General features: G+C 44.5%; 206 protein-coding genes, 3 tRNA genes, 1 other RNA gene, 4 pseudogenes and 1 other annotated feature (2 of these 215 cut by a window edge). Of the genes and pseudogenes, 171 read left to right on the top strand and 43 right to left on the bottom strand.

Annotated elements, in window-relative coordinates:
* Positions 1-2151: the 3' portion of a transglutaminase domain-containing protein gene (locus EYS05_RS04680; RefSeq protein WP_138276709.1), read on the top strand. 333 nt of this gene lie to the left of the window's left edge; the window shows 2151 of its 2484 coding nt (coding positions 334-2484); its start codon lies beyond the left edge, outside the window; the stop codon is at positions 2149-2151.
* A 184-nt stretch (positions 2152-2335) separates the two neighbouring features.
* Here the strand turns inward: EYS05_RS04680 and EYS05_RS04675 are convergent, their stop codons facing one another.
* A complete protein-coding gene (locus tag EYS05_RS04675) occupies positions 2336-3352 on the bottom strand; it encodes a LacI family DNA-binding transcriptional regulator (RefSeq protein ID WP_138276708.1) in 1017 nt (338 codons plus the stop codon).
* 3 nt (positions 3353-3355) lie between these two features.
* The gene (locus EYS05_RS04670) at positions 3356-4420 is read right to left on the bottom strand and encodes a LacI family DNA-binding transcriptional regulator (protein WP_138276707.1); all 1065 of its coding nucleotides are present in this window, start codon (positions 4418-4420) and stop codon (positions 3356-3358) included.
* Positions 4421-4759: 339 nt separating this feature from the next.
* On the opposite strand from EYS05_RS04670, the gene EYS05_RS04665 reads away from it, so the two are divergent.
* From EYS05_RS04665 to nagB, 6 genes are all read left to right on the top strand, one after another.
* Complete coding sequence (locus tag EYS05_RS04665; protein ID WP_118625166.1) at positions 4760-6028, top strand: alpha-L-fucosidase; 1269 nt, start codon at positions 4760-4762, stop codon at positions 6026-6028.
* 59 nt (positions 6029-6087) lie between these two features.
* Positions 6088-7443 carry an ABC transporter substrate-binding protein gene (locus tag EYS05_RS04660; RefSeq protein ID WP_118625168.1) on the top strand — a complete coding sequence of 452 codons (1356 nt, stop codon included), beginning with the start codon at positions 6088-6090 and terminating at the stop codon, positions 7441-7443.
* Positions 7444-7533: 90 nt separating this feature from the next.
* On the top strand, positions 7534-8454 hold the full coding sequence (locus EYS05_RS04655; RefSeq protein ID WP_118170019.1) for a carbohydrate ABC transporter permease: 921 nt from the start codon (positions 7534-7536) through the stop codon (positions 8452-8454).
* Between the two features lie 20 nt (positions 8455-8474).
* Positions 8475-9320 carry a carbohydrate ABC transporter permease gene (locus EYS05_RS04650; RefSeq protein ID WP_227752335.1) on the top strand — a complete coding sequence of 282 codons (846 nt, stop codon included), beginning with the start codon at positions 8475-8477 and terminating at the stop codon, positions 9318-9320.
* A 30-nt stretch (positions 9321-9350) separates the two neighbouring features.
* Complete coding sequence (locus EYS05_RS04645) at positions 9351-10661, top strand: alpha-L-fucosidase (RefSeq protein ID WP_021653144.1); 1311 nt, start codon at positions 9351-9353, stop codon at positions 10659-10661.
* A 103-nt stretch (positions 10662-10764) separates the two neighbouring features.
* Complete coding sequence (gene nagB / locus EYS05_RS04640) at positions 10765-11508, top strand: glucosamine-6-phosphate deaminase (RefSeq protein WP_118515361.1); 744 nt, start codon at positions 10765-10767, stop codon at positions 11506-11508.
* 237 nt (positions 11509-11745) lie between these two features.
* On the opposite strand, the gene EYS05_RS04635 is transcribed toward nagB, so the two are convergent.
* The 10 genes and pseudogenes from EYS05_RS04635 to EYS05_RS04590 all read right to left on the bottom strand — a co-directional run bounded on the left by EYS05_RS04635 (position 11746) and on the right by EYS05_RS04590 (position 22455).
* A complete protein-coding gene (locus EYS05_RS04635) occupies positions 11746-13077 on the bottom strand; it encodes an MATE family efflux transporter (RefSeq protein WP_138276706.1) in 1332 nt (443 codons plus the stop codon).
* 829 nt (positions 13078-13906) lie between these two features.
* Positions 13907-14530, bottom strand: coding sequence for a V-type ATP synthase subunit D (locus EYS05_RS04630; protein WP_059086266.1), 624 nt, complete (start codon positions 14528-14530; stop codon positions 13907-13909).
* Positions 14531-14542: 12 nt separating this feature from the next.
* The gene (locus tag EYS05_RS04625; RefSeq protein WP_015525388.1) at positions 14543-15925 is read right to left on the bottom strand and encodes a V-type ATP synthase subunit B; all 1383 of its coding nucleotides are present in this window, start codon (positions 15923-15925) and stop codon (positions 14543-14545) included.
* 15 nt (positions 15926-15940) lie between these two features.
* Positions 15941-17710 carry a V-type ATP synthase subunit A gene (locus tag EYS05_RS04620; RefSeq protein WP_138276705.1) on the bottom strand — a complete coding sequence of 590 codons (1770 nt, stop codon included), beginning with the start codon at positions 17708-17710 and terminating at the stop codon, positions 15941-15943.
* On the bottom strand, positions 17703-18290 hold the full coding sequence (locus EYS05_RS04615) for a V-type ATP synthase subunit E (RefSeq protein ID WP_118515355.1): 588 nt from the start codon (positions 18288-18290) through the stop codon (positions 17703-17705). The genes EYS05_RS04620 and EYS05_RS04615 overlap by 8 nt, the downstream gene beginning before the upstream one ends.
* Before the next feature lie 12 nt (positions 18291-18302).
* Positions 18303-18611 (bottom strand): V-type ATP synthase subunit F, encoded by a 309-nt coding sequence (locus tag EYS05_RS04610; protein WP_021653137.1) that lies wholly within the window; start codon positions 18609-18611, stop codon positions 18303-18305.
* A gap of 1 nt (position 18612) precedes the next feature.
* Positions 18613-19045: pseudogene (locus EYS05_RS04605) on the bottom strand (ATP synthase subunit C).
* A 67-nt stretch (positions 19046-19112) separates the two neighbouring features.
* A complete protein-coding gene (locus tag EYS05_RS04600) occupies positions 19113-21053 on the bottom strand; it encodes a V-type ATP synthase subunit I (RefSeq protein WP_138276704.1) in 1941 nt (646 codons plus the stop codon).
* 18 nt (positions 21054-21071) lie between these two features.
* Positions 21072-22115 (bottom strand): V0D/AC39 family V-type ATPase subunit, encoded by a 1044-nt coding sequence (locus EYS05_RS04595; RefSeq protein ID WP_138276703.1) that lies wholly within the window; start codon positions 22113-22115, stop codon positions 21072-21074.
* 19 nt (positions 22116-22134) lie between these two features.
* Positions 22135-22455: a hypothetical protein gene (locus EYS05_RS04590; protein WP_021653134.1), complete on the bottom strand. Its 321-nt coding sequence runs from the start codon at positions 22453-22455 to the stop codon at positions 22135-22137.
* A gap of 548 nt (positions 22456-23003) precedes the next feature.
* Here EYS05_RS04590 and trmB point away from each other — a divergent pair.
* The 4 genes from trmB to EYS05_RS04575 all read left to right on the top strand — a co-directional run bounded on the left by trmB (position 23004) and on the right by EYS05_RS04575 (position 25454).
* Positions 23004-23660, top strand: a complete 657-nt coding sequence (gene trmB, locus EYS05_RS04585) for a tRNA (guanosine(46)-N7)-methyltransferase TrmB (RefSeq protein WP_138276702.1) — start codon at positions 23004-23006, stop codon at positions 23658-23660.
* 10 nt (positions 23661-23670) lie between these two features.
* Positions 23671-24999, top strand: a complete 1329-nt coding sequence (locus EYS05_RS04580) for an MATE family efflux transporter (protein ID WP_138276701.1) — start codon at positions 23671-23673, stop codon at positions 24997-24999.
* A gap of 114 nt (positions 25000-25113) precedes the next feature.
* Positions 25114-25287: a hypothetical protein gene (locus tag EYS05_RS17345; protein ID WP_158293305.1), complete on the top strand. Its 174-nt coding sequence runs from the start codon at positions 25114-25116 to the stop codon at positions 25285-25287.
* 94 nt (positions 25288-25381) lie between these two features.
* Positions 25382-25454: transfer RNA gene (locus EYS05_RS04575), tRNA-Lys, on the top strand.
* A 337-nt stretch (positions 25455-25791) separates the two neighbouring features.
* On the opposite strand, the gene EYS05_RS04570 is transcribed toward EYS05_RS04575, so the two are convergent.
* Complete coding sequence (locus EYS05_RS04570; protein WP_243119220.1) at positions 25792-27210, bottom strand: Ig-like domain-containing protein; 1419 nt, start codon at positions 27208-27210, stop codon at positions 25792-25794.
* A gap of 141 nt (positions 27211-27351) precedes the next feature.
* Here EYS05_RS04570 and EYS05_RS04565 point away from each other — a divergent pair, with 141 nt between their 5' ends.
* The 4 genes from EYS05_RS04565 (at position 27352) to guaA (ending at position 32564) form a co-directional block, all read left to right on the top strand.
* Entirely contained in the window at positions 27352-27531 is a 180-nt protein-coding gene (locus EYS05_RS04565) for a ribbon-helix-helix protein, CopG family (protein WP_138276699.1), read from the top strand.
* Between the two features lie 71 nt (positions 27532-27602).
* Positions 27603-28709: a WYL domain-containing protein gene (locus EYS05_RS04560; RefSeq protein WP_138276698.1), complete on the top strand. Its 1107-nt coding sequence runs from the start codon at positions 27603-27605 to the stop codon at positions 28707-28709.
* Between the two features lie 615 nt (positions 28710-29324).
* Positions 29325-30866, top strand: a complete 1542-nt coding sequence (locus EYS05_RS04555) for an alanine/glycine:cation symporter family protein (protein ID WP_138276697.1) — start codon at positions 29325-29327, stop codon at positions 30864-30866.
* Between the two features lie 120 nt (positions 30867-30986).
* Positions 30987-32564, top strand: a complete 1578-nt coding sequence (gene guaA / locus EYS05_RS04550; protein WP_138276696.1) for a glutamine-hydrolyzing GMP synthase — start codon at positions 30987-30989, stop codon at positions 32562-32564.
* A 292-nt stretch (positions 32565-32856) separates the two neighbouring features.
* Here the strand turns inward: guaA and EYS05_RS04545 are convergent, their stop codons facing one another.
* Positions 32857-33387 (bottom strand): helix-turn-helix domain-containing protein, encoded by a 531-nt coding sequence (locus EYS05_RS04545; protein ID WP_009247529.1) that lies wholly within the window; start codon positions 33385-33387, stop codon positions 32857-32859.
* A gap of 448 nt (positions 33388-33835) precedes the next feature.
* On the opposite strand from EYS05_RS04545, the gene EYS05_RS04540 reads away from it, so the two are divergent.
* The 42 genes and pseudogenes from EYS05_RS04540 to EYS05_RS04340 all read left to right on the top strand — a co-directional run bounded on the left by EYS05_RS04540 (position 33836) and on the right by EYS05_RS04340 (position 82608).
* Positions 33836-34024, top strand: coding sequence for a transcriptional regulator (locus EYS05_RS04540; protein ID WP_009247528.1), 189 nt, complete (start codon positions 33836-33838; stop codon positions 34022-34024).
* Positions 34025-35116, top strand: a complete 1092-nt coding sequence (locus EYS05_RS04535) for a site-specific integrase (RefSeq protein ID WP_009247527.1) — start codon at positions 34025-34027, stop codon at positions 35114-35116. It abuts the gene before it with no gap.
* Positions 35106-35441, top strand: a complete 336-nt coding sequence (locus EYS05_RS04530) for a plasmid mobilization protein (protein ID WP_009247526.1) — start codon at positions 35106-35108, stop codon at positions 35439-35441. Before EYS05_RS04535 ends, EYS05_RS04530 begins: the two co-directional genes overlap by 11 nt.
* Entirely contained in the window at positions 35431-36585 is a 1155-nt protein-coding gene (locus EYS05_RS04525; protein WP_009247525.1) for an AAA family ATPase, read from the top strand. Before EYS05_RS04530 ends, EYS05_RS04525 begins: the two co-directional genes overlap by 11 nt.
* Positions 36586-36940: 355 nt before the next feature.
* Positions 36941-38080, top strand: coding sequence for a plasmid recombination protein (locus EYS05_RS04520; protein ID WP_019190307.1), 1140 nt, complete (start codon positions 36941-36943; stop codon positions 38078-38080).
* A 26-nt stretch (positions 38081-38106) separates the two neighbouring features.
* Entirely contained in the window at positions 38107-38484 is a 378-nt protein-coding gene (locus EYS05_RS04515; protein ID WP_009247523.1) for a TnpV protein, read from the top strand.
* Positions 38485-38937: 453 nt separating this feature from the next.
* Positions 38938-40482 (top strand): ATP-binding cassette domain-containing protein, encoded by a 1545-nt coding sequence (locus EYS05_RS04510; protein WP_009247522.1) that lies wholly within the window; start codon positions 38938-38940, stop codon positions 40480-40482.
* 84 nt (positions 40483-40566) lie between these two features.
* Positions 40567-41064 (top strand): nucleotidyltransferase domain-containing protein, encoded by a 498-nt coding sequence (locus tag EYS05_RS04505; RefSeq protein WP_009247521.1) that lies wholly within the window; start codon positions 40567-40569, stop codon positions 41062-41064.
* Positions 41065-41469: 405 nt separating this feature from the next.
* A complete protein-coding gene (locus EYS05_RS17340; protein ID WP_158293304.1) occupies positions 41470-41625 on the top strand; it encodes a hypothetical protein in 156 nt (51 codons plus the stop codon).
* Between the two features lie 17 nt (positions 41626-41642).
* Positions 41643-41780, top strand: a complete 138-nt coding sequence (locus EYS05_RS17600) for a DUF6040 family protein (RefSeq protein ID WP_138277681.1) — start codon at positions 41643-41645, stop codon at positions 41778-41780.
* Positions 41781-41822: 42 nt separating this feature from the next.
* The gene (locus tag EYS05_RS04495) at positions 41823-42206 is read left to right on the top strand and encodes a TnpV protein (RefSeq protein ID WP_330575555.1); all 384 of its coding nucleotides are present in this window, start codon (positions 41823-41825) and stop codon (positions 42204-42206) included.
* A gap of 151 nt (positions 42207-42357) precedes the next feature.
* On the top strand, positions 42358-43635 hold the full coding sequence (locus EYS05_RS04490; RefSeq protein WP_138276695.1) for an AAA family ATPase: 1278 nt from the start codon (positions 42358-42360) through the stop codon (positions 43633-43635).
* A 651-nt stretch (positions 43636-44286) separates the two neighbouring features.
* Complete coding sequence (locus EYS05_RS04480; RefSeq protein WP_138276694.1) at positions 44287-45702, top strand: hypothetical protein; 1416 nt, start codon at positions 44287-44289, stop codon at positions 45700-45702.
* Positions 45703-45895: 193 nt separating this feature from the next.
* The gene (locus EYS05_RS04475; RefSeq protein ID WP_138276693.1) at positions 45896-46012 is read left to right on the top strand and encodes a DUF4062 domain-containing protein; all 117 of its coding nucleotides are present in this window, start codon (positions 45896-45898) and stop codon (positions 46010-46012) included.
* A gap of 925 nt (positions 46013-46937) precedes the next feature.
* On the top strand, positions 46938-47711 hold the full coding sequence (locus EYS05_RS04470; RefSeq protein ID WP_138276692.1) for a NifB/NifX family molybdenum-iron cluster-binding protein: 774 nt from the start codon (positions 46938-46940) through the stop codon (positions 47709-47711).
* A gap of 139 nt (positions 47712-47850) precedes the next feature.
* Positions 47851-47938: pseudogene (locus EYS05_RS18160) on the top strand (IS200/IS605 family transposase); the annotation flags it as partial.
* Positions 47908-48045 carry a transposase family protein gene (locus EYS05_RS18155; RefSeq protein WP_243119218.1) on the top strand — a complete coding sequence of 46 codons (138 nt, stop codon included), beginning with the start codon at positions 47908-47910 and terminating at the stop codon, positions 48043-48045. The pseudogene EYS05_RS18160 and the gene EYS05_RS18155, both read left to right, overlap by 31 nt.
* Positions 48046-48370: 325 nt before the next feature.
* The gene (locus EYS05_RS04460) at positions 48371-50992 is read left to right on the top strand and encodes a cation-translocating P-type ATPase (RefSeq protein ID WP_138276691.1); all 2622 of its coding nucleotides are present in this window, start codon (positions 48371-48373) and stop codon (positions 50990-50992) included.
* Positions 50992-52239: an AI-2E family transporter gene (locus tag EYS05_RS04455; RefSeq protein ID WP_243119216.1), complete on the top strand. Its 1248-nt coding sequence runs from the start codon at positions 50992-50994 to the stop codon at positions 52237-52239. The genes EYS05_RS04460 and EYS05_RS04455 overlap by 1 nt, the downstream gene beginning before the upstream one ends.
* Positions 52240-52410: 171 nt before the next feature.
* Positions 52411-53793 carry a melibiose:sodium transporter MelB gene (melB, locus tag EYS05_RS04450; protein WP_118514188.1) on the top strand — a complete coding sequence of 461 codons (1383 nt, stop codon included), beginning with the start codon at positions 52411-52413 and terminating at the stop codon, positions 53791-53793.
* A 112-nt stretch (positions 53794-53905) separates the two neighbouring features.
* Entirely contained in the window at positions 53906-55495 is a 1590-nt protein-coding gene (locus EYS05_RS04445) for a response regulator (RefSeq protein ID WP_118062294.1), read from the top strand.
* A gap of 28 nt (positions 55496-55523) precedes the next feature.
* Positions 55524-57254 (top strand): sensor histidine kinase, encoded by a 1731-nt coding sequence (locus EYS05_RS04440; RefSeq protein ID WP_118625268.1) that lies wholly within the window; start codon positions 55524-55526, stop codon positions 57252-57254.
* Entirely contained in the window at positions 57244-57882 is a 639-nt protein-coding gene (locus EYS05_RS04435) for a hypothetical protein (RefSeq protein WP_138276690.1), read from the top strand. Before EYS05_RS04440 ends, EYS05_RS04435 begins: the two co-directional genes overlap by 11 nt.
* A gap of 9 nt (positions 57883-57891) precedes the next feature.
* Positions 57892-58899 carry a substrate-binding domain-containing protein gene (locus EYS05_RS04430; protein WP_138276689.1) on the top strand — a complete coding sequence of 336 codons (1008 nt, stop codon included), beginning with the start codon at positions 57892-57894 and terminating at the stop codon, positions 58897-58899.
* 77 nt (positions 58900-58976) lie between these two features.
* On the top strand, positions 58977-59390 hold the full coding sequence (locus tag EYS05_RS04425) for an EamA family transporter (protein ID WP_138276688.1): 414 nt from the start codon (positions 58977-58979) through the stop codon (positions 59388-59390).
* A 37-nt stretch (positions 59391-59427) separates the two neighbouring features.
* Positions 59428-61401: a bifunctional metallophosphatase/5'-nucleotidase gene (locus EYS05_RS04420; protein ID WP_138276687.1), complete on the top strand. Its 1974-nt coding sequence runs from the start codon at positions 59428-59430 to the stop codon at positions 61399-61401.
* 146 nt (positions 61402-61547) lie between these two features.
* Positions 61548-62282: a class I SAM-dependent methyltransferase gene (locus EYS05_RS04415; protein WP_118625318.1), complete on the top strand. Its 735-nt coding sequence runs from the start codon at positions 61548-61550 to the stop codon at positions 62280-62282.
* Positions 62263-63354 carry a hypothetical protein gene (locus tag EYS05_RS17590; RefSeq protein WP_227752339.1) on the top strand — a complete coding sequence of 364 codons (1092 nt, stop codon included), beginning with the start codon at positions 62263-62265 and terminating at the stop codon, positions 63352-63354. Before EYS05_RS04415 ends, EYS05_RS17590 begins: the two co-directional genes overlap by 20 nt.
* A 4-nt stretch (positions 63355-63358) precedes the next feature.
* Positions 63359-64291 carry a DMT family transporter gene (locus tag EYS05_RS04405; RefSeq protein WP_118062300.1) on the top strand — a complete coding sequence of 311 codons (933 nt, stop codon included), beginning with the start codon at positions 63359-63361 and terminating at the stop codon, positions 64289-64291.
* 232 nt (positions 64292-64523) lie between these two features.
* Positions 64524-65060 carry a nitroreductase family protein gene (locus tag EYS05_RS04400; protein WP_092072068.1) on the top strand — a complete coding sequence of 179 codons (537 nt, stop codon included), beginning with the start codon at positions 64524-64526 and terminating at the stop codon, positions 65058-65060.
* A gap of 202 nt (positions 65061-65262) precedes the next feature.
* Positions 65263-66291, top strand: a complete 1029-nt coding sequence (locus tag EYS05_RS04395; RefSeq protein WP_015525502.1) for an alpha/beta fold hydrolase — start codon at positions 65263-65265, stop codon at positions 66289-66291.
* Between the two features lie 201 nt (positions 66292-66492).
* Positions 66493-67890, top strand: a complete 1398-nt coding sequence (locus EYS05_RS04390) for an alanine/glycine:cation symporter family protein (protein ID WP_110102704.1) — start codon at positions 66493-66495, stop codon at positions 67888-67890.
* Between the two features lie 86 nt (positions 67891-67976).
* Positions 67977-68223: a binding site (T-box leader), on the top strand.
* An 86-nt stretch (positions 68224-68309) separates the two neighbouring features.
* On the top strand, positions 68310-68813 hold the full coding sequence (locus EYS05_RS04385) for a TRAP transporter small permease (RefSeq protein WP_118514171.1): 504 nt from the start codon (positions 68310-68312) through the stop codon (positions 68811-68813).
* Positions 68814-72146, top strand: a complete 3333-nt coding sequence (locus EYS05_RS04380) for a TRAP transporter large permease subunit (protein ID WP_138276686.1) — start codon at positions 68814-68816, stop codon at positions 72144-72146.
* A 173-nt stretch (positions 72147-72319) separates the two neighbouring features.
* The gene (locus EYS05_RS04375) at positions 72320-73252 is read left to right on the top strand and encodes a GTP-binding protein (RefSeq protein ID WP_138276685.1); all 933 of its coding nucleotides are present in this window, start codon (positions 72320-72322) and stop codon (positions 73250-73252) included.
* Positions 73236-74348, top strand: coding sequence for a DUF3878 family protein (locus EYS05_RS04370; protein WP_138276684.1), 1113 nt, complete (start codon positions 73236-73238; stop codon positions 74346-74348). The genes EYS05_RS04375 and EYS05_RS04370 overlap by 17 nt, the downstream gene beginning before the upstream one ends.
* A 136-nt stretch (positions 74349-74484) precedes the next feature.
* The gene (locus EYS05_RS04365) at positions 74485-74718 is read left to right on the top strand and encodes a hypothetical protein (RefSeq protein WP_015525508.1); all 234 of its coding nucleotides are present in this window, start codon (positions 74485-74487) and stop codon (positions 74716-74718) included.
* Positions 74719-74930: 212 nt separating this feature from the next.
* A complete protein-coding gene (locus EYS05_RS04360) occupies positions 74931-76070 on the top strand; it encodes a CobW family GTP-binding protein (protein ID WP_138276683.1) in 1140 nt (379 codons plus the stop codon).
* Positions 76071-76192: 122 nt separating this feature from the next.
* Positions 76193-77143: a TIGR03943 family putative permease subunit gene (locus tag EYS05_RS04355; RefSeq protein WP_021651300.1), complete on the top strand. Its 951-nt coding sequence runs from the start codon at positions 76193-76195 to the stop codon at positions 77141-77143.
* Between the two features lie 79 nt (positions 77144-77222).
* Entirely contained in the window at positions 77223-77801 is a 579-nt protein-coding gene (gene pth / locus EYS05_RS04350) for an aminoacyl-tRNA hydrolase (RefSeq protein WP_015525511.1), read from the top strand.
* A gap of 7 nt (positions 77802-77808) precedes the next feature.
* Positions 77809-81135: a transcription-repair coupling factor gene (mfd, locus tag EYS05_RS04345; RefSeq protein ID WP_138276682.1), complete on the top strand. Its 3327-nt coding sequence runs from the start codon at positions 77809-77811 to the stop codon at positions 81133-81135.
* A gap of 213 nt (positions 81136-81348) precedes the next feature.
* Positions 81349-82608, top strand: coding sequence for an FKBP-type peptidylprolyl isomerase (locus EYS05_RS04340; protein ID WP_138276681.1), 1260 nt, complete (start codon positions 81349-81351; stop codon positions 82606-82608).
* A 106-nt stretch (positions 82609-82714) separates the two neighbouring features.
* On the opposite strand, the gene EYS05_RS04335 is transcribed toward EYS05_RS04340, so the two are convergent.
* Positions 82715-83512 (bottom strand): HAD family hydrolase, encoded by a 798-nt coding sequence (locus EYS05_RS04335; protein WP_158293303.1) that lies wholly within the window; start codon positions 83510-83512, stop codon positions 82715-82717.
* A gap of 10 nt (positions 83513-83522) precedes the next feature.
* Positions 83523-84737, bottom strand: a complete 1215-nt coding sequence (locus EYS05_RS04330; protein WP_118607881.1) for a DUF4317 domain-containing protein — start codon at positions 84735-84737, stop codon at positions 83523-83525.
* 749 nt (positions 84738-85486) lie between these two features.
* Between EYS05_RS04330 and EYS05_RS04325 the strand changes: the two genes are divergently transcribed.
* Positions 85487-86476, top strand: coding sequence for a hypothetical protein (locus EYS05_RS04325; protein ID WP_138276680.1), 990 nt, complete (start codon positions 85487-85489; stop codon positions 86474-86476).
* 69 nt (positions 86477-86545) lie between these two features.
* On the opposite strand, the gene EYS05_RS04320 is transcribed toward EYS05_RS04325, so the two are convergent.
* Both EYS05_RS04320 and EYS05_RS04315 read right to left on the bottom strand, forming a co-directional pair.
* Complete coding sequence (locus EYS05_RS04320; RefSeq protein ID WP_118514147.1) at positions 86546-87190, bottom strand: orotate phosphoribosyltransferase; 645 nt, start codon at positions 87188-87190, stop codon at positions 86546-86548.
* 368 nt (positions 87191-87558) lie between these two features.
* Positions 87559-88011 (bottom strand): Hsp20/alpha crystallin family protein, encoded by a 453-nt coding sequence (locus EYS05_RS04315; RefSeq protein ID WP_015525518.1) that lies wholly within the window; start codon positions 88009-88011, stop codon positions 87559-87561.
* Positions 88012-88412: 401 nt separating this feature from the next.
* On the opposite strand from EYS05_RS04315, the gene EYS05_RS04310 reads away from it, so the two are divergent.
* On the top strand, positions 88413-89735 hold the full coding sequence (locus EYS05_RS04310; RefSeq protein ID WP_138276438.1) for an IS30 family transposase: 1323 nt from the start codon (positions 88413-88415) through the stop codon (positions 89733-89735).
* A gap of 520 nt (positions 89736-90255) precedes the next feature.
* Complete coding sequence (locus EYS05_RS04305) at positions 90256-91887, top strand: glycoside hydrolase family 36 protein (protein WP_243119214.1); 1632 nt, start codon at positions 90256-90258, stop codon at positions 91885-91887.
* Positions 91888-91902: 15 nt separating this feature from the next.
* Here the strand turns inward: EYS05_RS04305 and EYS05_RS04300 are convergent, their stop codons facing one another.
* Positions 91903-92748 carry an AraC family transcriptional regulator gene (locus tag EYS05_RS04300; RefSeq protein WP_138276678.1) on the bottom strand — a complete coding sequence of 282 codons (846 nt, stop codon included), beginning with the start codon at positions 92746-92748 and terminating at the stop codon, positions 91903-91905.
* Between the two features lie 144 nt (positions 92749-92892).
* On the opposite strand from EYS05_RS04300, the gene EYS05_RS04295 reads away from it, so the two are divergent.
* From EYS05_RS04295 to EYS05_RS04285, 3 genes are all read left to right on the top strand, one after another.
* Positions 92893-93528: a YczE/YyaS/YitT family protein gene (locus tag EYS05_RS04295; protein WP_138276677.1), complete on the top strand. Its 636-nt coding sequence runs from the start codon at positions 92893-92895 to the stop codon at positions 93526-93528.
* 268 nt (positions 93529-93796) lie between these two features.
* Complete coding sequence (locus tag EYS05_RS04290; RefSeq protein WP_138276676.1) at positions 93797-94921, top strand: aldo/keto reductase; 1125 nt, start codon at positions 93797-93799, stop codon at positions 94919-94921.
* A gap of 49 nt (positions 94922-94970) precedes the next feature.
* Complete coding sequence (locus EYS05_RS04285; RefSeq protein ID WP_015525523.1) at positions 94971-96062, top strand: PTS transporter subunit IIC; 1092 nt, start codon at positions 94971-94973, stop codon at positions 96060-96062.
* A 91-nt stretch (positions 96063-96153) separates the two neighbouring features.
* On the opposite strand, the gene EYS05_RS04280 is transcribed toward EYS05_RS04285, so the two are convergent.
* The gene (locus EYS05_RS04280) at positions 96154-97233 is read right to left on the bottom strand and encodes a DnaJ C-terminal domain-containing protein (RefSeq protein ID WP_138276675.1); all 1080 of its coding nucleotides are present in this window, start codon (positions 97231-97233) and stop codon (positions 96154-96156) included.
* Positions 97234-97598: 365 nt separating this feature from the next.
* Between EYS05_RS04280 and EYS05_RS04275 the strand changes: the two genes are divergently transcribed.
* On the top strand, positions 97599-98552 hold the full coding sequence (locus EYS05_RS04275; RefSeq protein WP_243101143.1) for an SH3 domain-containing protein: 954 nt from the start codon (positions 97599-97601) through the stop codon (positions 98550-98552).
* A 77-nt stretch (positions 98553-98629) separates the two neighbouring features.
* Positions 98630-99541, top strand: a complete 912-nt coding sequence (locus EYS05_RS04270; RefSeq protein ID WP_118514135.1) for a LysR family transcriptional regulator — start codon at positions 98630-98632, stop codon at positions 99539-99541.
* A gap of 184 nt (positions 99542-99725) precedes the next feature.
* On the opposite strand, the gene EYS05_RS04265 is transcribed toward EYS05_RS04270, so the two are convergent.
* A complete protein-coding gene (locus tag EYS05_RS04265) occupies positions 99726-100244 on the bottom strand; it encodes a nitroreductase family protein (RefSeq protein WP_118514133.1) in 519 nt (172 codons plus the stop codon).
* 249 nt (positions 100245-100493) lie between these two features.
* Between EYS05_RS04265 and EYS05_RS04260 the strand changes: the two genes are divergently transcribed.
* Positions 100494-100766, top strand: coding sequence for an acylphosphatase (locus tag EYS05_RS04260; RefSeq protein WP_118607875.1), 273 nt, complete (start codon positions 100494-100496; stop codon positions 100764-100766).
* A gap of 13 nt (positions 100767-100779) precedes the next feature.
* Here the strand turns inward: EYS05_RS04260 and EYS05_RS04255 are convergent, their stop codons facing one another.
* Positions 100780-102015, bottom strand: coding sequence for a CdaR family transcriptional regulator (locus tag EYS05_RS04255; RefSeq protein WP_138276674.1), 1236 nt, complete (start codon positions 102013-102015; stop codon positions 100780-100782).
* Positions 102016-102326: 311 nt separating this feature from the next.
* Here EYS05_RS04255 and EYS05_RS04250 point away from each other — a divergent pair, with 311 nt between their 5' ends.
* Positions 102327-103457 (top strand): glycerate kinase family protein, encoded by a 1131-nt coding sequence (locus EYS05_RS04250; RefSeq protein ID WP_138276673.1) that lies wholly within the window; start codon positions 102327-102329, stop codon positions 103455-103457.
* A 133-nt stretch (positions 103458-103590) separates the two neighbouring features.
* Here EYS05_RS04250 and EYS05_RS04245 read toward each other — a convergent pair whose 3' ends face one another.
* The gene (locus tag EYS05_RS04245; protein WP_118607873.1) at positions 103591-105384 is read right to left on the bottom strand and encodes a flavin reductase; all 1794 of its coding nucleotides are present in this window, start codon (positions 105382-105384) and stop codon (positions 103591-103593) included.
* A gap of 290 nt (positions 105385-105674) precedes the next feature.
* Between EYS05_RS04245 and EYS05_RS04240 the strand changes: the two genes are divergently transcribed.
* From EYS05_RS04240 to EYS05_RS04175, 14 genes are all read left to right on the top strand, one after another.
* Positions 105675-106313, top strand: a complete 639-nt coding sequence (locus EYS05_RS04240) for a Crp/Fnr family transcriptional regulator (RefSeq protein ID WP_110102719.1) — start codon at positions 105675-105677, stop codon at positions 106311-106313.
* Positions 106294-106425: a hypothetical protein gene (locus EYS05_RS04235; protein WP_330575553.1), complete on the top strand. Its 132-nt coding sequence runs from the start codon at positions 106294-106296 to the stop codon at positions 106423-106425. The genes EYS05_RS04240 and EYS05_RS04235 overlap by 20 nt, the downstream gene beginning before the upstream one ends.
* A gap of 23 nt (positions 106426-106448) precedes the next feature.
* Positions 106449-107015 carry a class I SAM-dependent methyltransferase gene (locus EYS05_RS04230; protein WP_110102720.1) on the top strand — a complete coding sequence of 189 codons (567 nt, stop codon included), beginning with the start codon at positions 106449-106451 and terminating at the stop codon, positions 107013-107015.
* Positions 107016-107071: 56 nt separating this feature from the next.
* Positions 107072-107344, top strand: coding sequence for a DUF1294 domain-containing protein (locus tag EYS05_RS04225; protein ID WP_022427174.1), 273 nt, complete (start codon positions 107072-107074; stop codon positions 107342-107344).
* A 276-nt stretch (positions 107345-107620) separates the two neighbouring features.
* Complete coding sequence (locus EYS05_RS04220; protein ID WP_138276672.1) at positions 107621-108586, top strand: beta-ketoacyl-ACP synthase III; 966 nt, start codon at positions 107621-107623, stop codon at positions 108584-108586.
* Positions 108587-108673: 87 nt separating this feature from the next.
* Positions 108674-109618, top strand: coding sequence for an enoyl-[acyl-carrier-protein] reductase FabK (fabK, locus tag EYS05_RS04215; protein WP_138276671.1), 945 nt, complete (start codon positions 108674-108676; stop codon positions 109616-109618).
* Positions 109619-109621: 3 nt separating this feature from the next.
* Positions 109622-110542, top strand: a complete 921-nt coding sequence (gene fabD / locus EYS05_RS04210; protein WP_138276670.1) for an ACP S-malonyltransferase — start codon at positions 109622-109624, stop codon at positions 110540-110542.
* Positions 110543-110658: 116 nt separating this feature from the next.
* Entirely contained in the window at positions 110659-111399 is a 741-nt protein-coding gene (gene fabG, locus EYS05_RS04205; RefSeq protein WP_138276669.1) for a 3-oxoacyl-[acyl-carrier-protein] reductase, read from the top strand.
* Between the two features lie 32 nt (positions 111400-111431).
* Positions 111432-112673 carry a beta-ketoacyl-ACP synthase II gene (gene fabF, locus EYS05_RS04200; RefSeq protein WP_015525541.1) on the top strand — a complete coding sequence of 414 codons (1242 nt, stop codon included), beginning with the start codon at positions 111432-111434 and terminating at the stop codon, positions 112671-112673.
* 4 nt (positions 112674-112677) lie between these two features.
* Positions 112678-113253, top strand: coding sequence for an acetyl-CoA carboxylase biotin carboxyl carrier protein (gene accB / locus EYS05_RS04195; RefSeq protein WP_138276668.1), 576 nt, complete (start codon positions 112678-112680; stop codon positions 113251-113253).
* A gap of 57 nt (positions 113254-113310) precedes the next feature.
* On the top strand, positions 113311-113739 hold the full coding sequence (fabZ, locus tag EYS05_RS04190) for a 3-hydroxyacyl-ACP dehydratase FabZ (RefSeq protein ID WP_015525544.1): 429 nt from the start codon (positions 113311-113313) through the stop codon (positions 113737-113739).
* Between the two features lie 9 nt (positions 113740-113748).
* Complete coding sequence (locus EYS05_RS04185) at positions 113749-115113, top strand: acetyl-CoA carboxylase biotin carboxylase subunit (RefSeq protein ID WP_118607865.1); 1365 nt, start codon at positions 113749-113751, stop codon at positions 115111-115113.
* Positions 115103-116857 (top strand): acetyl-CoA carboxylase carboxyltransferase subunit alpha, encoded by a 1755-nt coding sequence (locus tag EYS05_RS04180; RefSeq protein WP_138276667.1) that lies wholly within the window; start codon positions 115103-115105, stop codon positions 116855-116857. Before EYS05_RS04185 ends, EYS05_RS04180 begins: the two co-directional genes overlap by 11 nt.
* A gap of 135 nt (positions 116858-116992) precedes the next feature.
* Positions 116993-117433, top strand: a complete 441-nt coding sequence (locus EYS05_RS04175; protein WP_022427168.1) for a MarR family winged helix-turn-helix transcriptional regulator — start codon at positions 116993-116995, stop codon at positions 117431-117433.
* Between the two features lie 141 nt (positions 117434-117574).
* Here EYS05_RS04175 and EYS05_RS04170 read toward each other — a convergent pair whose 3' ends face one another.
* The gene (locus EYS05_RS04170; protein ID WP_015525547.1) at positions 117575-117853 is read right to left on the bottom strand and encodes a type II toxin-antitoxin system HicB family antitoxin; all 279 of its coding nucleotides are present in this window, start codon (positions 117851-117853) and stop codon (positions 117575-117577) included.
* Positions 117854-118306: 453 nt separating this feature from the next.
* Here EYS05_RS04170 and EYS05_RS04165 point away from each other — a divergent pair, with 453 nt between their 5' ends.
* From EYS05_RS04165 to EYS05_RS04145, 5 genes and pseudogenes are all read left to right on the top strand, one after another.
* Positions 118307-118750 carry an HD domain-containing protein gene (locus EYS05_RS04165; RefSeq protein ID WP_118607863.1) on the top strand — a complete coding sequence of 148 codons (444 nt, stop codon included), beginning with the start codon at positions 118307-118309 and terminating at the stop codon, positions 118748-118750.
* A 444-nt stretch (positions 118751-119194) separates the two neighbouring features.
* Positions 119195-119497, top strand: a pseudogene (locus EYS05_RS17975) (helix-turn-helix transcriptional regulator); the annotation flags it as partial.
* The gene (locus EYS05_RS04155; RefSeq protein ID WP_138276666.1) at positions 119494-120300 is read left to right on the top strand and encodes a DNA-3-methyladenine glycosylase family protein; all 807 of its coding nucleotides are present in this window, start codon (positions 119494-119496) and stop codon (positions 120298-120300) included. The pseudogene EYS05_RS17975 and the gene EYS05_RS04155, both read left to right, overlap by 4 nt.
* A 19-nt stretch (positions 120301-120319) precedes the next feature.
* Positions 120320-121609 carry an alpha/beta hydrolase gene (locus EYS05_RS04150; protein ID WP_330575550.1) on the top strand — a complete coding sequence of 430 codons (1290 nt, stop codon included), beginning with the start codon at positions 120320-120322 and terminating at the stop codon, positions 121607-121609.
* Positions 121575-123386, top strand: coding sequence for a DUF6320 domain-containing protein (locus tag EYS05_RS04145; RefSeq protein ID WP_138276665.1), 1812 nt, complete (start codon positions 121575-121577; stop codon positions 123384-123386). The genes EYS05_RS04150 and EYS05_RS04145 overlap by 35 nt, the downstream gene beginning before the upstream one ends.
* 145 nt (positions 123387-123531) lie before the next feature.
* Here the strand turns inward: EYS05_RS04145 and EYS05_RS04140 are convergent, their stop codons facing one another.
* Together EYS05_RS04140 and EYS05_RS04135 are read right to left on the bottom strand one after the other, a co-directional pair.
* Positions 123532-124065, bottom strand: a complete 534-nt coding sequence (locus EYS05_RS04140; RefSeq protein WP_138276664.1) for a DUF3877 family protein — start codon at positions 124063-124065, stop codon at positions 123532-123534.
* A 47-nt stretch (positions 124066-124112) separates the two neighbouring features.
* Positions 124113-124748, bottom strand: coding sequence for an endonuclease III domain-containing protein (locus EYS05_RS04135; protein WP_138276663.1), 636 nt, complete (start codon positions 124746-124748; stop codon positions 124113-124115).
* Positions 124749-125005: 257 nt separating this feature from the next.
* Here EYS05_RS04135 and EYS05_RS04130 point away from each other — a divergent pair, with 257 nt between their 5' ends.
* The 28 genes and pseudogenes from EYS05_RS04130 to atpC all read left to right on the top strand — a co-directional run bounded on the left by EYS05_RS04130 (position 125006) and on the right by atpC (position 154176).
* Positions 125006-127447 carry a methyltransferase domain-containing protein gene (locus EYS05_RS04130; RefSeq protein ID WP_138276662.1) on the top strand — a complete coding sequence of 814 codons (2442 nt, stop codon included), beginning with the start codon at positions 125006-125008 and terminating at the stop codon, positions 127445-127447.
* A 4-nt stretch (positions 127448-127451) separates the two neighbouring features.
* Positions 127452-128369, top strand: coding sequence for a LysR family transcriptional regulator (locus EYS05_RS04125; RefSeq protein ID WP_118626048.1), 918 nt, complete (start codon positions 127452-127454; stop codon positions 128367-128369).
* A gap of 416 nt (positions 128370-128785) precedes the next feature.
* Positions 128786-129778 carry an ABC transporter permease gene (locus EYS05_RS04120; RefSeq protein WP_138276661.1) on the top strand — a complete coding sequence of 331 codons (993 nt, stop codon included), beginning with the start codon at positions 128786-128788 and terminating at the stop codon, positions 129776-129778.
* Positions 129772-130689 carry an ABC transporter permease gene (locus EYS05_RS04115; RefSeq protein ID WP_138276660.1) on the top strand — a complete coding sequence of 306 codons (918 nt, stop codon included), beginning with the start codon at positions 129772-129774 and terminating at the stop codon, positions 130687-130689. The genes EYS05_RS04120 and EYS05_RS04115 overlap by 7 nt, the downstream gene beginning before the upstream one ends.
* A gap of 94 nt (positions 130690-130783) precedes the next feature.
* Entirely contained in the window at positions 130784-132370 is a 1587-nt protein-coding gene (locus tag EYS05_RS04110; protein ID WP_110102738.1) for an ABC transporter substrate-binding protein, read from the top strand.
* 25 nt (positions 132371-132395) lie between these two features.
* Positions 132396-134345, top strand: a complete 1950-nt coding sequence (locus EYS05_RS17820; protein ID WP_305764571.1) for a dipeptide ABC transporter ATP-binding protein — start codon at positions 132396-132398, stop codon at positions 134343-134345.
* Between the two features lie 131 nt (positions 134346-134476).
* Positions 134477-135421 carry a nickel ABC transporter permease gene (nikB, locus tag EYS05_RS04100; protein WP_138276658.1) on the top strand — a complete coding sequence of 315 codons (945 nt, stop codon included), beginning with the start codon at positions 134477-134479 and terminating at the stop codon, positions 135419-135421.
* Positions 135418-136287, top strand: coding sequence for a nickel transporter permease (nikC, locus tag EYS05_RS04095; protein WP_138276657.1), 870 nt, complete (start codon positions 135418-135420; stop codon positions 136285-136287). Before nikB ends, nikC begins: the two co-directional genes overlap by 4 nt.
* Positions 136288-136333: 46 nt before the next feature.
* A complete protein-coding gene (locus tag EYS05_RS04090; RefSeq protein WP_138276656.1) occupies positions 136334-137890 on the top strand; it encodes an ABC transporter substrate-binding protein in 1557 nt (518 codons plus the stop codon).
* Between the two features lies 1 nt (position 137891).
* Positions 137892-138695 (top strand): ABC transporter ATP-binding protein, encoded by an 804-nt coding sequence (locus EYS05_RS04085; protein ID WP_138276655.1) that lies wholly within the window; start codon positions 137892-137894, stop codon positions 138693-138695.
* A complete protein-coding gene (locus tag EYS05_RS04080) occupies positions 138692-139459 on the top strand; it encodes an ABC transporter ATP-binding protein (RefSeq protein WP_330575549.1) in 768 nt (255 codons plus the stop codon). Before EYS05_RS04085 ends, EYS05_RS04080 begins: the two co-directional genes overlap by 4 nt.
* Positions 139460-139617: 158 nt before the next feature.
* On the top strand, positions 139618-140112 hold the full coding sequence (locus EYS05_RS04075) for a GNAT family N-acetyltransferase (RefSeq protein ID WP_059086215.1): 495 nt from the start codon (positions 139618-139620) through the stop codon (positions 140110-140112).
* Between the two features lie 84 nt (positions 140113-140196).
* On the top strand, positions 140197-141537 hold the full coding sequence (locus EYS05_RS04070; RefSeq protein ID WP_243119213.1) for an MBL fold metallo-hydrolase: 1341 nt from the start codon (positions 140197-140199) through the stop codon (positions 141535-141537).
* A 194-nt stretch (positions 141538-141731) separates the two neighbouring features.
* Positions 141732-142919: pseudogene (locus tag EYS05_RS04065) on the top strand (endonuclease Q family protein); the annotation flags it as partial.
* 189 nt (positions 142920-143108) lie between these two features.
* Positions 143109-143576: a metallophosphoesterase family protein gene (locus EYS05_RS04060; RefSeq protein WP_118626032.1), complete on the top strand. Its 468-nt coding sequence runs from the start codon at positions 143109-143111 to the stop codon at positions 143574-143576.
* A 231-nt stretch (positions 143577-143807) separates the two neighbouring features.
* A complete protein-coding gene (locus tag EYS05_RS04055) occupies positions 143808-144170 on the top strand; it encodes a CidA/LrgA family protein (protein WP_118514074.1) in 363 nt (120 codons plus the stop codon).
* A complete protein-coding gene (locus EYS05_RS04050; RefSeq protein ID WP_138276653.1) occupies positions 144167-144859 on the top strand; it encodes an LrgB family protein in 693 nt (230 codons plus the stop codon). The genes EYS05_RS04055 and EYS05_RS04050 overlap by 4 nt, the downstream gene beginning before the upstream one ends.
* Before the next feature lie 391 nt (positions 144860-145250).
* A complete protein-coding gene (locus tag EYS05_RS04045; RefSeq protein WP_118607850.1) occupies positions 145251-145505 on the top strand; it encodes a hypothetical protein in 255 nt (84 codons plus the stop codon).
* A gap of 19 nt (positions 145506-145524) precedes the next feature.
* Positions 145525-146511 carry a helix-turn-helix transcriptional regulator gene (locus EYS05_RS04040; protein WP_138276652.1) on the top strand — a complete coding sequence of 329 codons (987 nt, stop codon included), beginning with the start codon at positions 145525-145527 and terminating at the stop codon, positions 146509-146511.
* A gap of 276 nt (positions 146512-146787) precedes the next feature.
* Positions 146788-147762: a biotin--[acetyl-CoA-carboxylase] ligase gene (locus tag EYS05_RS04035; protein ID WP_118514064.1), complete on the top strand. Its 975-nt coding sequence runs from the start codon at positions 146788-146790 to the stop codon at positions 147760-147762.
* Positions 147763-147995: 233 nt separating this feature from the next.
* Positions 147996-148625 carry a F0F1 ATP synthase subunit A gene (locus tag EYS05_RS04030; protein WP_334295814.1) on the top strand — a complete coding sequence of 210 codons (630 nt, stop codon included), beginning with the start codon at positions 147996-147998 and terminating at the stop codon, positions 148623-148625.
* A 62-nt stretch (positions 148626-148687) separates the two neighbouring features.
* Positions 148688-148906 carry an ATP synthase F0 subunit C gene (gene atpE, locus EYS05_RS04025; RefSeq protein ID WP_021652814.1) on the top strand — a complete coding sequence of 73 codons (219 nt, stop codon included), beginning with the start codon at positions 148688-148690 and terminating at the stop codon, positions 148904-148906.
* A 50-nt stretch (positions 148907-148956) separates the two neighbouring features.
* Positions 148957-149457 carry a F0F1 ATP synthase subunit B gene (gene atpF / locus EYS05_RS04020; RefSeq protein WP_022427145.1) on the top strand — a complete coding sequence of 167 codons (501 nt, stop codon included), beginning with the start codon at positions 148957-148959 and terminating at the stop codon, positions 149455-149457.
* Positions 149438-149941, top strand: coding sequence for an ATP synthase F1 subunit delta (gene atpH, locus EYS05_RS04015; RefSeq protein WP_118514062.1), 504 nt, complete (start codon positions 149438-149440; stop codon positions 149939-149941). Before atpF ends, atpH begins: the two co-directional genes overlap by 20 nt.
* 7 nt (positions 149942-149948) lie before the next feature.
* Complete coding sequence (atpA, locus tag EYS05_RS04010) at positions 149949-151457, top strand: F0F1 ATP synthase subunit alpha (RefSeq protein WP_021652816.1); 1509 nt, start codon at positions 149949-149951, stop codon at positions 151455-151457.
* An 8-nt stretch (positions 151458-151465) separates the two neighbouring features.
* The gene (atpG, locus tag EYS05_RS04005; protein WP_118514060.1) at positions 151466-152356 is read left to right on the top strand and encodes an ATP synthase F1 subunit gamma; all 891 of its coding nucleotides are present in this window, start codon (positions 151466-151468) and stop codon (positions 152354-152356) included.
* Between the two features lie 5 nt (positions 152357-152361).
* Complete coding sequence (gene atpD, locus EYS05_RS04000) at positions 152362-153759, top strand: F0F1 ATP synthase subunit beta (protein ID WP_118062354.1); 1398 nt, start codon at positions 152362-152364, stop codon at positions 153757-153759.
* Between the two features lie 9 nt (positions 153760-153768).
* Complete coding sequence (gene atpC / locus EYS05_RS03995; protein ID WP_118368480.1) at positions 153769-154176, top strand: ATP synthase F1 subunit epsilon; 408 nt, start codon at positions 153769-153771, stop codon at positions 154174-154176.
* 62 nt (positions 154177-154238) lie between these two features.
* Here the strand turns inward: atpC and EYS05_RS03990 are convergent, their stop codons facing one another.
* The 3 genes from EYS05_RS03990 to EYS05_RS03980 are packed head-to-tail and all read right to left on the bottom strand — an operon-like array spanning position 154239 to position 155958.
* Positions 154239-154925: a hypothetical protein gene (locus tag EYS05_RS03990; RefSeq protein ID WP_138276651.1), complete on the bottom strand. Its 687-nt coding sequence runs from the start codon at positions 154923-154925 to the stop codon at positions 154239-154241.
* A gap of 4 nt (positions 154926-154929) precedes the next feature.
* Positions 154930-155424: a hypothetical protein gene (locus EYS05_RS03985; protein ID WP_138276650.1), complete on the bottom strand. Its 495-nt coding sequence runs from the start codon at positions 155422-155424 to the stop codon at positions 154930-154932.
* Positions 155425-155958, bottom strand: a complete 534-nt coding sequence (locus EYS05_RS03980) for an RNA polymerase sigma factor (RefSeq protein WP_118607847.1) — start codon at positions 155956-155958, stop codon at positions 155425-155427.
* A gap of 150 nt (positions 155959-156108) precedes the next feature.
* Here EYS05_RS03980 and EYS05_RS03975 point away from each other — a divergent pair, with 150 nt between their 5' ends.
* The gene (locus EYS05_RS03975) at positions 156109-157260 is read left to right on the top strand and encodes an alanyl-tRNA editing protein (protein ID WP_243119211.1); all 1152 of its coding nucleotides are present in this window, start codon (positions 156109-156111) and stop codon (positions 157258-157260) included.
* A gap of 5 nt (positions 157261-157265) precedes the next feature.
* Positions 157266-158156: an amidohydrolase family protein gene (locus EYS05_RS03970; RefSeq protein WP_138276648.1), complete on the top strand. Its 891-nt coding sequence runs from the start codon at positions 157266-157268 to the stop codon at positions 158154-158156.
* On the opposite strand, the gene EYS05_RS03965 is transcribed toward EYS05_RS03970, so the two are convergent.
* The 3 genes from EYS05_RS03965 to EYS05_RS03955 all read right to left on the bottom strand — a co-directional run bounded on the left by EYS05_RS03965 (position 158126) and on the right by EYS05_RS03955 (position 160408).
* Entirely contained in the window at positions 158126-159289 is a 1164-nt protein-coding gene (locus EYS05_RS03965) for a hypothetical protein (RefSeq protein ID WP_138276647.1), read from the bottom strand. The genes EYS05_RS03970 and EYS05_RS03965 overlap by 31 nt on opposite strands.
* A gap of 26 nt (positions 159290-159315) precedes the next feature.
* Complete coding sequence (locus tag EYS05_RS03960) at positions 159316-159516, bottom strand: hypothetical protein (RefSeq protein ID WP_118368474.1); 201 nt, start codon at positions 159514-159516, stop codon at positions 159316-159318.
* A gap of 127 nt (positions 159517-159643) precedes the next feature.
* Positions 159644-160408, bottom strand: coding sequence for a GNAT family N-acetyltransferase (locus EYS05_RS03955; RefSeq protein ID WP_118514048.1), 765 nt, complete (start codon positions 160406-160408; stop codon positions 159644-159646).
* Positions 160409-160677: 269 nt separating this feature from the next.
* Here EYS05_RS03955 and EYS05_RS03950 point away from each other — a divergent pair.
* From EYS05_RS03950 to EYS05_RS03885, 14 genes are all read left to right on the top strand, one after another.
* Positions 160678-160749: transfer RNA gene (locus EYS05_RS03950), tRNA-Glu, on the top strand.
* 79 nt (positions 160750-160828) lie between these two features.
* Positions 160829-161983, top strand: a complete 1155-nt coding sequence (gene nagA / locus EYS05_RS03945; RefSeq protein WP_118514046.1) for an N-acetylglucosamine-6-phosphate deacetylase — start codon at positions 160829-160831, stop codon at positions 161981-161983.
* Between the two features lie 234 nt (positions 161984-162217).
* Positions 162218-162730, top strand: a complete 513-nt coding sequence (locus EYS05_RS03940) for a prepilin peptidase (protein ID WP_118514044.1) — start codon at positions 162218-162220, stop codon at positions 162728-162730.
* Positions 162727-163740 carry a hypothetical protein gene (locus EYS05_RS03935; protein ID WP_138276646.1) on the top strand — a complete coding sequence of 338 codons (1014 nt, stop codon included), beginning with the start codon at positions 162727-162729 and terminating at the stop codon, positions 163738-163740. The genes EYS05_RS03940 and EYS05_RS03935 overlap by 4 nt, the downstream gene beginning before the upstream one ends.
* Positions 163737-164927 carry a CpaF family protein gene (locus tag EYS05_RS03930; protein ID WP_092071684.1) on the top strand — a complete coding sequence of 397 codons (1191 nt, stop codon included), beginning with the start codon at positions 163737-163739 and terminating at the stop codon, positions 164925-164927. Before EYS05_RS03935 ends, EYS05_RS03930 begins: the two co-directional genes overlap by 4 nt.
* Complete coding sequence (locus EYS05_RS03925; protein ID WP_174235830.1) at positions 164924-165706, top strand: type II secretion system F family protein; 783 nt, start codon at positions 164924-164926, stop codon at positions 165704-165706. The genes EYS05_RS03930 and EYS05_RS03925 overlap by 4 nt, the downstream gene beginning before the upstream one ends.
* 9 nt (positions 165707-165715) lie before the next feature.
* Positions 165716-166741, top strand: coding sequence for a type II secretion system F family protein (locus EYS05_RS03920; protein ID WP_174235829.1), 1026 nt, complete (start codon positions 165716-165718; stop codon positions 166739-166741).
* Positions 166742-166785: 44 nt separating this feature from the next.
* A complete protein-coding gene (locus tag EYS05_RS03915) occupies positions 166786-166956 on the top strand; it encodes a Flp1 family type IVb pilin (protein ID WP_044962312.1) in 171 nt (56 codons plus the stop codon).
* Positions 166957-167015: 59 nt separating this feature from the next.
* A complete protein-coding gene (locus EYS05_RS03910; protein WP_243119209.1) occupies positions 167016-168509 on the top strand; it encodes a DUF5702 domain-containing protein in 1494 nt (497 codons plus the stop codon).
* A gap of 195 nt (positions 168510-168704) precedes the next feature.
* Positions 168705-169304 (top strand): hypothetical protein, encoded by a 600-nt coding sequence (locus EYS05_RS03905; RefSeq protein WP_243119207.1) that lies wholly within the window; start codon positions 168705-168707, stop codon positions 169302-169304.
* Positions 169305-169315: 11 nt separating this feature from the next.
* The gene (locus tag EYS05_RS03900; RefSeq protein WP_118626024.1) at positions 169316-169732 is read left to right on the top strand and encodes a hypothetical protein; all 417 of its coding nucleotides are present in this window, start codon (positions 169316-169318) and stop codon (positions 169730-169732) included.
* Positions 169729-170160: a TadE family protein gene (locus tag EYS05_RS03895; RefSeq protein ID WP_243119205.1), complete on the top strand. Its 432-nt coding sequence runs from the start codon at positions 169729-169731 to the stop codon at positions 170158-170160. Before EYS05_RS03900 ends, EYS05_RS03895 begins: the two co-directional genes overlap by 4 nt.
* 1 nt (position 170161) lies before the next feature.
* Positions 170162-171592: a DUF6382 domain-containing protein gene (locus EYS05_RS03890; RefSeq protein WP_138276643.1), complete on the top strand. Its 1431-nt coding sequence runs from the start codon at positions 170162-170164 to the stop codon at positions 171590-171592.
* Positions 171593-171750: 158 nt separating this feature from the next.
* Positions 171751-172353 (top strand): rhomboid family intramembrane serine protease, encoded by a 603-nt coding sequence (locus EYS05_RS03885; protein WP_118514030.1) that lies wholly within the window; start codon positions 171751-171753, stop codon positions 172351-172353.
* Here EYS05_RS03885 and EYS05_RS03880 read toward each other — a convergent pair.
* A complete protein-coding gene (locus tag EYS05_RS03880) occupies positions 172320-172994 on the bottom strand; it encodes a two-component system sensor histidine kinase NtrB (protein ID WP_138276642.1) in 675 nt (224 codons plus the stop codon). The genes EYS05_RS03885 and EYS05_RS03880 overlap by 34 nt on opposite strands.
* Before the next feature lie 130 nt (positions 172995-173124).
* Here EYS05_RS03880 and EYS05_RS03875 point away from each other — a divergent pair, with 130 nt between their 5' ends.
* Together EYS05_RS03875 and EYS05_RS03870 are read left to right on the top strand one after the other, a co-directional pair.
* Positions 173125-173529 (top strand): HIT family protein, encoded by a 405-nt coding sequence (locus tag EYS05_RS03875; protein WP_015525628.1) that lies wholly within the window; start codon positions 173125-173127, stop codon positions 173527-173529.
* 23 nt (positions 173530-173552) lie between these two features.
* Positions 173553-174080: an RNA polymerase sigma factor gene (locus EYS05_RS03870; protein WP_138276641.1), complete on the top strand. Its 528-nt coding sequence runs from the start codon at positions 173553-173555 to the stop codon at positions 174078-174080.
* A 64-nt stretch (positions 174081-174144) separates the two neighbouring features.
* Here EYS05_RS03870 and EYS05_RS03865 read toward each other — a convergent pair whose 3' ends face one another.
* The gene (locus tag EYS05_RS03865; protein ID WP_138276640.1) at positions 174145-175212 is read right to left on the bottom strand and encodes an undecaprenyldiphospho-muramoylpentapeptide beta-N-acetylglucosaminyltransferase; all 1068 of its coding nucleotides are present in this window, start codon (positions 175210-175212) and stop codon (positions 174145-174147) included.
* Between the two features lie 92 nt (positions 175213-175304).
* Between EYS05_RS03865 and EYS05_RS03860 the strand changes: the two genes are divergently transcribed.
* The 3 genes from EYS05_RS03860 to EYS05_RS03850 all read left to right on the top strand — a co-directional run bounded on the left by EYS05_RS03860 (position 175305) and on the right by EYS05_RS03850 (position 178657).
* Entirely contained in the window at positions 175305-176147 is an 843-nt protein-coding gene (locus tag EYS05_RS03860) for a DUF4367 domain-containing protein (protein WP_138276639.1), read from the top strand.
* 66 nt (positions 176148-176213) lie between these two features.
* On the top strand, positions 176214-176693 hold the full coding sequence (locus tag EYS05_RS03855) for a DUF6147 family protein (protein WP_049947028.1): 480 nt from the start codon (positions 176214-176216) through the stop codon (positions 176691-176693).
* 347 nt (positions 176694-177040) lie between these two features.
* Complete coding sequence (locus EYS05_RS03850; protein WP_138276638.1) at positions 177041-178657, top strand: MBL fold metallo-hydrolase RNA specificity domain-containing protein; 1617 nt, start codon at positions 177041-177043, stop codon at positions 178655-178657.
* A gap of 114 nt (positions 178658-178771) precedes the next feature.
* Here EYS05_RS03850 and EYS05_RS03845 read toward each other — a convergent pair whose 3' ends face one another.
* Entirely contained in the window at positions 178772-179020 is a 249-nt protein-coding gene (locus EYS05_RS03845; RefSeq protein ID WP_015525634.1) for a TIGR03905 family TSCPD domain-containing protein, read from the bottom strand.
* Between the two features lie 173 nt (positions 179021-179193).
* Between EYS05_RS03845 and EYS05_RS03840 the strand changes: the two genes are divergently transcribed.
* From EYS05_RS03840 to EYS05_RS03800, 9 genes are all read left to right on the top strand, one after another.
* Positions 179194-179895 carry a 5'-methylthioadenosine/adenosylhomocysteine nucleosidase gene (locus EYS05_RS03840; RefSeq protein WP_015525635.1) on the top strand — a complete coding sequence of 234 codons (702 nt, stop codon included), beginning with the start codon at positions 179194-179196 and terminating at the stop codon, positions 179893-179895.
* 78 nt (positions 179896-179973) lie between these two features.
* Entirely contained in the window at positions 179974-180354 is a 381-nt protein-coding gene (locus EYS05_RS03835; protein ID WP_021652849.1) for a hypothetical protein, read from the top strand.
* A 113-nt stretch (positions 180355-180467) separates the two neighbouring features.
* Positions 180468-181637: a class I SAM-dependent methyltransferase gene (locus tag EYS05_RS03830; protein ID WP_138277673.1), complete on the top strand. Its 1170-nt coding sequence runs from the start codon at positions 180468-180470 to the stop codon at positions 181635-181637.
* A 1-nt stretch (position 181638) separates the two neighbouring features.
* A complete protein-coding gene (locus EYS05_RS03825) occupies positions 181639-184092 on the top strand; it encodes a hypothetical protein (RefSeq protein ID WP_138276637.1) in 2454 nt (817 codons plus the stop codon).
* Positions 184093-184238: 146 nt separating this feature from the next.
* Positions 184239-185729, top strand: a complete 1491-nt coding sequence (gene galT, locus EYS05_RS03820; protein ID WP_138276636.1) for a UDP-glucose--hexose-1-phosphate uridylyltransferase — start codon at positions 184239-184241, stop codon at positions 185727-185729.
* Between the two features lie 53 nt (positions 185730-185782).
* Positions 185783-187261 (top strand): InlB B-repeat-containing protein, encoded by a 1479-nt coding sequence (locus tag EYS05_RS03815; protein WP_158293302.1) that lies wholly within the window; start codon positions 185783-185785, stop codon positions 187259-187261.
* A 203-nt stretch (positions 187262-187464) separates the two neighbouring features.
* A complete protein-coding gene (gene asnS / locus EYS05_RS03810; RefSeq protein WP_022426258.1) occupies positions 187465-188856 on the top strand; it encodes an asparagine--tRNA ligase in 1392 nt (463 codons plus the stop codon).
* Between the two features lie 104 nt (positions 188857-188960).
* A complete protein-coding gene (locus EYS05_RS03805) occupies positions 188961-190022 on the top strand; it encodes a metallophosphoesterase family protein (protein ID WP_118607830.1) in 1062 nt (353 codons plus the stop codon).
* A 26-nt stretch (positions 190023-190048) separates the two neighbouring features.
* Positions 190049-191596 carry an ATP-binding protein gene (locus EYS05_RS03800; RefSeq protein ID WP_138276634.1) on the top strand — a complete coding sequence of 516 codons (1548 nt, stop codon included), beginning with the start codon at positions 190049-190051 and terminating at the stop codon, positions 191594-191596.
* Between the two features lie 163 nt (positions 191597-191759).
* Here EYS05_RS03800 and EYS05_RS03795 read toward each other — a convergent pair whose 3' ends face one another.
* The 4 genes from EYS05_RS03795 to murC all read right to left on the bottom strand — a co-directional run bounded on the left by EYS05_RS03795 (position 191760) and on the right by murC (position 196762).
* Entirely contained in the window at positions 191760-192944 is a 1185-nt protein-coding gene (locus EYS05_RS03795) for a ribose-phosphate pyrophosphokinase (protein ID WP_118607828.1), read from the bottom strand.
* Position 192945: 1 nt separating this feature from the next.
* Positions 192946-193932 carry an ATP-binding protein gene (locus EYS05_RS03790; protein WP_015525647.1) on the bottom strand — a complete coding sequence of 329 codons (987 nt, stop codon included), beginning with the start codon at positions 193930-193932 and terminating at the stop codon, positions 192946-192948.
* A gap of 22 nt (positions 193933-193954) precedes the next feature.
* Positions 193955-195052 carry a DnaD domain protein gene (locus EYS05_RS03785; protein WP_138276633.1) on the bottom strand — a complete coding sequence of 366 codons (1098 nt, stop codon included), beginning with the start codon at positions 195050-195052 and terminating at the stop codon, positions 193955-193957.
* A gap of 330 nt (positions 195053-195382) precedes the next feature.
* Positions 195383-196762 carry a UDP-N-acetylmuramate--L-alanine ligase gene (gene murC / locus EYS05_RS03780; protein ID WP_138276632.1) on the bottom strand — a complete coding sequence of 460 codons (1380 nt, stop codon included), beginning with the start codon at positions 196760-196762 and terminating at the stop codon, positions 195383-195385.
* Positions 196763-197073: 311 nt separating this feature from the next.
* Between murC and EYS05_RS03775 the strand changes: the two genes are divergently transcribed.
* The 4 genes from EYS05_RS03775 to EYS05_RS03760 all read left to right on the top strand — a co-directional run bounded on the left by EYS05_RS03775 (position 197074) and on the right by EYS05_RS03760 (position 201465).
* A complete protein-coding gene (locus EYS05_RS03775; RefSeq protein ID WP_118516028.1) occupies positions 197074-198351 on the top strand; it encodes a glucose-1-phosphate adenylyltransferase in 1278 nt (425 codons plus the stop codon).
* A complete protein-coding gene (gene glgD / locus EYS05_RS03770) occupies positions 198348-199469 on the top strand; it encodes a glucose-1-phosphate adenylyltransferase subunit GlgD (protein ID WP_118607824.1) in 1122 nt (373 codons plus the stop codon). Before EYS05_RS03775 ends, glgD begins: the two co-directional genes overlap by 4 nt.
* 57 nt (positions 199470-199526) lie before the next feature.
* On the top strand, positions 199527-199823 hold the full coding sequence (gene spoVG / locus EYS05_RS03765; protein ID WP_015525652.1) for a septation regulator SpoVG: 297 nt from the start codon (positions 199527-199529) through the stop codon (positions 199821-199823).
* 265 nt (positions 199824-200088) lie between these two features.
* Positions 200089-201465: a PcsB-like coiled-coil domain-containing protein gene (locus tag EYS05_RS03760; RefSeq protein ID WP_138276631.1), complete on the top strand. Its 1377-nt coding sequence runs from the start codon at positions 200089-200091 to the stop codon at positions 201463-201465.
* 164 nt (positions 201466-201629) lie between these two features.
* On the opposite strand, the gene pduB is transcribed toward EYS05_RS03760, so the two are convergent.
* The gene (gene pduB, locus EYS05_RS03755) at positions 201630-202352 is read right to left on the bottom strand and encodes a microcompartment protein PduB (protein ID WP_173740389.1); all 723 of its coding nucleotides are present in this window, start codon (positions 202350-202352) and stop codon (positions 201630-201632) included.
* A gap of 431 nt (positions 202353-202783) precedes the next feature.
* Here pduB and EYS05_RS03750 point away from each other — a divergent pair, with 431 nt between their 5' ends.
* The 5 genes from EYS05_RS03750 (at position 202784) to EYS05_RS03730 (ending at position 209928) form a co-directional block, all read left to right on the top strand.
* Positions 202784-203335 (top strand): biotin transporter BioY, encoded by a 552-nt coding sequence (locus EYS05_RS03750; RefSeq protein ID WP_138276630.1) that lies wholly within the window; start codon positions 202784-202786, stop codon positions 203333-203335.
* Complete coding sequence (locus EYS05_RS03745; protein WP_138276629.1) at positions 203325-203765, top strand: DUF1284 domain-containing protein; 441 nt, start codon at positions 203325-203327, stop codon at positions 203763-203765. Before EYS05_RS03750 ends, EYS05_RS03745 begins: the two co-directional genes overlap by 11 nt.
* A 406-nt stretch (positions 203766-204171) precedes the next feature.
* Positions 204172-207678, top strand: a complete 3507-nt coding sequence (locus EYS05_RS03740) for an Ig-like domain-containing protein (protein WP_138276628.1) — start codon at positions 204172-204174, stop codon at positions 207676-207678.
* 209 nt (positions 207679-207887) lie between these two features.
* A tRNA-Pro gene (locus tag EYS05_RS03735) sits at positions 207888-207961 on the top strand.
* An 854-nt stretch (positions 207962-208815) separates the two neighbouring features.
* Positions 208816-209928, top strand: coding sequence for a DUF6128 domain-containing protein (locus EYS05_RS03730; protein ID WP_138276627.1), 1113 nt, complete (start codon positions 208816-208818; stop codon positions 209926-209928).
* Between the two features lie 55 nt (positions 209929-209983).
* Here EYS05_RS03730 and EYS05_RS03725 read toward each other — a convergent pair whose 3' ends face one another.
* Positions 209984-210679, bottom strand: coding sequence for an anaerobic ribonucleoside-triphosphate reductase activating protein (locus tag EYS05_RS03725; RefSeq protein WP_138276626.1), 696 nt, complete (start codon positions 210677-210679; stop codon positions 209984-209986).
* Positions 210680-210885: 206 nt separating this feature from the next.
* Between EYS05_RS03725 and EYS05_RS03720 the strand changes: the two genes are divergently transcribed.
* The 7 genes from EYS05_RS03720 to EYS05_RS03690 all read left to right on the top strand — a co-directional run bounded on the left by EYS05_RS03720 (position 210886) and on the right by EYS05_RS03690 (position 218702).
* Entirely contained in the window at positions 210886-212082 is a 1197-nt protein-coding gene (locus EYS05_RS03720; protein WP_138276625.1) for a helix-turn-helix transcriptional regulator, read from the top strand.
* Positions 212083-212283: 201 nt separating this feature from the next.
* Positions 212284-213717: an MFS transporter gene (locus EYS05_RS03715; RefSeq protein WP_118516036.1), complete on the top strand. Its 1434-nt coding sequence runs from the start codon at positions 212284-212286 to the stop codon at positions 213715-213717.
* A 93-nt stretch (positions 213718-213810) separates the two neighbouring features.
* On the top strand, positions 213811-214737 hold the full coding sequence (locus EYS05_RS03710; RefSeq protein ID WP_118625981.1) for a nucleoside hydrolase: 927 nt from the start codon (positions 213811-213813) through the stop codon (positions 214735-214737).
* A 19-nt stretch (positions 214738-214756) separates the two neighbouring features.
* Positions 214757-215671 carry an ROK family protein gene (locus EYS05_RS03705; protein WP_138276624.1) on the top strand — a complete coding sequence of 305 codons (915 nt, stop codon included), beginning with the start codon at positions 214757-214759 and terminating at the stop codon, positions 215669-215671.
* A gap of 301 nt (positions 215672-215972) precedes the next feature.
* A complete protein-coding gene (locus tag EYS05_RS03700; RefSeq protein ID WP_138276623.1) occupies positions 215973-217376 on the top strand; it encodes a glycoside hydrolase family 1 protein in 1404 nt (467 codons plus the stop codon).
* A 276-nt stretch (positions 217377-217652) separates the two neighbouring features.
* A complete protein-coding gene (gene tadA, locus EYS05_RS03695; RefSeq protein ID WP_118516039.1) occupies positions 217653-218177 on the top strand; it encodes a tRNA adenosine(34) deaminase TadA in 525 nt (174 codons plus the stop codon).
* Between the two features lie 87 nt (positions 218178-218264).
* A complete protein-coding gene (locus EYS05_RS03690) occupies positions 218265-218702 on the top strand; it encodes a GatB/YqeY domain-containing protein (protein ID WP_118516040.1) in 438 nt (145 codons plus the stop codon).
* A 172-nt stretch (positions 218703-218874) separates the two neighbouring features.
* Here the strand turns inward: EYS05_RS03690 and ffs are convergent.
* Positions 218875-219136, bottom strand: an RNA gene (gene ffs / locus EYS05_RS03685) — signal recognition particle sRNA large type.
* A gap of 478 nt (positions 219137-219614) precedes the next feature.
* Here ffs and EYS05_RS03680 point away from each other — a divergent pair.
* The 8 genes from EYS05_RS03680 to EYS05_RS03645 all read left to right on the top strand — a co-directional run bounded on the left by EYS05_RS03680 (position 219615) and on the right by EYS05_RS03645 (position 227340).
* The gene (locus EYS05_RS03680; protein WP_118516051.1) at positions 219615-220697 is read left to right on the top strand and encodes a 6-phosphofructokinase; all 1083 of its coding nucleotides are present in this window, start codon (positions 219615-219617) and stop codon (positions 220695-220697) included.
* Positions 220698-220767: 70 nt separating this feature from the next.
* Positions 220768-222390 (top strand): DNA polymerase III subunit gamma/tau, encoded by a 1623-nt coding sequence (gene dnaX, locus EYS05_RS03675; RefSeq protein WP_118625977.1) that lies wholly within the window; start codon positions 220768-220770, stop codon positions 222388-222390.
* A gap of 31 nt (positions 222391-222421) precedes the next feature.
* Positions 222422-222778, top strand: a complete 357-nt coding sequence (locus EYS05_RS03670) for a YbaB/EbfC family nucleoid-associated protein (RefSeq protein WP_015525666.1) — start codon at positions 222422-222424, stop codon at positions 222776-222778.
* The gene (gene recR / locus EYS05_RS03665) at positions 222778-223374 is read left to right on the top strand and encodes a recombination mediator RecR (protein WP_015525667.1); all 597 of its coding nucleotides are present in this window, start codon (positions 222778-222780) and stop codon (positions 223372-223374) included. The genes EYS05_RS03670 and recR overlap by 1 nt, the downstream gene beginning before the upstream one ends.
* An 87-nt stretch (positions 223375-223461) precedes the next feature.
* On the top strand, positions 223462-224580 hold the full coding sequence (locus tag EYS05_RS03660) for a LacI family DNA-binding transcriptional regulator (protein WP_044961150.1): 1119 nt from the start codon (positions 223462-223464) through the stop codon (positions 224578-224580).
* A gap of 274 nt (positions 224581-224854) precedes the next feature.
* Positions 224855-225508 carry a fructose-6-phosphate aldolase gene (fsa, locus tag EYS05_RS03655; protein WP_015525668.1) on the top strand — a complete coding sequence of 218 codons (654 nt, stop codon included), beginning with the start codon at positions 224855-224857 and terminating at the stop codon, positions 225506-225508.
* Between the two features lie 66 nt (positions 225509-225574).
* Positions 225575-226414 carry a transketolase gene (locus EYS05_RS03650; protein WP_138276622.1) on the top strand — a complete coding sequence of 280 codons (840 nt, stop codon included), beginning with the start codon at positions 225575-225577 and terminating at the stop codon, positions 226412-226414.
* Positions 226402-227340, top strand: a complete 939-nt coding sequence (locus EYS05_RS03645; RefSeq protein WP_138276621.1) for a transketolase family protein — start codon at positions 226402-226404, stop codon at positions 227338-227340. Before EYS05_RS03650 ends, EYS05_RS03645 begins: the two co-directional genes overlap by 13 nt.
* Here the strand turns inward: EYS05_RS03645 and yyaC are convergent.
* Complete coding sequence (gene yyaC / locus EYS05_RS03640; protein WP_138276620.1) at positions 227313-227900, bottom strand: spore protease YyaC; 588 nt, start codon at positions 227898-227900, stop codon at positions 227313-227315. The genes EYS05_RS03645 and yyaC overlap by 28 nt on opposite strands.
* Before the next feature lie 157 nt (positions 227901-228057).
* Between yyaC and EYS05_RS03635 the strand changes: the two genes are divergently transcribed.
* The 3 genes from EYS05_RS03635 to EYS05_RS03625 all read left to right on the top strand — a co-directional run.
* Entirely contained in the window at positions 228058-229335 is a 1278-nt protein-coding gene (locus EYS05_RS03635; protein WP_138276619.1) for a LysM peptidoglycan-binding domain-containing protein, read from the top strand.
* A gap of 66 nt (positions 229336-229401) precedes the next feature.
* On the top strand, positions 229402-230634 hold the full coding sequence (locus EYS05_RS03630) for a DUF5711 family protein (RefSeq protein WP_243101224.1): 1233 nt from the start codon (positions 229402-229404) through the stop codon (positions 230632-230634).
* A 10-nt stretch (positions 230635-230644) separates the two neighbouring features.
* A protein-coding gene (locus EYS05_RS03625) for a CvpA family protein (RefSeq protein WP_138276618.1) crosses the window boundary here: on the top strand, positions 230645-230686 show its 5' portion. It continues 666 nt past the right edge of the window; 42 of the gene's 708 nt are visible here — the first part of the coding sequence; the start codon lies at positions 230645-230647; its stop codon lies beyond the right edge, outside the window.

The following is a 230686-nucleotide window of genomic DNA, read 5'->3' as shown; positions in this document are numbered from 1 at the left end:
ACATTTTTCCGCAGGGAGATCGGAGAGAGAACTGAGGGAATGAGCTTCAGAGAAGCTGCCCTGGAGGTGAACTACTGGTGTGCACAGGAGGCTACCTATCATTGTACAGATGATCGTACCCTGTCTGCACTTGCCGTATACCGCAGAGGAAACGGAAGATGCGGAGAGGAATCTGTATTTACCGTTAATGCACTGAGAAGTGTTGGTGTACCTGCCCGTCAGGTATATGCACCAAAGTGGTCTCATTGTGATGACAATCATGCCTGGGTGGAAATCTGGTGCGATGGAAACTGGTATTTTCTGGGAGCCTGTGAGCCGGAGGAGATCCTGAATAAGGGATGGTTTACCAATGCTTCCTCAAGGGCCATGATGGTCCATTCAAGAGTTTTTGATACCATGATCCCGGAGGGAGAAGTGATCGGCAAAGATGGTATGGTGACTATGCTCAACGAGCTGAAACGATATGCGCTGACAAAAGAGATCACTGTGTCCGTAAAGGATTCACATGGAAAACCGGCAGAAGGTGCAGAAGTTTCTTTTGAGGTGCTGAATTATTCAGAATATGCCCCGATCGCAGAACTGAAAACCGACAGTCTGGGAAAAGTCCGCCTGACAACAGGGCTTGGAAGTATCCATATTTCTGCAAGGATGTATGCAGATGGAGAATGGCTGCATGCAGAAAACAGCATGGATACAAAAACAGAGGACTGCTGCGAGATCTGTCTGATGCCCGTGGGAAAGGAAAATGGTATTTTTTATGAGGAGTGGGCAGAGAACGATATGATCGCACCTCATGATGCGCCTGTAAATAAAGATATGCCGACACCGGAGCAGAAGGAAAGAGGCAGCAGACGTCTGGCAGAGGCAAACGCTTACAGGGAACAGAAGGTAAGAAACCTGAGCAATCCGGAGTGCCGGAAATTCCTGGAAAAAGAAACCGGAGATTCTTCAATGAGAAAAAAACTCCTTGAAGTCCTCACAGAGAAAGACAGAACAGACTGCATCAGCCAGGTTCTGGAGGAGCATCTGAAATTTGCATTACCGTATGAAAAAAACATGGATGCAGATATTTTTGTACCATATGTACTGAACCCGAGAGTTGACGATGAAGTTTTGCAGAAATACAGAAAAGCGATCCTTGAGCAGCTGTCGGAAGAAGAGAAAAATATGCTGCAAAAGGAGCCGGCAAAGATCTGGAAATGGATTGAGGATAAGATCATTTCCAGCCCGGAGAAAGAACGCAGCAGTGTGATCACCACGCCGTCCGGATGTCTGAAAACGGGAACAGGAAGCCTTCTGTCAAAGAAGATCCTTTTTGTGGCAATGGCGAGAACACTGGGAATTCCGGCACGCCTGAACCCTCATGACCGTTCCATGGAGTATATGAAAAACGGAAAATTCATCCCGGTATCTGCGGAAACGGAGAAAAACGCATCGATCCTTCTGAAGGCAAGTGAGGATACACAGTGGAAATATTTCCAGAACTGGAGCATCGCAAAACTGGAAGCCGGAAAATACAGCACACTGAAGCTGGAAGCCGAAAATTTCAGAGATCAGATGATGAAGCTGCCACTGGAAGCGGGAAATTACAGGATCCTTACCTCAAACAGACTGCCAAATGGAAATATATTTGCCGCGGAGTATTATTTTGAGGTTCAGATCGGAGAAATGAAGAGGGTGGAGCTGGCATTTCGGAATGCAAACCTGGAAGACATGCTGGAGAATATTTCCATACCGGAATTTACTCTCAGAAAAGAGGATGGAAGCACTGTGAAGGCATCGGAGCTGACGGCGGATGGGAAGCATATCCTGGCGTTTCTGGAAGAGGAGAAAGAACCGACGGAGCATATCTTAAATGAGATGATGGAGCAGGAAGAAGCTTTTTCCAGATATGCGAAGAGGATCATTTTTGTAGTAAAAAGCAAAAAAGCGCTGGAGACACCTACCCTTTCAAGAGCACTGGGCAAGCTTGGAAATGTTCAGATCTTATATGATGATTTTTCAGAGATCATCAATACGCTGGGAAGAAGAATGTATGTAGATCCGGATAAGCTTCCGCTGATCATTGTGACAAACAAAAGCCTGAATGGGATTTATGCAACCAGTGGATACAATGTGGGAACCGGAGATATGCTGTTGAGACTGATGTGACAGATATATCGGATATATATAGAAGGAACACAGGCCGTATCATCGACTGTGTCGGTGACGGTCTGTGCCCCTGTGAAAGCTGTGAAATTATTGCAGTGGTTCAGATGCTCAGAATATGAAAGCAGATCGGAATGAGAATGCCTGTTGTGCTTCCCGAAATTGCCGTAATAAAAGTTGTTTTGCATTACTTACCATCAGAATAGAGATTACGCACAGAATCCCGGTAAATGCATTCCGGCTTCAGGCGGATCGTCCTTGGAAAATCGCAGTAGTCTCCGTTCATTCTGCGAAGCAGCAGATCACAGGCCTGCTCTGCCAGACCGGCCAGCGGCTGACGGACAGCGGTCAGCTGAGGAGAAAGCAGCATGGACAGTTCAAAATCATCAAAGGAGACAACAGACAGGTCTTCCGGGATACGGATGCCAAGGCTGTAGATCGCTTCATAAATACCGAGGCATAGTGTATAGTTCGCAGAAAATACGGCAGTCGGACGTTCCGGAAGATTCCATAATTTCTGCATTGCCTGATATCCAAAGTCGTTTGCGTAATTTTCAGCGATGATATAATCGGGGTTAACAGGAATATTGTAATCTTCCAGTGCCCGGAGATATCCTTTTTTTCGTTCGCATGCGGTATAGGATGCAGGAGGACCGGTGACAAGGGCGATCTTCTGATGCCCCATTTTTATCAGATGCTCCACGATCTCATAGGCCCCGGAGGTACAGCTGGTCTGTACACAGTCTGTACGGTGGAAATGACTATGCTCTTCCAGCTCCACAACAGGGATCCTGGTATGTTCCACGGCGGAACAGATGTCTTTGCTCAGACAGAAAGAAGAAATGATAAGACCGTCGATCCCTGAGCGGAGCATATGGGGGATAAATTTATTGACATGATCATTATATTTGTCACCGCTCATAAATGTGAGAGAATAACCGTGAGCGCGCATGGTGTTTTCTATTTTGCTCAGAAGAAAAGCATTATGCGGATTATTGGGAGGACCGGATATCAGACCGATACGGTAAGTCTTGGAGGAACGAAGTCCCCGGGCCGTGTTTCGTGGAACGTAATTCAGTTTCCGGATCGCTTCGTCGATCTGTTTTTTATTTTGCGGCCGTACAGTTCCGCCGTTGATATATTTTGAAATGGTGGCCAGTGCCAGGCCGGTTTCTTTGGCAATGTCCTTGATGGTTGCACTCATAAATCAATCCTTTCCGGATGTTGCACTGTTGTGCCCGGACAGGTCTTTTACAGAGAGTCGCGGGTGGAATACAACATCCAGCATGTCTATTTTTGGAAAATCCGTATAGTCTCCATGGATCCTTTTTAAAAGTAATTCCACAGCATGTTTCCCTATGTTTGTCAGATCCTGTGAGACACAGGTCATAGTCGCACTCATGGTCTTGAAAAGCGGATCATCATCAAAGCACACAAAGGAAATATCCTGAGGAACGGAAATCCGTGCCTGGCTGGCAGCGCTTAAACCACCCATTGCGGAGAGATAGCAGTCAAAAAAAACAGCAGTAGGGGGATCGGAAGAATCAATAAGCTTCTGGAAATGCAGGTTGCTCTGGGTGATGGTTTCTGCAGTGGAACCAAAAGAAACAGGGGGAAAAGAATCCTGCTGTTTCAGAAGGTCAATGCCATTTTTCTGGTATACATCCACAAAGCCCTGAATCCGCTGCTCGATCGTGTAGGCGTCCAGATACTGTTCCATGATCCAGACCTTTGTGTGGCCTTTTTCCAAAAGGTGCTCTGCCAGCAGTGCACCGCCTTTGTAATTATCAGAAATAACACAGTCTACAGGAAAATGTCTCATGGAAGCAGGAATCTGATCGAGCATCACAACCGGTATGCTGGCATTCTGTAAAAGCTGGTACAGATCATCATGCCAGCAGGATGGGAGCATGATAACTCCGTCAAAGTGCTGGGAGATAATATCCTGTATCGTATCGATCTCCTTCTGATGTTCAAAAAAGAAAGAACAGACAATAACTGTATAACCATGATCCGTGAAATGCTTGATAATGGAATTGACAAGCTCGCCCCAGAAATAATTACCAAGATCTGAGATCAGGATACCGATGGTATGTGTGTTTTTGGCACGGAGAAGCTGGGCATTCCGGTTTGGGGTATATCCAAGCTCCTGAATTGCCTTTTCTATAATGATACGATTTTCTTCCCGTATTTTTTTGTGGTTTATATATTTTGAGATCGTTGCGGTGGACAGGCCTGTCGCACGGGCGATATCATTGATCGTAACGTTCATGTAAAACCTCCGGTTCTGATACATTTACAGATAATAGAGTATTCTCATATTATATCATGAAAAAGAAAACGCCTCAACACATAAGGCATTTTTTACACATAAACTATCAGAAAAAACGAGTATATTGTACAGAAAATTGATAAAAATGAAACGTTTAACAAAACCTGATACGAAAAAATACACAAAAACAAGATGGAATAATTGTAAAAAATAGGAAAAATGATTTTTAACCCATGATTTTACTTGAAAAACTGCTTCGGATGCGGTAAGATAGTCTTAACAAAAAACGAAACGTTTTACACAACAAGAAAATCAGCTATACGAAACAAGGAGAAGGTTATGGCAGACACAAAGCAGCAGTGGTATAAAGATGCCAAATACGGATTATTCATCCATTGGGGACTTTATTCCATCCTTGCAGGAGAATGGAAAGATCCGAAGACCGGCGAGGTCACCAAGACAGACCGTATTGCAGAGTGGATCGAGAACAATCTCAACATTGACAAGGAAGATTACAGAAAGCTGAAAGATGAGTTCCATCCGGACAAATTTGACGCGGACATGTTTGTGAAAAGAGCGAAAGAGCAGTGGGGTGTTAAATATATCGTTCTTACTTCCAAGCATCACGAGGGATTCGCAATGTACGATTCCAAGGTCAGTGATTTTAATGTAGTGAAGGCTGCAGGAAGAGATATCTTAAGAGAGCTTTCCGATGCTTGTAAGAAATATGACATGACTATGGGTATCTATTATTCACAGGCTCAGGACTGGGATGATGACAATGCCTATAAGAAGGATTACGAAGACAAGAACGAGTGGAAGCCGGAATTCCGTACATACTTCGATGAGAAATGCAAGCCGCAGTTAAAAGAGCTTCTTGAGAATTACGATAATATTTCCCTGATCTGGTTTGATACTCCGATGGGAATGACCGCAGACGAGGCTCAGGAATTAAGAGACTGGGTTAAGGGTATTAAGCCTGACTGCATCATCAGCGGACGTATCGGACACCAGAAGGGCGATTACATGACCACCGGTGATAACTTTATCCCACGTCTTCCATACGACGGTGACTGGGAAGTACCGGCAACTGTAAATGACACATGGGGTTACAATAAATACGATACAAACTGGAAGAATCCGGATGATATCCTGAACCTTCTTCTCAAGATCGTCGGCAGAGGCGGAAATTACCTGCTGAACGTAGGACCAATGGCAGACGGAACTGTTCCGGAAGCTTGTGTCGAGGTTATGAATGAGGTTGGTAAATACGTGACTGAGAATGCGGAAGCAATTTACGGAACCAAGAATGTTGGTATCTATCCGTATGAGATTCCGAGCATTGAATTTACCAAGAGACCACATAAACTTTATGTACATGTACTTGCACCGAGATATCGTGTAGAGCTGCTGAACATCGGCAACCAGTTAAAAGGTGCATATGTGGTAAGCACAGGAGAGAAACTTCCATGCCGCGCATTAAAGTGCTGCGAAGGAAACTCCATGGTAGAGGTTGAACTTCCGGAGAAACTTCAGGGAGCAAAGAACTACTGTGTATGCCTGGAGCTTGAGGAAGAGGAGCCGATCTTTGAGGCGATCATCGATTAACTTAAGAGCATCAATGGGTAAACTATATAAATAAAATCATATTAAGGGAGGATTTATTCATGAAGAAACGAATGAAAAAAGTTGCAACACTGTGTCTCGCCGGTGTAACAGCAATGTCTACAGTAGGCGTAACAGGAAGCGCTGTATTTGCAAAGGGTGACACAAACTACGACGTAGAGAGTATGGATTTTGAAAACGTTGAGCTTCGTGTAGCATTCAGATTTAACAACGGATCTGACACAGACGGACAGGCTAAATGGTATTACAAAGCACTTGAAGAGTTCAATAAAGAGAACGAAGGAAAGATCCATGTAACAGATGAGAGTATTTCTACAGAGTCTGATTACGAAGAGAAGCTTACAACAGATTTTGCTTCCGGTAATGTACCGAACGCATTCCTTCAGTATGGCGGAAGCCGTACAAGAGAGTATGTAGATGCAGGATATATACTGGATCTGACACCATACTTCGAGCAGTATCCGGAATGGAAAGAGGGAGTTCAGGATTTTGCATGGGAGACAACACAGTTTGACGGCATTGAAGGAACCTATGGTATTCCGTGGTCCGCTTATCAGCTCTGCCTCTACTACAACAAAGATTACCTTGATCAGGTTGGCGTAGATGTTCCGGAGTCCTGGGATGATCTTGTTGATGCCTGCGCGAAATTAAAAGATGCAGGAATCCAGCCATTCAACTACTCTGACAAAGATAACTATCACTTCGAGCATCTGATGAGTGCTCTTGCTCTGAAAGCTTACGGAACAAGCATCGCAGATGATCTTGCAAGCGACAAAGAAGCTTACAACGGCGAGAAGATGGTTGCAATCTATCAGAAGATGAAAGATATGATCGATGCAGGATACTGGGGAGACGGAATCCTCAGCACAGACTTCAACACAGAGAGAAATATGTTCGAGGCAGGAAAAGCTGCATTCACAGTTGACGGAACATGGAACTGCGGTAACTTCCAGAATGACTCCGATACAACTCTCTTCGATGCTCAGAAGATCGGTGTTACAAGAATTCCTTATATCGACGAAGCAAACAAGACTGTAGAGATGGGTGGCGGTTCTGATACATACTACATCACTACATTAAACAAGAGTGATGAGGAAATCGCAGCAACTGTTAAATTCATCAAATACCTTACAAGTGTAGATTCCATCAACGAAATGTGCAAATCCAGCCCGACAACATATGCTGAGAAGGTTACAATCGATACAGGTAACTATCTGCTTGACGATGTAAATGCGATCATGGCTGAGAATACAGAGTCTAAACTTGAGATTCCTACATATGACAGCAACACAGCAGCTATGGACACAATCCGTAATTCTCTTCAGGCATTAGCGACAGGCGCAAGTGCACAGGAAGTTGGAGACGATATCGTTGACAAAATGTCTGCTTACGAATAAAGAGAATTTTGACTGAACGCATGATGTGTGGATAAGAGAAACAGGGGGAAGCATCATCTGCTTCCCCTTGTTTATTACGGAGGTATACATATGGCAGGTAAATCTGTACCAAAGGTAAAACAGAAGCTGGACAAAAAAGATCTTACGCTTTCTTTAGCGTTCCTTCTTCCGGCAATTTTAATAACTGTTATTTTTGTTATCTACCCTGTTTTTGACACCGTAGGCTTATCATTCCGCAAATGGAACGGTATGTTTGGTGCAGCAAAGCAGTGGGTAGGACTTGAGAACTATCAGAAGATCTTTTCAGATAAGCTGTTCTGGAATGCAATGCTCAACAGCGTGTACTTTATGATCGGTGGTTTCGTTATCCTGATGCCACTTTCATTTGGTCTCGCAATGCTGGTAACTGCAAAGATCAAGGGAACCGGATTCTTCAGAACCTGTTACTTCCTTCCGAATATGTTAGGAACAACAGCAGTAGCCCTGATGTGGACATTTATGTTAAATCCGAACTTTGGTATCTTTAATACCATTGAAAATATTTTCGGCCTTCATGGTACGATCCCTGATGTGCTGACGATAAAGACTGTAAACGTTTGGATCGTTATCCTGGTAAATGAGTGGATGTATGCCGGATATAACATGCTGATATTTGCAGCGGGTCTGGTGGCGATCCCGGATGAGTTAAATGAGGCAGCAGCACTGGATGGAGCTACCGGATGGCAGAGAGTTCGTTACATTACCCTGCCTCTGATGAAAAACTCCTTCAAGGTATTCTCTATTTTGTGTATCACAGGATGTCTGAAAGTATTCGATATTATCTGGGCGATGACAAGAGGAGGCCCGAACGATATCAGCTCCACACCTTCAATCATGCTTTATACACAGGGATTCTCCTATAAGCTGTTTGGACGAAGCAGTGCATACGGCGTTATTCTGTTAGTACTGGGTGTTGCACTGAGTCTTATAACTAATCATTTGTTCCGTGAAGATAAAGATCTTGCAATGTAGGCGGAAGGAGAAGAGACAATATGGAAAAAACAGCTAATAAACAGAAAATGCACGGAGGAAAGATAGCACTGTACGTTATCGCGATCCTGTGGACAGTTGTTACACTGTTTCCGGTAGTAGTGACCGTAATGGCTTCCTTCAAAACAAACTCAGAGATCTACCTGAACCTGCTGAGCTTACCTAAGAAGCTTATGTTCCAGAACTATATCAGCGCAAACAAAACAGCGGATGCATTGAATACCATCAAGAACTCCCTGGTTGTAGCAACTCTGACAACTGTATTTAATACTGTAGTCGGAATGATGGCAGCATACATCTTATCAAGAAAAGATTACAAATTCCTGAAATGGGTATATGTATTCTTTATGATCGGAGTAATGGTTCCGGTTCACTGTACACTGATCCCGATCAACAACATTGCAACAGCATTAAATGCAAAGAACAACCTGTTCTTCCTGATCCTGATCTATGTTGCGTTTGGCATGTCCCAGGCGATATTCCTTTATACAGGATTCATGGATGGAATCTCCAGGAACCTGGATGAGGCGGCGATCATTGATGGATGTAACAACTGGCAGCTGCTGTGGAAGATCCTTTTCCCTGTCTGCAAGCCGATCATCGCAACAGAGGCGATCTTCGTATTCATCTATGGATACAGTGAACTTGTATTCTCCATGATCCTGATGACAGATACCAAATATTTCACAGTTTCACGTGCGATGCTGAACTTCTCTTCCGCGCATACACAGGAGATCGGAAGCCAGTTTGCATATGTAGTAATGTCTGTAATTCCGATGATTATCATTTACATCGTGTTCCATAAACAGATTGAAAAAGGTATGCTTTCCGGAGCTATCAAAGGCTGATGCTTTTAATCTAAACAGGAGGAAAAAATCATGTATCAGTTTGACAGAAAAGAATATGAAAAACGTATGGAGTGGTACCAGGATGCCCGCTTTGGAATGTTTATCCACTGGGGATTATATTCTATCCCTGCAAGAGGCGAGTGGGTACGAAGTGTAGAGGAAATACCTGAGGAAGAATATCTTCCGTTTATGAAAGAGTTTGATGCAAGAGACTACAACCCGAAGCAGTGGGCAAAAGAGGCCAAGGCTGCAGGTATGAAATATGTAGTCCTGACAGCAAAACATCACGACGGATTCTGCCTCTTTGACAGCAAATACACAGACTACAAGGTAACAAACACACCGGCAGGAAGAGACCTGATCAAGGAGTATGTAGAGGCACTTCGTGAGGAAGGCCTTAAGGTTGGAATCTATTTCACACTGCTTGACTGGCATCATCCGGATTATCCGCATTACGGAGACCGTATCCATCCGATGAGAAACCACAAAGAGTGCGGAAATGAGAACCGTGATTTCTCACGTTATACAGAATATCTGTATAATCAGGTAGAAGAGATCTGTACAAACTACGGACAGATCGATATCATCTGGTTTGATTTCTCCTACGACGATATGAGAGGGGAAAAATGGGGCGCAACCAAGCTGATCAACATGGTGCGCAGCTTACAGCCGCAGGTTATCATCGATAACCGTCTGGAAGCCAGTGGAGAGGGAAGAGGATCCCTGTATGAGTGTGATCCGACACCGTACCATGGCGATTTCGTAAGCCCTGAGCAGATCATCCCGCCGGAAGGAATCTGTGATAAGGAAGGCAACCCGATGGTCTGGGAAGCATGCTTCACCATGAACAACAACTGGGGATACTGTGCAAACGACCATTATTACAAACCGGCTTCCATGCTGATCAAGAAGCTGGTAGAGTGTGTTTCCAAGGGCGGAAATATGATCCTGAACGTAGGACCGGATGCAAAAGGTAAATTCCCGAAGGAATCTTCTGCGATCCTGGCTGAGATCGGCCGCTGGATGGATAAGAATCATGACAGTATCTACGGCTGTGTACCGGCTGAAAACATTCCGAAGCCGGATTACGGACGTATCACCAGAAACGGAAACAAATACTATGTGCATATTTATGAGAATACACTGGGACCACTTCCGCTTCTGGGATTTGATAAGGATAAGATCGTGAAGGTGCGTGCACTGGATGACGGACATGAGGTGCCGATCTCCAATGCATGGATGCACAGCGATTACCCGGATATCGCATTCGTTGATCTGGGACCTGACCCGGTACTTCCTGACCCGGTAGACTATGTTCTCGAAGTAGAGATGGCTGAGTAAAAAACTAATCAATAATAAAAAAAGAACAACAGGAAAAGCAGGAGATATGCGAATCTCAGTTATCCGGTTGTTCTTTTTTACCATAAGGAGAAGGGAAAAGATTATGATCATTTATACAGGAAAAGATTACTATGACGTAAGCAGAAAAGCGGCAAACATCATGTCTGCACAGATCATCATGAAGCCAAATGCTGTTCTCGGACTTGCTACAGGCTCCACACCGGTGGGAATGTACAAGCAGCTGATCGAGTGGTATAAAAAAGGAGATCTGGACTTTTCACAGATCACATCCGTAAATCTTGATGAATACAAAGGACTTTCCGGAGATAACGATCAGAGCTATCGCTATTTTATGAACACAAATCTGTTTGATCATGTAAATATCGATAAGACAAGAACCTATGTGCCAAACGGACTGGAAGAGGACAGTGAGAAAGCCTGTGCGGATTACAATGAGATTATCCGCAGCGTAGGCGGTATCGACATGCAGCTGCTTGGAATCGGCGGAAACGGTCATATCGGATTCAATGAGCCAGGAGCAGCTTTTGAAAAGGAGACTCACTGCGTAGACCTTACAGAGAGCACCATCAAGGCAAATGCAAGATTCTTTGAAACTATGGATGATGTGCCGAAGCAGGCGTATACCATGGGTATCAAAAACATCATGGCTGCAAAGAAGATCCTTCTGGTCGCTACCGGAGAGGCAAAGGCAGATGCCCTTTACAAATCTCTCTACGGACCGATCACGCCCAACGTGCCGGCATCTATCCTGCAGCTCCACCCGGATGTGACGGTAGTGGCAGATGAAGGCGCTTTAAAGCTGATCCGTGAGAAGGGGCTGCTGTAAGAGATACAGAGGAAATTTCCGCGAATTAAATGAACGCAGATCATGGATATCCGTTTGAAGCAGGCGGATATCAGCGATCACTCATGGGATTTTCCGGATTTGGTTAAAAAAGAAAGCTTCGATTCAACTCTCATCGATGAGCGATGTGCTCAGAGAGTGGATCGAAGCTTTTTGTGCTTTTGGGACGTAAACCTGCAGGCGGCTGCAAGCAGGTCGGTGGGATGGGCATTTGCATTCTCAGGCTTTTTTCAACGTGTTGTGATAAACCATGACAGAAACGATGGCAGTAAACACTTCTGTGATCCAGAATGCGTTCCATACGCCATCAGGACCCATAAAACGGGACAGAAGATATGCGGTGGGCATGATAACGACCACGTAGCGGAAAAGAGAAATAACAAGGGACTGGGTACCTTTTCCAAGGCCTTCCATGGCACCGGAGGTGGTGACGGATACTGCGGAAATCAGGAAGCCGGCGCTGATGCTCTTCAGTGCTCTGGAACCTGCGGCAATGGTTTCCGGGGTAGTTGTGAAAAGTCCCATAAGCTGTCCGGATGCCAGGAGACAGATAACGGTTCCAAAGAGCATGATCACACAGCTGGACTCCAGGGTCAGCCGGAAGATTTTTTTCACACGCTTCATTTCACGGGCACCGAAGTTATAACCGATCAGCGGGCGCATTCCCTGGATGATTCCGTTGGCCGGGAGATACAGGAAGGTCTGCAATTTATAATAAATGCCAAGGATCACCACATAGCTGTCTGAGTAAGCGGCCAGCACGGAGTTCAGAAAAGAGATCAGGAACGATGGCAGTGCCAGGTTCAGGATCGCTGGAACACCGATGGCATACAGGCTCAGATCCGTTTCTTTGCTTGTTTTCAGGGCTTTGGGCGTTACATGTACAGGAATAGTTTTCAGGATATAAAAGACCATATAGACCGCAATGGTGAGCATCTGGCCGATGCCAGTAGCCAGAGCTGCGCCCCGGATACCCAACTTCGGAAAAAAACCGATTCCCCAGATCAGGAACGGGTCCAGGATGATGTTGCTGGTACATCCCACCAGCAGGGCGATCATAGATACTTTCATCCGTCCTACAGCCTGGAAAAGTTTTTCGAAGAAAAGGCTGATGGAAATTACTGTGGAAAACATGAAAACGATGGTAGAATACTCCAGCCCCATCCGGATCACGGTTTCATCCTGGGTATACATCTGAAGGAATACGGGCATAACAGCGATGCTGATCACAGTCATCAGGATTCCATGGATCACAGACAGAAAAAATCCGTGGGTTGCGGCGGTGTCTGCCATTTTTTTGTCCCCTGCGCCAAGGTGATAGGAAACTCTGGCGTTGATTCCGATCCCGAAGCCGATGGCAACGGCGTTGATCATGTTCTGGACCGGATAGACAAGGGACAGGGCGGTCATGGCCTGCTCGCTGATCTGTGCCACGAAGAAGCTGTCCACAATGTTGTATAGTGAGTTTACAAGCATGGAAAAGACCATAGGCAGCGCCATGGACGCCAGCAGCGGGCCGACAGGCTTCTCCTTCATAAATGTGTCGTTCATGAAAAATCCTCCTTTATATCAGAATTCACAATGTAGATCATGGGAAAAAAGGTGTGCTTTTTGTGCATAATAAAAGCCACACAATCTGTCTTACTGGTGAAGGCAGATTGTGTGGCGAAAAAAGTCGGAACTGAAAAATCCACACGTTGTTTTAGCGTTTTCACCTTAACAAAAAAACAGTGCTGATGTCAAGACTGCACGCAGGAGAAACACCATAAAAAGCTGCAAAAAGAAAGGCTTGATATAAACATCGGAGAGGATTGGCAACGTTAGGCAGGTGCGTGCGGATACGGGCAATATCAGCCTTGAAAAGGTCGTTCTGGCAATATGCACAAAACCTGTCGAACTATGGTGGATAAGTGAAAAACTTTCCAAAAAGTTTTCCACATGACAAAAATCCGCAAATCCGCTAATAATCAAGTTATGCACAAATTTATCCACATTATCCACAAGGATAACCATGTGGATGAGCTGATTTACATAAATAAATTTAAACATATGTTTTGTGTAAAATGATAAAATTGTAAAAAGTGGGAAAAAAGTTCTTAAAACTATTGACATTTTTAAATTCTAAATATCATAAAATTTATTGCAAAAAAGACATAATATAAAAGAATAAAAACAAATAATCAGATAATAGTGAGTAAATTCTTGAAAAACTAATCTATTTAAAAGGGGGATTATCGGATGTATGGAAATGAGGATAAAAAAGAACAGTGCCCAGTTAAAACGGTCACTGCAAGGTGTTGAAAAGTTATTTTCAGATGTGGATAAGTGTGGATAACCCAAAAATCCTCCGCAGAACCGGAAAGATCTGCGGAGGATTTTTTTAACTGTTTTGTTTCATACGCTTGATCACCTTCAGACGTGTAAACTCTTCGCGCTCTTTTTCCTCCAGAGCATTAGTGATATCTCTGGTGAGGGTTTCATATCTGGGGATGGTGATGTTTTTCAGCGCATTGGCACGCTTCTGGGTTTTCTTGATGTTGGTAGCAAGACGGATGGCGGCGTTTTCGATCATGGAGAGCTGGATGGACAGCTCCTTTACACGCTCGAAGGCTGCCTTGGCCTCGTCCAGGGACAGCTTGGTGCTGTAGTAGGCGTAGGTCGGCGTGTTGCCTGCTTTTTTGTCATATTCCACAAGAGGGATCTCGGTTCCCATAACGCTTCTGGTTTTGATCCGGATGGAATCTTCCACAGGAACGGTATGAGAAATCTGGTCTACGAAAGCGATTCCAATTTCCATATTTGCCTTCTGAAGAGCCGCGTAAGCGGTACGGAAGGTCTCATCAATCTGGGACTGGATGTCTTTTGCCTGATCAATCAGCTCCATCATTTCACGGATCAGGATATTACGCTTTTTGTCCATAAGCTCATAGCCCTGTTTGGAAAGAGCCAGAGAGTTTTTTGCAAGTATAAGATTTCCCTTGGTAGGAAAGGTATTCGGATCCATAAAATCACCTCACTAACGGACGGTTTCTCTGTAATACTGATCCAGAACTTTGGTATCGATACGGTCGAGCTCTTCTCTTGGAAGAAGACCAAGAAGCTCCCAGCCCTTATCCAGAGTTTCGATGATGCTTCGATTCTCTGTTTCTGACTGTCCTACAAACTCTGCCTCGAAGGCTTTTCCGAATACAAGGTATTGCTTATCCAGCGGAGAAAGCTCATCCTCACCGATAACGGATGCCAGAGCTCTTGCGTCGCCTACCTTTGCGTAGCAGGAGAAGAGCTGGTTGGCAACATCCTGATGATCGGCACGTGTGAAGCCTTCACCGATACCGTCCTTCATCAGACGGGACAGAGATGGCAGAACATTGATCGGCGGATAGATCGCCTGACCGTGAAGCTGGCGGTCCAGTACGATCTGGCCTTCTGTGATATATCCGGTAAGGTCTGGGATCGGGTGTGTGATGTCGTCGTTTGGCATGGTCAGGATTGGGATCTGGGTTACAGAACCGGTGCCGCCACGGACGATTCCCGCACGCTCGTAAAGAGTTGCAAGCTCACTGTACAAATATCCAGGATAACCCTTTCGGGAAGGAATTTCACCTTTGGAGGAGGAAACCTCTCGCATGGCCTCGCAGAAGGAGGTGATATCTGTAAGGATTACCAGGATGTGCATGCCTTTTTCAAAAGCAAGATACTCAGCGGCAGTGAGGGCGATCTTCGGTGTCAGAAGACGTTCTACAACCGGATCGTTTGCAAGGTTCAAAAACATCACAACGTGGTCGGAGGCACCGCTTTCCTCAAAGGTTCTGCGGAAGAATTCAGCTACGTCATATTTGACGCCCATTGCCGCAAAAACAATGGCGAATTTTTCATCGGAATCTGCTCCCAGGGAAGCCTGCTGAACGATCTGTGCAGCCAGCTTATCATGTGGAAGACCGTTACCGGAAAAGATCGGCAGCTTCTGGCCGCGGATCAGTGTTGTCAGTCCGTCGATAGCGGAGATACCGGTGTTGATATAGTTTCGTGGATATTCACGGGTTACCGGATTCAGCGGAAGCCCGTTAATGTTCAGGCTGACCTCCGGTGTGATCTCGCCAAGCCCGTCAATGGGCTGGCCGATACCGTTAAAGGTACGTCCCAGGATCTCAGGGGAAAGCCCGATCTCCATAGGATGTCCGGTAAGACGTGTGTGTGTATTGCCGAGGGACATATTGTCAGTTCCCTCAAAAACCTGGATAACGGCCTTGTCCTCATAGATTTCCACGATACGGCCGATCTTCTGAGTGCCGTCCTCCATGTGGAATTCCACGATCTCCTCGTAAGATGCATTTTTTACACCCTCAAGGACAACAAGAGGGCCGTTTATTTCACTCAGGCCAAGATATTCGATTGCCATAAACTGATCCCTCCTTTAACCGTTTCTTTCCAGTACATTGTCGTAGAAGCGGTCGATATCTTTATGATATTCATCAAAACGCTCCGGCTCTTTATTTGGAACCTCGTATTTGATGGCGATGATACGTTCAAAGATCTTATCCTCCTTCAGCACGGAAACCGGCATGCCACGGTTTACAAGGGCACGGCATTTTTCGTAGAGATAGAGGATGGTTTCCATCATCAGGAACTGCTTTTCCATAGGAACACTGGTGTCCTCCTGGTGAAAAGCATTCTGCTGCAGGAAGCCCAGACGGATAACCCTGGCGATCTCCAGCGTCAGCTTCTGATCATCCGGAAGAACATCGCTTCCGATCAGCTTGACGATCTCCATAAGAGAGCTTTCCTGGTTGAGGATAGCCATGATCTGGTTTCTGTCATAAACGAATTTCGGGGAGACATGCTCTCTGTACCAGGGAGTCAGGTCCTCCAGATATTCGCTGTAGCTGGTCAGCCACTGGATGGCAGGGAAGTGACGGGCATAGGCAAGAGCCTTGTCCAGTCCCCAGAAACAGCGGACAAAACGTTTGGTATTCTGTGTGACCGGCTCGGAGAAATCACCGCCCTGAGGGGAAACTGCACCGATAATAGATACGGAACCTTCTGTTCCGTTCAGGTTCTGCATCATTCCCGCGCGCTCATAGAAGGCGGAAAGCTTACTTGCCAGATACGCAGGGAAGCCTTCCTCTGCAGGCATCTCCTCCAGACGTCCGGAAAGCTCACGGAGAGCCTCGGCCCATCGGGATGTGGAGTCTGCCATGATTGCTACGTCATAACCCATATCACGGTAATATTCCGCAAGTGTAACACCTGTGTAAATGGAAGCCTCACGGGCTGCAACCGGCATGTTGGAAGTGTTGGCGATCAGTGTGGTACGGTCCATCATCAGGTTTCCGGATTTCGGGTCGATCAGCTTGCTGAAGTCCTCAAGAACCTGTGTCATTTCGTTTCCGCGCTCGCCACAGCCGATGTAGATGATGATATCTGCGTCAGACCACTTGGCGATCTGGTGCTGTGTCATGGTTTTTCCTGTTCCGAATCCGCCTGGAACTGCAGCAGTGCCTCCCTTGGCAATAGGGAAAAGAGTATCCAGGATTCGCTGTCCGGTAAGGAGCGGAACGCTGGCCGGGAAACGCTTGTAGGTCGGACGTGGAACACGGATCGGCCATTTCTGGGCAAGTGCCAGTTTTTTTTCGGTTCCGTCATCAAGACGGACGGTAACGATGGGCTCCAGAACGGTATAAGCACCGTCAGGAACCGCATGGATAACGGTTCCGTGTGTGATCGTGGGCGGAACCATGGATTTGTGAAGGATGGAGGCGGTTTCCTGTGTTTCAGCGATAACCGTGCCTGCACCGATGACGTCACCTTCCTTTACGGTAATGTGGGTTTCCCATTTTTTTTCTGTGTCAAGAGAGTCAACGCTGACACCACGGGAAATATATTTTCCAGAGGCCTGGGCAATCTCTGCCAGAGGTCTCTGGATACCATCAAAAATATTGTGGATGATTCCCGGACCAAGGAGAACGGAAATGGCGTCTCCTGTTCCGATAACAGTTTCTCCGGGTTTCAGTCCTGTAGTTTCCTCAAAAACTTGTATGGTCGTCATATGTTTCTTGAGACCGATAACTTCTCCAACCAGTTTTTCGGGGCCTACATAGACCATCTCGGAGATCTTGAAGCCGGTGTCGCCCTTGAGGTAGATAACAGGACCGTTAACACCGTAGATAATACCTGTTTTACTCATGTGCTGGACCTCCGTCAAATTTGAATTCTCTGTAAGCTGCCTGATAGCCTTCCTCAAAGGAATTGTCGATGAGGATATTTTTTTCAGGGATTATCGCCTTGATCCCGCCGATAAAGGATTCATCGGAAAGCTTCAGCGGGAAACCGGTCTTTACAGTGAGAGACTTCAGACGGGGTTCATCTTCTTTTGAAAGATAGATCTGGATCTCATCGTGTTCCGCGAAGCAGACAGCTTCCTCGATCTTTGTACAAAGATATTCTTCATAGCGGGGAGATTCCATGAATTTCAGGATCTGTACCCGAACATCTGCAAAAAGTTTTTCTTTTAAGCGGCTCTGCCTGGCAGTCCAGTTTCGCCGGATGTGAAGCTGCTCTGCGGAAAGTGCCTTGTTGATCTCGCGCTTTGCGTTTGCAATCTCGGCTTTGCGGGAACTGGCAGCATTTCCCAGAGACATTTTTTTATGTTCCTCCAGTGCGGCATCCAGGGCTTCCTTGTGTTCCCGGACATCTTTTTCCGCCTGACGGCGTGCTTCGTCCACTGAGGTGTCATAGAAGTGTTTAAGCTTCTCTTCAATTGTCATAATATCACCTGCCTATAATTTTAATCCGATAGCCTCGTTTACATAAGATGTAATGAAATCAGGCCTGCGGCCGGTACCATGTCTGTCAGGAATCTCAATGATGAGAGGTGTTTTGTGATGAAGCTTGACATCATCGATGATCTCAGGAAACTCCCGGCCGAATTTTTCGGTCAGGAGTATGATTCCGATCTCTTTGTCTGCGATGGTGCGCTCCAGAGCTTCCTTCAGCTCGTCGTGTTCATGAACGATCACACCCTCTACACCGGCCAGTCTCATTCCTGTCAGAGTATCAATATTGTCACTGATCAGATACATTTTCATATCAAAGTTTACCAAGGATCATGAAGGAGATGATCAGTCCATAAAGAGCAACACCTTCGGCAAGACCTACGAAGATAAGAGATTTACCAAGGATGCTCTGATCCTCACTGATCGCTCCAAGTGCTGCGCTTGCCGCACTGGCAACGGCAATACCACCACCGATACAGGAAAGTCCGGTAACAAGTGCTGCTGCGATGTAACCCATACCTGTTGCAAGGCCTGCGTCAGTGCCTGTAGCAGCCTGTACGGAAGCTCCGCCTGCAAATGTTACTGCAATGGCAACAAGCATGATCCCGAAGAAGAAAAAGGCGTTGACACCAAGAGCTGTTTTGTAGCGGCCACGGTTTTTTTTCGCCGAGAAGATAGTAACCAAATGGAAGAATGATGCTGAGTACAAGTGCAACTGCGATTGTGATCTGTGTAATGACTGTCATGATGATGACCTCCTTAATATTCGTTTAATTGAATGCCCGGATCAGAATGCGTTCCGACTCTGGCATTTTATTTGTTCTTGGAGCAGAACGGCTCGAATTTCCGTCCGCTGCCCTTGTAAAAACGGCTGAACATTTCGTAATATTCCAGACGGAGTACCTGGATACCTACGATCAGGCCCTCCATAGCGCATACAAACAGGTTTCCGAGAATGATGACGATCCAGTTCGGACTGCCGTTCTCTGCGCCTGCAAGCATAAGTACAACCTCCATCATAGCTGCGTGGCTGACTGCAAAAGCACCGATACGCACGAAGGAGAGTGTATTGGAAAAGTAGCTCAGGATAACCTCGAACAGTTCAAAGATACCCTGTACGATAAACATGCCTTTTTCTTTTGGCATAACCTCGGCTTTTTTTTCTACCAGGTTTGTAAGAGGCTCCTTGAAGAAAATAAGAAGCAGCGGTAAAACAAACATAATGGCAAGGACTGCACCACCCGGAACAGCATGCCCGGATACAAAAAGTCCGATGCAGAGAACTGCGGAGCCATAAAATACAAGCCCTGCCACAGCGTTGGTGTCAAACCAGGTTTTTTCAACGTCATGCATCTTAAAGGAATTGATGATGTTGAAAACCATACACAGGAGGATGATTCCCATGCCGAAGCCGATGGCAACGATAAATACGGTATTCAGTTTTCCGATAAAAGGTATGGTCGTCATACTGTTCACAGGCCGCAGCCACAGAGCAGGTATGACATCCTCAAATCCAAAGATACTTCCGAACATCAGACCGAAAAATGTGGAAAAGACTCCGGCGCAGCTGATGATTCCGGCAAGATCGATATGCTTTAGTTTGTACAGGAGCAATCCTCCGATAAAAAGCAGGAGTCCCTGTCCTGCATCACCGAACATGGCTCCGAAAATAAAGGAGTAGGTGATGGCAACAAACCAGGTGGGGTCCATCTCGCCATAGGCGGGAAGTCCGTACATTTTTACATACATTTCAAAGGGCTTGAAAAGCTTCGGGTTTTTCAGCTTGGTCGGCGGCTGATGGTTCTGGTCGTGCTCCGGCGTATTGGTATCTTCTCCGTCTACCAGGCAGAAGATTTTTTCGTCGGATGAGATTTCGGCTTGAAAGGCTCTGGTGTCGGCTTCTGTCATCCAGCCGCAGAGAATATAGAAATTTTCATGCTTTCCGGTGCAGGCAGCCGCTTTACGGACATCGAAATTTCTGGAAAACTGAAGAAGGGTGTTTCTGGCGGTAACGATGGCTTCTGCCTGATCCGTAAGAAATCTCTGGTATTTCTGTTTCTGTGCTTCCAGATGCTTCAGGGCATCCTCGTATTGTTTGCTTACGCTTGAAAACGCCTGCTGGGCAGTTCCGGTATAATTATCCGGCACAAAGATTTTCTCAAAGTGCATAGAAGAGTAGGCGGCATCGATTTTGTGCGCTTCATGCTTCGGTACGAAGTAAACGCCCCAGACGTATTGGTCATCTTCGTCGCATTTAAGGAAGATCGTGTTCAGATTGTCGTAAATATATTTCTTGAATTTCTCATAATACTGTTTCTCGATACGTCCGAAATGAAAATGGATATACTTCAGATGAAGTATGGATGAAATATCATAATCAATATTTCGGAAGGGACGTATGATCCGCAGTGACTCTTCCAGAGAGGAACATTTTTCTTCCAGTTCGGACTGTTCCTTCTGGAGCTGATCCGCCTGGGAGCGGATCTCCTTTACTGTGGAAAGTGCTGTTTCAATACCCGGGCTTCTGTTGGAAGTGGACGGAGGAGTTTTTAGCTCCTCATAAATGGTATTGATGGAATTTAAGGCATCTCTGTAAGGGTTGACATCCAGGAAAGGCGTCAGACTTTCTACTGTGGTCAGCTCTGAGAGAGCGTTTTCCAGATGGATCTCGTACTTGCACAGGTAGGTGTTTACAACCCGGTCGATATCTGCCTTGGGACCGGTGATGCTCAGAAAATTCATTTTTTCAATCACGTTGCTACCTCCTGGTTATTAACCGTTGCGTATATAACGCAGGGATTGTTCTGGGTCCACGCCATAGCGCACGCATTCAAGGGCAATGGTCAGACGGTTGACTTCATGTTCTTTGTGATATAAATAGGAATAGATGACTGCTACGGAATAGGGATCCTTGCGTGCTTCCTGTTCCAGTATGCTGCGAAGAATATAGTTATAAAATTCTTCCAGACTGGCGACGGTCAGCTGTTCGTATTTTTTACCATAATAAGTCCCATTGAAGATACGACGGAACTCTTCTGGTGTAGGGGCTTCCACAAGGGTGGTGATCTCCTCTTTGCGGAGCTTGTAGTTCATGGGGACCAGCAATGCGTAAATAGCAGCTGGTTCCATCTGAAAGCAGCGTTTGGAGCGCTGGATGAACTGCAGGTTCAGCATATCGAATTTTTCACCGTAAGCCCTGGTGATCTGTTTCAGATCGTTACCTTTGAAAAGCTTCTTCCGCACATTCCAGATCTGTGAAAAATACGAAAGGTCAAGTGCCATGCCGAAGTCAAAAAGCGTGGCATTTCCACGTTCATTGACCTGAGACAGCGGAATAAAAAAATCATTTCCCTTCAGCGCCGCAATGAATTCATCCATATTGGTGCAGGCGGCAAGCCTGTCAATGTCCAGCTTGGAATGATGTCTGAAAAAATCACGGTAGGGAGAAATATCCACGGGATCGGTGTCCCGGTGGTCAAAGAGATTCGTCATGATTTCTTTCAGGACGCGGATCTCATAACGCCTCGAGTAAAGCGACAGGAACGTTCGCTGTTCCTGATTTGCAAAGTGGTAAAGCCTTGAAAAATTCAGGAAGATGGATTTCTTCAGGAGTTTTTCTATCTGTCCGCGGTGAAGATCATTTTCATCGAGACCGGACCAGATATTCTGATATTCGGGAGTCCGTTTCAGGTAGGCTGTTACCTGGGGGACATTGGGAAGCTGAACGATTTCTTCCAGCTGCTCATCTGTCACAAGCCTGCTCTGCATGGCGCGGATCTTGGTGGAGAGTCCGCTGTATGAGAGGACAGAGCCCATTGAATCACTTCCTTTCCCTTCAGGTTTCGGTGATGCCTGTTATTTTCTGAAACAGCTCACTGCAAAGACTTTCGTGATGGGCTTCGTAATAGGCATCCAGCCTGGATAGCTGGTCTTCGGTTTCTGCACGAAGCTCATTGATCCGGGCGTCTTTCTCGCGGGCCAGATCTTCACGGATCTTCCGGATCTCGTCGCTGGTTTCTTTTTCAAGTGAAGCGTCGAATTCCTTCGTCTGTTTTTCTGCTTCTTCCGAGAGAGCCTGTTTCTGTCGCGCAGCGTCCTGCATGATGGCATTGGCTGTAGCTTCGATTTCCGAAAGCTTATTTAGGATTTGTTCCATAGCGCCCTCCTTGTTTGTTTATAGTTTATAATTGATTTTTATATGATACACCTTTTTTATGGTAAAAACAACTAAAAAATTGTTAAATTTTTTGCAATTATTGAATAAATATGTTCAAAAAGAGACGAAAAAAAGAAATTTGTTTATTAGACGATGATTGAGTTTTGGGAAAAAATGAAAACCGCAAAGGGGCCGTAAAGCCACGGCCCCTCTGCACACCCCTCGGGCTTTTTTTAGGAGTTCTTGGTTGTGGCGGTGTGAGGTTGTTGACTTGTGTATGTATGCTGCGGTGTTGGATGTGTGAGGTTGAGCCGATGTATGTGGATGCGGACGGCGAGGCGCGTTGCTGTCGCCTGGTTGAGAGGGTTTGAGTGGATGCGGATGGTGTTGGAAGTGGACGGCGAGGCGTTTTTGTTGTTGCTTGGTTGAGGATTTTTTTTATTTTTTGCTTGCGGCGGGGTGGGGGTTACATGTATAGTTGAGTATTGGAATGTTGTTTGATAAGAATCATTGAGACATTATTGTGGAAAGATTATTGGAGGTTGTTTATGAGATTACGAAATATTCCGGGTGCTAAGGATGCTATTTTGGATTGTGAGTGGGTAATTGATGAGCCGGAGAGGTTTAAAGGAAAGTGGAATGAGGTTTTTGGAGTGAAGAGACCGCTTTTTCTGGAAGTTGGTATGGGGAAGGGGCGTTTTCTGATGGATATGGCAAGACTTCATCTGGAGAGAAATTTTGTGGGAATTGAGATGTATGACAGTGTGCTTCTTCGGGCGCTACAGAAGAGAGAGGAACTGGAAGCGGCAGGAGAGGAGTTTTCCAATCTTGTTTTTATCAGGGTGGATGCAAGATTGCTGCCGGAGATTTTTGAGAAGGATGAGGTTGATGGGATCTATCTGAATTTTTCGGATCCGTGGCCGAAGGCGCGTCATGCAAAGAGAAGACTTACGTCCAAGGAATTTCTGGCAAGATATGAGAAGATTTTGAAAAAAGAAGGAACTGTAGAGTTTAAGACAGATAACCGTGGTCTGTTTGAGTTTTCCCTGGAAGAGGTTAGGGATTCCGATTGGAATCTGGAGGTGTGTACCTTTGATCTTCATCATGATGAGGAGCTGGTGAAGGGAAATGTCATGACGGAATATGAGGAGAAGTTTTCTTCTATGGGAAATCCGATCTGTAAAATGGTGATCAGACAGAAATAGAGGGAATAAGATGCAGGAAGAAATTTTTGAAAAGTATCCTATACCAAAGGCATATTTTAAGCTGGCACTTCCGGTTGTGTTCAGTATGGTTATCTCACTTGTTTATAATATGGTGGATACGTATTTTATTGCAGGAACCGGCAATACGGATCTGGTGGCGGGGGTTGCCCTTGGATCGCCGATCTTTACGCTGATGATCGCGCTGGGAGATATTTTTGGACTTGGCGGCAGTTCTTTTATTTCCAGGCTTTTTGGAGAAAAAAGATACGAGGACGCAAAGCGGATCAGCGTATTCAGCTTTTATGGCGCGATCGTCAGCGGTGTTGCAGTTGCGGCTGTACTGATGATCTTCAGAAGTCTGGTATTGGGACTTCTGGGTGCAAGCGAGGCCACCTGGGAGTATGCGTCACAGTATTATACCTGTATTGCACTGGGTGCGCCGTTTATCATTGTTGCGCTGACACCGTCCAATCAGTTACGAACAGAAGGATTTGCGACGGCTTCGATGGTTGGTTCTGTACTTGGCGCAGTTGTAAACATTATTCTGGATCCGATCATGATCTTTGTACTGGGCTGGGGTGCGGCCGGCGCAGCTACAGCGACCGTGATCGGAAATGTTTGTACCGATATTTTCTTTGTATGGTTTCTTATTAAAAAGAGCAAAAATCTTTCTGTGGATCCCAGGGGATTTCACATTTCCAGGTCGGAGATCGGAGCGGTTTTTGCCATTGGTATTCCGGCTTCTATTACTAATCTGATGCAGAGCATCGGAATTGCGCTGACAAACCGAGCGTTGCTGGGATTTGGTGACGATAAGGTTGCAGCTATGGGAATCGTTATGAAAATTAATATGATCGCTGCGTTGGTCCTGGTTGGTTTTGCCTTTGGTGGACAGCCGCTGACCGGATACAATTACGGCGCGAGAAACCGCACAAGGTTGAAAGCAACTTTGAAGTTTGCATATCTTCTTGAGGGAGGAATGGCGCTTGTACTGATGGCGGTACTTGGATTTTTTGCCCCGCAGATGGTAAAGATCTTTATGAGCGATCCTTCCGTTGTGGAAAATGGCGCGCTGATGCTTCGGCTGCAGCTGGCGGGAATGTTGTGTATGGGAATCGTGCTGATCAGCACCTGTACGTTTCAGTCTGCAGGACAGGCTATGGGAGCTTTTCTGTTATCAGTGAGCAGACAGGGAGTGGTCTTTGCGGTTGTACTGATGATCGCTCTTAAGGTGGCAGGGTATCATGGCGTTCTGGCTTCTCAGGCAATCTCGGATTTCCTTACGGCAGTGCTGGCGGTGGTGCTGGTATGGCGCTGGTGGAAAAAAGTGGATTTCTAAGAGTCCGCTTTAAATACTTTGCGCAAATATCAGGAAACAGATCAGGATATTTTCATATAATAAAATATCCGTGATGTTGGAAAGGTATTTGCGCAAAGCAGGAGGCCATAAGTTTTGAAAAAAAGAAAATTCAGATCCTTGCAGCAGAATCTCCATACGGTAAGCCGCAGCATTAACAGCCAGGCTGCCCATATCAGAAATTCGTTGTCGGAAATGGAAAAAATGCTGGATAAAATTGCATCAAATGAAGATATAAAAAATAAAAAAGAAAAAAATAAAAAAAATTAAAAAAAGGTGTTGACTTTCTTCAAATCATAACGTATAATACAACATGTCTTGAGGAACGAACGAAACAAAAAACGAAAGACAAACAATTAAATAAGCGTCTTTAGCTCAGTTGGTAGAGCACCTGACTCTTAATCAGGGTGTCCAGGGTTCGAACCCCTGAAGACGCACTAAAGGCACTGTTTTTGCAGATATAGAGCTGCGGGGACGGTGTTTTTTCGTGTAGAAAAACTCAGTGTTTATGCGGGGTTGTGGGCTCTTGTGCATATCTCCAAATAACTTTCTAACATCTTTTTTACATCTTTTAAAGTAAATTCCAACTTGAATACAGTGTATTCAAGATATCTTTAAAGCATTTTCCATAAGATTCATCTTTTCAATTTCTGTATGCGTGTCAAAATAATAGTATTTTAATATTGTCTTTTAGTCTGAGTGATCTAACATTATTCTTACAACTATAAAAGGGAGCCGAAAAGCTCCCTCCATAGTTTGCAATCTTAAATTTTACTAACCTACCATCCTTTTGGAAACTCCGTAAAAAGAATCTTTCTGATTGCCACCTAACTTGATATATCCTCTCTGCCCATTGTATTTGAAAATCATATAGTTATTATTGTCTTTTGAACAAAATCCCTCTAAAGTAGCAACAGCACCTTTTTTTAGAGTAAAGTTAGTTTTCCCACTTGGAGAACTATAAAAAACAAGATTTTTCATTGCTACAAATTTGTTGTCATAAAAATAATTTTGGTAACCATCCTGATAATACTCTGAGGTTAATTTACTCTTGTCTTTGTAATATAAAGAAGTTGCAGCGGCTGTATCAGACACTCTTTTAAATATACCATTTGAATACACATAAGTATATTCCACATTAACTGCGCCTGTAAGATATGGTTGAATTAAGTATTTTATTTTGATCGTATTATTTCCATTAAATGCAATATCATCAAGTGTGGTGTAAGCATGTGAAAAACCACCCAATTTTTCATTTAATACTGTTTGAAATTTATTAGTTGCTTTATTATATTGAATAAAGAAATCATCTTCGGAATATGAATAACCACTTTGAACTCGTATTATCTGAATATTATTTTTTAATGCTATATAGGAAATACAAACATTATCACTCAATAATGCAAACTTCTGTGCATTTTTTCCATTTACAGATATTGATAACGTGCCATTAAATTTATTATCAGACCATCCAGTTCCTGTGGCTTGGAGATCAAGCTGATCTGCATTTCCGTCTCCTGTCAGATCAATTTTGGAATGTAATTCATGATTTCCATAGACAACATTTATCATACCTAAATTCAGCTTTACTCCAATAATAGACGTATGAGTTGGAGTGTTATTAGATGGTGTATTCGTTGTTCCTACCGTAATTTTACAAGTTGCTTTCTTCCCACTTCCATCTTTCGCTTTCACTGTAATTGTGGCAGTTCCATTTCCAACAGCTTTCACAACACCTTTAGAAGATACTGTTGCTACTTTTTTATTGCTTGAACTCCAAGTAACTGCTTTATTGTTAGCGCTGCTTGGTGCTACTGCTGCCTTTAAAGTAAGAGAACTTCCCTTTTTAAGTGTAGCCGATGTTTTATTCAGCTTTATGCTTTTTACTGGCTGCTTAACAGTAACTTTGCAGGTAAGTTTTTTGTTTTTTCCATATTTCGCAGTAATTACCGCAGTTCCCTTTTTCTTAGCTTTTACAACGCCTTTTGAGGATACTGTTGCTACACTTTTTTTACTGCTTGTCCAAGTAATTTTTCCCTTTGTTCCTGTTGCTTTCAAAATGTAAGTTTTTCCAATATTAAGGGAAATACTCTTTTTGTTCAGCTTTGCCGCACTTGCTGAAACTGGCATTACAATCACACTTAGTAACATGCACATCAATAATATTATTGATGTTTTTTTTAATCTCTTCATACTCATTTTCCTCCCTAAATCTTTTTCTTTAATAGTATCATGCTGTCCATTTTTTTACAATTGATCGTGTTGTAAATAGATATTTATTCGTAATATATAAAACAGTCATTGAACTCTCTATAATCAAATACAGATTGAGGAGTGATACGATATGAAAAACGAACAAAGCATGGCGAAGATGGCAGCAGGGTTATCACAGTCAGATTGAAGGAAGATATTTTAGCATCTTTAGACCAACTTGCCGCAGACAGCAATTATTCAAGGAATGAATTGATAAATATTATTTTAAGACATGGAATTGAAAATATAAAAATTGAATGAGAGTGGGCGCCCACTCTTTTTTCTTTGCTTTTGGAATGGTTAAATAAAAGAAAAATGTTTGAGGTTAGATTATGACAAAAGAATTTGAAGGTTCGGGACATGGAAAAAAGAAAAATCAGAAGATGAAGCCATTTCTTGTGTATCAATATCTTATGAGACACACAGACGAAAATCACGTAATTACTGGTGAAGATATTTGTTCTGCAATGGCTGATATTTACGGCATTGAAGCAGAACGAAGAGGCATTTACAGAGACATTGACGAAATAAATAAAGCTATCCTTGCTTTTGAGGAAGAGATTCCAATGGAAGAAGCAGAAGAAATGATTGAAGAAGATGACAGCTTGAAAAATATCATTTTCGATAAGCACCAAAAGGGATTCTGTATGCAGCAGAGGCATTATGATTATACAGACATTCAGCTTTTGGTTGAAAGTGTCTATGTTTCAAAATATCTGTCTGAACCGCAGGCAGAACGCTTGATAAAAATTCTATGTGAATTTGTCAGTGAGTTCCAAGAGAAGAAAATACGTCACAACGCCATTCTGACAGACAGAGTAAAAACGAATAACCCTGATGTTTTGAATAATATCGAAAAAATAGATGCTGCAATGAGTAAAGAGAATAAACACGTTCCCGAAAAAATCAGCTTTAAATATCTGAAATATTCCATTAGCAATCTGAATCAGCAGGTGGAAAGACGGCATGGCAGCAGGTATGAGGTCAGTCCCTATGCACTTCTAATCAATGATGGAAACTATTACCTTTTGGCTTATAATGATTATATAAAGGGCTTGCGGACGTATCGTGTTGACAGAATGAAAGATGTAAAACTCCTTGGAATTGAACGAGAGGGAAAAGAAGTCTTTAATAAAATCAATCTCAAAAATTATACACAGAGAGTTTTTTCTATGTTCGGCGGCGAACAAGAAAGAATCACAATTCAGTTTATCAATTCTCTTTTGGATGCGGTTGTTGACAGATTCGGAAAGAAAGGAATGCTTTACAATGTGGTAGATGATAAGCATTTCAGCATTACTGCACCTGTTGAAATCAGCGACCAGTTTTATGGTTGGGTTCTTGGCTTTGGAAACAAGGCTAAGATTTTAAAGTCTCAGAAGGTTGTTGATGGATTTACAGAGTATTTGGATAAGATCAGAAAGACATATGAGAGTTGATAAAAAGATGTTAAAAGATGTTATAAAGTTGATGGATTCTTGTTTGGGAAAAGTACCTCAGAAAAAAAGGAGGGCCGGGTCTTGGAAGGAACCCGGCAGAGTATGAAAAGAAAAATAAGTAATGATCTATAAGATGAAAAAGCTATGTGCTTTATTTGTTTAATAATATACCGTCAAAATGTGATGGAACTGTGAGAAGCGTTTTAAAAATCTGTGAGGAAAATCTAAATATCTTATAAAGTCTTATAAAATCTCTCTGTGTTTGTTGCGACGAATCTGTGATTTAACCGAATCAAGTAAGTTCCCTACGGGGGTTGCTAAGAGCAATAAGCAGTGGGTGGGGGCTTGTAAGGATGGGAAATTCTGAAATTTGTACAAAAATAGTGAAAATAAATAAGACTTTTCTAAGCCGATACGGTATAATAAATCATAGCATAAAAATCCGGAGGGGAAATGAACGATGATGGATGTGGTACACAACATCATATGAACAGATGTGGAAATTTTTCGGAGGGATATAAATGAATATATCTATATTTTATGTCCGGCGGAAAACGTAATATCCGGAAAATGGTTCAATTCTGAGGTATTCAGATAAAAAGGGAGGAGATGGCTATGGAGAGAGTATTTGAGGCGATCAATGGAGTGTTCAGCTTTATCGGTCCACTGTCTGATTTTCTGTGGGAGTTCCCCACAAATTTTGACTGGTACAGCAGTATCCCGATTCTGGGAAATATATCCTTTGCGATCATATTACTTCTTGGGTCCGGGATTTTTTTCAGTTTCAGGATCGGTTTTATGCAGGTGACTTACTTTAAAAAAGGAATCCGAACCATGACGGAGAAACGTGTTGTGGAAACAGGAATTTCGCCGCTTGCATCGTTTTTCCTGAGTTCAGCTATGCGTGTAGGACCGGGAAATATCCTGGGCGTAACAGGTGCTATTGCAGTGGGTGGACCGGGGGCCCTGTTCTGGATGTGGATATCTGCGTTTTTCGGGATGGCAGTTGCATACATGGAGGGTGTCCTTGCTCAGATTTTCAAGGAGAAGAAGGACGATGAGTTTGTAGGAGGTCTTCCTTTTTATGGGAGAAAGCTTCTTGGAAATAAGGTATGGATCGGTGTTTTTCTTTCGGTATTGTATATTCTGTATGCGCTTTGCTGTCTGCCGGCACAGGGCTTTAACGTTGTTTCATCAGTAGGACGCATGGCAGAGATCGTAACCGGAAAAACCATTCCAAGCGGATCAGCCTTCTATTATATAGTAGGTACGCTGATCGTAATTCTCACAGCAGCTATCGCATTTGGCGGAATCAAAAAAGTATCCAGATGGACAGATATGATGGTGCCGGTGATGGCAGTGCTCTATATGGTAGTAGTGTTACTTCTTATCATATTGAATTTTACCCGTATTCCGTATTTCTTCGGAAGCGTGTTTGCAGGAGCCTTTAAGCCGGATGCATTTTTTGGAGGTGTTTTTGGAACAGTTCTTGCACAGGGCGTAAAACGAGGTTTGATGTCCAATGAGGCTGGTCAGGGAACGATCACCATGTCAGCGGCAGCAGCTGACGCAAAGCATCCATGCGAGCAGGGCGTGATCGCTTCTCTGGGAGTTTTTCTTGATACTATTGTGATCTGTACGCTTACCGGATTTGTGGTAGTTATGGCACATTGCTGGACGGGAGCAGATGCGGAAAGCTGGCAGGCTCTTGACAAACTTCCCAAATATACGGAGTCCATTGCTGTGCTGACTCCGGGAACTGCAATGAACGGGATCGTTACATTTCTTGTAACCTTATGTTTCTGCCTGTTTGCATTTACCTGTCTGCTTGGAATGATCAGCTTTTCGGAAATCGCAGCAAACCGTATCCGCAAGGATAAGATATGTATTAATTTTGTACGCTGTATCGGTCTTTTTGTTGCCGCATTTGGTATTCTCTGTAATATCGCAGGACTGGAGCTTGGAAATCTCTGGGCATTTTCTGATCTTGGAAATATTCTGATCGTATTTTTCAACGTACCGATCGTTTATGTCGGTGCGAAATATGTTTTCCGGGCGACCAGACATTATAAGAAGAATGACGGTACTCCGTTTACATCGGAGATAATTGGAAGAAATGACTGCGCTTACTGGGATGAGCAGGCAAAAAAGCAGTGAAAAATTTTTCTGGAAAATAAAAAGTCCGTCGGGAGATAAAATTAGCATTGTAAAAGTGCATGTACTCATTTATAATGAGTAACAGATTCTAAAGATGTTATAAATAACAGGAGGAAAGCCTTGAAAAGAGAATTAGTTATTGTCATTGATTTTGGCGGTCAGTACAATCAGCTGGTTGCAAGACGTGTCAGAGAATGTAATGTATATTGCGAAATTTATTCTTACAAGACAGATCTTGAGAAGATTAAAGCGATGAATCCTAAGGGAATCATCCTTACCGGCGGACCAAACAGCTGCTATGAGGCAGATTCACCGACTTACCAGAAGGAATTATTTGAGCTTGGTATTCCGGTACTTGGACTTTGCTATGGAGCACAGCTCATGATGCATGTCCTTGGCGGAAAAGTTGAGAAGGCAGATGTCAGCGAATACGGTAAGACAGAGCTTCTCATCGATAAGAAAGATTCCAGGATCTTCAAAAATGTATCCGACAAAACAATCTGCTGGATGAGCCATACAGACTATATTTCCCAGACTGCACCGGGATTTGAGATCGCTGCACATACTGCAGACTGTCCGGTAGCAACTGCACAGAATGAAGAGAAGAAACTGTATGCGATCCAGTTCCATCCGGAAGTACTGCACACAGTAGAAGGAAAGACAATGCTGTCCAACTTCGTGCTTGGTGTCTGCGAATGTGCCGGAGACTGGAAGATGGATGCCTTTGTTGAACACACGATCAAAGAGATCCGCGAGAAAGTCGGTGATGGAAAAGTTCTCCTTGCCCTGTCAGGTGGTGTAGATTCCTCCGTAGCAGCAGGACTTCTTTCCAGAGCGATTGGCAAGCAGCTTACCTGCGTATTTGTAGATCATGGTCTTCTTCGCAAGGATGAAGGTGATGAGGTTGAAGGTGTATTCGGACCGAATGGTCAGTTTGACCTGAACTTTATCCGCGTGAATGCACAGCAGAGATATTACGACAAGCTTGCCGGTGTTACAGAGCCTGAAGCGAAGCGTAAGATCATCGGTGAGGAATTTATCCGTATCTTCGAGGAGGAAGCCAAGAAGATCGGTGCTGTAGATTTCCTTGCACAGGGAACCATTTATCCGGACGTTGTAGAGAGCGGTCTCGGTGGAGAATCCGCAGTGATCAAATCCCACCACAACGTAGGAGGCCTTCCGGATTTCGTTGATTTCAAAGAAATCATTGAGCCGCTTCGTGACCTGTTTAAAGATGAGGTCCGTAAAGCCGGCCTTGAGCTTGGAATTCCGGAAAGACTGGTATTCCGTCAGCCATTCCCGGGCCCGGGACTTGGAATCCGTATCATCGGTGAAGTCACCGAAGAAAAAGTACGCATCGTACAGGATGCAGACTACATCTACCGTGAAGAAGTCGACAATGCAGCCGCCGACTACAAGAAAGAACACGGAAAAGATCCGTCCTGGATGCCGAACCAGTACTTTGCAGCCCTTACAAATATGCGAAGTGTAGGTGTAATGGGAGACTTTAGAACATACGATTATGCAGTGGCGCTCCGCGCCGTTAAGACCATTGACTTTATGACTGCGGAGTCTGCTGAGATTCCTTATGCAGTACTTAATAAGGTGATGAACCGCATTATTAATGAGGTTAAGGGTGTAAACCGCGTATTCTATGATCTTACAAGTAAGCCGCCTGGAACGATTGAGTTTGAATAAATCGAGTTGCTTAAAAAAGCCAGTGTTTATGCGGGTTTCAGCGATTTCGATTAGTCTTTTGATAACAAATTGATAACAGTCATAGCAAGTGCCATTATTCTTGTTATCCAGTGGTTTATGGGTAACGGAACAATTAACAGGTGGCTTGCAGACTAAAGTTCGGAGCTTGGCTCTGAACAAATTCCATATTATAAACTAAGCCCTTAGCTGTGGTTAATAACCATAGTTAAGGGCTTTTTTGTCGTTGCCAAAGCATCTGTAGGGAGCTGCCAGTGGCAGGTCCTGTAGGTGCTTATTTATCTTTCAAGTGGTCTTTGAATGCTTCCACGAGAGCGTCACTTAATTCCTGTGATGGAACTTTTGCCCAACGCTGTGTGGTGTCGAACTCTGGATAATGGTAACGCCAGTTATCGTATTCTTCTCTGTTGATTTCTTCGGAAGATAGCTTGTCTGCCTGTTCTTTCCAAGCATACAGCATTTTGAGGAGTTCATATGCTTCTCTGCCTTTGTCCTTGTTGACCTTTAAGCATACCTCTCCGTCTGCTTCACTGACAGTAAGACCGTAAATATCTTCAAGGGTAAACAGAGTGTGCATAAGACCGATATAGCTGTCTATGTCAGGAACATCAAGAGCCTGTGGAGAAACATCAAGCACCTGTGCCAATGCATTTGTAAGGTCTGCTTTCGGTTTGCGTGTACCAGTTTCGTACTGTGCCAAACGCACATCAGCACTCTTTTCTGGAAAACCGATTGCTGTACCGAGATACTTTTGTGTCATACCACGCATTAGTCTGAAAAAATGTATTCTTTCGCTGATAGCCATAATGATACGCTCCTTTTATATTTAGTGAAATAAGTATAGCAGAAATGTTTAGTGGAAGTCAAGAAAAACCGAAACAAAAATGTTTAATATTTTCTTTGAAACCACTTGACAATAGCAAATATGTTTAGTAAAATAAATTACGAATTAAACAAATATGCTTAATGCGACAACTGAATGACCGTCCGAAAAGCCAAACCGCCAAGACCTCGTCGGAGCAAGTTCCGTATCGTTCGCTTGTGTGCAAGCACAAAAGCTCATTCGCTGCACTGCTCCTCCTCTTCCCCAAAAGTCTCCGACTTTTCGGGAACCCCTATACGAGCGAGCGCCTGATGTACTGCGGTGCATTGGGACAGCACAGCGCCTGCCGACAAGCAGGAGTGCCTGTTGGAACTTTAACACGGAGAAAGCGGCAAGCAAAAAATTATTTTAAGAAAGGAAGAAAAAGGATATGGAAAACAGATTTATCCGAGCCGAAGATGTGGCTCAGGAACTAAACGTATCAAAACCTTATGCATATAAACTCATCAGACAATTAAATGAGGAATTGAAAGCAAAGGGCTTTATTACGATTGCAGGGCGTGTAAATCGCCAGTATTTTTACGAAAGGCTCTACGGAGCAGGAAAGGGGGAAATGTAAATGCCGGTATTTAAGAATGAAGATAACGGTACTTGGTATGTGATGGCAAGGTATGTGAACTGGAAAGGGGAACGCAAGCAGAAATGCAAGCGTGGCTTTGCTACCAAACGAGAAGCACAGGAATGGGAAAGAATGTTCAAATTGCAGACTTCTTCAGACCTTGATATGAGTTTTGAAGCCTTTACGGAGCTTTATATCAATGATGTGAAGAACCGTTTGAAGGAAAACACGTGGCTTACCAAAGAGCATATCATACGCACAAAGATACTTCCGTATTTCGGGAAACTGAAAATCAGCGAGATTTCCACAAAGGAGATTATTACTTGGCAGAATGAAATGCTTGCCTATCGTGATGAGAAGAAAAAGCCTTATTCACAGACGTATCTGAAAACGCTGCACAATCAGTTGTCCGCCATTTTCAATCACGCTGTCCGCTACTATGAACTGCGTTCCAATCCTGCGGCAAAGGTGGGAAATATGGGACGTGAGGAACACAAGGAAATGCTGTTCTGGACAAAGGAAGAATACAAGAAATTCTCTTTTGAGATGATGGACAAGCCTGTTTCCTTTTATGCGTTTGAAATGCTTTACTGGTGCGGTATCCGAGAGGGCGAGCTGTTAGCTTTGACTCCGGCAGATTTCAACTTTGATAAGGAAACAGTCACAATCAATAAATCCTATCAGCGTTTGAAAGGGCAGGATGTGATTACTTCTCCGAAAACGAAAAAGAGCAACCGCACGATTAAAATGCCGAAGTTTCTGTGTGAGGAAATGAAAGAATATCTCGGTATGCTTTACGGATTGAAGAAGAAAGACCGTATCTTTACGGTGACGAAAAGCTATCTTCATCACGAGATGGACAGAGGGGCAAAGGCGGCAGGCGTGAAGCGTATCCGCATTCACGATCTCCGTCACAGCCACATTTCACTCTTGATTGATATGGGCTTTTCTGCGGTGGCGATTGCTGACCGAGTTGGTCACGAAAGTATTGATATTACTTATCAGTACGCACACCTCTTTCCGTCAAAGCAGATTGAGATGGCAGAAAAATTAGATGATTTAGGGAAAGGAGATTTTGAAAATGTCAGCTAAGAACAGAGATAACAAAAATCGTTGGAGGAATATCACAGTAGGGTTTCGAGTATCGCCCGAAGAAAACGAACTCATTAACAGAGCTGTAGCTCTATCAGGATTGCCAAAACAGGAGTATTGTTACCGCCGTTGCTTAAATCAGGATGTGGTGGTACAGGGCAATCCGAGAGTGTATAAGGCGTTGAAAACGGAATTTGCCACAGTCCTTGCGGAACTGAAAAGGATTGAAGCAGGAAAAGGTGTGGATGATGAACTGCTGAGTGTAATAGAACTGATTTCCATTATTCTCGGCGGTTTGAAAGGAGAGGATGCGAATGGAGAATAAAAAAGAAATGACTATTCCAAATGTATCTGCGGCAACAGATGCGGAACAGTCACTTTCCAAATGTACTGACAATAGTATAGTCAATCAGGATACGGATTTCAAGGGGTACGAGCAATCTTTTGAAGAAATGCAAAGGGAAATACTCAGACAGTTAGACCCTTCCTATCTGAAAACAGTATCAATGACAACGCTGTATGATACGGTGTTTGAGGTTCAGACACCACTTATCGACGGTCTGCTCCAAAGGGGAACTTACCTTTTCGTAGGTTCCCCGAAAGTGGGAAAGAGCTTTATGATGGCACAGCTTGCCTATCATATCAGCACAGGCACACCGCTTTGGGAGTATAAGGTGCGTAAGGCAACGGTGCTTTATTTTGCCCTTGAAGATGATTACCCACGTTTGCAGAAGCGATTGTTTCAGATGTTCGGTGCAAAGGAGACAGGCAATCTGTATTTCGCAACGGAATGTAAAACGGTCAATGGCGGACTGGAAGAACAGATAAGAGGGTTTATGAGGGAACACCCAGACACAGGCTTGATTATCATAGACACCTTAAAGCGTGTGCGTGAAGCAGGCGGAGCAGATTACAGCTACGCAAGTGATTATGATGTTGTGGCAAGGCTGAAAGCGTTGGCAGACAGTTACAAGGTTTCAATGCTTATTGTTCATCATACACGCAAACAAAAATCGGAAGATATATTCGATATGATTTCAGGCACGAATGGTCTGATGGGTGCGGCAGACGGTGCATTTGTTCTCAGTAAGGACAAGCGTACTTCCAACAATGCCACACTTGATGTTGCTGGCAGAGACCAGCAGGATATGAAAATCCATCTTGTAAGGGACAGCGAGCGATTGGTGTGGAACTTTGCAAAATCGGAAACGGAGATGTGGAAAGAACCGCCCGAACCTCTGCTTGAGAAGATAGCGGATACGCTCTTTTCGGAAAGTGACAGATGGGAAGGAACTGCTTCGGAACTTTGCGAAAGGCTTGCGGTGGATATAAAGCCGAATGTACTTTCTTTAAGGCTCAGTATCAACGCAAGCAGGCTGTTTCGTGATTACGGTATCCGTTATCAGAACAGCCGCACACACGACGGAAGAAAGGTTTCACTTTGGAAAGAAACCGAGCAGACGGCGTGACAAACGGTGTCAAAGGTGTCAATGTTTTTGAGAGCAGCACGCTGTGAAAAACATTGTCACCATCGTCACACTTTGACACCGGATAAAGTTTAGGGGAGTGTGCAGAGAGTGCCTTTTCAAAGGCGGCTCTTTGGTCTCGCCTGCTGGCTCGGTCGGTTCGCAGGCGTGTGTGCCACCGGCACACGCTCACCCCTCGGAGAGCCTTCGGAGAACGCAAAACCTGTTTACAGGTCGCATTTTTGATGGGTGTACCCGTCAAAAGTGCTTTTGCGTTACTTTTGACAAAAGTAACAAAACCTGAGAATGTTGAAATTTACAGATGGGAGATGAAAAAATGCAGAGAACGATAAGTGCAATGGTCGGTAAAGGCTCGGTCAATCACAATAGCCGAAAGTTCCGAGCAGAAAATGTAGACGGAACTCGTACTCATCTCAATATCGACTACTGCAATGAAAATATAAAGACAGTTTATCACGAATTGTTTGATGAAGCATTGGAAAGATACAATGCCAAGCAGATAAGGTCAGACCGAAAGATAAAAGATTATTATGAAAAAATCCGAAGTTCCAAGCAGGAAAAACCGTTCCACGAAATCATTTTACAGGTGGGCGGTAAGGGAAATATGAACGCCGATACGGAAAACGGAGAACTGGCAAAGCAGATTTTAGATGAATACTATCAGGGTTTTCAGGAGCGAAATCCACAGCTTCGGGTGTTCTCGGCTCATCTGCATATGGATGAAGCTACACCACATCTGCACATAGATTTTGTACCTTTTACCACAGGTAGCAAGCGTGGACTTGATACAAGAGTGTCACTAAAGCAGGCTCTTGCAACGCAAGGTTTTAAGGGCGGCAGTCGTGGCGATACGGAGTGGTCGCAATGGATACAGTCCGAAAAAGAACAGCTTGCGGCGGTGATGGAACGTTATGGGATTGAGTGGGAACATTTAGGCACACACGAAAAACATCTTTCTGTTTTGGATTATAAAAAGCAGGAAAGAGAAAAAGAAGTGGCGGCATTAGGTGCGAAAATCGAGCAGAAACAGATTGAATTTGATGTGTTGTCGGAACGAGTATTGAACTATGATAAGGCAAAAGACGAGCTGTCAAATCTTGAAATAGAGCTTGATACTGCACCGAAATATCAGTTGCCAGAACCAGAGAAATTTATGACTGCAAAGGCATATAAAACCAAAATGGCAGAGCCGGTTGTAAGGAAATTGAAGCAACTTGTCAAAACGGTGCTTGCCCGCTGCTTTGAGGGGTGGGACAACTATCATAGGCTGAATACAGCGAATGCACAGTTATACCGCACCAATCAGCGTTTGGAGAAAGTCAATGAAAGATTGACCGAAGAAAACAAAATCCTAAAAGCAGAAAATAAAGATTACAGCCTGCTCCGTAAGGTTTTTGGTCGCAAACAGATAGATGATTTGTTGGAGCAGGCAAGAACAGTTAAAGGTCGCAAGCGTGATAATACACGATCACGATAGACAAAAATCACAGGAGGAAAAGGAAAATGACAAAGACAATTTTTGAAGAAATGGGCGGAACTTATAGACAGGTGGGTGATTATTTATTGCCGAACATCACAGTACCAGCCGAAGAAGAAATAGAGCCGATTGGTTTATGGGGGAAACGACATGCAAGGCATTTAAAGGAACACTATAAAGTGTTATATATGAACCTGCTGACAAGCGGAAAGCTGCATAGTTATCTTGCAGAAGTCGATAAGCAAGCAGAGGATATGTTTCTTCGACTGGTAAAGGAATATGCCGACAGACAAGATGTGACGGAACAATTAAAGAAAGATAATCCCTACGAATGGATTGGAAGAATGAATAATATTCAGGCTTGTGTGAGGGAAGTTGTAGGAACGGAGTTGATTTACACATAAGCGTTTTACGGTATGGTGCTCCTGCGTTTGCTGGAGTGCTGTGGTTGTGGTTGTAAAGAGGTTGTGAAAGATTGAATTTCGTAATGGTTGGATGTATAATTAGGAAGTGAAAATTTTAATTTGCACTTCCATAAGGTGAAATGTATTGACACAAAAAATACAGTATGATAGTATTGCCATTAGAAGAAAGAAAGGCACATTTTGTGTAAGGTGAGGAAATGATTAATAGATAATTTGATTTAAGTAAGACACATATAGTTATTGAGCCTGTAGAGAATAGGTTTGTTTTGTGTACGCTTAAGTTGGATTATCGCAAGAGGCATTTCCTTTGTTTTCCTTTTGGAAAAGAAATAAGGGTCTATTTAGCGAGTCTATTTTTGCGTATGCAAAAAAGACTCGTTTTTGTGTGTTCAAAATAATAATTGGCTCAGACTTCGAAAAGGAGAAACTTTAATGTTGCAGATAAAAAAATTAAATTTAACACATAAAAAAGACCTGAGAATAATTCTTAATGATTTCAACCTTGTGCTAAATGATGGAGATAAGGCAGTTATTATTGGAGAAGAGGGAAATGGGAAATCGACATTAATGAAGTGGATATACAATCCGTCGCTTGTAGAAAACTATATAGAAGCAGATGGGGAAAGGATAATGGGACACGAACGTCTTGGTTATCTTCCGCAGGAGATGCTCGATGAAGATAAGGAAAAAACAATATACGAATATTTTTCTGAAGAGGAAATATTCTGGGAGAAAACGCCTAAAGAATTGTCTGTTATTGCGGGAAAATTTGGAATGAAAAATGATTTTTTCTACAGTAACCAGACAATGGGTAGTCTTTCAGGAGGCGAAAAAGTCAAGACACAACTTATGAGGCTTTTCATTCGCGATGTTTCTGTGCTGTTGTTGGACGAACCTTCCAATGACATCGACATTGCGACGCTTACATTACTGGAAAAAATCATAAATGACTGGAAGCACATTGTGCTTTTTATTTCACACGATGAAACGCTGATAGAGCGTACTGCCAACATGGTGATACATATCGAGCAGATTATACGAAAAACAAAGGCGAGATATACCGTGGCAAAGCTTCCCTATAGACGCTATGTGGAAGAACGGCTTCATAAATTTGAAATCCAAAAACAGCGGGCACTGAGTGACCGTAGGGAGAAAAAGATTCGCGATGAAAAATATCAAAGAGTTATGCAGAGTGTACAAGGTGCATTAAGAAGTTGTACCAGACAAGCACCGTCTGTTGCCAAAAACTTAAAGGACAAAATGCATACGGTTAAGGCAATGGAACGAAGATTTGAAAAAGAAGATGAAAATATGACTCAGATGCCGGAACAGGAAGAAGCAATCTTTGTCAAATTAGGGGATGAAAACTCACACATTCCCGCAGGAAAAACGGTCATAGAATATGAACTTTCAAAGCTTGTGACTCCGGATGGCAAAAGAATTTTAGCAGAAGGAATTCATTTAAAAATAAAAGGTTCAGAAAAAATCTGTATGATAGGAGCCAACGGGGCAGGAAAAACGACTCTTCTAAAAAAGATAGCGGAAGAACTCCTAAATCGGAATGACATTAAAGCAGAATATATGCCTCAAACTTATGAAGACCTGCTGGATTTGGATGTTACACCGGTTGATTACCTTGATAAAACAGGAGATAAAGAAGAGCGTACAAGAATTAGAACATACCTTGGTTCACTTAAATACACACCAGATGAAATGGAGCATCCGATTCGGGAGTTATCAGGCGGACAAAAGGCGAAAGTGCTTCTCTTGAGGATGAGCTTAAGTGGTGCAAATGTTCTTATTCTGGATGAACCGACAAGAAATTTTTCACCATTGTCCGGTCCGGTAATAAGAAAAATGCTCCGAGAATTTCCGGGGGCTGTCATTAGCATTTCTCACGATAGAAAGTATATTGAAGAGGTGTGCGATAAAATATATCAGCTAAATCCTAATGGATTACAGCTAATTGGTGATTGATAACAAAAAGGATGAAAGACTGACAAATTTCAGGCTTTTAGTGAGTTGGAAAGCATACAAAGATTTGAATTTGGAGGATAGATTATGGTACGTACAGAAGATGCATGTGAAATTATAAAATATGCTTTGCAAAACGAAATTAAAGTATATTTAGATGGCGGATGGGGTGTTGATGCACTTCTTAAAAGAGAATCAAGAATACACAATGATATTGATTTGTTTGTTGAACTGAAACATTATCATGATTATATTTATGTGATTAAGCAGCATGGATTTGAGGAAGTAAATACTGATTATACAACGGATGGTCATACTGTCTGGAAAGATGATAAACAAAGAATCATTGATTTACATTGTTTTGAATTTACAGATGACGGAATTGTTTATGAGGGAGATATATTTCCATCAAAAACTTTTTCCGGTATTGGAAAAGTTGGAGATATAACTGTTTCTTGTATTGAACCATTGAGTCAGGTAATGCTTCATTTGGGATATGAACACGATAAAAATGATGTGCATGATGTGATGCTGTTGTGTGAAACATTTCAAATAGCAATACCAGATGAATATAAGGAAAAGTAAAATTTCAGTTTTGTGTTGAATCTCTAAGCAAAATAGCTTATAATTTGACATGCTACATATAGTTATTATCCACAGTTATCGAGTAGGTGTTATCAATGCCGATAACAAAATGATAACATTAGCTCGTATAGGCAGGATAATATGGATATATCAAATAATCAAAAGAACGAGAAACATTACAGAGAATAATTCCTAAACAAAAAGCGTTAGTCTTTGTAGAGTTTGAGTGATGAAATTATTTTTTCGCACTGCCTTTTGACATTTTTTTCGTAACATCCCTTGTCAAAAACCAGTGCATCCTATTCATCCAAACTTCTTCCGCCACGAGCAAAAAGAAGAAAAATAAACCCAAAAGAACCACCAAAAACCTTGTCTCAGGAGCAATCCTGGAACAGGGTTTTTTTAATGAAAAAAAGAGAAGAGAAACCCGAAAGAAACCTTAAAAAAGGCTTAACTAAGCCAAAAATCAGGCATCAAAGGTCTGTGAAAAAAAGAAAAAGAGATTTAAAAAGTGAACAGAAAAAAAGAGGGGCGCGGAAAGATTGTCCGAAAAAAGGATAAAAAAGATAAGTTTAGCTATGGCTGTGTATTTTGGAGATTGGATAAAGGTCTTAGTAAAGCTGAATCTTGTTGCTTTATTGTTATTAGTTCAGGCAGTATATGTTGGAATCAGAGCGTATGTGAAAGGCTGTAAAAGAGCCAGAGGCTATTATTGATGTTGAGGTGCGAGAAATATCGCAGAAAGGTGGATAAAAGTTATGGGAAAATTGGAGAAAGTTATTGTAGAGAATGGAATTACTTATGTGCTGGGCGAGGATAATATTTATTATCCGGATTTACAGTTGCCAGAGGGAACAAATTATAATATTGGAAAGTTTGGACATATGAGATGTGAGTATCTGAAAGAGTTCAAACATGGATATTATATGGAGCTGTTGCTTGATGGAAGGCTAAATGAATATCTGCATGATATTGATGAGGAATGCCATGAGATGCTGGACAGGATTGTGGAAAAGATGAAGGAGAAACAAGGCGTGACAGAGCAGTTAAAAGCTGAGAATCAGATGCTGTGGGTAGGGAAGATGAATAACATTATTGCTTGTGCGGAGGAGATTGTGGTGAGGGAGTTGGTGTATGTGTGATTTGGGGCAGTCGAAAGGCTACCTTTTTGCTATATGATATATTGTTAAATCTATAAAATTAAATATTTTTTATGGAAAAAAGTTGCATGAAAAATATTTAATGATATAATAATGATAAGTAAATAGGAAAAGTGACTTGGAGGAATGAGACATGATTATAGAGGTAAGAGCAAAAAACTGTTATGCATTTGAGGATGATATTACATTTTCAATGAAAGCAGATATGCGAAATAAAAAATTTGGAGCAAATGTTCACAAAGAGAATAATTTTAATGTCCTTAAAACGGTAGGAATATATGGACCAAACAATGCCGGTAAAACATGTCTAATCAAGTGCATTAGGGCAATAAAAAATGTGCTTTTAAATAAGAAAAATGGTTTAATGCCTAATATATTTACTGAGAGTGATGTTTGTGAGTTAGGCGTAACATTTATGTCATCAGGAAGAAAGTTTTCTTATGACTTTAAGTATGACGCAGAAAAAGAAGAATATATATATGAATCATTTTCTGAGATATTCAAAGATCAGTACAACAATGAAAAAGAAGTTTGCTGGTTGAAAAAGGATACAATTAGTGAAATATATGAATGTATTGATGAATCTGTGCAGACTATGATTCCTGTTGTATCGAAAAATAATTTGCTATGTTATGTAATAGATACAAGTAAATTTGAACATATCAACGAGATGAAGCAGATTCTTGTCGGATTTGCAGAAAAAATTGATATCATCAATATGAATAACATACCTATGCAGCACACGATTGAACTCCTGAAGAATAAGAATCAGTTGCAGCAAAAGGTTGTTGAATTCATAAAAAATGCTGATTTATATATGGATAATTTTGAATATGTGGATATGGATAAGATACAGCTGAAAACTGGTGAAGGTGATGAAAAGCCAGATGAGAAAGTGCTTGATATTCAGGAGAACATTATGGATCAAATCAGATTGGTATCCACTTATAAAGGAGTCCATGTACCAAGTATGATGTTTGATTCTACAGGAACAAAGAAGATTGCTGCTATTGCCAGCTATGTAATCGAAGCACTTGAACAGGGCAGAATTTTAGTCGTGGATGAGCTGGACAGCAGTATTCATTTTAAGCTCACCAGAGCGATTGTTGCCATGTTTAATAATGAATTGAATACAAGTGCACAGATGATATTTACAGTACATGATATAAATTTTATGGATTGCAAGAGAATGTTCCGCAAGGAGCAGATTTGGTTTGTTCACAAGGATGAAGAAGGTGTATATATATATTCTCTTGCTGATTTTACTGCACAGCAGGGAGTACGAGATACGACAGATGTTATGGAAAAATATAGGAAAGGTGCACTTGGAGCTTTACCTGATCCAGAATTGATTAACTCTTTACTTAGCATTAAAAGTGGTGTAAAGGGGGATGATGCCGATGCCAAATAAGCTCCCTAGGTTTTTTGACAACCATAAAATTTGTATTATCTGTGAAGGTAATGAGGAATATGAGTATCTAAATCGATTAAAAAATTTAAAAGTATGGAACCAACAATATGATATCTCATTGGTAAATGCCGGTGGAAACGGAAATATTCCAGCGAGGTATCAGGATCGATATTAAAATGGAGCAGATGAACTTGTACTTGTGTTCTGTGATACGGAAAAGAAACCACATGAGCAGTATGAGGACATTAAACGCAAAATTAATGAGTTTCATGGTGTGGATAATGCAGCAGATGAAGTGATTATGTTTGGTAATCCTTGTACGATGCAGATTATATCTAAGCATTGGACCGATGAAAATCTGAAATCTCCAGCAAAACCAGTGAATGCTCCATTGATAAAGAAATAACCGGAGTTGAGAATTACAAAGGAAGAGCAGACCAGATTCAGAAAGTTATGGAGCATGTTACTGCGGAGAATTACAAAGATATGAGTCGACGAGTGAAAGATTTGGATTCGGATGATTCTGTTACTGGTAGCAGTAATTTTGGAAAGTTCATAAAGCTATTTGAGAGTGATAACAGTAGTTGGATTGAGAAGATTAATGGATATTTATAAAATAATTTAATTATGATCGATGAAAGGAATGAAAATATGAGCGAAGAAATTATTAGTACGAAAGAGGTAAATACATCGTTATCTAATTATGAAAATAGTTTATTGGCGTATGTGGGTTCTTTTGGATTGCCAACAGAAGGAATATTGGTGCCAATTGCAGAAAGAAAAAGTGTAATAAGAAATTTTGAAGATGTTGTAGATTTGCTAAGGCAGGAAGATATTAGTGGTGCAGTTTATATATCTAAATTCATAACAGCTGCATCCTCAGGGTTATTTGATGCAGCATTAAATTATTTGTGGGATGAAACAGTTTTTCAATTAAGAAAACGTGTGGCTATTTATGATATTGAATATTTCTATGATGTTGCTGTAACATCAGATAAAAGGAAAAGATTATCAGGTGTTGAAGATTTGGTTAAGTTAGATGATAGTGAATTAATTAAAGGTGCTAAAGAAATAGATATGATATCTGATATAGGTTATAGACATTTGGATTATATTAAGTATATGAGAAATTGGGCTAGTGCCGCCCATCCCAATCAAGTTGAGATAACAGGTTTACAGTTAATATCATGGCTTCAAACTTGCATAAAAGAAGTTATTAACTTGCCTAATTCTAATATTACTATAGAAATAGGGCGGTTATTAAAAAATCTTAAAGAAAAAAGTCTTGGTGATAGTGAAATACAGGCATTAACGTCGTTTGTTTGCAATTTATCGCAGGAAAAAGTAAATTCTCTTTCGGCTGGATTGTTTGGAACATATTCTAGAAGAGAAACCGAGCAATTTGTAAGGGAGAATATAAGAAAAGTATTCCCTATTATATGGGATCGAATTGACGAAGAGGTAAAAAATGACTTTGGCATAAAATATGCTAGATTCGCAGTAAATGGTGACGGAGAAGAGGCTAAATATGCACGAGAATTATTAGAATTAGTTAATGGACAATCTTATTTACCTGAGCAAATAAGAACAACAGAATTAGATACTGTAATTAATCAGTTATATGAGGCACATAACAGTATATTAAACAATTTTTATAAGGAACCAACTTTTGCATATCAGTTAGAACGTTTGGTTGGAAATAATAGAATACCTAAACAGCTAGATAATAAATATGTGTATACATTAGTAGATGCATTTATAACGAATGGTAATGGTGTATGCTATGATGCGGAACCAATATATATTAAGTTGATTAAGCAATTTAATCAAGAACAAATTACTATAGCTGTATTCTCGTTTATGAACGAGCATATTTCAAGTATGTTACAATTTTCGCTTTGTGAAAAGAAATATCGACAACTTATTGAAATAATGGAAGAGAAAAACACATCCCCTGCGATATCTGAAGTGATAGAATTGATAAAAAACTTTAAGGGATTAAGCAATATGCGTAAAGACACAATGATAAAACAGAAAATGGCTTCATATAAAACGCTAATTAAGTAATGCATAGTAACTGTTCAATAGGCATACGCATTTTACTGCGAATTCCGTGAAAAACATGGATTTTTGATCATAATGATGAAGGTATTGAATAGTTACGAATTGAAGAAAAAATACTTAATATAAAGTATGGAACTAATGGAACTGGAAGCTTGACCATTAGTAAGTCGATAATCAAAACGAAGAGAATATAGACATGAGAGATAGACGGAAGTTTTCTATTTTTATCAGCTCTACATATGAAGACCTTAAAGAAGAAAGACAGGCATTAGTAGATGTAGCATGGTTACAACGAATCGTAAGCAGATTTTAACCGACAATAGCTGTGCGTTCTATATTTTAGAAGCTGGGTGTCGGGAGTACATAGAAAAATGCTTAAAGAGTGATTCGCAGTGATTGCGGTTGCAAAATGCTTGCAAAAAGTCCCAAAACGATAAAGAATGCATAGAATATTAAGAATAATTATACAAAATATGGTGATGTATCATCTTTTTAGACACAATATATAGTTGCCGAAATCGAGTTTGAATAAGTTGGATATTTTTTCGCACTGCCTTTTGACATTTTTTTCGTAACATCCCTTGTCAAAAACCAGTGCATCCCATTCATCCAAACTTCTTCCGCCACGAGCAAAAAGAAGAAAAATAAACCCAAAAGAACCACCAAAAACCTTGTCTCAGGAGAAATCCTGGAACAGGGTTTTTTTAATAAAAAAAGAGAAGAGAAACCCAAAAGAAACCTTAAAAAAGGCTTAACTAAGTCAAAAACCAGGCATCAAAGGTCTGTGAAAAAAAGAAAAAGAGATTTAAAAAGCGAACAGAAAAAAAGAGGGGCGCGGAAAGATTGTCCGAAAAAAGAATAAAAAAGGATAGTCTGTTGCAGCCGGATTATCTCGATATCTTATGGATAAAGCCTTCCCGGTTTTGACAAATGAAATTACGAAAAAAGTGTCAAAAGGGGGTGCGAAAGGACATAGCGAAAAATAAAAAAGGCATTTCCGGGAGGCCTTTTTGGGAAGAAAGATTTTTGGGAATGCTGGATTTATGCGGGTTTCCGGCCCCCGGAAACTGTTTTGGGGAAGTGGAATTTGGGACGCTGCCAGAAGCAGAAGATGAAAAAGTGTAAAGATGTGGTTAAGTAATACTATTAGCTGAGCCATATGGACATATGTCAAAAATATTATTGACATATGCTTTTTATAGAGCTATCATATAAGAAAAGCAAGAAAGGAGCAGTTTATGCCGAGACCAGTAAAATGCAGAAAAGTTTGCCATTTCCCCAATGTTTTAGAATTCTTTCCGGCAGACGATACTGAGAAAAAAACACCTATTGTTCTGACGGTAGATGAGTATGAAACCATCCGTCTTTTGGACAAGAAAGGTTATAGTCAGGAGCAGTGCGCAGCATCTATGCAAGTAGCAAGAACAACTGTTCAACGAATTTATGAGATTGCCAGGAAGAAAATAGCAGATGCACTCATTGATGGATATCCGCTTAAAATTGAAGGTGGAGATTTCAAAATCTGTGATGGTCAGAGCAGTAACTGTGGACTTGGAGGATGTTACAAACAGGAGATTCATCAAAAATATGCAGCGGAAAAAGGAGAAGGTATCATGAGAATAGCAGTAACGTATGAAAATGGACAGATTTTCCAGCACTTTGGACACACAGAGACATTTAAGATTTACGATGTAGAGGAAGGAAAAGTAACACATTCAGAAGTAGTAGATACGAATGGAAGCGGACATGGCGCATTGGCAGGAGTTCTTAAAGCATTGAATGCAGATGTTTTGATCTGTGGTGGAATCGGAGGCGGCGCACAGACAGCGTTAGCGGCAGCCGGCATTAAGCTTTTCGGAGGAGTTTCCGGAGATGCGGATGAAGCAGTAGAAGCTTTTATCAATGAAACACTCGATTATAATCCAGATGTTAAGTGTTCTCATCATGAGCACAGCCACGGGGAAGGACATACATGTGGCGAGCATGGATGCGGAAGCCATAGCTGTCATTAAGAAGAGTAGTAAAAAATAATAATACGAAAGGATGTGTTAAGGTAATGAAAAAGTTATCGCAACGCATCTTTTTTATGTTATTTGAAAATATATTTGTTTTTTTATCGTACATTTCTACTCGTTATGTTATACTATATGTATGAAAGAAAATCTATTACATTACAGGACTTGTGTGTAATATTAATTACCATATGGTGTGGTCGTTGAAATACCGGCGGAAAATTATCAGGATTATCTGCGTAGGTATATTGAATTAAAGAATGGGATCCCATCCCATGATACGATCAGACGTGTTATGGGAATGATATCATCGGATATTTTACAACAGCTCTGAAGTTTAAAAATGGATGAAAAAAGGATTGATGGCAGATAATCATTCATGCGTTTGTCATGGGGCTTTGATTTTTATCCTTGACAGAGGTACCGATTCTGTTATACTATTAAAACTGATAAAGGGGAGTAACCTACGTTTGGAAATCTGCGTTTGCAGTGTCGTCAGTACGGTGGAAACATCCGGCGCTGCAGGGAAATGGTGAGACTTTTATTGCATTTTTGTTATGCAATAAGGGTTTCTTTTTTTATATCATTTTATCAAAAAATCCTTTATTGCATAAAAAAATTACAGTTGGTGAATATTTGCAAAAAAGGAGGCAAAGGTAATGAAAGAAATTTATCAGCAGACAGCAGAAGAAGTTCTCGAGCGTGTGGAAAGCAGGGAATCAGGGCTTACCGATGAACAGGTCAGACGGTCCAGAGAGAAGTGCGGATGGAATGAGCTTGCAGAAGGAAAGAAAAAAAGTATTTTGCAGATCTTTTTTGAACAGTATAAGGATTTTCTGGTGCTGATCCTGATCGCATCGGCAGTGATATCCGGTATGCTTGGAGATGTGGAAAGTGCAGCAGTTATCGTGATCGTTATTACGATCAATGCGATTTTGGGAACCGTGCAGACCGTAAAGGCTGAGCAGTCTCTGCAGAGTTTAAAGAAGCTTGCCGGTCCGGAGGCAAAAGTATTGCGTGATGGTGTGGCGGTACAGCTTCCGGCAAGAGAACTGGTTGTAGGAGATGTGATCCTTCTTGAAGCAGGTGATATGATCCCTGCGGATGGAAGATTGATTGAAAATGCAAGTCTTAAGGTCGATGAAAGTGCTCTTACCGGAGAAAGTCTTGCGGTTGAAAAGAGTATGGACATTATTTTGGAGGAAGCACCGCTTGGTGATCGGACAAATATGCTGTTTTCCGGAAGCTTTGTCACATATGGGCGTGGCAGAGCGGTTGTAACGAATGTAGGAATGCAGACAGAGGTTGGAAAGATTGCGGGACTTCTGAAATCGACTTCGGAAAAACAGACGCCACTTCAGGCGAATTTGGATGATTTTGGAAAGAAGCTTTCCATTCTGATTCTGATATTTTGCGGAATTCTGTTTGCGATCAGTGTATTCCGCGGTGAGAAGATTAGCAGTGCATTTATGTTTGCAGTAGCACTTGCAGTCGCAGCGATTCCGGAAGCTTTAAGCTCCATCGTGACGATCGTCCTTTCTTTCGGAACACAGAAGATGGCAAAGGAGCACGCGATCATTCGTAAGCTCCAGGCTGTGGAAGGTCTTGGAAGCGTTTCTGTTATCTGCTCGGATAAGACCGGAACACTCACACAGAACAAAATGACAGTAGAAGATTATTATATTGATGGAAAAAGAATCACAGCAGATGCAATTGATGTAGCAGATCCGGCGCAGAGATGTCTTTTGGACTACAGCATTTTATGTAATGATTCAACAAATGAAAATGGAGTGGAGATCGGAGATCCGACGGAAACGGCATTGATCAATCTGGGCAGCCGGTACGGAATTGAGGCTGCAGGTGTAAGAAAGCTTTATCAAAGAGAAGGAGAGCTTCCCTTTGACAGTGACCGTAAGATGATGTCAACGCTTCACAGAATTGATGGTGAGAACCGGATGATCGTAAAAGGTGCGGTTGACCGGCTTCTGGAGCTGACAGACAGAATTTGGACAAAGGACGGAGTTCGGGAAATCACAGAAGCAGATAAAGAAAAGATCCAGCGCCAGAATCAGGAATTTTCAATGGAAGGGTTACGGGTACTGGCATTTACCTATCGTGAAATTCCGGAGAAGCATGTATTGACGACAGAAGATGAGAACCATCTGGTATTTCTTGGTTTGATCGCTATGATGGATCCGCCGAGGGAAGAATCAAAGGCTGCGGTTGCAGAATGTATAAAAGCGGGGATCCGGCCGGTTATGATCACTGGAGATCATAAGATCACAGCAGCTGCAATTGCAAAGAGAATCGGAATTTTACACGATCTGTCGGAGGCTTGCGAGGGCGCTGATATTGAAAATATGAGTGATGAGCAGCTGAGGGAATTTGTCCCGAATATTTCTGTGTATGCAAGAGTGTCACCGGAGCACAAGATCCGTATTGTCCGTGCATGGCAGGAGAAGGGGATGATCGTGGCAATGACCGGAGATGGTGTGAATGATGCTCCGGCATTGAAGCAGGCAGATATTGGTGTTGCAATGGGAGTGACCGGAACAGAGGTCGCAAAGGATGCTGCAGCAATGGTGCTTACAGATGATAATTTTGCAACAATTGTAAAAGCAGTGGAAAATGGACGAAATTTATATCAGAATATCAAGTATGCGATCCAGTTTCTTCTGTCAGGAAACTTTGGTGCGATCCTGGCAGTTCTTTGTGCATCCCTTGCAGGACTTCCGGTTCCCTTTGCACCGGTACATCTGCTGTTTATCAATCTTTTGACAGACAGTCTTCCGGCGATCGCATTAGGCGTGGAGCCGCACAGCAGTGAGGTGATGAATGAGAAACCAAGATCAGCAGACGAGTCAATACTGACAAAGGATTTTCTTGGTAAAATCGGTCTGGAAGGCCTGGTGATCGGTATGATGACGATGATAGGATTTTTGACAGGATATAACCAGAATGGTGCACTGCTTGGCAGTACCTATGCCTTCGGAACACTTTGTCTGGCACGTTTGTTCCATGGATTCAACTGCAAATCGGATCATCCGGTTATCTTTACAAAACGTTTCTTTAATAATAAATGGCTTCAGGGAGCATTTGCACTTGGGGCAGTACTCATTACCGTTGTACTGACGGTTCCGGGATTTCATCTCCTGTTTAAAGTAGAGACGCTGGATCTGATGCAGCTTGGCTGTGTATATTTGTATGCGTTTGCAAGTCTTCCAATCATTCAGATGCTTAAATGGATACGTATGAAATTGAAAAAAAGAGAGGAAAAATAGTGGATTTAAGCAAAATATCTATAAAAAAAATCAGGGAGCTTATTGTGTTTACAGCACTTCTTGTAGTTGCCCTATGGAAATTCGATGTGGTGCTCAGCGTGCTAAAAGCAATATGGGGGATTATATTTCCGTTTGTGCTTGGCGGGGCGATCGCTTTTATAACAAATGTGCCAATGAGCTTTTTGGAAAAGAAAATTTTCGGAAGAGTAAAAAAAGAAAATAAGACAGTTGGAAAACTGGCAAGACCGATAAGTCTGCTCCTTACGATCATATTGGCGGTTGGTGTAATCGTACTGGTAATGTTCGGGGTGATTCCGCAGCTTACGCGGACAATGGGAACTCTGATGATGAGTATCGCTGATTTCATTCCGCAGATGCAAGGCTGGATTCGGGAATTTTCCCATAATAACCAGGAAATCATGAAGCTGGTAAATCAGGTGCAGTTTAATCCGGATCAGGCGATCAAGTGGGGAATAAGTCTTCTTGGAAATGGTGCAGGAAATATGATGAATACCACAATGTCAGCAGTGGGTTCCATAGTCAGTGGATTGGCAACCTTTTTTATTGCATTTTCATTTGCCTGCTATGTTCTTTTTCAGAAGGAGAAGCTGCATGTGCAGATCCGAAAAGTATTTTTTGCCTTTCTTCCAAAGAAAAAGGCAGATGCTTTTCTTAAAATTTGTTCTCTGACTTATCGGACATTTGCGAATTTTCTTGCAGGTCAGTGTCTGGAAGCTGTGATCCTCGGATGCATGTTTGTGGTGATACTGAGTATTTTGAGGATGCCATATGCACTTTTGATCGGAGTTTTGATTGCGTTTACTGCATTGATTCCGATTTTCGGGGCCTTTATCGGATGTGCAGTGGGAAGCTTTTTGATCTTTATGGTAAATCCGAAACAGGCAATTTTATTTATTATAGTATTTCTGGTGCTGCAGCAGATCGAGGGAAATCTGATCTATCCTCATGTTGTGGGTGAATCCGTAGGGCTTCCGTCAATCTGGGTTCTTGCAGCAGTTACGATCGGCGGAAACCTTATGGGAATTGTAGGTATGCTTGTTTTCATTCCACTGCTTTCCGTGTTCTATACTATTTTTCGGGAATTCGTATATCTGCGCCTGAAAAAAAAGCATATCAAACAGGTAACAAAGACAGAAATAGAGGAATATACGGCGGAGGAAATTGCTGCTATAGAAGAAACGTCAGGAAAAGAACAGAGACCTTCAAAAGTTCAAAAAAAATGTTGACAAGAGATGGCAAGGCAAAAGAAAAGTAAATTGTTCGAAAAATAGAGTTAAAAACAAAAAATCATATTTTTTGAATAGAATATCAAATGTTCATATCCATCCCAAAATGCTAAACTATCACACGGTAAAGAAATGTGTACAAAGAAAGGGCATAAAAGAGGAGATAGAGGAATGGATAATAACAATAAAAGCAGTGTGGTTTACCAGGGTAAGATTCCTGGAAGAGTAAAGTACTCGTTTGCTTTTGGAGCATTGGGTAAGGATTTGATCTATGGAATGATAGCAACTTTTTCCATGATCTATTTTACAGATATCATTAAAGTAGCGCCGGCGTTTATCGGAACCATGTTTTTCGTGGCAAAGATCTGGGATGCGTTTAATGATCTTTTCATGGGAATGGTTGTTGATAATACAAGAAGCCGTTTTGGCAAATTTGTACCGTGGCTGGTGATCGGAACGTTGATCAACGCATTTGTATTTGTAATTGTATTTACAGATTTTCATTTATCAGGCGTAAGCCTTTGTGTTTTTGCATCTGTTATTTATGTATTATGGGGAATGACCTATACAATTATGGACATTCCATACTGGTCAGTAATCCCGAATCTTACATCTGATCCTCAGGAGCGTGAAAAAGTATCCGTACTGCCAAGAATTTTTGCAAGTATCGGACAGTCACTGATCATTGCCGGATTTGGAGTACAGATCATCAAAGGTCTTGGCGGTGATTATACAGGATATCATAGATTTGCTTTGATCATTGCAGCAACATTTATTTTTACAATGGCTGTATGTGTACTGAATCTGCCAAAGATCCAGCATGATGTTGAGAAAAAAGAAAAAATGAAATTTAAAGACATCTTCACAGTCATCAGAAAAAATGACCAGTTAAGATGGGCAGTATTGCTGATTCTTTTATATAATGTGGCAATTCAGGCAATCATGGGAGTTGCGACCTATTACTTCAGTTATGTATGCAACAATGCCGGAATGTTATCTGCATTTATGATCAGTGCATCTGTTGCAGAGGTTGTAGGACTTCTGATCTTCCCGAAGGTAACAAAGATCTTGTCCAGAAAGCAGGCGTTTTTGTTTGCGTGTGTGTTGCCACCGATCGGATTGATTCTTCTTCTGGTGGTAGGAATTGTGTGTCCGAATAATATTGTTTTGACAGCGATTGCTGGTATTATTGTTAAGACAGGAACCGGTCTGGAGCTTGGATGTGCAACGGTATTCCTTGCGGATGTTGTGGATTATGGAGAATATGTTCTCGGAAACAGAAACGAGGGTGTTGTATTCTCTCTGCAGACCCTGATCGTAAAATTGACAGCAGCATTTACAGCGCTGGCTATTGGATTTGTACTGGAGCTTACAGGATATGTTCCGAACACAGTGCAGTCACTTGCAACACAGAATTCTATTCGTGTTCTGATGTGTGTAGTGCCGACTATCGGAGTTATTCTTGCATATGTTGTATTTAAGAGCAAATATAAATTAGATGATAAATTTATGAAAAAAGTTGTTGCGAAACTGAACGGCTCAGAAGAGAAATAAGAGCAGTCCCCTGTTTTAATTGTGAAAACAATAAACAGGGGATTTTTTGTATTTTATGTATATTGATAATATGCTATCATAAAATACAGTAAAACATCAGGGAGTATGGAGTGTGAGAGTATTTAGTATTATTTTGGCAGATGATGAACCGAATATCCTATATGGAATGCAGAAGGGAATAGACTGGGAGAGCCTTGGATTCTCTGTAGTTGGAACAGCACAGAATGGAAAAGAAGTGCTTGATATGATGGATGAATTTCATCCGGATTTAGTGATCAGTGACATAAAAATGCCTTTCATGGATGGTCTGGAGCTGGCAAAGAATATCCATGAAAATTATATGAATACAAAGGTAATCCTGTTTTCCGGATGGGATGATTTTACATACGCACGTCTGGCTATCAGTTATGGAGTTTCGGAATATGTGATGAAACCCATTGATTACGAGGAGATGCAACGTCTGCTCATAAAAATGTATCAGGAACTGGAGAAAGAATATAATGAAAAAATAAACCGTGTCCGGCTGGAGAATGCATATACACAGAGCTTGCCGTTATTGCGTCAGCAGTTTTTTTCCAGGCTTATGACAGAGGTTATGGAGGAGAAGGAATGCAGGCGGCAGATAAAAAATCTGAAACTGGATCTTTCGGATCAGGTGTATTCAGTTATAGCAGTAAAAGTGGGAAAAGAAGGGAAGAAGGACATTCTCAGCGAACTGTCAATGAAGGAAACGTTGAAGGAAGCACTGGAAAAAATTGCACACGTTCATGAATTTGGTATGGGCGATAAAGAAGTATTTCTCCTTGGTGGCAGCAAGAGACATGAGATTGGGAAGATCACACGAAGTATCCAGGAAACAGCAGTTATGATCCAGCGTATTTTCGGAGCGAGGATTTCCTGCGGGATCAGCAACAGCGGAGAGAATCTGAAAGATATGCCGGCGTTGTATGCTCAGGCAGCAGAAGCATTGGATTATAATCTTGTTTTGCCGGAGGAGAGCTATACTTACTATAACGATATCATGCCGCAGCAGGAGGAAGAGGACTGGAACTCTCAGGTGGAAATGATCGGAAAATCCATCACATATTGTACGGAAGAAGAATTGAAAAAACAGGTCGGTGATCTGATCGCATGGCTGCATAAGGGTCACTATAATTTGAATGAATATCAGATCGTTATTCTGGAAATTTCTTTTTCTGTTGCCAGATTTTATAAGAAATACCAGATTACATCAGACGCAGAATTTGCGGGATCCAAAAAGATGGCGGTGAAGATCCTTTCGTTGAGCACGGGGGAAGAATTAGATCATTGGCTTTTGAATTACTGCCTTCTGATACGATCACTGATCCAGAAAAAACAGATTGACAACAATGTGGTTCTGGCAGAAAATGCAATGAAGATCGTGGAAAAAAAATTCCGGAATCCGGAGCTGAGTGTGGAGTCGATATGTGGAGAGTTACATGTTAGTACCTCCTATTTTTCGAAAATATTCAAGCAGGAAACAGGAGGTACATTCATTAATTATTTGATCAGTCGACGTATGGAAGAAGCAAAAAAACTGCTTTTGCAGACTGATTATAAGAGTCAGACCATCGGAGCGATGGTAGGGTATCCGGAGCCAAATTATTTCAGCTACGTATTTAAAAAAAACTGTGGAATCTCACCTGTAAAATACAGAAAATCTGCACAGTCAGATACATAGATCGGCAATAATATACAAGGAGCTGAAAATGAAAAATAAAAAGATAAGTATCCGTATCATTTTTCCGGTGGTTATGTCTGCTTCCATTGCAGCCTGCATCATCAGCTGTATTCTTCTGTTTTCCTACTATTTTTCAACATATTTTCAGAAGGATGCCATAGAAAAAATAGGAAAGCAAAGGGATTTTCTGGCGCAGAGTCTGGAGACACAGATTGAAAATATCAATGTACTGATCAACAGGATCTACTATCAGAATATAAAGAAATATGATGTGGACAGTGCCAGGTTTGCGGAGGAAATGGAACAGCAGATATTTCTTGAAGAAAAGTGTCTGTATGGACTTGCCTTATACGATATAGACGGAGAAAGTATATGGCATTCAGGGACATTTGCAGAACAAGAGGATGCGAAAGAGATGGCCTGGTTTTTACAGGCAAAGGAGAATATTGAGACGATCAGTTACGGACGGCGGAGACTGGTACGTCCTCAGGAGGATAGTTATGTATTTGAGATCAGCCGTTATGTAGAATATATCAAGGATGGAAATATGAGATCAGGAATTCTTCTGATGGAGTATTATACAGATTCTGTGGATGAGATACTGTCGCATTACAGAAATCAGAAATCAGCTTATTGCTATTTGCTGGATGATCAGAAGAATATGCTCTATCATCCTTTTGATAAAGAGATCGCATCCGGATTATATAAAGAAAAGACCGTAGAGTCTGCATTGTCCTGCAAAAATTATAGGATAGAAAAGGCGGATGGTCAGCAGTGGCTGATAGAGGGTCAGCAGATCGGTTACACAGGATGGAATATGGTGGTTGTAAATTCCATGGACAGTCTGGTATTGGAAAGCCATAATCTTCATTATCTTGTATGGTTTATACTCCTTCTGATCGGAGTGATCCTGATCTTTCTTGATACTCTTGTGTTTCACAATTTTACAAATCCGATTTACAGGCTGCTTCGGACAATGGAAAAATTCGGAAAAGGCGATTATAATGCCAGAGCACAAGAGGAAGGAATCGGCGAACTGAAAAATGTAAGTATACATTTTAATATTATGGCGGATAAGCTTCAGGAGCAAATGGAAGAGATACGCAGAAATGAGAGAGAAAAGCAGAAGATGGAGAAGAAGCTTCTGCAGTCACAGATCAATCCTCATTTTTTGTATAATACGCTGGATTCCATTATTTGGATGATCCGAAGTGAAGAATATGATGGTGCCGGGGAGATGGTCTCTCTTCTGGCTAAATTTTTCCGGATCTCCTTAAGTCAGGGAAAAGATATGATCACTCTGGAAAAAGAACTGGAACATGCTTCCAGCTATCTGGCCATTCAGAATATTCGTTTCAAGGATAAATTTGAATTTCATGTGGACGCAGATCCGGAACTGCTGAAATATTTTTGCCCCAAGCTATCTATTCAGCCATTGCTGGAAAATGCTATTTATCATGGAATGGATGGAATGTATGAGGATGGAGAAATCGAGATCCGGATCTATGAAAAGAATGGAGATATTAAAATCGATGTGTCAGATAATGGACCCGGTATGACACAGGAAAAAATAGATTATATCATGCACAATAAAGTAGTATCCAGCAAACGTGGTTCCGGAATCGGAGTGTGCAATGTAAATGAGAGGATACAGCTGATCTATGGAAAAAATTATGGAATTACGATCAGTAGTGAACTGGATGAGGGAACCGTTGCCACGATCACGATCCCGAAAATGGAGGAAATGGATGAGCAGTAAGAAAAAACATATCATTCTGATTCTGGTTCTGATCGCACTTATATCCTTTCGGTATATGACAGTGCGAAATCATAGGGCAGAAAAAAGCAGAATTACCATCGTCCTGCCACAAAACACACAGGAAGATTTAAGCAGTGTCCAGGAGGGAGTCCGGGATTATGCTTATGACCATCAGATAAAGCTGGATGTCTGGTACAAAAAGCAGATGTCCGAAAAAAGTTTTGCAGAGCTGGTGAAAGAGGAAAAGCAGAATCGAAGCATGGGAATTCTTCTGGTATATCCGGAATTTTATCTGAAAAAAAATCAGAATGGTTACAAATATAAGGAAGTACTGGCACTTACAGATACAATGAAGGAGTCATTTTTGCATTATGCGGCATTTGTGCGGAGGGAACAGGAAGAAGAAACATACAGTATGCCAATCAGTGAAACTGTTTTGGGACAGATCAAAAGTGGCCGTAAGAAAGAGGTTTATATGGAAAATACATACAGACTTGGCTATGAATGTATGCAGATGATAGAAGCTTACGGAAAGAAAAAAAAGATGGAGAGTATCTTTCTGCAGCCGTTAAAGCTTGATCGGGAAATTCTGGAAGCGGGCAGTCTGGATGCATTACTTGTAAGGTAGAGGGAGAAGATGAAGTGGAAAACTGAAAAATATAATTTTATACTGGCAGGTCTTTTTGTGCTGATGGCAGGTCTGATCGTGGCATGGAAGCTACCAAAGAGAGAAGACTGTTATATCCACATGGGAATTGCGGTATATGATCTGAATGATACCTTTATGGAGAAATATATACGGACTTTGCAGGATATGATTGAAAAAACAGAAATTGCAGGAAGGAAAATATCCTACGAAATCTATAATGCAGATGGGAAAAATAAGAAACAGGAAAAACAGCTGCAGTATATGTATGCGCAGGAGTATGATATCATGTTGGTTAACCTGGTAGAGCCTGCATCAGCAGCCAGTGTGTTGAATGAAGCGGAGGAGAAGGAGATCCCTGTCATTTTGTATAACCGTGAAGTTGCCGAGAAGGATCTTCAGATCGTGAAGGATGTATGGTATGTAGGAACAGACGGAAAAGCTGCCGGAGAGATACAGGGAAAGCTGCTGAAGGAGCTTTGGGATAAGCAGAAGCAGAGCGTGGATCGGAATCAAAACGGAAAGCTGGACTACATATTGATTGAGGGGGAAGAGTCTCATTATGATACGATTCGGAGAACTAACGGATTTTTGGAGTCAGGAAGAGAATTGCCGTTAAAGCAGCTGGGAAACCTGACTGCGGATTGGAAACGGGAGATTGCCCTGGAAAAATTTGCGAAGCTGGATGAAGAGACGATCCGGAATACGGAGGCAGTCGTATGCAACAATGATGACATGGCACTTGGGGTCTATGATTATTATAAAAAACATCAGATGAAACTTCCGGTTATTATTGGAATTAATAACAGTCAGGAAATGAATCAGAAGATCCGACTCGGGGAAATCTATGGAACTGTGGATAACAATATGGAGGATCAGGCTGCAAGAATTTATGAGATAATGAAATCTGTTTTAAATGGAGTTATAGATAAATATGATAAAATCTGGTACAGTATGCCTTATGAAATTGTTAATAGTGACATATCAGAAGAAAAATGATACGATGAATGCAGAATAAGTATTCCCCGCTTTAGGTGTATGGAGCACTAAGCGGCGGGCCAAGAAGGGGGTATAATATGTGGTTTGTGTTTGCCTTGCTGTCTGCTGTATTTGCGGCGCTGACATCCATACTGGCAAAGGTAGGTATTACCGGTGTTAATTCGAATCTTGCAACAGCGATTCGAACGATGGTGGCGCTTGTCATGGCATGGGGAATGGTTTTTCTCACAAATACACAAGGTGGAATCACTGCGATCAGTAAAAAAAGCTGGCTGTTTCTGATACTTTCAGGTCTGGCAACAGGTGCCTCATGGTTATGTTATTATCGTGCTTTGCAGATAGGAGATGCATCTAAGGTTGTGCCGATAGACAAGCTGAGTGTTGTGATCACGCTGGTACTGGCATTTGTTTTTTTACACGAGAAATTTACAGCAAAATCGCTGATCGGATGTATTTTGATTGGTATGGGAACATTATTGATGGTTTTGTAAAAAGGCATAAGAAAACTATACACAAAAGGAGAGGGTTATGAAAACACGAACGAAAATTTCAGCAAGGCTTCTGGTGATCATGCTTGTTGCCACATTACTGCTTCCCTTTACATGGAATGTTCCGGTGGAAGCAGCCGAGACAAAACAGATCGATGTTTTGTTCAGCCATGATACACATTCGCATTTGAACAGCTTTTCAACCATCGTAGATGGAGAACAAAAAGAGGTTGGCGGATTTGCAAGGATCAAAACCCTGATTGATGAAAAGAAGCAGGAAGATCCGGACACCCTGGTGCTGGATGGCGGTGATTTTTCCATGGGAACCCTGATCCAGACCGTATACGATACGGAGGCGGCAGAGCTTCGAATGCTGGGATGTCTGGGGTATGATGTGACGACTTTGGGGAATCATGAATATGATTATCGTTCAAAGGGACTGGCAAATATGCTGGAGGCTGCGAAGGATTCCGGTGAGACAGTACCGGCATTGGTGGTATGCAATGTGGACTGGGACAGCATGGAGCAGTCCGGATTAAGTGATGGACAGAAATTGATCCGATCAGCATTTGAAACCTACGGTGTGAAGGATTATGTGGTAGTTCAAAAGGGAGATGTAAAGGCTGCAGTAGTCGGTGTGTTCGGTAAGGATGCCCTGGAATGTGCACCGACCTGTGAATTAAAGTTCAAGGATCCGGTTGAGGCCGTAAAACAGACGGTAGAAGAGATCAGAAAAAATGAAAAAGTGGATATGATCGCCTGTGTGTCCCATGGAGGAACCTGGGAGGATGAGAACAAATCGGAGGATGAGATCCTTGCAAAAGAGGTGCCGGATATCGATCTGATCATCAGCGGACATACGCACTCAGAGCTGAAAGAGGCAATTCAGCATGGGAACACATATATCGTATCCTGCGGTGAATACGGAAGAAATCTGGGATCACTTTCCCTGACACAGAAGCAGGACGGACGGTGGGAGCTGACATCCTATGAGCTGATCCCTGTTTCTGAGGAGGTAAAACCGGACCAGGCGACACAGGAACAGATCGATGCCCTGATGGATACGGTGGATAAGAATTATCTTGCCGATTTTGGCTATACAAGAGAAGAGGTTCTTGCTGAAAATGATGTTGAATTCAACAGTCTGGAAGAAATGGGCACGATACACGAAGAGTTGAATCTTGGTGATATCATATCCGATGCATACATATATGCAGTGGAGAATTCCGAGTATTATGATGGTGATCCGGTTGATGTAGCCGTTGTTCCAAGCGGAACCGTGCGGGATACATACACAAAGGGCGATATCACAGTAGAGGATGTTTTTAATTCCTTTTCACTGGGGATCGGAAAGGACGGTGTTGCCGGATATCCGCTGATCAGTGCATACCTGACCGGAAAGGAGCTGAAGCTGGCAGCGGAGGTGGACGCTTCTGTATCGGATTTTATGACAACGGCAAGGTTATATTGCAGTGGGTTGAATTTTGCATACAATCCACATCGGATGATCCTGAATAAGGTGACAGATTGTTATCTCACCAGGGCAGACGGAGAGCGGATCGAGATCCAGGATGACAAACTGTATCATGTTGTGACAGATCTGTATACCGGCCAGATGCTTGGTTCTGTGACGAAAATGTCCTATGGACTGCTGTCTCTTGAACCGAAGGACAGGGATGGGAATCCCATTGAAAATCTGGAAGATCAGGCGATCATGGAGGGTGACAGGGAATTAAAGGCCTGGGATGCGATCGCAAGATATATGCAGTCCTTTGAGGATACAGACGGCGACGGAATTGCCAATGTGCCGGAATATTATGAGACGACACATGGACGTAAGGTTGTGGAGGACAGCAGAAATATCATTGATCTGGTGAAGCAGCCGAATAAGTTTTCGGCAATGATCGCAGGTATTTGTCTGATCTTTATAGTGATCATTGTGCTTGTGGTATTTCTGATCCGAAGGATGATCCGCAGGATCAAAGTCAGAAAAGGAAAGAAAAATTCAAAATAAATATACGGCTGAGAAGAAAGCTGTCGCTTTAGCGGTTAATAGATTGCAAAGCGACAGCTTTTATTTGAGATGAATTGCAATTTCTTTTGTAAAATTGTAGAATGAAAGAGCTTATGAAAAAGAGTCATGAAAGAGAGAATCGGGAAATGAATGATAAAATCGCAGTCTGTCTTGGAAAGGGCGGACAGAGAGATATGGCGGAAGCTTTTTGCAGGAAGACCGGAGCACAGCTCCAGGATAAGCCGGGAGATTTTCTGACGGTGCGGTTTGATTCCAGGGGCGTTTCGCTGTCCGGTTTCGGGCTGACCTATCAGGGGGATTTTGTGGAGACGATGCTTCACAGAGTTACCAGAGGCAGACTTCAGCATGAGATGCTGGTGAAGGCGGTGAAGTCAGATAAGGAGGGCAGGAAGGCCATCGATGCTACGGCAGGAATGGGTGAGGATGCCTTTCTTTTGGCAGCCCAGGGCTATGAAGTGACGCTGTACGAGCAGAATCCGGTAATCGCAGTCCTTCTTAAAGATGCCATTCGCCGTGCCAGGAAAAATATGGATCTGAAAGATATTGCCGGTCGTATGAAGGTGATCGAGGGAAACAGTGTAGAAGGTATGTCAAAGCTTCTTGATCCTGTAGACGTGATCTATCTGGATCCCATGTTTCCGGCAAGACAGAAATCCAGCCTGATCAACAAGAAACTTCAATTGATCCAGAAGCTGGAACCACCGTGTTCCGGGGAAAAGGATCTTTTTGATGCAGCTATCAGAGCAAATCCGGATAAGATCATCGTCAAGCGTCCGTTGAAAAGTGAATGTCTTGCCGGCCGGGAGCCGTCTTATACATTGAAGGGGAAGGCAATACGATATGACTGCTATGTATTATAAAGTCAGACACTATCAATACAAAAATCGAATCGGAAACCTTAAGGCTGAAGCTGTAGGCGTGGTAAGCGGGGAAAAACATTTCCCTATATTTCCGGGAAATATGATCTTCAAGCCACTGACGAAATCCAAACCATTTTCCACGCCACTGTATGCTTATGCAGAGGTATTCTGGTCAATGATCATTAATGAATATTTCATGCCTGCGCCCAGATATGAACTGGCCATTTGTGAAGGGTATGAGGCAGCAAATGAAAAATATCTTGACTACGGAACGACAGTACCCATGGCATATAAAGAAGGGGAAAACCTTTTGAATCTTCTGGAATTTTTTCGGAAATATCCGGATGAAAAGGTGGATATAGATAATTATGTAAACTATTGCCAGATGTTTTATGATTATAGAGATATTTTTGAGGCTGATTTTTTTCAGGAGCATCAGGAAATGGCGGAACAGCTTGCCATGCAGGTACTGATCTCTGTCCTGAAAGGAGACCAGAATTATCATTATGAAAATATAGCATTTCTCTGTGATAAAGATGGCGTGATCATAAGTCTTGCCCCTATGATCGATCATGAATTTTCTACGTATTTTATGTTTCCGGACGATATTTCCCGTCATGTGTACTGGCTGATGGAATTAAGCAAATCCATCCGCGGATGGGAAGTCCGTCCTGGGGAATATGATAATTTCAAAGATCCGGAAGAACGGAAACTAATGGAAAAAAGTGCCACCTGTATTCATAAAAATCTCCTCTATATAAAAGAACATTATCCGCAGACAACGGAAGAATTTCTGGATAAAGCAGAAAAACTGAAAACAGCATTGACGGAAGCTTCAGAGGATTTTCTGATCCGGGGAAATACGGAATACCCGGACTGTGCGGATTCCAGTGCCTGGCTGATCGGAAAAGCCCGATACAAGGACAAAGATGAAGAGAAAGCCAGCGCTTATGAGGCGGAATTATACGGAAAGGGGAAAAAGCTTGATTTTCGGGACGTAAGTATCAGTGCAATAAATGAAATAAAAGCTGTGATCAGTCAGATGGAAGAAGTTTTGAGAAAGAGAGAATAAACAAATGGAACAAACAAAAACAATATTAAAAAAAACCTGGGTGGTGGCAGCGCTTGCCTGCGTCTGCTGTCTTCTCTGGGGGAGTGCGATCCCGCTGATCAAGACAGGATACCGTCTGATGCAGATGGATTCTGCAGATACGGCAAGTCAGATCGTTTTTGCAGGAGTGCGTTTTGCACTGGCAGGAATCCTTGTACTGATCTTTGCATCTTTGCGTGAGCGCAAGGTTCTGCTTCCCGATCGGACTGTTTTGAAATATGCGGTGCCGGTATGTATGGCTCAGACGGTATGTCAGTATTTCTTCTTTTATATAGGTGTGGCACATACCTCCGGTGTAAAAGGCGCTATTATCACAGGTCTTGGGAATTTTATTGCGATCCTGCTGTCCTGCCTTGTTTTTCACAAGGAAAAAATGACCGGGCGAAAGATGCTTGGCTGTATCCTGGGTTTTGCAGGCGTGGTCGTGATCAATCTTATGGGAAATTCTCTGGATGCAGGTTTTAGGATTACAGGAGAAGGATTTATTCTGATCGCGCAGTTTTCTTACGGAATGTCCACGGTGCTGATCAATATTTTTTCCAGAAAGATATCTCCGGTGGTACTCAGCGGAACGCAGTTTACCATGGGCGGGATCATTCTGTTCCTGATCGGAAAAGGGATGGGAGGACATCTCGGAAGCGTAAATGCTGCCGGTATCGGGATTATCTTTTATCTGGCAATGGTGTCTGCGGTGGCCTATACACTGTGGTCAGTGCTGCTTGCCTGGAACGATGTATCCAGGGTAGCGATCTTTGGCTTTGTAAATCCTTTGTTCAGTGTGATCCTGTCTGCATTGGTTCTGGGAGAGGTACGTCAGGCATTTAATATGGGAAGTCTCATCGCATTGTTTCTTGTCTGTGTGGGAATTTATGTGGTAAATCAAAAAAAATCTTCATAAGTGGTATTGCAGTTATTGTTCCCAGGCAATATTTTTTGAAGTGTGTTACTGAGAACGGAGCGAACAGTAACGGTCGCAGAATGAACAGTAACGATGCCGGAGCTCCGAAATTGATTTCAATACGGCATTGTGTTAAAATAGTTCCATAAAAAATGTGAACATATAAATCCGTGCCGGAATAACTGCAGGATCCGGAAGCAGATCCTGCACCGGACAGATAAGGAGGAAAAATATGGAATTTCAGAAACTGATCGAAGAGAGAAGAACCATCCGTAAATACAGCCCGGAGAGCAGGATCACAAAAGAAGATCTTCTTGCAGTGATCCGGGCAGCTCAGGAAGCACCCAGCTGGAAAAATTCCCAGACCGGAAGATATTATTGTGTAATGTCCGAAGAGATGGTGGAGAAGGTCAGCAGAGAATGTCTGCCGGAAATGAACCAGGCAAAAGCAGAGAATGCCTCCCTGATCGTTACAACCTTTGTACATAACCATGCCGGATTTCAGAAAGACGGAACACCGGATAATGAGCTCGGAAACGGCTGGGGTTGCTATGATCTGGGACTTCAGAACGAGAATCTTATCCTGAAGGCAAAGGAGCTTGGATATGGAACCCTGATCATGGGACTTCGTGCCGGAGACAAACTCCGTGAGATCCTTTCCATTCCGGAAACAGAAACGGTAGTGGCAGTGATCGCCATCGGAAAAGCAGCCGAAGAGCCTGCAAGACCGAAACGTAAAGATGTGGAAGATATTGTGAGATTCTATTAAATAATAGAAGAAATGTCCGGTACATATCAAAATGTTCGGGCATTTTTTAACAGAAATTAAAGAGCAAAATGGTCTAAAAAGGATTGCCTGAAGGAATGAATTCTGTTATCCTGTAAGAAAACAGCTGTAACAACATGGAAGGATTTTGGAAAGCAGAGTTTGGGAGAAAAAAAGCAATACAGTAGGGAGGTTTTTAACCAATATGCAGATCATACATGAAAATGAATACGAAGAAACCATGAAAAATATCGTAACGCCATATCTTCTGTCACACAGAAGGGAACTTTATGTACCAGGTGCGGATTATCCGTTTCGTAACGAAAGCAAACGGATCACAGGTAAGATCCATATGCTGCAGTATCTGTCTGATATTGATATGCCTAAAGGTGTGGTAGTCATCAGCCACGGATTCACAGAATCAGCAGTGAAATATGATGAAGTGGCTTATTATTTTCTTAAGGAAGGCTATCATGTATATATTCCGGAGCATTGCGGTCATGGCCGTAGCTATCGCCTTACCGCAGACCCGTCTCTGGTCCACATCGATACATGGAGAAGATATATCCGTGATTTTCTGAAAGCATGCCGCTACATAAAGAAAGCACATCCGGATCTGTCACTTAACCTGTATGCACATTCCATGGGTGGTGCCATCGGTGGTATTGCTGCAGCCTGGGAGCCGGATTGGTTTCACAAGGTGATCCTTTCTTCTCCGATGATCCGTCCTCTTACAGATAATGTTCCGTGGCCGGCAGCCACCGGCATAGCTCTGGAGAAATGCATTTTCGGAAAAGATGAGGAATATGTAGCTGGCCGAAAGCCTTACGATGGCAGCGGTTCTTTTGAGACAAGCTCCGCAACATCAAAACCAAGATACGAGCGATACAAAAATCTCCGTGCAGAACATAAGGAGCTCCAGACCTGGTCTCCATCCTACGGCTGGCTCTGGGCTTCTGCGGAAATGAGCTGGTATCTGCGTCTCTACGGATGGAAAAAATATACGGCACCAATGCTGCTCATCCAGGCCCAGACGGAAGATCTGGTGTCTGTCCGTGCCCTGAAAAATTTTGCCGGAAAGATCAATCGCCAGGGAAAAACAAGCTGTGATTATATCCATATGATCGGAACAAAGCATGAGATCTATGGAAGCAGAGGTAAGATCCTGGAGAAATACTGGGGATATATATTTACATTCCTGGACGATACGGAAAATGATATTGATCACAGATAAGTATTTTTACTACAGGTATATCACATATTTAACAACAGGATTGGCAGCTTTTATTCACTTTCTTTCTTTATCATAGTAAAATTATAAAGCTTTTCTCTTATACATTCGACAAAAAATGTGATATAATCTAACGAATCGTCTTTTTGTACAGACAAACGTACAATCCAAAAAGACAAAATTAAATAAGGGAAGGATTATAGAATGTTATCTGTTATTGAATCAGTGAATGCTGCTGTAAACAATTTTATCTGGGGCGTTCCTGCGATGATCTGTATTATTGGTGTAGGTCTTTATTTAAGTATCCGCACGAATTTTCTCCAGATTCGGAAATTTCCCTATGCCATCAGGGTTACTATCGGACGTATGCTTCGGAAAAGAGAAGCTTCCGATGGAAGTCTGACACCGTTTCAGGCTGTTTGTACGGCGTTAGCTGCTACCGTGGGAACGGGAAATATTGCAGGTGTGGCAGGTGCTATTGCCATCGGAGGACCGGGAGCCGTATTCTGGATGTGGATTTCCGCACTTCTTGGAATGTGTACAAAGTTTTCAGAAGTAACACTTGCGGTACATTTCCGCGAAACCAATGCCAATGGAGATCTGGTTGGAGGACCAATGTATTACATTAAGAATGGTCTAAAAAAACACTGGCACTGGCTGGCATATCTGTTTTCCGCTTTTGGTGTGCTTACTGTTTTCGGAACCGGAAATGCAACCCAGGTTAATACCATTACAACAGCTATTGATTCTGCACTGATCAATTACAATGTGATCGCTGCAGACAATACTTCTACGGTAAACCTTGTTATGGGGATCATCCTTGCGATTCTTGTGGCAATGATCCTGCTTGGCGGAATCAAAAGGATCGGCCAGGTTACAGAAAAGCTGGTACCGTTTATGGCATTGTTTTATATTATTCTTGCCGTCGGTGTAATTATCATCAACTGGAAAAATGTTCCGGGTGTTTTCAGCGCTATCATCAGAGGCGCATTTAATCCGGCATCTGTGACAGGCGGCGTAGTAGGAAGCTTTTTCATGAGTATGAAAAAAGGTGTTTCCAGAGGTATTTTTTCCAATGAGGCAGGTCTTGGTACCGGTTCCATCGCACATGCCTGTGCAGACACCAGAAAACCTGTAAAACAGGGATTTTTCGGGATCTTTGAGGTATTCACGGACACGATCGTGATCTGTACGCTGACAGCGCTTGTCATCCTCTGCAGCGGGGTGCCGGTTGGTTATGGCGCAGCAGCAGGAGCGGAGCTTACCATCAGCGGTTTTACCAGTACATACGGAAACTGGGTTTCCATCTTTACAGCAGTTGCCATGTGCTGCTTCGCATTTTCCACTATCATTGGATGGGGACTTTACGGAGCCAGATGTGCGGAGTTTCTTTTTAAGGAAAAAGCTATCAGGCCTTTTATGGTACTGTATTCTCTGGTAGCGATCATCGGCGCAACTGTTGATCTCGGACTTCTCTGGAGTATCGCAGAGACCTTCAACGGTCTGATGGCGATCCCTAACCTGATCGCAGTATTCCTGCTTTCCGGTGTGGTTGTAAAGCTTGTGAAGGAGTACTTCGCCGGAGAAGGAAAGAACGCCTGAAGGAGTTTTTGAAAAAAAAACTTGACTATCAAAACAAACAGAGTTAGAATTAGTTTAGCTCATTAAAGAGTTAACACATAACAGAAGTAAATTCCATGAAGGGAATCAGTAAAGACAGAGGAACCGTCTTCAGAGAGCTGTGACTGGTGTGATGCAGCGTCGGAACTGCCTTGAATATCATCCCTGAGAAGGAAAGCCGAAAGTTTCAGACAAGTAAGTAGGTTTTCACGGGTGCTTCCCGTTACAGAAGTCGCGTATGCCGGTACGTTGCAGAATCGTGCTTGTTTCAATGGAGAAACAGGGTGGTTGCGGAATTTTATATCCGTCCCTGAAAGGGGACGGATTTTTTTTATCCAAAAACATTTTAAACCACGGGGTAAGGATCTGAAACCGGAAAAATATACAAAAGGGGAAAGAGTATGAAAGTGTACAAAAAACTCATGAACGCACTTGCAGCAGTAGAAAAAATCGTACTGGTCATTTCCACACTGCTGATCCTTGTGCTGACTGTGGGAAATGTATTTTCCCGTAAGGTCATCCATCGCTCATGGTCTTTTACAGAAGAGCTTGTTGTAGCGGTGTTTGTTCTCATCACACTTCTGGCAGCAGCACTTGCCTGCCGTGAAAAGGGAGGACTGGTAAGTCTGACACTGGTTACGGACCGTCTTCCGAAAAAACTGGAAAAACCATCTGTGATCCTGATCACGGTCCTGTGCATTGTTTTTTCCGCAATTTTATTTAAGTATGGAATGGACAAAGTTCTTACACAGCTGGCAAACGGCAAGAGAACTTTCGTACTGAACTGGCCGGAGTGGATCTTCTGGTCCTTCGTGCCGATCGGAGCAGGCTGTATGATCCTTCATTTTATTGAGTACTGCCTGGACTTCTGCCTGAAAAAAGATGATGAAAAGGAGGACAAATAAATGATCAGTGCAATCTTATTTATCTCCTTCTTTGTTTTCCTGATCCTGGGACTTCCCATTGCAATCTGCTTAGGTCTGTCATCTGTATGTGCCATCCTTTATTCCGGCACATCTCTGACGATCGTAGCTACAAATATGTACTCCGGAATCAGTAAATTCCTGCTTCTTGCTATCCCGTTCTTTGTTCTGTCCGGAAACATTATGGCAAAAGCCGGTATTTCAAAACGACTGATCAACTTCGTAGATACCTGCGTAGGACATAAAAAGGGCGGTATCGCCATTGTATGTGTTATCGTAGCCTGCTTCTTCGGAGCGATCTCCGGTTCCGGTCCTGCAACTGTTGCGGCACTTGGAGCAGTTCTGATCCCGGCTATGGTTGAGCAGGGCGGTTTCTCCGCACCGTTTTCCACGGCATTGATGGCAACTTCCAGTTCCATCGCCATTGTCATACCGCCGAGTATCGCATTCGTTGTATATGCTTCCATCACAGGCGTATCTATTGCAGATATGTTTATGGCTGGTATCGTTCCGGGACTTCTGATGGGTGTTGCTCTTGTGATCATCGTTATGATCGAGGCAAAGAAACATAAAATTCAGCCATCCCGTGAAAAAGCTTCCGCAAAAGAGCGCTGGGATACATTTAAAGATGCATTCTGGGGATTCCTGATGCCGGTTATCATCCTTGGAGGAATTTACGGTGGTATCTTTACACCAACTGAAGCTGCAGCCGTATCTGTTGTTTACGGTCTGTTTGTTGGTATGGTGATCTACCGTGAGGTTAAGCTCAAAGATCTGTTTGACATTCTTGTGGATTCTGCAAAGACAACCGGTGGAATCATGCTGATCGTAGCGAGTGCTTCTCTGTTCTCTTTTGTATGTACCAAGTTTGGTATTGCAAATGCGGCATCTGAACTTCTTGCCAGCATTGCACATAATCAGTTTACCTTCCTTCTGATCGTAAACATCATTTTCCTGATCGCAGGATGCTTCATTGATGCAAACTCTGCGATGTACATTTTTGTACCGATCATGCTTCCGGTATGTAAGGCTCTGGGCTATGATGTGGTAGCATTCGGTGTTATGGCAACAGTTAACCTTGCGATCGGACAGGTAACACCTCCGGTAGGTGTAAACCTTTTTGTTGCCATCAGTATCAAGATCAAAAAAGGTCTGGAGGTTACTCTTCAGCAGATATCCAGAGCAGTTATGCCGATGATCGCTGCATCCGTTGCAGTTCTTCTGATCATCACTTATATTCCGGCTGTTTCCACAGCTCTTCCGAAGGCTCTTGCAAAAGAGGGCTCCTATACAGGAGACCAGTCTTCTGACACAGAAAGCCAGAGTTCCAAGGATTCCGGGGACGGAAGTGATTCCTTTAATACCATCGCTGATTACAGTGATCTTGACTGGCCGGAGATGACTTGGAACTTTGCATGCTCTACAACCGAAACAAGTACCTGGGCTGACGGAGGACGTAAGTTTGGTGAGCTTATGGAAAAAGCAACCGGCGGAAAAGTCAAGGTTAATATTTATGCAGCAGATCAGCTGACAAACGGAAATCAGTCCGAGGGAATCCAGGCACTGATGAACGGAGATCCGGTACAGATCTCCATGCATTCCAATCTGATCTATTCTGCATTTGACCCGAGATTCAATGTAGTATCCCTGCCGTTTATCTATGATTCCTACGATGACGCAGATGCAAAATTTGACGGTGAGGCCGGAGAAAAGCTGAAAGAGATCCTTGGTGAGTACGGACTTCATTGTATGGGAATCGCAGAGAACGGTTTCCGTGAGCTGACAAACAGCAAGCATGAAGTAAAAACAGTAGACGACATGAAGAACCTGAAGGTTCGTGTGGCCGGTTCCAATCTTCTCATGGAATGCTATAAGAGATGGGGGGCAGATGCCACAAATATGAACTGGTCCGAGACCTACACAGCACTTCAGCAGAATACGGTAGAGGGTGAGGAGAACCCGCTGCCTGCGATCGACGCAGCCAGTGTACAGGAGGTACAGCCGTACTGCTCTATGTGGGATGCGATCTATGACTGTCTGTTCTTCTGTATCAACCAGGATATCTATGACAGCTTGACACCGGAACAGCAGCAGGTTGTTGATGAGGCAGGCCAGAAGGCTGTTGAGTATGAGCGTTATATCAACCGTTCCGGCGATGAGGAGATCATGAGCCGCTGGGAGAAGAGCAACGGTGTGACTTTTACGAAGAAAGAGGATATGGATATCGATTCCTTCAAGAAAGCAGTAGACGGAATCGACGACTGGTTTGTAAATGAGCTTAAGAGTGCAGGCTATGACGATGCACAGGATCTTGTAGATCTGTTTACAGAGGATTCGGTAGATACCGTGGAGGATTACAGTGATCTGAACTGGCCTGAGACAACCTGGAACTTTGCATGCTCCACAACAGAGACAAGCACCTGGGCTGACGGAGGACGTAAGTTCGGTGAACTCATGGAAAAGGCTACCGGAGGAAAGGTCAAGGTTAACATTTACGCAGCGGATCAGCTGACAAACGGAAATCAGTCCGAGGGAATCCAGGCATTGATGAACGGAGACCCGGTACAGATCTCCATGCATTCCAATCTGATCTATTCTGCATTTGATCCACGCTTCAATGTGGTATCCCTGCCGTTCATCTATGATTCCTATGATGATGCAGATGCGAAGTTTGACGGAGAGGCTGGAGATAAGCTGAAGGAAATCCTTAACGGCTACGGACTCCACTGCATGGGTATTGCAGAGAACGGATTCCGTGAATTGACAAACAGCAAGCATGAGGTAAAATCTGTAGATGATATGAAGAATCTGAAGGTTCGTGTAGCCGGCTCTAATCTTCTTATGGAGTGTTATAAGAGATGGGGGGCAGATGCCACAAATATGAATTGGTCCGAGACCTACACGGCACTTCAGCAGAATACGGTAGAGGGCGAGGAGAATCCGTTGCCCGCCATCGATGCAGCCAGTGTACAGGAGGTACAGCCATATTGCTCCATGTGGGATGCAATCTATGATTGCCTGTTCTTCTGCATCAACCAGGATATTTATGATGCGCTGACACCGGAGCAGCAGGCTGTTGTTGACGAGTGTGGTCAGAAGGCTGTTGAATATGAGCGTTACATCAACCGCTCCAGTGATGATGAGATCAAAGCACGCTGGGCAGACAAAAACGGTGTGACCTTCACAGAGAAAAAGGACATGGATATCGACTCCTTTAAGAAAGCAGTAGACGGTGTAGATGACTGGTTCGTTCAGGAATTGAAAAAACAGGGCTATGATGATGGTCAGGATCTGGTAGATCTGTTTACAAAGTAATCTTCATATATGTTTATAAAAAAATAAAATAGCCGGAAAGAGGCAGTTCTGAGAGGATTTTTCAGGACCGCCTCTTTTCTTTGCGGAAAAAAGATTATATACTGATAGCAGTCCGGTATTTGTCGGGCAGGAGATTGTTGAAATATGGCTGGAACATAAGTAAAGGAAGAAATATGATAAAGATCGATCTGATAACCGGATTTCTCGGATCCGGAAAGACAACATTTATAAAAAAATATGCCTCCTATCTTCTGAAAAAAGGCATGAACATCGGGATCCTGGAAAATGATTTCGGGGCAGTGAATGTGGATATGATGCTGCTTCAGGATCTGATGGGTGACAACTGTGAGTTGGAGATGGTTTCTGGCGGTTGTGATGCGGACTGTCACAGACGTCGATTTAAGACAAAACTGATCGCCATGGGAATGTGCGGTTATGACCGTGTGATCGTGGAACCATCCGGAATCTTTGATGTGGATGAGTTTTTTGACGCCCTCCATGAGGAACCACTGGATAAGTGGTATGAGATCGGAAATGTGATCGCTATTGTGGATGCCAAGCTTGCGGAGGATTTTTCTGCGGAAGCGGATTATCTGCTGGCTTCTGAGGTGGCAGATGCAGGTTGCGTACTTCTGAGCAGGAGTCAGGAAGCTACAGAGGAAGAGATCCACAGCACAAAGGAACATCTCAACCGTGCACTTGGTCAGATCCAGTGTAAGCGCCGTCTGGACAGCGAAATCATGGATAAAAACTGGGATGATTTTACAGACGAAGATTTGGAAAAGATCTTGAACTGCAGGTATGTGGCAGAAGATTATGTGAAAGAATCCTATGCAGAAGGCGGTGGATTTGATTCCCTGTTTTTTATGAATGTTCATAAGAGCGAAGAGGAACTTCGGGAAACAGCAGAAAAGATCTTGAACGACCCGTCCTGCGGAGATGTTTTCCGCGTAAAAGGTTTTCTTAAGAAAGAAGACGGACAGTGGCTGGAGCTGAATGCCACCCGCCATGAGATCTGCATCCGGCCAGCAAAGCTGGGACAGGCGATCATGATCGTTATTGGGGAGAAACTGAATAAAGAGGTAATTGATGGATACTGGAAATAATACTGCAGAAAAAACAGCACCGGAGAGATATGTCTCAGAGAAGGCATTTGAAGAGCTGCCAGATACATTTCAGAAGCTTGCAGAGCTGCTTGGAGAAGATCAGTTTGAACTGGTGGCAGTGAATGATGAGAAAGGCCCGCAGGATCAGAAAGCAGCTTCAGAGAGTGCTTTTTCGGAAGCAATTGCGGAAAAGTCCGATGACAATATATACAAAGTGGATTCTTATGTAAAAAACGGAGAAATCCGCCTTGTGTATCTTATGAATGATGCGGTAGAAAGCTTTCTTGTTTTTGGAAATGCCCGTATGACAGGTGTATACAAACCGGATTACGAGGGCGAGATCCTGGCAGATTTAAGCCGGCAGGGCAGAGAATATATCCTTGTGGTTCACCAGGATGATTCGGTGGTGACTTTGTTTTTTGAAACCCTGTCTCTGGAAAAATATCTCTACGATTACAGCCGGATCGGTCATTTCTGGATAGAAGGGTATGAATATTTACGGCAGCTGGAATATCGCCTGGCAATCCTCCGCGACAAATATGATTATATAGGCGGGGACAGCTGCAACGCTCTGGAGGAGAAGCTTTCTGTACTGGTGGAATTTCCGCCATTGAATTACTGCTGTTATCCGTCTGTTCCGGAAAAGTATATTGTTCCCAGGGAAAATCCGTGGATTCCCTCGGAAAAGGCAATTGAGGTAATGGGAGAGATCGCAAGGCAGGCAGGAGACCGTACCTTTGTCAGGTGGCTTGAAATTTACCGGAAACTTCCGTTTAAATGGGTAGCACGGAAACTGGCAGGAATGCTTCACCGTACAAAACACATTCAGGTAACGATGTGCCTTTCCGAAAAGCTGAGGGAAGCGTCATCAAGATATGGGGATCGGTCTTTTGGAAAAGAAGCTGACGAAGAAATTAAAGTTCTTACGGAAAAAGCCAGTGCAAAGCAGGCAGAGCTGAAAAAGCAGGGCATCGGATCCGAAGTATTCAGAGAAGAACCGTTTACCATTGCCAGAGATTCTCTGGGATTTAAGGTTTATCTCATGAAATGGAACAAAGGAAGAAAAGACTGTACCGTTGAAATTGAAGAAATATGACGAAATATATATATATCCGCAGAGAATATCTGTGAAGTGTTTTTGCCCGGCAGGGATTGCTTTTTTAAAAACACTGGGGTATAATTTAATGGAAAGAGTTAAGAACAGCCCTTTGATAAGAAAGGAGATTTTTAAAATGAAAGTAACACATATTACAGATATCGATAAATTTTTTGAGGTAATTGACAGCTGCAAAGGCAGAGTAGAGCTTGTAACAGGAGAGGGAGACAGACTGAACCTGAAATCCAAGCTTTCCCAGTATGTATCTCTTGCAAACATCTTTTCCGCCGGGGAAATTCCGGAACTTGAGATCGTTGCAGCAGAGAAAGAGGATATCGACAAGCTTATGAACTTTATGATCAACGGCTGATAGGAAGAACGATTTTCAGGGATGTGAGCTTTTCACATCCCTCTATTAATCTGAATATAAAGCAGAATATGAATGTCTGTTTTGTAAAAATGGATATAATGACAGCGGATACAGAAATAGATAGTTTTTCTCTGTCATCATGATCATAACAGGATACAACCAGGGGGTATAATACTTCCTGGTCAAACTACGTTAAAAGGAGTGTATACAAAATGGTTAAAATTGATATTATCTCCGGTTTCCTTGGCGCCGGAAAAACAACTCTGATCAAAAAGCTTCTGAAGGACGGATTTCAGGGTGAGCAGGTAGTTCTGATCGAGAACGAGTTCGGTGAGATCGGTATTGACGGCGGATTTCTGAAAGAGGCTGGGATCCAGATCCGTGAGATGAATTCCGGATGTATCTGCTGCTCTCTGGTAGGAGATTTTGGAACATCCCTGAAAGAGGTTGTTACCAAATACAATCCGGACAGGATCCTGATCGAGCCATCAGGAGTTGGTAAGCTTTCTGACGTTATCAAGGCTGTACAGGGTGTTCAGGACGAGGTTGACATTAAACTGAACAGCTATACAACTGTTGTTGATGCAAAAAAATGCAAAATGTATATGAAGAACTTCGGTGAGTTCTTTGATAACCAGATCCAGTATGCAGGTGCCATCATCATGAGCCGTACCGATATTGCAAGTGAGAAAAAGGTTCAGGAGTCTCTGGAGCTTCTCCGTAGCCTGAATAAGGATGCTGCTATCATCACGACTCCGATTGAGAATCTTGACGGTAAGAAACTGGTAGAGGTTATGGAGCATCCGGTATCCCTGGAGCAGGAGATGCTTGAGGAAGAGCATGAGCATCATCACCACGACGGAGAGTGTGGCTGCGGACATGATCATGAAGAACATGAGCATCATCACCACCATGACGGAGAGTGTGGCTGCGGACATGATCATGAAGAGCATGAGCATCACCATCACCACGACGGAGAGTGCGGCTGCGGCCATGATCATGAAGAGCATGAGCATCACCATCACCACGACGGAGAGTGTGGCTGTGGACATGACCACCACCATCATCATGCAGATGAGGTCTTCACAAGTTGGGGCCGTGAGACTATTAAAAAATATACACGTGAGGGACTTGAGAAGATCCTTGAGGCACTTTCCGAGTCTGATAAATACGGTATCATCCTCCGTGCAAAGGGAATGCTTCCGGCAGAAGACGGAACATGGATCTATTTTGATATGGTTCCGGAAGAAACTGAGATCCGTGAGGGTGCACCGGAATATACAGGCCGTCTGTGCGTGATCGGTTCTAAGCTTGACGAGCATGCACTGGAGGAGCTTTTCGGGATCGCATAAAGCATATGATAAAATAAATGTCCGTTTTGACGCAAAGCCAAAGCGGAATACAGATATAGATTGTTACAGAAAGGAAACAGATACTGTACATTAAATTGTACAGTATCTGACAGGATGGATTTATGGAAGAGACCAGAGTACCCGTTTATCTGATCACAGGTTTTCTGGAAAGCGGCAAGACCTCTTTCCTGAGCTTTACCCTGCAGCAGGATTACTTTCAGATCGATGGAAAAACACTGCTGATCCTTTGCGAAGAGGGTGAGGAAGAATATGATGAGGAAGCACTGAAACAGTGCAATACCGTTGTGGAGAGCATTGACAGTGAGGAAGAGCTTACACCGGAACGACTTGCGGCAATGGAGATCCTGCATCAGCCGGAGCGGGTGATCATTGAGTATAATGGCATGTGGCTGGTAAGTAAATTCGAAGAAATGGAAAAACCGGAAGGCTGGGGCGTGGAGCAGCATATCACCTGTGTGGATGCAAGCACATTCCAGGTCTATATGGCGAATATGAAGTCCCTTTTTATGGACATGGTCCGCAATGCGGATATGGTTATCTTTAACCGCTGCCAGGAGAACGATCCGCTTCCTTCTTACAGAAGAAGCATCAAGGTGGTGAACCAGCGTGCGGAGATCATCTTTGAGGATGAAGAGGGCGAGCTTGGTGATCTTTTTGAGGATGAGATGCCATTTGATATTGATGCGCCGGTGATCGATATCCTTCCGGAGGATTATGGTATCTGGTTTGTGGATTCCATGGATCATCCGGACCGCTATGTCGGAAAAACCGTTCACTTTAAAGCACGTGCCCTGAAGCCGCGTGGAATGGGAAGCAAATTCTTTGTTCCCGGAAGAACAGCCATGACATGCTGTGCAGATGATACCACATTCCTTGGTTACATCTGCAAGAGCGCTTTTGCTCCGAAGATCGCAGAAGGCCAGTGGGTGGATGTTACTGCGAAGGTTGCGTTTGAGAAGAGAATGGAATATCAGGGAGAGGGAATCGTACTTTACGCAGAGCATGTGGAAGTTTGTGAGCCACTTGCTGATGAGATGGTATATTTCAACTGATACGATCAGAGCATTTGTATGTCTTAAGGCATAAGAAGGCCTGGCGTTGAAACAGGTAGATTACAGCTGAGGAGTTTTTATGTATTTAATTGCAGGTTTGGGAAATCCGGGAAAGCAGTATGAGGCTACACGCCACAACATGGGCTTTGACACCGTTGACTGTCTTGTGGAGAAGCATAATATCCCGCAGGGTGGCGTAAAATTTAATGCTATGTATGGAAAAGGTATCATCGGCGGTGAAAAAGCTATTCTGATGAAACCGCTTTCCTATATGAATTTAAGCGGCGGTCCGATCCAGGAGATGTCCGGCTATTTCAAGATCGATCCGGAGACAGAGCTGATCGTGATCTACGATGATATCGATCTGGAGCCTGGGCAGCTTCGTATCCGCAAAAAGGGCAGTGCGGGCGGACATAACGGGATCAAGGATATCATCCGCCGCCTTGGAACTGAAAAATTTATCCGCATCCGTGTTGGTGTCGGTGCAAAACCGAAAGACTGGGATCTGGCAGATTTTGTGCTGGGTCATTTTTCGGACAGTGACCGCAAGCTTGTGGATGAAGGGATCAATGATGCGGCAGAGGCTGTGGAGATGATCCTGTCCGAGGGCGTAGATGCGGCGATGAATAAATATAACAGGAAAAAGCCTAAGAATTGAGGTTTGTATGGAAGCATTTTTGCATCCTCTGCAGGGTCTTGCAGAGTTTGAGGGAATAAAAAAGCGCTGTGGCGCAAACTGCGGAATTCTTAATGTTTCCGGATGCATGGAGTCCCAGAAGGTCCATCTGATGTATGGACTTTCCGGGCTTTTTCCATATCATCTGATCCTTGCGGATGATGAGCGCAACGCAAAGGAAATCTATGAGGATTACCGATTCTATGACAAAAATGTATATTTTTATCCGGCAAAGGATCTTCTGTTTTTTCAGGCAGATATTCACGGAAATCTTCTGATCCGGCAGCGGATGCGTGTGATCCGGGCACTTCTGGAACAGGAAGAAGTGACCGTTGTTACCAGCATTGACGGATGTATGGATTTCCTGATGCCGCTGGAAAAGATCAGAAGCAGACTTCTTCATTTTAAAAGTGACAGTGTGATCGATCTGGATCAGCTGAAGGAAGAGCTGGTAGAGCTGGGGTATGAACGCACTGGTCAGGTAGAGCTTCCGGGGCAGTTTTCTGTGCGTGGAGGAATCATTGATATCTATCCGCTGACAGAGGATAATCCCTGGCGTATCGAACTGTGGGATGATGAGGTGGATTCTATCCGGAGCTTTGATGCGGAAAGTCAGAGATCTCTGGAAAATGTAGATGAAATTACGATTTATCCGGCCGCAGAAAAGATGGACGGAGAAGATATGGTATCCTTTCTGGAGTATTTTCCGGAAGAAAAAACACTGGTATTTCTGGATGAACTGAACCACCTGGCAGAAAACGGCGAGGGTGTGGAGGAAGAGTACCGTCAGAGTCGTATGCACAGAGAGGAAAAAGGCGAGGCAAATCTTCCGGAGCAGTGGCTATGTGGCTTTCAGGAACTGCAGAAGAAGCTGAACAGACGGAATTGTGTGGCTGTATCCGCACTTTCTCCCAGACGTTCCGGATGGAAGATCAATGAGGAATTTGATCTTACGGTGAAGTCTGTAGATTCTTATAACAGCAGCTTTGAACTTCTGGTAAAGGATCTCCTTCAGTATAAGAGTCAGGGATACCGGATCGCATTGCTCTCCGGTTCCAGGACCAGGGCGGAGCGTCTGGCAAAGGATCTTTCAGAGGAAGGACTGAATGCTTTTTACAGCCAGGACATGGATCGTATCATCAGTCCCGGGGAGATCATGGTGGTCTATGGTCACGCAAGACGTGGCTTCCAGTATCCGCTGATCAAATTTGCAGTGATGACGGAAACCGATATTTTCGGCAAAGAGCAGAAAAAGCGCAAAAAAAAGAAAAAGTACAGCGGAAACAGGATCCAGGATTTTGCAGAGCTTTCCATTGGTGATCTTGTTGTTCATGAAAAGCACGGACTGGGTATTTACCGTGGAATCGAAAAGGTAGAGGTTGACCGTGTTGTGAAGGATTACATCAAGATCGAATACCGGGGCGGCAGTAATCTCTATATCCTGGCAACCCAGCTGGATGCTTTGCAGAAATATTCCGGATCCTCCGAAAATGCAAAAACGCCCAAGCTGAACAAGCTTGGCGGTCAGGAGTGGAATAAGACCAAGAGCCGTGTTAAGGGTGCGGTAAAAAATATCGCAAAAGAGCTGGTAGAGCTTTATGCAGTACGCCAGGAGAAAGAGGGGTATGTCTGCGGACCGGATACCGTATGGCAGAAGGAATTTGAGGAGATGTTTCCCTATGAGGAGACAGAGGATCAGCTGGCAGCCATTGAGGATACCAAGAGAGATATGGAAAGCACCAGGATCATGGATCGTCTTGTGTGTGGTGACGTTGGTTACGGAAAGACGGAGGTGGCTTTAAGAGCTGCGTTTAAGGCAGTACAGGAAAGCCGGCAGGTGGTTTATCTGGTCCCTACCACCATTCTTGCCCAGCAGCATTACAATACCTTTGTACAGCGTATGAAAGAATTTCCGGTGAAGGTGGAGCTTCTCTGCCGTTTCCGGACATCTGCCCAGCAGAAAAAGACCATCGAAGGGATCAAAAAGGGGCAGGTAGATATTGTGATCGGCACCCACAGAGTTCTTTCAAAAGATGTGGAATTTAAAAATCTTGGACTTCTGATCATTGATGAGGAGCAGCGCTTCGGTGTTACTCACAAGGAGAAGATCAAGCAGATGAAAAAAGATGTGGATGTACTGACGCTGACGGCAACGCCGATTCCGAGAACTCTTCATATGAGTCTCATCGGTATCCGTGATATGAGCGTTCTGGAAGAGCCGCCGATGGATCGTGTGCCGATCCAGACATACGTTATGGAGTATGATGAGGAGACTGTCCGGGAAGCCATCCGCAGGGAGCTTCGCCGGGGTGGACAGGTGTATTACGTATATAATCGAGTCAATGACATTGCCGAAGTAGCCCTTCGGATATCCAGACTTGTGCCGGAGGCCAGAGTGGATTTTGCACATGGACAGATGAGTCAGAGGGAACTGGAGCAGGTAATGTATGATTTTATCAACGGAGATGTGGATGTGCTGGTTTCTACCACCATCATTGAAACAGGACTGGATATTTCCAACGTAAACACCATGATCATCCATGATTCGGACAGATATGGCCTTTCCCAGCTTTATCAGCTACGTGGGCGTGTAGGACGTTCCAACAGGACTGCTTATGCATTCCTGATGTATACCAAAAACAAGATGCTCCAGGAGACCGCGGAGAAACGGCTCAGCGCCATGAGGGAGTATTCAGACCTTGGAAGCGGTTTTAAGATAGCTATGAAGGATCTGGAGCTTCGTGGAGCAGGAAATCTTCTTGGTGCTCAGCAGCACGGGCATATGAACGCAGTTGGTTATGACCTTTACTGCAAGATGCTCAGTGAGGCTGTCAAGGAGGCAAAGGGAATCCGGACTATGGATGATTTTGAGACGACCATTGATCTTAACATTGATGCGTTTATTCCGGATTCCTATATCAGTAACGAGTTCCAGAAGCTGGATATTTATAAGCGTATTGCCGGTATTGAAAGCCAGCAGGAGTATGACGATATGCTGGAGGAGCTGATCGACCGTTTTGGAGAGCCGACAAAAGCTGTGCTGAACCTTCTCGCCATTGCAAGGCTGAAGGCTCTTGCCCATCAAGGATATGTGACGGAGATCAAGCAGATTGGAAAAGATGTCCGGATCACGCTCTATGAAAAGGCCAAGCTGGATCCTGCAGGTATCCCGGCTATTATGGCGCAGTACAGGAGAGGTTTGCAGTTTAAGGCTGATCATGAGCCGAAATTTATCCTGACACCACAGGGAAGGCTGATCGAAGAGCTGATGAAGTTTGCGGGGGAGCTGGCAAAACTGGCAGAGCCACTGGAGTAAAGGGAAGAATCAGGCAGGCTCGGGGTTATCCACGGGAAAAAACATCCGGTTTGTGGATACCGGATATTTCCCCGGAAAGACTTGTGGATAATTTGTGAAATGTCGTGTAAGTTCGTGAAATTCCTTGCTCTTAAAGGTGAAAACGTTTATAATCAAGTATTATGGAATAAGAGCCGGACCGTGATTCTTATGGACGGATAGATGGAGGATGAAATGAGAAATTCAGTAAAGAAAGCGGCAGTTACTGCTCTTGTCTGCGTTACAGCAGCAGGAATGATGGCAGGCTGCGGAAATAAAAAACTCGATGGTACAAAGATCGCATTGACAGTCAATAAGCAGGAGATCCCGCTTGGCGTTGTAAGTCTGGCAGCACGTATGCAGCAGGCACAGGCTGAGGCAATGTACAAGATGTATCTTGGCGGCGGAAACGATATGTCTATCTGGAGTACCAAAATGGATGATGATTCCGATGAGACTTACGGTGAAAATGCGGTAACAACATCTGTTGAGACTGTTGAGAAGATGTGTCTGGAGAAAGAACACGCTTCCGAGTATGATGTTGAAATTACAGATGATGAGCAGAAGGCTCTTGAGGAAGCTGCCAAGAACTTTATGGCTGCCAATTCCGATGAGACAATTGCAGAGCTTGCGGTTGATGAAGATATGGTGAAGACTTTCCTCGAGCTTGAGACATACGATGTGAAGATGAAGGATGCCATTGAAGCCAAAGCGGACGTGAAGCTGGATGAGAAAGAATATCAGCAGATGTCCTTCAGCTATGCAAGTGCAAAAGTCAGCGGAGATGATCTTTCCGATGATGATATCAAGAAGAATAAAGAGAATCTTCAGAAGTTCTATGACAAGGTTAAAGAGGATCCGGCTGCAGATTTCAATACTCTTGGAGATGAGATTTCCGAGGATATGACTGCAACAACCGGAACATGCCCTGCCTATGAGGAAGGTGATGACAGTGCTGCCAACGGAACTACTTATCCGGATGAGGTCCGTGCCGCTTTAAGAAAGCTGGATGAGGGTGCACTGAACGAAGAAATCATCAAGACAGATTCCGTATGGTATGTTGTGAGACTGGATTCCAAGAATGATGAAACTGCAACGGAGAGTAAGAAAGAGTCTCTGACAAACACCAAGAAGGATGATTTCTATAATGATACAACAGATGGATGGAAGAAGAAAGCAGATATCAAAGAAGAGAAAAAACTGATCAAGAAGATCAAGATCACAGATAATCACAGCTTTACGATCCAGACTCCAACTCCGACACCGGACCCGGATGTAACTGAGACACCGACAGCAGATTCTGCAGAGGCTGAGGCAACCGAGACACCGGCAGCTGAGGAGCAGACCGATGTGACCGAGACACCGGAGACAGAGGGAGATTCTGCAAAGGCTGATGAGGAGACTGCAGACAGTACAGAAGATGAGGCAGCTGCTACACCGGAAGCTGAGAAATAAGATACAATGTTTGCAATGGAATGATAAGAGAAAAGACAACGAGCCGTGTACGAGTTTATCGTACACGGCTCGTTTTTTGTAATGCTCATGCCTGCTTTACGGATCATCAGATCAGATTCAGATGCTCCAATGCGTGAAGAATCCCGTCCCTGTCCACTGCGCTTGTCTGGTATGTGCAGTGCTTTTCGATGCCTCCGTAAGCATTTCCCATAGCAACGCTGACTCCGGCAGCTTTCAGCATGGGAAGGTCGTTGGGACTGTCTCCGAATGCGTAGCAGTTTTCCTTGGGGATGGAAAGGCGGTCCAGGAGAAATTCCATGCCTGTGGCTTTGCTGGTACCCTTTTGTGTGACTTCCCAGATTCCGTCTCCGTGATCAAAATAGGTGTAATGATCATTACAAAAGCTGCGGAATTTTTCGACATTGGAATCCGGAAGCATATGTACCAGGAATTTGTCATAGGAGTAAGTGCAGGCATCCTCCCGATTGAATTTCGTGATGTCGACCATTGGAATTTCTTTTCGCATTTTGACTCCGAATTCGGACTGGGCCGGAGATGCGCCATCATACAGGATCTCAGTGTTGGATTCAAAAAGTGCCTCGATTTTACATTTGCGGAGAAGATCTACGGTTTCCTTGCACAGAAGATTTGGGACTGTGCGGAAAAAAAGCAATTTGTTATCCATGTAAATGTGGGTTCCACAGCCATATATATAGCCATCGAAATGAAGCTCTGAGAGTGCAGAAGGCATCATTACTTTGGTGCGGCCGGTGTTGATGAAAAGAAGATGACCGTTTTCATGGGCTTTTGTGAGGGCTCGGCTGGTGCTCTCCGGAACCTTGAATGGGTGAGACGTAAGCAGTGTGCCGTCTATGTCGAAGAACAGGATTTTTTTATCGTTCATAAGGTCTCCTTTAAAATGGGATTTCTTCTTCGGTGTTATTGTTATTAATGTCAGTAATATCATTAACAGGAAGCGGTTCTGCGGATGTATCTTCAACAGAGTTCAGTGCGCTGACACGGATGCCATTGAGCTCTATTTCACTTTCCATGGGGATCACCAGGCATTTGCGGCCGTCGATGATCCGAGTTTCTACCAGCTCTGCCCGGTCCGGTGCCACGTGGATCACCACATCCGGGGTTTTGATCTCGAATTTTCTGGTGTTGGTGATGTTGGATGCTACCAGAGCAGATTTTTCTCCTGCAGCAAGCTCATATTGTTCATCGAAGTTCTGAAGCTTTTCGTCTTCTACGCCGCATTCTTCGAAGAGACGTTTGACTTCGGATTTGGTGAGGACAACAGGTTCCGGTTCGTCCTTCTGGGATTCAATGAGGTCGTTAAGCTTTTCGTGGATCTCAAGGACTGTGTCGTAGGCACAGTCATCACCAAGTGTTTCTTCCACCAGAGCATTGAAGGAGTCGCGCTGGGTTCCGGCAGATAGTGGTGTGGTGCAGCCGAAGACTTCTTCCATCATGGTGGAGCGGAGATTTTCGGCGTTTTTGGTGTAGTAGAGAAGTCCGTGGATATCGGTACTGCGGTCGTTGAACTGTGGGAAGAGGAAGCCCCAGTCAGGCATTTCTACCAGCCAGTCCCGGATACGGTCTTCAATGTTGTTTGTCTCTGTGTTGTAATGCAGGCCTGCCTTGGAGAGTTTGACCGGGCAGATGCTGCAGAGGATGTGGTCGTAGATCTCATCGGAGGCATCGAACATTTCGGCGCCGTCGGAGGATTTGCCGGGGATGTCGTAGACTGCATGGATGAGGATGATGTAGTAGTTTTCACCGTAGTCGTAGTTTTCTATGATTCTGTCGTAGAAGGCTTCGGTGAGGGTGTCGTCGGTGAGTTTGCTTTTGCGGAGTTTCATGAGGAAGTTTTGGGTTCCGCCTTCGTCTTCCTGATCCAAGGGAAATTCCATGTTGATGAGGTTTTTTCCAATGGTGCCGGTGAGGGTTTTTCGGAAGATATCGAAGTATTTGAAGGTTTCTTCCTCTGATAAGGATAAGAAGGCTTCTTTGAGTTCGGTTTTTTTGTTTTTTTCACCGTCTACGTAGCAGCCGCAGATGCGGGTGATGGAGCAGCGGTCAGGGGTGAATTGTTTTTTTATTTCTGCGATTTCTTTTTTGTTCATGTGTGGTTTACCTCGGTTTTTTGATTAATTTGATTATAGCACAGGTGTTTGGTGGGGGCAAGATGACACGGACGGACGTGTGAGATTTGCAGCAGAAGTCCGGGTGCCGTCGTTTCGCCTGGTCATACTAAGCGTCTGAGGTGTCTCACGGAGCGGCCGGCCCATAACTCGCCATGTACGCTGATGCGTACCTGGCTCAGACAGATGGGCCTTACCCTGCGGCTTGTGGCCGCCGGGTACCTCTCCGTGAACCACCTCAGACGCTAAGTATGGACCAAGGCTCACTCCAAAGCACCCGGACTTCTGCTGCAAACCTCACACTGTGCGGTCATGGTGGGAGGGCTAGAGTGGTCTGACGGGAGTTGGATGAGCCATCAGCGCTGCGCTGGATGGCTGGGAGGAAAGGCTGAGATTCCCTGTGGTTTGAAGGGAGGTTGTGAGCGTCGGCGCGTTGCTGGACGCTTGTAGTTTGGAAGAGTGAGATTCCCTGTGGCTTGGAGGGAGATTGTGAGGGTCGGCGCGTTGCTGGACGTTGGATGGTGGTGTCGAAATTTGGAGATGGTTTTTTGTGGTGTTGTGGTGGGATGTGTGATATGATTTGTGTATCTTATAAGATCTAGCCATTTATTTGGTTTCTTTTTGCTTCAATGTCTGAAGCGTTTTTTCGAAAAATATTTATAAAAACTGTATACAGGGTTTCTGAAGTGTTTGATTGATGGTATAATTGTATATACCAGAAGGAGTATTGTTTGAGAGATAATACGATTTTTGATGATGTTTTTCGTACTATGATGGAGAAAATGACGTTTCTGGTCGTGCCTTTGATCAATGATGTTTTTCATACATCATATCCGGCTGATGTGGAGATTGTGCAGTTGCGTAATGAGTATCAGCGGGTGGATGGTGAGATTATTATGGATTCGCGGCTGTTGATCGGAAACCGGATTTATCATATAGAATGTCAGAGTACGGATGACACGACAATGGCTGTACGGATGATAGAGTATGATTTTGCAACTGCTGTTGAGTTTGCCAGAAAGCAGGGACGGAGGTATCGGATGGAGTTTCCGCGTTCTTGTGTGTTGTATCTTAGAAACAGTAGGAATACGCCGGATTTTCTGGAAGTGGATGTGGTTTTTCCAGATGGAGGATGTCATTTGTACAGAGTGCCTGCCATTAAAGTAGAGAATTATACAAAAGATAAGATATTTGAAAAGAGTCTTCTTATGCTGCTTCCTTTTTATATCATGCGATATGAAAAAAGAGGGCATGAGATGAGTGAGGATCCACAACTTTTTCAGGAATTACTGAATGAATATGAAGTGATCCGGAGTAAACTGGAAGCAGAGATCACTGAATCTGGAAGGTCCGAACTGTTCAGTGATCTGATTGGACTGATAACTCGGATATCTGATCATATTTTCAGAAATGAGGAGAAAGTCCGGAAAGGAATAGGTGAGATTATGGGTGGACATGTTCTGGAACTGGAATCTGAGAAAAGGGCAAGGCTGATGGCGGAAGCTAAAGAACAGGCTGAAGCACTGGGGCGAGAACAGGGAATGGCTCAGGGAATGGCTCAGGGAATGGCTCAGGGAATGGCTCAGGGAATGGCCCAGGGGGAGGAGCGACTTAGAGTTTTGATCAACAGGCTTATACTTGATGGTCGTGGCAATGAGATCCAGAAGGTTGTTACAGATAAAGAAATGCGTGAAGCCATGTACAGAGAATATCAGTTATAATTGGAAAGGATAAAGAGAATCCCCCACTGGTTTTGCTATCCATGGGGGATTCGTTGACTGATCTGAATTTTATAATACAGAATATCCGTAGCTGCTGACAATAGCATCGATCTTCTGGCGGTTTTTGCACAGTGGGCAGTTGTCAGAGCGGTAGGAGTGATAGTCCGGGATGTCTCTGGCCTGGAAGATAGAGTGTACAGGGAGTGTGGCTACACTGTCTACACTGCTGTAGATGGCTGCCACGCCGCGGATCTTACCGCCATAGTACAGAACGCTTTCGATAGCCCGGTTCAATGTGGATCCGGTGGTGATGGAACCATTTAGGATGAGAATGTTTTTTCCATTGATCATTGGTTCATAGTTGTCGCGGAAGATTATCTGTCCGGTGCTGTTGAACTCAGGGGTGATGACGTAGATGGTCTGGTGTGCATTCATGGAAAGAACGCCGGCCTTGGTCAGTTCTTCGGCGAGATAAGCACCAATCACTTCAAGTCCGTCCATGCAGACGATGGTGTCTACCGGAATGGATGCTTCGTAATTTGCTGCGAGAGCGGATGCAATACGCTGTGCTTCAGCGCATCTGGATTTCATGGTGGTGAGATCCAGGTAGTGTGTGATATGGGACTGGGATGTTACGAAGTGTCCCGGAATCATTTTAAGCTGTATGCGGTTGTCATTGCGCGCGTAAATTTTTATGATGTTGTCCTGATCCATAATAAAAACCTCCTGTCGTGATCGTGTTTTACGTGGTTGTTCAGGAGAATTATCCTGAAGGATTACGAAACAGATTTAATTAACCAAATGCGGATCGCAAATATCCGATTAGCTGTGCATATTATACCATTGATTTCAAAAAAATAAAACAATATAATGCAAAATATATAAAAAATATTCGAAAAATCAAGTATATTTGTTAAAAAATATCCAATATCATGAAAGCTTTGACAATAGGATCATTACTATAGAGTAAAAGTACTTGTGAGCATGCAGTAAATTGGAAAGAGAGTGCCATATGTATTATTGTGTATAAAAAAGAGGAGGAGAATCTCTATGGATTCTCCTCCTGTGAGAGTGAGTCAATGTCAGCCTTCAATAGATACATATTTATCAGCTTCGATCTCTTCAGCTGCTTTTTTCGGAATAGAAAGTCTCAGAACACCGTTCTCAAATTTTGCATGGACATCTTCGTTTTTTACACCATTACCAACATAGAAACTCCTGCTTGTGCTGCCAGCATAACGTTCACGGCGGATATAATTGCCTTTCTTGTCTTCCTCATCTTTGTCAAGACCCTTGGCAGCGGAGATGGTAAGATAACCATCCTTCAGCTGTACCTGTACTTCATCTTTCTTAAATCCTGGAAGATCTACATCCAGCTCATAGCCTTTATCTGTTTCACGTACATCAGTTTTCATGATATTTTTTGCATGTTTGCCATAAAGAGGATTCTTTCCGCTAAAGAAATTATCTCTGAATCCAAAATCATCCATCCAGTCATCAAATAAGTTTTCTCCAAATACACTCGGGAACATCATAAGTCATTTCTCCTTTCAAATTGAAAAGCCGTTCCGGTGGATCAAGAAATCCAACTGTTGCCGGTATATAGTTACCACCTCGGGTTATTCCGCAGTGGTGATCGTTTGGTTTTACTCTGAACATCAGGAAGTTCTTTTTTTATCTCCTCCCTTGTTCTATATGTAATATAACACTTATTACTAGCAAAGTCAAGAGGTGAGTGCTAAAAAACTGTGAAGAATTTGTGTTCCCTAAAATGAAAAACTAATTTCCACTCTCAGCCCTTTATGTTCTTTTGCTGAAATTAGGGGTGGAACTTAGTCCTGCAATAAGCTATCCTATAACAAATGCCAGGGTACACTGGCCCATATCCTCCGATCACCGGAAATGATCCATTTTTATTACAAAGGAGGATTTACTTATGGCTACTAATAATATTGGGAATCACAAACACCTTACTCTCGCTGACCGTGCTGCTATCGAACATGGTATACAGATTGGCGAAAACTTTACACAGATCGCTCAGAGGTTAAACAAGGATTCCTCTACCATCTCAAAGGAGATACGGCGGCATCTCATACATGTTCCTCATTATCAGGACGACCTACAGAAGAAACGCTCAGAATGCCAGTTCTTTCATTTCTGTGAAAAAAGAAATGTATGTGGCAGCCTTTCCTGCCAGTCATTATGCTTTAAATGCCGTTCCAAACGCTGCGCCGTGTACTGCCGTGATTTTACTCCTATACTTTGTGACAGACTTAAAAAACCACCTTACGTCTGTAATAACTGTAAACAGATCCGGACCTGTTCCCATGACTTCTATTTTTACCGTGCCCATTATGCCCATGACCTTTATAATGAGATCAAGGTTTCTTCCCGTTCCGGTATCAATCAGACTCCTGAATCGCTGGAACAATTGGATCAACTGGTTTCGCCTTTTCTCCTTAAAGGGCAGCCATTATCTCATATTTACGCTTCCAATCAACATCTTATCGATTGTTCCATCCGTACATTGTATAACTACATTGATCATGGATATTTTACTGCTATCAATTTGGACCTCCCCCGCAAAGTACGCTATAAAAAGCGTCGCAAGACCAGAAAAGCCCCTGAAAACACCGGCTACCGGGAAAACAGGACATACCATCATTTTGAAAAATATCTTGAAGAATATCCAGACACAAATGTTGTAGAGTTAGATGTTGTGGAAGGAGCTGGTGGAAAATCTGAGAAAGTCCTTCTGACTATGTTATTCCGTAACTGTAACCTTATGCTCATTTTTTTGCTTGAAGCCGATAACCGTAAAAATATCAGGGAAGTTTTCCTTTGGCTGTATGAACAGCTTGGAGCTGATCTATACCACAAGTTATTTCCTGTCATCCTCACAGACAATGGCTCCTCTTTTAAAGACCCTGAAATATTTGAACGTCCTGGAGATACAGCTCGTTTATCCCGGGTTTTCTACTGTGATCCTATGTCGTCCTGGCAGAAAGGCAAGTTGGAAAAAAACCATGAATTTATCCGTTATATCCTTCCCAAAGGTATCGGCTTCGCACAACTGAACCAGAGCAAGGTAACTCTGATAGCTAACCATATCAATAGCGTGGCAAGAGCCAGTTTAAACGGCTGTACCCCATTTAAACTGGCTCAGTTACTGATAGACAGAAAACTATTGGAACTTTGCGATCTTAAAGATATACCCGCGGATCAGGTGATATTAAAACCCACGCTGTTAAAGCACTAAATATCACATTCATTTCCGGCATCGTATTCTCCAGACCGGTGGAAGTTACCCTTGCAAAGAACAGCCAGCGGTCCTTTCGTGATGTTCCAATCCCGTAAAAACACGGTGTTTTCTCCTTATATTATAGTTTTGTTTTGTGTAAATATCTATATCTTGTAGAAATTAATTCTGCAGAAATCCCTTTACTTATCAGTACTAGCACATGGTGGAAGTTACTTTTTCATTCAACCAGAATTTGTGTTCGTAAAATGAAAAACTAACTTCCGCCCTTACGTTCTTATATTAAAAAACGGATCGGACAAGGACTGAAAAGCTTATGCAGATTGAACATTCTGCAATGTTATAATAACTTTAAAGCATAGAAAAAAACAAAAAAATCAATATAATAAGGCATATAGACAAAATGTATTAAAAAAATTTTTCGTACATTCTTCTGAGTTGAACAGACGATAGAAAGACAGTATTCATGAGTATGCAGGTAAAGCAAAATGTAAATAAAAAAGTACAGGAGGAGAGAATAATGCAGAAAAAATATGCAGATTTTAAGCTTGGGGTACCGGATTATGTAACAGTGGAAACAGAAGAGGAGAGACTTGTGTGCCAGGGAGGGCAGACGACAGTAGCTGCCGGTGCAACTACTGTGGAATTCCAGGACGCAGGTGAACATGAAGATATACTTGTCACATCCGAGGATGCAGTGAGATGCGTGAAGTTGAGATGGAACTATAAGATCCCGAAATCAGCCAGATTTCTGGGAGATGCCTGGGAACGTACCTATGGTGATGTGGAATGGCATGGAATGAGCGGAAACCGTTATCTGCCATGGTATTTTCTGGCGAAGCTTTCTGAGAAGGTTCTCTGCTTTGGCGTAAAGGTCCGTCCCTCTGCTATGTGCTGCTGGCAGGTGGATACCAAAGGAATTACTTTGTTTCTGGATGTTCGCTGCGGAAATACAGGAGTACAGCTGAAAGGAAGAAAGCTGTGTGCCGCACAGATCGTCTGCATGGAAGCAGAGGGCGCAGATACTTTTGAAACTGCACAGAAATTCTGTGAAAAAATGTGTACAGATCCGATCTTCCCGGAGTTTCCGGTGTATGGAAGCAATAACTGGTACTATGCTTACGGTGACAGCTCTGAAGAGGAGATCTTAAGTGATACCGATTATATCCTGAAACTGACTGAAGGTGTAAAAAATTCTCCGTTCATGGTCATTGATGACTGTTGGCAGGAGCATCATCGCCTGGATGAATACAACGGTGGACCATGGACAAAAGGCAATGCCAGATTTCCGGATATGAAAGGTCTTGCAGACAAGCTGGAGAAAAAAGGTGTCCGCCCGGGTATCTGGGTCCGTCTGCTTCTTAATGAAGATGAGAATATCCCGGATGAGTGGAGAATTTCCTATAATGACTGTCTCGATCCGTCCCACCCGGATGCACTGGCATATATCCATAAAGATATCGAGAGGATCTGTGATTGGGGATACACGCTGATCAAGCATGATTTTTCCACCTTTGATCTCTTTGGAAAATGGGGATTTGAGGCGAATTTAAGAGACAATTCCATGGAGAAATGGCACTTTTATGATCAGACCAAAACCAGCGCAGAAATCGTAAAAATGCTTTATCAGGAGATTTATGATGCTTCCCGGAGCAATAACGCAGTGATCATCGGCTGCAATACCATCGGACATCTCGGCGCAGGCCTGATGCATCTGAACCGGACCGGTGACGATACCAGCGGACGTATCTGGGAGCGTACCAGACGAATGGGCGTAAATACGCTGGCATTCCGTCTTCCGCAGCACAATACGTTTTACCATATTGATGCAGACTGTGTCGGTATTTTCGGAATGATCCCATGGGAGAAAAATCGTCAGTGGGCAGACGTTCTTGCAAAGAGCGGTACACCACTGTTTGTATCCGCAAAACCCGGAGTTTTGAACCCGGAGGAATTTGAGGAGTTGCATCAGATCATGTTGCGTGCATCAGAACAGAAAGAACATTTCGTTCCACTTGACTGGGAAGAAATCGACTGCCCGGAGGTATGGGGAGAAAACGGCGAAACCATCACTTATGACTGGTTTGACAACGAAGGTCCGACTATGGATGCTGCGGTGGAATACTACAATGCCAAGGTAGTTGTTCCGTAAATCAGGAAAAGTGGTTCAGCAATCCAGAAGATCCTCGGCATGATGATATTTTTCCCGGTATTCCCGTGGCGTCATGCCGGTTTCTTTTTTGAAGGCACGGGAGAAGGCAAAGGGATTCTGATAACCGCAGGAAGTTGCGATATTGGCAATGGGGATATCTGTGATCGTCAGAAGCTCCCTGGCATTGATGATCTTGGCTGAAGTCAGAAAGGCCTGAGGAGTAGTACCCAGATGTTTTTTGAAAAGTCCGTAAAGGTGGCTGCGGCTGATGTGGAGGTAGTCTGCGACATCTGTCACTGTGATATCCAGAAACGGACTTTTTTTGATGTAATCCACAGCCTGGGTAATGTAAAAATTATCGTTGGCTTCCATGGTGGTGTAGGAAGCATGAAATTCTTCCTCCAGCATGGCGATGATTCGGTAAAGACTGCTCTGGATATAAGCTTCGTTGGAAGGTGTCAGCTGGGGATGGGTCATCATTTCACAGATCGTTTCCGCATAGGGAATTACAGAAGTAAGCTGCTGAACCGGATTTTCCAGGGTGAGATGACAGTGTTCGGAAAGTGCGGCAGCATTTTCACCGTTAAAACAGATCCAGGTATAGGTCCAGGGATCAGAAGGCTCCGCTTTATAAAGCGTGCTGACAACTGGCGGGATAAAGAAGCACTGTCCGGCTTTCAGGGTATATTTCCGGTTATTGATGTAGAAATAGCCCTGTCCTTTCAGAACAAAATGTACGGTATAATAGCGGCGCACCCCTGGGCCGTAGGACTGATCCGGCGTACATTTTTCCCAGCCGCAGGAAATCAGATGAAGTTCTTTTGATGAAGTTTTCCGGTTCATGACCTGCTTATCTTCCATGATTATCATGCCTTTCCACATAATATGATGTAACTTTTACATATTTCGGGGCTGAAAGCAGATCAGCATTTTCTGCTTTGACAGCATTCCTGAAGTTCGATACCATCAGTGTAAAATATTTGCTCAGAGGTGTAAAGAATAAAAATGAATTCATTAACAGTAAAAAGAATCTTTATGACTTTTGCCGGGATTTTACTGGCCGGGGTTAGTGTGGCCATTTTTAAGGCATCGGATTTTGGGACAGATCCCAATTCCTGTTTTGTCATGGGTGTGTGGAATCTAGCAGGAATAAAATACAGTTATGTTTATATTGCCATCAATGCACTGATGCTGCTGGGAGTGTTTTTTCTGGACCGGCATTTTATTGGACTTGGAACTGTGCTGAATCTGTTTTTTATGGGGATCATCGTGGAAAAAGGAATGCAGCTTTTTGACAAATATCTGCCGGAGAGAACTTTTGGGGTAAGAGTTCTTCTGATGTGCATTGCCGTTGTGATGATGTGTTTTGCGTCAGCGTTGTATTTTACTGCAGATATGGGTGTTTCTGCCTATGATGCCTATGCGCTGATCTTAGATAAAAGAACCCGGATCCCTTTCCGGATGTGCAGGATCGGGACCGATGTGCTCACAACTGCGGCGGGATTTTTTATGGGTGCGGTTGTAGGAGTGGGAACCCTTGTCACTGCATTTTTTATGGGACCGCTGATCGAGTTTTTCAACCGGACGGTGGCAAGGCCGTTTCTTTATGGGAAAGAAAATAAACAGATGCAGAAGCAGTAAAACAAAAGGCAGTTGTCGTGTTAGAAAAGTGCGGCAGCTGCTTTTTTGTTTACAGCAACAAGAGCGCCACTGTCTTGACACTTGTAAAAGAAAAAGGTTTACTGCTGAAGAAAATACTATTATAATAGGAGAAACGCAGTTTTTTTGCTGTAGTAAAATATAACTGTCCGGGAAATATCAATGTCTGGAATATTGTTTACCAGACGATAGCAGATGATATAGTAATATGGGAAATTTTCCGGAATGGAATAAGAAGGGAGAAAAAAATATGGCATATTTAGGCGAAGAGATCAAAAAACTTGGTTTTGGCCTTATGAGACTTCCGCAGAAATCAGAAGGTGTGATTGATGTGGAGCAGACCAAAGTCATGGTGGACAAATTTATGGAAGCCGGATTTACATATTTTGATACAGCATGGGCTTATGCAGGAAGCGAAGATGCTATCCGCGAAGCACTGGTAGAGCGTTATCCGAGAGAAAAATATCAGCTAGCCACCAAGATGGCAGCCTGGATCAACTGCAAGACAAGAGATGAAGCTCTTGCACAGTTTAAAACATCTCTGGAGAGAACAAAGGCAGGATATTTCGACTTTTATCTTCTCCACAATCTTGGAGAGCACAGAACAAAATATTTTGATGAGTACGGCTTATGGGACTGGATCCGTGAACAGAAAGAAGCCGGTCTGATCAGACATGCAGGATTTTCGTTCCATTCCACACCGGAGGAACTGGATGTACTTCTCACTGCACATCCGGAAATGGAATTTGTACAGCTGCAGATCAATTACGCAGACTGGGAAAATCCGGCGATCCAGTCAAGAGCCTGCTACGAGGTAGCCAGAAAACATGGAAAACCGGTCATTATCATGGAACCTGTAAAAGGCGGCATGCTTGCAACCCCACCGGAAGCAGTGGAAAAGCTTCTGAAGGAAGCAGAGCCGGAAGCATCTACAGCATCCTGGGCGATCCGTTTTGCGGCAAATCTGGAAGGCGTGATCACCGTACTTTCCGGAATGAGCAATGTTGCACAGATGGAGGATAACCTTTCCTTTATGAAAGATTTCAACGGCCTTACTGACAGTGAGAAGGAGACTCTTGATAAGGCAAGAGAGGCTATGAGCAAAATTCCTCTGATCCCATGCACAACCTGTAACTACTGTGCAAAGGTCTGTCCGATGGAAATCGGAATTTCCGGTTCTTTTACAGCAATGAATTATCTGACATTGTACGGAAATAAAGCCGCCGCAGCGCATCAGGAAGACTGGCTGGTAGTCAGTCATGGCAGAAAGCGTGCAGATGAATGTGTAAAATGCGGACAGTGTGAGGAAGTATGTCCTCAGCATATTTCCATCCGCGAGGAACTTGAGAAAGTAAGCGAGACCTTTTGCAAATAAAGGAACTGATCCGGCAGGAAGCGGATCAGGGTAAGGAGAGAGTTTAAAAATGGAAAAATTCAAAGCATTTCTGAAACGGAAGGATATTGAGATATCTCTGAAGAGATATGGTATCGATGCACTGGGAGCCATGGCACAGGGACTTTTCTGTTCCCTGCTGATCGGCACGATCATCAATACCATTGGCACACAGTTTCACATTCCGTTTCTGACTATGGCAGTTGCCACAGTCAATGATACCCAGTACACAGTAGGTTCTCTGGCATCTGCCATGAGCGGCCCTGCCATGGCAGTAGCCATCGGTTACGCCTTGCATTGCCCGCCGCTGGTATTGTTTTCGCTGATCACCGTTGGATTTGCCTCCAACGCACTTGGCGGAGCAGGTGGTCCTCTGGCTGTGCTGTTTGTTGCCATTGTTGCAGCTGAGATCGGTAAAGCAGTTTCAAAGGAAACGAAGATCGATATCCTTGTAACGCCTCTTGTAACCATCGGTGTGGGCGTAGGTCTTTCCGCATGGTGGGCACCTGCCCTTGGAAAAGCTGCTATGAAAGTAGGAAGCGTGATCATGTGGGCAACAGATCTGCAGCCATTCTTTATGGGAATCCTGGTTTCTGTATTTGTTGGAATCGCACTGACGCTGCCGATCTCTTCTGCTGCGATCTGCGCAGCTCTGGGACTTACCGGACTGGCAGGCGGCGCTGCAGTAGCGGGTTGCTGTGCGCAGATGGTAGGTTTTGCGGTCATGTCCTTCAGGGAAAACAAATGGGGCGGTCTTGTCTCTCAGGGAATTGGAACTTCCATGCTCCAAATGGGTAATATTGTCAGAAATCCAAGGATCTGGATCGCTCCGATCGTAACATCTGCTATCACAGGACCTATTGCAACCTGCTTGTTCAGGCTTCAGATGAACGGAACTGCTGTATCCTCAGGAATGGGTACCTGTGGTTTTGTAGGTCAGATCGGTGTGTATACAGGATGGATGAATGATATTGCAGAAGGAACCAAGACAGCTGTTACAGCTATGGACTGGGCAGGACTTTTCCTGATCTCTTTTATTCTCCCGGCAGTTCTCTGCCCGTTGATCAATATGTTTGTACGTAAGCTCGGATGGGTGAAAGATGGAGATATGACGTTGTCATAAGCTATATCAGGTCTTACTTTAAAATCAAAAAAGAGTATCACAGGAACTCATTGATAGTGATGAGCTTTGTGATACTCTTTTATTTTAACTTTTATGCTACATGTGATCCAGTGGCATTACTCCGTTCCAGTCCACAGGCCTTTGCATATTCATGGAGTTTCTCCTTTGCGGAATAATTCAGATTCTGAGGAACCTGAATCTGAATGGTTACATACTGATCACCGCGGACGGAAGGGTTCTTCATGGAAACAATGCCTTTTCCTCTCAGGCGGATCTTGGAACCGGACTGCATACCTTCCCTGATCTTACAGATAACATTTCCGTAAAGGGTGGGAACGGTGGTTTCACCGCCGAAAACAGCGGTTGTGTAAGGAATAGAAATGGTGGTATAAACATCCGATCCTTTTCGTTCATAGCCAGGACGTGTTCCTACGGTAACCTTCAGAAGAAGGTCACCAGGCTCGCCGCCGCCGGTTCCGGGCATGCCTTTTCCTTTCAGACGGATACTCTTGCCGGTATCAATACCTGCCGGAATATGAATCTGAAGTGTCTGCGGTGCACCGGAGCTTCCGTCCGGACCGGACAGAGAAATTCTTTTATCAGCACCAAAAGCCGCCTCATCAAAGGTAACGTTGATGCTGGCCTTCACATCAGAGCCTTTTTGCGGAAAATCCTGCTGATGGAATCCGCCGAAGCCGTTGCCGCTGTGAAAGCCACTTCCGCCAAATCCACTGTGAAAGCCGCCACCGTTACCGGTGAAATGCTCATATGTGCCATTACCGCCGAAACCGCGGCTTTCGCCGTGACTGCCGTGGAACATATTTCCGAAGATATCACCAAAAATATCGTCCATGTTTTCACCGTTAAAATGAAATTCCTGATAGCTGCCATTGCCGCCACCCTGGAATCCGCCGAATCCACCGGCGCCAGGATCAGCTCCTGCCTCAAACGCGGCATGACCAAACTGATCATACATTTTTTTCTTCTTTGGATCACTTAAGACATCGTAGGCTTCGTTTACTTCTTTAAACTTATCTGCGGCATCTGCATTACCTGCGTTTGTATCCGGATGATATTTTTTGGCCAGCTTACGGTAGGCTTTTTTTATTGTTTTTTCATCTGCGTTCCGGTCAATGCCCAGAACATCGTAATAATCTTTTTTTACTGCCATGGTATTCACCTTCCCTTATATTATAGTCTGCAGCGTCCCGGATGATCGATCTGTCCTCTCGGGGGACAGATCTCCCGGACGGTCATATATTGAACGTATGTGTATAAAATTCCCCGGGAAAAATCCCGGGGGCATTACTTTTATCCTGTTCTACATGTAATATAACACTACTAATTAAAAGTGTCAATACCTGCATTACAGAAAAGAATATTTTGGACTACGATAAGAGATATGATTCTTACAGCTATCAGCTGAAAATATGATATAATACTACCATAAATTCCGGTGCGGTCTGCTCAGTAAATAAAAAACAGAGAGAGCAGCAGATCAGAGAAAGGTCCAAAAAAGAAAAGGAGGCGTATAATATGAGAAAAAGAACTCTTCTGTCTAATATAAAGGCAGTAAAAAAGCTGGTACTTCTGACATTTATACTGGCAGCAGCTTTTCCGGCGACGATCCGGGAGGCAAAGGCAGCAGCAGGAACCACTTTTAAAGTCAAAGTCACAGATGGATACCTGGCTCTTCGAAGTGAGAAGGCTTTTGACAAAGGCAATGAGATCGGACAGCTGAATACAGGAGATCTTGTGGAAGTTACAAATCGGAAGGACGCTACCTACTGGTATGCATACGTGCCAAGACTGGATAAGTCCGGATATCTGGACAAAAACTATATCCAGATAGCAGAGAACGCCACAGCTTCCAACGATTCCTGGACAGTAAAGGTAAAAAAAGGCTATCTGGCTCTTCGAAGTACCGCAGCTTACAATGACAGTAACGAGATCGGACGCCTGAATACCGGAGATACCGTTCTTGTAAAGGACAGCAGTGATTCTACTTACTGGTACGTATATGCTCCGGGGCTTGATAAATCCGGATATGTGGATAACCGGTATATCTACAACAGTGGTCTGTGGACAGTTAAAGTAGAAACGGGTTATCTTGCCCTTCGCAACAAGGCAGCCTATAATGAAAGCAATGAGATCGGACAGCTGAATACCGGTGACACGGTTCAGGTGAAGGACACCAGCAACGATCAGTACTGGTATGTATATGTTCCGCAGCTGGATAAGACAGGTTATGTTGACAGGAACTATCTTACCGGAGGCTCAGGTACGACAACTCCATCCATGACTGTTAAAGTGGAAAGCGGATATCTGGCTCTGCGCAGTGCAAAGGCGTATGACAAGGACAATGAGATCGCCCAGCTGAATAACGGAGATACGGTGGAAGTCATTGAGAAGAAAGACAGTACTTACTGGTATGTATATGTTCCGAAGCTTGGAAAAGAAGGATATGTAGATAAGAACTACCTTAAATAAAAAGATAAAGGATGCTTGTTGCCGGATCTGTCTGAAGAGGAACAGAGAGCCGGAACAAGAAACGGGGAGGCAGAAAGATGACTCTGGCACAGCTCAGATATACCATAGCAATTGCAAAAGCCGGATCTATGAACGAGGCAGCAAAAAGCCTTTATATTTCTCAGCCCAGTCTTTCCACGGCAATCCGGGAGCTGGAAGCAGAAACCGGTGTTGAGATATTCCGAAGAACGAACCGCGGAATCGCCGTAACGCCTGCAGGCGAAGAATTTCTGGGGTATGCAAGGCAGGTGGTGGAACAGTACGAACTGATGGAAGCCAAATATATTTCCAAGGAACAGTCACGCAAAAAATTCAGTGTTTCCATGCAGCATTATACCTTTGCAGTCAATGCCTTCGTGGAGCTGGTAAAGCAGTTTGGTATGGATGAGTATGAATTTGCGGTCCACGAAACCAAGACGCATCAGGTCATCGAAGATGTCCGTAATTTCAAGAGTGAGATCGGAATCCTCTACGTAAATGAGTTTAACCATAATGTACTTGCAAAAATGTTTCACGAGTATGGTCTGGAGTTTCACGAACTTCTTAATTGTCGGATCTACGTTTACATGTGGAAGGGGCATCCTCTGGCGAAGCGTGAGAAGATCACGCTGGAAGAACTGAAGGAATATCCGTGTCTGTCTTTTGAACAGGGAGAAAATAACTCCTTTTATTTTGCGGAGGAGGTTTTGAGCACCTATGAATACAAACGGCTGATCAAAGCCGATGACAGGGCTACTATGCTGAACCTGATGGTAGGACTGAATGGATACACCTTATGCTCCGGTATTATCTGTGAGGATCTTAATGGTTCCGATTACTGTGCTGTGAAGCTGGATTCCGATGAGATCATGACAATCGGTTATATTGCCAGAAAGGGTGTTAACATCAGTGCCCTTGGAAAAAAATATCTGGAGGAGATTTCCAGATATAAGGATAAAGCACTGAAATAAGAGAAAATAAAATCTGACAGATCACTGCCGGAGAAGAAGGGAAAAGCTTCTGGTATTTATGATACCGGAGAGCTGTTTCCCTGTGTATTCTCAGATACGTAGCAATGCGTATCATGCAGGAATCTGTCAGATTTTTTATTTACATTAAAAGTTTTTGGCAGTGGAAATCTTATTTGCAAGACGATCACACGCGGATTACAAAACCATCCTTACGCGGTTTGGCTGTTGGATACTCACAGTCACGGTATCCAAGAACACAGTGGCCCACGCCGATATATTCCTCTGGAACACCCCACTGCTTCTTCAGCTCTTTTCCCTCCTCGGAGTCAAAAACTTCTCTTGCACGGTGAATCCAGCAGGAGTCCACGCCGAGAGCATGTGCGGCATTCATGAGATTTCCCATCACAAGACTTCCGTTTTCCACACAGGTGCCCATTTTGCTGTCGGAAAAGACAATGATCACAGTTGGGGCGCCGTAGAACGGATCTGAGGTGCTGCCCATAACAGCTGCGTTCATTTTGGAAAGCCTTGCAACCAGCTCCGGATCCTGTGTCACTACCATAAGAGTGCTCTGCTGTCCCATGCCGCTGGGGGAATATTTTCCTGCTTCCAGGATCGTATCCAGAGTTTCTTTCGGAACAAGTTCTTTTTTGTAGGCGCGGATGCTTCTGCGTTCTAACAGGTTTTTGATGCTTTCATTCATGATCATTACCTCCTGATGTTAAATTTTGTTGAAAATATTTTCTGAAAAAGAAAGTAAATTTCTTTTTATTCTGATAAAAATTATTATAACGTAGATGATTATAGTTTCCAATAGGCAGAAGGATATAACTTTACAATTTATAAAGAAATATTATATAATCTGGTTATGATATTCCTGCGGCGGATGCGGGAGACTTTCGGGTGGAGATACAGAGACAGAATAGTTAAGACAGAAAATATGAGGTGCCAGATGGAAAAGATTCGGAAACATTTTTATTTTTCAGGAAGAGTACAGGGAGTAGGCTTTCGTTACCGCTCTTATTATATTGCACAGTCCATGGGACTGACCGGCTGGGTACGGAATCTCTGGGATGATCGTGTGGAAATGGAATTACAGGGAACCAGAGAAGAAATCCGGGAGATGGTAGAGCGCCTTTCTCAGCAGAGCTTTGTGGAGATCGAGGGGATTGAAGCGAGGGAGATTCCACTGGAGGAGGAGTTTGGATTTCATGTGAAAGGATAGTGAAATGGCTGGTTCATTCCAGCTCCAGTGCCAGATACAACAGAACAGCGTCCTGGAATTTCCGGGGATTGAGACCACATTTTTTATAAATGTGGTTTAATTTATATTGAAGAGTATTTTTGTGGAGAAAAAGCTTCTCTGCGGTATCAGCCAGAGACATTTCCAGGGAAAAATAAGTTCGCAGAAGGTCCTTTTCATCCGGGGAAAGCTGATAAATAGTTTTTACGAAAAATTCTTCGCGGTCTTTCCGAGACACAGAAGAGAGAATGATTTCCAGAGTGAGATCATCAAAAACTGCATAATTTTCTGTATAGATATTGTCAGTAAGGGGCTGGTGAAGGCTCCTCAGGGTAGTTTCCGCAGTATTCAGGGAAAGTCCAAGCTGATACAGAGGTACAGGTTTTCCAACTGCAATGGCCAGAGTGTCTGCATGCTTTTGGGCAAAATTACGAAGCACTGCGGAAAGAGCAGAAAAATTGGAATTGTCTGCAACAGCAAGATAATCTCCGGGATAGCGGAAGGTGTGCAGGGTGATCCCGGCGGTTTTGAAAAAAATTTGGATCTGATGTTCCGAAAGAACAGATCCGATGCCAGAGTCTGAGTCAGGAGTTTCTGGCTGTGGAGAGGATTCCGGAGAAAGAGTTGTATTTTCGGGATCTGTCAGGGAAGCAGAACTTTCTGAGGATTCCGGAATCCTGCGGGCAATCTTTACGGAAGGATTTCTGCCGGAAGCAGCCGGATACGTATGGATCAATATCAGCCGTTTGGGCGTGTCCGGATCGATCTGAAATTCTCTCAGGCATTTCAGAAGATATTCCGGATTCTGGGTCTCCCCATGGAGAAGAGAGCTGATGACAAACTGCTTTTTGTCCGCTTGGTGCCGGCTGTACTGGCCAAGCTCCTGCTCACGGATCAGAAGGCTGGTGATACGTTGTGCCAGAAAGGCATACTTGCGTACCTTTTCCGGGGAACCGGTGATGCCAATCACAGCCAGAAGACAGTCTTCATGGTAAAGAGGCATGTTGATACCCTGGCGTGTTCCTGTAAAATTGTCAGATTCAGCCACCTCGATGGTAGTACCGGTTACAGCAGCTTTCCGTCCGATCTCATGATAGGTTCCGATCCTGGCAGAGTTTGTACTGGCGATAATGGTGCCGGACGGGTTGATAAAATTGATATCGTAACTGCAGACGTCCTTGATCGTGTTGACGATCTGCTGGGCAAGAGTGTGGCTGATGTGTGTGATCATGGAATCCTCCTGGAAAGACTGATAGTATTTATATTACGGAAGGTCTGATTTTATATTTATGCAGGTAAACGAAATGAGAATACAGGATCTACAGGGTGCTTTCTTTTGGTCAGTATATCATATATGGTTTATGAATTCAATTTGAGTATGTTATTTATAACAAAAAATATAAAAAATAAAGAAAAAATATAGTATACATAATATATACATCCATGCTTAATTTTATTATGATTAAAAACAGAAGCAAGCTTGAATGGAACGGAGAGTACGGATATCAGGTTTACATAAAAATCATACAGGAGGAAAATAAAATGAAGGTAGTAACAGCGATCGATTCTTTTAAGGGCAGTATGACATCCATGGAGGCAGGCTTTGCAGCCGCTGAAGGTATCCATCGTGTGGATGCGGACGCAGAAGTTCAGGTAAGACCACTGGCAGACGGTGGAGAGGGGACCGTGGAAGCCCTTGTTGCAGGAATGAACGGAAAAACAGAGTATGTAAAGGTTACAGGGCCTCTTGGCGAGCCGGTGATCTGTGAGTATGGCATCATCGAAAGCACAAAGACTGCAGTGATCGAAATGGCCGGTGCAGCAGGGATCACGCAGGTACCGGACGAAAAAAGAAATCCTCTTTATACCACAACCTACGGTGTCGGTGAGGTGATCAGGGACGCCATCGAAAAAGGCTGCCGCAGATTTATTGTGGGTATCGGCGGAAGCGCCACCAATGACGGTGGTGTGGGAATGCTTCAGGCACTTGGCTATGCATTTCTGGACAAAGACGGAAAGCAGGTCCTTCCGGGAGCAAGAGGCTTGAAAGACATCACAGAGATCACAGATGCCTATGTGATCCCGGAGCTTGCAGAATGTAAATTCCGTGTTGCCTGCGATGTCACAAATCCTCTTTGCGGAGAGCTTGGATGCAGTGCCATCTACGGACCGCAGAAGGGTGCTACACCGGAGATGATCCAGGACATGGATCAGTGGCTGGGTGCCTACGCAGAGCTTGCAAAGGAGCGTTTTCCGAAAGCAGATCCAAAGTATCCGGGAACAGGTGCCGCCGGCGGAATGGGATTTGCATTCCTGACCTTTACCGATGCAGTTCTGGAATCCGGGATCAATATCGTGCTGGATGAGACAAAACTTGAGGACTACATCAAAGACGCGGATTTTGTGATCACAGGTGAGGGACGCATGGATGGACAGACAGCCATGGGAAAAGCGCCGGTAGGTGTTGCAAAGCTTGCAAAGAAATATGGAAAAAAAGTGATCGCCTTTGCAGGTGCCGTACAGCGTGACGCAAGAGCCTGCAACGATGCAGGAATCGATGCCTTTTTCCCGATCCTCCGTGGAGTGGTAACTCTGGAGGAGGCCATGAAAAATGAGAATGCAAAGCAGAATCTGGCAGATACTGCAGAGCAGGTTATCAGACTGATGAAATAAAAGATATTGAAGAGAACGATACCGCAAAAAGACAGGCCATTCAAAGACCTGTCTTTTGCAGTTTATAAGGTTTATAATTTGTAAAAACAAGGGAGTTGTAACCGGATAAGATCAGCTGATCCAGATTTTTGCCTTATCCTTCGATCGGCTCAAAATCCACAGCGCCATGCTTGCACAGCGGGCAGATGATATCTTCAGGAAGTTCATCGCCTTCATAGATGTATCCGCAGACTTTACATACCCAGCCTTTTTTGCCCTCGGTCTGTGGCTTTGGCTTTACATGTTTCTGGTAGTAGGTGTAAGTCATGGTATCCTGATCGCTCATGACGCGGGCCTCTGTGACGCTGCAGATGAACATTCCGTGAGTGCCGAGATCCACATAGTTTTCTACCTTCAGGGACATGAAAGCATTGATATATTTGTCCAGGAATACCAGGCCGTTGTCGGAGTGGTTTACTTTCTGGCCGGCAAATTTATCGGTGCTTCTGCCGGACTGGAAGCCGAACTGCTCAAAAACAGAGAACGGAGCATCTGTGGACAGGCAGTTTACGTTCATGATACCGGTCTGCTGAATCACGTGGTGAGAGTAGTTTGCCTTGTTGATGTTGACAGCCACGCGATATGGGTTGTCGGTAAGCTGTGTAACGGTATTGACGATCAGACCGTTGTCCTTTTTGCCATCGTTGGAGGTTACCACATAGAGGCCGTAACCGATGCGGAACAGAGCGGTCATATCATTTTTGTTGGCAAGATCATCGCTTTTTGCAATGTATTCCTGGCAGAGCTCATCAGCCATAGCTTCCATCTGTCTGCGGTTTTCTTCGTTTACTGCAGACATGATCTTAACTGTGGTATTCAGCCAGTTGATCTTTTTGCATTTGGAAAGCATTTCTTTCATGACCTTCGCTGCCAGCGGTGCCCAGCTTCCGTTTTCAATCAGTCCTACAGTGCGGTTCTGGAAGTTGTGCTCTGCCAGACGGGTAATAAAGTCGTTCATAAACGGATAGATACCTGCATTATATGTGGTGGTTGCGAGAACCAGCTTGGAGTAACGGAAAGCATCGCTCAGTGCCTGGGACATATCATCTCTTGCAAGGTCATAGATCAGAACACGCGGACATCCTTTGGCACGGAATTTATCGGCAAGCTGTGCGACTGCTGTTCTTGTGTGGCCGTAAACGGAAGTGTAGGCGATCACGATTCCGTCATCCTCCGGTGTATAGGAAGACCAGGTATCATAGAGACTGATATAATGTCCAAGATCTTCAGTAAGAACCGGTCCGTGGAGCGGGCAGATGGTCTGGATATCCAGAGTTGCGGCTACTTTCAGAAGATTCTGCACCTGCACACCATATTTTCCAACGATGCCGATATAGTATCTTCTTGCCTCATCGTCCCATGGTTCATCTGCATCCAGGGCACCGAATTTTCCGAAGCCGTCTGCGGAAAAAAGAACCTTTTCTGTGCTGTCATAAGTGACCATAACTTCCGGCCAGTGAACCATCGGTGCAAATACAAAAGTCAGATTGTGTTTTCCAAGGGAAAGGGTTCCGCCGTTATCTACGATGATCTGATGACCTTCCAGATCCAGGTCAAAGAAATTCTGCATCATGGCGAAGGCTTTTTTGTTGGAAACAACGATGGTGTCCGGATAAGCCTTCAGGAAGTTTGCGATGTTGGCTGCATGATCCGGTTCCATATGCTGTACGATCAGATAATCCGGTTTCCGGTCACCCAGAACTTTCTGGATATTATCAAGCCATTCGTGAGTAAAATTTGCATCTACCGTATCCATAACCGCAATTTTTTCGTCCAGGATCACATAGGAGTTGTAGGACATGCCGTTCGGCACTTTGTACTGGCCTTCAAAAAGGTCAACCTGATGATCATTAACGCCTACATATTTGATGGTATCTGTGATTTTCATGAGCGATTCCTCTTTTCTTTCTATGGTGGATTTATTTATATGCTTCAGGTTTTGTTTGTTTCTTAACTTTGATAAAAATATAACAGAAATCGACAACAAAAACTGTTGCAAATACAACAAAACAGAAAAAAATTCCAGACTTTACATTTTTTTCGTGCTGGTATAAAATCAGAAACATGCAGCAAAATAAAATACGGATATCTGCTTTGAGAGTCCTCTTACATAGTCCTGGATGCAGAGAGAAAAGTACAGATATGCGGAAGATTATTTTGCCGGTGGGAGGAAAATTTATGGAGCATATCACTTTATTTACGGATATTTTGCCCGAAGAACAGGAAAGGATGCGTGTCTGCTTCAAAGTCCGGGAGAAAGTTTTTCAGAATGGAGAAACCATAATGGAATATTCCAGCTCCATGAAAAAGATCGGTCTGATCCAGGAGGGAAGAGCAGTTCTCTACTGCTGTGACGAGGATGGAAATGAGTATGTCATCGATGAATTGAATAAGGACAGTGTATTTGGCGAACCGTTTCTGCTTTCGTCAGATTCCCAGCATTATTATGTATGTGCCACTACCGTGACGAAAGTGCTGTTTATTGATTATGAGCATGTGATCAAGCGCTGTGAAAATGCCTGTCATCATCACAGCCAGATGGTCAGTAATCTGCTGCAGATGACGGCCCTTCGTTCCGGACAGCAGACAGATCGGATATACATGCTTTCACGATCCTCCACCAGGAAGAAGCTGATAGCCTATCTGCATTCTCTGGCTGCGGAAAAAAATGCCGGGAAATTCAAGCTGCCCATGTCCTATACTGCACTGGCCCAGTATTTAAGTGTGGACCGGAGTGCCATGATGCGGGAGATCAAAAATCTCTCGGATGAGGGTGTGATCCGAAGAGACGGACGGAATGTGGAGCTGCTTAAATAAAGAAGATCATCATGAGAAACTTGGATTTATCCAGCTTGGCGTGATCTCGAAAGGGTTCCATATGAAGGACGGACATTATGAGGATATCTGTCCGTATTATCATGAACTGTAAGAGAATTTTGAAAGGATTTTTAAATGAAAAATCTTCAGATCACTGCATACACGCAGCATTTTATACGGCAGCAGGTCATGCCGGGAGACATTTGTATCGATGCAACAATGGGAAATGGCAATGACACGGCTCTGTTAAGCCAGCTTGCAGGAAAAAGGGGACGGGTTCTGGCTTTTGACATTCAGAAGCAGGCACTGGAACATACGGAGGAGCGCCTGAAAAGAGATAACTGTCCGGAAAATTATCAGCTTCTTCTGGAATCCCATGAGAATATGGATGTTTATGCAGAAGCAGAAACAGTGTCCTGCATCACCTTTAATCTGGGATATCTTCCCGGCGGAGACCATTCGGTGGCAACCAGAGCAGACAGCAGCAAAAGAGCGGTGGAAAGCGGACTTAAGCTTCTGAAAAAAGGCGGACTTATGACACTTTGCATTTACAGTGGCGGGGATACGGGATATCAGGAACGGGATGAGATGCTTGTGTTTATCCGTCAGCTGGATCCTCATAAATATCTGGTGATCCTGTCGGAATATGCAAACCGGCCCAATGATCCGCCCATACCGGTGCTGATCATCAAACTGCAATGAAGACATAAATCGGTTACTGTCCGAAATACAGGACACAGATCCTGGAGGGAGCTATCATGAATGATTACATATATTATTATCTGCTTGCAGTCAATATCCTGGCCTTTGTGCTTTTCGGGGTTGACAAGCAGAAAGCACGTCGTAATAAATGGCGGATCCCGGAGAAGACCCTGATCTTAAGTGCTGTCATCGGTGGCAGCGTCGGGGCGATCCTTGGCATGAGATTTTTTCACCACAAAACCCGAAAAGCCAGATTTGCAATTGGTGTACCGGTGATACTGCTGGTGCAGATTGGTGTGGTGTGCCTAGTACAGTGGGCGATGAAGTAAAATTATGAAGGCAATAACTATAAATGCAATAACCATAAATACAATACTTGTCTGAAAAAAACAAGACAGCTGTCACAGGACAGAGGAGAGACCAATACTCTACGCCTGGGCAGCTGTTATTTTTTTCATAAAAGGATGCTCAAAAATTCCTTCTTGACAAATACTTTTATGATGATATAATTTGATAATCAAAATATTTTAAGATAAAAGATAATTCAGAGAACAGCAGTACAGATTTATACAGACTGATTTAAGACAGATATCATGGAGAAAAATATGACAGGTAAAATATGCGGAACCGGTTCCTGGGCACCGGACAGAGTGTGGGATAACAACGATCTGGCAAAGATGGTGGAAACCAGTGATCAGTGGATCCGGGAAAGAACCGGTGTGGTACAGAGACATATTGCAAAAGAGGACGAAGATACTGTGACGATGGCAGCGGGGGCAGCATTAAGAGCTCTGGAAGACGCAGAAATGAAGGCAGAAGATATCGATCTGATCCTTGTGGCAACCATTTCTCCAACAGAGATCATGCCCTGTGTGGCATGTGGGGTGCAGGAGCGGCTCGGAGCGGAAAATGCTACCTGCTTTGATCTGAACGGCGCCTGCACAGGATCTCTTCTGGCACTGAACACAGCGCAGGCATATCTGGCCCAGGGAATATACAGGAATGTCCTTGTGATTGGTGCGGAAAAGCTGTCCGGTTTAACGGACTGGAAAGATCGCGGCACCTGCATTCTTTTCGGGGATGGTGCAGGAGCAGTCGTACTGAGAGCAGAAGAGGGTGGAAGCTATGCACAGGTAACCCATTCCATCGGAAAAAAAGGCGGTGCACTTACCTTACAGAGCAGAAATCAGATCCGCTATGAAAATGATCCGAAGGCAAAGGAAACCTACATACAGATGAACGGAAAGGAAGTGTTCAGCTTTGCCGTGAGCAAGGTACCGGAGGCTGTGAAGGAGCTTCTTTCCCGAGAGAAGGTTTCCTGTGAAGATATCAGTTATTATCTTCTCCATCAGGCAAATGAGCGGATCATCCGTTCCGCAGCAAGGAGGCTGGGCGAAGACATTTCCAAGTTTCCTATGAATATGGACAGATACGGCAATACTTCTTCCGCAAGTCTTCTTATCCTCCTGGATGAGATGAAAAAAAGCGGAAAACTACAGCGGGGTGACAGACTGGTCCTTGCAGGCTTCGGCGGCGGACTGACGTACGGAGCAAGCCTGATCGAGTATTAAAGCCCCTGTTAATGAATTGTTAAAATAAGGCTACGTAGTGAATGCGGATGCTTTTATCCGCTTGATTTAATTTTCCGGAGGTAAAAGATGAAAACAAGAGTTACAGAATTACTTGGTATTGAATATCCCATCATCCAGGGCGGTATGGCCTGGGTGGCAGATCATCACATTGCGGCAGCAGTATCCGAGGCAGGCGGCCTGGGACTGATCGCAGCGGCAAACGCACCGGCAGAGTGGGTGCGTGAGCAGATCCGTGAGGCGAAAAAACTGACAGATAAGACTTTTGGTGTAAACATCATGCTGATGAGTCCAAGTGCCGATGAGGTTGCGAAGATCGTAGTAGAAGAAGGAATCAAGGTAGTAACAACCGGTGCCGGAAGCCCGGAAAAATACATGGAAGCATGGAAAGCTGCCGGAGTAAAGGTGATCCCGGTTGTTGCATCTGTAGCTCTTGCAAGAAGAATGGAGCGCTGTGGCGCAGATGCAGTGGTAGCAGAGGGAACCGAGTCCGGCGGACATATCGGTGAGACAACCACTATGGCGCTGGTACCGCAGGTCGTGGATGCAGTAAAGATCCCGGTAATTGCAGCAGGTGGAATTGCAGACGGTCGTGGGATCGCGGCAGCCTTTATGCTGGGTGCAGAAGCCGTACAGATGGGAACCCGATTTGTGGCAACAGAGGAATGTCACGTACATGAGAATTACAAACAGTTCCTTCTGAAAGCCCGAGATATCGACACAAGAGTAACCGGCCGTACCACAGGCCATCCGGTCCGTACCTTAAGAAACCCTATGACAAAGGAATATCTGGAGAAAGAAGCAGCAGGCGCATCCTTTGAGGAACTGGAAATGCTGACACTTGGTGGTCTCAGGAAGGCTGTTGTTGATGGCGACGTAAAAACCGGAAGCGTTATGTCCGGACAGATCGCAGGCATGGTAAAGGATGTACCGACCTGTAAGGAACTGATAGAAAGACTGATCAGAGAGACAAAAGAGGCTGTAAAGAAAAACAGTTTTCTTGTGGAGGAATAATAAATGGGAAAAACAGCATTCATCTTTCCGGGCCAGGGTGCACAGAAGGCCGGAATGGGAAAAGATTTTTATGAGAAATACGATACAGCAAAGGATGTTTTCGACTCTGCCGGTGAGTGGCTGGATCTGGATATGAAAGCACTTTGCTTTGAAGAAAATGACAGGCTTGACCTGACTGAATATACACAGGCTGCACTGGTCACTACCTGTCTTGCCATGGAGAAAGTGGTAGAGGAGATGGGACTTCATCCGGATGTAACTGCAGGATTAAGCCTTGGCGAGTACTGTGCTATTGAAGTTGCCGGCGGCATGGAGCTGAAGGATGCTGTTACTACCGTGAGAAAAAGGGGAATCCTTATGGAGCAGGCAGTTCCGGCAGGTAAGGGAAGCATGGCAGCAGTTATGGGAATGGAGACAGAGAAGATCGAGGAAGTGCTTGCAGACATTGCAGATGTAAGCATTGCAAACTACAACTGTCCCGGCCAGATCGTGATCACAGGCCTTGCGGAAGCAGTTGAGGAAGCCTCTGAAAAGTTGAAGGCAGCCGGAGGAAGAAGAGTGATCCCGTTAAATGTCAGCGGACCGTTCCACTCCGCAATGCTTGCCACTGCAGGAAAAGAACTGGGAAAGGTTCTGGAGGGTGTCACACTTCATGAACTTAAAATCCCGTATGTGACAAACGTGACCGCAGAGTATGTGGAAGATCCGGCGGAAACAAAAGCACTTCTGGAAAAACAGATTTCTTCTTCCGTGCGCTGGCAGCAGAGTGTGGAAAATATGATCCGTCAGGGAGTAGATACATTTATTGAGATCGGACCGGGAAGAACCCTTGCCGGATTTATGAGAAAGATCGACAGAAATGTAAAAGTATATAACATCCAGACCGTAGAAGATGCAGAGAAGGTCTGCCGGGAACTGGTATAAATATTGGAAAAAACAGATAAAGAATCAAAAGTAAAGTTGGCATAGGGCAGCAGACAGAAATGCCAGGTAACAAATGCGGATCACGGACGACCGCATAACATCAGAAAGGAATTCATATGTCAGAGAAAAAAATCGCAGTCGTAACAGGCGGTGCACGTGGAATCGGGAAAGCCATCGCCCTGGAACTTGCAAAAGCAGGAAATCTTGTAGTGATCAATTATAACGGCTCAGAAGAAAAAGCCCGGGAAACAAAAGCAGAGATCGAGACAGCCGGTGGCCAGGCAGATATCCTGCAGTGCAATGTGGCAGATTTTGATGCATGTGAAGCTTTTTTTAAAGCCGTTGCAGAGAAATACGGACGTGTTGATATTCTGGTAAATAATGCCGGAGTTACGAAGGACGGACTTCTCATGAAAATGAGTGAGGAAGATTTTTCCAGAGTTGTTGACATCAATCTGAAAGGAACCTTCAACTGCATCCGTCATGTGTCCAGAATGATGCTGAAGCAGAGAAGCGGACGGATCATCAGCCTTTCATCGGTGGTAGGCCTTCGTGGAAATGTAGGACAGGCCAATTATGCGGCATCCAAAGCCGGGATCATCGGTCTTACAAAATCCGCGGCAAAGGAGCTGGCATCCAGAGGAATCACGGTCAACGCCATTGCACCGGGATTTATCAAAACAGACATGACGGACGTGCTTTCTGACAAAGTAAAAGAAAATATTGCGGCATCTATCCCCATGGGAAGCATGGGAACAGCAGAAGACGTGGCAAAGGCAGCCGCATTTCTGGCATCAGACGGTGCACGTTACATCACAGGACAGGTACTTCGCGTAGACGGCGGAATGGCAATGTAAAGAAGGCTCCCCGGAGTCAGGAGGATAGATTGATGAAAAGACGAGTAGTAGTAACAGGACTTGGAGCAGTAACACCGATCGGAAATGATGTGGAAAGCTTCTGGAACGGAGTAAAAGAAGGAAAGGTGGGGATCGGACCGATCACCCGTTTTGATACGACCGGATACAAGGCAACATTGGCAGCAGAGCTTAAAGATTTTGTGGCAAAGGATCGCATGGATCCGAGAACTGCAAGAAGAATGGAGCCTTTTTCCCAGTATGCGGTAGCAGCTGCACTGGAAGCAGTGGAAAATTCCGGGCTTAAGATGGAAGAGGAAGATCCGTACATGGTAGGCGTTATCATCGGCTCCGGTGTGGGAAGTCTTCAGGCTACCGAGACCAATGAGAAGAAGCTTATGGAAAAAGGTCCTTCAAGAGTGGATCCGCTTCTTGTTCCGAAGATGATCACAAATATGGCAGCCGGAAATGTTTCTATCGCTACCGGCGCAAAAGGAAAATGCACCAACGTGGTAACGGCATGTGCGACAGGAACACATTGTATCGGAGATGCTTTCCGTGCCATTCAGTATGGTGATGCAGATGTAATGCTTGCCGGTGGTACAGAGGGAGCTGTCTGCCCTATCGGTATCGCAGGCTTTGCAAGCCTTACTGCACTGAGCACAAGTGAGGATCCGCTGCGTGCATCCATTCCGTTTGATAAAGACAGAGGCGGTTTTGTTATGGGCGAGGGTGCAGGTGTGGTTGTTCTGGAAGAATTGGAGCATGCCAAAAAGAGAAATGCCAATATCCTGGCAGAGGTTGTGGGATACGGTGCAACTGCAGACGCATTCCATATCACATCTCCGGCCGAGGACGGAAGCGGCGCCGCACGTGCTATGGAAAATGCCATGAAGGAAGCAGGTGTTGCACCGGCGCAGGTAGATTATATCAATGCACACGGAACCGGAACACATCACAATGATCTGTTTGAAACAAGAGCTATCAAGCTTGCGTTTAAGGACGCTGCCAAGGATGTAAAGATCAATTCCACAAAATCCATGGTGGGCCATCTTCTTGGCGCAGCAGGAGCTGTTGAGTTTATCGTATGCGTAAAATCCATTCTGGACGGATTTATCCATCAGACAGTGGGAACAACAGAAACAGAGGAGGAGCTTGATCTGAACTATATGATCGGCGCTCCGGCAAAACAGGAAGTTCGTTATGCAATGAGCAATTCCCTTGGATTTGGAGGACACAACGGAACATTGCTTGTAAAGAAGTATGAGGAGGACTGAACCTATGGAATTTAACCAGATCCTTGAACTGATCGATCACGTATCTGCATCAGAGCTTACTGCCTTTACATATGAGACAGCAGATCTGACATTAAGCATGGAACATGGAAAGCCACAGATCATCCAGGGTGTTATGGGAGAAACTGTGGAAAACATTCCGGCAGCAGGAATGACCGGTGGAAAAGTCCGCAGGGCAGTGAATGCAGCACCGGCGGCAGGCAAAGATCCTGTGGTGCCGGTTTCAACAGATGAAATGGCAGTGACAGGAAAAACTGTGGCAGAAGCACAGGGAGTGAAAGGTGCTGAGCAGTCGGAAACCGCATCACAGAGCGGGGAAGATCAGACAGGCAGCCTGGTAACATCTCCGCTGGTAGGAACCTTCTATGCTGCACCGTCCCAGGATCTTCCGCCTTACGTTCAGGTGGGAGACAAGGTAAAAAAAGGCCAGGTTCTTGCAATCGTGGAAGCTATGAAGCTGATGAATGAGATCGAAAGTGATTTTGACGGCGAGATCGCAGAGATCTATGTGGAGAACGGACAGCCGGTAGAATACGGTCAGAAGCTTTTCCGTATCCGATAAGTACCTTCAGATCAGAATCAGAGAATAAGAAAAATTATTGTTTCAGGAGGATAGAGAATGAAGCATCTTGATGTAAAACAGATCGAGGAGATCATTCCACACAGACATCCGTTTCTGCTTGTGGACTATATTGAAGATTATGAGCCGGGTGAATTTGCTGTCGGATATAAATGTGTGACCTTCCGCGAGGATTTTTTTCGGGGACATTTTCCCCAGGAGCCGGTAATGCCGGGTGTTCTGATGGTAGAAGCGCTGGCACAGGTGGGTGCGGTAGCCATTCTTTCCCTGGAGGACATGAAGGGAAAAACCGCTTATTTCGGAGGCATCAACAAGTGTAAATTCCGCAGAAAGGTAGCTCCGGGAGACAAGCTCCGTCTTGAAACAAAGATCATCCGCAGAAAGGGTCCTGTAGGCATTGGTTCTGCAGTGGCATCTGTGGATGGCGAGGTTGCCGTAGAGGCTGAGCTTACATTTATGATCGGGTAAGGTGATTGTATGATTCGAAAGTTACTGATCGCCAACAGAGGCGAGATTGCGGTGCGTATTATCCGTGCCTGCAGAGAAATGGGAATTGCCACAGTGGCGGTTTATTCTGAGGCAGATGAGGAAAGCCTTCACACACAGCTGGCGGACGAAGCAATCTGTATCGGACCGGGACCATCTGCACAGAGCTATCTGAATATGGAACAGATCATCAGTGCAACCATGGTTTCCGGTGCGGATGCCATTCATCCGGGATTTGGTTTTCTTTCTGAAAATGCCAGATTTGCGGAGCTCTGTGAAAAATGCGGGATCACATTTGTGGGTCCTCCATCAAAGGTCATCCGTATGCTGGGCAACAAAAAAATTGCAAGAAGCACCATGATCGCAGCTGGTGTTCCGGTAGTTCCGGGCAGCGAAGGGGATGTGGAGGATATTGAAACCGGTCTTAAAGAAGCTGAGAGGATCGGTTATCCGGTGATCATCAAGGCAGCTCTTGGCGGCGGCGGAAAAGGCATGCGTGTGGCAAACACACCGGAGGAATTTCCGGAAGCCTATGCAACTGCCAGAAAAGAGTCTGAGATCGCTTTTGGCGACGGTACTATGTATATTGAACATTTCGTGGTAAATCCGAGACATATTGAGTTTCAGATCCTTGCAGACAGCTTCGGAAATGTGATCCATCTGGGAGAGCGTGACTGCTCCATCCAGAGAAATCATCAGAAGATGATCGAGGAATCTCCAAGTGCTGCAGTTTCTCCGGAATTAAGAGAAAAAATGGGTCATGCGGCGGTGACGGCGGCGAAAGCAGCCGGTTATGTAAATGCGGGAACGATCGAATTTCTTTTGGAACCGGATGGAAGATTCTGGTTTATGGAAATGAATACAAGGATCCAGGTGGAGCATCCGGTGACAGAGTGGGTGACAGGGATCGATCTTGTAAAGGAGCAGCTGAAGATCGCTTCCGGAATGCCTCTTGAGATCGCTCAGGAGGATGTCCGGATCCAGGGACACGCCATTGAGTGCAGGATCAATGCTGAAAATCCTCAGAAAAATTTCCGCCCTTCGCCGGGAACTATCCAGGGAGCGCATTTTCCGGGGGGAAACGGGATCCGTGTGGATACCTGTGTGTATAACGGCTGTAAGATCCCGCCTTATTATGATTCCATGCTTGCGAAGCTGATCGTTCATGCAGGTAACCGAAAAGAAGCCATTGCAAAAATGCAGAGTGCTCTTGGTGAGGTGATCATTGACGGAATCGATACAAATATTGACTATCAGTACGAAATCCTGAAAGATGAGGATTATCAGTCCGGAAACTTTGACACTGGCTTTCTTGCCAGCCATATCATTGCGGGAGTGAAGATCAATGAGAATTAAGCACATGTTCAAAAAAACAGTCAGGGATATCCGGGGTGAGGAACAGGAAAACATTCCGGAGGTGCCGGATAACCTGATGCGTAAATGCAACGCCTGCAAAGCGGCGGTTTTTGTAGACGAGGTAAAGCAGAATCAATACATCTGTCCCCACTGCGGAAATTATTTCCATGTACCCGCTTATCGTCGGATTAAACTGATCGCAGATAGAAAGAGCTTTGTGGAGTGGGATGCTCACATGGAAGAACAGAATCCCCTTCAGTACAGAGGCTACGAGGAAAAGCTTCAGGGGCTTCGTGAAAAGACAGGGCTTGATGAGGCTGTAGTTACCGGAAAGTGTACTATAAAAGGGACACCTGTGGCACTTGGTGTCTGTGACTGTCGTTTCATGATGTCCAGTATGGGAGAAGTCGTGGGGGAAAAGATCACGCGGGCTTTTGAACGTGCCACAGAGGAGAAGCTGCCGGTAATCCTCTATATCTGTTCCGGCGGTGCCAGAATGCAGGAGGGCCTGGTTTCCCTGATGCAGATGGCAAAAACCAGTATGGCCATCCGGAAGCACAGCGATGCCGGACTTCTTTATGTGCCGGTCCTCACAGACCCGACAACAGGCGGCGTGACGGCAAGCTTTGCCATGCTGGGAGATATTATCCTGGCAGAGCCGAAAGCGCTGATCGGTTTTGCTGGTCCCAGAGTGATCGAACAGACCATCGGGCAAAAGCTTCCCAAAGGCTTCCAGAGAGCAGAATTTCTTCTGGAACACGGCTTTGTGGACAAGATCGTAAAGCGTGAGGAGCAGAGGATCGTATTGGCAGATATTCTGAGATTGCATCAGAATAAAGTCCTGAATAATGTACAGTCCGATAATACAGACATTAAAAACAGGCTCAATCCTGACAATAAGGAATCAATGGAAACTGTTGAGGAAGATAATACGATCTGGCCGGACTTCGCCCCATCCGGAGATTTCACTCCCTGGGAACATGTCCAGCTTGCCAGAGCCAAAACACGCCCTACAGGAAAGGATTACATCGAAGCACTTTTTGACGATTTCATGGAATTTCACGGAGACCGTCACTGTGGTGATGATCCGGCAGTGATCGGTGGTGTGGCATTTTTCCACGGACAGCCGGTAACTGTTCTTGCACAGGAAAAAGGAGAGGGTACAAAGGAAAACATTGTCCGGAATTTCGGAATGGTTTCTCCGGAGGGGTACTGGAAATCCCTGCGTCTGATGCAGCAGGCAGAGAAATTTCACCGTCCGGTGATCTGTCTTGTAGATACACCAGGTGCATTCTGCGGGTTAGAAGCAGAGGAACGTGGACAGGGTGAAGCCATTGCTAAAAATCTCTATACACTGGCAGGTCTCACAGTGCCGGTGCTTTCCGTTGTGATCGGTGAAGGTGGAAGCGGAGGTGCCCTTGCCCTGGCTGTGGCAGATGAGGTATGGATGCTGGAGCATTCCGTTTATTCCATCCTGTCCCCGGAGGGCTTTGCCTCCATTCTCTGGAAAGACAGCAAAAAGGCGAAGGAAGCAGCAGCAGTGATGAAGCTCACAGCTGCAGACCTTTACCAGATGGGGATGATCGAGCATGTGATCCCGGAAGCAGAGCCTGTAAGCCGTGAGAACATAAATGATATTGCAGGTTATCTGGAAAACGGAATTGCGGATTTTCTTGAGAAATATGGCGAAGAAGAGTCGGAGAAGCTTCTGGAACATCGCTATGAACGTTTCCGGAAAATGTAGAAGCAATAAGTGCAGTGATTTTGTAGCCTGCAAAGCAAAAATCCAGTGGAAAAAATGCCATATTTATGTTACGATGGCTTCATAAACAGAGAACCGGAGAAGCCTTTTTACTCCGGAGAAACAGGAGCGGGTAGAGTGGACAATCGGGAAGTTATAAATGACGTGCTGGTGAATCTGTTCAATGAGATCCTCCGACTGGAGGAGGAAGCCATCATCACAGATAAATATAAAGATATTTCCAATAATGATATGCACATTATCGAGGCTGTAGGTCTTGGAGGAGGGAACATGTCCTCCATTGCAGCTAAGCTTAAGATCACTGTAGGCTCCCTCACAACATCTATGAACAGTCTTGTAAAAAAAGGCTATGTGAAGAGAGAACGAAGTGAGAAGGACCGGCGTGTGGTATTTATCCAGCTTACAAATAAGGGACGTATGGCATATCATCATCATGCGGAGTTTCACAGGCAGATGACAGAAGCGGTGATCGCAGAGCTGAATGAGAATGAGACAGAAGTGCTGGTAAAAGCACTGGACGGACTGCGTAAATTTTTCAGACAGTATCATGAACAATAAAGAAACGTATAATAAAAGCATCCGGATCGGTAATAAAGGACAATTACCGATCCGGATGCTTTTTGCATAACAGGCATTTTCGACACGGACATTTATTGAAAATAATATTAAATGTCGCCTTTGTTTTTGTGATACGGGAGTTTATTCGTCCCAGCCATCCTGAAAACGGATATTTACAGAGATATTGCGGACAACATCTCCCTCCTGAAGCTCCAGATCGCTCTCATCGGAAACCGGAGGAAGCTTTCCCTCAAATTCCATAAGCTCTGTGTAGATCCAGTCGTATGCAGCTGCATTGGCATTTTCGATGGCATCATCCAGCGTGTCACCGTTGGCTTCACAGCAGGCAAGATCCGGGAAAAAAGCATTGTATTTTTTGTCCTCTGTGGGACGGAAAACTGCGGGATATATAAATTTCATAGGTAAGATTCCTTTCTTTTTTAAAATGAAGTGATCCGTGTAATACCACGAATATGAATAGTTTTACCTGACCAGGATAAGTATATACCAATTTCAGAATGAGGGCAAGCGAGTTCATGACCGAACGAAAGATCCAAATAAGGTCACTGTTCACTCCGTTCTCAGTAACACGCTTCGCGATGCACAGAATTTATGCTGATCGCATAAATTCGCGCGGTATGTCTCGGGTTTTCTGTGACCTTCGCTCACAAAAAACACCTCGCGGAACATTACCAGTGAAAAGTAACAAGAACAGCAGAGTTTTGAGGATATTATAATCAGAAAATTGCCGTATATAAGTAAAAATGATAGATATATAAAACTTTTTATCCTTGTATGTAGGAAATATAGATGCTATACTGTGTAATACAGAGTATGAACGGGGGGTCGAAAGACCTGACGGGGGGCACAGCTATGATTTATACAGCTTTGACGAAAAAAGCTATGAAGGTGGCATACGAGGCACATCATGGACAGACAGATCGAAGCGGGACACCTTATATCTTTCATCCATTTCATGTAGCGGAGCAAATGGATGATGAACTCAGTGTATGTACGGCACTTCTGCACGATGTGATAGAAGATACAGAGATCACATTTGAGGATCTTACCGGAGAATTTCCGGAAGAGGTTGTGGAGGCATTACGTTGTCTTACAAGAGATAAGAATAAGAATTATTTTGATTATATCCGGAATCTTCGGAAAAATCCGATCGCAAAAAAAGTGAAGCAGGCTGATCTGCTCCACAATTCTGATGTAACACGTCTTTCTGACTGCGAAAATATGTCTGCTGAACAGATATCACGGCTGCACGGAAGATATAAACGGGCTTTGGAGATACTTCATGATGCCAGGTGATATTATTTTCGCACAAGTCATTTATTGACCTTTATTCAGCTTTTTCATGCGCATGGTCCATACAAAATATCCGTGACCTCAGATATTATTGTGGATCTTCTTAGCGGAAGTATGGATTTCTTGCATTGATCTCCATGTAGCATTTGATCGCATATTTGATAAATTCTATGATTTTTTTCATTTTGTTTTCCTCCTCTTTTCTTTAACTTACAAATGCATTATAATAAACTCTCGGAAATATTACGTGCCAAAAACACAGAAAAAGTAGTCAAATATTGCGGAGAGAAAAATCTATGTTTCCAGTATACGAAGAAAAAAAGAAGAATCTCCATATTCATCTGCGGACCTCAGCCCATGCTTCACCCCATCTTCATAACTCCATAGAGTTTATCTATATCACAGAGGGAACTCTGGAGCTTGGTATGGGACAGGAGCTTTCTCATATGGAAGAGGGAGATGTCTCTGGATCGGATGGCCAGAGATCTGGGCATCAGCAGGTTCACATTGTCCAGAGTTTTTTCCGGAACCTTTCACCGGAATTTCAATCAGTTTCTCAATGAGCAGCGACTGAATTATGTGACGATCCATCTGGAATGTAGTGATGAAAGTATTACGGATATCTGTATGAATGCGGGATTTGAAAGTCAGAGGACTTTTAACCGGGTATTCCGGGAACGGTACCGGATGACACCAAGAGAATACAGAACATTATATAAGGAAAAATATTTACGAGAGGAACAGACATGATCACAGTAGAACTGGAACATTTCAGCCTTGATAAAATATGCGATTCCGGACAGTGCTTCCGGATGAAAAAGCTTGGAGACGGACATTTTTCCATGGTGGCGGGAGACCAGTATCTGGAAATGCATCAGAAAGACGGAGTGGTGGATTTTTGCTGCTCTCAGGAGGAGTTTATCTGTTACTGGGTGCTTTATTTTGATCTGGATACGGATTATGAAGCTTACATGAATGCGGCTAATCCACGGGATAAATATCTGGGTGCCGCAATAAAGGCAGGAGACGGGATACGGATATTAAGACAGGATCTCTGGGAAATGATCGTTACGTTTTTGATATCTCAGCAGAACAATATCAAGCGTATCCGCAAATGTATCGAAACCATCTGCCGGAAATACGGAGAGCGAAAAATTTCATCTGCAGGTGTGGAATACTACGCTTTTCCGACTGTAGAGGCGCTGAGTCAGGCAACGGAAGAGGAGTTAAGAGGATGCGGCCTGGGATACCGGGCAAAATATATCGCAGTAACGGCCAGGACCATTGCATCCGGCCAGATCTCTCTGGAAAAAATCTATAATATGCGTTACCATCCGGCAAAGAAGGAGCTGATGAAGCTCTGTGGTGTGGGAGAAAAGGTAGCTGAGTGTATCTGCCTGTTTGCACTGCATCATATGGATGCTTTTCCCATAGATACCCACATCCGTCAGGTCATGGACGTGCATTACAAAAGAGGATTTCCCAACCGCAGATACAGAGGAATGCGTGGGATCATGCAGCAGTATATTTTTTACTATGACTTGTACTCATAGACTGCGGATGCTATCATAGGTGAAAATAAAGGAAAAATCCACGGAGGAAAAAGTAATCAGAAAATATTTACTGCGATTGAGACAACCACGTATAAAAAAGAAAGAAAACAGATATTATATCCGGGGCTATAAGGGAACGGAAGTGATCATCCGTACAGATCATGAGATTTTGAAGAGGATTGCCTACAGGCGTACCTGCGTGAAACAAGTCTGCATTCCTGGAAGATATGGAACAGAAACAAAATATATCTATACAAGAAAAGAAAACAGAAGAAGCCGCCCGATCATAGTTCCGGGCATTCCGACCGGGAGAGAAACTGCTATGCCACGTGCCGTGCGGACAGTGCTCCATGCTCTTTCCTATGGCGGGATCGAAGTGGAGGCTTCCAGAAAGCTGGCAGATCTTAAGAAGATGGATCCTATGAGGATCTTTTACAGGACACTGGATGCGGAAGTTTATAACGGAGACTATAAAGTGCCGATCCGTCTGTTTTTTCCAACAGAAGAGGACATGGAAAACGGTGCCGCCTTCGGAAAAAAACCACCGGTGATCCTGTTTTTCCATGGTGGTGGCTGGGTTACGGAAAGTGTAGAGAATTATCAGCGGGTTTGTGCCAGAATGGCACAGTCTACCGGTCAGATCGTGGCGTCTGTTGAATACAGGCTGGCACCGGAATACCGTTTCCCGGTGGGACTGATGGATTGTTATGCAGCTGCGAAGATTTTTTACACCAATCGTTTTCTTCTGAATACGGATCCGGATCGTATCACCATTATGGGAGATAGTGCAGGCGGAAATCTGGCAGCGGCTGTATGTATGATGGCCAGAGACCGCGGAGAATTTTTTCCGAAAAAACAGATTCTTATTTATCCGGCACTGAACAACTGTTATACGGAAGACTCTCCCTTTGAATCCGTAAAAACAAACGGAACCGGCTATCTTCTCACAGCAGAGAAGATGGAAGATTATCTGAAACTCTATGAGAGTTGTCCGGAAGACAGGAGGAATCCATATTTTGCGCCGATCCTGGAGAAGGATCTTCGAAATATGCCGGATACACTGATACTTACCGCTGAGTTCGATCCTCTTCGGGATGAAGGAGAGGCATTTGGTGAAAAGCTGAAGGAAGCGGGAAATCGTGTGGAAGTGCACAGGATCGCAGGTGCGTTTCACGGGTATTTTGCACTGGGAATCAAATTTCTGCATGTGCAGGAGAGCTTTGCATATGTAAATCGTTTTCTGGAAACAGAGGAACAGGAAGAAGGAAAGCATCATGAAGAACGAATATGCACAGTGGAGAAAACTTGACAACGCAGCGCTGGCGTTCCCGGCGGTGACAGGAAAGAATGACACCAGGGTATTTCGTTTTTACTGTGAACTGAAAGAAGAGATAAAAGAAGAAACACTGCAGGAAGCCCTGGAGAGGACACTGGAAAAATATCCTCTTTTCCGTGCAGTTTTAAGAAAGGGACTGTTCTGGTTTTATCTGGAGAGACGTGATATTCCGGCAGTGGTAAAGAAAGAAGCAGGTGCACCCTGCAGCGGACTTTATATTCCGGACAAAAAAACGCTTCTTTTTCGGGTGAGCTATTATAAGAACAGGATCAACTTCGAGGTATTTCATGCGCTGACGGATGGAACGGGAGCCATGCATTTTCTGATGGAGCTGGTGAAAAATTATCTTCAGGAGACGCACTCATCCGCAGAGCTTCCGGAGCTTTTTCCGGATGAGAACATTACGGGCAGGGATATGGAGGAGGACAGCTTTTCTCAGTATTATTCCTCCGATGCGCCAAGAAAGAGAGAGTCCAAGAAGCCTGCCTTCCAGCTAAAAGGTGAGAAGCTCAGGCAGGAGGATATGAGTATCACGGAAGTCTGTATTCCGGTAAAAGAGATCCACGCCCGTGCAAAAGCGGCCGGTGTGTCGATCACGGTTTTTCTTACGGCAACACTTATCTGGGCGATCCATGAAGAAGTGCCTCAGAATCAGGTGAAAAAGCCCATTGGTCTGATGATCCCGGTAAATTTGAGAAATTATTTTCCATCCCGGTCTATGGCAAATTTCTTCGGATGGATTGAGATAAGCTGTTATTTTCAGTCTGATACAGCCTTTGAGGATATTTTGAAATCCGTAAAGGAGCAGTTTGCAAAGGAACTGAGTAAGGACGTGATCGAAGCAAAGCTTAATGATCTCGTAAGCCTGGAGAAGAATCCGATCCTGCGTTTGGTACCACTGGAGATCAAAACCCCGTTTCTTCTTGCCGGGACGACCCTGGGAGGAAGGTCAATCACGGCGATCTATTCCAATGTGGGGATCATCCGGATGCCGGAGGAATATCGGAAATATATTCAGAGATTCGGACTTTTTGCAAGCACGGATAGTCTGCAGCTGTGTTCCTGTTCTTTTGGTGATGAGATGGTTTTAAGTTTTACGTCCAAGATCCCCAATGGAAATATTGAGCGGAATTTTGTGGAGAGACTGAAAAATGAGCAGGTGTCCTGTACAATTCGGGAGAATGATCTTCCAGGACAGAAAGAGGAGCAGAAGCAGCAGATGAAGATTTTTGAAAGCTTTACATTTCTGTGTATTGTGCTGGCTGTGGTATGTAATCTGATCGATTATCTGCTGGATGGTCATATAGGCTGGGCCTGGTTTGTGAATGCAGGGGCGTTCTGCACCTGGCTGATGGTTTCAGTGGCTTATGTGAAGCGGCGGAATCTTCTGAAGAATGAGATGTGGCAGCTGGTGATCGCAGCTGTTGCAGGAGTGCTTTGGGATGTGTTTACCGGCTGGCGTGGCTGGTCTGTGGATTATCTGCTTCCTCTGGCTGCGCTTGCTGTGATCTGCTCCATGTGGGTGATCACTGCGGTACAGAAGCTGGAGGTGGCGGAATATATGATCTATCTTCTGGAAGCAGGAGCTTTCGGAGGAGTGATTCCTGTAATCCTGTTGGTTGCCGGTGTGGTGACGGTGCTGTATCCGTCGCTGATCTGCATATGCGTCAGTTTCCTGATGCTGGTATGGCTGTTTCTGTTTAAGAGGAAAGATATGGTGCGGGAGATGCAGAAGAAGTTCCGGGCATAGAAAATAAAAACAACCGTCGATCTGCAGAGGATTTTTTTGAAGATCTGTCTGCAGACCGGCGGTTTTTTGATCAAATCAAGGAAGTCTCCTGCAGGGTTGCGAAAAGCAATAAGCAGTGGGTGGAAGCTTGTCCGGTGTTCTAAGATCAGAATCCGAAATCTTCATAGTCCTCCGGTGTAAACTTATGATAGATCATATGCTCACCCTCCAGGGACAGACAATACCGGTAGTCATCTGGGATCCCGTCTTCGAAATATACAAGATAATCAAATCCGGTTCCGGTTGTTTTTTCCACGTGTACATGGTCAGAATAAGCACGAAAAACGTCCATCACTTCATCCAGAGTACAGCCATGACGGGCAACTGTGCCTATAAAGCGTACCAGAAATTCACTTGGCTTTCGGTTTTCGTGAACGTAGTCCGAGGCCTGAGGCGGCAGGGTGATGCAGAAACGCCCGTTTTTGGAAGAAGCCGTTACTTTTCCAAGACGGTCACAGGCATAATCTGAGAATTCTTCCATTGCATGCTGCATTTCTTCTTCCGTAAGCTCTGTGCCAAGAAGGCGGTTCAGAGACTGCAGCGGATAATAAAAACGGGTAACTCCGCTCATGTATCCGATCTTTACCTGTTGTTCCTGGATCATATCCAGGAGATTATTTTCCAGTTTTTTGAAATTCATTATGTTTTTCCTTTCCGGGGTCTGAAGGTTTATTGAACTGCATACATTCAGATCCCATTTTTTTCGCAGATATCATTGAGACAGCAGCGGTCACAGTAAGGTTTTGTCCGCGCTGTACAGACTTCTCTTCCATGATTGACAAGACGGTGGCAGAGATCATTGCCTTCTTCCGGAGGGATGATCTTCCAGAGAGCCATTTCCACCTTTTTCGGATCCTTCATGTCATGGACAAGGCCGATGCGGTTGGAAAGGCGGATACAGTGAGTATCTGTTACAATGGCAGGCCTGCCGAATACGTCACCCATGATCAGGTTTGCGCTTTTTCGGCCCACACCGGGAAGCTTCAGAAGTGCGTTAAAGTCTTCCGGTACCTTGTCGTGATACTGTTCGTGGAGAATGCGCATACAGGCGCTGATATCCCGGGCTTTGCTTTTTCCAAGGCCGCAGGGACGTACAATGGCTTCGATTGCTTCCGGCTCTGCAGCTGCCAGGGCTGCCACATCCGGGTATTTTGCATAGAGATCCTGAACTACTACATTGACCCGGGCATCGGTGCACTGAGCTGCCAGACGGACACTTACAAGAAGCTTCCAGGCATCATCATAATCCAGTGTACAGTCTGCATCAGGATATTCCTTTTTTAAACGGCTGATAACTTCATAGGCCAGTTCCTGTGTTGTCATTTGTATATGAACCATCCTTTCAATTTCGGTTATATTACTGAACTACTACAGCCAGGATGATACCACAGCATTCGGAGAATTACAAGGTGGACAGGAGTACGGAAGCAGTGTTCGGCATTCGGAAATTTTATCGGCAGAGCAATGTGGGGAATCCCCCCCAGGGGCTTGTTAATACCCTGACAATTTGGTACATTAAACGTGACCTGTGGGGGGACCTGATTTCCCTCACGTGAATAGAAAAGTGCGGAGGAATCAACGTGGAAAAACTTCTCGATGAAATCGAATCTTACTGGAGCACCCGTACAGAAGGGTACTCCGAAGTGAATCATAAAGAGCTTGCGGGAACGCAGAAAAACGCATGGCTTAAGGTGCTGACCAGTCAGTTCCCGGACAAGCCAAAGGAAGAGATCCGTATCCTGGATATCGGAACAGGCCCCGGATTTTTTCCTGTGATCCTGGCAGAAGCCGGATATCATGTAGATGCAGTAGATTATACGGAAGGAATGCTGGAAAAGGCAAAGGAAAATGCGGGAGACCTTTGCCGGAACATCCGTTTTTGGAGGATGGATGCACAGAAGCTGGATTTTGAGGATAATACCTTTGACGTGGTCATTTCACGAAATCTTACCTGGAATCTGGAGCATCCTGATGTTGCTTACAGAGAATGGGTCCGTGTACTGAAGGCAGGAGGAAGGCTTCTGAATTTTGATGCCAACTGGTATGGCTATCTTTATGAGGAAGAGCAGCGTAAGGCCTACGAAAACGACCGGAAAAATGTGGAAAACAACAGCCTGGATGATCACTATCTCTGTACGGATATTGAGCGCATGGAGCGGATCGCCCTCCAGGTACCGCTGTCAAAGATCAGCCGTCCCCGTTGGGATGTAAAAACTCTCAGAGAAGCAGGACTTCTTGGAATCCGCACAGACACAGAAATATGGAAAACGGTCTGGAGTGAGGAAGAGAGACTGAATTATCAGTCCACACCAATGTTTATGGTAACCGGTGTGAAACCGGATCATTTCCTGAATCTTCCGGTTGCGGCAGGAGAAAAAACAGAAGGCTTTCTTGAACTCGGAGATGGAGAATTTGTCCTTCCGGCAACCATCATCCGTGGAAAAGATCCGGGAAAAACCGTTCTCGTCACAGCAGGGCTTCATGCAGGAGAGTATGTGGGAATCCAGACTCTGATCGAGCTGTCGAAGCGGCTGAAGCCGGAAAAGGTAAAGGGCCAGCTGGTTCTGGTAAAGGTGCTGAACCGGGAAGACTTTGAGAAGCGTGCAGGCAGCATCAGCTGGGAAGACGGAAAAAATCTGAACCGTGTTTTCCCGGGCAAAAAGGACGGAACAAAAATGGAACGTCTGGCGGCAGCTATCACAGAATCCCTGATCCGGAAGGCGGATTATTATATCGATCTTCACGGTGGTGACGATTATGAGGAGCTGACTCCGTATGTATATTTTGCAGGCGTGGCAAAGCCGGAGATCGTGGAAGCCTCCCGAAAAATGGCAGAGCAGGTTGATGTCCCATATATGGTACAGTCAAATGTGAGTACAGGCGGCGCCTATAATTATGCGGCAAGTACCTGCGATATTCCGGCTGTGCTTCTGGAAAGGGGATGTATGGGAACCTGGCAGCGGGAGGAAGTGGATTCCATGCGCCGGGATGTGCGGAATATTCTCTGCAGCATTGGGGCCTACAGAGGAATCCGCTCCCACAGCACCTATTATCCTCTGAAGATGGATGACGTACGTTACCAGTGTGCCAGTGTCAACGGTCTCTGGTACCCGGTCAAGAAACCAGGCGATATCGTTCATCAGGATGAGTATCTCGGAGAGATCCGTGATTATGAGGGAAATGTCCAGGAAATCTGTCGCGCAGACATGGATGGTGTGATCCTTTATCAGGTATCAAGCCTTCAGGTTGTGGAAGGCGGCCCTGTGATCACCTACGGAAATATCGTAAGAGAAAAAGACGAGCGGAAAACAAGGATCGCCCAGTACTGGACCAGACGCAGCGACAGCTTTCTGGAACAGAGAAGAGCAGAGCTTCACAGTGCACTTGCAGGCCGCTGGATGGCTGAGCTTAAGAAGTATCTGCCGGAGAAAAAGAATCTCAGGATCCTGGATGTAGGCTGCGGAACCGGATTTTTTACCATTCTTCTTGCAAAGGAAGGCCATCAGGTAACCGGGATCGATCTGACGCCGGATATGATCACTCATGCAAAGGAGCTGGCTGAGGAAGAAAAAGCAGACTGCCGGTTTATGGTGATGGATGCAGAAGCTCCGGATTTTCCGGATGAGGAATTTGATGTGATCGTATCCCGGAATCTTACCTGGACACTTCCGGACGCGGAGCATGCTTATCAGGAATGGTTCCGCGTACTGAAACCTGGCGGAGTGATGATAAATCTGGATGCAAATTACGGGGCAGCAGACTTTGCGGACACTGCGGATCTTCCGGAGAATCATGCCCATCATCAGATCCAGGATGAACTGATGCAGGAATGTGAGGATATTAAGCGGCAGTTGCCTATCAGCTCTTTTCTGCGTCCGGCATGGGATCTGGAAACGCTGAGCCGTACAGGTGTGGAAGAATTTTCCTTTGATCTTGGTATCAGCAAACGTATTTATATAGAAAAAGACGAGTTTTATAATCCGACCCCGATGTTTTTGATCTTTGCGAAGAAAACGAGGTAGGAGCATGCTGAATATCAAACAGATCCAGTATTTTGCGGCCTGTGCCAAAACAGGCTCCTTCAGCCAGGCTGCAGAGCTGCTTTTTACCACGCAGTCAAATGTAAGCAAGGTGATCCGTTCCATGGAAGACGATATGCGTACTCAGCTGTTTGTCCGTCATACAAAGGGCATAGAGCTGACACCGGAAGGAGAACGTGCATATATCCATGTGCAGAGGATCCTGGAAAATATAGATGAACTGGAAATGCAGGCACAGCCACTTGCAAAAAGCAGCCTGTGTGTATGCTTTCATCCCAGCTCCTGGTTTGCGGATACCTTCGTAACGTATTATGAAGCACATAAGTGCGATGATCTTCATTATCAGGTTTACGCAGCAGATACCCATGAGATCATAAAACGTGTAAAAGCCAGACAGGATGATATGGGATTCGCCTATGTGATGCAGAATCAGCTGGCAGCGTTCCAGTATTTTCTTTCCCGGAATTACCTGGAATTTGAGCTGCTGACGGAAACCGAGGTAAATATTTATACCGGGAAAGGGAAAGCAGATACAGCAGATGAGGGAGACTTTAATATGTCCCAGCTCAGGCTGATCCAGAGATTTCCCGATGAATTTTCCCCGGATAATTACCGGAACCTTGTAGAGGAAAACGGTCATTCCGCAGTGGAGGCAGAGACTGTAGTCGTAACAAACAGTGATTATATCGTGGAACGTCTTCTTGGCTCCGGAGAGCTGTGTAATATCAGTGGTGCGGATCTTTCCGGCCGTGATCCGGGATATTCCTCCGTGAAATATACATTTCCGGGAGAAGGCCAGAAACTTGTTTACGGGTGCATCTGCCGGAGAGGTGAAGAGCTCAGTGAACAGGGAAAGGATTTTCTGGGATTCGTGAAGGAAAGGCTTCAGATTTCCGGGAAGTGATAAAAGAATAAAGCAAAAGACCAGACGGGATTTTTCTGCACGGGACACAGGCTCCTGATACAGAAAAGTCCCGTTTTTTATATGGAATACATATCCATGCAAAACCCGACTGTCCAATATCCCCGTACCGGGGTTGTCCGAAATCTGTTAAATGATAAAATGATATCAGCAGCACACTCCGCGTGCTGTATATAAAAACACTGTGATGCACATAACCTCCGCGCACTCCTATTTGTGCATACAAATGTTTTGTCGAATAATAACACGACCCTTTCAAAAGCAGTTATGATTTTGGATGTCATAACTGCTTTTGAAATATGAACACAAATCGTGGAGTGATTTGTGTTCATGAGAATGCAGCAGGGCGGAATGCGAATGTCTGTCTGAACTGTAAAGGGCAGTGGGAAAGGAAAATTATGAACAAAGAAAATAAACTCGTCATCCGGATCCTGAAACGGATTCTTCTGCTTGCTGTGGTTATGTTTCTGCTGTCTGTGGTGGTGTTTTGGCTGGCGAGACTGGCACCGGGAGATCCCCTGCAGTCCTTTTACGGAGATTCCCTGGAAATGATGACCAGTGAGGAAGTGGCTGCGGCCAGAACGAGACTGGGACTGGATCAGGGGATCGGGGTACAGTATGTAAGGTGGTTTACCAACGTAGTCCATGGTGATTTCGGATTGTCGCTGAAATACAGGCAGCCGGTTATGAATGTGATCAAACCGCTGATCGGAAATACTCTGGTGCTGGGAGGAATTGCTTATATTGTGATCTTTATACTGGCAGTTCTGATCGCCATATTCTGTACGCTCCATGAGGATCAGTGGATCGACCGGCTGATCTGCAAGATCGGAACAGCAGCCTATTATGTGCCGGCTTTCTGGCTTGGTGTGGTACTGATCCTGATCTTCAGTGTAAATCTTGGATGGTTCCCAAGCAGCGGTGCCTATGATGTAGGAATGTCAGATAGTATCGGCAATCGTATGAAGCATATGATCCTTCCGCTGGTAGTAATGATCTTCAGCCATCTCTGGTATTACGCATATATGATACGTAACAAATTCCTGGATGAGGTGCGGAAGGATTATGTACTTCTTGCCAGATCCAAGGGACTTTCCAAAAGAAAGATCCTGTGGAAGCATTGTCTTCGAAATGTAATGCCGACGATCGTGAGTATCATGGCAGTTTCGGTACCCCATGTAACCGGTGGGACTGTAACTGTGGAGGCTGTTTTCAATTATGCGGGAATTGGAAACCTTGCAGTGGAATCTGCAAAATATCATGATTATAATCTGCTGATGATCGATGTGCTGATCACGGGATTTATCGTATTTTTAAGCAGCTTTGTTGCACAGACTGTCAATGAAGAGATCGATCCAAGAATGAAGGATTCGGAGGTGAGGGTATGGTAGCTGACCGGAAGCTTTCAGAAGCTGAGCTTTTTCAGGTAGTTGGTGCCGGGTGGAAGCAGCATGAATCTGAAAAACGGAAAAAAACATTTCGGGAAAGGCTAAAGGGGAAACCGGTATTTTCCCTGTTCCTGCTTTTTCTGATCGTTTTGGGCTGTGTATTTGCGAATGTTGTGGCAAATCATGATCCCTCAGGTTTTTATCTTCAGAATCTGAATACACCGCCGGGAAAGGAATTTATCTTTGGAACGGATTCGCTTGGAAGAGATATTTATTCACTGATCTGGTATGGCGGAAGGGTTTCTCTGGTGATCGGACTTCTGGGTGCGGCGATCATTACCCTGGTTGGTGTTACCTACGGATGCATCAGCGGAACAGCAGGTCCAAAGGTGGATTCGGTTATGATGCGCTTTACGGAAATGTGCGGAAGTATTCCGACCCTTCTGCTGATCCTGATCCTGTCTGCGGTCCTTCAGGCCAATGATGTGATCAGCATATCTGTGATCATCGGCATTACCGGGTGGTTTGCACTGGCACGTATTGTAAGAAGTGAAGTGCGGCAGATAAGGAACAGTGATTATGTGATGTATGCAAGACTTTGCGGAGGAAGTTTTGGATATGTGATGTATCACCATCTGATACCGAATTTTGTTTCGGCGATCATGTTTGTGGTGATCTCTTCGATAAGCAGCTGTATTACCATGGAATCTACTTTAAGCTTTCTTGGCCTTGGGCTTCCGGCAGATGTAGTTTCCTGGGGAAGTATGCTCTCGCTGGCAAATAAAGCACTGATCATGAATACCTGGTGGGTGATCGTGATCCCGGGAGTTTTTCTGGTCATTACTTTAATGTGCATTACCAGTATGGGAAGCTTTGTGAGAAGTGAGGTAAATAATCATTACAGCAATCTCTGATGCAGTCAGAAAAAATATTTGGACGCAAACCGTGATAAAACATTCCGAAGTGTGGATAACCGGTTTGAAAATAAGGAAAGATGAGGAAAACAGAATGAAAAAGAGAACAGGAAACAACTATGGAAGAAAATATGCGGCGATAACACTGGCAGCAGTGACCGCAGCATGTACAGGAGCAACTGCAGGCAGTGTGGTAACCGTAGCTGCGGCAGAAGAAAACAAAACTCTGGTATATGCAGGTGAGTCAGAAAGTACGATCAATCCCCTTCTGAATAACCATGATGAGCTTCCGGATCTTATTTTTTCAGGACTGATGAAATATGATGCCAATGGAAAGCCGGTAGAGGATCTTGCAGAGAGCTATACCTTTGACAAGGATACCAATACCTATACTTTTAAGCTTCGAGATGGTGTTAAGTGGCATGATGGAGAAGATTTCAATGCAGAGGATGTTGTATACACCTATAAGGAGCTTACAGAGGATGAAACTCTGGGAGCCAGTATCACCAGCAATTACCAGGACATTACAAGTATTGAGGCACCGGATGATCAGACTGTGATCTTTACACTGGATCAGTATGATGCTGCCATGCTGGATTACTTTACCATGGGAATCCTTCCTGAGCATCTTCTGGAAGGAGAGGATGTGAATACTACATCCTTTAATCAGAATCCGGTGGGAACAGGTCGTTATAAATTTGAAGACTGGGATGCTACCGGCGGAATGATCACACTGAAACGAAATGAAGATTATTACGGAAAGGTTCCGAATATTGAAACCGTTGTATACCGTACAGTATCGGATGAGACTACAAAGGCAACCATGCTCCAGTCCGGCGAGGCGGATCTTGCATGGCTGAATTCCAACTATGCTTCTCAGTTCAAGGATAAGGACGGATATAATTACTGGGAGTTCACCACAGCAGATTACCGTGGAGCTGCCATGGATATGAGCACAGATTTCTGGAAGGAAAACGGAGATTCCATCGGCGTTCTGAATTATGCGCTGGATAAGGATTCCATTATTGCAGGTGTTCTTGCAGGACAGGGAGAGGCGGCATACAGCCCGATCCAGAGAAATCCTCTCGGAACAGATAAGGAAGCTAATATCTACTCCTATGATCTGGATACCTTTGCAAAGAAGATGGAAGAGCTGGGATGGAAAAAAGGTGATGATGGGATCTATGAGAGGAACGGACAGAAATTCCACTTTACCATCCAGGTGCGTGATTACGAAGAAGAGCGTGTGGATATTGCCAATGTCATGTCTGATATGCTGAAGCAGGCTGGCGTGGAAATGGAAGTAAAGCTTGTTACCAAATTTGACTGGGATGCAGGATACAATGGATTCCTTGCAGGTTATTCAACACAGTTTGACCCGGATATGGCATATGTAAACTTTGTAACCGACGCAAGTGGAAATAACATGCATTATTCCAATGCAGATGTGGACAAATATCTTGAGGAAGGCCGTCACGGTGAGACTGAGGAAGCCAGAAAAGAGGCTTACAGTGAATTCGAAAAGGCATATGCCGAGGCACCTGGAATCCTTCTGGTTGCTTATCTCCAGGGAGATTATGTAGGCGTTTCCGGACTTGACGGGCTGGATACCACACGTGTTCTGGGACATCATTCCGTAGGTGTTATGTGGAATATTGAAGACTGGACCATTACAAAATAAGGAAAAGATCATGCAGGAAACCGTTTTGGAATTAAAAAACTATTCGGTAAGCTTTGACACACCGGACGGCGAGGTACAGGCCGTCCGGAATGTTGACCTCACGGTAAAAAAAGGAGAGATACTTTGTATCGTAGGTGAGTCCGGATGTGGAAAAACCGTTATGTGCCGTAGTGTGATGAAGCTTCTGCCACCGAATGCACATGTAAAAAGCGGAGAGATTAGTCTCTGCGGAGAGAATATCACAGCTTATAAGAGAAAAAAAATGGAAAAGCTGTGCGGAAGCAAGGTAAGTATGGTGTTCCAGGACCCTATGCTGACGCTGAATCCGACGATCCCGGTTGGCAAACAGATCACAGAGGCTATCATCAAAAATCAGAAAGTATCCAGGGATGAGGCGAAAAAAAGAGCTGTGGAAATGCTGAAGCTGGTAGGGATTCCGGATGCAGAACAGCGCTATGGCCTGCAACCTCATTTTTTTTCCGGAGGAATGCGTCAGCGTTGTGTGCTGGCTATTGCACTGGCCTGTGATCCGGAAATATTATTTGCCGATGAGGCGACTACAGCATTGGATGCAACCGTGGAAGCAAAGATTCTGGATCTGCTTCTTGAGCTGAGAGAAAAAACAGGGATCAGTATTGTGTTCATATCTCATGATCTGGGAGCTGTTGCAAGGATCGCAGACAGAGTTGCAGTTATGTATGCAGGAAAGATCATTGAGATCGGGACAGCGGAAGATGTTTATTATGATCCCCGGCATCCTTATACCTGGGGACTTCTGTCTTCTCTGCCTGTATTTGCAGGTGAAAAAGGGGAGCTGAATCCGATCCCCGGAATGCCGCCCTCTCTTTTGGATCCTCCGCCGGGAGATGCGTTTGCCGTTCGGAATCCCCAGGCACTGGCAATCGATTATGAACAGACTCCTCCGATGTTTAAGGTCAGTGATACGCATTATGCAGCCACATGGCTTCTGGATGAAAGAGCTCCGAAAATAGAAAAGCCCTCCATTTTGAAGGACAGATTACAGGAAAACAGCGGCCGTAAACAGAAACCGGATAAAAAGGAAGCGTCATTTTTACAGAAAACAGAACAGAAACAGGCGTCTGTACTGATTGAAGCCAGAAATCTGAAGCAGCATTTCCGTATCCGTTCCGATTATACGATCCATGCAGTGGATGATGTTTCCTTCAGCATCCGGGAAGGTGAGATCATGGCACTGGTGGGTGAGACCGGCTGCGGGAAATCTACGACAGCCAGAACGCTTGCAGGAATCTACCGGCCTACAGGCGGGGAGATCTTTTATCAGGGAGAAAGAGTGCCGGATAAAAAGGATCCTTTCGGAATGCGGAAGAAAATGCAGACGGAGATCCAGATGATCTTTCAGGATTCGGGCGCTGCATTGAATCCCCGAATGAGCATACGGCAGATCATGCTGGAGCCTGTAAAGATCAGCCGCAGGATCCGTGACAGAGAAATGCTGGAGAACAGGCTTCGGGAAATCCTGAAGGAGACAGGACTGGATGAAAGTATTCTGTCGAAAAAGCCGGGAGAGCTTTCCGGTGGACAGAGACAGAGAGTTGCCATAGGAAGAAGCCTTCTCATGGAACCACGTCTTATCATTGCAGATGAACCCATCGCATCGTTGGACATTTCTATCCAGGCACAGATCGTCATGCTTTTTAAAAAGCTTCAGCAGGAAAAAAGATTTTCGTTTCTTTTTATTGCCCATGATCTGTCCATGGTACGTTTTTTAAGTGATACAACCGGTGTGATGAAAAACGGAAAGCTGGTAGAAATGGCACCTACAAAAGAGCTTTTTGAAAATCCGCAGCATCCTTATACACAGTCCCTGCTTTCTGCGATCCATATCCCGGATCCGCTGGAAGAGAGAAAACGGAGGCTGATCGAGTATGAAGAGCCACAGTCTCTTGGAGAGGGCTGGAAAGAATTATCCGCATGTCACTGTGTGAGAATATAAGAACATGATGGAATACATATGCATGACAAAATGGAATATGTAAAATCCCCCGCCGGGGTTGTGGCAGAACAGCCGTGTTGTTAAACTTTTGTTATTCGAAATACTGAGAAACAAAGTGCGGAGAGGAAAATATGGGAAAATATATAATAAAACGGTTGCTGCAGCTGATCCCGGTCCTGATCGGGATCACATTTCTTTCTTTTGCCATGATGCGGCTTGCCGGCGGAGATGCAGTAACTTATATGTATGAAAATGCAGGCTCTGCAGTATCCCAGGAGGTCATTGATAATGCGAAGGCAGAATATGGCCTTGATAAACCATTCCTTGTACAATATGCTGCCTGGTTTGCGGGAATGGTAACCGGAGATATGGGAGAGAGCTATGTGTCTCACAGAGATGTCTATGAAACCTTTATTTCAAAGCTTCCGGCAACGATGATGCTGACTCTGTCATCGATCCTTCTTACAATTGTTCTTGCGATCCCGTTGGGAATCCTGTCAGCAGTAAAGCACAACAAATGGGTAGATTATCTGATAAGATTTTTAAGCTTTATCGGCAATTCCATGCCGAATTTTTTTGCTGCCATGGTGCTGATGTATTTTCTGTCCATCAGGCTGGGCGTTTTGCCGGTAGTCACAAATGCAGATCTCGGACAGAGTATTATTCTGCCGACACTGACACTGGCAATCTCCATGGCTGCAAAATATACCAGACAGGTGCGTGCCACGGTTCTGGAAGAACTGAATAAGGATTATGTGACCGGAGCCCGGGCAAGAGGGATCCGCAGTCGTGTGATCATCTGGAAGAGTGTAATGAAGGCTTCCATGCTGACGATCATCACACTGCTGGCGCTGTCCATCGGTAATCTTCTGGGAGGAACTGCCATTGTGGAAAATATCTTTATGTGGGATGGTGTCGGAAAACTGGCGGTAGATGCGATCACCATGCGTGACTATCCGATCATCCAGGCCTATGTGGCATGGATGGCGGTCATTTATGTTCTGGTAAATCTGGTGACAGATATTATTTACCACTATCTGGATCCGAGAGTACGACTTGGAGGTGACAGAGCATGAGTGGAAAAAATAATATCACAGTCCGGAAACAGAAGATCCGGAAAAATCATACAAAAGCAAAGCTTGTCTTTTTTCTTGTGCTCACAGCATTGCTTCTGTTTGTAGCGGCATTTGCAAAATATCTCTGTCCTTATGATCCTTATGCCCAGGATCTGGCACTTGCCCAGAAACCGCCGGGACCGGAGCATCTGCTCGGGACAGACCGTTATGGAAGAGATATGCTTTCCCGTGTGATCATAGGAAGCACGACCAGTATTTATGCAACGCTGCTCCTGGTTGCGGTGATCACTGTGGTGGGAACGGCTATTGGTATTTTCTGTGGCTGGAAGGGCGGCAAAGCCGATACCGTTCTGATGCGTATCTCCGATCTGTTCCTGGCTTTTCCGGGACTGGTATTTGCCCTGGCAGTAGCAGGTGTTCTGGGAGGCGGTATCCAGAATGCCATCATTGCCCTGGCGGTGATCAGCTGGCCGAAGTTTGCAAGACTTGCCAGAGGGCTTACTCTGACTCAGAAGGACTCTGCATATCTTATGGCGGCAAAGCTTTCCGGAAGCAGTACAGGAAAGCTTCTGCTCAAACATATCCTTCCAAATATTGCAGGCCCCATACTTGTTACGTCAGTTCTTGATATCGGAACCATGATGATGGAGCTGGCAGGACTTTCCTTTCTCGGACTTGGTGTAAAGCCTCCAATGGCAGAATGGGGAAGTATGATCAACGATGGAAGAAGTATGCTGCAGATTTCACCGTGGATGGTACTTGCGCCGGGAATGGCGATTTTTATTACGGTAATGATCTTTAATCTTCTGGGAGATACGATCCGGGATTATATGGATCCGAAGGAACGAAACAGGAGAAAAGGATAACAGGCACTTATAAATAAATATAACACAGAAAGTGAGAGCGGAGATTATGAAGAAAAAGATTCTGGCAGCAGTGCTTGCAGCGGCAATGGTCATGAGCATGACAGGAGTTCCGGCAGCAGCAAAAAGCAAAGAAAAGAGTGAAGGAACTACCTTTGTTTACGGAACTACCGGATACAGTGAAGAAATGGGAGATGCAGGATTAAACCCTCACGACAATTATTCCGGATGGAGCTGTCTGCGTTATGGCGTAGGAGAAACATTGTTTAAGTACAATGACAATATGGAGATAGAGCCATGGCTTGCTACAGACTATGAATTTACAGACGACAATACAGTAAAGATCACTCTTCGTGACGGTGTGAAATTTTCCAGCGGAAGAACCATGGACGGAGAAGCGGTAAAGGAGTGCCTGGAGGATCTGATCGCAAACCATGACCGTGCACCTTACGATATGAAGATCGATAAGATCGAAGCAGATGGAATGACAGTAACGATCCATACTTCCGAACCATGTCCGGCACTGATCAATTATCTCGGTGATCCGTATGGTGCCATCATTGATATGGATTATGGCGTACAGGGAGAGGGCGGTTCTGCAAATGTGGCAGGAACAGGCCCCTATGTTGCAACAGAGGTATCCCCAACAGAGATCAAGCTGGTAAAAAACGAGGATTACTGGGGCGGAGATGTAAAGGTAGACAACGTTATCGTAAAATCCTTCTCAGATGGAAGTGCCCTGACAGCAGCATTGCAGACAGGCGATATACAGGGAACCTATGGACTTCAGTATGATAACTATGCACTTTTTGACGGAAATCCGGACTATCAGATCAGCTCTGTAGCAACAAGCCGCTGTTTCTTCGGACAGTTTAATATGAAGTCTGAACTGATGCAGGATCAGAATGTGAGAAAAGCCATTGAGATGGGAATCGATAAGGACGGCTTCTGCAGTGTGATCATGGAAGGACGAGGTGTTCCGGCAGTGGGAGCCTTCCCAAGCAGCTTTTCCTATGGAAACGATGCAGTAAAGGCACCGTCCTATGATCCGGAAGAGGCGAAAAAGCTTCTGGAAGAATCCGGATGGACAGATACGGATGGAGATGGCTATGCAGATAAGGACGGAAAGAAGCTGTCCATCACATGGCTGACCTATCCGACCCGTCTGGAACAGCCTAAGCTTGCAGAATATGCACAGTCCACTTTAAAGGACATCGGAATTGAGGTCGATGTCAACAATACAGCAGACCATGCGACGTATGCAAAGAATGGAGAATTTGATGTATATGTAAGCTCGCTTACAACTGCACCTACCGGTGATCCGGAATATTTCTTCACAAGTACAGTTGTATCTGATGCTGCCAAAAATTATGGCAAATACAGCAATTCGGATCTTGATGATATCGTAGCGAAGCTGCATGAGACTTTTGATACAGATGAGAGAGGCAAGCTTGCTGTGGAAGCACAGCAGACCATTCTGGATGATGATGCGTATTTCTTTGTTTCTCATCTGAATATGGGACTTGTGTCAAAGTCAAATGTATCAGGGCTGACTGCTCACCCATGTGATTATTACGAGATCACGGCAGATCTGGAAGTGAAATAAGATGGAATCATTGTTGAAGCTTGAGCATGTGACGATCTGCTACAACGGAGAACCGGTTGTACATGATGTGGATCTGAAACTGAATAAAGGGGAGATCCTGGGGGTGGTAGGCGAATCCGGAAGCGGAAAAAGTACCATCATCAAGGCAATCATGGGACTTCTGGGAAATGAAGGCATGGTGACAGAAGGAGATATCTGGTACAAGGGAAAAAATATAGTGGATATGCCGGAAAAAGAATTACGCAGACTTCTGGGCCCTGAGATCGCCATGGTTTTTCAGGATTCAGGAGCAGCCCTTTGTCCCATCCGCACCGTAGGCGCTCAGATCTATGAGAGTATGCGGGAGCATGAAAGGATCAGCCGTAAAGAGTGTGCAGAGCGCACCGTCCGGATGATGGCTAAGATCGGCCTCAAGGATGGGGAACGTGTTTTGCAAAGCTACCCATTTGAATTGTCCGGCGGTATGAATCAGCGTGTGGGAATCTGTATTTCCATGCTGCAGAATCCGTCGCTTCTTCTGGCAGATGAGCCTACCAGTGCTCTGGATGTAACCATACAGAAACAGGTGGTTGAGGAAATGCTGCTGATGCGTAAGGAATACGGAACAGCCATGATCGTTGTCACACACAACATCGGTGTGGTGGAAAAAATGGCAGATAAGGTTCTGGTACTGAAAAACGGAAAGGTGAGGGAATACGGAAAAACAGCTCAGGTTCTGACAGATCCGGAGGATCCCTATACAAAAGAGCTTATGAGTTCGGTACCTCGTTTGAAACGTACAGGTACCGGAAATGGAGGCAGATGATGACAGAAAATAAAAACATTCTGGAAGTGCATCATTTGAAAAAAAGCTTCACCACCGGTAAAAAATCCTTCACGGCTGTAGAAGACGTAAGCTTTTCTCTGAAAACGGGGGAAGTATTAGGAATCGTAGGGGAATCCGGCTCAGGAAAAAGCACTGTGGCGAAGATGATCACACATCTGACAGAACCCACCGCCGGAGAAATTTTTCTCATGGAAAGGGATATCACACATGCAAAGGGAAAAAATCTCCGGGAAATCTACCGGGAAATGCAGATGATTTTTCAGACACCGGCAGAATCCTTTGACCCCAGATGCACTCTTGGGGACGGAATCGGGGAAAGTCTCCGGAATATGGGGATAAGTAAGAAGGAAACCAGGAACCGTGTGGAAAAGCTTCTGCTTACCTGCGGACTGACTCCGGAATATGCAGACCGGTATCCCCATCAGGTCAGCGGAGGGGAGTGCCAGAGAGCGGCTATTGCCAGAGCCCTGGCTGTGGAACCCAGAGTGCTGATCTGTGATGAAGCAACCAGCGCCCTGGATGTGACTGTGCAGAAACAGATCATGGAGCTGCTTCAGAAGTTAAAAAAAGAAAACCAGCTGTCCTTTCTTTTTATCTGCCATGACCTGGCCCTTGTCCAGCTGTTCTGCGACCGGGTGATCGTGATGCATGACGGACATGTGGAAGAGGAAGGGACACCGGAAGAGATCATTGAGCATCCGAAGACAGAGTATACGGAGCAGCTGATCCGGTCGGTGCTGTGATAATGACAGATAAAAACAAAAGAACGAAGCTCTCAGTAGTGCGAATACTGAGGGCTTTTTTGCAGGTTATACGTTGACGCATTTTCCCTCACCCGATATAATTAAAAAAGAATCGAAACCGGATGAAAACGGAATAAATATAGAGGAGACCACGAAAAATGGCAGAAAATTTACAGATCAGACTGGCAGATCCCGGTGAGGCGGATCGTCTGGCAGAGATCGAGGCAATCTGTTTTCCACCTGCGGAGGCAGCAAGTCATGAGGAAGTTGTGAAGCGTATGGGAGCATTCCCGGAGAATTTCGTTGTAGCAGTAAAGGATGAGCAGATCGTAGGCTTTATCAACGGAGGAACCACAGATAAACCAGTACTCCCGGATGAATTTTATCATGATATCACGCTTCACAGAAAGGACGGGGAGATCCAGACGGTATTCGGACTGAATGTGATCCCGGAATACCGTCATCAGGGAATTGCCGGAGAGCTTGTGGAATATTTCAAGGAGCTTGCGAAAGAGCGCGGAAAAAAAGCTCTGATCCTTACCTGCAAGGAGCATATGATCCCATTCTATGAGAGCCACGGACTGAAGAAGCTGGGTGTGGCAGATTCCTGTCATGGCGGAGCAATCTGGTATGATATGCAGATCTGGTTCTGAGAAATGAAGACAGTAACAGAAGAAAAAAGAAGAGTCAGCTGCAGAAACAAAGGTCAGCTGAATAAGAAACCAGAGGAAAAATAAATGAGAATACGAATGTACAATGTGGGATTCGGAGACTGTTTCTGTATCCGTGACAGAAAAAGCAGCCTGCTTGTGGATTTCGGGGCAGCCAACAGCAAGATCGAAGGGCGTCCACGGAGAGAGGTCTTTGATGTAATCATCTCAGACCTTACCACTATCCGCAAAAAAAATCTGCTTCTGACACATTTTCATCCGGACCATGTTTCCGGATTGCTTTATATGATGCGTTACCGAAGAGATGCCTACGAATTTGAAAAGATCTATCTTCCGGATGTATTTTCCGGTCCGGAAATGAAATATACACTGGCGCTTCTGCTCCTTGCGGATGTGACAAAAAAGGCCAGCCTTCCCGGAAGACGTGTCAGCCTTTTTGCCCTTGCAGAAGCTCTTTGCGCCAGAAGGGTAAAGATCGACCTTTTATCCAGAGGCTCAGAGTTTGAGGGGAAATATACAGCGCTCTGGCCGGATCTCAGGGAAGTCAGCCGGGAAACGGAGGACGTATTTAATTCCCTGATCGAGAATCATGAAAACGCAATGACCGAGCTTGTGAACATTGCGGAGGAGGTACGTCAGCTGTTTCTGTCCATGACAGAGGAGACACCGGAAGCAGAGCCGAAATCTGCTCCACTGTCTGAGGCATCTTTGGTGGAAGAGGATACAGAGGAATCCGAGCGCTCTTTGACAGGACAGACAGAGCCTGGTGGGGAAAACGAAGGATATACGCAGGAGAAGCTGGAGCTTATAATGGAAGATACAGGCGCAGTAGCTGAGGATACAGCAGAGACTCCGGAAGAGGCCGAAAAAGAGAGAGCACGTCGCCTCAAACCGGAAAAGCTGGAAAAGAAATTCCGTGAATTACAGGCAACCGAAGAATTTCAGGCACTTCTGGAAAGTGCGGAAAAACAGGGGCATTTTCTGCGTCAGTTCCGCCACAAGATCAGTCTGGCATTTCAGAATACCGGAGACGGAGAGCTGAACCTTCTGTTTACCGGAGATGTACAGCCACAGTACATGAGGATGATCGCAGAAAACTATGATGGCAGGATTCCGCTTCATGAGCATTACTGGTGTATCAAGGTACCACATCATGGTACGGAATCCCATTTCTTTGATTTCAGCAGATTCTCCCCGGAGAATATGATGATCCCCAACGGAGCCTACTACGACAACAGCAAAAAGAAATCTAAGAATCAGCGCACTTCCATGCAGTACGGCGGTTTATTTTATATTAATGACGCGCATATGTATTGTTCCAACTGTGACTGCTGTGACAGCTATGAGAACGGATGCTCCTGCAGGGAGTATGACGTGATCTCACCGGCGTATTATAAAGATATCTGATAGTGTTACAGATGGATTTCTGGTGGGGTATATACGATCCGGTCATTCAGGCAGACAAAGAAGACGGTAATTTCTTTGTCTGCGTTTTTGTTAAAAAAAGTAGACAGGATGTACATGTGGACAGAGGAAAAGATGATACAGGAGGAAAAATTTTGAAACAGATCGCAGACTTGCACATACATTCCAGATATTCCATGGCAACCAGCAAAGATGGCACGCCTGAGATGCTGGATCTCTGGGCGCGGAAAAAAGGTATCACACTCCTTGGAACCGGAGATATGACACATCCCATCTGGCGGCAGGAGTTGAAGACGAAGCTGATCCCTGCGGAACAGGGACTGTTCCGGCTGAAAGATGAATATGTTTTGCCGGAGGCGGCACGCTATCCTGGAAAAGCACCCAGGTTTGTATTGTCCGGTGAGATCAGTTCCATCTATAAAAAAGGCGGAAAAACCAGGAAGGTGCACAGCCTGATCCTGCTTCCGGGATTCGATAAGGCAGATGCTTTTGCCGCAAGGCTGGAAAAGATTGGAAATATCCATTCAGACGGACGTCCTATTTTGGGGCTGCCCTGTCATGATCTTCTGGAAATGATGCTGGAGGTCAGTGAGGAGGGTATCTATATCCCCGCGCATATCTGGACCCCACATTTTTCCCTGTTTGGGGCAAAGTCCGGATTTGACACCATAGAAGATTGTTTTGAAGAACTGACACCTTACATCCATGCACTGGAGACAGGACTTTCTTCAGATCCGTCAATGAACTGGCAGATATCGGCACTGGATGGCTATCAGCTGGTGTCTCATTCGGATGCACATTCACCGTCCAAGCTTGGAAGGGAGGCGGATCTTCTGGATATAGAGCTTTCCTATCAGGGATTGTGGGATGCAGTGCAGAACGGAAAAGGTCTTGAAGGGACGATTGAATTTTTTCCGGAAGAGGGAAAATATCATTTCGACGGGCACCGGAAGTGCGGCGTGTGCCTGAGTCCGAAAGAATCAGAGATGTATAACGGTATCTGCCCGGTCTGCGGAAAGAAGCTGACCATGGGTGTGGATCACAGGATCCTGCAGTTATCTGATCGTGACGAGAGTTCAGCGGCCATGCCGGAAAGCGGCCGCCCATATGAAAGCCTGATGCCGCTGCCGGAGGTGATCTCCGCATGTGTGGGATTTTCCACGGCAAGCAAAAAAGTTCAGGGACAGTACGAGGCGTTGCTTGAAAAACTGGGTGCGGAATTTACCATATTGAGAGAGATTCCGCCGGAAGATATCCGAAAAGCCGGTGGAGAAGTTCTGGCGGAAGGCATCCGGCAGCTTCGTGCAGGTGAAGTTGTGCGGAAACCGGGATTTGACGGAGAATATGGAAAAATAGAATTGTTTTAACCGAATCAGGTAAGTTCCCGGCGAGGTTGCGAATATCGGCTTGATCCAATTAAGAAAATTTCTGAAATGGTGTGAAAAGAAGTAGCTGTTAAATATTTATGTATTGTGAAGAGTATTGCCGGTCATAGCGTGAGCTGCAAAAGGTAAAAGGCGATAATGATAAAGGATTGGAGCAGGATAGAGATCATGAAAGAAAAAATAGGCATCATATCAGACACTCACGGCCTTCTGCGGCCTGAGGTACTGGAAATCTTAAAAGACTGTAAGTATATCCTCCATGCCGGAGATGTCAATAAAGACGAGATCCTGGATGTACTGCGTTCCATGGGGAATCTCTATGTGGTCCGTGGAAATAATGATAAAGACTGGGCGGAAAATCTCCGCACCAGTCTAAGCTTTACCATTGGCGGCGTGAAATTTTTTATGGTCCATAACAAAAAAGACATTGCATGGGAGCTGGGGGACACCCAGGTGGTCATCTTCGGGCATACTCACAAATATTTCGAGAAGATGATCGATGACAGACTGTGGCTGAATCCGGGAAGCTGTGGAAGAAGCCGCTTTGGCGGGGAGGTTACCATGGCGGTGATGACTGTAGAGGATGGAAAATATCAGGTGGAAAAAATTATTTTGGCGGAGAATTCCGGAAAATGATAAAAATTTTGTTTAAAGATCCTTTTGCGCGGATATGTTTCTGGGGATTACTGGAATACGCTGATGCATAAAAGGATTTTTTGTATTTTATTGGATACAATCCTTGTAATTTTGGATTTGTAGCGTATAATTAGAAAACGTTTAAAACAAAAGTGGTCTTACCACTTTTGCAAAATTCGTTTGAGCGCAGAGTGTGAATATGCGCTTTACATGAATCAGGAGGGATGCAACATGAAGCATGTGCAGCAGTTTAGCATCATCCTGTTGATTTCCGTCATTGGAGAATTACTGAAAACCTTTCTTCCACTTCCGGTACCGGCCAGTGTCTATGGACTGATCATTATGCTGGTGGCTTTGCTCACAGGTATTCTGAAGCTGGATCAGGTCAAAGGTGCGGCAGATTTTCTGGTTGAGATCATGCCGGTGATGTTTGTACCGGCAGGTGTGGGACTGATCACAGCCTGGAGCACTCTGAAACCGATCTGTGTACCGGTTCTCATCATGACGTTTATCAGCACGGTGATCGTAATGGTCGTAACAGGAAAAGTAACACAGGGAGTGATTCGTATGGGAAAGAGAGGAACTGAAAAATGATGGAATTCATAAAAAACTCCGCATTTTTCGGAGCAATGATAAGTCTGATCGCCTATGAGATCGGTCTGATCCTGAAAAAAAAGTTTAAAATGGCGATCTTTAATCCGCTTTTGATCTCCATCATCTGTGTTATCGGTGTTCTTTTGCTCTTCCATATTGATTATGATGATTACAATGAAGGTGGAAAATATATCAGCTATCTGCTGACCCCGGCAACAGTCTGTCTGGCAGTGCCCCTTTATGAGCAGATCCATCTGCTGAAAAAAAATCTCAAGGCAGTGGCTGCCGGGATCTTTTCCGGAACGCTGGCCGGGCTTTGCAGCATTCTGCTTATGGCGAAATTGTTTGGCTTTGATCATCAGGAATATGTCACTATGCTTCCGAAGTCTATCACAACCGCCATCGGAATGGGTGTTTCCGAGGAGCTTGGCGGTATCGTGACCATCACCGTTGCCGTGATCATCATCACAGGAGTTCTGGGAAATATGCTCGCAGAGGTTGTCTACAAGATCGCAAAGATCGAGGAGCCGATCGCAAAGGGTCTTGGACTTGGAACATCTGCCCATGCTATCGGAACAGCCAAAGCCATGGAGCTTGGCCCGGTAGAAGGAGCCATGAGCAGCCTTGCCATTGCAGTTGCCGGATTGCTTACGGTTGTCGGCGCATCGGTGTTTGCGGGAATGATGTAAATATTCATTTATCGGTGTTAAAGTTAAATCCATAGAAGAATAAAAATGTGTGAAAGGTCTGTCATATATGGCAGGCTTTTTTCTTTGGTCAGAATATCCTGGGCAGTTCACGAAAAGTAGTTACTGAGAACGGAGTGAACAATAACCACAGAAAAGGAAACCGGAGATGATTTTACTTCGGATGCAACAGAAGTGCCGGATGCAGCATTCTTTTTTGCGGATCTTAAAGACGAACATATTTTTGTATAAAATAAACAAATGTTCGGAAAAACCATATTTATACCGTTTTATTGGACTAAAAATGAGCTATAATGCAAACATACAGAAAATATGTTTGGAAAATATGTTCGATAAAACGTGAGACGAACATAGGACAGGGAGGATGGATCTTATGTGGAATACAGAGAGCAGCAGGAAGGCAGTATTGGCAGAAGGAAGATATGTGGATGCTGAGAACGGACATTGCGGCAGACAGAAGCTTTCTTCAGGAATGGCAATGGTACTGGGCGCACTTCTTACAATGGAGATTATGCTTGGCGGGGCAATGCTGTTTAATTTTGATTTCCGTGGAGCAGATATCGTTGCCGTTGTATTGTCATTCATGGTATTATATTTTGCAGTGGTGGCATCACTGACAGACAAGTAGAAGAACGGAGGGAGAGAGGATGCCAAGGGTCTTTAACCAGAAGATTAAAATTTTATATCTGATGCGCATTTTTCTGGAACAGACGGACGAAGAGCATCCGATGTCTGTGAAGGAGCTGATCTCCTATCTGAATAGTCTGGGAATCAGTGCAGAGCGTAAGACTGTCTATGATGATATTGAAACCCTGCGGAATTTTGGAATGGATATCCTGAACCGGCGGGAGCACCCGGCCGGTTTTTATCTTGCCAGCCGGGAATTTGAGCTTCCGGAGCTGAGACTTCTGGTGGATGCAGTACAGTCCTCCAGATGTATCACCAATGGGAAATCCCGACAGCTGATCAGGAAGCTGGAGAGCCTTGCCAGTGTTTATGAGTCCAGACAGCTGCGGCGACAGGGATTTGCAGAGAACAGTATCCGGACTATAAACGAGAATGTGTATTACAGTATTGATATGATCCAGCGTGCATTAACTGAAGACAGGCAGATTTCTTTTCAGTATTGTGAATGGACTGTGGAGAAGAAGCTGTGTCCGGAGAATGAGGGGGAACGATATTCGGTCAGTCCTTGGGGACTTGTATGGCAGAATGAGGAGTATTATCTGATCACTTATGACGAGAAGTGTGGAAGGGTTAAGCAGTATCAGGTAGATAAACTCCAGCAGATCCGTATAGAGAAGGAAGTGCGATGCGGCAGAGGATTTTTTGAGAATTATGATATAGGAGAGCTGACATCCAGGACCTTCGGGATGTTTGGCGGAAAAGAGAAAACCATATGTCTGGAAGCACATAACCGCTTAGTCGGGGTGGTGCTGGATCGGTTTGGCAGAGATATTATGATACACAGGAAGGATCCTGAACATTTCAAAACACTGGTTCGTGTAAATATCAGTGACCAGTTCTTTGGCTGGATAGCCAGTCTTGGCCCGGATGCGGTGATCGCGTCACCGGATGAGGTTCGCGATAAGTACCGGGAATTTCTTGAGAAAAGTCTTTCTAATTACAAATGATAAATATATGATAAAGAAAATCTGTATATAATAAAGATTCAGGAAAATTCACTCCTGAGTCTGCAGATTTTCAACAGAAATAATATATAAAAAAATAAATGAAAACAGACAAAAATGAGAAAAATTATATAATAACTGTAACTGAAATATAAAAATAATATAGATAGCATATGTGAAAAAGATAATAGACATTGCGATGTTTAAGTGCTATAATGCTTTCGACTCTTAGGAGGGAATAAATTTTGCCATTTCAGGCAGATTACGGACGGTGAAGATATGACTGTAAAAGCAAGAATGCTGAAGCTTCTGGAGCAGCACGAGAATGAACTGATATCCGGAGAGGCGGCAGCAGCAGAACTAAACTGCACAAGGGCAGCCATCTGGAAAGCTGTGAAATCCCTTCGTGAAGAGGGATATACCATAGAAGCTGGACCAAACAAAGGCTATGTGCTTCGAGGAGGCAGCCGTTTATCGGAAGAAGGAATACGGCTTTACCTCGATCATCCGGATGTCCCTGTAAAAATATACAGAGAACTGGATTCTACAAACCGGGCAGCCAAGGAGGCTGCATTTTCAGGAGAAGCAGGTCATGGTGCACTGATACTGGCGCGCAGACAGAAAAGCGGAAGAGGCCGAAGAGGCCGAAGTTTTTATTCTCCTGAAAATGCAGGACTTTATATGAGTATCGTTCTAAGACCGGACCGGACTCTGAAGGAAGGACTCCTGATCACTACAGCGGCGGCAACTGCAGTGTGCCGTGCAGTGAAGAAAATCTGCGGGATCGACCTTGGGATCAAATGGGTCAATGATCTGTATCTTCATAATAAGAAAGTGTGTGGGATACTGACAGAGGCTGTTACAGACTTTGAAAGTGGGAACATTGAGTTTGCAGTTGTAGGAATTGGTTTGAATCTGTATATGCCGGAAGATGGGTTTCCTGAAGATATACAGGAAACGGCTGGAGCATTATTTGAAAACAGGAAGGACGCAGAGCATATAAACTGCAGTATTCTTGTGGCGGAGATCGTCAATCAGCTTCTTATGGAAGTGGAGACTCCGGGACTTTCCAGAGAATATACAGAAAATAATATCATTCCTGGAAACATGATCGTGATCACAGACGGACAGTGTACAAGGGAAGCTTATGCAGAATCTATAGCACCAGATGGAAGGCTTCTTGTAAGAGAACAGGATGGTTCAGAAACCCTGCTTTCTTATGGAGAGGTATCTGTACGCAGAAAGTCGGATTAAGGTCAATCAAAATAAATTGTGTATTTTGTATAAAAAACAGATTCTTTTTTGTACAAAACAGGCAAAAATAATATTGACATTCTGGAAATGCGGAGTAAAATAAAGTCAACTACAAGGCGTGGTCATACCAATTATAAAAAGATGCGATCAGCGCCAAGAGAAAAGGAGGGAGAAAAACGGGAGATTTATCAAGTACACTGGCAGAAGAGCTAAACAGTAAGACAGCCTTTACCATTCCGGTGTTTGGTGGAATACCAATTGCAGAATGTGTGGTAGTCACATGGGTCATCATGGCGGTTCTTGTGATTCTGTCTCTGATCTTAGTTCGGAATCTCAGTGTGGAAAATCCGGGTAAGAAGCAGCTGCTTCTGGAAACCGGGGTAAGTTTTCTTCAGGATTTCTTCATGGGTATCCTTGGAGAAGAAGGCAAACAGTATGTGCCTTATTTGATGTCAACCGTAATCTACATCGGAATAGCCAATATCGCAGGCGTATTTGGTTTTACACCACCAACGAAGGACATGAATGTTACCATTGCGCTGGCGCTGATGAGCATTATTCTGATCGAGTATGCAGGCTTTCATAAGAGGGGACTGAAGGGTTTCCTGAAAAGCTTTGCGGAGCCGGTTCCGATCATGCTTCCGATCAACATTCTGGAAATAGCAATCAGACCTACATCTCTCTGCATGCGGTTGTTCGGTAACGTTCTGGGAAGCTTCGTAGTTATGAAGTTGCTGGAGTTTGTTTGTCCGGCCATTCTTCCCATACCATTCAGCTTGTATTTTGATTTCTTCGATGGATTCATACAGGCGTATGTATTTGTATTTTTAACATCCTTGTTCATCAAGGAAGCAATTGAGTAGTGAAGCGGAAGCTCCGCTTGATCTAAAAATGAAAAAATTGTATTTTACAGGAGGAAAAAACTATGTTAATCGCAATTGGTGCAGCTATCGCAGTTCTTACAGGTATTGGAGCAGGTATTGGTATCGGTCTTGCAACATCTAAAGCAGTAGAAGCTATCGCAAGACAGCCGGAGGCAGAGAGCAAGATCAGTAAAGCACTTCTTCTTGGATGTGCTCTTGCAGAGGCAACAGCTATTTACGGTTTCGTAATCGGTCTTCTGATCATCATCATGCTTGGCTAATAGGTAAAGACGAGATACTAATTCAGGATTAAGAGAGGCAGGTGGACCAGGTGATTAAAATTGATATCAACCTTGTCTTTACTATTATAAACCTGATCGTTCTTTATCTTTTAATGAAGAAGTTCCTTTTCGGCCCGATCATTGGTGTTATGGAGAAAAGAAAAGCCATGATCGATGAGCAGTTTGCTTCAGCAGAGAAGACAACCACTGAAGCAAACCAGCTGAAAGGACAGTATGAGGATGCACTGAAATCTGCGAAGGAGGAATCCTTCAGTATTGTAGAGCAGGCTAAGGACGAGGCAAAAGTACAGGCAGACAGCATCGTGAAGAGAGCTAATGATCAGGCTGGCCAGATTCTTGAGAAAGCAAGAAGAGACATCAGCACTGAGCAGGAAGCTGCTATGAAAGCGATGGAAGGCAAAGTGGCTGAGCTGGCAATGGATGCAGCATCCAGAATCATGGGAAAAAAGAACGACGAAGCACAGGATATGTCCCTATATGACCAGTTTTTAGAAGGAGCAGGTGATCCTCATGACAGAGACGTCCATTAATTATGCAAAAGCATTATACGGTCTTTCTGTCCCGGGGGAGGCAATCTGCGAAACAGGAAAGATTTTTAAGAATACACCTGAGATAGGTAAAATGCTTGAAAATCCACTTGTTTCCCTCAAAGAAAAAGAACAGGTAATAGAGCGGGTTTTTCCGCAGGAAATGAAGAGTTTTCTTAAAGTAACGTGTAAGTATCAGAAGATTGACAGAATCGGAGAGATCCTTGAAGCTTATGATGCTTACAGCCGGGAACAGAAAGGAATTCTCAAGGCAGAGCTTCTTTATGTAACACGTCCTACCGAAGCGCAGGAAGATAAGATGAAGGAGTTTCTCCGTAGCCAGTTTTCTGCCAGAGAAGTGGAACTTACCCTTACAGAGGATAAAAGCCTTGTAGGTGGATTTGTTCTCAGGGCAGGAGATCGTGAGTACGACTGGAGCCTCATCGGACGTTATAAGAAACTGAAACAGAAATTAACCCGGAGGTGAAATTGAATTGGGTGCAATAAATCCAGATGAAATCATTTCGATTCTCAAGGAAGAAATAAAGAACTATGACGAAATCAGCAAGGACCAGGAAGTAGGCACTGTCATCTCCGTGGGAGATGGCATCGCAACTGTTTATGGTATCGATCATGCCATGTACGGTGAGGTTGTGACCTTCGAGAATGGTCTGAAAGGTATGGTACAGGATGTCCGTGCCAACAGCATGGGATGTATTCTTTTCGGAAAGGATACAGGAATCAAGGAAGGCACCAAGGTTGCCAGAACTGGCAAACAGGCAGGTATTCCGGTAGGTGATAAATTTATCGGAAGAATCGTAAACGCACTTGGTGAGCCTATTGATGGAAAGGGAGAGATCCAGGCAGAGGAATACCGCCCGATCGAGAACCCGGCTCCTGGAATCATCGATCGTAAGTCTGTAACTGTACCTCTGGAAACAGGAATCCTTTCCATTGATTCCATGTTTCCGATCGGCCGTGGACAGCGAGAGCTGATCATCGGCGACAGACAGACAGGTAAAACATCCATCGCAACAGATACGATCATCAACCAGAAAGGTAAGGATGTGATCTGTATCTATGTTGCCATCGGACAGAAAGCTTCTACCGTTGCAAAGGTAGTTTCCAATCTTGAAAAATACGGTGCAATGGAGTATACAACTGTATTCTCCGCAACAGCCAGTGACTGTGCACCGCTTCAGTATATTGCTCCTTACGCTGGTACTGCTCTTGCAGAGTATTTCATGTATCAGGGCAAAGACGTATTGATCGTATATGATGATCTTTCCAAGCATGCGGTGGCATATCGTGCATTGTCACTTCTGCTTGAGCGTTCTCCGGGACGTGAGGCATATCCTGGTGACGTATTCTATCTTCATTCCAGACTTCTGGAGCGTTCCAGCCGTCTGAGTGAAGAGGCAGGCGGCGGATCCATTACGGCACTTCCGATCATCGAGACACAGGCCGGTGATGTATCTGCATACATTCCTACAAACGTAATTTCCATCACAGATGGTCAGATATTCCTGGAAAGTGATCTGTTCTTCTCAGGCATGCGTCCGGCAGTCAATGTTGGTCTTTCCGTATCCCGTGTTGGTGGTGCTGCACAGACCAAGGCTATGAAGAAAGCTTCCGGTAGTGTACGTATCGACCTGGCACAGTACAGAGAGATGGAAGTGTTCACCCAGTTCAGTTCAGATCTGGATGAGGCTACAACTGCACAGCTGAAATACGGAAGCTGTCTGATGGAGCTTCTGAAACAGCCGCTCTGCAGCCCGTTAAGTCTTCATCAGCAGGTAATTACTCTCTGCGTTGCGACTCACAAGCTGATGGTAGATGTAGAAAAGAAAGAGATCAAGAAATATCAGAAGGATCTTCTGGAGTACTTTGATAATGTATATCCTGAGATCGGCAAAGAGATCGAGACTACAAAGCAGCTCTCTGATGAGCTTGTAGAGAAAATCGTAAAGGCGGCAGAAGAATTCAGAGATAAGAGCAGGTAGGTGTTGATATGGCAAATGCAAAAGAAATACAGACTCGTATGAAAAGCATTCAGGACACCATGAAGATCACCAATGCGATGTACATGATTTCTTCTTCCAAGATGCAAAAGGCCAAGAAGATCCTGCAGGATACGGAACCATATTTCTATAATATGCAGGCCGCCATTGCCAGGATCCTCCGTCATATGCCGGATATCCAGCATCCTTTCTTCAGTGAGCGTCATCTTGTTCCGAAGGATGAAAGAAAGGTAGGTACCATTGTCATTACAGGTGATAAAGGTATGGCTGGTGCATACAATCATAATGTACAGAAAATGACAGAAGATTTCATGGAAGAGGTACCGGGACATCACAAGCTGTATGTCCTTGGTATGGTAGGGCGTCAGTATTTCGGCAAGAGAGATGTGGATATGGACGGCAGTTTTCATTATACCGTGCAGAAGCCGACTATGCACAGAGCACGCCTTATCACAGATGAGATCGTACGTGCGTTTTTGGAAAGAGAGTTGGATGAAATTCACATTGTCTATACACAGATGCTGAATGCGATGGCAATGGAAAATGTGAATATGCAGCTTTTACCGCTGAAAAAGGCTGATTTTAAAGTGGGTCAGATTCCGGCAGATATTTATCAGGAGGAGATCGTGTTATCTCCGTCTGCAGATGTACTTCTGGATACTATGATCCCCAACTACCTTACAGGTGTGATCTATGGATGTCTTGTAGAGGCATATGCCAGTGAGAACAGTGCGAGAATGACAGCAATGCAGTCCTCTACAGATAGTGCGAAGGCGATGCTGAAGGATCTTTCCATTCAGTATAATCGTGCACGTCAGGCTGCGATCACGCAGGAGATCACAGAGGTTATCAGCGGTGCTAAAGCACAAAAAAGGAAGTGATGACTATGAATAAAGGTAAGATCGTACAGGTTATGGGACCTGTTGTAGACGTTGTTTTTGAAGACGGACAGCTTCCGGATATCAAGGATGCCCTTGAAGTTGAGAACAACGGTAAGAGATGCGTTATGGAGGTGTCCCAGCACCTTGGAAATAATATCGTGCGCTGCATCATGCTGGGAGCCAGCGAGGGCCTGCAGCGAGACAGAGAAGTAACAGCTACCGGAAGCGGTATCAAGGTTCCGGTTGGAGATAAAACACTTGGTCGTCTGTTCAACGTTCTTGGAGATACCGTAGATGGCGGTGATTCCCTGGACGGTGAAGAGCATTGGGTCATCCATCGTGATCCACCTTCATTTGAAGAGCAGAAACCGGCAGTTGAGATCCTGGAAACAGGTATCAAGGTTATCGACCTTCTTGCTCCATATGCAAAAGGTGGTAAGATCGGTCTGTTCGGTGGTGCCGGTGTTGGTAAGACAGTCCTTATCCAGGAGCTGATCCAGAATATCGCTACCGAGCATGGTGGATATTCTATTTTCACCGGTGTCGGTGAGCGTTCCCGTGAGGGTAATGACCTTTGGACAGAAATGAAGGAATCAGGTGTTCTTGAGAAGACAGCCTTAGTGTTCGGACAGATGAACGAGCCGCCCGGAGCACGTATGCGTGTTGCGGAGACCGGACTTACTATGGCAGAGTATTTCCGTGATCAGGAGCACAGAGACGTACTTCTTTTTATTGATAATATCTTCCGTTTTGTACAGGCAGGATCTGAGGTTTCCGCTCTGCTTGGACGTATGCCGTCCGCAGTAGGATACCAGCCTACACTGGCAACTGAGATGGGTGAGCTTCAGGAGAGGATCGCATCTACCAAGGAAGGATCCGTTACATCCGTACAGGCTGTATATGTACCGGCCGATGACCTGACTGACCCGGCTCCGGCAACAACATTTGCTCATCTGGATGCGACAACGGTTCTTTCCCGTAAGATCGTTGAGCAGGGTATTTATCCGGCTGTAGATCCGCTTGAGTCTACTTCCCGTATCCTGGAGGCAGATATTGTTGGTGAGGAACATTACGAGGTTGCACGTAGAGTACAGGAGATTCTTCAGAAATATAAAGAGCTCCAGGACATCATTGCTATTCTTGGTATGGAGGAGCTCTCAGAGGAAGATAAGCAGACAGTATTTCGTGCAAGAAAGATCCAGAAGTTCCTTTCACAGCCGTTCCATGTAGCTGAGAACTTCACCGGTATCAAAGGTAAATATGTACCGCTGAAAGAGACGATCCGTGGCTTCAAGGCAATCATTGACGGTGAAATGGATGAGTATCCGGAGAACGCATTCTTTAATGTTGGAACCATTGATGATGTAATTGCAAAAGCAAAAGCCGAGGAGAACCGGCAGTAAGGAGCGGCTATGAGTGAGACATTTGGCCTGGAAATATATGCCAGCAATAAACTGGCTTATGCAGGACGTGCTCAGAAGCTTATTATCCCGGCAGTGGATGGTGAGCAGGGATTTCTTGCTCATCATGCGAATGTGGTAGCAACCATTATTCCAGGTGAGATGCGTTTTGAGGATGCAGATGGAAATACACATGTTTTTGCTGTGAGCAGCGGATTTGTTGAGATGATCAATAACCGTGCCAAGCTGTTCTGTCTCAGTGTAGAAAGCCCCGAGGAAATCGATATCCGTCGTGCGCAGGAAGCGAAGGATCGTGCAGAGGAGCAGCTTCGCCAGAAACAGAGTATTATGGAATACCACAGGAGTCAGCTGGCTCTTGCGAGAGCAATGACACGTCTTAAGGTAACACATAAGCAGTAAATTTAAATCATATAAAAAGATCCATTGTCAGGAATCTGACAGTGGATCTTTTTTTCTCTGTGTTATTTTGTGGATGAAGCAGAATCAGAATCGGTATTTTCCGGATCAGCAATGGAAGAAGCTTCAGATGCTGTATCTTTGTCGGAGTTATCAGAAGTATGAACAGGCTTTTCTGTCAGCTGCTGATATGGACGATAGGGTTCCCAGTAATGCTCTTCTTTTGTTTCGGTTTCCTGTTTCAGCTTCTTTTTCTGCTGAGTAAGAAGATAAATACCTGCAGCAATGATACCTGCAGCAATGATGATCTGCGGAAGGCTGTTGCAGATATTGTATACATAGTCGGCCATATTAGTCGGTACAATGAAGTACAAAAGACTTGTGAAACGACTCCACAGGATGCAGATACCAAACAGGATCAGAACCCATGCAGCTGCACTCTGATGCTTTTGTAAGAATTTTCCCATATCACCGGAAAACTGATCCATGTGAAGAATGTAATTATCCTCTACAGAGTAGAATTCTTCTTCTGACAGGGATTTCAGATTATGGACATTAAAAAAACTATAGAACCATATCACCGGGAGAAACATGGCCAGCCATCCAAGACCGGTTATGGATGCCAGTGCGATCGATCCCCAGAACAGCAGCATAATGCTGAGTCCCTGTTTTTTAAATCCCATGTACATTTCCCCGGCACCGGGGATCAGGGAAAAGATAAATACCCAGAAACCATGTTTTTGTTTTTTCATAAATTTACTTGCCTCCGTTTATAATTTTATTCGTAAGATCATTCAGATTATTACTGATCTTCTGAGAATGTTCACTGAGCTGGGAACCTACCTCTCTGGAAAGCTGGTTCAGGCCGGAACCAATGTCAAGGGATGAAGAAATCTTAACTTTTGTTTCCGGTGAAGGATGAAGAGCCGTAAAATCTGTCTGAGATACAGAAAAAAGCATGATCAGAGCAACACCCATGCCTACGGCAGTCCGTAAGCCTGCACAGAGAAGCTTCATCCAATAAGCAGTTTCATGTATTTTTCTGGAAGCCTGAACTTCCGGAGAAGCTGCTTTTTTCAGAATTTCATCCTGCAGATAGGATGGAGCATACTCAGAAGCGGCATCCTCATTCTGAAGAAGTTCATCCAGACAGAAATCACATTGATCCATATGCTCCAGAAAACGGATCATTTCATCCGTATTCATGGTTCCGTCCTGAAATTTCTGGAATTCATCCTGTGGTATGTGCATCTAATCACTCCTTTCCAGCAGTGCCTTCAGCATAGATCTGGACCGGTAGATCTGCGTCTGGACTGTTTTGATATTTTTATTCTGCGCCTTTGCAATTTCTGCGGCGGTTTTTTCTTCGCAGAAATGCTCAATGGCAACCTCCCTGTAGGGACTCTTCAGCGCTGAACATAAATGTCGGATCCGATCCTTGAAATCTTTGTCCAGAAATGCCTCCTCCGGGGAAAACTCTTTATCATGGAGCTGTTCAAAATAGGTGTCCTCTGTGGGAATGGTACGTCTGCCAGCTGCTTTCAGATGATCCAGACATTTTCTGACTGCGATCTTGCTGAGCCAGGCTTTTTCGTAGGTGCCATCAAAACGGGAGAGATTTTTGTAGGCGGAAAGAAAAACATCCTGTGTCAGATCCTCGGCGTCAAAGGGATTGCCCACCGATTTCAGACAAATGGAAAATATTAAGTTTTGGTATGTATGTATCAGATATTCCAGATATTCTTCCCGTGTAATGCAATCAGCTCCCTTCTCTTCCCGCTTCATTTATTATAACGCGGAACCTGAAGGAAAGCCTTCAGCTTTTATAGAAAAATATGTAAATCATTGGATAAATGCCGTTTTTATATAGCGGGGAGAGAAAATTTGGTCTATACTATAAGTCGTCAGAGCAGAGATGCAGAAAGGATGAGACAAATGACAGAGACGAAACGCTTATATTATGAAGATGTATATAAAAAAGAATTTACAGCCAAAGTCCTGGAGTGCAGAGAAGCAAAAAAAGGCTTTCATATCATTCTGGATGAGAGTGCTTTTTACCCGGAGGGCGGCGGACAGCCAAGCGATACCGGATATCTTAACGATGTGAAAGTAAAGGAAGTGCATGAAAAGGAGGGAGAACTTCTTCATTATACAGATCAGCCGATGGAAGCCGGAACAGAAGTACAGGGACGCATCGACTGGGCAAGAAGGTTTGATCTGATGCAGCAGCATTCCGGTGAGCACATGGTGAGCGGACTGATCCATGAGGCTTACGGATATGATAATGTAGGCTTTCATATGGGGAGCGATACCATTACCATAGATCTGAATGGCCCGTTGGATGAGGTGCAGCTTGCCGAGATCGAGCGGAAAACAAACCAAAAGATATGGGAAGATACGCAGATAAAGATCATATATCCTACAGCGGAGGAACTGGAAAAAATCGACTACCGAAGCAAAAAAGAGCTCACTGGTCAGGTGCGGATCGTAGAATTTCCAGGTGTGGATATCTGTGCCTGCTGTGGCACACATGTGACACATACCGGAGAGATCGGAATGGTGAAACTTCTTTCCGTGGAAAAATTCCGTGAAGGTGTCCGTATTGAGATGATCTGCGGAAAACGTGTTCTGGATTATCTGAATATGATCAACGAGCAGAACCATCAGATTTCTGTAAAGCTTTCTGCAAAAATGGATAAGACTGCGCAGGCAGTGGAACGCCTTCAGGAAGAGAATTTCCGCTTGAAAGGACAGGTTGGTCAGCTGGTAGATGACATGTGCCGGAAAGAGGCAGAGCGTTATGCAGGAAGCGGAAGCGTTCTCATCTTTATGGATGGAATGGATGCAGACAGTGTGCGGAAGCTTGCAGATGCGGTGACGCAGACCTGCCAGGGCTGCTGTGCGGTTTTTTCCAGAAATGCAGATGGAAGTTATAAGTATGCAATGGGTGAAAAAGACGGAGATCTTCGCCGATTTACAAAGGAAATGAATGAGAAATTAAATGGACGCGGAGGTGGGAAGCCGTTTTTTGTACAGGGATCGGTGCAGGCATCTGAGAAAGAGATCCGAAACTTTTTTGAGCAGTGATGAAAATGTTTGGAGAATGTCATGCACATATATTTCTCAATGGCTATGATTACCGGAAAGCCGTTGAGACACAGAAAAACGGACCCCGGGATGCTCTGATCCGTGCTCATCTTGAGGAATACCGGAAAAGAGGAATCCGTTTTGTGAGAGACGGAGGAGATCATTACGGTGTGTCAAAACGGGCTGCCAGACTGGCTCCGGAATATGAAATTGACTATCGCACACCGGTTTTTGCCATTTATAAAGAGGGCCATTATGGGAAGATCGTTGGAAAAAGCTTCTCAGACATGAAGGAATATCACAGAAGAGTTCTGGAAGCTGCCGCTGAAGGTGCGGATTTTATCAAGATCATGACTACAGGGCTTCTGGATTTTGCAGATCACGGGAAAATTACGGGAACGCCGCTTTCAGCAACGGATGTGAAAGAAATGGTACATATTGCTCATGAAGAGGGCTTTGCCGTGATGAGCCATACAAATGGATGCTATGGCGTACAGGCAGCAGTGGAGGCTGGTGTTGACAGTATTGAGCATGGGAACTATATGGATGATGAGACGATTTCCATACTGGCAGACAGTGAAAGCGTGTGGGTTCCGACACTTGTAACTGTGCGGAATCTTAAAGGCTGCGGCAGATTTGAAGATACGATCCTTGCATCTATTATAAAGACAGGCGAGCAGAATCTGAAGAAAGCTTTTGAAAATAAGGTTCATGTGGCAGTAGGAAGCGATGCCGGTGCATATCAGGTTCTTCACGGCCAGGGTGTACAGGATGAAAGCAGAGCTTTTTTTGATATACTGGGTGATACGCAGGCAGTACGAAGCTGGATGGAAGATGGAGAAAAAAGGATCCGTACCATCTTCCGTCACGGGTCTTCAAATTTAATACAGGTATAAATATTGGAGGTGCGTGATTTCGCAGGGTTGAAAGTAACCCGGAGATCGGCACCTTCTTCCATTCCGCTTGAGGAAAGGTCCGGAACGTTTTCACGGCTGCAGAGGATCTTTACGCCGTCGTATGTCTGGAGCAGCACGGTATTGGCGGTTGTGCCCAGGATCGTGCCGGTTACAGTAGAAGTAATGTTGCGTACTGAAAGTATGTCCGGATCTTCCCCGGTGATTCCACGGATCTTCATGCCGCTGGTGGATTCACCATTAAATTTACCGGTATAGATAATGTTTACATAAGATCCAGGAGCCATTCCTCCTTTGAAATATACAGGAACGGAGGAAAGTGAAACAGTCAGTTCCGAGCCTGTGGTCTGCGGAATGACAGTCATTGTGCCGGTGCTGACATTTACGATCTTTGCACGGAGATGCTGCTCTTTTTTCTTCGGTTCGGGGGAAGGAGTAGGAGTTGCTGCAGGTACTTTCAGTGGATCCGTATCGGAGACACTGATCACTTTTGTGAAACTGCCGTCATACTGCTTGTCACTCACGAGGGTTTCGTTGATGAATTTACCGCGAAAATGGACATAGACCCACTTGCCGGCCTTGAAGCCTTTTTTGTAGTATTGTCTGACACCGGTGACAGGGAAGGTTACAGTATTTCCCTTTTCTGTGACTATCACAAGGGCATTGGAGGTGAGTGATTTCACTTTGCCCTTTAAAGTGCGGTCCTCCAGAGGAGTTTCATTATGATATTTGTCGGTTATTTTGATGGGGGAAATGGTGCTGATATCAGTTCCGGAAAGCTGTCCCTGGTAGATCACACTGACCTGATCACTGGATACAACGCCGTATTTGCATTCAAGTCTTGTCTGGGAAACATCAAATACATAGGTTTCTCCATTGCTGGAAATCGTCAGGTGTGTACCGTCAAAATCCAGCAGTGTGCCGGTAAGCTCATCCATATAAACACGTTCTTCCGTGGAAGGCTCCTGATCTTCCTGTTCTGTGGAATCTGAAGCAGTAACGTCTGAAATTTTATCCTGAAGAGAAATAATATGATCATCGATCTGATCATTGCTGCAGCCTCCCGCAAAAAGGGAAAGGCCGAGAATCATACATGCAGCAGACAGTTTTTTCATTTGTGTCCTCCGACCCGGGATAACGGTCAGTCCTGTTTATCTGTAAGATCATGGTTTTTCAACGCCGGTATAAAGTTAAAGATCTGGCGGAAAGAATCCCATTGCTCACGGCTGTCGATTCCATGGTTGATCAGACCCGTGCATTCAGTACAGGCATTGGTATCCAGATAATTATCGTAATAAATATGATAGGGATTTTGGGTGTTTTTTTCCTGCGGATCGTTCATCGGATCAGTCTCCTTATCGATTGATAAGGATCAGTATATGAAGGCAGGAAAGATTTTATACATATTAAGGGTATTATAGCAAAAAGATTTTTTGATTTCTACAGGGATTTACGGAAAATCCATGCATTTACTGAAAACGTGTTCCTACAGGCTGAACACGGAACCAGTAGGTATAGAAATACTGAAATCCAAGAGAGCTGTAAAGCTTTTCTGCGGAAGCATTGTTTTTTACCACTTGAAGATAGGCGTGGCTGGCGCCTCTTTTTTTGCCCTCATTGAGAAGACCGGTACAGATCTGACGGGCATATCCTCTGCGGCGATAATCTTCACGTACATGAATGGCATAGATGCCGATGTAGTCGCGATCCAGGATTCCAAGACCTGTGGCAATGATCTCGCCGTTTTTTGTTATGGAAGCGCAGACAGTTTCCTTAAGAATGGCACGGTACATGGAAGGAACGACGCTTCGATGGATCGGATTTGTAGTTCTTTTCAGGTCAAAAAGGCTGTGGATCCAGAAATCCGGAATTTCATCGGAAAAAAGCACATCAGTGACAGGCGCATCCAGAACGGCACTGTCCAGATCTACAGTCATAACATTTGTTATGTGCTGAACGGAATAGCCTCTGTTTTCCAGCATATAGTCAAAATCCGGGGATACAAGGGGGCTGATCTTAAAGATCGCAGGAGTTCCCAGACGCTTATAGACCTGTTCGCAGTAGGGGATTTTTTCGCGCCATGGAAGTGTGGATGTTCCGAACTGTTCCACACTGTTGGTCCTGTGTGTATAAAAATAAGAAAAACGTAAGATCCATCCGTCATAAAGTTCCATTTTATGGGAAGGCCATGCGTTCAGTGACATATCTTCGATTTTTTTGATCGTTGTTTCCATAGTATTACCTTTCTGATATACCGGGTGGATCATTATCCGCAGTTGATTATTTTGGTATTGGTGCTTTGATAGTAGCACTTACACCAGCAGTGGTCAAGCGTACGAAATATCGGAAAATGGGTAAAAAACGAATAAACGTGAAAAACATGAAAATTTTTAAAAAAAATTAAAAAAAGTACTTGCATTTTGAAAGAAAGTGTTATATACTAACGAAGTCGGTTGAGGGAAACAACAAAAAACAAAATCAAACGACAGAAACAAAAGAATATGGCCAGTTGGTCAAGGGGTTAAGACGCCGCCCTCTCACGGCGGAAACACGGGTTCGATTCCCGTACTGGCTATTAACTGAAAGCGATCAGAACATGTTTCTGGTTGCTTTTTTGTTTATGATCACAAATGGGGATTTTGGGAGGTTTTACTATGATCATTGATAATGTGTATGTTTTTACACCGGACAAAGCGTTTGTAAAAGGCGGGATTATCCTGGATGGGGATAAGATCCGACAGGTTTATGAAGAAAAGGACGCGCCGCAGCTTAGCGGGGACGTTATGGACGGAAAAGGCTGCTACGCCATTCCGGGACTGATCGATCTGCATTTTCATGGATGCAAGGGAGATGATTTCTGCGACGGAGACAAAGATGCGATTGGAAGGATCGCGGAATATGAGGCATCGGTAGGAGTTACAGCGATTGCACCAGCTACCATGACTTTGCCGGTAGAGGAACTGGAGCAGATCCTCCATACAGCTGCAGAATATAAAAAAGAAACAAAGGACTGCCGTAAGGCAGATTTTCTGGGGATCAATATGGAAGGGCCGTTTATCAGCCCGGCGAAAAAAGGTGCACAGGACGCGAGAAATATCCTTCCATGCAATGTGGAAATCTGTGACCGTTTTTTAAAGGCCTCGGAAGGTCTGGTAAAATTTATAGGGATTGCACCTGAAGAAAGTGAACATGCAGCAGAATTTATCCGGGAAGTTCATGAAAGGGTCAATATTTCTCTGGCACATACCAACGCAGATTACGATACAGCAATGGAAGCATGCAGAGCAGGAGCAAACCATGCAGTCCATCTGTATAATGCAATGCCTGCGTTTACGCATCGTGCACCAGGCGTCGTAGGTGCTGTTTTTGATAATAAGGATGTTATGGCAGAGATCATATGTGACGGGATCCATATCCATCCGTCTGTTGTCCGGGCCACCTTTCAGATGATGGGAGCTGACAGGATGATCCTGATCAGCGATAGTATGAGAGCTACCGGTATGCCGGACGGTCAGTATACACTGGGCGGACTGGATGTTAAGGTTGTGGGAAGACTTGCCACGCTGGTATCTGATGGTGCGATCGCAGGATCTGCCACAAATCTGATGGATTGTATGCGTACAGTTGTTAAAAAGATGGATCTTCCGCTGGAAACAGCCGTGGCCTGCGCGACCATAAATCCGGCCAGAAGCCTTGGGGTAGAAGAACAGTACGGATCTCTGGAAGCAGGTAAAAAAGCTCATGTGGTACTGCTGGATCAGGATCTGGAACTGAAAGCAGTGATCAAGGACGGAGTAAAGATCCGATAAGATCATAGAAGATAAAGCGAAAAAAATTAAAAGATAAAAAGAATTTCAGGAGTAGATGACAGCAAAATTCGTGTCAGAATTTGTCGAACGAAAATGCTGGACAAAATGCTCCTGAAATTTTATAATTAATTTCACCAGAGATCTTCTGGTATCGATCACCGCCAGGTCAGGCGGGAAATCCCATTTTTATCATAACTGAATAAACATATATTTTAAGAAGGAAAGGGGGCGTGTATGTTTCTTTATGGAGAATTATCCGTGGTGATATCTGCGATGGCGGTCTGGATGGATCTTAAAGATGCATCTGTAGACAATGGATGGATCCTTTTTTCTTTTATGATCGGTTTCCTGATCCAGGTAACAGAAAACGGGCCGAAAGGTGGAGTGATCTTTCTGGCGGGAGTGGCTGTGCCGGTGCTTCTTTTGGGAATCCTTTTCATATTCCATATGATCGGCGCCGGAGATATCAAGCTTCTGTGCGCACTTGGCGGGATCATGGGGCCGCGGACAGTTATGGAATGTATTGTTTATTCTCTGCTTGCAGGTGCAGGCATTTCTCTGGCAATTCTTATTTCTACAGGCGGTATCCGCCGAAGATTCCTTTATTTATATCAGTATATGAATGAGTTTTACTGTACCGGTGAGATACGTCCTTATTACAGAAAGGGGATGAGCTTTCCGGAGAACTTTCATTTTACGGTACCCATATTTTTGAGTGCGGTGCTTTATGCAGGAGGTGTGTATTGAAGAAAAACATATTTGCGGTCTGTGATCTGGAGGTGGATTATGCTTTCAATTTTATGGATTATCTGAACCAGAAAAAGAATCTTCCGTTTGAGATTCAGGCATTTACCACGGCAGAAAGTCTCATTGCCTACGGAAAAGAAAATCATATTGAGTTGCTGCTGATTTCCGATAAAGCAATGCGAAAAGAAGTCCGTGACCTTGGTATCGGAAAGATCATCATTCTTTCAGAAGGTGTGCATCCTCCGGAACTGGATCAGTATTCAAGTGTGTATAAATACCAATCTTCCTCAGATGTGATAAGGGAGGTGATGGCCTGCTATGGAGAAGAGAAATCTCTTGATCCGGTAACTTTTCCTGTGTTGAAAAAGACAATGGAGATCATCGGTGTTTTTTCTCCTCTTGGCAGATGTCTGAAGACATCCTTTGCACTTGCGCTGGGACAGATACTGGCGAAAGAACGTGCCGTTCTTTATCTGAATCTGGAGTCCTATTCTGGTTTTGAGGAACTTCTTGGGAAAAAATTTCCGGCTAATCTGAGTGATCTGTTTTATTATGTTCGCCAGGGAAATGAAAACCTGATCCATAGAATGAACGGAATGATCCAGACAGTAAACAATCTGGATTTTATACCGCCGGTAAGAACACCTTCAGATATCCGGACCGTGGACTGGGAAGACTGGGAGCGGCTGTTGCAGGAAATCGTACTTCACAGTTCCTATGAAGTGCTGATCCTGGATATGGGAGAAAATGCAGATGAGGATTTCCGGCTTCTGGAGATGTGCAGAAAAATCTATATGCCGGTTTTGAATGACACACTTTCCGTTTGTAAGGTGACACAATTCGAAAATCTTCTGCGTATCTGGAATAAAGAAAAGATCCTGGAAAAAACAGAAAAGGTGCGCCTGCCCTTTCATATGGACATGATCTCTTCTGACGCTTACATTGAACAGCTGGTATGGAGTGAACTGGGAGATTATATCCGTGAACTTTTGAGAAAGGAGCGGTCATGAACAGAGAAAAATTCCGGGAAATGTATGATCTGCTCATGGAACAGCTGGATGTTTCCAGAGAGCTGTCCGATGATGAGATCCTGGGGGTGATCGATGAACTGATATTAACTCAGGCAAGGGAACTGTTTCTTTCACTGAAGGAGAAAGTAGAGCTCAGACAGGAACTGTTCTGTTCTGTGCGTAAGCTGGATGTTCTGCAGGAACTAATCGATGATGAAAGTGTTACGGAGATCATGGTAAATGGTCCGGATCATATTTTTGTGGAACGTGGAGGAAAACTGACCAGATGGAATAAGGTCTTCACGTCGGAAGAGAAGCTGGAGGATGTGATCCAGCAGATCGTAGGGCGCTGTAACCGGGTTGTCAACGAATCCATGCCCATTGTAGATGCAAGGCTGGAAAACGGAGCACGTGTGAATGCAGTGGTTTATCCGGTTGCTCTGAATGGTCCGATCCTGACGATCCGCCGTTTTCCGGATGATCCTATCACAATGGAAAAACTGATCGCTTTTGGAAGTATCACCGAAGAATGTGCACAGTTTTTAAAAAAACTTGTTCAGGCAAGATATTCTATTGTGATCGGTGGAGGTACAGGAAGTGGAAAAACAACATTCCTTGGTGCTGTTACAGAATATATTCCAAAAGATGAGCGTCTGATCACCATTGAAGATAATGCGGAGCTTAAGATCCGGGGAATTGATAACCTGGTATGTCTGGAGGCAAAAATGGCCAATATGGCGGGCGCGGTGTCAGTAACGATCCGAGATTTGATCCGGTCAGCCCTTCGAATGAGACCGGACAGGATAATTGTAGGGGAAGTCCGTGGAGGAGAGGCAGTGGATATGCTGCAGAGCCTGAATACGGGACATGATGGAAGTCTTTCAACACTTCATGCAAACAGCAGTCAGGATATGCTTTCTCGAATTGAAACGATGACATTGATGGGAATCGATCTTCCCCTGGAAGCAATCCGAAGGCAGATTGCTTCCGGGGTAGATATTCTGGTGCATCTTGGGCGTATGCGGGACAAAAGCAGAAAGCTGCTGGAAATCACAGAAGTATGTGGATTTGAAAACGGAGAGATCCAGACCAGGCCGCTGTATCGCTGGGAAGAAGGAAAGGGACTTGTAAAAACCGGAGAACTTTTGCATTGTGAAAAAATGAAACGGGCAGGAATCAGACTATGAAAGAGCGGAAAGGAAAGAATCAGAAATGGAGATCTACGAGGAAAGATTACAGGATGTATCATTTTACGGGGAAGGAGACCGCAAAATATCTTCTGGAGGGAGCTGCCATATGCGCTGCAGCCGACTATCTGTTTTATCAGAGCCTTCCGGTATTGCTGTTTATGCTTCCAATACCAGTGCTTTTTCTGAAGCTACAGAGGAAAAAATGTACTGCACGGCAGCAGAGGGAGCTGAATTACCAGTTCCGGGATGCTCTGACGGCCATGAATGTGGCGGTACAGGCCGGTTATTCTGCGGAGAATGCAGTGCGTGCCAGTGTAAAGGATCTGGGGAGACTTTATGAAAAGGGAAGTGATATCCTGGATGAATTTCGGTATATCGAAAGCCAGCTGCGTCTGAGTGTTCCGGTGGAAGAGCTGTTCCTGGATCTGGGAAAACGCAGCGGAGTGGAAGATATTGAAAATTTCGCAGCAGTATTTTATACAGCAAAAAGAACAGGCGGGGATATGACGCAGGTGATCCAGAAAGTAGCCAGAATGCTTAGTGATAAGATCGAGGTAAAAAAAGAGATCGAGGCAACGCTGGCCGCAAAGAAATCGGAACAGATGGTTATGAGTATCATGCCGGCCGGTATCATTTGTTATCTGAAACTGACTTCGCCGGGATTTTTGGATGTACTTTATGGGAATCCTTTCGGAATCTGTGCCATGACAGTCTGCATGGTGATCTATGGCTTGGCTTACTGGCTGGGTGTGAAGATCGTAGACATAGAAGTGTAGGTGAGGATAATGTGGATACATATTTTGATATTTATGGTGATCCTTGGGGTGTTTCTGGCAGGAAAAATGGGGCGGCTGCCTCCGGAAGCCGGAAATCCGGAAGAAAAGAAACTGTTTATATGGATAGCGCTTACCGGAAATATCATCGGTATGCTCCTGACATTTCAAAGCGGCGGAGATAAGGTTTATTCATCCGGATACCGTATGGAAAAAGAGGAGACAGGTGCTTATGAAGAGAAATTCAAAGTATCTGTAGACGGAGAAGAAGCTGGTTCCCTGTATGTGCAGGTGCCGGAAAAAGAAACAGAAGGATCCGAAGAAGAACCGGAAACAGAACTTAGCGAAGAACAGCAGCGCGAGAAAGAGCTGCAGGATATGATCGTACAATATAATCAGAAAAAAAACGATTCGCAGTACTATTATCTTCCAGATGAATGGAATGGAAAACATCTTGAATGGGAGCAGACAAAAGACAAAACAGGAAACCTGCTTTCAGCTCTTGGCCTGGCAGCAGCGGCAGCAGCTGTCATTGCAAAAAAACGGGAAGAACAGAATGCTCAAATAAAAAGAAGAGAACAGATGCTGATGGATTATCCGGGACTGATCATGAAATTTACCCTTCTGGTGCAGGCAGGCTTAACTGCCAGAAAAGCATTCCAGAAAATAGCGCTGGATTACGGAAAGAGAGAAGATGGTAAAAAACGTGAGGCTTACGAAGAAATCCAAGTAGCCTGTTATGAGATGGACAGTGGGATTTCCGAAGCAGAGGCTTACCGGAGATTTGGAGAACGGTGCGGACAGGTAAAGTATAAAACTCTGTCAACACTGCTGATCCAGAACCTCCAGAAAGGAAGCAGGTATCTGGCCGATCTGCTAGAAAAGGAATCCGTGGAAGCCTGGGAGGAGCGAAAAAGAAAAGCAAGAGTGTTGGGAGATACAGCAGCAACAAAACTGCTTTTTCCGATGGTCCTGATGCTCCTGGTGGTGATGGCGGTGATCATGCTTCCGGCATGTCTTTCCTTTTACGGAGGGTAGGACCGGAGAGCAGAGAAAGGAAATGTGAGGTGACAAATGAAAATATGTGGAAGTATGTAAAAGAATTTGCGATGGAAGAGGATGCAGTGGGTGTTGTGGAGATCATCCTGATTCTGGTGGTTCTGATCAGTCTGGTCATCATCTTTAAGGAACAGCTTACAGCACTTGTGAAAAAAATCCTTACAAAAATCACAAAACAAAGCAATACGATCTGAAAATGAGAAAAAACGGTGATATCTGCTGATATTTCCGTTTTGGAAAGGAGAGGTACCCCTTGGCAGGAAATGTGAAAAAAGGCAGCATTACGATCTTTCTGGCTCTGATCTTGAGCCTGGTTCTTTCTCTTGTGTGTGCCAGCATTGAATCTGTACGCATGGCAGCTGCCAGGACACAGATACTTAACAGTATGGATATTGGCTTATATTCCCTGTTTGGACAGTATGACCGAACGCTTCTGGAAGATTATGAGCTGTTTGCACTGTATGCAGGTGGAAAAGAAGAACTGGATATGGCTTCTGTATATGATGATTTTCAGACTTATATGAAACCTGTATTGAAACAGAACAGTCAGAAACTGGAGCTTCTCCAGGGCGGATTCAATGGTTATCAGCTTCTGAGCGATGGAAAAGGCGAGGTTTTTTACAAGCAGGCTGTTCAGTATATGCGTGAAACTCTGGGAAGCCAGGGGGTACAGACTCTTCTCGGAAAACTGAAGGATCAGGAAAAGAAGACAGAGGATGCAGAGAAAAAAGGAGAACAGGCAGAAAATAAAGGAACATTGGATTCCTATGATTCTGCCATTACGGATGCCGCACAGAAAAGCGAAGAAGCAAAAAAAGAACAGGAGCAACAAAAAAATCAGGGAGATTTTTCGGATGCAGGAAATGGGGATGATTTTACCGGCGGTGTTGATGAAAGCGTAGAAAATCCTATTCCAATCATCAGAAGAGTCCGTAAAATGGGACTTATTGATCTGGTAGTACCATCCGAACGGGGAATATCGGATGCGGTTACAGACAGAAAAAGCCTTACATCCGGAAGAAAGCTCCAGACAGGACTAATGTTGGATACGGATATACAATCCGATAATTCGTATACGTCCGGAATATTATTTGGACAGTATCTGCTAAAGAAACTGGGAAATTATCGAAGACCGGCAGCGGCAGGGTTGAATTATCAGGCGGAATATATTCTTGGAGGGAAGAACAGTGATCGGGAAAATCTGAAGTCCGTGGCAGGAAAACTTCTGGTTATCCGTCAGGGGGTTAACATGGCGTACCTGCTTTCAGATGGTGGAAAACGGATACAGGTCGAAACACTGGCGCTGGCTATTGCATCGGGTTTTCTGATCCCGCCGGCGGCAGCAGTGATCGAAGCGGCACTGATCTTTTGCTGGGCATTTGCGGAGAGTATTCTGGATGTCCGGGAACTTTTTGCAGGAGGGCATGTGCCTCTTATAAAAAACTCCTCAGACTGGCAGCTGTCTTTGAGTAATCTGCCCAATATCCTGGACAAACTGGATTCTTCAAGAAAGGATGCAGGGAATGGAATGTCTTATGAGGATTATCTTCAGGTTCTGCTTATGGCGAAAGGAAAACAGGATAAAGTTCTGAGAGGAATGGATATGATCGAGTGCTCTGTACGTGAAAAGGGAAAAAGACCGGGTTTTCAGATGGACCACTGCATCACTGCCCTGGAAGCGTCTGCAGATGTAAAAGCAAACCGACGGAAAATATTTACAGTTTCGCGTCAGTATGCGTATGAATAGAAAGAGAGGTGCACAGGGATGCTTTTTCAGGAAGAAAAAGAAGATAAAAATCAGATAAACAGACTGGATCAAAAAAGAGAAAGGCGCTCTCGAAGAGCTTTTTTCCTGCTTTCCCCGATAAGCCGGAAAACGCTTCCTGGAAAAGTATCCCTGTGCACCTTTCTGAAAAAAGCAAGTCTCACCCTGGAGACTGCGATGGTTTTTCCGTTGTTTTTTTTCGGAGTGCTCACGCTGCTTTCTTTTATGGATATTTACAAAGTACAGACGGAGCATCTGACCGGCTTGTGCCAGAAAGCAAAAGAAGCAGGTATGTATGCGTATGGTACCGGCGGCTCAGGTGCAGAAACGATCACATTGCCGGACGTATATTCCTATCAACCCATAGGCGGTCTGATCCCGCTTCCTAAAATATGGTTCCACAATACGGTAAAGGTTCATACGTGGAATGGTGTGATATACGAAAATGGAAATGATACAGTGGAGAGCCAGCCTATGGTGTATGTGACAGAATCAGGAAGTGTGTATCACAGAAAACTGGGGTGCAGTTATCTGAATCTGTCTGTTCAGCAGATATCAGGCTCTTCGGTTAAAACTTTAAAAAATGCATATGGAGAAAAGTATCAGGCCTGTGAGCTGTGCAGTCGTGGGCAGGAACCGGCTGGAGTGGTATATATCACAAAAAAGAGTAACCGTTTTCATAACAGGGAAAGCTGCAGTGCATTGAAACGATCAGTACGGATGGTGAAAGAAACTGAGGTTTCCGATGAAATGAGTGCCTGCGGACGATGTGGCTGAAAGGAGAAATCATGAGCAGTGTTAAAATTTGCATGACTGTACTTCTTGGAATTAATACCTGGACAGATATCCGAAAAAAAGAAATCTGTTTACCGGTACTCTTTATATTCCTGACAGGCGGGATCTTGTGGCGGATCAGGCAGGGACTTCTCTGGCCGGCAGGGATTATTTCTATGGGAATCGGAGTATTTATAATTTTGATCGCTTTGATCAGTGGAGGAATGGTCGGATTTGGAGACGGATTGCTGATACTGACAATGGGTTCTGTGTTAGGAGCCGGAGAACTGGCAGGGATCCTCGGTGGGGCATTATTGTTGTGCGGAATCTACTCAGGCATTGAGTATCTTATTCTAAAAAAAAGCCGAAGTGAGGAAATTCCTTTTGTACCGTTTTTGCTGATCGGATATTTGGGAGGGATATTTTTGTGAGAAAAATAAAAAAGGGGAGTTTTACAATAGAAGCTGCATTGCTCATGCCTCTGGTGCTTATGATACTGATCGGAGTGCTGTATCTGGATTTTTTTGTACATGACAGAGCATATCTCACTGCGGCAGCTTATGAGGCAGCAGTCAGCGGCAGTATGGAAGGATATAAAAAGAAAGGGAACATATATGAAAAGGCGGATATACAGGGAAGAATGCTGGGAGGTATCGGGCTGCTGGGAGGAAAGAATCTTAGCATGCAGACAAATGCGGGAAAAACAGTGAAAGTAAATTACAGACTGGAAATACCGGCCGGATTCCTGGGGCAGAAATGGAAGCTGGAAGTAAGTGGTAAGGCAAAGCCTCTGCGGCCTGTGGGATGGATCCGCAAGGTAAAAGGAACTGTGGATATGCTGGGAGAGGTGACGCCATAAAATGAGAACGGAATATAAAAGAGATATGAATCATAATTATCTGATCCTGACAGGAGATGAGAGAATCGATACAGATTCTTACCAGGTAAGAATGATCGTGGCCAATGCTGTGCCGGATCTTCTTCAATGCAGGATACAGGGAATCGACGGAAAATTCATGGTGTATTATGATATAACTTCCAGGCATTCCATGACGGCGCTTTTTGAGGAAAAAAAGATGGATCTGGAGTCGCTTCAGATGATATTGGGAGGCTTTATACAGATCATGGAAGAAATGTCCGAGTATCTTTTGAATCCCTGTCAGCTGATCCTGGAACCGGAATATATTTATCTGGATGCGGAAAGAAAAAGTGTCCGTTTTTGTTATATGCCGGGATTTCATGGGGAGGTACAGAAACAGTTTCAGAGTCTTGCGGAGTATATCCTTCCAAAGCTGGATCATGAAGACGGAAAAGCGGTCATGCTGGGATACAGTGTATACAGACGTGCACTGGAGGACAGCTTTCATCTGGAATACATCAAGGAAGAGTTATATAAAATATGTAACAGCGACGAGGAAGATTTTTCTCCATATGAAAAGAAGAAAACAGTGGTCCAGGAAGAAAACAGGATGACAGAGGAGGAAAAAGAAGATAATCTGTGGCAGATGGAAAACTGGGAGAGAGCCAGTGTGTCCGGAAATGAAAAACAGAAAAAAGCTTCAGCGGACTCACAGAAGCGGAAAACAAACAAAATATGGAAGCCAGTGGCTGGATTTGGTGCAGCATTGGTGCTTCTTCTGGGAATTACGGCAGGAATGGCCGGTGGATATATTCCAAGAATAAGCAAAGAGATTTTTCTTCTGGGAGTTCTTGCAGCAATGATACTGGGGATGCTGAGCTATATTCTGATCAAAAAAGTCTGTGGAAAAAAGAAAAAACCGGATACGCCGGTGCCTGAGCAGAAATATGGTGCGGCGGAAAAAGAGACAGCTGTATATTCTGAAGATCAGAAAGAATCTGGTACGCTGTCAGGGAGCAATGCCGGTGGCAGCAGAAAAGAACTGGAAAAGATCAAAAAAAACATTCCGACAAAAGCGGAGGATTTTTCAGATGGATTTGGTGAAACAGTAGTTCTTTCGGCAGGTGCATCTAAAGGTCCTGCTACATTAGTGAGCCGGGAACCGGGGGAATTGGCTACCATTTATTTGGAAAAAGATATCACAGTGATCGGAAAACTGGAAACTGCGGCGGATGCAGTGATCAATATACCAACTGTCAGCAGGATCCATGCCAAGATCCGAAAAAGGGAGGGGGCATATTATCTGGCAGATCTGAACTCCAGAAATGGGACTTCTGTAAATGGACAGCTTCTGAAAACAGGAGAAGATTATTTGTTGGAGGATGAGGATGAAGTTGATTTTGCACAGGCCCGTTATATTTTTTTGAAATAACAGAGCGAAAAGTCCGGTTTTGTATCGTATTAATATAGGACCGCAGGTTGTCCGCCTGATGAAAATCTGTTAAAATAATGAAATGAATTCGAATTTTCAGATTATAACAGCGAGTTACGGGAAATATTTCCGGAACCGCTGTGGAAAAGAGGCCGGAATTGGAAGAAATAAAAAAAGAACCTGTGACAGTTTTACTGATCCTCATAAATACGCTGATCTTTCTTGTGGTGGAATTTACCGGCGGCTCGGAGAACGGGCAGCATATGCTGGAATGCGGTGCTGCTTATGCACCATTGATCCTGGGACAGGGACAGTGGTATCGGATGTTTAGCAGTATGTTTCTGCATTTTGGTGCGCCGCATCTGATCAATAATATGCTGGTTCTGTTTGTGCTTGGCCAGAGACTGGAACCGGTAACAGGAAAGATAAAATTTTTTCTGATCTATATATTTGGTGGTCTGGGCGGAAATATGCTCTCTTTGTTTTTTGATATGTATGCAGGAAACACTTCTTTATCTGCAGGAGCTTCCGGAGCTGTTTTTGCAGTCATGGGCGGTATGATCTATGTGATCATACGGCACAGAGGAAGAGTGGCGGATCTGACTGTCAGGCAGATGTTGATCATGGCCGCATTTTCTCTGTATTTCGGATTTGCAAGTGAAGGCGTGGATAACGTAGCGCATATAGGCGGTTTGTTGAGTGGTTTCCTGATCGCTGTAATTCTTTATCATCCCAGAAAAATATGGAAAACAGTTCCCTGACCGGGAGTACTCTCAAGCGTGATGTCTCCACTGTGTGCCTGAGCGATCTGTTTTGAAACAGCAAGGCCAAGGCCGGTCCCGGATTCTTTGGTTGTGAAAAATGGCTGAAATATCGTAGCCTGCTGTTCCTTTGAGATTCCACATCCGTTATCCCGGATATCAATGCGGATGCCGGAATTTTCCGGAATGACAGAAAAAGAAATCTTTCCTCCGGGAATGGGAACGGCTTCCCATGCGTTTTTCAGAAGATTCAGAAGCATCTGCCGGACACGGATCCGGTCAAGAGCTATCGATGGCAATGAATCCGGAATATCTGTTTCAAGCGTGATCTCCAGATAATCCAGAGTAGGTTTTATGGAGGAAAGAATCGTTCGGAGATAGCAGCAGGTGTCAATGTTTTCTCTTTTGACATGGCCTGCATTATTAAATGCAGAAAGTTCATCAAGAAGTTCTTTTACATAATCAAGATTATCCATAACATCATCCCAGTGCTCATATTCTTTGACCTCAGGATGTGCAGATGCGATCATCTGGAGTCCGCTGTTAATAAGAGTCAGAGGATTCCGGAGTTCATGTGAAAATTTTGAAAGTGTATAATGAAAATCGTTTTTCAATTTACTGACTGTAGTATCGTTGCACATATTATCACCTCGGAAAAATATTAACATCAGAAATTTCAAATATCAACAAGAACAGTATTGAAAAATTCGAGAAAATACGACAAAATAAGAATATAGATAAAATAATTTTGCAAACAAGGAGGACAAAATAATGGGAGACTGCATATTTTGTAAAATCGCAAATGGAGAGATTCCATCAGCAACACTTTATGAGGATGAGGAATTTCGCGTGATTCTGGATCTGGGACCGGCAAGCAAAGGACACTCATTGATCCTGCCGAAAAAGCATGCAGCGAATATTTATGAACTTCCGGATGAGACTGCCGGAAAAGCAATGATCCTGGCTAAAAAAATGGCAGGAAAGCTGAGAGATGCACTGAACTGTGATGGATTTAATGTTGTGCAGAACAATGGAGAGATCGCAGGACAGACTGTGTTTCATTTTCACATGCATCTGATTCCGAGATATGAGGGAGATGGTGTTGGTTTAACCTGGAAACCCGGAGAACTCAGCGATGAGGTGAGAGATGAAATCTTAAAGAAAATTAAAGAATGACAAATAGCCACTAAAGAGGAAAAATGAACAATCAGACATTTGAAGAGTTTTATCTTAAATACCGAAAAATATCCAGAGGGTATGCGTATGGGGTTCTCCATGACTGGAGTGCTGCTGATGATGTCAGTCAGGATGTACTTTACAAAATGTATACTATAAAGGATGGCCTGAATATTGATAATGAAAAGATGATGTTTTCTCTGATCAAGACGGCATCTATGAATAAGGCTTTGGATTATATAAAGAAATCAAGCTCCAAGCATGAGTTTGTCTGTCAGGAAGAAGTTGCGGCTTTTCTGGAAGAACAGAATTCGGTCGATGCGGAAGAGGTATTTCTGCGTAAAGAGAAGAAAGAATTTATGTATATGGTGCTGAGAAGATTTCGAAAGGAACAGCCGATGAATTATGAGATCTTAATTCAGGTCAAATATCTGGAGATTTCCGCTGAAACAGTTGCAGAAGAATATGGTCTGACGAAAAGTGGTGTCAATAACAGGATATATAAAGCGAAGCGCTGGCTGCAGGAAGAATTTCGCAAAGTATACGAATAAAAGAAAACCCTGCCAGCCCGGAAGGGAGTGGCAGAGTTTTCATATGGCTGTTGTGGAAATATAGTCAGGCTCCGGCGCATTCTTCAATAAGATCAGTGATCTTACTGATGGAATCTACCTGGCCGTTTCCTGCCATGGCATCTGTATATTTCTGACGATCGGTATAGAGCTGGCGGATGGTTTCCAGAAGCTTTTCTTCTGTGATCTTCTCTTCTTCCAGCACTTTACTGAAGCCCTGGCGTTCGAAGGATCGAGCGTTAAGGATCTGGTCACCACGACTGGCTTTGGCAGAAAGCGGGATCAGAAGATTTGGCTTATGAAGTTCGCGGATCTCACAGATCGCGTTAGCGCCTGCGCGGGAGATCACAATATCAGCCATGGCAAACAGATCCGGAAGCTCGTCCTGGATATATTCATACTGGACGTATCCGGCAGTACCGTTGAGAGATTCATCGGTTTTTCCCTTTCCGCAGAGATGGACAACCTGGAATTCCTTCAGAAGTTTAGGGAGGATCTTGCGGACATTATCATTGACAGAAGCAGCTCCCAGACTTCCACCGATGACCATAAGTACCGGCTTGTCAGCAGTGAAACCACAGAATTTATGACCGTTTTCCGCATTTCCGGAAAGAAGTTCCTGGCGGATCGGAGTTCCTGTAAGAACTGCTTTGTCAGCAGGAAGATTGGCGACTGTCTCAGGAAAATTACAACAGATTCTGGATGCAGAAGAGAGACAGAGTTTATTGGCAAGACCTGGAGTCATGTCGGACTCGTGGATCAGTGCGGGGATTTTTAAACGTTTGGCCGCGATCACAACGGGAACCGTAACGAAACCGCCTTTAGAAAAAACAACGTCCGGTTTCAGCTCTTTCAGAATCTTTCTGGCCTGGCTGAATCCCTTCAGTACACGAAACGGGTCAGAGAAGTTTTTGAGATCGAAGTAACGTCTCAGCTTTCCGGATGAGATTCCATAATATGGGATTCCAAGTTCTTCGATCAGTTTTTTTTCGATTCCTTCGTAGGAACCGATGTAGGAAATCTTATAACCAAGCTCCCTGAGCTTTGGAATCAGGGCAATATTTGGAGTTACATGTCCGGCAGTACCACCGCCGGTAAGTACGATGTGTTTCATTTGGATTCCTCCTGAATAGTCATATACTATCATTAAATATGAACTCTAACGGAGGAATTGTCAAGGAAAGATAGGATTACAGGAGAAAAATAATGGAAAATTTCAGGGATGCTGAACTGAAAAAATGGTTGGCAGAAGAATATGAAAAAGAAACCGAAGAGATGGAAAAAATCCTGTTTCCAGATGGAGTGATTCCTGATGATGGAGAAACAGAAGAGGAGGCAAAGGCTGCTTATCAGAGGCTTGTAGAAAAACTGAAAGCAGATGGTGTTTACAAAGAAGACGAAACTGACAGTATTAAAACTGATGATCATAAAGAGAATGTAAAAATCGTTTATCTGCCCGAAAAGAAAAGTCATAAAGCAGCTCGCGTAGCGGCAGCAGTACTTGTATGCTCAGCCGGTATCTTCGCCGCAAGCATGACCAGCCAGGCGAACAGGAGTTATTTTATTGATTCTGTGAGGTATTGGGCTGGGGATGATACGAGTATTTCAATTGAAAATGATGAAGAAAATGAGAGAGCGCAGAAGGATGAGCAGATGGCGTTAGATGAAGTGAAAAATAAATTAAATTTAAATACAATTCCCCAATTTATGTACAGACCAGTTGGACTTAAATTTAAAAGCTATGAAATTAACACGGATATTGGCAATGCTTTGATAGAGTATGATTATAAAAATGTAATTATAACATTATATATTAATGATCATAGTGATAGCAGTAAAAATAGTGATTATAATTTAGATGGAGAAACATTAGAAACACTTAAGTGGAAAGATGAAAATATTGTAATTGAAATAAAAAAAATAAAAGATAATCAGGATAAAAAAGAAAATTATGTTGCTTATTGGAAGGATAATACCGCTTTTTATGAGATAAGTGGAAAGATGGAAAAAGAAGAATTTTTAAAAATGATAAAAAACATAAGATTTTGACGAGATAATTTATTTCTTAACTCGTATATATATTGTAATGGAAGTTTAAAGGTGGAAAGGCACTATATGAAAGAGAAAATGAAAAGAATTGTGCGAAATTTATTATTAGTATGCTGTTGCAGCATATTGTTTGCGTCACCTGTAATGGCAGAGAATTTATCAGATGATTTTTCAGTGGATACGGATACAGATGCGGATTATGCTGAAGATACTACATACAGTATGTTAAGAGGCAACAATTTAAATTTTGGAACAACTTCTGTGAAAAAAATGGCTAGCAATAAGGTGGCTGTTTCAGGAATAACACAGTGTCATCATGTTTGTGATAAAGTATATTTGGAGATATATTTGGAACGGAAAGTAAAAGGTACATATTCTACTTATAAAAGTTGGAGTTATACAGCAAACAATGTAGATCATTTAAATAAGGGACTGACAGTTATCGTTCCGAGCGGTTATTATTATCGCGTACGAGGATATCATGCAGCAAAAGATGGAAGCAAGGAATCAACTACAACATTAACCAGCGGTGTTTTAGTAAAATAACAAATCAACTCTCACATCCCCAGCGATGTCACACCCCAAAAAAATAAAAAATCCAGTAAACTTTACATTACCTTCGCTGGGGAATGTCTAAAAATTCTGAATAATATCAAAAAATCTAAAAAAATCCCCTTAAAAAAAGAAACATATTTCACAAAAAGACTGTCAAAAAACATATATTTCGTGTATAATAAATACAATAACAAATCGTTAATAAACAAAAAGTCGATTATTTCTTCTTGGAATTGTATATCACAGCGTTTCTGGACGATCGGATATCACAGAGAGATCCTTCAGGCTTTTTTTGATATGGAAATTTCAGAACGTGGGACGGAAAAGGGGGCTTGTGCATGAAGATAACATTTATTGGTGCTACGCATGAGGTGACCGGAAGCTGTTATTATCTGGAAGCGGCAGGACGGAAGTTCCTGGTGGATTATGGAATGGAGCAGGGACCGGATTATTATGAAAATAAGGAGCTTCCGGTGGCTCCGGGTGATCTGGATTTTGTGCTTCTGACACATGCACACATGGATCATTCCGGAAATCTTCCGGCCTTGTATGCAAAAGGCTATCAGGGGCCGATCTATGCGACAGAGGCAACTTGTAATCTCTGCGATATCATGCTTCGTGACAGCGCACATATCCAGATGTTCGAGGCTGAGTGGAGAAACCGAAAGGGGCGGAGAGAAGGAAAACCGGAATTTATTCCTGCATACACTATGGAAGATGCCATGGGTGTGCTCCGGAACTTCGTCAGATGCCCATATGATAAGATCATCAAACCGGCAGAGGGAATCGAAGTAAGATTTGTGGATGCAGGACATCTTCTTGGCTCCAGCAGTATTGAAGTCTGGATGACGGAAGAGGACAAAACAGAAAAGATCGTTTTTTCCGGCGATATCGGAAATATCGATCAGCCACTGATCAGGGATCCGGTATATATCCGAGAGGCAGATTATGTTGTGATGGAATCTACCTACGGAGACCGCAGTCATGGAGACCGTCCGGATTATCCGGCAATACTGGCAGAGATCATCCAGAGGACCTTTGACAGAGGCGGCAGTCTGGTGATCCCGTCCTTTGCAGTAGGCCGTACTCAGGAAATGCTGTATTTTATCCGACAGATCAAAGAACAGGGACTGGTTCACGGCCATGATGGTTTTACGGTATATGTAGACAGTCCCCTCGCCAATGAGGCAACTACGATCTTCAGTGAGAATGCATATACCTGCTATGATGAGGAAGCAATGGATCTTTTGAATAAAGGTATCAATCCGTTATCCTTCCAGGGATTGAAGACCTCCGTTACTACCGATGATTCCAGAGCTATCAATTTTGATGAGGACTGCAAGGTGATCATTTCCGCCAGCGGTATGTGTGATGCTGGTCGTATCAAACATCATCTGAAACACAATCTGTGGAATCCCAGAAATACCATTCTTTTTGTTGGATACCAGGCTATAGGAACTCCGGGGCGGGCATTATTGGAAGGTGCTGCGGAGATGAAGCTGTTTGGTGAGAATGTGCAGGTAGCTGCTGAAATATGCAAAATGCCGGGAATCAGCGGTCATGCGGATGTAAACGGACTTATAGAATGGGCGAAAGCCTTTGAGACGAGACCAAAACACGTATTTGTTACGCATGGTGATGATACGGTGACGGAGATTTTTGCCCAGAGGCTTAAAGAAGAGCTTGGGTATGATGCAACAGCACCCTTTAGTGGAACAGAATATGATCTTCTGGAGAACCGGTGTATCCATGAGGCTGTCGGTGTTCGGATCGTAAAGGCAACTGCTTCGCCGAAAACAACCAAGGCTGCCCGTGCATATGAGAAGCTGTTGGCTATGGGACGTCGCCTGATGTCCGTGATCCGGAAGAATGAAGGCTGCCCCAATAAAGATCTGGATCGTTTTGCAAGAGATATCCAGTCACTGTGTGACAAGTGGGATAGAACGGACATTTAACTAAATAACGTTGAGACAGTTATTTTGTCAGATTATCCTAAACCTAAAATCACCCTGCGGAAATTTTTCGCAGGGTGATGATATATCAGATATACAAAATAAGATTGTGTGAGATCAGCCTTCGTTCAATGCCTGGCGGATGGCTTTTGCAAGCTGATCCGGACATGAAGTTGGTTTGAATCCGCAGCGGATGCCTTCCAGACGGGAGATTACTTCATCTGCATCCATTCCCTCTGCAAGCTGTGCAACACCCTGTGTGTTTCCGGAACATCCGCCTGTAAACTTGATATTGTGAACTTTTTTATTATCGTCGATCTCGAACTCAATTCCCTGAGCACAGACGCCTTTTGTCTTATAAACCATTCTGGTTACCTCCTGTTCTGTTTATTTATCGATTATAGCATCTCTCAAAAAAAGTTTCCATAAAAAATAAAATTTGTTATAATGAACAATGTAGAAAAAGAAAAAGATACTGCTGAACAGAAAAAATGTGAAATTCAGCAGGATATCATATTGAAAGAGAGGATTTACAGATCATGAAATGTGTTGGAATCATAGGAGCAATGGAACAGGAAGTAGCAAGACTGAAAGAGGTTATGGAGAATGTATCCATTACTACCAGAGCCGGAATGGATTTTTATGAGGGTGTTCTGGAAGGAAAGAAGGTAGTTGTGGTACAGTCCGGGATCGGTAAGGTAAATGCCGGTATGTGCACCCAGATCCTGGCAGATCTCTTTCAGGTGGAAGCGGTGATCAATACCGGTATCGCAGGAAGCCTTAACAATGATATCAATATTGGAGATATCGTACTTTCCACAGATGTTCTTCATCATGATATGGATGCAACCGGGTTCGGATATCCGAAGGGACAGATCCCGCAGATGAAAGAATTTTCTTTCCAGGCAGATGAGTGCCTTCGTAAGATCGCACATGATGTATGCGAGGAAGTAAATCCGGAGATCCGGGTTTTTGAAGGAAGAATTGCTTCCGGAGATCAGTTTGTATGTGATCAGGGTGTAAAAGATAATATTGTAAAGGAATTCAGCGCCTATGCTGTTGAAATGGAGGGCGCAGCGATCGGACAGGCAGCAGCTCTTAATGGGATTCCATTCCTGATCATCCGTGCTATCTCAGATAAAGCAGATAATAGTGCAAACATGGATTATCCGGCGTTTGAAAAGCTTGCAATTGAGCACAGCGTACGTCTGACCCAGGGAATGCTGAAACGCATGGCTTGATCGGAACTTTGGAGGGAACCGTCATTTTTCTTCTGCATATACTGTAAGAGATAGCAGAGAGAGGACAGCAGAAGAGTTATGATCTATCCAGATTTTTATCCGTTTTATGCTACACAGGGAAGTCCTGGTTTTTATAATGAAGAGAGAGAACAGGAAAAGGAATTTGATCTGATGAGATCATACTATCCGGATACAGCCCGAAGGATCCAGGAAAAAGCGGAAGCACAGTGTCAGCTTCTGGATTATGAGGGAAGCCGGCTGTATGATGAATATCCGGATCGTTTCATGCTCTATCACATCTGTCACCAGGTGAAGGGACAGATGGAGGGAGATACCAGTGTACAGGAGATTCCAGGAGGATTCCTGGATGATCTGATCGAAGTGCTGGTGTATCAGGAGATTTCCAGACGAAGATGCAGGAGGAGAAGGTGCAGAAAATGTTTTCGCACTGAGTATTAAAATGGCGGTTTACCCATGAACGATACTGTGATACCGGCAGAAGCGACCAATACTGGTTCGCACAACATCTGTCCATATACAATAAAACAAAAAGTGAATATAATGGAAGTATGATGAAGACAATAAGGGAATTTTTAGAAGAACAGATTAATGAACAGCTGATACAGGCTGTTGTCAGTGGCCGCAGGACTGGCGAGGGACCTTCTAAGGTGAAGCTTCGTCCTGTGGAGCTGAAGGGCCAGATTTTTTACCAGGCGTCCATGACAGAAGGGACGAAGGTTTATCATAAGAATTTTACCAGGGAAGAGATGATCGCTTATCTGGAGCATGCTATGGAGGAATTTCGTCAGCTTCAGGCAACCGGACGCAGTCAGGATGGAAGTATCCTTATCAGCAAGAAAGGGAAAGCAACCATCAAAACAAAACAACACGGGCCTGCGCAGAATGAAAAGATAAAGATCGCTCCTCATAACCGGGTGAAACAGTACATTCTCAGAGAGGGAACGGCAGCTCCGTTTCTGGTGGATCTGGGAGTTATGACAAAGGATGGGAAGATCGTTGCCTCCAGATATGATAAGTTCAGACAGATCAACCGCTTTCTGGAGTTTATCAGGGATATCCTTCCGAAGCTTCCTAAAGACAGAGAAATCACGATTCTGGATTTTGGCTGCGGGAAATCCTATCTTACTTTTGCTGTGTATTATTATCTCAGAGAACTGGAGGGTTTTGATGTAAACATCATAGGGCTGGATCTTAAGGAAGATGTGATACGGCATTGCAGTGAATTGGCCAGATCTTATGGTTATGACAAGCTGCATTTTTACCAGGGAGATATTGCAGGGTATGAAGGAGTTTCTTCTGTGGACATGGTGGTGACACTTCATGCCTGCGATACAGCAACAGATTTTGCTTTGGCCAAGGCAGTGGAATGGGGGGCTCAGGTGATCCTGTCTGTCCCATGCTGTCAGCATGAACTGAACCGTCAGATCCGAAACGAAATGCTTCAGCCTGTTATGCGTTATGGAATCCTGAAGGAAAGAATGGCAGCTCTGATCACAGATGGTCTTCGTGCCGAGCTTCTGGAAAGCAAAGGATATGAAACCCAGCTCCTTGAATTTATCGATATGGAACATACACCAAAGAATATTCTGATCCGCGCAGTAAAAACCGGAAAGAAAAAGAGCAGGGACAGTTTTTCGGATACCATGAAGGCTCTTCATGTGGCTCCTACCCTGGACAGGCTTCTTTATCCGGAAGAGTCAGCCTCACAGAAGGGAGAATGACATGATGAAGATCCTACGTAAGGGAGCGATACTGCTGGTGATCTTTGTGGCAGTAGTAGCCGGGACCTCGTTTCTGATGAACAGCCAGTCTACAGATAACCGCTCCGATATGAACGATGCCACACTTCCGGAGGTTATGGTAAAGATCGGAAGTACCCAGGCAAATAAGATGTATGGATACAGACAGCAGATGCAGACCGATTTCATGAGGGGAAGTATTACTCCGTTGGATACTACCAAAAAAGTGTCTTTTGAGATCAACCCATATGCTGATACAGTAACAGGGCTTGCTTATGAGGTACGGACTTCAGACGGAAGTAAGGTTATGGAGAACCGTAAGATCAAGAATCTCACGAAAGAGGACAACGGCTGTTTAAGTACAGAGATTGAGATCGGCAGTGACCTTCGCATGAACCAGGAGTATTCCATGCAGATTACGCTGGATACCAGTGCGGGGGAAGTTTACTACTACACAAGAGTGGTTTCCAGAACCCAGTTGAATACAGAAGCGTATCTTCAGTTTGTCAGGGATTTTTCCACAAAGTGTCTGGACAAGGAACAGGCAGATACGCTGACCGGATATCTGGAAGCGGAGGATACTTCTGGCGGAACGAATTACAATAATATTTCCATCAATTCCGGACTTTCCAATATCAGCTGGGGATCCCTTTCTCCGAAGCTCTATATGGAAGGAGTTCCGCTGATCGATGATATCAATGAAACGACTGCAAGTATCACGCTGGATTATCAGGTTTCCGCACAGGATGATGAGGGTAAAACCGAAATTTATGATGTTACGGAATTTTATCGTATGCGTTATACAGAAACAAGGATCATGCTGCTGGATTTCAAACGTTCTGCAACGAAGGTATTTGATCCATCTCAGAAGGTAGTTTCTGATGCAGGCCTGCTTCTGGGTGTCCGTGACAAGAATGTCACCTATGCTTCAGACAGCAGTGGAAAGATCGTTGCTTTTGAGCAGGATGGGGATCTCTGGTCTTATGCACCGTCCAGCGGAAAGATCACAAGGATCTTCAGCTTCCGTAAAGAGGAAGATAACGATTCCAGATATGTGCGCAACGAACATGATATCAAGATCATCCGAGTGGCAGATAACGGGGATGTGGACTTTGTATTGTACGGTTATATGAACCGTGGTGTTCACGAGGGATACAGCGGTGTCTGTGTTTATCACTACAATAGCGACCGCAATGTGGTGGAAGAAAAAGTATTCATACCAAGTACAGAATCCTACGAGTTCCTGAAGGAAGATCTTGGAACACTCACTTATGTAAACAAAAACAATCAGCTGTTTCTGCTGTTTGCACAGAAGCTGTATCAGGTAGATATTGAGACAGGAACCTCACAGGTTCTTGAAGAAGGGATTAAACAGAACCATTTTGTTGTGTCAGATACCAAGGCACATGCAGCATGGCTGATCGAATCCGGAGATGATGCAGGGAAGATCAGGGAAATTGAATTTGATTCTCTGAAAACAAGAGATATTTCGCCGGAAAGCGGAAAAAATCTGAGAGTTCTGGGATTTATGAATGAAGATCTGGTATATGGGATCCTTTCCGATGAGGACATTCTTACTGATGCCAACGGACATGAAACAGAGGGAATCAGCACATTCCGCATTGAAAGCTTTAAAGGAAAAGTGAAAAAAGAGTATCGTCAGGACGGCCTTTATATCACCAATGTAACGGTTGGCAGTACCATGATGGAGTTTGAACTTTCTGCAAAATCGGGGAATGCTTATACAGTCCAGAAAAAGGACAATATCATGAATAACAAAAAAGCATCCGGAAGCCAGATAGATGTAGCATTGATCACTACAAACCGTGCAGGAACGCTGATCCGCCTGACCATGACCCAGAAACCGGAGACAGACAGTCCGTTGCTTGTTTGTTCCAAGATCGAGAGTACTGAAGACTCATCGGTAACATTGGATACCACCGTTCCGCAGGGAGAACTTTATTATGTTTATGCATATGGTTCTCTTGACCGTATCTATACCGATCCGGCTGCAGCTGTGAAACGCGCGGATACGCAGACTGGAGTTGTACTTAATCGTGCGCAGCAATACGTTTGGGAACGTGGAAACAAAAAAACAAAGCTTCAGATGAATATAGAGGATGTGCCGGAAAGTATACGTACAGCCAGCTGGAAGAAAAAAGAACTTCAGGATAGCCTTGGCGATATGGGAACGGTGATCGATCTGACCGGCTGTACTCTTGACAATGTTCTTTATGAGGTCAGTGCCCAGCGACCGGTGATCGCCAAGACAGGAGAAAATTCCAGTGTGGTGATCGTAGGCTATGATGAATATAATACCTATCTTTATGATCCGGCAACAGGACAGATCAGCCCGTATGGAATGAATGACAGTACAGCGCTGTTTGAGAGTGCCGGAAATGTATTTCTCACCTATATAGAAAACGTCACAGAGTGATGCCTACAGAGCAGGCCGGATGAAGGCCAAGGCCATGGGGCTACAGAAGGATGGCAAGACGGGAGTTCCCGTTTGGCATAAATCGGAAAACAGGAAAAACAGGTCCTGTTTTCCGGGAAAAGTGCGACAGGAAAGGGGAAAAAGCAATGTTAAGTGAAAGTATTAAAAAATTGGTACAGTATGGGATGGAGAGTGGTATTACTCCGGAATGCGAAAGAATTTATGCAACAAATCTTCTTCTGGATGCTTTTGGGGAAAGCGAATATACAGAACCGGAGACAGAGTATGCTAAAATTGACCTTGAGGAGACTTTGAACGAACTTCTTGATGAGGCTGTAAAGAGGGGTATCATCGAGGACAGTATTGTGTACAGAGATCTCTTTGATACAAAGCTGATGAACTGTCTGATGCCGCGTCCTGCCCAGGTACAGAGAGAATTCTGGGATGCTTATAAAGAAGATCCGGAAAAAGCCACAGATTATTTTTATAAGCTGAGTCAGGACAGCAACTATATCAGACGTTATCGCGTAAAAAAAGATCAGAAATGGACAGTAGACAGCGAATATGGCAAGATTGATATCACGATCAACCTTTCCAAGCCGGAAAAAGACCCAAAGGCTATCGCAGCTGCCAAGCTGGTAAAATCCAGCAGCTATCCAAAATGTCTGCTTTGTCCGGAAAATGAAGGCTATGCAGGAAGAGTCAATCATCCGGCAAGGGAGAACCACAGGATCATCCCGATCACCATCAATGACAGTCCATGGGGCTTCCAGTACTCTCCATATGTTTACTACAATGAACATTGTATCGTATTTAACAGTCAGCATACTCCGATGAAGATCGAGAGAAATACATTTATCAAGCTGTTTGATTTTGTAAAGCTGTTCCCGCATTATTTCCTTGGCTCCAATGCGGACCTTCCGATCGTAGGAGGTTCTATCCTCAGCCACGATCATTTCCAGGGCGGACATTATACCTTTGCCATGGCAAAGGCAGAGATTGAAAAGCATGTGACGATCCCGGGATACGAAGATGTGGAAGCCGGCATTGTAAAATGGCCTCTTTCCGTACTGCGTATCCGCAGTAAAGACGAGAAGAGACTGATCGATCTGGCAACACATGTACTGGCAGGCTGGAGAGGATATACTGATGAGGCTGCATTTATCTTTGCAGAAACAGACGGAGAGCCGCATAACACCATTACACCGATCGCACGTAAAGTGGGAGATACCTTTGAACTGGATTTGACATTACGTAACAATATCACAACAGAGGAGCATCCGCTGGGGGTTTACCATCCGCATGCATGCTATCATCATATCAAGAAAGAGAATATCGGTCTTATCGAAGTTATGGGACTCGCTGTTCTTCCGGCCCGTCTGAAAGAAGAGCTGGAGCTTCTTGAAGAATACATTTTAAGCGGCAGGGATATCGCTTCCAATGAGAAAATCGAGAAACATGCTGCATGGGTTGCAGAATTTCTGCCAAAATATGAGAAACTTGATAAAGATAATATCCAGGAAGTCCTTCGCAGGGAAGTGGGCAATGTATTTGTTCATGTACTGGAGGATGCCGGTGTTTATAAATGCACACCAGAGGGCTGGGATGCATTTATGAGATTTATCAATACTCTGTAAAAAGTACGGAGGCACCCGGGGATGGATATGTATTTCAGGAGGAGTTTGTTTATATGAAAAACAGGGAAAAAACCGGTAAGGTCCTTCGCATAAAATGGCTTTTGCTGGCACTTGTGGCAGCTGCACTGATCTTTGTGCCGGCTGCATCGCATAAGGTGTCGGCGGCGAAGCTTGTTTATACCGTTAAGTTCAATAATAATTCAGGTACCAGCAAAAGTAAGACGTATACTGCACTGACACGGAATGTGACATTAAATACCACGATCCGGCTTCCGGCAGTACCCAAGGCTGTGGGATATCAGAATCTCGGATGGACCACACGGAAGAGGAGCAGCAAGGTAGTATATAAAGCAGGTGCCAGCGTAAAGGTCAGAAAAGATATGACTCTGTATGCGGTCCGCAGAAAGAGTAAGTATTATACCGTAAACTTCTATCTTGGAAATGGAAGCACCAATTCCGCATATAAGAAGCTGCAGAAAAAAGTAGAAGAGGGTACATATTACACATTACCTGCAGTTCCGTCCAGATCGGGATATGTAAATCTTGGCTGGTCGACAGCAAAGAACGGCAAGGCATCTACTGCAAAAAAAGCAGGAACGAAGATTAAAATCTCCGGTAATATCAGATATTATTCCGTACAGATGCAATCAGTAAAAGTAAATCTCCGCAAGGCAAACGGAACCGTATGGAAGACAGTAACACTTGGAAAGGGCGGTTACCTTAAGCTCCCATCCGTATCCAATGCGACAGGTTATACGTTTATGGGATGGTCTAAGACCAGACGGACCGGTTCTTCCACAGATCCGGATTATGAAGCCGGCGAACTTCTGCGGATCAACAAAAACACCAATCTGTATGCGACAGTATTTAACCGTGCACTGGAGAAGGATATCAGCTCCGATGAGATGGCTCATCCGGCGATCGGTATGATGTACAGTAAGGTTATTTTTGTGGGAGATTCCCGTACTGCAGGAATACAGGCGACACTGAACAAACAGATGAGCAGTTCTGTAACAAATGGGGTTTCTTTTGTTGCAAACCCAGGAAAGGGCTTGAGCTGGTTCCGGGATACAGGATATGCACAGCTTATAGAAGAGATCGACAAAACAGAAGGTTCCAAACCGATCGCCGTTATCTTTAATCTGGGTGTCAATGACCTGGGTAATGCAGGCAATTATGTCAGCTATATGACCAATATCGCATCCACACTGAAAAGTAAGAACTGTAAACTCTTTTACATGTCCGTAAACCCGATCAACAGCATTATGATCACAAAAGCAGGAAGAGGTGCCCGTACAGAGGCACAGGTAAGAGAATTCAACAGCAAGATCCGTTCCGGCCTTTCTTTGTATTACAAGTATATTGATATGTACAGCGTACTTATGAAAAAAGGCTACGGGACCAATGCCCGCTATGATGGTGTGGATGACGGCGATGACGGACTTCACTACACAACAAAGACATTCAAGAGGATCTATTATTACTGCATTACTTATCTCAACACAGGAAGTATCAACGCATCTTATTATTAATGGTATAACAGACAGAAAAACCCCGTCTGCCGGAGACATTCCGCCAGGCGGGATTTTTCTGTTCGGTGGTCCGCTATTTTTCTGTCCGGCAAGGCAATTACTCCTTGCACGAACCATGAGAATAGTCTATACTTAATTCGATACGGACGTTTGGAGGTCCGCAGGGACGTGTGATCCTGAATATGAGGAATGAGGTATAGATTATGAAACTGACAACAGTGAAAGAGATTTACAGAAACCGTGAACAGTATCTTGACAAAGAGATCACTGTAGGTGGATGGGTACGAAGTGTTCGTGATTCCAAGGCGTTTGGATTCATCGTACTTCATGATGGAAGCTTTTTTGAAACTCTTCAGATCGTATATCACGATAACATGGAGAATTTCGCAGAGGTTTCCAAGCTGAATGTTGGAGCGGCCATCATTGTCAAGGGAACACTGGTAGCTACCCCTCAGGCGAAGCAGCCGTTTGAGATCCAGGCAACAGAGATATCTGTAGAGGGAGCTTCCGCACCGGATTATCCACTTCAGAAGAAGAGACACAGTCTTGAATACTTAAGGACCATGACACATTTAAGACCGAGAACAAATACTTTCCAGGCTGTATTCCGTGTACGTTCTCTTTGCGCATATGCGATCCATAAATTTTTCCAGGAGAGAGGCTTTGTCTATGTGCATACACCGCTGATCACAGGAAGTGACTGTGAAGGTGCAGGAGAGATGTTCCAGGTAACAACACTGGATCCGAAGAATATTCCGCTGACAGAGGATGGAAGTGTTGATTATTCACAGGATTTCTTCGGAAAGGAGACAAACCTTACCGTAAGCGGACAGCTGAACGGAGAGACTTATGCACAGGCATTCCGCAACATTTACACATTCGGACCGACCTTCCGTGCTGAGAATTCCAACACTACCCGTCATGCAGCTGAGTTCTGGATGATCGAGCCTGAGTGTGCGTTTGCAGACCTTCAGGACGCTATGGAGCTTGCAGAGGCTATGCTGAAATACGTGATCCGTTATGTCTTTGAGAATGCACCAGAGGAAATGAACTTCTTCAATTCCTTCATTGACAAGGGGCTTCTTGACAGACTGAACCATGTGCTTAATTCTGAATTTGCGCATGTGACCTATACAGAGGCTGTTGAGATCCTTGAGAAGAACAATGACAAATTTGATTACAAGGTATTCTGGGGATGTGATCTTCAGACAGAGCATGAGCGCTATCTGACAGAGCAGGTCTACAAGAGACCGGTATTTGTTACAGATTATCCGAAGGAGATCAAGGCATTCTACATGAAACTCAACGAGGATGGAAAGACAGTTGCGGCTATGGACTGTCTGGTGCCGGGAATCGGAGAGATCATCGGAGGAAGCCAGAGAGAGGATGACTACGACAAGCTGAGAACACGTATGGATGAGCTGGGTCTGAAACCGGAGGATTACGATTTCTATCTGGATCTTCGTAAATATGGTTCCACACGTCATTCCGGCTTTGGTCTTGGATTTGAGAGATGTGTCATGTACCTTACAGGTATGGGCAACATCCGTGACGTGATCCCATTCCCGAGAACTGTAAAGAACTGCGATCTTTGATCAGAACACTTTTGCACAGCAGGACGTTCTGTGCTCCTGAGATCAGCAGAGAGAAATTGGCAACAGGTATTGATATGTGTGACTGACACACAAGGGAGAACATTATGAGATTTATTCATCTTGCAGACGTGCATCTGGGTGCGGTTCCCGACAGGGGCTGCCCGTGGAGCAAAGAGCGGGAGGAAGAAATCTGGAGCACTTTCCGCCGGGTTATTGCGGGCATCCGCGAAGATCCGGTGGATTTGCTATTTATATCCGGAGATCTGTTCCACCGCCAGCCTCTTATGAGAGAGCTTAAGGAAGTAAATTATCTGTTTTCCACCATCCCGGATACCAGAGTGTATCTGATGGCAGGAAATCATGATTTTATAAGCAGAGATTCTTTTTATAATACGTTTGAGTGGAATTCCAATGTTATATTTTTCAGGAGCCGGGAACTGACCTGCGTTAAAGATCCCAGGCTTGATGTCTATGTGTATGGACTGAGTTACTATGACCGGGAAATAAAAGACGGACTTTATGATCAGGCTGCCCCTGTCCAGAAAGAAGGAATCCATATTCTGTTGGCCCATGGCGGCGATGAGAAGCATATTCCTCTCAGTGCAGCAGCTCTGGCGGCGTCAGGCTTCGATTATGTGGCGTTAGGGCATATCCATAAGCCGCAGATCCTGATCCGTGACCAGGCGGCCTTTTCCGGGGCTCTGGAGCCCATTGACAGGAATGATACAGGGGAACATGGATATATGGAGGGACGACTGATCAACGGAAGGATCCGTACAGAGTTCGTTCCATTTGCCTGCCGTTCCTATCAGCAGCTGGTAATGACACTTCACGAGGAAACCACACAGATATCTCTGGAAGAAGCAATAAAATCCCAGATTTTCCGCAGAGGAGGAAGAAATATCTACAGGATCATTCTTCAGGGAATGCGTTCGCCGGATATTCTTCTGATTCCTGAGAAACTGAAAAGTCTCGGAAATGTTACCGATGTTGTGGATGAATCCTGGCCGGCGTATGATCTTGGTGAGCTCTACAAACGCTACAGCGGTACTCTGATCGGTGATTATATCGGTTATTTTCTGGCCAAAAAGGGTATGGATACCGTGGAAAAAAAGGCGCTGTATTATGGGCTTCAGGCATTGCTTGAGACAGGTAGCCGGCGATAAGGGGCATCACAGGAGGATAGCATAAGATGGTTATCAGACGTTTAAAAATAAAAAATTTCGGGAAGATCCGGGACAAGGATATGGAGCTTTCACCTGGGATCAACGTACTTTACGGTGAAAATGAGAGTGGAAAGACTACCACACATACATTTATTCGCTCCATGTTTTACGGCGTTCGCAGACTGCGGGGAAAGGCTGCTCTGAACGATACATATACAAAATATGAACCATGGGAAAATCCGGCAGAATATGGTGGGATCATGTGGTTTACAAGCAAGGGGAAGAAGTATCGTCTTACCAGGAATTTTTATAAAGAAAAGAAGCTGGGAGAGCTTCTCTGTGAAGATGATGGCAGCCTTGTAGATGCGGAACAGGGAGCTCTTGGGACTATTCTCGGAAATGTAAGTGAGGCAGTTTATGATAATACGGTGTCTGTGGCACAGCTGAAAAGCGTTACAGGAAAAGATCTCGTACGTGAACTGCAGAATTACATGGCCAGCTACCAGGGAACCGGTGACAGTTCCATTGACATGGGACGAGCCATGCAGATGCTGAAAATGTCCAGAAAAGGATATCTGACAGAAGCGGCCCGGCGAAAAAAGGAGCTGGAAAAGGAAAAAGAAAAGATTTCCGCAAATATGGAATATATCCGTAGAGAGATCCGTGAACTGGATGAGAAGCGTGAGCGGATCATGCAGCAGCAGGATGGGATGAACATAGGTACCAGAGAGCGGAGTACTGAGGATCTTCTTGAGCTTCGGATCGATCGTGTAAAAAGAAGGCGGGAGCTGACAGATGCAGTTCTGACAGTTGTGCTTCTTGGTGGGATTGCCGGTACCGGCTGCCTGGCAGCTTTTTCCGGGCAGGTCATTTTCAGTGTTCTGGCAGGCGTGGCAACTGCGGTGATTTCTGTAGCGGCATTGTTTTTTCGTATACGGCTCAGCAGGGAGCTGAATAAGAGAGAACGTCAGAGAGAGCGCTGGCTTTCCAGACATGAGGAGCTAACCTGGAACCGGAACAGTCTGGACAGTGACTACGAAGAGAAGCATACAGCGCTGGAGAACCTGCAGGCAGAGTTGACGGAATGTGAAGAAAACACAGAAGTGATCACTCCGGAGGAAACGGAAATCCAGGCGCTGAATATGGCTATGGAGACTATTGAGGCACTTTCCGGAAACATTACAGATCAGGTAGGGATCCGTCTGAAAAAACGTACATCTGAGATATTAAGTGAGATCACCGGTGGCAGATACCAGGAGGTTCTGATGGATGAGGCTCTGCATATGTCTGTGAACACAGGGGAGCGTATCGTATCCATTGAGAGACTGAGCCGCGGGACACTGGAGCAGATTTATTTTGCCCTTCGTATGGCAGCAGGAGAGCTTTTCTGCAAAGAGGAACCGTTCCCTGTGATCCTTGATGATGTATTTGGCATGTATGATGAAGAACGTCTTGCAGCGGCTCTCAGATGGCTGCATAAAGAAAACAGACAGGTGATCATAAGTACCTGCCATAAAAGAGAAATGGAGATCCTGGATAAAGAGAGGATTCCCTATCAGAAGCTTCCTATGTGAGCTTTTGCAGGAAGATTTCAGCATAAAGATCAAAAGCAAAGCAGACAGCAGATGCGGATCATGGATATCCGTTTGTTGCAGAAATATAAAGCGGCTGCGCTTTCTGAGAGACTGTTATATCGTTCTCAGAAGGTGCAGCCGCTTTGCGTGCATTATGATTTATTTATTTCTCATGCTGGCTCATGTAATTTGTTACGCAGCGTTTGATTCTGTCTACCGGATTCAGAAGGTGGCTGACAGAGTTATCATGGTTCAGCGTATCAATGATCAGAGCAATATATTTGCTCATATCGCAGCTGATGTAGTATGGCTTCTCAAGAAGCTCCGGTGACTGATAAACCAGGTTAGTAGTAAGAAGCTTGTCGAAGTAGCCCTTCTTGTAAGCATCGTCAAATTTATCAAGACCATCGGTAAAGAATCCGAAGGTAGAGCAGATGTAAACTCTGCCTGCTCCTTTCTCTTTCAGGAGAGACGCGATCTTAATGATCGTATCACCGGAGGAGATCATATCATCGATCAGGATCATATCCTTGCCCTCGATCTTCGGTCCGAGGAATTCGTATGCTGCGATCGGGTGACGGCCGTTTACATATCTTGAGTAATCCAGACGTTTATAGTACATACCCATATCAACACCGAGGACATTGGCGAGATAGATCGCACGGTTCATGCTTCCTTCGTCCGGGCTGATCGTCATGAAATGATCCTTATCGATATGGAGTCCCTTTTCATTATTAAGAAGAGCCTTGATGAACTGGTAGGATGGCTGTACAGTCTCAAAACCATGAAGAGGAGTCGCATTCTGTACACGGGAATCATGTGCATCAAAGGTGATGATATTCTCAACACCCATATCGATCAGCTCATGAAGTGCATTGGCACAGTCAAGAGACTCTCTTCCGACACGTTTGTCCTGGCGGCTCTCATAGAGATATGGCATGATCACGTTGACTCTGCGGGCTTTTCCGCCTACAGCGGCGATAACACGCTTCATATCCTGGAAGTGATCATCCGGGGACATAAGATTCGTGTAAGGTCCGATTGGATAGGATAAGCTGTAATTTGTCACATCTACCATTACGTAGATATCATCACCGCGGACAGATTCGTTGATGGTACATTTACCCTCACCGGAGCCGAAACGTGGAGTCTTGGCTTCAATAATGTAAGAATCGCGCTTGTATCCCTCGAATGCAAAGGAGTCCATTCCAGGATACTGTCTTTCGGCACGCCATTTGACCAGCCAGTCATTCACCTTCGCGCCTAATGAGCTGCAGCTCTGAAGGGGAATCAGTCCAAGTCTTCCTACCGGGAGTGTGGAAAAATCTTTTGTATTTACCTGTGCCATTTTAATTTCCTCCTAAAAATATTTTCTGTATACGGATGTCCTTCCCGATCAACGATATCATCTGATAGTTGCTGGCAATTCGGGAAAATGTTCTCTCGGAATAGGTATCCGAGAAATTTTTGAGCGTCAGATTCGTGGAAATGATCGTGGATTTCCTGCGCATGATCCGCTCATTGAGACAGAGAAAAAGCTGTGAAGATACGAAACTGTTGGTAAGCTCCGTTCCCAGGTCATCAATGATCAGAAGATCACAGTCATAGATCAGTTCCTCGTCTGTGCCGGTATCTTTTCGGGAAAAAGAATTCGCAGCCATCATATCAAAAAGATCGTAGGCTGAAAAGTACAGAACACAGTGGGTGGATCTGAGAAGCTCCCGTGCGATGCAGTGTGAAAGAAAGGTTTTTCCCACACCGGTATCACCATATAAAAACAGGTTTTCAAATTTATGGTCGAAGTTCTGCACAAAGCGTTGTGCAGTATCATAGGCCCGTCTGGCTGTTTCCAGGGCAGACAGTCCCGTGGCTTCGTTTTTTATTGTAGCAGAATAATAGTCAAATGAAAAGCTGTCAAAATTCTCTTTTTCGAGAATTTCATTCAGATTGGACTGTGCATAAAGCAGCTCGATCTCAGCTTTTTTAAAACAGGTGCATTTCCGGCTGCCGATATAGCCGGTATCCTGGCAGTCAGGGCAGGTGTAAGGCATCTCCAGATAGTCTCCGGGAAAGCCGTTTGCAACAAGAAGGGTGATCCGTTCATCGGAAAGCTCCTGAATGGCTGCCTTCAGATCTGAAGTTCCCTTTTCTTCGCCGTTTAAAAGACGTCGGACTTTGTCGGCACTTAAAGTTGCCACCTCGTCATCGATCTCTTTCAGACGGGGGATCTTTCCGTAGGCTTCGGCTGTGTGTTCCTCCAAAATGCGGTGATTCTGTGCCTGCCGGCGGCTGTATTCTCTCATTATAGTATCATATTGAAAATTCTGTAAAGGCATAAAGCGCTCCTTCCAGTTTCTGTTACTGATTATTTAAAAGACGTTTCTCATATTCCGCAAAATCATAATCACGCTGGTGGAAATTATTGAAGCGGTTGCTATTCTGAGGCTGGGTCTGGGGCTGCTTCTTCCTGGAAACAGATTTCTCAAGCTGGCGTTTTTTGTGTGCGGCATCCAGAAGCCGGATATCCTCCAGCGTATGTACGTTTTTCTTTTTCCAGCCGGAGAGGATCTTATCCGCATACTGGAAACTGGGCTGTCCGGTGGAAAGGACAGTACGGCTGCAGGCTTCCTGGATCAGCTCCAGATCAAAACCGTAGGTCTTGCGCCAGGTATCAATGTAAGTGATCTCGTTATCAACAGGGTTGCGGCCGCTGATCCCCATAGCCTTCAGGATCGTGTAATAATCCTTGGAAAAACGGGAGCTGGCATCCCGTGCCATCTCGACGGTGGTGATGCCGTCTTTTGCCCAGGCGAGTGCAACTGTTTCAATATAACGCATACTCTTGCGGCCTCTGGAAACACAGTATTCCACCAGATATTCGATGAGATCCGCAGACATATGGAGCTCATCATAGAAAAAAAGGATCTTCTGCATTTCTGTAGGCGTCAGTGTTTTGGTCAGATACTGCTCTGTGATATAGAGAAGCTGACTGATCTCTTCGTTTTGCTTAAGTTCTCTGATCCGGTCAGGAGTGAGACTAAGAATGTAATCAGCGGAGCTCGGGACTTCCGGATCCGTGTTTCCGGAAACGGAAGCAGAATTGCCGGAACCGGTGAAAGTATCCATGGAAGCGCTGCTCTCTCTATGACCGGTATCAGCAAAAGGTTCCAGCAAAGTGATCCCGGAAAGCTTCTGATCTGCAGTATAGGCTAATGCGATCAGTTTCTCACCTTCCCAGTATTTCAGTGCACGGGAAATATCTCTTTCCGTGCAGAAAAGGCTGTCTGCCATATGCTCCAGGCTGAAAGAAGAAGGAGTGGCAGATACCATCCGGAGAAGGTAGATATATACCTTTACGAACTCCCCGTTGGCACGAGGCATGAAATTGTCAATAAAGCGATTGGAAAGAATCGTTACCCCCAGTTCAGAGGAATTCTGAAGTGAAATCAGGCTCATGATCAGCAGCTCCCTTTCTAAAATACGGCAGATATTTCAGGCGATATCCCAAAGTCCGCCATGCTAAAAAGGATTATAGCACAACCGCTTTTACTTGAGAATAGTCTATTTTCACAGAAGTTGTGCACCAATTTCCATGTGGAAAATGTGGATAGTGTGGAAAACTTTGAGGATAACATTATCAGCAACTAACAAAAACCTTAATTTTGTAAGAAAAATGCGGTATTTGTTGGATTTGGCTGTTGAATTATGTCAAGTAGGTTATACACAAAAAAATCCACATGCCAGGCACGTCTGAAATGTGCATAAGCATGTGGATAATGTGGATAATTATTTTCCGAGAAGGTGTTCTCCAATGTTTACAACGTCTCCGGCGCCCATAGTTATCAACAGATCACCATGTGCACAACTTTTTAAGAGGAAGCTCTCGATTTCATCAAAAGTCGGGAAATATTCGCAGGGGGTTCCAAGTTCCTGGATCTGTTTCTGGAGATCCTGGGAAGAAATACCAAGATTGTCTGTTTCTCGTGCGGCATAAATATCAGCCAGTACAACATGATCGGCCAGAGTCAGCGCTTTTGCAAATTCCGGAAGAAGAGCTTTGGTACGTGTGTAGGTATGAGGCTGGAATACACACCATACCTTCTGATGCGGATAATTCTTTGCAGCATGAAGGGTTGCCTCGATCTCGGTTGGATGATGAGCGTAATCATCAATGATGGTGACACCGCCGATCTCGCCTTTATACTGGAAACGACGGTCTGTACCGGTAAAGCTTCCGAGACCTTTGACGATCACATCATCCGGAAGGTCCAGAAGGCGTCCTATGGCAATAGCAGCCAGCGCATTGGATACATTGTGGATGCCCGGTACACGAAGGTAATAGCTGCCGATCTTTTTGCCCCGGAAGAGAACGGAGAAGGAAGGATGTCCGTATTTATCCCAGGTAATGTCTGCCGCGGTGTAATCGGCATCGTGCTCCAGACCATAGGTAAGAACAGTGCATGGAAGCTCCCGGATGATCGTCTCATACTCCGGTGTGTCGGCGTTGATGATCAGAGTACCGTCAGCAGGGAGAAGCTCTGCAAATTTCCGGAAGGAATGGCGGATGTCATCGATGTCCTTGAAGAAATCCAGATGATCGGCATCCATGTTCAGGATCACACTGATCTTAGGGAAGAAGCTTAAAAAGCTGTTGGTGTATTCGCATGCCTCTGTGATAAAGGTCTCAGAATTTCCAACGCGGATATTTCCGTGGATAGCAGGAAGGATTCCGCCAACACTGATGGTAGGATCACAGTCACCCTCAAGAAGGATATGAGAAACCATGGAAGTAGTAGTGGTTTTTCCGTGGGTTCCGGAAATTGCGATTGGTGTATCGTAGTTCCGCATGATCTGGCCCAGAAGCTCTGCGCGGGTGAGCATTGGAAGCCCTTTTTCTTTCGCACAGGCAAATTCCGGGTTGTCCGGGTGGATCGCTGCTGTATAGACAACCACATCTACGTCATCCTTGATGTTGGAAGCGCGCTGTCCGTAATAGATCGTAGCGCCACGCTCTTCCAGTGTGCGGGTCAGCGGGCTGGATTTGGCATCGGAACCGGAAATCCGGAAATTTTCTTCCAGAAGGATCTCGGCAAGGCCGCTCATGCTGATGCCTCCGATCCCGATGAAATGAATATGGAGCGGTTTATGAAAGTCTATCTGATACATAATAATCTCCTTATATATGTTATTTTCGTAGCTCTTTTGTCTGTTTTATTATAACGCCAACAGAAACAATTGAAAAGTGGTTCTTTTGGCTAAAAAAGCGGTTTTTTCCGGAATATAAAAGTAACCAGAAAACAACATCGAAAAATGTTGAAAATTACCAGATGAATGAAGAAAATGATGAGTCTTACCAATTTATAATATACAATAGCGATAAAAAAAATAAAATACAGATAAATTAATTGTAAAAAATGTTCACTAACACAGTAAAGTATGCTATAATGGAATAATCATAACATACAAGAGGTGATCGCATGATTAAGAAAGAGATGATTGCCATGCTCTTGGCCGGTGGGCAAGGCAGCAGGTTAGGAGTTTTGACAGAAAAGGTTGCAAAGCCGGCAGTCGCTTTTGGTGGTAAATATCGTATCATCGATTTTCCACTGAGCAATTGTATTAACTCGGGAATTGACACGGTGGGTGTGCTGACACAGTACCAGCCTCTCCGCCTGAATACACATATCGGTATCGGTATTCCGTGGGATCTGGACCGCAATGAAGGCGGTGTCACAGTCCTTCCTCCATATGAGAAGAGCACAAGCAGCGAATGGTATACAGGAACTGCCAATGCGATCTATCAGAATCTGGCTTATATGGAGCAGTATAACCCGGATTATGTACTGATCCTTTCCGGTGACCATATCTATAAGATGGATTACGAAGTGATGCTGGATTTCCACAAAGCGAACAAGGCAGATATTACAATCGCGTGTATGCCGGTTCCCATTGAGGAAGCCAGCCGTTTTGGTATTATGGTTACTGATGAGAACAGCCGTATTACTGAGTTTGAGGAGAAACCGGAGCATCCAAGCAGCAATCTTGCATCCATGGGTATCTATATTTTCTCATGGCCGGTTCTTAAGGAAGCACTGATCGCCCTGAAGGATCAGAATGGCTGCGACTTCGGTAAACATATCCTTCCGTACTGTAAAGAGAAAGGACAGCGCCTTTTTGCTTACGAGTACAACGGCTATTGGAAAGATGTAGGAACTCTTGGTTCTTACTGGGAAGCAAATATGGAGCTGATCGATATCATTCCGGAGTTTAATCTTTATGAGGAATTCTGGAGGATCTACACCAAGGGAGATGTGATCCCGCCACAGTATATTTCCGCAGATGCAGTTGTGGACAAGTGTATCATCGGTGAGGGAACAGAAATCTATGGTGAAGTACATAATTCAGTGATTGGTCCGAATGTTATCATCGGCAAGGGCAGTGTGATACGTGATTCTATTATCATGAAGAATACAGCAGTTGGTGAGAATGTTGTTATGGATAAAGCTATCGTGGCAGAAGATGTTGTCATCGGAAATAATGTTGTGATCGGATGCGGCGAGGAAGTACCGAATGTTCTGAAACCGGCTGTATATTCCTTTGGACTTGTGGCTATCGGCGAAAACAGCGTGATTCCGGACAGTGTCAAAATCGGTAAGAATACCGCTATCGCCGGTGTTACAACAAAAGAAGACTACCCTGACGGAGAACTGGCAGCCGGCCAGGTAATTGCAGCAAAGGACGGTGGGAAAGAATGAGAGCGATAGGTATTATTTTGGCAGGCGGTAATAATAACCGCATGAGAGAATTATCAAACAAAAGAGCAATCGCGGCAATGCCTATTGCAGGAAGTTACCGCGCGATCGACTTTGCCCTCAGCAACATGGCAAATTCACATATCCAGAAGGTTGCTGTGCTGACACAGTATAATGCCCGTTCCCTTAACGAGCATTTGAGTTCATCCAAATGGTGGGATTTCGGAAGAAAACAGGGAGGACTTTATGTCTTTACTCCAACCATTACCAGAGACAACAGCTTATGGTATCAGGGTACTGCAGATGCTATCTATCAGAACCTGAGCTTTTTAAAGAACAGTCATGAACCCTATGTGGTGATCGCTTCCGGTGATGGAATCTACAAGCTGGATTACAATAAAGTCCTGGAGTATCATATCGCAAAGCGGGCAGATGTTACCGTTGTATGTACTACATGCAAGGATCAGAGCCAGGTTGAAAGATTTGGTGTTCTCCGCATGAATGAGGACTGTCGGATCGAGGAATTTGAAGAGAAACCGATCGTTTCCTCCTATAATACAGTATCTACTGGTATCTATGTCATCCGAAGAAGGCAGCTGATCGAACTGATCGAGCGTGCTGCCCAGGAAGGAAGGCATGATTTTGTAAATGATATTCTTATCCGTTACAAAAATCTGAAGAGGATTTACGGATATAAGATCGATAACTACTGGAATAATATCTCTACTGCAGAGGCTTATTATCAGACAAACATGGATTTCCTGAAACCGGAAATCCGGAACTATTTCTTCAAACAGGAGCCGGCGATCAAGACCAAGATCGCAGATGTACCTCCTGCTAAGTACAATCCGGGTGCAACTGTGAAGAACAGTCTGGTATCCAGTGGATGTATCATCAACGGAACCGTGGAGAACTCTGTTCTGTTCCGTGATGTATTTGTAGGAAATAACTGTGTGATCAAAAACTCTGTGATCCTTAATGACGTATATCTTGGAGATAATACGCATATTGAGAATTGCATTGTTGAGAGCCGGGATACCATCCGGGCGAATTCATATTACAGCGGCGAAGAAGGAGAAGTGAAGATCGTCGTAGAGAAAAACGAACGCTACGTATTATAAATGCGGAAGATCAGATTTCCGCAGATACGGTTAGCGAAATGAAAGGGGCAAGTAGCAATGAATATTACAGATGTACGTGTGAGGAAGGTAGCGAAAGAAGGGAAAATGAAGGCCGTTGTGTCTGTCACAATAGATGATGAGTTTGTGGTACATGACATCAAAGTGATCGAAGGCGAGAAGGGGCTGTTCATCGCAATGCCAAGCCGTAAGGCAAGCGACGGTGAATATCGTGACATCGCTCATCCGATCAATTCAGCAACAAGAGAGCAGATCCAGACGATCATCTTGGACAAGTATCAGGAAGTAATGGCTGAGGAAGCTGAGAATGAGGTTCTTATGGAGGCTGCGGAGTAAGAGAAGCAGCTTCAGGGGGGATTACATCAGAGAAGTATTCTCGTAGCTGATGATTTTTGAATTGGAACAGCATAGAATAAAAACTGCCGTTTTACAGATAAATCTGTGAGAGGGCAGTTTTTTCATGCTCCGGAAAACAAAAAAACGCTTTCCAGTTCATAAATATTTAAATTATTACGTATTTGTTACAAAAATAAAATAAAATTGTTGCTTTCTATGAAAAATGTGTTATACTAGAACCCATGAAAGGACGAAAGGTGTTTATATGAAGAATAGAAAAGTTTTCACATTACTGCTTACGGGTATGCTCACTCTTTCCATGGGAAACCCCGTATATGCATCAGGTACAGACGCTGCGATCGCAGAGGCACAGGCGGAGAAACAGGCCGCTGAAGAGGGTCTTGCACAGGTACAGAGCAGCATCGGCACACTGGAGAGCAAGAAGCAGGAGCTGGAGAGCTATCTGGCTGATTTAAACGCACAGTATGAGGATCTTACCAACAGCATTTCTGAGCTTAGTATCCAGGCTGCTGAGAAGGAAGATGAATTAAATAACGTAAAAAAAGAACTGAAAAAAGCGAAAAAGGCATCTGCAGATCAGTATGAATCCATGAAGCTTCGAATCGCATATATGTATGAGAATGCCGGGACTTCCGCACTGGAGACACTGCTTTCTTCCGAGAGCCTTGCAGAATTCCTCAATCGCGCGGAGAATGCGATCCAGATTTCTACATACGACAGAGACATGCTGGATAAATATGTGAGTCTTCAGAAGAATATCCAGGAGAATGAGAAAAAGGTTGAAACGGAGTCAGCAGAGATCGATGAACTGATGACGGAGCGTGCAGCCAAGCAGCAGGAAGTGCAGTCCATGGCTTCCAGCACAAGCGATGATATTAATTCTTATGTAAATCAGATCAGCGCCAGCCAGGAAGAGGCTCAGCAGCTGATGGCAGATATCAGTAATGCAGACAGCAGTATTACCGCTCTGGTACAGCAGGCAGAGGCGGAGAAGGCTGCAGAAGAGAAAGCTAAGGCTGAAGCGGCAGCAGAGGCTGAGAGACAGGCAGCAGAGGCTGCAGCCCGGGAAGAGGCCGATCAGGATAACGAGGGCAGTGAAGAGGCTGATTCTGACGATGATTACGGCTATGATCCGGAGGAGGATACAACTGAGTCTTCCAGCAGCTCTACAAGTACAGACATTGTTGTAGAAGAGGAAGAGGAAGCAGATGATGTACAGTCCGGAAGTTCCGAAGATGTTTCCGAGGACAGCTCCCAGGAGGAGGTTTCCAATGATGAGACAGCTTCCGAGGAGACGGAAGATGCCTCTGCGGATACGTCCGATTCCGGTTCTTCCAGTCAGGGAACATATCTTGGAAACTTCACACTGACCGCATACTGCAACTGTGCACAGTGCTGCGGTACAGCCGGCAATCTTACCGCCAGCGGAACAGTTCCGACAGCAGGACGTACCGTTGCTATGGCAGGTGTTCCGTTTGGTACCAAGCTTCTGATCAACGGCACTGTTTATACGGTAGAGGATCTGGGAACTCCTTACGGACATGTGGATATCTACTGTGGAAGCCATTCTGAGGCATTAAGCTTCGGACTTCAGTCAGCAGATGTATATCAGGTGGGCTGATCCGGAAGACTATCAGGAAAAATCAACAATAAATAAGCACAGCGCTGCATGATCACAGGAAGATCTTTGCAGCGCTGTTTTGCGTGATACAGATATGTTTCTATGAAAAACATCCGGAAAATATGCCGTGTGGAAATTACGTTGTTTCCGATGATACGGAAATTTTACAGATACGGCGTACCCGGGATCTCCGGATAGGTTCCCATACCGATGAGAAGCTCAAGACCTGTCTGACGGCCTTCCAGTACAGCAGCTTTTACAGCACTGGCATCACCGGAGATGGCGATGATCACTTCATTGGAATGACTGGTACCGATATTCGGAGTCATATATTGTGTAATTGATACTGCTGCGGATTTCACGGCATTATCTGCCATCACAAGACCGATAGCAGCCGGAGAACCTGCCATGAAACCAAATGCTTCACCCAGAGGTGTGCCGAAGGCTTTATGGATAGCAGGACCTGCACTTGCGGAAAAAGCAAACTCCAGGTGGCCGGATTCGCTGATGTAGACCTCACCTGCATATTTGTTAGTCAGTTCCAGAGCCAGAGAAATGGCGTGACGCACGTCGGATACATCATTTCCGCCAAGGACGATATAGTTTCCGTGACCGCCCCAGCCCTTGGTATCTCTTGGAAGTTCAATGGAAAGGACTTCTGTATTTGTGGCTTTTACTGCATCGTCAATAGCTGTGATCTGGCCGGCAGCGCCTGTTCGGGAACTGAAAAGCCCCAGACAGTGGTATTGGGTACCTACGTTCATCTCTTTAAGCAGAGAATCATCAACTCCGGAGATCACGAGTCCGATTGTGTCAAGAACTGCGGTCCCTACAAATTCGGTCCGTGTGCAGTTGGTGCTGATGTTATGAATATCGTGTATATCCATGTGGAAAAATCCCCCCTTTTGCTGAAAACTCATTGATTTCAGTATAGCATCAGAGGGAGAAATTTGAAAGTGAAAATTGGCAATATTATTTACAAATGACAGGTTTGCGTTACTGTTCACTGGTAATGTCCCGCGAGGTGTTTTTTGTGAGCGAAGGTCACAGAAAACCCGAGACATACCGCGCGAATTTATGCGATCAGCATAAATTCTGGGCATCGCGAAGCGTGTTACTGAGAACGGAGTGAACAGTGACAGGTTTGCGTATGGCAGACGGTATTATGAAAAATGTAAACTTAAAAATGTAATTGAGTTGACAATCAAATTCTGTTATGTTAAATTGTTAACAGCAAAAGAGTGGATATCATTTATAAAGGACTTGAATGATCTTCCGCCAGGAAAAGCAGAAAAGGAAAGAGAGGATACAGATTATTATGACAACAGTGGCAGCAGGCAGAAGCAAGACGTATGATCTTGTTTACATTGCAGTTTTTGCGGTAGTGATGGCAGTTTGCTCATGGATTTCCATTCCGGCACAGGTACCGTTTACGCTGCAGACATTCGGAGTATTTATGGCAGTTGGTGTGCTTGGAGGAAAAAGAGGAACTCTGGCAATTCTGGTTTACGTTCTTCTTGGAGCAGTAGGAGTTCCGGTTTTTGCGGGATTTTCCGGAGGCATTGGAGCTCTTCTCGGAAATGCAGGTGGATATATCGTTGGATTTATCTTTTCAGCACTTGTTATGTGGGCATTTGAGCGCATTTTTGGCAGAAAGCCGGTCGTTCAGATCATTTCCATGGTTGTTGGACTGATCGTATGCTATGCCTTTGGAACCGTATGGTTTATGTTTGCTTACACAAGAAGCACAGGTCCGATAGGTCTTATGGCAGTTCTTGGCTGGTGTGTAATCCCGTTTATCATTCCGGATCTTATCAAGATCGCACTGGCTTATGTTTTATCAGGAAAGGTACGTAAATATGCAAGATAAAAGCAGTGCTGTGGCATATGCTTCTGATGAGGGCACAGAGGAAATGGTCATTCCGCTGCGCCCTCATCATGGTATGTGCCTGGCGTATTTTAAGGGAGAAGGCTACAGTAACGGTTTTACTGCACATATGTCCGAGATGCTGAAGATTTTTCTGGAGGGAAAGAAAATAAGGCTTCATGTGGATACGGATGAGATTTGCTCTGCCTGTCCGAATAATCGGGGCGGACATTGCGAAGCCGGAGATAAAGTGGCAGAGTATGATAATGCAGTGCTGGAAAAATGTGGACTGAAGGCCGGACAGACATTGTACTTCAGCGAGTTTACAAAAAAAGTCCAGGAAAAAATCCTTGCGATAGATAAACGTAAGAAAATCTGTGGAAACTGCCAGTGGAACAGTATCTGCGAAGAACAGAAGAGCCGCTGGGCATAAAAGAAAGCAAAAATATAGAAATATAAAAAGTATATGATCTGAGAATGCCGGAGGAAATGGCAATGTCTGTTGCATTTCCTGGAATGATGTCTTGGAATATATACTTTTTTTATTTTAAATTATCAGATAATAATGCAAAAATATTTTGAAAACAATTTTTAGTTGAGAAAAAAATAACAATAACCGTGAGGCTTTTTTGCCAGATATGTATAGACAAATAATTCCGGTATTGATAAAATAACGATATGTTAGTTTAAACAAACTAAAGTGTGCTTGACAGAGCACTTCTGCAGAAGCTGATATATGTTGAATATCCTGCAGAAGAAATTTCAATTAACCAGAGCAGCTGTAAGATCATGATCTGGTATAAAGTTGTGTAATATAAAAGACACAGAGGAGGACAGGTATGCATAAGTGGAAGCTTTTTAAGAAGTCAGCTGCGCTCGTACTGAGCTCAGCGGTGATCGCGTCAGGAGTGCCGGTAACGGCAATGGCGTCTGAGGCGGAAGTTTTTAGTGACGTGTCAGGAGAGACACAAGGAGAGACAGCACAGGAAGAAGGAGAGAACGAGGATCAGGAGTCTGTTTCCCAGGATCAGCCGGAAGTTGGTGAAGCTGATATTCAGTCGGAAGAGCCAGAAGAAAGTGATGCAGAAGCTATTCAGGAAGAAGTAGCAGAAATTTCAGCAGAAGAGATTCAACAGGAAGAGGAAGAGCAGATCCAGGAGGATACAAAAGAGGTATTCGGTGATGGAGAAGCATTTATGGCAGAAGCAGGCGAGGTCCTTCAGGATGCTTCTGAGATCACTGTTGCAGGAGTGAAATATCTCTGGTCCATGCAGCCGGCAGAGGGATATACACAGATAGGTACAACAGGCGTTTATGTAAAAGCGGCAGACGGGCAGACAGCTCTGACCGGAAAGCTGTACGGAACGACAACCTTAAGTTATTCGGAATTTTATGCCGGCGATACCACTCAGGAGAGCTATGACGCTATCACTTCGGCAACAACGAGTAAAAATCAGATTTTTACCAATGAGGACAGCACAGAAGTAACCTCTTCAGGATATCAGATCCAGGGTGTGAAGAATGTAAGTGTTGCAGTGGATGCAGAAACTTATGTAGATGCACAGGTGCTGAAAGCTGTTTCCAAGCTTCCGAAAAAGGGTGTCTATACAGAGGCAGCAGATATTACGCTGAATGAAGCACCGTCACAGGAAACAGGACAGTATAAAACACTGAATACAGACGGAACATACAGTGCAACAAAATTCGATGTAAAGGCAACGGTCACAGATGCATCTGCCCAGATCCAGGCACCGTCGATCTGGGGCGATTACATGCTGGTGGTAAAAGAAGTCGGCACAAAATATCTCCGCAATTCCAGACAGGGTGATTTTGCCGTAGGTGGAAATACACTGGGAGTAATCCTTGAAACTGCCAGCGGTAAGAAGGTAGGACTTCGTCATACCTATGAAATCTGGGTACAGCCTTACGAACTTGCATTTTCAGCAGGATCCGGGCTTATCGGGGAAAAAATATCAAAGGTGACTTATATTACTCCGGACGGCTCCTATGTATATGAGTTTGGAGACAAAGCGCCTCTTGTAAAAAAACAGCCTGAAGCAGGAATGAAGGTACAGGCGGCTTTTGTGAAAGAAAATACAACCCAGGTTAAAGTTGATGACCTTGACAAATATGAAAACCCTAAGGTTTCCGTATACTATACAACAGGAAGGGGCCATGGTAAAAAAACAACATATGTTGTAGATCATGCAGCGGCAGAGAACGGGGTGGTAACCTTTGACAGCAGTGTAGCCAGGGCCGGGGATGAAATCTACACGGTTATGATCTCAAGCGACAATTATGTGGATATGACAAAAAATATCACACTGACAGGCCAGCCGATCACGGTTTCCAATGTTTCCTATTACTGGGTAAAGGGAGCAGTGGATGGATATACACAAATTCCGGGAACGGATATTTATTATAAGGCGGCAAATGGACATCAGGCACTGACAGGAACACTTTACGGTACGGCATCTCTGTCATACGAGGAATTTTATGCAGGAGATGCAACGAGCCGCAAATATGATTCCGTTACATCTGCCACAACCAGAAAAAGCACTGCTTTCGGAAATGCAGATGTTCAGAATCTGACAGAAAATGGTTATGAGATCGCAGGAGTAAAAAAGGTTAGTGTAGCTACAGATGCAAAAACGTATGTAGAGGCGCGGATCCTTTCAGAAGCGGGAGAACTTCCGGAAAGCGGAGCATATACAGAAGCAGCAGGGATCACCCTTGGACGTACTCCGACGGTAGAGCCTGGGCAGTATAAAACATTGAATGCAGATGGAACATACAGTGCTACAAAATTTAATGTAAAGGCAACTGTGACAGATGCGGAGGCAACACTCAATACATCTTCTCGTTGGGGAGATTATGAGATCAAAGTAAAAGAAACCAGCACAAAATATCTCCGCGACACAAAGAGTGATGCTGGTTTTGCAGTTAACTCCGGGATCCAGGGAATGATCCTGGAAACAACAGATGGCGGAAAATATGGTATGCGTCATATGAACGAGATGTGGGTGAAGGTATATAAGGCTGCGTTTGCAAAAGATGCAGGTCTTGAAGGAAAAACCGTAAACAGGATCACGTATATTATGTCAGACGGTGCGTATGTATATGAATTTGCAGATGGTATTTATATCAAACCGCAGGCAACAGAAGAGATGGATGTTTCTCCGGAATTTACGGACAGCACCCATGTAAAGCTTGCAAATCTTGATAAATACAAAAATCCGAAGGTATCTGTTTTCTATACAACAGGTGTCGGACATGATTCACAGACAACATATCTTGTACAGGATGGTGTAGCCGCAGATGGAGTGGTTGCTTTGGATTCTACTGTAGCGAGACCGGAAAATGAAACCTATACAGTAAGAGTCTCCAGTGATGATCACGCGGATGTTTCTGTTCAGCTGGTGTATGGAACAATTGCTTTTAAAGAAAATTCAGGAGTTCTTTATGTCGGAAGCTCCAGACAGCTTGAAGCAACAGGCGAAAATTGCAAGGATGTAACATACGCTTCCGATAATGAAACGGTTGCATCTGTAGACGAGAACGGAAAAGTAACTGCAAAAGCAGCAGGAACAGCCGTGATCACAGCAACATCTGCTGCAGGAAAAACTGCACAGTACAAGCTTACTGTAAAAACGCCATCTGTAAAAATAAATGTATCATCGAAAACGCTTTATGTAAAAGGATCTCCAGCTACGGTGACGCTGAAAGCAACGACCGCAGGTGTTACCGGAAAAGTAACCTATACAAGCAGCAAACCATCTGTTGCAGCTGTAGCCGCAAATGGAAAGGTAACTGCAAAGGCGGCAGGAACAGCTGTGATCACAGCGAAATGCGGAAATTATAAAGCAACCTGCAAAATTACAGTTAAGAAGCCGTCTGTAAAAGCTTCGGCTTCAGCGAAAACTGTATTTGTGGGTGGAACAAGCCAGATCACAGTGAAAAAAACAGGCGTTAGCGGAAAAGTTACTTATACAAGCAGTAATAAATCCGTTGCAGTGGTAAGCGCAGGCGGAAAAGTAACAGCAAAAAAAGCAGGAACAGCTACAATTACAGTAAAATGCGGAAGCTACAAAGCAACCTGCAAGATCACAGTGAAAAAAGGCAGCCTGAAGATCACATCCAAAACAGCTGTAAGTGTAAAAGCAAAGAAAACAACAGCCATCAAGGCAGCAGCCACTTCAAAGGCAAAGATCACCTACAGAAGCAGCAACACAAAAGTTGCTACTGTAAGCAGCAAAGGTGTTGTTAAAGGTGTGAAAAAAGGAAAAGCTGTTATCTATGTAAGCAGCAACGGAATCACAAAAAAGGTAACAGTTACAGTGAAATAAGCATATATTTCACCTGAATATACTTGATATGTTATAAAGAACCTTTCCCAAAACTGCTTCGGGTCTGCGAAAATGCACGCCCGAAGCAGGAAAAAAGAAAAAATTCGATTTTTTTGAAAAATTTTAATTTTTTCTATTGACAAAGTAAAGAAACTCTAATATAATAGCTCTTGCAGTTGAGCAATACATAAACAACTGAAACAGAATAACGAAGCGTGGCTCAGTTTGGTAGAGCGCTGCGTTCGGGACGCAGAGGTCGCAGGTTCAAATCCTGTCGCTTCGACTAACAGCTTGAGAATCCCTTGGTTGAGGGATTCTTTTTTACTTGTGAAAAATGAAGGAACGTAGGTTTGTGTTACCTTGTGTTACCTCAATGAGAAAAGAAAGGAGAATCTTCTACATTTGCCAGGAAAAAAATAAAGATAAAGGTAATACATGGGAAAAGGTAAAGAAAAGCGAGAAATAAAATATAGATTAAGAGAAAGCCTTTGGTGAATGTCCCGAGCGTGGATCGCCAGGGGGTTTTTATATTTACAGATGAAAATATTCTTGAATGCTTTGAATAGTAGTGCTATAATACAAACATAAAGAACAACCGCCCACAAGGGGTTGACCTTATAAGAGAAGATTAGAAAATCCCACCCTGTACTCGGCCAAAGTTTTTGGGTGGTTTTTCTATGTAAAGAATTACTTACAAAACGTTAATACGAACGTAAGCAATGCTAGAATGAACATGCCAAAAGCCATAAGATCTTTGAAGTCAAAATGGTTGTCGTTCATCAGCACCACCTCCATCCTTTTTGGACTAGAGGTCAGCCACCCTGTAACACGATTGTTCCTGTACAGTGTAGCATATACGGAGAACCCTGACAAGCGCAAAATGTTCTAAGATAGTAATGCTTTTTTGACAAAAGCGAAAATTTTCCGCATATTTTAATTTCGCACCTGTCTGTTGATATTCTGTGTTGATGTACCGATTCTGGTATAGCCGTATTTTTCGACTAACAGCTTGAGAATCCCTTGGTTGAGGGATTCTTTTTTTGCGTTTGTACATCCTGGAGCTTTTTCACGTTGATGGAATGATTTCTCTTAAACTTCATATATATTAACGAAACCGAAATACCGGAGGGACGTGCGTTGGCTGGATATCAGCGTTTTGTTGCGTATGTGTACGAGTATCGGAAAGGAAAAAAAGACGGCAGCAGCGGTTATGTGAGGGTGGAGGCCAGAGATAGGAAATGCCGTGTGGAGGTTCATTTGCGTTGTGTTGGACTGGAGCCTGGAAGTCGGTGCAAAGTGTATGGGTTTGTGCGGCGGGAAGGGCTGATGGATGGTATTTTGATCGGAAGCTGTGTTACCGGGCAGGAGCGGATCGAGTGCGCGCTGGAGACGGATACAGGGGATATTGGAGGCATGGGAAAAAGTCTTCAGGAGCTTGGAGGACTGCTTCTGATCTCCGATGCCGGCGGATTCTGGGGAACAGAATGGGATGATCAGCCGATACGGCCGGAGAATTTCCGCGAGTGGAAGAAAAAAGAAACGGAACCTCGGAAGGAAGCGGAGAAAACAGGAACGGAATATCAGAAGGCAGCGGAGAAAAAAGGCAGAGAGCGGGGAGAAAAGGAGGAAGAAAATCAAAAAGACGGAACCTTGCCAGAAGTGCAGGAATATCAGAAGAAGTCAGACAGGATCATGACGGTAGAGGAAGTTCAGGAGGAGGTATTGAAGGCATCGGAAACCGGAAATTCATATCAGGCTCCCGGTCCGCATCCGCCGGAATCACCGCGGCCAGGCCAGCCATCACCGCATCCGCCGGAACCACCGCAGCCAGGCCAGCCATCACCGCATCCGCCGGAACCACCGCGGCCAGGCCAGCCATCACCGCATCCGCCGGAACCATCGCGACCTGAGCCATCTCGTCCACTTCCGGGAATACCCTGTGATGATCCGTTTAACGACGGCTATTTCACAGACTGTCGCAAGATCAGACCATCGGACTGCAGTGCCTTATGCAGACAAAACGGCTGCTTCTGCAGCAACCGTTTTGTCATGTACGGATATCAGAATTTCGGCCATCTTCTGCTGTGCAGAAATCATCAGGGACAGTACATACTGGGTGTGCCCGGAGGATACAGCCAGCAGGAACGGTTTATGGCCAATATGTTTGGCTTTCCCTACTTTAAGGAATGTCCGGATATTCATATCCCAGGCGGAAAGGGAGGATACTGGTACTGTTTTATTAACATCTGATCAGAAAAATTTCAGCATCCATGCAGATAAGCAAACAGTTTTGCAAATCCGCAGATCACAGCTCCATACCACGAATTTCTACTACCGGGATCGTCTGAGACAGGATATCCCGGTAGTTTATCATTTCTTTCTCGGAGCAGGCAGAGAATCCCGGCATCAGAACTCCGTCGGAATCCCGATAAGCCTGGAGATAATAAGCTTTTGCACCGCTTAACCATCGGCTGATCTCCTGAAAATCTTTTTCAGAATGAAGTTCCTTCACAACCGTTGTACGAAATTCATAATCAAGGTGTCCCTCCAGCAGCCATCCGGCAGTTTCCCGGATCCCATCCAGATCAGCATGTACACCGGTAAGCGCATGATAGTTGGAAGGACAGGCTTTGATATCCATGGCAACCTTGTTGATCAGGTCAGCTGCTGCGAGATCTTTTACCACGGAGGGGCGGGAACCGTTGGTATCGAGCTTTACATCATAGCCCAGCTCCCTGATCCTGCCGAGAAATTCCGGCAGTTCCGGGGCAAGCGTGGGTTCACCGCCGGAAATGCAGACGCCATCCAGGATCCCCTTTCTTTTTTTCAGAAAAGCCAGGATTTCCTCCTGGGAATATTCAGGCTGGTTATCAGGCTCCACGACAAGAGCTCCGTTCTGGCAGAATGGGCAGCGGAAATTGCAGCCGCCTAAGAATATGGTACAGGCTACCCTTCCCGGATAATCCAGCAGGGTTGTTTTGTTAAATCCACATATTTTCATAGGAAAATCCCCTTGTTTCTCTTATTTATGATACTACAAGCATACTCTCCCCCGAAAAAAGCCGCAAGCCTTTTTAACCGAATCAAGTAAGTTTCCTGCGAAGTTGTGAAAAGCAATAAGCAGGGTTGGGGACTTGCTCATGGAAGAAAAAAAACATATAATTTATTCCAATAACAGCCCGATATTATAGATGAAAGGATGTTGACATGGTAGAACATACATTGTTGAGAAAACTGGAAAGCCTGTGGGGAATTCCCATTTTTTATGCAGATGAAGCAGGAGAAAATATCCGGAGTCTTGGGGTTTTTCCCGAAAAACAGAATCCGCTGACTGTATCAGAGGACTTGCGCCGGTCCCTGATCTGCCAGACAAAAGAACAGAATGTACCGACTATTTATAAGGCTTTTGATAAAATTTATTTCTTTTGTGTTCAGAGCGGCCAGGATTTCTATCTGTCAGGTCCGGTATGTGCAGAAGAGCTCAGCTATGTGGAAATACATCAGTTTTATAAGAAATATCACATGTCAATGAAGGAAGAACGCCATCCGGACAAAATGACACTGAACCGAATGTTGAATTTCGTAAGTTTTCTGTATGAGCTTTTGGAGGGAAAGGATATTCAGCCGGACGATCTTATGGAAAAAAATAATCTCATCGAGGAAAAAGAAGCTTGGGAGGAGGGGGAAACAGTTCGCATTGAACTGGACGACTCGGATGCGGCAGCCTACCATCATACATATATGGAAGAACGATATGTACTGGATAGCATACGTGAAGGAAATGTGGAAGAGGTTAATGAACGAGCCACGGCACTTTTGGAAAAAGGAGGGATCCTTTCCAGAAAACATTTTAATCATCAGAGGAATCTGGCTATTGTGACAACTACACTGGCAACAAGAGAAGCTATATCAGGAGGAGTTTCGCCGGCAGATGCATATCGTCTCAGTGATCATTTCATTAATCAGATCGATCAATGCCGGACTATGGAAGAAATGATCGAACTGAACCAAAGATGCTTTTATAAATTTACAAAGCTGGTAGCTGACACCAGAAAAACAAGAAGCTTTTCCAGCTATACAGAGCAGTGCAAGGATTATATTTCCCGGAATTATCACCATAAGATATATCTTGAGGATATCGCAGAGGCTATCGGGATCAGCCCGGGTCACCTTTCCAGAAGCTTCCGGCAGGATACGGGAGAGAAGATCGTGGATTATATCCGGAAATTTCGTGTAGAAAGAGCTGCCAATCTCCTGAAATATTCCGATGCGACCCTGTCAGAGATCAGTGATTATGTATGCTTCAATTCCCAGAGTCATTTTGGCAGTGTATTTAAAGAATATATGAAAATGACTCCCAGGCAGTACCGGGAAAAATATAAGCGTAAGGAATTTTATTCTTGAATAAGTTTATAAAACTATTAGAAATGTGTTGGGGAAATGATAAAAATATCAAAAAAATGATAACGAAAATCAAATAGCTTTGATTATAATATGCTTGTCGTTGAGACATACCTGATTGATCCGCCAGAAACAGGGCGCGCAGAAAAAATTTACATGTTCCGGAGTGGATCGTTAAATCAACATAAAAAAGGTGGAGGAAAAATGCAAAAGTTAAAACACGAACCGGCATATTATGAAACAACAAAGTTTAAATGGAGACAGCGTATCGGTTTTGGTATCAGTGATTATGCTTGTAATCTTGCTTACCTTCTTGCCAATACATATCTTCTCTTTTATTACACAAACTGCGCGGGACTTGCAGCCGGCGCTGTTGGATTTATGTTCGTTGTAACAAAATTCATCGATGCATTCACAGACTATATGGTAGGTGCAATGATCGACCGTACCGATACAAAAATGGGACGTTACCGTCCATGGATGCTTTATGGTGCACCGGTCCTTGCAGTTGGTATGGTTCTTCTGTTTTCCGTTCCGACAGGATGGAGCGCAGGTGCAAAGCTTGCATGGGCATACGTAACTTACGTTATCTTCTCATTTGGCTATACTCTGGTAAATATTCCGATGGCACCGATCGTATCTTCTCTGTCAGCATCCGCAACAGAGCGTACCAAGATTTCTACAACACGTACTGTATTTTCAAACCTTGGATCACTGACATCTTCCCTGTTCGTGCTTCCGATGGTATATTTCTTCTCCGGCTCCAAGGATGCAACTGGTGCAGCATTGGCTACCGGATATCGTAACACAAACATTGTGCTTGGAATCATCGTTATCATCATCATGGCAATCTGTGTATTCTCCATCGTGGAGATCAATCCTCCGACAAAGTCAGCAGGAAAGAGCTCTCTGATCAAGGATATCGGAAGTCTTGTAAAAAATAAATATTACATCATGTTCCTTGGCGAGGTATTTTTCCTCTTCCTTGGATATCTTTCCATGTATGGTGCAATGCAGTACTATTATACTTACATTGTTGGTGATGTAAGCGGAATGTCACTGGCACTTACTTTACTTACCTTGCTTGCAATCCCGACTATGATCCTTGCAGCTTATCTCAATGGTAAGGGAATTGCAAAGATCAAGCTGATCCAGTTTGGAGCGATCGTAGACTGTGTTGGCTTTGCGATTCTGTTTTTTACATCCAATGGAACGATCGCAACAGCATCCCTTGGACTGATCGGACTTGGCTTTGGTTTCCGTTCCAGTATGTTCTTCTCCATGATGCCTGATATCTTTGACTATACAGAGTGGCAGGTAGGAAGAAACCTTGGTGGAACACAGAATGCGATCCAGGGATTTGTAAACAAGGTTTCCTCAGCAGCAGCATCTGCTATCGTATCTGCCCTTCTTGTATGGGGTAACTACGATGCAGCAAAGCTTGATAAGGCAATGGCAGATGGTATCAGCATTGCAAAGGAGTTCCCGCAGACACATACAGCGATCAATTTTGCATTCGGTGGTCTTGCGCTGGTAGCTACAATACTTTCTATCGTTGTGCTGATCCCATATGATCTGGATAAAAAATATCCGCAGATCCGTGCAGAGCTGAACCAGCGGAATAAAGAAAACGCATAAATTTAAATCGAACAAAAAAGAAAAAATAAGGAGCATCGAAAGGTGCTCCTTTCGATTATCAGAACATCTGTTTTATATAAGGAGGAAAATATTATGTGGAATTATGCCTATACAGTACCGGAAAACAAAAAAGTAAGGGTGATCGTACATACAGATTGCAAAAACGAGGCAGATGACCAGTATGCAGTAGCGCATCATCTCATGACACCAAGATTCGACGTAAAAGGCCTTGTTGCGGGTCATTTCTGGAAAAACCCGCAGCAGTACGGCGAGCTTGGTACTGCGCAGGCAAGTTACGATGAGATCATCAAAGTCATGGAGCTTATGGGGCTTAAGAATCAGTATCCGGTAAAGCTGGGTGCACCACGCGCCCTTGAAGATGAGAATACACCTATCGATTCCGAGGGTGCAAGATTCATCATCGAGGAAGCGATGAAGGAGGATAAAAGACCGCTGTACATTGCGTGCCAGGGTGCCATTACAGACGTTGCCTCCGCACTTCTGATGAAACCGGAGATCGCAGAGCGCATGACAGTGATCTGGATCGGCGGAGCAGATTATCCAAAGGGCGGATTTGAGTTCAACCTGATGATGGATATCAACGCTGCAAACGTAGTATTTTCCTCCAAAGTGCCGGTATGGCAGGTGCCGATGAGTCTTTATAAAGTGATGGCTGTTTCTCTTGCAGAGCTTCAGCTGAAGGTACGCCCATGTGGAAAGATCGGAAAATATCTTTTTGAGCAGCTGGTGGATTTCAACCATGTAGCGGCCAAGTATGAAATGGACTGGCCGCAGGGCGAGATCTGGGGACTTGGTGATCAGGGAACCATCGCCGTTCTGATGGAAGAACTGGAAAAAGTAAGCTACGATATGGTATCTGCACCGAGAATCGCAGAGGATATGACATACATCCATGGACAGGACAACCGTGAGATCCGTGTTTACAAATATCTGGATGCAAGACTGACACTGGAAGATTTCTTTGCAAAGCTTGCTCTGAATTTTGGTGACGAGAAATAAAGCTTGAGGTAAAATGAAAATGAAAAATTATCTGGTTTTTGATGCAGGCGGAACATTTACGAAATATGCATTAATGAACGAAAATGCAGAAATTCTTGAAAAAGATAAGGTTCCCACACCGGACTATCATACAAAGACAAAAGAGGACTATTATGCAGTTCTGGACAGTGTTGTGGAGAAATACAAAAACCGCATTGAAGGTATTGCCATCAGCATGCCTGGTATGCTGGACAACAGGAATGGATATTGTGTAACAGCAGGATATCTTGGATATCTTGCAGGAAGTACTGTTGGCACAGAACTTTCCCAGCGTTACGGAATTCCGGTTTCTGTGGAAAATGATGGAAAATGTGCGGCACTTGCCGAGTTCTGGAGAGGAAGTCTTAAGGGCTGTACAAATGGGGCTGTTGTTGTTATCGGAACCGGTGTTGCAGGCGGGATCATCCTCAACGGAAAGCTTTTCCGCGGAAATCATTTTACCGCAGGCGAATACAGCTATATATGCACAGAGGCGAAGGGGCCGGCAGAGCTGGACAACTACTGGGGAATGATCAGTGGTGCGGAAGGACTTGCAAAGACTGTTGCAAAGCATACAGGAGAGGACTGGCAGATTTACGATGGATTGAAGATATTCGGTCTGGCAAATGAAGGTGATGAGAAAGTTCTGGCAGGTCTGAGGGAGTTTACAGATCGTCTTGCAGTACAGATCTATAACCTGAATATTTATCTGGATCTGGACATCATTGCTATCGGCGGAGGCATCAGCCAGCAGCCGCTTCTGCATGAATATCTTCAGAAGAGCCTGGAGGAAGTAATGAAGAATATTCCGCTGCGAAAGATAACACCATATGTTCCGGAGCCGAAGATCACAAACTGTCAATTCTACAATGACGCAAATTTAATCGGTGCTTTATATCACTTCATGAACAAATAAGCGGTTATTCCGCTTATTTGTTCATGAGGAAGTAGCGAAGCGGATTCCGAATGTCCGCTTGCAGATAATAAGCGGTTATTCCGCTTATTTGTTCATGAGGAAGTAGCGAAGCGGATTCCGAATGTCCGCTTGCAGATAATAAGCGGTTATTCCGCTTATTTGTTCATGAGGAAGTAGCGAAGCGGATTCCGAATGTCCACTTACAGATAATAAGCGGTTATTCCGCTTATTTGTTCATGAGAAAGTAGCGAAGCGGATTCCGAATGTCCGCTTGAGTATATTACATAAGGAGGATTCCAGAATGTCATTTCCAAAGAATTTTTTATGGGGCGGTGCAGTTGCTGCCAATCAGTGCGAGGGTGCATACAATGAAGACGGAAAGGGTTTATGCACACAGGATGTAACACCACACGGAATCGTAGGCCCCAGAACGGAAGAGCCTACACCGGATAACATGAAACTTATCGGAATCGATTTTTATCATCGTTATAAAGAAGATGTGAAATTATTTGCGGAGATGGGCTTCAAAGTATTCCGTACATCCATTGCATGGAGTCGTATTTTCCCTAACGGAGATGAGGAGACACCAAACGAAAAAGGTCTTCAGTTTTATGATGATCTTTTTGACGAATGCCATAAATATGGGATCGAGCCACTGGTAACGATCTCCCACTATGAAACACCGCTTCATCTTGCAAAAACCTACGATGGCTGGGTAAACAGAAAGATGATCGGTTTTTATGAGAGATATGTGAGAACTATTTTTGCAAGATACGGCAAGAAGGTTAAATACTGGCTGACATTTAATGAGATAAACTCTGTTCTCCATGAACCATTCTTAAGCGGTGGTATTTACACAGAAAAGGATAAGCTTTCCAAGCAGGATCTGTATCAGGCTGTTCATCATGAACTGGTCGCAAGTGCACTTGCAACAAAGATCGGACATGAGATGATGCCGGATGCAAAGATCGGCTGCATGATCTTGAGCATGCCGACTTATCCGCTGACCCCATGCCCGGACGATGTGATCAAGACTATGGAGAGTGTTCACAAGAACGATTTCTTCGGTGATGTACATGTCCGCGGATATTATCCGGGATATATGAAACGTTATTTCCGTGAAAATAACATTGAGATCAAATTTGAACCAGGCGATGCGGAAATCCTTAAGAATACAGTAGATTTCGTTTCCTTCAGCTATTACATGAGTATCTGCGAGACAGCAGCCCCAGCTCATGTAAAAGGAAAGGGTAATCTTATGGGCGGTGTTCCGAACCCATATCTGGAAGCATCTGACTGGGGATGGCAGATCGATCCGCAGGGTCTTCGCTATGTGCTGAATTACTACTGGGATCGTTATCAGAAACCGTTATTCATCGTTGAGAACGGACTGGGCGCAGTAGACAAGCTGGTGGAGAAGAATGGCGTTATGACCGTTGAGGATGATTACCGTATTGATTACCTGCAGAAACATCTCCTTCAGGTCGAAGAGGCTGTTGAGGACGGTGTAGATGTTATGGGCTACACCTCCTGGGGCTGCATTGACCTTGTCAGTGCATCTACAGCAGAACTGAAAAAACGCTACGGCTACATCTACGTGGACCGTAACGATGATGGAACAGGTACACTGAATCGTTATAAGAAGAAATCCTTTTACTGGTATAAAGATGTGATCGCTACCAATGGTGAGTCACTTCACAAATAATATGGCTGCCTGACTTTCCGGAAAAAAGTAGATATAATGCATTCATTGACGCAGACAATGGAGTTCGCGAGAGCTTCCGTTGTCTGCGTTTTTTATGTTACAGGAAATTACTCCGTACTGTTCCTGCTGTATGCTAATATCTGTTTTGCAGCAGATTGACATGGAATATCTGAAAAGTTATAATCGAACGTACAGAAGGCTGAGAGCAGTCTTGGTATGAACAGATAGAATCCCGGAGCTTTTTCCGGAATGTGAAGTTACAGGAGGAGTAAAAACGTGACAGATCAGGAACGTTTTATGAAAGAGGCAATCCGCCAGGCAAAAAAGGCCCGTGCATTGGAGGAAGTGCCGATCGGCTGTGTGATCGTGCATGAGGGAAAGATCATAGCCAGAGGCTACAATCGCCGCAATACAGACAAAAATACCTTATCTCATGCAGAGCTTAATGCTATCCGAAAGGCCAGTAAAAAGCTGGGAGACTGGCGTCTGGAGGGCTGCACCATGTATGTAACGCTGGAGCCTTGTCAGATGTGTTCCGGTGCATTGGTACAGTCCAGGATCGATGAGGTGGTGATCGGCTGCATGAACCCGAAAGCAGGCTGTGCCGGATCTGTGATGAATCTTCTTCAGATCGAAGGCTTTAATCATCAGGTAAAGATCACAGAAGGGGTATTGGAAGAGGAATGCTCCGAAATGCTTTCCGCATTTTTCAGGGAACTGCGGGAGAAAAAGAAGCAGGCAAAAATCATGAGAGATTTACTCTTGACAGAATCCTGTGAAAATATCAAAATAAAATCATAAATGGATTTCACTATTACAGACAGAAAATCCATTCAGGCCAAACGAAAGTCGTTGACACAGGAACGACAGAAAATGGAGGAACAAAAAATGGAACTTGAAGCTTTAAGAAAAGACATGATAGCAGCAATGAAGGCCAAGGATAAGGTGACAAAGGAAGCAGTTTCTGCACTGATCGCAGCAGTAAAAAAAGCTGCCATTGATGAGGGATGCCGTGATGACATCAAAGGAGAGCTTGTAGACAAAGTTATCCTGAAAGAGCTGAAAACAGCAAAAGAGCAGATCGATACCTGTCCTGCAGAACGTACAGATCTGAAAGAAGAGTATCAGGCAAGATATGACATCATTGCGAAATACGCTCCGAAGCAGATGGATGAAGCAGAGATCAAGGCTTATATCGAGGAAAAATTTGCAGATGTTCTGGCAACAGGAAATAAAGGCCAGATCATGAAGGCAGTTATGGGAGATCTGAAGGGAAAGGCAGACGGCAAGCTGATCAATCAGGTAGTTGCCGGATATTGTAAATAACGCAATATATGTATACAGGAAAACGTCGGGAGCATTCGGAACAGCTTCCCGGCGTTTTTTTGCAGGGGCAGGTAAAGAGTAAATGCATAAAAAAATCCCGCCGGATCAGTCATAAATGACGAACCCGGCGGGAATGCTGTTTATATAGAGATCATATATTATAACCTTTTTTACGCGCGCCGCACCTCGGAATGGTCTCACAGACGTTACCTTTACAGTTAACTCAGCCCAGGCACCCTCACGGCACACAAGAGCTTCTGCTTAGTGCTGCTGCATTCCTGCCCTGACACGGTTCACAGATTCCTGTTGCGTAAGACCCAGACGTCAACGCCACTTATAAAGGGCTGCTCTGCAAGATACAAGCCTCAGATTGGCATCACCCCTGCTGTAGCGGATTGCAGGTACAGGGCACCGCTATCTCCCCGGCTGCGCGGAATTTAATTATAGACTCTTATGAATGATTTGTCAAGATGCGCCAGATCTGTTTTTATAAAAAGGAGCCCCCGGATATTTCACGTATTCAGTTTTTGATTTCAGCATAAAGGCGCAGGTTTTAAAACAGGGATATCAGCTGAGAAGACTGAGGTGGCAGTTCTGAATACCGCCGTTTTTGGTGTTGCGAAGAGTGAAACTGAATTGAAGCTGAGAATGCTCTGTTTAGCCGGAATATTGCTGATCGAGATTTCATCGTATCCCAGGTCCGATCCGGATGTGGGCATATAAATGATCCGGGTTTTTTTGGCTATTGTACACTGCCTGAAAATGCTTTATAATATTATACTGTGTAAAACTCTGTGAAAAGAGAGGATACAGTAGTTGTTCTGCAGAAATACGTCAGGTGGAATATCTGTCTTATATGCAGACAGCAACAAATAAAATGTGCACATAAGAGGGCACAGAATGGAGGACGCTATGATTAAAAGAATCGGTCTGCTTACAAGCGGTGGTGACTGCCAGGCGCTGAACGCAACTATGAGAGGCGTTGTGAAGGGCCTGAGCAACAGCGTTGAGAACCTTGAGGTTTATGGATTTGATGACGGATATAAGGGACTGATCTACGGGAAATACCGTATGCTTACAGCCAGGGACTTTTCCGGGATCCTGACTCAGGGCGGAACTATTCTCGGAACATCCAGACAGCCGTTTAAACTGATGCGGGTTCCGGATGAGAAGGGACTGGACAAGGTTGAGGCAATGAAACAGACTTACTATAAGCTCTGTCTGGACTGTCTTGTGATCCTCGGCGGAAATGGAACGCAGAAAACAGCCAATCTTCTCCGCGAGGAAGGCCTGAATATCATCCATCTTCCGAAGACCATTGATAATGATATCTGGGGTACAGATATGACATTTGGTTTCCAGAGTGCTCTGGAGATCGCAACTAATGCCATTGACTGCATCCATACAACAGCTGCATCCCATGGACGTGTATTTATTGTCGAGATCATGGGACATAAGGTCGGAAGCCTTACACTGAATGCCGGTGTTGCAGGCGGAGCAGATGTGATCCTGATTCCGGAGATCCCATACGATATCAATAAGGTTGCGGAAGCCATCCAGAAGCGTAACAAGGCCGGCAAGCGTTTTACCATTCTTGCAGTAGCTGAGGGAGCTATCTCAAAAGAAGATGCAGAGCTTCCAAAGAAAAAATACAAAGAAAAGCTTGCGGAAAGAGCAAAGAAATATCCGTCTGTATCCTATGAGATCGCAGACCAGATCCAGAAGGTGACCGGAAGTGAGGTACGTATCACAGTTCCGGGACATATGCAGCGAGGCGGAGAGCCATGTGCATATGACCGCGTTCTTTCCACAAGGATCGGTGCCGGTGCAGCGCAGGCGATCATGGATGAGGAATATGGTGTTATGATCGGCGTCATCAATGGCAAGATCAAACGGGTTCCTCTTGCTGAATGCGCAGGCAAGCTGAAGATGGTATCTCCAAAGGATCAGCTTGTAAAAGCAGCCAAACAGATCGGAATCAGTTTTGGCGATTAATGAATTATGAGTCATCTGGCCGCCGCGGGAGTCTTTCCGCGGCGACTGTGGCGAAGAGAAGGAGAGTTTTATGAGTTATACTGCTCTTTACCGTAAATTTCGTCCCGACAATTTTGACGATGTAAAAGGACAGGATCATATTGTGACAACACTGACCAACCAGATCAAGGCGAACCGTATCGGACACGCATACCTGTTCTGCGGAACGCGTGGTACCGGAAAAACTACGGTTGCAAAGATCCTGGCGAAGGCAGTAAACTGTGAACATCCTGTAAATGGCAGCCCCTGCAATGAATGTGCCATGTGCAAGGCCATTCAGGCGGGAACTGCCATGAATGTGATCGAAATCGATGCAGCCTCTAACAACGGTGTTGATAACATCCGTGAGATCCGTGAGGAAGTGGCTTATCGTCCAACAGAGGGCAAATACAAGGTTTATATCATCGATGAGGTGCATATGCTCTCAACAGGTGCATTTAATGCTCTTCTGAAAACATTGGAGGAGCCGCCTTCTTATGTTATCTTCATCCTGGCGACTACAGAGGCCCACAAGATACCGATCACAATACTGTCCAGATGTCAGCGCTATGACTTTCACCGGATATCCATTGATACCATTGCTGCCAGACTTTCCGAGCTTCTGACAGCAGAAGGGGTGGAAGCAGAGGAGAAGGCTGTACGCTATGTGGCAAAAAAAGGCGACGGGTCCATGCGAGATGCCCTGAGTCTTCTGGATCAGTGTATTTCCTTTTATCTGGGACAGGTGCTTACTTATGATAAAGTCCTGGATGTTCTGGGAGCCGTGGATACAGAGGTATTCAGCAGACTTCTCCGAAAGGTTCTTTCCGGTGATGTGACAGGTTCCATCCATGTGCTGGAGGACCTGATCACAGGCGGCCGTGAGCTGGGACAGTTTGTATCAGATTTTACCTGGTATATGCGAAATCTTCTGCTTGTGAAGACTTCCGAAAATCCTGAGGAAGCCATTGACGTTTCTTCTGAGAATCTGAAGCTTCTGAAGGAAGAGAGCGAGATGACAGATGTGGAGACGCTGATGCGTTACATTCGTATTTTTTCCGATCTGTCTAATCAGATCCGTTTTGCAAGCCAGAAGCGTGTATTGGTGGAAATCGCACTGATCAAGCTGTGCAGACCGGCCATGGAGACAAATCTGGACTCTGTTCTTGACAGGCTTCGTGTCCTGGAAAAGCAGATGGAGGAACGGCCTGTGCAGCAGGTGATCGTTCGGGAGAGCGAGGCCGGCGGAGCCGGGGAACCGGTGGCGGCAGTGACCGGTGCAGCAACGGCACAGCAGCAGAAACCACAGAAGGCAGCTCCTGAGGATCTTCAGAAGATCGTGGCAGGCTGGCGTGCCATCGTGGGTCAGACTACCGGACTTTTCAAGCAGTCCCTGCAGCGTGCAGTCCCAAAGTATAACGGAGAAACAGGAGATTCTATCCTTTATGTGGAATTCCAGGATTTTCTGGGGATGAATTATGTAGACAATCCGGAGGCGAAGAAAGAGCTTCAGGACATTATTGCTGCCCGGACAGGCAAAAGCGTGGAGATACATATGCTGGTAGCCAACAAACATCAGCACACCAATCTCGCGCAGATCACAGTAGACGATGCACTTCGGGAGAATATCCACATGGATATCGTAGTGGAAGAAGACCCGGATGAGGAGTCATAAATCCGTAAACAAAAAACAGGAGGAAAGTATTATGGCAAAAAGAGGTGGATTTCCTGGCATGGGTATGCCGGGAAACATGAACAATCTTATGAAACAGGCGCAGAAAATGCAGCGTCAGATGGAAGAAAACCAGAAAGCTCTTGAGGAAAAAGAGTTTACAGCAACAGTAGGCGGCGGAGCTGTTTCCGTTACAGTTTCCGGTAAACGTGAAATAACAAAGGTCACACTTTCCGAGGAAGCGGTAGATCCGGATGATATCGAGATGCTTGAGGACATGATCGCGGCAGCAACAAATGAGGCGCTCCGTCAGGTTGAGTCCGAGTCAGCAGCAGTGATGTCCAAACTCACAGGCGGCCTTGGTGGTCTTGGCGGAGGTCTTCCTTTCTGATGGAATATTACAGCAGCCATATCAATAAACTTATTGAGCAGCTTTCCCATCTTCCGGGAATCGGAGCCAAATCTGCCCAGCGTCTTGCATTTCATATCATGAATATGCCGAAGGACCAGGTAGAGCAGCTGACCGCCTCCATTACCGATGCAAGGCAGAATGTTCAGTACTGTAAGTGCTGTTACACGCTGACTGACCAGGAGCTTTGTCCGATCTGCGCCAATCCCAAAAGAGATCACAGCACTATCATGGTGGTTGAGAATACCAGGGATCTGGCAGCATATGAGAAAACAGGTAAATTTGACGGTGTATATCATGTACTTCATGGTGCAATCTCCCCGATGCTTGGGATCGGGCCGGATGATATCAAACTGAAGGAGCTGATGAAGCGCCTTCAGGGGGATGTAAAGGAAGTTATTGTGGCAACCAATTCCAGTCTTGAAGGCGAAACGACAGCTATGTACATCAGTAAGCTGATCAAACCGACCGGGATCAAAGTAAGCCGTATCGCCAGCGGAGTTCCGGTGGGCGGTGATCTGGAGTATATTGATGAGGTGACACTTCTCCGGGCACTGGAGGGAAGAGTGGAGCTTTAACCAGATCAGGTGAAAAATTTTCTGAGAGATTGCAAAAAGTGATAAGCAGCCAGGAAATTTCCCCGGGTTATAAAGGAGGTGAGACTGGTGGCAAAAAAGAAAGCAACCTCATCGGATGTGGCAGCACGAGCAGGCGTTTCCCAGGCAACTGTATCCATGGTGCTGAACCGGAAATATAATGTTTCTTTTTCGAGAGAAACTGTGGAGCGGGTGGAGCAGGCGGCCAGAGAGCTTGGCTATGAGCTTCCCGGACGTCGGAAACACAAAGCTGACAGAAAAGAAAAGCTGATCGTTGTTTTCTGCCCCACACTCACCAGCCCCTATTATGTACTGCTGCTTCAGGGAATCGAGGCTGTGGCCAATGAGCAGGGATATGGGGTATTTATCTGCAACACCCAGCGCGACGCGGGGCTGGAAGAAAAATATCTCCGTATGATGCAGACCATGCGGCCGGCAGGGATCATCTATACCTGCAATCCTCATCCGGATTTCCAGCATCAGGTAGAAAAGATCGCAAAAGAAACACCGCTGGTCATCATCAGCAACAAGGAAAAAACAACCACGGTAGATGCTATCAATCAGGACAACACAGTGGTAGGAAGGCTGATGGCCAGACATCTTCTTGATCTGGGGCACACGGATGTGGCATTTATCACGCCTCCTCTTACCAGACGGCAGTGGCAGCGCTCCAAGCGTGTGGAGGGCTTTGTCCGCGAGTTTGAAAAAGAGGGAAAAAAGGATCATGTGCTCATCAAGGCGGCAGATGAGTCCAATGACAGAAAGATCCCGCGGATGGATTCCGAGTATGCCATGGGCTACGAGCTGACCATGGAACTTCTCCAGGAAGGACAGAAATTTACGGCTATCGCAGGACAGAATGACATGATGGCCATAGGTGCCATTGATGCGCTGCACGAAATGAGGATACACGTTCCAAAGGATGTTTCTGTCATAGGGTGCGATAATATTTTTTATTCCGGCATCCGCAGGATCTCCCTGACAACCATTGATCATTTTGTTGCGCTGAAGGGAAGAGATGCCTGTGACATCATCATCCGTAAGATCGACATGAATGATAAATTTTACCTGGATGAAAGACCTGCCAGCCTGTATAATATCGAATATACCCCGAAGCTGATCAAGCGCCGCACGACGGGGTATGCAAGACTGGACAGAAACCAGTCTGATGAACAGAAAAATAAATAATGGCGCAAAAATTATTAATAATAATATATAGAGAGAGTTTCCATGACACATTTGAATAGAAACCTTGTTAGCTACGATAATTACGGCGATATTCGAATTGAGGAAAATGGAAAGAAGCTGTTTTGGGTGAAAAAATTGACAGGCACTATTAATAAAATATTATTTTATTAATAAAATATTTATTAATAAAAAACAGGTGTCTTGACCCTCACAATGAGTTTGTTATAATGGAATCATCAAGAAAAAGAACGAACGTAAACAGGAGGAAAAAACAATGAAATTTTTTATCGACACAGCTAAAGTAGAGGATATCAGAGAAGCAAATGACATGGGAGTTATCTGTGGAGTTACAACAAACCCGTCTCTGATCGCCAAAGAAGGAAGAGACTTCAACGAGGTGATCAAAGAGATCACAACGATCGTTGACGGACCGATCAGCGGTGAGGTTAAAGCTACCACAACAGATGCTGAGGGAATGATCCGTGAGGGACGTGAGATTGCAGCGATCCATCCGAACATGGTTGTTAAGATTCCTATGACAACAGAGGGACTGAAGGCAGTTAAGGTTCTTTCCTCTGAGGGGATCAAGACAAACGTTACTCTGATCTTTTCTGCTAACCAGGCACTTCTTGCAGCAAGAGCAGGTGCTACATATGTATCTCCGTTCCTTGGAAGACTGGATGACATCTCCACAGATGGCGTTGAGCTGATCCAGCAGATCGCTGAGATGTTTGCAGTTGCAGATATCCCGACAGAGATCATCGCAGCAAGCGTTCGTCATCCAATGCATGTAACTGCATGTGCACTTGCAGGCGCAGATATCGCTACGGTACCGTTCAAGGTAATTGAGCAGATGACACATCATCCGCTGACAGATGCAGGTATCGCTAAATTCCAGGCTGATTACAAGGCAGTATTCGGTGAGTGATCGAAACCTCTTTTATATACAAATTCCCTGTGAACAGCAGGGCACTAAAAAGGAGACATTAATAACATGGATAAGTTAGAACTTCAGAAAGTTGCCAACGAAGTCCGCAAGGATATCGTAACAGCAGTCCATGCAGCAAAGGCCGGCCATCCGGGCGGATCCCTTTCTGCAGCAGACGTGTTCACCTATTTATATTTTGAAGAGATGAACATCGATCCGAAGGATCCTAAGAAGGCAGACCGTGACCGTTTTGTCCTTTCTAAAGGACATACAGCACCGGGACTCTATTCTGTACTTGCAGAGAGAGGGTATTTTCCAAAAGAGGATCTGAAAACACTTCGTCATCTGGGCTCCTATCTTCAGGGACATCCGGATATGAAGCATATTCCGGGCGTTGATATGTCCAGCGGTTCTCTTGGTCAGGGAATCTCTGCAGCAGCAGGTATGGCTCTTTCTGCCAAACTCAGTGATGATGATTATCGAGTATATACACTGCTGGGTGATGGTGAGATCGAGGAAGGCCAGGTGTGGGAGGCAGCTATGTTTGCAGGCTTCCGTAAACTGGACAACCTGGTTGTGATCGTAGATAACAATGGACTTCAGATCGATGGTGACATTGCAGATGTATGCTCCCCATATCCGATCGACAAGAAATTTGAAGCTTTCAATTTCCATGTGATCAATGTTGCGGACGGCAACGATATGGATCAGCTGAAGGCTGCTTTTGATGAGGCAAGAGCTACAAAGGGTATGCCGACAGCTATCATCATGAAAACAGTAAAAGGTAAAGGCGTTTCCTACATGGAGAACGCAGTAGGCTGGCACGGAAAAGCTCCGAATGACGAGCAGTATGCACAGGCAATGGAAGATCTGGAGAAGGTAGGTGAAGCATTATGTCAGAAGTAAAGAAAATCGCAACGAGAGCAAGCTACGGCAGTGCCCTCATAGAATTAGGAAAAAAACACGAGGATCTTATCGTTCTTGACGCTGACCTTGCTGCAGCTACACAGACAGGTATGTTTAAAAAAGAATTCCCGGAGCGTCACATTGACTGCGGTATCGCAGAGTGCAACATGATGGGCATTGCAGCAGGAATCGCTTCCACAGGTAAGGTTCCCTTTGCAAGTACTTTTGCAATGTTTGCAGCAGGACGTGCTTATGAGCAGGTTCGCAACTCCATCGGATATCCGAAGCTGAATGTAAAGATCGGAGCAACTCACGGCGGTATTTCTGTAGGTGAAGACGGCGCCACACATCAGTGCCTGGAGGATTTTGCCCTGATGAGAGTGATTCCGGGCATGGTCGTTGCAAGTCCTTCTGATGATATCGAAGCAAAAGCTATGGTTGCTGCTGCTTACGAGCATCAGGGACCGGTATACATGAGATTCGGACGTCTTGCTGTTCCGGTTATCAATGACAGACCGGATTATAAATTTGAGCTTGGTAAGGGCATCGTTCTCCGCGAGGGAAAAGATCTTACCATCATCGCAAACGGACTTTGTGTTGCACCGACTCTTGAAGCAGCTGAGAAGCTTGCAGCAGACGGAATCGATGCAAAAGTGATCAATATCCATACCATCAAGCCTCTGGATGAGGACCTTGTTGTTGCAGCTGCCAAAGAAACCGGCAAGGTTGTAACTGTTGAGGAGCATTCCATCATCGGCGGTCTTGGCGGAGCTGTATGCGAGTGCCTGGCTGAGAAGGCACCGGTACCGGTTAAACGTATCGGAATCCATGATGTATTCGGTGAGTCCGGTCCGGCATTAGAGCTTCTTCATAAATACGGTCTCGATGCAGAGGGTATCTATAAGCAGATCAAGGAGTTCGTATAATCAAGATCAACAGGGGATAAGTCTGTTTCTGCAGGAAGTATCTTAAGGATTCCGCAGGCAATCACATCTGCAAGTGCTACTACGGTGGAGAGCCGGGTAGTCTGCAGGGTAAGCTGCTCCATGATTCCGGCAGTATTTACAATGCCGGTGATATGGATGTCCCCTACAGGTGGAAGATCTTTCTGAACACCAGCACCTGGGTAAAGTGCACCATTTCCAATGGTCACATAGCCCAGGTGCTTTTTTTGTCCAAGAGAAGCGTCTATGGCGATTACAAGGGCGTGTGGATGAAGCCTTGTGATAAGCGATGAAGTTTTTTCAAGGTTCAGGGCATGGACCGGGCAGGAAAGCGTGCCGTAGACAAAAATATGTCCGGTTTCATGAGGATGAAGAAGGTGTCCGATATATGGGCCTAAACAATCTCCGGTAACACGATCACTGCCAATGCATAAAAACACGATCTCAGTCCATTTTTTGGGACAGTGAAGAATGCATTTTTTCAGAAGATAAGCAATCTCGCCGGATGAACCGTTTTTTCCGGCATCAATGTAAAAAGCCATGAGAAACCTCGATTCTTTTTTCACTCTATCATATCCTGAAAAAAGGGAAAATATGCATGGTGCGGAATCTGTCGCTAAATTCTGTGGACAGACTCTTACATTCTGCTAAAATCCGCATTTTTACTGTGCTATGCTTGGACAGAAGGGGTGATATGAGATGATAGAAGTCATTTATAAGGAGGACACAACAGAACAGGAAGCCGCACAGGAATCGTTTTCCATGCCTAGAAATGTAAGGCAGATCGGGCTGGCGAACGGAGATTACAGGATTTATATAGAAGATTATGTATACACATTTCTCTGCAGCCTGGCAGAAGATGAAAAGCCGGAAGGCCAGGGAAGTGTGGCGGTACTTACAGGTGAAATTCAATGGACTGCAGATATGACCTGTATTTTTATAAAAGGTGCCATTGCAGCAGACGGCATGGAGGCTGCGGCAGAACATATTGACTTTTCGGAAAAACTCTGGCAGAAACTGCAGGAGGATAAGGATCAGTATTTTCCGGAGCAGGAGATCGTGGGATGGTTTTTTGCACAGCCTCAGATAGCAATGGAGATCACGGAGCTTTTTGTGAAAGTACATCTCAGACATTTCGGAGGGGAAAAGATCCTGATGCTGATGGATCCTGGAGAACGGGAGGATGCTTTTTTCCGTTATGATGGCGGCATGATGGCAAAACTGAGCGGATATTATATTTATTATGAGAAAAATTCTCAGATGCAGACGTATATGATCGAACGCAGCCAGAAAGAGGGCGGAGAAGCATCCGAGGAAGTGGAGGACAGGGCTGTCAGAAATTTCAGAAAGATCATAGACAGTAAAAATCCGGAGGAACGGGGAGAAGAGAAAACTTCTGTTTTTTCTTATGCGGCTACGGTGTGTTTGGCACTGGCAGTTCTTGTGGCTGGAGTGGGCTTTTATCGGAATCAGCAGGAAAAAACAGAGGTTCCGGAAGATTATCGCGCCGCTTCTGCTTCGGTGGTGCAGATAACACCTGCAGTAACAGAACCGGTGCGGAGTGTATCGGTTTCGCCAAAGGCGGTGCAGACGCAGAAACCGGTGCAGACACAAAAACCGGTACAGACGCAGGAAGCTGTGCGGGGAACTCCGGTCCCGACGGAAACCACGCAGAAAAGAGAAAAAATCTCAATAACACCGGAACCTCGAAGTTCAAAAAAACAGTCTGTTTCAGAAGCAACGCAAAAAAAAGATAATAAAACAGAAGAGAAAAAAACAGAAGAGAAAAAAACAGAAGAGACTTCAGTGGCAGCAGAAAATCCGGGGGAAACTTATGTGATCCGCCCGGGAGATACCTTGTATCAGATCAGTCTGAACCGCTATGGCACTGTAGATGCGATGGAACAGATCTGTGCATTAAACGGAATTTCTGCCAATGAGATCATTTATCCCGGGCAGGTAATTGTACTACCCTGATGGAGTGTGCTATAATAACTGGAAAACCAATTACAAAATAAAATACTTAAGGTAAGGGATACGGTTGTGAATATCATAAAAAAAATACAGAAAAAACAAAAGCGTAAAAAGCTGATGAGGCAAAAAGCCAGGCTTGCACAGGAACAGGCTGCGCAGGAAGGCTCTCACTACGGGAGAACTTCTCATCACCGAAGAATTTCAAGAAAGGGAAAAAAGGTGATCACAGCGGCAGTGATCGCTGCTGCAGTCTGCCTGGTTTTTCTTTATGCAGAAAAAAGAAGCTATCACAGCTATAAAGTATTAAATACAAGCGAACAGGAAGATGTTGTTTCCACACAGTATGTGGACATGGATGGAGATATCCTGAGATACAGTCCTGATGGAGTATCTGTTGTGGACAACAGCATGAATACCATCTGGAATGAAACCTATACAATGCAGAATCCTATTGCAGATGTGAATGGAAGCAGGGCGGTTGTTGCAGACAGCGAGGGAACATCGCTTTATATCTGCGACAAAAAAGGTGTGACCGGAACTGTAACAACGTCTTATTCTATTGTAAAAGTGCGGATCGCATCGAATGGAATGGTTGCCGTGATCCTGGACAATGATGATAATACCTGGATCAATTTTTATAATCCGGATGGCAGTCTGGTCGCGGAAAATCTAACTAAGATCGATGATCCGGGATATCCCATGGATGTAGCAGTGTCTGATAACGGAGTGATGATGGTAACATTCCAGTATGTTGATGGAAGCAAGACTACCAGCTATGTGGCATTTTATAATTATGGGGATGTAGGACAGAATGAGGATGATCGGATCGTAAGTGGTTATACCTATGAGAATGTAGTGATCCCGCAGGTGGAATGTATCAGTGACAGTAAGTATATTGCTTTGCGAGATGACGGATTTTCTACTTATCAGGGAAATCAGATCCCCAAAGAAAGCAAAACAGTCAATGTAAAACAGGAGATCGTAAGTACATTTTTCAGTGATGACAGGATTGGCCTGGTATTTAAAAACAATAATAAAGATGATCTGTATACAATGGAAGTCTATAATATGAGCGGACAGCTGAAATTCCGTAAAAATTTCAATATTCCATATACGACTATAAAAATGAGCGGAGATAATATCATCATGTATAACAGCTCGCAGATCTGCGTGATGAACAGCCGTGGTGTACAGAAATATGCCGGAAATGTAGATGGAACGATCCGAGATTTCTTTAAGATCGGATGGAATAAATATCTTATGGTACTGGATACAGGTGTCAGCACCATAAAATTCAGTTAAGGGGGCAGATATGAACTGGACATGGCTTGGACTGGCTGTGCTGGTCCTGCTT

Origin of the sequence: Blautia sp. SC05B48, from assembly GCF_005848555.1 — a bacterium.
GTDB lineage: Bacteria > Bacillota > Clostridia > Lachnospirales > Lachnospiraceae > Blautia_A.
The sequence above is the reverse complement of the archived record's forward strand: the minus strand, read 5'-3'. Positions and strand labels throughout refer to the sequence as shown.

Bases quoted from the DNA above. Each gene is read 5' to 3' on its own strand.
- EYS05_RS04675 (WP_138276708.1), bottom strand. From the start codon at position 3,352: ATGAGTGCAACCATCAAGGACATTGCCAAAGAAACCGGCCTGGCACTG.
- EYS05_RS04670 (WP_138276707.1), bottom strand. From the start codon at position 4,420: ATGAACGTTACGATCAATGATATCGCCCGTGCGACAGGCCTGTCCACC.
- EYS05_RS04665 (WP_118625166.1), top strand. From the start codon at position 4,760: ATGGCAGACACAAAGCAGCAGTGGTATAAAGATGCCAAATACGGATTA.
- EYS05_RS04660 (WP_118625168.1), top strand. From the start codon at position 6,088: ATGAAGAAACGAATGAAAAAAGTTGCAACACTGTGTCTCGCCGGTGTA.
- EYS05_RS04655 (WP_118170019.1), top strand. From the start codon at position 7,534: ATGGCAGGTAAATCTGTACCAAAGGTAAAACAGAAGCTGGACAAAAAA.
- EYS05_RS04650 (WP_227752335.1), top strand. From the start codon at position 8,475: ATGGAAAAAACAGCTAATAAACAGAAAATGCACGGAGGAAAGATAGCA.
- EYS05_RS04645 (WP_021653144.1), top strand. From the start codon at position 9,351: ATGTATCAGTTTGACAGAAAAGAATATGAAAAACGTATGGAGTGGTAC.
- nagB (WP_118515361.1), top strand. From the start codon at position 10,765: ATGATCATTTATACAGGAAAAGATTACTATGACGTAAGCAGAAAAGCG.
- EYS05_RS04635 (WP_138276706.1), bottom strand. From the start codon at position 13,077: ATGAACGACACATTTATGAAGGAGAAGCCTGTCGGCCCGCTGCTGGCG.
- EYS05_RS04630 (WP_059086266.1), bottom strand. From the start codon at position 14,530: ATGGATCCGAATACCTTTCCTACCAAGGGAAATCTTATACTTGCAAAA.
- EYS05_RS04625 (WP_015525388.1), bottom strand. From the start codon at position 15,925: ATGGCAATCGAATATCTTGGCCTGAGTGAAATAAACGGCCCTCTTGTT.
- EYS05_RS04620 (WP_138276705.1), bottom strand. From the start codon at position 17,710: ATGAGTAAAACAGGTATTATCTACGGTGTTAACGGTCCTGTTATCTAC.
- EYS05_RS04615 (WP_118515355.1), bottom strand. From the start codon at position 18,290: ATGACAATTGAAGAGAAGCTTAAACACTTCTATGACACCTCAGTGGAC.
- EYS05_RS04610 (WP_021653137.1), bottom strand. From the start codon at position 18,611: ATGAAAATGTATCTGATCAGTGACAATATTGATACTCTGACAGGAATG.
- EYS05_RS04595 (WP_138276703.1), bottom strand. From the start codon at position 22,115: ATGGGCTCTGTCCTCTCATACAGCGGACTCTCCACCAAGATCCGCGCC.
- EYS05_RS04590 (WP_021653134.1), bottom strand. From the start codon at position 22,455: ATGGAACAAATCCTAAATAAGCTTTCGGAAATCGAAGCTACAGCCAAT.
- trmB (WP_138276702.1), top strand. From the start codon at position 23,004: ATGAGATTACGAAATATTCCGGGTGCTAAGGATGCTATTTTGGATTGT.
- EYS05_RS04580 (WP_138276701.1), top strand. From the start codon at position 23,671: ATGCAGGAAGAAATTTTTGAAAAGTATCCTATACCAAAGGCATATTTT.
- EYS05_RS04570 (WP_243119220.1), bottom strand. From the start codon at position 27,210: ATGAAGAGATTAAAAAAAACATCAATAATATTATTGATGTGCATGTTA.
- EYS05_RS04560 (WP_138276698.1), top strand. From the start codon at position 27,603: ATGACAAAAGAATTTGAAGGTTCGGGACATGGAAAAAAGAAAAATCAG.
- EYS05_RS04555 (WP_138276697.1), top strand. From the start codon at position 29,325: ATGGAGAGAGTATTTGAGGCGATCAATGGAGTGTTCAGCTTTATCGGT.
- EYS05_RS04545 (WP_009247529.1), bottom strand. From the start codon at position 33,387: ATGGCTATCAGCGAAAGAATACATTTTTTCAGACTAATGCGTGGTATG.
- EYS05_RS04540 (WP_009247528.1), top strand. From the start codon at position 33,836: ATGGAAAACAGATTTATCCGAGCCGAAGATGTGGCTCAGGAACTAAAC.
- EYS05_RS04535 (WP_009247527.1), top strand. From the start codon at position 34,025: ATGCCGGTATTTAAGAATGAAGATAACGGTACTTGGTATGTGATGGCA.
- EYS05_RS04530 (WP_009247526.1), top strand. From the start codon at position 35,106: ATGTCAGCTAAGAACAGAGATAACAAAAATCGTTGGAGGAATATCACA.
- EYS05_RS04525 (WP_009247525.1), top strand. From the start codon at position 35,431: ATGGAGAATAAAAAAGAAATGACTATTCCAAATGTATCTGCGGCAACA.
- EYS05_RS04520 (WP_019190307.1), top strand. From the start codon at position 36,941: ATGGTCGGTAAAGGCTCGGTCAATCACAATAGCCGAAAGTTCCGAGCA.
- EYS05_RS04515 (WP_009247523.1), top strand. From the start codon at position 38,107: ATGACAAAGACAATTTTTGAAGAAATGGGCGGAACTTATAGACAGGTG.
- EYS05_RS04510 (WP_009247522.1), top strand. From the start codon at position 38,938: ATGTTGCAGATAAAAAAATTAAATTTAACACATAAAAAAGACCTGAGA.
- EYS05_RS04505 (WP_009247521.1), top strand. From the start codon at position 40,567: ATGGTACGTACAGAAGATGCATGTGAAATTATAAAATATGCTTTGCAA.
- EYS05_RS17340 (WP_158293304.1), top strand. From the start codon at position 41,470: ATGAAAAAAAGAGAAGAGAAACCCGAAAGAAACCTTAAAAAAGGCTTA.
- EYS05_RS17600 (WP_138277681.1), top strand. From the start codon at position 41,643: ATGGCTGTGTATTTTGGAGATTGGATAAAGGTCTTAGTAAAGCTGAAT.
- EYS05_RS04495 (WP_330575555.1), top strand. From the start codon at position 41,823: ATGGGAAAATTGGAGAAAGTTATTGTAGAGAATGGAATTACTTATGTG.
- EYS05_RS04490 (WP_138276695.1), top strand. From the start codon at position 42,358: ATGATTATAGAGGTAAGAGCAAAAAACTGTTATGCATTTGAGGATGAT.
- EYS05_RS04480 (WP_138276694.1), top strand. From the start codon at position 44,287: ATGAGCGAAGAAATTATTAGTACGAAAGAGGTAAATACATCGTTATCT.
- EYS05_RS04475 (WP_138276693.1), top strand. From the start codon at position 45,896: ATGAGAGATAGACGGAAGTTTTCTATTTTTATCAGCTCTACATATGAA.
- EYS05_RS04470 (WP_138276692.1), top strand. From the start codon at position 46,938: ATGCCGAGACCAGTAAAATGCAGAAAAGTTTGCCATTTCCCCAATGTT.
- EYS05_RS04460 (WP_138276691.1), top strand. From the start codon at position 48,371: ATGAAAGAAATTTATCAGCAGACAGCAGAAGAAGTTCTCGAGCGTGTG.
- melB (WP_118514188.1), top strand. From the start codon at position 52,411: ATGGATAATAACAATAAAAGCAGTGTGGTTTACCAGGGTAAGATTCCT.
- EYS05_RS04440 (WP_118625268.1), top strand. From the start codon at position 55,524: ATGAAAAATAAAAAGATAAGTATCCGTATCATTTTTCCGGTGGTTATG.
- EYS05_RS04435 (WP_138276690.1), top strand. From the start codon at position 57,244: ATGAGCAGTAAGAAAAAACATATCATTCTGATTCTGGTTCTGATCGCA.
- EYS05_RS04430 (WP_138276689.1), top strand. From the start codon at position 57,892: ATGAAGTGGAAAACTGAAAAATATAATTTTATACTGGCAGGTCTTTTT.
- EYS05_RS04425 (WP_138276688.1), top strand. From the start codon at position 58,977: ATGTGGTTTGTGTTTGCCTTGCTGTCTGCTGTATTTGCGGCGCTGACA.
- EYS05_RS04420 (WP_138276687.1), top strand. From the start codon at position 59,428: ATGAAAACACGAACGAAAATTTCAGCAAGGCTTCTGGTGATCATGCTT.
- EYS05_RS04415 (WP_118625318.1), top strand. From the start codon at position 61,548: ATGAATGATAAAATCGCAGTCTGTCTTGGAAAGGGCGGACAGAGAGAT.
- EYS05_RS17590 (WP_227752339.1), top strand. From the start codon at position 62,263: ATGACTGCTATGTATTATAAAGTCAGACACTATCAATACAAAAATCGA.
- EYS05_RS04405 (WP_118062300.1), top strand. From the start codon at position 63,359: ATGGAACAAACAAAAACAATATTAAAAAAAACCTGGGTGGTGGCAGCG.
- EYS05_RS04400 (WP_092072068.1), top strand. From the start codon at position 64,524: ATGGAATTTCAGAAACTGATCGAAGAGAGAAGAACCATCCGTAAATAC.
- EYS05_RS04395 (WP_015525502.1), top strand. From the start codon at position 65,263: ATGCAGATCATACATGAAAATGAATACGAAGAAACCATGAAAAATATC.
- EYS05_RS04390 (WP_110102704.1), top strand. From the start codon at position 66,493: ATGTTATCTGTTATTGAATCAGTGAATGCTGCTGTAAACAATTTTATC.
- EYS05_RS04385 (WP_118514171.1), top strand. From the start codon at position 68,310: ATGAAAGTGTACAAAAAACTCATGAACGCACTTGCAGCAGTAGAAAAA.
- EYS05_RS04380 (WP_138276686.1), top strand. From the start codon at position 68,814: ATGATCAGTGCAATCTTATTTATCTCCTTCTTTGTTTTCCTGATCCTG.
- EYS05_RS04375 (WP_138276685.1), top strand. From the start codon at position 72,320: ATGATAAAGATCGATCTGATAACCGGATTTCTCGGATCCGGAAAGACA.
- EYS05_RS04370 (WP_138276684.1), top strand. From the start codon at position 73,236: ATGGATACTGGAAATAATACTGCAGAAAAAACAGCACCGGAGAGATAT.
- EYS05_RS04365 (WP_015525508.1), top strand. From the start codon at position 74,485: ATGAAAGTAACACATATTACAGATATCGATAAATTTTTTGAGGTAATT.
- EYS05_RS04360 (WP_138276683.1), top strand. From the start codon at position 74,931: ATGGTTAAAATTGATATTATCTCCGGTTTCCTTGGCGCCGGAAAAACA.
- EYS05_RS04355 (WP_021651300.1), top strand. From the start codon at position 76,193: ATGGAAGAGACCAGAGTACCCGTTTATCTGATCACAGGTTTTCTGGAA.
- pth (WP_015525511.1), top strand. From the start codon at position 77,223: ATGTATTTAATTGCAGGTTTGGGAAATCCGGGAAAGCAGTATGAGGCT.
- mfd (WP_138276682.1), top strand. From the start codon at position 77,809: ATGGAAGCATTTTTGCATCCTCTGCAGGGTCTTGCAGAGTTTGAGGGA.
- EYS05_RS04340 (WP_138276681.1), top strand. From the start codon at position 81,349: ATGAGAAATTCAGTAAAGAAAGCGGCAGTTACTGCTCTTGTCTGCGTT.
- EYS05_RS04335 (WP_158293303.1), bottom strand. From the start codon at position 83,512: ATGAACGATAAAAAAATCCTGTTCTTCGACATAGACGGCACACTGCTT.
- EYS05_RS04330 (WP_118607881.1), bottom strand. From the start codon at position 84,737: ATGAACAAAAAAGAAATCGCAGAAATAAAAAAACAATTCACCCCTGAC.
- EYS05_RS04320 (WP_118514147.1), bottom strand. From the start codon at position 87,190: ATGGATCAGGACAACATCATAAAAATTTACGCGCGCAATGACAACCGC.
- EYS05_RS04315 (WP_015525518.1), bottom strand. From the start codon at position 88,011: ATGATGTTCCCGAGTGTATTTGGAGAAAACTTATTTGATGACTGGATG.
- EYS05_RS04310 (WP_138276438.1), top strand. From the start codon at position 88,413: ATGGCTACTAATAATATTGGGAATCACAAACACCTTACTCTCGCTGAC.
- EYS05_RS04305 (WP_243119214.1), top strand. From the start codon at position 90,256: ATGCAGAAAAAATATGCAGATTTTAAGCTTGGGGTACCGGATTATGTA.
- EYS05_RS04300 (WP_138276678.1), bottom strand. From the start codon at position 92,748: ATGGAAGATAAGCAGGTCATGAACCGGAAAACTTCATCAAAAGAACTT.
- EYS05_RS04295 (WP_138276677.1), top strand. From the start codon at position 92,893: ATGAATTCATTAACAGTAAAAAGAATCTTTATGACTTTTGCCGGGATT.
- EYS05_RS04290 (WP_138276676.1), top strand. From the start codon at position 93,797: ATGGCATATTTAGGCGAAGAGATCAAAAAACTTGGTTTTGGCCTTATG.
- EYS05_RS04285 (WP_015525523.1), top strand. From the start codon at position 94,971: ATGGAAAAATTCAAAGCATTTCTGAAACGGAAGGATATTGAGATATCT.
- EYS05_RS04280 (WP_138276675.1), bottom strand. From the start codon at position 97,233: ATGGCAGTAAAAAAAGATTATTACGATGTTCTGGGCATTGACCGGAAC.
- EYS05_RS04275 (WP_243101143.1), top strand. From the start codon at position 97,599: ATGAGAAAAAGAACTCTTCTGTCTAATATAAAGGCAGTAAAAAAGCTG.
- EYS05_RS04270 (WP_118514135.1), top strand. From the start codon at position 98,630: ATGACTCTGGCACAGCTCAGATATACCATAGCAATTGCAAAAGCCGGA.
- EYS05_RS04265 (WP_118514133.1), bottom strand. From the start codon at position 100,244: ATGAATGAAAGCATCAAAAACCTGTTAGAACGCAGAAGCATCCGCGCC.
- EYS05_RS04260 (WP_118607875.1), top strand. From the start codon at position 100,494: ATGGAAAAGATTCGGAAACATTTTTATTTTTCAGGAAGAGTACAGGGA.
- EYS05_RS04255 (WP_138276674.1), bottom strand. From the start codon at position 102,015: ATGATCACACACATCAGCCACACTCTTGCCCAGCAGATCGTCAACACG.
- EYS05_RS04250 (WP_138276673.1), top strand. From the start codon at position 102,327: ATGAAGGTAGTAACAGCGATCGATTCTTTTAAGGGCAGTATGACATCC.
- EYS05_RS04245 (WP_118607873.1), bottom strand. From the start codon at position 105,384: ATGAAAATCACAGATACCATCAAATATGTAGGCGTTAATGATCATCAG.
- EYS05_RS04240 (WP_110102719.1), top strand. From the start codon at position 105,675: ATGGAGCATATCACTTTATTTACGGATATTTTGCCCGAAGAACAGGAA.
- EYS05_RS04235 (WP_330575553.1), top strand. From the start codon at position 106,294: ATGTGGAGCTGCTTAAATAAAGAAGATCATCATGAGAAACTTGGATTT.
- EYS05_RS04230 (WP_110102720.1), top strand. From the start codon at position 106,449: ATGAAAAATCTTCAGATCACTGCATACACGCAGCATTTTATACGGCAG.
- EYS05_RS04225 (WP_022427174.1), top strand. From the start codon at position 107,072: ATGAATGATTACATATATTATTATCTGCTTGCAGTCAATATCCTGGCC.
- EYS05_RS04220 (WP_138276672.1), top strand. From the start codon at position 107,621: ATGACAGGTAAAATATGCGGAACCGGTTCCTGGGCACCGGACAGAGTG.
- fabK (WP_138276671.1), top strand. From the start codon at position 108,674: ATGAAAACAAGAGTTACAGAATTACTTGGTATTGAATATCCCATCATC.
- fabD (WP_138276670.1), top strand. From the start codon at position 109,622: ATGGGAAAAACAGCATTCATCTTTCCGGGCCAGGGTGCACAGAAGGCC.
- fabG (WP_138276669.1), top strand. From the start codon at position 110,659: ATGTCAGAGAAAAAAATCGCAGTCGTAACAGGCGGTGCACGTGGAATC.
- fabF (WP_015525541.1), top strand. From the start codon at position 111,432: ATGAAAAGACGAGTAGTAGTAACAGGACTTGGAGCAGTAACACCGATC.
- accB (WP_138276668.1), top strand. From the start codon at position 112,678: ATGGAATTTAACCAGATCCTTGAACTGATCGATCACGTATCTGCATCA.
- fabZ (WP_015525544.1), top strand. From the start codon at position 113,311: ATGAAGCATCTTGATGTAAAACAGATCGAGGAGATCATTCCACACAGA.
- EYS05_RS04185 (WP_118607865.1), top strand. From the start codon at position 113,749: ATGATTCGAAAGTTACTGATCGCCAACAGAGGCGAGATTGCGGTGCGT.
- EYS05_RS04180 (WP_138276667.1), top strand. From the start codon at position 115,103: ATGAGAATTAAGCACATGTTCAAAAAAACAGTCAGGGATATCCGGGGT.
- EYS05_RS04170 (WP_015525547.1), bottom strand. From the start codon at position 117,853: ATGAAATTTATATATCCCGCAGTTTTCCGTCCCACAGAGGACAAAAAA.
- EYS05_RS04165 (WP_118607863.1), top strand. From the start codon at position 118,307: ATGATTTATACAGCTTTGACGAAAAAAGCTATGAAGGTGGCATACGAG.
- EYS05_RS04155 (WP_138276666.1), top strand. From the start codon at position 119,494: ATGATCACAGTAGAACTGGAACATTTCAGCCTTGATAAAATATGCGAT.
- EYS05_RS04145 (WP_138276665.1), top strand. From the start codon at position 121,575: ATGAAGAACGAATATGCACAGTGGAGAAAACTTGACAACGCAGCGCTG.
- EYS05_RS04140 (WP_138276664.1), bottom strand. From the start codon at position 124,065: ATGAATTTCAAAAAACTGGAAAATAATCTCCTGGATATGATCCAGGAA.
- EYS05_RS04135 (WP_138276663.1), bottom strand. From the start codon at position 124,748: ATGACAACACAGGAACTGGCCTATGAAGTTATCAGCCGTTTAAAAAAG.
- EYS05_RS04125 (WP_118626048.1), top strand. From the start codon at position 127,452: ATGCTGAATATCAAACAGATCCAGTATTTTGCGGCCTGTGCCAAAACA.
- EYS05_RS04120 (WP_138276661.1), top strand. From the start codon at position 128,786: ATGAACAAAGAAAATAAACTCGTCATCCGGATCCTGAAACGGATTCTT.
- EYS05_RS04115 (WP_138276660.1), top strand. From the start codon at position 129,772: ATGGTAGCTGACCGGAAGCTTTCAGAAGCTGAGCTTTTTCAGGTAGTT.
- EYS05_RS04110 (WP_110102738.1), top strand. From the start codon at position 130,784: ATGAAAAAGAGAACAGGAAACAACTATGGAAGAAAATATGCGGCGATA.
- nikB (WP_138276658.1), top strand. From the start codon at position 134,477: ATGGGAAAATATATAATAAAACGGTTGCTGCAGCTGATCCCGGTCCTG.
- nikC (WP_138276657.1), top strand. From the start codon at position 135,418: ATGAGTGGAAAAAATAATATCACAGTCCGGAAACAGAAGATCCGGAAA.
- EYS05_RS04090 (WP_138276656.1), top strand. From the start codon at position 136,334: ATGAAGAAAAAGATTCTGGCAGCAGTGCTTGCAGCGGCAATGGTCATG.
- EYS05_RS04085 (WP_138276655.1), top strand. From the start codon at position 137,892: ATGGAATCATTGTTGAAGCTTGAGCATGTGACGATCTGCTACAACGGA.
- EYS05_RS04080 (WP_330575549.1), top strand. From the start codon at position 138,692: ATGATGACAGAAAATAAAAACATTCTGGAAGTGCATCATTTGAAAAAA.
- EYS05_RS04075 (WP_059086215.1), top strand. From the start codon at position 139,618: ATGGCAGAAAATTTACAGATCAGACTGGCAGATCCCGGTGAGGCGGAT.
- EYS05_RS04070 (WP_243119213.1), top strand. From the start codon at position 140,197: ATGAGAATACGAATGTACAATGTGGGATTCGGAGACTGTTTCTGTATC.
- EYS05_RS04060 (WP_118626032.1), top strand. From the start codon at position 143,109: ATGAAAGAAAAAATAGGCATCATATCAGACACTCACGGCCTTCTGCGG.
- EYS05_RS04055 (WP_118514074.1), top strand. From the start codon at position 143,808: ATGAAGCATGTGCAGCAGTTTAGCATCATCCTGTTGATTTCCGTCATT.
- EYS05_RS04050 (WP_138276653.1), top strand. From the start codon at position 144,167: ATGATGGAATTCATAAAAAACTCCGCATTTTTCGGAGCAATGATAAGT.
- EYS05_RS04045 (WP_118607850.1), top strand. From the start codon at position 145,251: ATGTGGAATACAGAGAGCAGCAGGAAGGCAGTATTGGCAGAAGGAAGA.
- EYS05_RS04040 (WP_138276652.1), top strand. From the start codon at position 145,525: ATGCCAAGGGTCTTTAACCAGAAGATTAAAATTTTATATCTGATGCGC.
- EYS05_RS04035 (WP_118514064.1), top strand. From the start codon at position 146,788: ATGACTGTAAAAGCAAGAATGCTGAAGCTTCTGGAGCAGCACGAGAAT.
- atpE (WP_021652814.1), top strand. From the start codon at position 148,688: ATGTTAATCGCAATTGGTGCAGCTATCGCAGTTCTTACAGGTATTGGA.
- atpH (WP_118514062.1), top strand. From the start codon at position 149,438: ATGACAGAGACGTCCATTAATTATGCAAAAGCATTATACGGTCTTTCT.
- atpG (WP_118514060.1), top strand. From the start codon at position 151,466: ATGGCAAATGCAAAAGAAATACAGACTCGTATGAAAAGCATTCAGGAC.
- atpD (WP_118062354.1), top strand. From the start codon at position 152,362: ATGAATAAAGGTAAGATCGTACAGGTTATGGGACCTGTTGTAGACGTT.
- atpC (WP_118368480.1), top strand. From the start codon at position 153,769: ATGAGTGAGACATTTGGCCTGGAAATATATGCCAGCAATAAACTGGCT.
- EYS05_RS03990 (WP_138276651.1), bottom strand. From the start codon at position 154,925: ATGAAAAAACAAAAACATGGTTTCTGGGTATTTATCTTTTCCCTGATC.
- EYS05_RS03985 (WP_138276650.1), bottom strand. From the start codon at position 155,424: ATGCACATACCACAGGATGAATTCCAGAAATTTCAGGACGGAACCATG.
- EYS05_RS03980 (WP_118607847.1), bottom strand. From the start codon at position 155,958: ATGAAGCGGGAAGAGAAGGGAGCTGATTGCATTACACGGGAAGAATAT.
- EYS05_RS03975 (WP_243119211.1), top strand. From the start codon at position 156,109: ATGACAGAGACGAAACGCTTATATTATGAAGATGTATATAAAAAAGAA.
- EYS05_RS03970 (WP_138276648.1), top strand. From the start codon at position 157,266: ATGTTTGGAGAATGTCATGCACATATATTTCTCAATGGCTATGATTAC.
- EYS05_RS03965 (WP_138276647.1), bottom strand. From the start codon at position 159,289: ATGAAAAAACTGTCTGCTGCATGTATGATTCTCGGCCTTTCCCTTTTT.
- EYS05_RS03960 (WP_118368474.1), bottom strand. From the start codon at position 159,516: ATGAACGATCCGCAGGAAAAAAACACCCAAAATCCCTATCATATTTAT.
- EYS05_RS03955 (WP_118514048.1), bottom strand. From the start codon at position 160,408: ATGGAAACAACGATCAAAAAAATCGAAGATATGTCACTGAACGCATGG.
- nagA (WP_118514046.1), top strand. From the start codon at position 160,829: ATGATCATTGATAATGTGTATGTTTTTACACCGGACAAAGCGTTTGTA.
- EYS05_RS03940 (WP_118514044.1), top strand. From the start codon at position 162,218: ATGTTTCTTTATGGAGAATTATCCGTGGTGATATCTGCGATGGCGGTC.
- EYS05_RS03930 (WP_092071684.1), top strand. From the start codon at position 163,737: ATGAACAGAGAAAAATTCCGGGAAATGTATGATCTGCTCATGGAACAG.
- EYS05_RS03925 (WP_174235830.1), top strand. From the start codon at position 164,924: ATGAAAGAGCGGAAAGGAAAGAATCAGAAATGGAGATCTACGAGGAAA.
- EYS05_RS03920 (WP_174235829.1), top strand. From the start codon at position 165,716: ATGTGGATACATATTTTGATATTTATGGTGATCCTTGGGGTGTTTCTG.
- EYS05_RS03915 (WP_044962312.1), top strand. From the start codon at position 166,786: ATGTGGAAGTATGTAAAAGAATTTGCGATGGAAGAGGATGCAGTGGGT.
- EYS05_RS03905 (WP_243119207.1), top strand. From the start codon at position 168,705: ATGGTTTTTCCGTTGTTTTTTTTCGGAGTGCTCACGCTGCTTTCTTTT.
- EYS05_RS03900 (WP_118626024.1), top strand. From the start codon at position 169,316: ATGAGCAGTGTTAAAATTTGCATGACTGTACTTCTTGGAATTAATACC.
- EYS05_RS03890 (WP_138276643.1), top strand. From the start codon at position 170,162: ATGAGAACGGAATATAAAAGAGATATGAATCATAATTATCTGATCCTG.
- EYS05_RS03880 (WP_138276642.1), bottom strand. From the start codon at position 172,994: ATGTGCAACGATACTACAGTCAGTAAATTGAAAAACGATTTTCATTAT.
- EYS05_RS03875 (WP_015525628.1), top strand. From the start codon at position 173,125: ATGGGAGACTGCATATTTTGTAAAATCGCAAATGGAGAGATTCCATCA.
- EYS05_RS03870 (WP_138276641.1), top strand. From the start codon at position 173,553: ATGAACAATCAGACATTTGAAGAGTTTTATCTTAAATACCGAAAAATA.
- EYS05_RS03865 (WP_138276640.1), bottom strand. From the start codon at position 175,212: ATGAAACACATCGTACTTACCGGCGGTGGTACTGCCGGACATGTAACT.
- EYS05_RS03860 (WP_138276639.1), top strand. From the start codon at position 175,305: ATGGAAAATTTCAGGGATGCTGAACTGAAAAAATGGTTGGCAGAAGAA.
- EYS05_RS03855 (WP_049947028.1), top strand. From the start codon at position 176,214: ATGAAAGAGAAAATGAAAAGAATTGTGCGAAATTTATTATTAGTATGC.
- EYS05_RS03850 (WP_138276638.1), top strand. From the start codon at position 177,041: ATGAAGATAACATTTATTGGTGCTACGCATGAGGTGACCGGAAGCTGT.
- EYS05_RS03845 (WP_015525634.1), bottom strand. From the start codon at position 179,020: ATGGTTTATAAGACAAAAGGCGTCTGTGCTCAGGGAATTGAGTTCGAG.
- EYS05_RS03840 (WP_015525635.1), top strand. From the start codon at position 179,194: ATGAAATGTGTTGGAATCATAGGAGCAATGGAACAGGAAGTAGCAAGA.
- EYS05_RS03835 (WP_021652849.1), top strand. From the start codon at position 179,974: ATGATCTATCCAGATTTTTATCCGTTTTATGCTACACAGGGAAGTCCT.
- EYS05_RS03830 (WP_138277673.1), top strand. From the start codon at position 180,468: ATGAAGACAATAAGGGAATTTTTAGAAGAACAGATTAATGAACAGCTG.
- EYS05_RS03825 (WP_138276637.1), top strand. From the start codon at position 181,639: ATGATGAAGATCCTACGTAAGGGAGCGATACTGCTGGTGATCTTTGTG.
- galT (WP_138276636.1), top strand. From the start codon at position 184,239: ATGTTAAGTGAAAGTATTAAAAAATTGGTACAGTATGGGATGGAGAGT.
- EYS05_RS03815 (WP_158293302.1), top strand. From the start codon at position 185,783: ATGAAAAACAGGGAAAAAACCGGTAAGGTCCTTCGCATAAAATGGCTT.
- asnS (WP_022426258.1), top strand. From the start codon at position 187,465: ATGAAACTGACAACAGTGAAAGAGATTTACAGAAACCGTGAACAGTAT.
- EYS05_RS03805 (WP_118607830.1), top strand. From the start codon at position 188,961: ATGAGATTTATTCATCTTGCAGACGTGCATCTGGGTGCGGTTCCCGAC.
- EYS05_RS03800 (WP_138276634.1), top strand. From the start codon at position 190,049: ATGGTTATCAGACGTTTAAAAATAAAAAATTTCGGGAAGATCCGGGAC.
- EYS05_RS03795 (WP_118607828.1), bottom strand. From the start codon at position 192,944: ATGGCACAGGTAAATACAAAAGATTTTTCCACACTCCCGGTAGGAAGA.
- EYS05_RS03790 (WP_015525647.1), bottom strand. From the start codon at position 193,932: ATGCCTTTACAGAATTTTCAATATGATACTATAATGAGAGAATACAGC.
- EYS05_RS03785 (WP_138276633.1), bottom strand. From the start codon at position 195,052: ATGAGCCTGATTTCACTTCAGAATTCCTCTGAACTGGGGGTAACGATT.
- murC (WP_138276632.1), bottom strand. From the start codon at position 196,762: ATGTATCAGATAGACTTTCATAAACCGCTCCATATTCATTTCATCGGG.
- EYS05_RS03775 (WP_118516028.1), top strand. From the start codon at position 197,074: ATGATTAAGAAAGAGATGATTGCCATGCTCTTGGCCGGTGGGCAAGGC.
- glgD (WP_118607824.1), top strand. From the start codon at position 198,348: ATGAGAGCGATAGGTATTATTTTGGCAGGCGGTAATAATAACCGCATG.
- spoVG (WP_015525652.1), top strand. From the start codon at position 199,527: ATGAATATTACAGATGTACGTGTGAGGAAGGTAGCGAAAGAAGGGAAA.
- EYS05_RS03760 (WP_138276631.1), top strand. From the start codon at position 200,089: ATGAAGAATAGAAAAGTTTTCACATTACTGCTTACGGGTATGCTCACT.
- pduB (WP_173740389.1), bottom strand. From the start codon at position 202,352: ATGGATATACACGATATTCATAACATCAGCACCAACTGCACACGGACC.
- EYS05_RS03750 (WP_138276630.1), top strand. From the start codon at position 202,784: ATGACAACAGTGGCAGCAGGCAGAAGCAAGACGTATGATCTTGTTTAC.
- EYS05_RS03745 (WP_138276629.1), top strand. From the start codon at position 203,325: ATGCAAGATAAAAGCAGTGCTGTGGCATATGCTTCTGATGAGGGCACA.
- EYS05_RS03740 (WP_138276628.1), top strand. From the start codon at position 204,172: ATGCATAAGTGGAAGCTTTTTAAGAAGTCAGCTGCGCTCGTACTGAGC.
- EYS05_RS03725 (WP_138276626.1), bottom strand. From the start codon at position 210,679: ATGAAAATATGTGGATTTAACAAAACAACCCTGCTGGATTATCCGGGA.
- EYS05_RS03720 (WP_138276625.1), top strand. From the start codon at position 210,886: ATGGTAGAACATACATTGTTGAGAAAACTGGAAAGCCTGTGGGGAATT.
- EYS05_RS03715 (WP_118516036.1), top strand. From the start codon at position 212,284: ATGCAAAAGTTAAAACACGAACCGGCATATTATGAAACAACAAAGTTT.
- EYS05_RS03710 (WP_118625981.1), top strand. From the start codon at position 213,811: ATGTGGAATTATGCCTATACAGTACCGGAAAACAAAAAAGTAAGGGTG.
- EYS05_RS03705 (WP_138276624.1), top strand. From the start codon at position 214,757: ATGAAAAATTATCTGGTTTTTGATGCAGGCGGAACATTTACGAAATAT.
- EYS05_RS03700 (WP_138276623.1), top strand. From the start codon at position 215,973: ATGTCATTTCCAAAGAATTTTTTATGGGGCGGTGCAGTTGCTGCCAAT.
- EYS05_RS03690 (WP_118516040.1), top strand. From the start codon at position 218,265: ATGGAACTTGAAGCTTTAAGAAAAGACATGATAGCAGCAATGAAGGCC.
- EYS05_RS03680 (WP_118516051.1), top strand. From the start codon at position 219,615: ATGATTAAAAGAATCGGTCTGCTTACAAGCGGTGGTGACTGCCAGGCG.
- dnaX (WP_118625977.1), top strand. From the start codon at position 220,768: ATGAGTTATACTGCTCTTTACCGTAAATTTCGTCCCGACAATTTTGAC.
- EYS05_RS03670 (WP_015525666.1), top strand. From the start codon at position 222,422: ATGGCAAAAAGAGGTGGATTTCCTGGCATGGGTATGCCGGGAAACATG.
- recR (WP_015525667.1), top strand. From the start codon at position 222,778: ATGGAATATTACAGCAGCCATATCAATAAACTTATTGAGCAGCTTTCC.
- fsa (WP_015525668.1), top strand. From the start codon at position 224,855: ATGAAATTTTTTATCGACACAGCTAAAGTAGAGGATATCAGAGAAGCA.
- EYS05_RS03650 (WP_138276622.1), top strand. From the start codon at position 225,575: ATGGATAAGTTAGAACTTCAGAAAGTTGCCAACGAAGTCCGCAAGGAT.
- EYS05_RS03645 (WP_138276621.1), top strand. From the start codon at position 226,402: ATGTCAGAAGTAAAGAAAATCGCAACGAGAGCAAGCTACGGCAGTGCC.
- yyaC (WP_138276620.1), bottom strand. From the start codon at position 227,900: ATGGCTTTTTACATTGATGCCGGAAAAAACGGTTCATCCGGCGAGATT.
- EYS05_RS03635 (WP_138276619.1), top strand. From the start codon at position 228,058: ATGATAGAAGTCATTTATAAGGAGGACACAACAGAACAGGAAGCCGCA.